Source organism: Kitasatospora sp. NBC_00070, from assembly GCF_045041205.1.
In the GTDB taxonomy this organism is placed as follows: Bacteria; Actinomycetota; Actinomycetes; order Streptomycetales; family Streptomycetaceae; genus Kitasatospora.
Window position 1 is genome coordinate 854033 of the sequence record NZ_CP108247.1, and the last position, 227118, is coordinate 1081150.

Annotated in this window: 217 protein-coding genes, 3 tRNA genes, 6 rRNA genes and 4 pseudogenes (2 of these 230 only partly in view); 125 read left to right on the forward strand and 105 right to left on the reverse strand. The window is 71.8% G+C overall.

Translation table 11 applies throughout. From position 1 onward, the window contains the following. From OHV05_RS03920 to OHV05_RS03985, 14 genes are all read right to left on the reverse strand, one after another. Positions 1 to 629: the 5' end (the start) of a DNA polymerase IV gene (locus tag OHV05_RS03920; protein ID WP_405016352.1), read on the reverse strand. Its footprint begins 775 nt before the window's first position; 629 of the gene's 1404 nt are visible here — the first part of the coding sequence; the start codon lies at positions 627 to 629; the stop codon falls past the left edge of the window. Positions 630 to 713: 84 nt separating this feature from the next. Next, entirely contained in the window at positions 714 to 1367 is a 654-nt protein-coding gene (locus OHV05_RS03925) for a vancomycin high temperature exclusion protein (RefSeq protein WP_405016353.1), read from the reverse strand. 43 nt (positions 1368 to 1410) lie between these two features. After that, a complete protein-coding gene (locus tag OHV05_RS03930) occupies positions 1411 to 2088 on the reverse strand; it encodes a MerR family transcriptional regulator (RefSeq protein WP_405016354.1) in 678 nt (225 codons plus the stop codon). Between the two features lie 230 nt (positions 2089 to 2318). After that, positions 2319 to 2789, reverse strand: coding sequence for a bifunctional nuclease family protein (locus tag OHV05_RS03935; protein ID WP_405016355.1), 471 nt, complete (start codon positions 2787 to 2789; stop codon positions 2319 to 2321). Between the two features lie 52 nt (positions 2790 to 2841). Next, positions 2842 to 3531: a MerR family transcriptional regulator gene (locus tag OHV05_RS03940; RefSeq protein ID WP_403039956.1), complete on the reverse strand. Its 690-nt coding sequence runs from the start codon at positions 3529 to 3531 to the stop codon at positions 2842 to 2844. A gap of 110 nt (positions 3532 to 3641) precedes the next feature. After that, the gene (locus OHV05_RS03945; protein WP_405016356.1) at positions 3642 to 4517 is read right to left on the reverse strand and encodes an FHA domain-containing protein; all 876 of its coding nucleotides are present in this window, start codon (positions 4515 to 4517) and stop codon (positions 3642 to 3644) included. Positions 4518 to 4698: 181 nt separating this feature from the next. Further along, positions 4699 to 5553 carry a DUF881 domain-containing protein gene (locus OHV05_RS03950; protein ID WP_405016357.1) on the reverse strand — a complete coding sequence of 285 codons (855 nt, stop codon included), beginning with the start codon at positions 5551 to 5553 and terminating at the stop codon, positions 4699 to 4701. Between the two features lie 9 nt (positions 5554 to 5562). Beyond that, positions 5563 to 5895 (reverse strand): small basic family protein, encoded by a 333-nt coding sequence (locus OHV05_RS03955; RefSeq protein WP_057236160.1) that lies wholly within the window; start codon positions 5893 to 5895, stop codon positions 5563 to 5565. Continuing rightward, positions 5892 to 6791, reverse strand: a complete 900-nt coding sequence (locus tag OHV05_RS03960; protein ID WP_405016358.1) for a DUF881 domain-containing protein — start codon at positions 6789 to 6791, stop codon at positions 5892 to 5894. The genes OHV05_RS03955 and OHV05_RS03960 overlap by 4 nt, the downstream gene beginning before the upstream one ends. A 144-nt stretch (positions 6792 to 6935) precedes the next feature. Further along, positions 6936 to 9431: a sugar phosphate nucleotidyltransferase gene (locus tag OHV05_RS03965; protein ID WP_403039951.1), complete on the reverse strand. Its 2496-nt coding sequence runs from the start codon at positions 9429 to 9431 to the stop codon at positions 6936 to 6938. Positions 9432 to 9627: 196 nt separating this feature from the next. After that, positions 9628 to 10242, reverse strand: coding sequence for a CDP-alcohol phosphatidyltransferase family protein (locus OHV05_RS03970; RefSeq protein WP_405016359.1), 615 nt, complete (start codon positions 10240 to 10242; stop codon positions 9628 to 9630). Between the two features lie 98 nt (positions 10243 to 10340). Further along, positions 10341 to 10457: ribosomal RNA gene (rrf, locus tag OHV05_RS03975) — 5S ribosomal RNA — on the reverse strand. Between the two features lie 88 nt (positions 10458 to 10545). Continuing rightward, positions 10546 to 13667, reverse strand: a 23S ribosomal RNA gene (locus OHV05_RS03980). Positions 13668 to 13943: 276 nt separating this feature from the next. Then, a 16S ribosomal RNA gene (locus OHV05_RS03985) occupies positions 13944 to 15467 on the reverse strand. Together the 16S, 23S and 5S rRNA genes form the textbook arrangement of a ribosomal RNA operon. Before the next feature lie 717 nt (positions 15468 to 16184). Between OHV05_RS03985 and OHV05_RS03990 the strand changes: the two genes are divergently transcribed. Continuing rightward, entirely contained in the window at positions 16185 to 16634 is a 450-nt protein-coding gene (locus OHV05_RS03990) for a PTS glucose transporter subunit IIA (protein ID WP_405016360.1), read from the forward strand. 127 nt (positions 16635 to 16761) lie between these two features. Then, positions 16762 to 18432 (forward strand): phosphoenolpyruvate--protein phosphotransferase, encoded by a 1671-nt coding sequence (ptsP, locus tag OHV05_RS03995; protein WP_405016361.1) that lies wholly within the window; start codon positions 16762 to 16764, stop codon positions 18430 to 18432. Between the two features lie 65 nt (positions 18433 to 18497). Here ptsP and OHV05_RS04000 read toward each other — a convergent pair whose 3' ends face one another. Then, positions 18498 to 20516 carry an acetoacetate--CoA ligase gene (locus tag OHV05_RS04000; RefSeq protein WP_405016362.1) on the reverse strand — a complete coding sequence of 673 codons (2019 nt, stop codon included), beginning with the start codon at positions 20514 to 20516 and terminating at the stop codon, positions 18498 to 18500. A 154-nt stretch (positions 20517 to 20670) separates the two neighbouring features. Continuing rightward, on the reverse strand, positions 20671 to 21186 hold the full coding sequence (locus OHV05_RS04005) for an NUDIX domain-containing protein (protein WP_405016363.1): 516 nt from the start codon (positions 21184 to 21186) through the stop codon (positions 20671 to 20673). A gap of 112 nt (positions 21187 to 21298) precedes the next feature. Between OHV05_RS04005 and mmuM the strand changes: the two genes are divergently transcribed. The 6 genes from mmuM (at position 21299) to OHV05_RS04035 (ending at position 27912) form a co-directional block, all read left to right on the forward strand. Beyond that, a complete protein-coding gene (mmuM, locus tag OHV05_RS04010) occupies positions 21299 to 22174 on the forward strand; it encodes a homocysteine S-methyltransferase (protein WP_405016364.1) in 876 nt (291 codons plus the stop codon). A 102-nt stretch (positions 22175 to 22276) separates the two neighbouring features. Then, on the forward strand, positions 22277 to 23041 hold the full coding sequence (locus OHV05_RS04015) for an IclR family transcriptional regulator (protein ID WP_403043631.1): 765 nt from the start codon (positions 22277 to 22279) through the stop codon (positions 23039 to 23041). A gap of 317 nt (positions 23042 to 23358) precedes the next feature. Next, on the forward strand, positions 23359 to 24078 hold the full coding sequence (locus OHV05_RS04020) for an MIP/aquaporin family protein (RefSeq protein WP_403043628.1): 720 nt from the start codon (positions 23359 to 23361) through the stop codon (positions 24076 to 24078). 95 nt (positions 24079 to 24173) lie between these two features. Next, entirely contained in the window at positions 24174 to 25694 is a 1521-nt protein-coding gene (gene glpK, locus OHV05_RS04025; RefSeq protein WP_403043626.1) for a glycerol kinase GlpK, read from the forward strand. A 150-nt stretch (positions 25695 to 25844) separates the two neighbouring features. After that, entirely contained in the window at positions 25845 to 27440 is a 1596-nt protein-coding gene (locus tag OHV05_RS04030; protein ID WP_405016365.1) for an FAD-dependent oxidoreductase, read from the forward strand. 76 nt (positions 27441 to 27516) lie between these two features. Further along, a complete protein-coding gene (locus tag OHV05_RS04035; protein WP_405016366.1) occupies positions 27517 to 27912 on the forward strand; it encodes a hypothetical protein in 396 nt (131 codons plus the stop codon). Here OHV05_RS04035 and OHV05_RS04040 read toward each other — a convergent pair. Both OHV05_RS04040 and OHV05_RS04045 read right to left on the reverse strand, forming a co-directional pair. Beyond that, the gene (locus OHV05_RS04040) at positions 27909 to 29288 is read right to left on the reverse strand and encodes a GntP family permease (RefSeq protein ID WP_405016367.1); all 1380 of its coding nucleotides are present in this window, start codon (positions 29286 to 29288) and stop codon (positions 27909 to 27911) included. The genes OHV05_RS04035 and OHV05_RS04040 overlap by 4 nt on opposite strands. Further along, complete coding sequence (locus OHV05_RS04045; protein WP_405016368.1) at positions 29285 to 29851, reverse strand: gluconokinase; 567 nt, start codon at positions 29849 to 29851, stop codon at positions 29285 to 29287. The genes OHV05_RS04040 and OHV05_RS04045 overlap by 4 nt, the downstream gene beginning before the upstream one ends. Before the next feature lie 111 nt (positions 29852 to 29962). Between OHV05_RS04045 and OHV05_RS04050 the strand changes: the two genes are divergently transcribed. Then, complete coding sequence (locus tag OHV05_RS04050; protein WP_405016369.1) at positions 29963 to 30658, forward strand: FadR/GntR family transcriptional regulator; 696 nt, start codon at positions 29963 to 29965, stop codon at positions 30656 to 30658. A gap of 73 nt (positions 30659 to 30731) precedes the next feature. Continuing rightward, the gene (locus tag OHV05_RS04055; protein WP_405016370.1) at positions 30732 to 31079 is read left to right on the forward strand and encodes a hypothetical protein; all 348 of its coding nucleotides are present in this window, start codon (positions 30732 to 30734) and stop codon (positions 31077 to 31079) included. Here the strand turns inward: OHV05_RS04055 and OHV05_RS04060 are convergent. Continuing rightward, positions 31055 to 32149 (reverse strand): NADH:flavin oxidoreductase/NADH oxidase, encoded by a 1095-nt coding sequence (locus OHV05_RS04060; protein WP_405016371.1) that lies wholly within the window; start codon positions 32147 to 32149, stop codon positions 31055 to 31057. The genes OHV05_RS04055 and OHV05_RS04060 overlap by 25 nt on opposite strands. A gap of 92 nt (positions 32150 to 32241) precedes the next feature. Here OHV05_RS04060 and OHV05_RS04065 point away from each other — a divergent pair, with 92 nt between their 5' ends. Beyond that, positions 32242 to 32574: an ArsR/SmtB family transcription factor gene (locus OHV05_RS04065; RefSeq protein ID WP_405016372.1), complete on the forward strand. Its 333-nt coding sequence runs from the start codon at positions 32242 to 32244 to the stop codon at positions 32572 to 32574. Positions 32575 to 32586: 12 nt separating this feature from the next. Here OHV05_RS04065 and OHV05_RS04070 read toward each other — a convergent pair whose 3' ends face one another. The 4 genes from OHV05_RS04070 to OHV05_RS04085 all read right to left on the reverse strand — a co-directional run bounded on the left by OHV05_RS04070 (position 32587) and on the right by OHV05_RS04085 (position 40061). Then, entirely contained in the window at positions 32587 to 32766 is a 180-nt protein-coding gene (locus tag OHV05_RS04070; RefSeq protein ID WP_405016373.1) for a hypothetical protein, read from the reverse strand. Between the two features lie 61 nt (positions 32767 to 32827). Next, a complete protein-coding gene (locus OHV05_RS04075; protein WP_405016374.1) occupies positions 32828 to 37378 on the reverse strand; it encodes a hypothetical protein in 4551 nt (1516 codons plus the stop codon). Between the two features lie 52 nt (positions 37379 to 37430). Beyond that, positions 37431 to 38306: a hypothetical protein gene (locus tag OHV05_RS04080; RefSeq protein WP_405016375.1), complete on the reverse strand. Its 876-nt coding sequence runs from the start codon at positions 38304 to 38306 to the stop codon at positions 37431 to 37433. A 219-nt stretch (positions 38307 to 38525) separates the two neighbouring features. Then, positions 38526 to 40061, reverse strand: coding sequence for a hypothetical protein (locus OHV05_RS04085; protein ID WP_405016376.1), 1536 nt, complete (start codon positions 40059 to 40061; stop codon positions 38526 to 38528). A 162-nt stretch (positions 40062 to 40223) separates the two neighbouring features. Here OHV05_RS04085 and OHV05_RS04090 point away from each other — a divergent pair, with 162 nt between their 5' ends. The 4 genes from OHV05_RS04090 (at position 40224) to OHV05_RS04105 (ending at position 43220) form a co-directional block, all read left to right on the forward strand. Next, positions 40224 to 40763 carry a hypothetical protein gene (locus tag OHV05_RS04090; RefSeq protein ID WP_405016377.1) on the forward strand — a complete coding sequence of 180 codons (540 nt, stop codon included), beginning with the start codon at positions 40224 to 40226 and terminating at the stop codon, positions 40761 to 40763. Between the two features lie 191 nt (positions 40764 to 40954). Further along, positions 40955 to 41731, forward strand: a complete 777-nt coding sequence (locus OHV05_RS04095) for a LamB/YcsF family protein (protein ID WP_405016378.1) — start codon at positions 40955 to 40957, stop codon at positions 41729 to 41731. Beyond that, entirely contained in the window at positions 41731 to 42366 is a 636-nt protein-coding gene (locus tag OHV05_RS04100; RefSeq protein WP_405016379.1) for an allophanate hydrolase subunit 1, read from the forward strand. Before OHV05_RS04095 ends, OHV05_RS04100 begins: the two co-directional genes overlap by 1 nt. Beyond that, the gene (locus OHV05_RS04105) at positions 42363 to 43220 is read left to right on the forward strand and encodes a biotin-dependent carboxyltransferase family protein (protein ID WP_405016380.1); all 858 of its coding nucleotides are present in this window, start codon (positions 42363 to 42365) and stop codon (positions 43218 to 43220) included. The genes OHV05_RS04100 and OHV05_RS04105 overlap by 4 nt, the downstream gene beginning before the upstream one ends. 7 nt (positions 43221 to 43227) lie before the next feature. On the opposite strand, the gene OHV05_RS04110 is transcribed toward OHV05_RS04105, so the two are convergent. Both OHV05_RS04110 and OHV05_RS04115 read right to left on the reverse strand, forming a co-directional pair. Next, positions 43228 to 43890, reverse strand: a complete 663-nt coding sequence (locus OHV05_RS04110) for a response regulator (RefSeq protein ID WP_405016381.1) — start codon at positions 43888 to 43890, stop codon at positions 43228 to 43230. Then, positions 43887 to 45047, reverse strand: coding sequence for a sensor histidine kinase (locus OHV05_RS04115; RefSeq protein WP_405016382.1), 1161 nt, complete (start codon positions 45045 to 45047; stop codon positions 43887 to 43889). Before OHV05_RS04115 ends, OHV05_RS04110 begins: the two co-directional genes overlap by 4 nt. A 131-nt stretch (positions 45048 to 45178) precedes the next feature. Here OHV05_RS04115 and OHV05_RS04120 point away from each other — a divergent pair, with 131 nt between their 5' ends. Further along, on the forward strand, positions 45179 to 46099 hold the full coding sequence (locus tag OHV05_RS04120; RefSeq protein ID WP_405016383.1) for an ATP-binding cassette domain-containing protein: 921 nt from the start codon (positions 45179 to 45181) through the stop codon (positions 46097 to 46099). Continuing rightward, positions 46096 to 46920, forward strand: a complete 825-nt coding sequence (locus tag OHV05_RS04125; RefSeq protein ID WP_405016384.1) for an ABC transporter permease subunit — start codon at positions 46096 to 46098, stop codon at positions 46918 to 46920. Before OHV05_RS04120 ends, OHV05_RS04125 begins: the two co-directional genes overlap by 4 nt. Here the strand turns inward: OHV05_RS04125 and OHV05_RS04130 are convergent. Both OHV05_RS04130 and OHV05_RS04135 read right to left on the reverse strand, forming a co-directional pair. After that, positions 46917 to 47441 carry a gamma carbonic anhydrase family protein gene (locus OHV05_RS04130; RefSeq protein WP_405016385.1) on the reverse strand — a complete coding sequence of 175 codons (525 nt, stop codon included), beginning with the start codon at positions 47439 to 47441 and terminating at the stop codon, positions 46917 to 46919. The two genes, OHV05_RS04125 and OHV05_RS04130, sit on opposite strands and share 4 nt — an antisense overlap. A 65-nt stretch (positions 47442 to 47506) precedes the next feature. Continuing rightward, a complete protein-coding gene (locus tag OHV05_RS04135) occupies positions 47507 to 47881 on the reverse strand; it encodes a YybH family protein (protein ID WP_405016386.1) in 375 nt (124 codons plus the stop codon). 99 nt (positions 47882 to 47980) lie between these two features. Here OHV05_RS04135 and OHV05_RS04140 point away from each other — a divergent pair, with 99 nt between their 5' ends. Continuing rightward, a complete protein-coding gene (locus tag OHV05_RS04140; protein WP_405016387.1) occupies positions 47981 to 48868 on the forward strand; it encodes a LysR family transcriptional regulator in 888 nt (295 codons plus the stop codon). Between the two features lie 7 nt (positions 48869 to 48875). On the opposite strand, the gene OHV05_RS04145 is transcribed toward OHV05_RS04140, so the two are convergent. Genes OHV05_RS04145 through OHV05_RS04155 form a run of 3 tightly spaced genes read right to left on the reverse strand, consistent with a single transcriptional unit; the run spans position 48876 to position 51041 of the window. Next, positions 48876 to 49301 (reverse strand): ASCH domain-containing protein, encoded by a 426-nt coding sequence (locus OHV05_RS04145; RefSeq protein WP_405016388.1) that lies wholly within the window; start codon positions 49299 to 49301, stop codon positions 48876 to 48878. 43 nt (positions 49302 to 49344) lie between these two features. Beyond that, positions 49345 to 50169: a DUF3626 domain-containing protein gene (locus OHV05_RS04150; protein ID WP_405016389.1), complete on the reverse strand. Its 825-nt coding sequence runs from the start codon at positions 50167 to 50169 to the stop codon at positions 49345 to 49347. Beyond that, positions 50166 to 51041 (reverse strand): oxidoreductase, encoded by an 876-nt coding sequence (locus OHV05_RS04155; RefSeq protein ID WP_405016390.1) that lies wholly within the window; start codon positions 51039 to 51041, stop codon positions 50166 to 50168. Before OHV05_RS04155 ends, OHV05_RS04150 begins: the two co-directional genes overlap by 4 nt. 195 nt (positions 51042 to 51236) lie before the next feature. Here OHV05_RS04155 and OHV05_RS04160 point away from each other — a divergent pair, with 195 nt between their 5' ends. Then, the gene (locus OHV05_RS04160) at positions 51237 to 52082 is read left to right on the forward strand and encodes an undecaprenyl-diphosphate phosphatase (RefSeq protein WP_405021382.1); all 846 of its coding nucleotides are present in this window, start codon (positions 51237 to 51239) and stop codon (positions 52080 to 52082) included. 18 nt (positions 52083 to 52100) lie between these two features. On the opposite strand, the gene OHV05_RS04165 is transcribed toward OHV05_RS04160, so the two are convergent. After that, positions 52101 to 52823, reverse strand: a complete 723-nt coding sequence (locus tag OHV05_RS04165; protein WP_405016391.1) for a DUF1775 domain-containing protein — start codon at positions 52821 to 52823, stop codon at positions 52101 to 52103. A 119-nt stretch (positions 52824 to 52942) separates the two neighbouring features. Further along, entirely contained in the window at positions 52943 to 54358 is a 1416-nt protein-coding gene (locus tag OHV05_RS04170) for a HEAT repeat domain-containing protein (protein ID WP_405016392.1), read from the reverse strand. 297 nt (positions 54359 to 54655) lie between these two features. Between OHV05_RS04170 and OHV05_RS04175 the strand changes: the two genes are divergently transcribed. Continuing rightward, positions 54656 to 54958, forward strand: coding sequence for a hypothetical protein (locus OHV05_RS04175; RefSeq protein WP_405016393.1), 303 nt, complete (start codon positions 54656 to 54658; stop codon positions 54956 to 54958). 21 nt (positions 54959 to 54979) lie between these two features. Here the strand turns inward: OHV05_RS04175 and OHV05_RS04180 are convergent, their stop codons facing one another. Next, positions 54980 to 56446 carry a hypothetical protein gene (locus OHV05_RS04180; protein ID WP_403043551.1) on the reverse strand — a complete coding sequence of 489 codons (1467 nt, stop codon included), beginning with the start codon at positions 56444 to 56446 and terminating at the stop codon, positions 54980 to 54982. A 454-nt stretch (positions 56447 to 56900) separates the two neighbouring features. On the opposite strand from OHV05_RS04180, the gene OHV05_RS04185 reads away from it, so the two are divergent. Further along, positions 56901 to 58043 carry an aminoglycoside phosphotransferase family protein gene (locus OHV05_RS04185; protein WP_405016394.1) on the forward strand — a complete coding sequence of 381 codons (1143 nt, stop codon included), beginning with the start codon at positions 56901 to 56903 and terminating at the stop codon, positions 58041 to 58043. A gap of 218 nt (positions 58044 to 58261) precedes the next feature. On the opposite strand, the gene OHV05_RS04190 is transcribed toward OHV05_RS04185, so the two are convergent. From OHV05_RS04190 to OHV05_RS04205, 4 genes are all read right to left on the reverse strand, one after another. Beyond that, on the reverse strand, positions 58262 to 59401 hold the full coding sequence (locus tag OHV05_RS04190; protein ID WP_405016395.1) for an acyl-CoA dehydrogenase family protein: 1140 nt from the start codon (positions 59399 to 59401) through the stop codon (positions 58262 to 58264). Positions 59402 to 59543: 142 nt separating this feature from the next. Further along, positions 59544 to 59627: a putative leader peptide gene (locus tag OHV05_RS04195; protein WP_405021383.1), complete on the reverse strand. Its 84-nt coding sequence runs from the start codon at positions 59625 to 59627 to the stop codon at positions 59544 to 59546. 54 nt (positions 59628 to 59681) lie between these two features. After that, complete coding sequence (locus OHV05_RS04200) at positions 59682 to 60176, reverse strand: hypothetical protein (RefSeq protein ID WP_184922226.1); 495 nt, start codon at positions 60174 to 60176, stop codon at positions 59682 to 59684. Positions 60177 to 60827: 651 nt separating this feature from the next. Beyond that, complete coding sequence (locus OHV05_RS04205; RefSeq protein WP_405021384.1) at positions 60828 to 61100, reverse strand: DUF397 domain-containing protein; 273 nt, start codon at positions 61098 to 61100, stop codon at positions 60828 to 60830. 273 nt (positions 61101 to 61373) lie between these two features. Here OHV05_RS04205 and OHV05_RS04210 point away from each other — a divergent pair, with 273 nt between their 5' ends. After that, a complete protein-coding gene (locus OHV05_RS04210; RefSeq protein WP_405016396.1) occupies positions 61374 to 61895 on the forward strand; it encodes a PTS fructose transporter subunit IIA in 522 nt (173 codons plus the stop codon). 130 nt (positions 61896 to 62025) lie between these two features. Then, positions 62026 to 62955 carry an NAD-dependent epimerase/dehydratase family protein gene (locus tag OHV05_RS04215; protein WP_403043542.1) on the forward strand — a complete coding sequence of 310 codons (930 nt, stop codon included), beginning with the start codon at positions 62026 to 62028 and terminating at the stop codon, positions 62953 to 62955. A gap of 31 nt (positions 62956 to 62986) precedes the next feature. Here OHV05_RS04215 and OHV05_RS04220 read toward each other — a convergent pair whose 3' ends face one another. From OHV05_RS04220 to OHV05_RS04245, 6 genes are all read right to left on the reverse strand, one after another. Continuing rightward, the gene (locus OHV05_RS04220; protein ID WP_405016397.1) at positions 62987 to 63481 is read right to left on the reverse strand and encodes an NUDIX hydrolase; all 495 of its coding nucleotides are present in this window, start codon (positions 63479 to 63481) and stop codon (positions 62987 to 62989) included. Between the two features lie 50 nt (positions 63482 to 63531). Continuing rightward, a complete protein-coding gene (locus tag OHV05_RS04225) occupies positions 63532 to 64140 on the reverse strand; it encodes an acetyltransferase (protein WP_405016398.1) in 609 nt (202 codons plus the stop codon). Between the two features lie 180 nt (positions 64141 to 64320). Further along, positions 64321 to 64968 (reverse strand): sugar transferase, encoded by a 648-nt coding sequence (locus tag OHV05_RS04230; RefSeq protein WP_405016399.1) that lies wholly within the window; start codon positions 64966 to 64968, stop codon positions 64321 to 64323. Between the two features lie 32 nt (positions 64969 to 65000). Beyond that, entirely contained in the window at positions 65001 to 66173 is a 1173-nt protein-coding gene (locus tag OHV05_RS04235) for a glycosyltransferase family 4 protein (RefSeq protein ID WP_405016400.1), read from the reverse strand. Continuing rightward, entirely contained in the window at positions 66166 to 66990 is an 825-nt protein-coding gene (locus OHV05_RS04240; protein WP_405016401.1) for a polysaccharide deacetylase family protein, read from the reverse strand. The genes OHV05_RS04235 and OHV05_RS04240 overlap by 8 nt, the downstream gene beginning before the upstream one ends. A gap of 238 nt (positions 66991 to 67228) precedes the next feature. Further along, entirely contained in the window at positions 67229 to 67489 is a 261-nt protein-coding gene (locus tag OHV05_RS04245) for a hypothetical protein (RefSeq protein WP_403043525.1), read from the reverse strand. A gap of 400 nt (positions 67490 to 67889) precedes the next feature. Between OHV05_RS04245 and OHV05_RS04250 the strand changes: the two genes are divergently transcribed. Next, positions 67890 to 68906, forward strand: coding sequence for a polysaccharide deacetylase family protein (locus tag OHV05_RS04250; RefSeq protein ID WP_405016402.1), 1017 nt, complete (start codon positions 67890 to 67892; stop codon positions 68904 to 68906). Positions 68907 to 68951: 45 nt separating this feature from the next. Here OHV05_RS04250 and OHV05_RS04255 read toward each other — a convergent pair whose 3' ends face one another. Then, the gene (locus tag OHV05_RS04255; RefSeq protein ID WP_405016403.1) at positions 68952 to 69983 is read right to left on the reverse strand and encodes a glycosyltransferase family 2 protein; all 1032 of its coding nucleotides are present in this window, start codon (positions 69981 to 69983) and stop codon (positions 68952 to 68954) included. Between the two features lie 218 nt (positions 69984 to 70201). On the opposite strand from OHV05_RS04255, the gene OHV05_RS04260 reads away from it, so the two are divergent. Beyond that, the gene (locus OHV05_RS04260; protein ID WP_405016404.1) at positions 70202 to 71005 is read left to right on the forward strand and encodes a pentapeptide repeat-containing protein; all 804 of its coding nucleotides are present in this window, start codon (positions 70202 to 70204) and stop codon (positions 71003 to 71005) included. A 3-nt stretch (positions 71006 to 71008) separates the two neighbouring features. Here the strand turns inward: OHV05_RS04260 and OHV05_RS04265 are convergent, their stop codons facing one another. Continuing rightward, positions 71009 to 71785 (reverse strand): glutamate racemase, encoded by a 777-nt coding sequence (locus OHV05_RS04265; RefSeq protein ID WP_405016405.1) that lies wholly within the window; start codon positions 71783 to 71785, stop codon positions 71009 to 71011. 423 nt (positions 71786 to 72208) lie between these two features. Here OHV05_RS04265 and OHV05_RS04270 point away from each other — a divergent pair, with 423 nt between their 5' ends. The 41 genes and pseudogenes from OHV05_RS04270 (at position 72209) to OHV05_RS04470 (ending at position 108665) form a co-directional block, all read left to right on the forward strand. Beyond that, complete coding sequence (locus tag OHV05_RS04270; protein ID WP_405016406.1) at positions 72209 to 73945, forward strand: recombinase family protein; 1737 nt, start codon at positions 72209 to 72211, stop codon at positions 73943 to 73945. Between the two features lie 131 nt (positions 73946 to 74076). Then, positions 74077 to 74148 (forward strand) — tRNA-OTHER (locus tag OHV05_RS04275). 4 nt (positions 74149 to 74152) lie between these two features. Beyond that, a tRNA-Trp gene (locus OHV05_RS04280) sits at positions 74153 to 74227 on the forward strand. Between the two features lie 395 nt (positions 74228 to 74622). Continuing rightward, a tRNA-OTHER gene (locus OHV05_RS04285) sits at positions 74623 to 74692 on the forward strand. 372 nt (positions 74693 to 75064) lie between these two features. Beyond that, on the forward strand, positions 75065 to 75958 hold the full coding sequence (locus OHV05_RS04290; protein ID WP_405016407.1) for a methyltransferase domain-containing protein: 894 nt from the start codon (positions 75065 to 75067) through the stop codon (positions 75956 to 75958). Between the two features lie 149 nt (positions 75959 to 76107). After that, the gene (locus OHV05_RS04295) at positions 76108 to 76311 is read left to right on the forward strand and encodes an HNH endonuclease (RefSeq protein WP_405016408.1); all 204 of its coding nucleotides are present in this window, start codon (positions 76108 to 76110) and stop codon (positions 76309 to 76311) included. A 1075-nt stretch (positions 76312 to 77386) separates the two neighbouring features. Beyond that, on the forward strand, positions 77387 to 77827 hold the full coding sequence (locus OHV05_RS04300) for a hypothetical protein (protein ID WP_405016409.1): 441 nt from the start codon (positions 77387 to 77389) through the stop codon (positions 77825 to 77827). Between the two features lie 199 nt (positions 77828 to 78026). Next, positions 78027 to 79484 (forward strand): terminase, encoded by a 1458-nt coding sequence (locus OHV05_RS04305; protein ID WP_405016410.1) that lies wholly within the window; start codon positions 78027 to 78029, stop codon positions 79482 to 79484. A gap of 87 nt (positions 79485 to 79571) precedes the next feature. Continuing rightward, positions 79572 to 80882 (forward strand): phage portal protein, encoded by a 1311-nt coding sequence (locus tag OHV05_RS04310; protein ID WP_405016411.1) that lies wholly within the window; start codon positions 79572 to 79574, stop codon positions 80880 to 80882. Then, positions 80879 to 81838, forward strand: a complete 960-nt coding sequence (locus tag OHV05_RS04315) for a hypothetical protein (RefSeq protein WP_405016412.1) — start codon at positions 80879 to 80881, stop codon at positions 81836 to 81838. Before OHV05_RS04310 ends, OHV05_RS04315 begins: the two co-directional genes overlap by 4 nt. A 32-nt stretch (positions 81839 to 81870) precedes the next feature. Further along, positions 81871 to 82356, forward strand: a complete 486-nt coding sequence (locus OHV05_RS04320) for a hypothetical protein (RefSeq protein WP_405016413.1) — start codon at positions 81871 to 81873, stop codon at positions 82354 to 82356. A gap of 41 nt (positions 82357 to 82397) precedes the next feature. Further along, positions 82398 to 83309, forward strand: a complete 912-nt coding sequence (locus tag OHV05_RS04325; protein ID WP_405021385.1) for a P22 phage major capsid protein family protein — start codon at positions 82398 to 82400, stop codon at positions 83307 to 83309. A 171-nt stretch (positions 83310 to 83480) separates the two neighbouring features. Next, positions 83481 to 83696, forward strand: a complete 216-nt coding sequence (locus OHV05_RS04330; RefSeq protein ID WP_405016414.1) for a hypothetical protein — start codon at positions 83481 to 83483, stop codon at positions 83694 to 83696. Between the two features lie 2 nt (positions 83697 to 83698). Next, positions 83699 to 84049 (forward strand): hypothetical protein, encoded by a 351-nt coding sequence (locus OHV05_RS04335; RefSeq protein WP_405016415.1) that lies wholly within the window; start codon positions 83699 to 83701, stop codon positions 84047 to 84049. Next, on the forward strand, positions 84015 to 84305 hold the full coding sequence (locus OHV05_RS04340; protein ID WP_405016416.1) for a DUF5403 family protein: 291 nt from the start codon (positions 84015 to 84017) through the stop codon (positions 84303 to 84305). Before OHV05_RS04335 ends, OHV05_RS04340 begins: the two co-directional genes overlap by 35 nt. Further along, positions 84302 to 84733 carry a hypothetical protein gene (locus tag OHV05_RS04345; RefSeq protein ID WP_405016417.1) on the forward strand — a complete coding sequence of 144 codons (432 nt, stop codon included), beginning with the start codon at positions 84302 to 84304 and terminating at the stop codon, positions 84731 to 84733. The genes OHV05_RS04340 and OHV05_RS04345 overlap by 4 nt, the downstream gene beginning before the upstream one ends. A gap of 5 nt (positions 84734 to 84738) precedes the next feature. Next, the gene (locus OHV05_RS04350) at positions 84739 to 85290 is read left to right on the forward strand and encodes a hypothetical protein (RefSeq protein ID WP_405016418.1); all 552 of its coding nucleotides are present in this window, start codon (positions 84739 to 84741) and stop codon (positions 85288 to 85290) included. Positions 85291 to 85307: 17 nt separating this feature from the next. Continuing rightward, positions 85308 to 85688 (forward strand): phage tail assembly protein, encoded by a 381-nt coding sequence (locus tag OHV05_RS04355; RefSeq protein WP_405016419.1) that lies wholly within the window; start codon positions 85308 to 85310, stop codon positions 85686 to 85688. 194 nt (positions 85689 to 85882) lie between these two features. After that, entirely contained in the window at positions 85883 to 86071 is a 189-nt protein-coding gene (locus OHV05_RS04360) for a hypothetical protein (protein WP_405016420.1), read from the forward strand. 189 nt (positions 86072 to 86260) lie between these two features. Further along, the gene (locus OHV05_RS04365; protein ID WP_405016421.1) at positions 86261 to 88546 is read left to right on the forward strand and encodes a hypothetical protein; all 2286 of its coding nucleotides are present in this window, start codon (positions 86261 to 86263) and stop codon (positions 88544 to 88546) included. 6 nt (positions 88547 to 88552) lie between these two features. Continuing rightward, positions 88553 to 89803: a hypothetical protein gene (locus tag OHV05_RS04370; protein ID WP_405016422.1), complete on the forward strand. Its 1251-nt coding sequence runs from the start codon at positions 88553 to 88555 to the stop codon at positions 89801 to 89803. Beyond that, positions 89803 to 92064: a hypothetical protein gene (locus tag OHV05_RS04375; RefSeq protein WP_405016423.1), complete on the forward strand. Its 2262-nt coding sequence runs from the start codon at positions 89803 to 89805 to the stop codon at positions 92062 to 92064. The genes OHV05_RS04370 and OHV05_RS04375 overlap by 1 nt, the downstream gene beginning before the upstream one ends. A 268-nt stretch (positions 92065 to 92332) precedes the next feature. Further along, the gene (locus tag OHV05_RS04380) at positions 92333 to 93169 is read left to right on the forward strand and encodes a peptidoglycan-binding protein (RefSeq protein ID WP_405016424.1); all 837 of its coding nucleotides are present in this window, start codon (positions 92333 to 92335) and stop codon (positions 93167 to 93169) included. Between the two features lie 35 nt (positions 93170 to 93204). Next, positions 93205 to 93408, forward strand: coding sequence for a hypothetical protein (locus tag OHV05_RS04385; protein WP_405016425.1), 204 nt, complete (start codon positions 93205 to 93207; stop codon positions 93406 to 93408). A gap of 9 nt (positions 93409 to 93417) precedes the next feature. Next, on the forward strand, positions 93418 to 93648 hold the full coding sequence (locus tag OHV05_RS04390; RefSeq protein WP_405016426.1) for a hypothetical protein: 231 nt from the start codon (positions 93418 to 93420) through the stop codon (positions 93646 to 93648). Between the two features lie 140 nt (positions 93649 to 93788). Next, on the forward strand, positions 93789 to 94991 hold the full coding sequence (locus OHV05_RS04395) for a hypothetical protein (protein WP_405016427.1): 1203 nt from the start codon (positions 93789 to 93791) through the stop codon (positions 94989 to 94991). Between the two features lie 149 nt (positions 94992 to 95140). After that, positions 95141 to 95968, forward strand: a complete 828-nt coding sequence (locus tag OHV05_RS04400) for a hypothetical protein (RefSeq protein ID WP_405016428.1) — start codon at positions 95141 to 95143, stop codon at positions 95966 to 95968. Positions 95969 to 96083: 115 nt separating this feature from the next. Further along, positions 96084 to 96770, forward strand: coding sequence for a hypothetical protein (locus OHV05_RS04405; protein WP_405021386.1), 687 nt, complete (start codon positions 96084 to 96086; stop codon positions 96768 to 96770). Further along, positions 96763 to 97038: a hypothetical protein gene (locus OHV05_RS04410; RefSeq protein WP_405016429.1), complete on the forward strand. Its 276-nt coding sequence runs from the start codon at positions 96763 to 96765 to the stop codon at positions 97036 to 97038. The genes OHV05_RS04405 and OHV05_RS04410 overlap by 8 nt, the downstream gene beginning before the upstream one ends. A 737-nt stretch (positions 97039 to 97775) precedes the next feature. Beyond that, positions 97776 to 98258, forward strand: a complete 483-nt coding sequence (locus OHV05_RS04415) for a hypothetical protein (RefSeq protein ID WP_405016430.1) — start codon at positions 97776 to 97778, stop codon at positions 98256 to 98258. Positions 98259 to 98314: 56 nt separating this feature from the next. After that, positions 98315 to 100747, forward strand: coding sequence for a phage/plasmid primase, P4 family (locus OHV05_RS04420; protein ID WP_405016431.1), 2433 nt, complete (start codon positions 98315 to 98317; stop codon positions 100745 to 100747). Between the two features lie 69 nt (positions 100748 to 100816). Then, a complete protein-coding gene (locus tag OHV05_RS04425; RefSeq protein WP_405016432.1) occupies positions 100817 to 102664 on the forward strand; it encodes a DNA polymerase in 1848 nt (615 codons plus the stop codon). A 351-nt stretch (positions 102665 to 103015) separates the two neighbouring features. Then, complete coding sequence (locus OHV05_RS04430) at positions 103016 to 103822, forward strand: sigma-70 family RNA polymerase sigma factor (protein WP_405016433.1); 807 nt, start codon at positions 103016 to 103018, stop codon at positions 103820 to 103822. 12 nt (positions 103823 to 103834) lie between these two features. After that, entirely contained in the window at positions 103835 to 104023 is a 189-nt protein-coding gene (locus tag OHV05_RS04435; protein ID WP_405016434.1) for a hypothetical protein, read from the forward strand. After that, positions 104013 to 104252 (forward strand): hypothetical protein, encoded by a 240-nt coding sequence (locus tag OHV05_RS04440; RefSeq protein ID WP_405016435.1) that lies wholly within the window; start codon positions 104013 to 104015, stop codon positions 104250 to 104252. The genes OHV05_RS04435 and OHV05_RS04440 overlap by 11 nt, the downstream gene beginning before the upstream one ends. A gap of 60 nt (positions 104253 to 104312) precedes the next feature. After that, positions 104313 to 104693: pseudogene (locus tag OHV05_RS04445) on the forward strand (DNA cytosine methyltransferase); the annotation flags it as partial. Between the two features lie 201 nt (positions 104694 to 104894). Next, positions 104895 to 105119 carry a hypothetical protein gene (locus OHV05_RS04450; RefSeq protein WP_405016436.1) on the forward strand — a complete coding sequence of 75 codons (225 nt, stop codon included), beginning with the start codon at positions 104895 to 104897 and terminating at the stop codon, positions 105117 to 105119. 197 nt (positions 105120 to 105316) lie between these two features. Then, complete coding sequence (locus OHV05_RS04455) at positions 105317 to 105673, forward strand: hypothetical protein (RefSeq protein WP_405016437.1); 357 nt, start codon at positions 105317 to 105319, stop codon at positions 105671 to 105673. 141 nt (positions 105674 to 105814) lie between these two features. Next, positions 105815 to 107038, forward strand: coding sequence for a helix-turn-helix domain-containing protein (locus OHV05_RS04460; RefSeq protein ID WP_405016438.1), 1224 nt, complete (start codon positions 105815 to 105817; stop codon positions 107036 to 107038). A gap of 482 nt (positions 107039 to 107520) precedes the next feature. Then, the gene (locus OHV05_RS04465; protein WP_405016439.1) at positions 107521 to 107784 is read left to right on the forward strand and encodes a hypothetical protein; all 264 of its coding nucleotides are present in this window, start codon (positions 107521 to 107523) and stop codon (positions 107782 to 107784) included. Between the two features lie 374 nt (positions 107785 to 108158). Next, complete coding sequence (locus tag OHV05_RS04470; protein WP_405016440.1) at positions 108159 to 108665, forward strand: NUDIX domain-containing protein; 507 nt, start codon at positions 108159 to 108161, stop codon at positions 108663 to 108665. 209 nt (positions 108666 to 108874) lie between these two features. Here OHV05_RS04470 and OHV05_RS04475 read toward each other — a convergent pair. Further along, positions 108875 to 109854 (reverse strand): annotated as a pseudogene (locus OHV05_RS04475) (IS5 family transposase). Positions 109855 to 110157: 303 nt separating this feature from the next. Between OHV05_RS04475 and OHV05_RS04480 the strand changes: the two are divergent. Beyond that, the gene (locus OHV05_RS04480) at positions 110158 to 110799 is read left to right on the forward strand and encodes a peptidase inhibitor family I36 protein (protein ID WP_405016441.1); all 642 of its coding nucleotides are present in this window, start codon (positions 110158 to 110160) and stop codon (positions 110797 to 110799) included. 402 nt (positions 110800 to 111201) lie between these two features. Here the strand turns inward: OHV05_RS04480 and OHV05_RS04485 are convergent, their stop codons facing one another. After that, entirely contained in the window at positions 111202 to 111468 is a 267-nt protein-coding gene (locus OHV05_RS04485; protein ID WP_405016442.1) for a GntR family transcriptional regulator, read from the reverse strand. Between the two features lie 165 nt (positions 111469 to 111633). Between OHV05_RS04485 and OHV05_RS04490 the strand changes: the two genes are divergently transcribed. The 3 genes from OHV05_RS04490 (at position 111634) to OHV05_RS04500 (ending at position 114488) form a co-directional block, all read left to right on the forward strand. Then, positions 111634 to 112068: a hypothetical protein gene (locus OHV05_RS04490; RefSeq protein WP_405016443.1), complete on the forward strand. Its 435-nt coding sequence runs from the start codon at positions 111634 to 111636 to the stop codon at positions 112066 to 112068. A 499-nt stretch (positions 112069 to 112567) separates the two neighbouring features. Next, positions 112568 to 113734 carry a glycosyltransferase gene (locus tag OHV05_RS04495; protein WP_405016444.1) on the forward strand — a complete coding sequence of 389 codons (1167 nt, stop codon included), beginning with the start codon at positions 112568 to 112570 and terminating at the stop codon, positions 113732 to 113734. A gap of 4 nt (positions 113735 to 113738) precedes the next feature. Then, complete coding sequence (locus OHV05_RS04500; protein WP_405021387.1) at positions 113739 to 114488, forward strand: SAM-dependent methyltransferase; 750 nt, start codon at positions 113739 to 113741, stop codon at positions 114486 to 114488. A 42-nt stretch (positions 114489 to 114530) separates the two neighbouring features. Here OHV05_RS04500 and OHV05_RS04505 read toward each other — a convergent pair whose 3' ends face one another. The 6 genes from OHV05_RS04505 to OHV05_RS04530 form a co-directional block, all read right to left on the reverse strand. Further along, on the reverse strand, positions 114531 to 115730 hold the full coding sequence (locus OHV05_RS04505; protein WP_405016445.1) for a glycosyltransferase family 4 protein: 1200 nt from the start codon (positions 115728 to 115730) through the stop codon (positions 114531 to 114533). Between the two features lie 4 nt (positions 115731 to 115734). Further along, the gene (locus OHV05_RS04510; protein WP_403043506.1) at positions 115735 to 116946 is read right to left on the reverse strand and encodes an ABC transporter ATP-binding protein; all 1212 of its coding nucleotides are present in this window, start codon (positions 116944 to 116946) and stop codon (positions 115735 to 115737) included. After that, the gene (locus tag OHV05_RS04515; RefSeq protein ID WP_405016446.1) at positions 116936 to 117832 is read right to left on the reverse strand and encodes an ABC transporter permease; all 897 of its coding nucleotides are present in this window, start codon (positions 117830 to 117832) and stop codon (positions 116936 to 116938) included. Before OHV05_RS04515 ends, OHV05_RS04510 begins: the two co-directional genes overlap by 11 nt. A gap of 193 nt (positions 117833 to 118025) precedes the next feature. Continuing rightward, the gene (locus OHV05_RS04520) at positions 118026 to 118661 is read right to left on the reverse strand and encodes a thiol:disulfide interchange protein DsbA/DsbL (protein WP_405016447.1); all 636 of its coding nucleotides are present in this window, start codon (positions 118659 to 118661) and stop codon (positions 118026 to 118028) included. 88 nt (positions 118662 to 118749) lie between these two features. Then, a complete protein-coding gene (locus OHV05_RS04525; RefSeq protein WP_405016448.1) occupies positions 118750 to 119577 on the reverse strand; it encodes a slipin family protein in 828 nt (275 codons plus the stop codon). Positions 119578 to 119683: 106 nt separating this feature from the next. Continuing rightward, positions 119684 to 120751, reverse strand: coding sequence for a glycosyltransferase (locus tag OHV05_RS04530; protein ID WP_405016449.1), 1068 nt, complete (start codon positions 120749 to 120751; stop codon positions 119684 to 119686). 221 nt (positions 120752 to 120972) lie between these two features. On the opposite strand from OHV05_RS04530, the gene OHV05_RS04535 reads away from it, so the two are divergent. The 11 genes from OHV05_RS04535 (at position 120973) to OHV05_RS04585 (ending at position 134983) form a co-directional block, all read left to right on the forward strand. Then, positions 120973 to 122085 (forward strand): glycosyltransferase family 4 protein, encoded by a 1113-nt coding sequence (locus OHV05_RS04535; protein ID WP_405016450.1) that lies wholly within the window; start codon positions 120973 to 120975, stop codon positions 122083 to 122085. 211 nt (positions 122086 to 122296) lie between these two features. Further along, entirely contained in the window at positions 122297 to 124030 is a 1734-nt protein-coding gene (locus OHV05_RS04540; RefSeq protein ID WP_405016451.1) for a tyrosine-protein kinase family protein, read from the forward strand. Then, the gene (locus tag OHV05_RS04545) at positions 124027 to 125127 is read left to right on the forward strand and encodes a glycosyltransferase (RefSeq protein WP_405016452.1); all 1101 of its coding nucleotides are present in this window, start codon (positions 124027 to 124029) and stop codon (positions 125125 to 125127) included. The genes OHV05_RS04540 and OHV05_RS04545 overlap by 4 nt, the downstream gene beginning before the upstream one ends. A 40-nt stretch (positions 125128 to 125167) precedes the next feature. After that, positions 125168 to 126217, forward strand: coding sequence for a GNAT family N-acetyltransferase (locus OHV05_RS04550; RefSeq protein WP_405016453.1), 1050 nt, complete (start codon positions 125168 to 125170; stop codon positions 126215 to 126217). Continuing rightward, the gene (locus OHV05_RS04555) at positions 126217 to 127740 is read left to right on the forward strand and encodes a hypothetical protein (protein ID WP_405016454.1); all 1524 of its coding nucleotides are present in this window, start codon (positions 126217 to 126219) and stop codon (positions 127738 to 127740) included. The genes OHV05_RS04550 and OHV05_RS04555 overlap by 1 nt, the downstream gene beginning before the upstream one ends. Then, the gene (locus tag OHV05_RS04560) at positions 127727 to 128926 is read left to right on the forward strand and encodes a DegT/DnrJ/EryC1/StrS family aminotransferase (RefSeq protein WP_405016455.1); all 1200 of its coding nucleotides are present in this window, start codon (positions 127727 to 127729) and stop codon (positions 128924 to 128926) included. The genes OHV05_RS04555 and OHV05_RS04560 overlap by 14 nt, the downstream gene beginning before the upstream one ends. A gap of 201 nt (positions 128927 to 129127) precedes the next feature. Next, a complete protein-coding gene (gene mscL, locus OHV05_RS04565) occupies positions 129128 to 129571 on the forward strand; it encodes a large conductance mechanosensitive channel protein MscL (RefSeq protein ID WP_405016456.1) in 444 nt (147 codons plus the stop codon). A 337-nt stretch (positions 129572 to 129908) separates the two neighbouring features. After that, on the forward strand, positions 129909 to 130577 hold the full coding sequence (locus OHV05_RS04570) for a DUF6643 family protein (RefSeq protein ID WP_405016457.1): 669 nt from the start codon (positions 129909 to 129911) through the stop codon (positions 130575 to 130577). Positions 130578 to 130758: 181 nt separating this feature from the next. Continuing rightward, positions 130759 to 131613: an MOSC domain-containing protein gene (locus OHV05_RS04575; RefSeq protein WP_405016458.1), complete on the forward strand. Its 855-nt coding sequence runs from the start codon at positions 130759 to 130761 to the stop codon at positions 131611 to 131613. 138 nt (positions 131614 to 131751) lie between these two features. Beyond that, positions 131752 to 134145: a right-handed parallel beta-helix repeat-containing protein gene (locus tag OHV05_RS04580; RefSeq protein WP_405016459.1), complete on the forward strand. Its 2394-nt coding sequence runs from the start codon at positions 131752 to 131754 to the stop codon at positions 134143 to 134145. A 37-nt stretch (positions 134146 to 134182) separates the two neighbouring features. Then, positions 134183 to 134983 carry a DeoR/GlpR family DNA-binding transcription regulator gene (locus tag OHV05_RS04585; RefSeq protein ID WP_405016460.1) on the forward strand — a complete coding sequence of 267 codons (801 nt, stop codon included), beginning with the start codon at positions 134183 to 134185 and terminating at the stop codon, positions 134981 to 134983. A gap of 8 nt (positions 134984 to 134991) precedes the next feature. Here the strand turns inward: OHV05_RS04585 and OHV05_RS04590 are convergent, their stop codons facing one another. After that, a complete protein-coding gene (locus tag OHV05_RS04590) occupies positions 134992 to 135492 on the reverse strand; it encodes a GNAT family N-acetyltransferase (protein WP_405016461.1) in 501 nt (166 codons plus the stop codon). 43 nt (positions 135493 to 135535) lie between these two features. After that, on the reverse strand, positions 135536 to 136642 hold the full coding sequence (locus OHV05_RS04595; protein WP_405021388.1) for a PLP-dependent cysteine synthase family protein: 1107 nt from the start codon (positions 136640 to 136642) through the stop codon (positions 135536 to 135538). A 224-nt stretch (positions 136643 to 136866) separates the two neighbouring features. Here OHV05_RS04595 and OHV05_RS04600 point away from each other — a divergent pair, with 224 nt between their 5' ends. Beyond that, positions 136867 to 137118 (forward strand): hypothetical protein, encoded by a 252-nt coding sequence (locus tag OHV05_RS04600; RefSeq protein ID WP_405016462.1) that lies wholly within the window; start codon positions 136867 to 136869, stop codon positions 137116 to 137118. Here the strand turns inward: OHV05_RS04600 and OHV05_RS04605 are convergent. After that, positions 137107 to 137577, reverse strand: coding sequence for a DUF5994 family protein (locus tag OHV05_RS04605; protein WP_405016463.1), 471 nt, complete (start codon positions 137575 to 137577; stop codon positions 137107 to 137109). The two genes, OHV05_RS04600 and OHV05_RS04605, sit on opposite strands and share 12 nt — an antisense overlap. A gap of 253 nt (positions 137578 to 137830) precedes the next feature. Next, the gene (locus tag OHV05_RS04610) at positions 137831 to 138040 is read right to left on the reverse strand and encodes a CsbD family protein (protein ID WP_403043459.1); all 210 of its coding nucleotides are present in this window, start codon (positions 138038 to 138040) and stop codon (positions 137831 to 137833) included. An 887-nt stretch (positions 138041 to 138927) separates the two neighbouring features. On the opposite strand from OHV05_RS04610, the gene OHV05_RS04615 reads away from it, so the two are divergent. Then, positions 138928 to 139296 carry a MerR family transcriptional regulator gene (locus OHV05_RS04615; protein WP_405016464.1) on the forward strand — a complete coding sequence of 123 codons (369 nt, stop codon included), beginning with the start codon at positions 138928 to 138930 and terminating at the stop codon, positions 139294 to 139296. A gap of 790 nt (positions 139297 to 140086) precedes the next feature. Here OHV05_RS04615 and OHV05_RS04620 read toward each other — a convergent pair. Beyond that, complete coding sequence (locus OHV05_RS04620; protein WP_405016465.1) at positions 140087 to 140632, reverse strand: hypothetical protein; 546 nt, start codon at positions 140630 to 140632, stop codon at positions 140087 to 140089. Between the two features lie 100 nt (positions 140633 to 140732). Between OHV05_RS04620 and OHV05_RS04625 the strand changes: the two genes are divergently transcribed. From OHV05_RS04625 to OHV05_RS04645, 5 genes and pseudogenes are all read left to right on the forward strand, one after another. Beyond that, positions 140733 to 141245, forward strand: coding sequence for a PadR family transcriptional regulator (locus OHV05_RS04625; protein ID WP_405016466.1), 513 nt, complete (start codon positions 140733 to 140735; stop codon positions 141243 to 141245). 119 nt (positions 141246 to 141364) lie between these two features. Continuing rightward, positions 141365 to 141703: pseudogene (locus OHV05_RS04630) on the forward strand (NUDIX hydrolase); the annotation flags it as partial. Further along, the gene (locus OHV05_RS04635) at positions 141703 to 142065 is read left to right on the forward strand and encodes a hypothetical protein (protein ID WP_405016467.1); all 363 of its coding nucleotides are present in this window, start codon (positions 141703 to 141705) and stop codon (positions 142063 to 142065) included. The pseudogene OHV05_RS04630 and the gene OHV05_RS04635, both read left to right, overlap by 1 nt. Before the next feature lie 184 nt (positions 142066 to 142249). Next, positions 142250 to 142696, forward strand: coding sequence for a hypothetical protein (locus tag OHV05_RS04640; protein WP_405016468.1), 447 nt, complete (start codon positions 142250 to 142252; stop codon positions 142694 to 142696). Then, positions 142680 to 143198: a hypothetical protein gene (locus OHV05_RS04645; RefSeq protein ID WP_405016469.1), complete on the forward strand. Its 519-nt coding sequence runs from the start codon at positions 142680 to 142682 to the stop codon at positions 143196 to 143198. The genes OHV05_RS04640 and OHV05_RS04645 overlap by 17 nt, the downstream gene beginning before the upstream one ends. 398 nt (positions 143199 to 143596) lie before the next feature. Here OHV05_RS04645 and OHV05_RS04650 read toward each other — a convergent pair whose 3' ends face one another. Then, positions 143597 to 144457 carry a PhzF family phenazine biosynthesis protein gene (locus OHV05_RS04650; protein ID WP_405016470.1) on the reverse strand — a complete coding sequence of 287 codons (861 nt, stop codon included), beginning with the start codon at positions 144455 to 144457 and terminating at the stop codon, positions 143597 to 143599. A 172-nt stretch (positions 144458 to 144629) separates the two neighbouring features. Here OHV05_RS04650 and OHV05_RS04655 point away from each other — a divergent pair, with 172 nt between their 5' ends. Further along, entirely contained in the window at positions 144630 to 144842 is a 213-nt protein-coding gene (locus OHV05_RS04655; protein WP_405016471.1) for a hypothetical protein, read from the forward strand. A 28-nt stretch (positions 144843 to 144870) separates the two neighbouring features. On the opposite strand, the gene OHV05_RS04660 is transcribed toward OHV05_RS04655, so the two are convergent. Next, the gene (locus OHV05_RS04660; protein ID WP_405016472.1) at positions 144871 to 145242 is read right to left on the reverse strand and encodes a MerR family transcriptional regulator; all 372 of its coding nucleotides are present in this window, start codon (positions 145240 to 145242) and stop codon (positions 144871 to 144873) included. A 65-nt stretch (positions 145243 to 145307) separates the two neighbouring features. Between OHV05_RS04660 and OHV05_RS04665 the strand changes: the two genes are divergently transcribed. Both OHV05_RS04665 and OHV05_RS04670 read left to right on the forward strand, forming a co-directional pair. Next, positions 145308 to 146438: an alkene reductase gene (locus OHV05_RS04665; protein WP_405016473.1), complete on the forward strand. Its 1131-nt coding sequence runs from the start codon at positions 145308 to 145310 to the stop codon at positions 146436 to 146438. A 42-nt stretch (positions 146439 to 146480) separates the two neighbouring features. After that, positions 146481 to 146870, forward strand: coding sequence for a VOC family protein (locus OHV05_RS04670; protein WP_405016474.1), 390 nt, complete (start codon positions 146481 to 146483; stop codon positions 146868 to 146870). A gap of 52 nt (positions 146871 to 146922) precedes the next feature. On the opposite strand, the gene OHV05_RS04675 is transcribed toward OHV05_RS04670, so the two are convergent. Beyond that, the gene (locus OHV05_RS04675) at positions 146923 to 148167 is read right to left on the reverse strand and encodes an ROK family protein (RefSeq protein WP_405021389.1); all 1245 of its coding nucleotides are present in this window, start codon (positions 148165 to 148167) and stop codon (positions 146923 to 146925) included. 245 nt (positions 148168 to 148412) lie between these two features. Here OHV05_RS04675 and OHV05_RS04680 point away from each other — a divergent pair, with 245 nt between their 5' ends. Further along, the gene (locus OHV05_RS04680; protein ID WP_405016475.1) at positions 148413 to 149648 is read left to right on the forward strand and encodes an MFS transporter; all 1236 of its coding nucleotides are present in this window, start codon (positions 148413 to 148415) and stop codon (positions 149646 to 149648) included. Positions 149649 to 149670: 22 nt separating this feature from the next. On the opposite strand, the gene OHV05_RS04685 is transcribed toward OHV05_RS04680, so the two are convergent. Further along, positions 149671 to 150198 carry a GNAT family N-acetyltransferase gene (locus tag OHV05_RS04685; protein WP_405016476.1) on the reverse strand — a complete coding sequence of 176 codons (528 nt, stop codon included), beginning with the start codon at positions 150196 to 150198 and terminating at the stop codon, positions 149671 to 149673. 92 nt (positions 150199 to 150290) lie between these two features. After that, complete coding sequence (locus OHV05_RS04690; RefSeq protein ID WP_405016477.1) at positions 150291 to 151265, reverse strand: LuxR C-terminal-related transcriptional regulator; 975 nt, start codon at positions 151263 to 151265, stop codon at positions 150291 to 150293. 383 nt (positions 151266 to 151648) lie between these two features. Here OHV05_RS04690 and OHV05_RS04695 point away from each other — a divergent pair, with 383 nt between their 5' ends. The 8 genes from OHV05_RS04695 (at position 151649) to OHV05_RS04730 (ending at position 158406) form a co-directional block, all read left to right on the forward strand. Beyond that, positions 151649 to 151816, forward strand: a complete 168-nt coding sequence (locus OHV05_RS04695; protein WP_405016478.1) for a hypothetical protein — start codon at positions 151649 to 151651, stop codon at positions 151814 to 151816. 6 nt (positions 151817 to 151822) lie between these two features. Next, positions 151823 to 152122, forward strand: coding sequence for a hypothetical protein (locus OHV05_RS04700; RefSeq protein WP_405016479.1), 300 nt, complete (start codon positions 151823 to 151825; stop codon positions 152120 to 152122). Between the two features lie 260 nt (positions 152123 to 152382). Continuing rightward, entirely contained in the window at positions 152383 to 154329 is a 1947-nt protein-coding gene (locus OHV05_RS04705; RefSeq protein ID WP_405016480.1) for a CHAP domain-containing protein, read from the forward strand. Between the two features lie 263 nt (positions 154330 to 154592). Next, positions 154593 to 155162 (forward strand): HutD family protein, encoded by a 570-nt coding sequence (locus OHV05_RS04710; RefSeq protein ID WP_405016481.1) that lies wholly within the window; start codon positions 154593 to 154595, stop codon positions 155160 to 155162. Between the two features lie 54 nt (positions 155163 to 155216). After that, positions 155217 to 156104, forward strand: a complete 888-nt coding sequence (locus tag OHV05_RS04715) for an AraC family transcriptional regulator (protein ID WP_405016482.1) — start codon at positions 155217 to 155219, stop codon at positions 156102 to 156104. 104 nt (positions 156105 to 156208) lie between these two features. Beyond that, positions 156209 to 157087, forward strand: coding sequence for a carbohydrate-binding protein (locus tag OHV05_RS04720; RefSeq protein WP_405016483.1), 879 nt, complete (start codon positions 156209 to 156211; stop codon positions 157085 to 157087). Positions 157088 to 157273: 186 nt separating this feature from the next. Then, complete coding sequence (locus tag OHV05_RS04725; protein WP_405016484.1) at positions 157274 to 157504, forward strand: hypothetical protein; 231 nt, start codon at positions 157274 to 157276, stop codon at positions 157502 to 157504. 140 nt (positions 157505 to 157644) lie between these two features. Next, on the forward strand, positions 157645 to 158406 hold the full coding sequence (locus tag OHV05_RS04730; RefSeq protein ID WP_405016485.1) for a class I SAM-dependent methyltransferase: 762 nt from the start codon (positions 157645 to 157647) through the stop codon (positions 158404 to 158406). Positions 158407 to 158421: 15 nt separating this feature from the next. Here OHV05_RS04730 and OHV05_RS04735 read toward each other — a convergent pair whose 3' ends face one another. The 3 genes from OHV05_RS04735 to OHV05_RS04745 form a co-directional block, all read right to left on the reverse strand. After that, positions 158422 to 159177, reverse strand: coding sequence for an acyltransferase (locus OHV05_RS04735; RefSeq protein ID WP_405016486.1), 756 nt, complete (start codon positions 159175 to 159177; stop codon positions 158422 to 158424). Positions 159178 to 159262: 85 nt separating this feature from the next. Further along, the gene (locus OHV05_RS04740; RefSeq protein ID WP_405016487.1) at positions 159263 to 160051 is read right to left on the reverse strand and encodes a nucleotidyltransferase domain-containing protein; all 789 of its coding nucleotides are present in this window, start codon (positions 160049 to 160051) and stop codon (positions 159263 to 159265) included. A gap of 13 nt (positions 160052 to 160064) precedes the next feature. After that, a complete protein-coding gene (locus tag OHV05_RS04745; RefSeq protein WP_405016488.1) occupies positions 160065 to 160829 on the reverse strand; it encodes an enoyl-CoA hydratase family protein in 765 nt (254 codons plus the stop codon). A 165-nt stretch (positions 160830 to 160994) separates the two neighbouring features. Here OHV05_RS04745 and OHV05_RS04750 point away from each other — a divergent pair, with 165 nt between their 5' ends. Next, complete coding sequence (locus tag OHV05_RS04750; protein WP_405016489.1) at positions 160995 to 161789, forward strand: ATP-grasp domain-containing protein; 795 nt, start codon at positions 160995 to 160997, stop codon at positions 161787 to 161789. Here the strand turns inward: OHV05_RS04750 and OHV05_RS04755 are convergent. Continuing rightward, positions 161779 to 163050, reverse strand: coding sequence for an MFS transporter (locus OHV05_RS04755; RefSeq protein ID WP_405016490.1), 1272 nt, complete (start codon positions 163048 to 163050; stop codon positions 161779 to 161781). The two genes, OHV05_RS04750 and OHV05_RS04755, sit on opposite strands and share 11 nt — an antisense overlap. Before the next feature lie 82 nt (positions 163051 to 163132). On the opposite strand from OHV05_RS04755, the gene OHV05_RS04760 reads away from it, so the two are divergent. Genes OHV05_RS04760 through OHV05_RS04770 form a run of 3 tightly spaced genes read left to right on the forward strand, consistent with a single transcriptional unit; the run spans position 163133 to position 164889 of the window. Next, complete coding sequence (locus OHV05_RS04760; protein WP_405016491.1) at positions 163133 to 164122, forward strand: ArsR/SmtB family transcription factor; 990 nt, start codon at positions 163133 to 163135, stop codon at positions 164120 to 164122. A gap of 59 nt (positions 164123 to 164181) precedes the next feature. Beyond that, positions 164182 to 164616 (forward strand): GNAT family N-acetyltransferase, encoded by a 435-nt coding sequence (locus tag OHV05_RS04765; RefSeq protein WP_405016492.1) that lies wholly within the window; start codon positions 164182 to 164184, stop codon positions 164614 to 164616. Between the two features lie 45 nt (positions 164617 to 164661). Continuing rightward, on the forward strand, positions 164662 to 164889 hold the full coding sequence (locus tag OHV05_RS04770; RefSeq protein WP_403044965.1) for a hypothetical protein: 228 nt from the start codon (positions 164662 to 164664) through the stop codon (positions 164887 to 164889). A gap of 58 nt (positions 164890 to 164947) precedes the next feature. Here OHV05_RS04770 and OHV05_RS04775 read toward each other — a convergent pair whose 3' ends face one another. Then, positions 164948 to 166216 (reverse strand): geranylgeranyl reductase family protein, encoded by a 1269-nt coding sequence (locus OHV05_RS04775; RefSeq protein WP_405016493.1) that lies wholly within the window; start codon positions 166214 to 166216, stop codon positions 164948 to 164950. A gap of 121 nt (positions 166217 to 166337) precedes the next feature. On the opposite strand from OHV05_RS04775, the gene OHV05_RS04780 reads away from it, so the two are divergent. Further along, the gene (locus OHV05_RS04780; RefSeq protein WP_405016494.1) at positions 166338 to 167711 is read left to right on the forward strand and encodes a dipeptidase; all 1374 of its coding nucleotides are present in this window, start codon (positions 166338 to 166340) and stop codon (positions 167709 to 167711) included. A 33-nt stretch (positions 167712 to 167744) separates the two neighbouring features. Here the strand turns inward: OHV05_RS04780 and OHV05_RS04785 are convergent, their stop codons facing one another. The 8 genes from OHV05_RS04785 to OHV05_RS04820 form a co-directional block, all read right to left on the reverse strand. Beyond that, complete coding sequence (locus OHV05_RS04785; RefSeq protein ID WP_405016495.1) at positions 167745 to 168395, reverse strand: DUF4184 family protein; 651 nt, start codon at positions 168393 to 168395, stop codon at positions 167745 to 167747. A 12-nt stretch (positions 168396 to 168407) separates the two neighbouring features. Next, the gene (locus OHV05_RS04790) at positions 168408 to 168896 is read right to left on the reverse strand and encodes a diadenosine tetraphosphate hydrolase (RefSeq protein WP_405016496.1); all 489 of its coding nucleotides are present in this window, start codon (positions 168894 to 168896) and stop codon (positions 168408 to 168410) included. Between the two features lie 10 nt (positions 168897 to 168906). Next, positions 168907 to 169965, reverse strand: a complete 1059-nt coding sequence (locus OHV05_RS04795; RefSeq protein ID WP_405016497.1) for an NUDIX hydrolase — start codon at positions 169963 to 169965, stop codon at positions 168907 to 168909. Positions 169966 to 170149: 184 nt separating this feature from the next. Then, the gene (locus tag OHV05_RS04800) at positions 170150 to 171565 is read right to left on the reverse strand and encodes an acyl-CoA synthetase (protein WP_405016498.1); all 1416 of its coding nucleotides are present in this window, start codon (positions 171563 to 171565) and stop codon (positions 170150 to 170152) included. Positions 171566 to 171607: 42 nt separating this feature from the next. Beyond that, positions 171608 to 172807, reverse strand: coding sequence for an MFS transporter (locus tag OHV05_RS04805; protein ID WP_405016499.1), 1200 nt, complete (start codon positions 172805 to 172807; stop codon positions 171608 to 171610). 226 nt (positions 172808 to 173033) lie between these two features. After that, the gene (locus OHV05_RS04810) at positions 173034 to 173999 is read right to left on the reverse strand and encodes an electron transfer flavoprotein subunit alpha/FixB family protein (RefSeq protein ID WP_405016500.1); all 966 of its coding nucleotides are present in this window, start codon (positions 173997 to 173999) and stop codon (positions 173034 to 173036) included. A gap of 47 nt (positions 174000 to 174046) precedes the next feature. Beyond that, positions 174047 to 174832, reverse strand: coding sequence for an electron transfer flavoprotein subunit beta/FixA family protein (locus tag OHV05_RS04815; protein WP_405016501.1), 786 nt, complete (start codon positions 174830 to 174832; stop codon positions 174047 to 174049). Positions 174833 to 175246: 414 nt separating this feature from the next. Then, the gene (locus tag OHV05_RS04820) at positions 175247 to 175660 is read right to left on the reverse strand and encodes a thioredoxin family protein (protein WP_403044985.1); all 414 of its coding nucleotides are present in this window, start codon (positions 175658 to 175660) and stop codon (positions 175247 to 175249) included. A gap of 170 nt (positions 175661 to 175830) precedes the next feature. Here OHV05_RS04820 and OHV05_RS04825 point away from each other — a divergent pair, with 170 nt between their 5' ends. Further along, positions 175831 to 176259, forward strand: coding sequence for a DUF4395 domain-containing protein (locus OHV05_RS04825; protein WP_405016502.1), 429 nt, complete (start codon positions 175831 to 175833; stop codon positions 176257 to 176259). A 199-nt stretch (positions 176260 to 176458) separates the two neighbouring features. Next, on the forward strand, positions 176459 to 177238 hold the full coding sequence (locus tag OHV05_RS04830) for a lysophospholipid acyltransferase family protein (protein ID WP_405016503.1): 780 nt from the start codon (positions 176459 to 176461) through the stop codon (positions 177236 to 177238). Between the two features lie 28 nt (positions 177239 to 177266). Here the strand turns inward: OHV05_RS04830 and OHV05_RS04835 are convergent, their stop codons facing one another. Continuing rightward, the gene (locus tag OHV05_RS04835) at positions 177267 to 178292 is read right to left on the reverse strand and encodes a methyltransferase (protein WP_405016504.1); all 1026 of its coding nucleotides are present in this window, start codon (positions 178290 to 178292) and stop codon (positions 177267 to 177269) included. A gap of 372 nt (positions 178293 to 178664) precedes the next feature. Here OHV05_RS04835 and OHV05_RS04840 point away from each other — a divergent pair, with 372 nt between their 5' ends. The 3 genes from OHV05_RS04840 to meaB are packed head-to-tail and all read left to right on the forward strand — an operon-like array spanning position 178665 to position 183760. Then, positions 178665 to 180551, forward strand: coding sequence for a methylmalonyl-CoA mutase family protein (locus tag OHV05_RS04840; protein WP_405016505.1), 1887 nt, complete (start codon positions 178665 to 178667; stop codon positions 180549 to 180551). Then, positions 180548 to 182752 (forward strand): methylmalonyl-CoA mutase, encoded by a 2205-nt coding sequence (gene scpA, locus OHV05_RS04845; protein ID WP_405016506.1) that lies wholly within the window; start codon positions 180548 to 180550, stop codon positions 182750 to 182752. Before OHV05_RS04840 ends, scpA begins: the two co-directional genes overlap by 4 nt. A 12-nt stretch (positions 182753 to 182764) precedes the next feature. Continuing rightward, positions 182765 to 183760 carry a methylmalonyl Co-A mutase-associated GTPase MeaB gene (gene meaB / locus OHV05_RS04850; protein ID WP_405016507.1) on the forward strand — a complete coding sequence of 332 codons (996 nt, stop codon included), beginning with the start codon at positions 182765 to 182767 and terminating at the stop codon, positions 183758 to 183760. Positions 183761 to 183769: 9 nt separating this feature from the next. Here meaB and OHV05_RS04855 read toward each other — a convergent pair whose 3' ends face one another. From OHV05_RS04855 to OHV05_RS04930, 16 genes and pseudogenes are all read right to left on the reverse strand, one after another. After that, positions 183770 to 185341, reverse strand: coding sequence for a DUF4153 domain-containing protein (locus OHV05_RS04855; RefSeq protein WP_405016508.1), 1572 nt, complete (start codon positions 185339 to 185341; stop codon positions 183770 to 183772). Between the two features lie 181 nt (positions 185342 to 185522). Next, positions 185523 to 186149: a hypothetical protein gene (locus OHV05_RS04860; protein WP_405016509.1), complete on the reverse strand. Its 627-nt coding sequence runs from the start codon at positions 186147 to 186149 to the stop codon at positions 185523 to 185525. A gap of 14 nt (positions 186150 to 186163) precedes the next feature. Then, positions 186164 to 186730 carry a nuclear transport factor 2 family protein gene (locus OHV05_RS04865; RefSeq protein WP_405016510.1) on the reverse strand — a complete coding sequence of 189 codons (567 nt, stop codon included), beginning with the start codon at positions 186728 to 186730 and terminating at the stop codon, positions 186164 to 186166. Positions 186731 to 186741: 11 nt separating this feature from the next. Then, on the reverse strand, positions 186742 to 187266 hold the full coding sequence (locus OHV05_RS04870; RefSeq protein ID WP_405016511.1) for a hypothetical protein: 525 nt from the start codon (positions 187264 to 187266) through the stop codon (positions 186742 to 186744). Continuing rightward, a complete protein-coding gene (locus OHV05_RS04875) occupies positions 187263 to 187748 on the reverse strand; it encodes a hypothetical protein (RefSeq protein WP_405016512.1) in 486 nt (161 codons plus the stop codon). The genes OHV05_RS04870 and OHV05_RS04875 overlap by 4 nt, the downstream gene beginning before the upstream one ends. Then, positions 187745 to 188896, reverse strand: coding sequence for an MlaD family protein (locus OHV05_RS04880; RefSeq protein WP_405016513.1), 1152 nt, complete (start codon positions 188894 to 188896; stop codon positions 187745 to 187747). The genes OHV05_RS04875 and OHV05_RS04880 overlap by 4 nt, the downstream gene beginning before the upstream one ends. Further along, a complete protein-coding gene (locus tag OHV05_RS04885; RefSeq protein WP_405016514.1) occupies positions 188896 to 190008 on the reverse strand; it encodes an MCE family protein in 1113 nt (370 codons plus the stop codon). The genes OHV05_RS04880 and OHV05_RS04885 overlap by 1 nt, the downstream gene beginning before the upstream one ends. Next, positions 190005 to 190997 carry an MCE family protein gene (locus tag OHV05_RS04890; RefSeq protein WP_405016515.1) on the reverse strand — a complete coding sequence of 331 codons (993 nt, stop codon included), beginning with the start codon at positions 190995 to 190997 and terminating at the stop codon, positions 190005 to 190007. The genes OHV05_RS04885 and OHV05_RS04890 overlap by 4 nt, the downstream gene beginning before the upstream one ends. Continuing rightward, entirely contained in the window at positions 190994 to 192037 is a 1044-nt protein-coding gene (locus tag OHV05_RS04895; protein ID WP_405016516.1) for an MCE family protein, read from the reverse strand. The genes OHV05_RS04890 and OHV05_RS04895 overlap by 4 nt, the downstream gene beginning before the upstream one ends. Further along, positions 192034 to 193068, reverse strand: coding sequence for an MCE family protein (locus tag OHV05_RS04900; protein WP_405016517.1), 1035 nt, complete (start codon positions 193066 to 193068; stop codon positions 192034 to 192036). The genes OHV05_RS04895 and OHV05_RS04900 overlap by 4 nt, the downstream gene beginning before the upstream one ends. Beyond that, positions 193065 to 194309 (reverse strand): MCE family protein, encoded by a 1245-nt coding sequence (locus OHV05_RS04905; protein ID WP_405016518.1) that lies wholly within the window; start codon positions 194307 to 194309, stop codon positions 193065 to 193067. Before OHV05_RS04905 ends, OHV05_RS04900 begins: the two co-directional genes overlap by 4 nt. Beyond that, positions 194306 to 195163 carry an MlaE family ABC transporter permease gene (locus OHV05_RS04910; protein ID WP_403045029.1) on the reverse strand — a complete coding sequence of 286 codons (858 nt, stop codon included), beginning with the start codon at positions 195161 to 195163 and terminating at the stop codon, positions 194306 to 194308. The genes OHV05_RS04905 and OHV05_RS04910 overlap by 4 nt, the downstream gene beginning before the upstream one ends. 3 nt (positions 195164 to 195166) lie before the next feature. Further along, positions 195167 to 195928: an MlaE family ABC transporter permease gene (locus OHV05_RS04915; protein ID WP_403045032.1), complete on the reverse strand. Its 762-nt coding sequence runs from the start codon at positions 195926 to 195928 to the stop codon at positions 195167 to 195169. 8 nt (positions 195929 to 195936) lie between these two features. Beyond that, positions 195937 to 196815: pseudogene (locus tag OHV05_RS04920) on the reverse strand (ABC transporter ATP-binding protein); the annotation flags it as partial. Between the two features lie 40 nt (positions 196816 to 196855). After that, on the reverse strand, positions 196856 to 197824 hold the full coding sequence (locus OHV05_RS04925) for a hypothetical protein (RefSeq protein WP_405016519.1): 969 nt from the start codon (positions 197822 to 197824) through the stop codon (positions 196856 to 196858). Between the two features lie 259 nt (positions 197825 to 198083). After that, the gene (locus tag OHV05_RS04930; RefSeq protein WP_405016520.1) at positions 198084 to 198713 is read right to left on the reverse strand and encodes a hypothetical protein; all 630 of its coding nucleotides are present in this window, start codon (positions 198711 to 198713) and stop codon (positions 198084 to 198086) included. A 402-nt stretch (positions 198714 to 199115) separates the two neighbouring features. On the opposite strand from OHV05_RS04930, the gene OHV05_RS04935 reads away from it, so the two are divergent. The 4 genes from OHV05_RS04935 to OHV05_RS04950 all read left to right on the forward strand — a co-directional run bounded on the left by OHV05_RS04935 (position 199116) and on the right by OHV05_RS04950 (position 203115). Then, positions 199116 to 200300: a helix-turn-helix domain-containing protein gene (locus tag OHV05_RS04935; RefSeq protein WP_405016521.1), complete on the forward strand. Its 1185-nt coding sequence runs from the start codon at positions 199116 to 199118 to the stop codon at positions 200298 to 200300. Positions 200301 to 200409: 109 nt separating this feature from the next. Then, positions 200410 to 201372: an alpha/beta fold hydrolase gene (locus OHV05_RS04940; RefSeq protein ID WP_405016522.1), complete on the forward strand. Its 963-nt coding sequence runs from the start codon at positions 200410 to 200412 to the stop codon at positions 201370 to 201372. A gap of 85 nt (positions 201373 to 201457) precedes the next feature. Then, on the forward strand, positions 201458 to 202042 hold the full coding sequence (locus OHV05_RS04945) for a TetR/AcrR family transcriptional regulator (RefSeq protein WP_405016523.1): 585 nt from the start codon (positions 201458 to 201460) through the stop codon (positions 202040 to 202042). Between the two features lie 83 nt (positions 202043 to 202125). Continuing rightward, on the forward strand, positions 202126 to 203115 hold the full coding sequence (locus OHV05_RS04950; protein WP_405016524.1) for a zinc-binding dehydrogenase: 990 nt from the start codon (positions 202126 to 202128) through the stop codon (positions 203113 to 203115). An 86-nt stretch (positions 203116 to 203201) separates the two neighbouring features. On the opposite strand, the gene rrf (OHV05_RS04955) is transcribed toward OHV05_RS04950, so the two are convergent. From rrf (OHV05_RS04955) to OHV05_RS04965, 3 genes are all read right to left on the reverse strand, one after another. Next, a 5S ribosomal RNA gene (rrf, locus tag OHV05_RS04955) occupies positions 203202 to 203318 on the reverse strand. Between the two features lie 88 nt (positions 203319 to 203406). After that, positions 203407 to 206528, reverse strand: a 23S ribosomal RNA gene (locus tag OHV05_RS04960). 286 nt (positions 206529 to 206814) lie between these two features. Beyond that, positions 206815 to 208338: ribosomal RNA gene (locus OHV05_RS04965) — 16S ribosomal RNA — on the reverse strand. A 517-nt stretch (positions 208339 to 208855) separates the two neighbouring features. On the opposite strand from OHV05_RS04965, the gene OHV05_RS04970 reads away from it, so the two are divergent. Further along, a complete protein-coding gene (locus tag OHV05_RS04970) occupies positions 208856 to 209449 on the forward strand; it encodes a DUF4291 domain-containing protein (protein WP_405016525.1) in 594 nt (197 codons plus the stop codon). Between the two features lie 63 nt (positions 209450 to 209512). On the opposite strand, the gene OHV05_RS04975 is transcribed toward OHV05_RS04970, so the two are convergent. Together OHV05_RS04975 and OHV05_RS04980 are read right to left on the reverse strand one after the other, a co-directional pair. Beyond that, entirely contained in the window at positions 209513 to 210478 is a 966-nt protein-coding gene (locus OHV05_RS04975) for a DUF2199 domain-containing protein (RefSeq protein WP_405016526.1), read from the reverse strand. A gap of 100 nt (positions 210479 to 210578) precedes the next feature. Next, positions 210579 to 211247, reverse strand: a complete 669-nt coding sequence (locus OHV05_RS04980) for an O-methyltransferase (protein ID WP_405016527.1) — start codon at positions 211245 to 211247, stop codon at positions 210579 to 210581. 97 nt (positions 211248 to 211344) lie between these two features. Here OHV05_RS04980 and OHV05_RS04985 point away from each other — a divergent pair, with 97 nt between their 5' ends. Then, positions 211345 to 212217 carry an NAD-dependent protein deacetylase gene (locus OHV05_RS04985; protein WP_405016528.1) on the forward strand — a complete coding sequence of 291 codons (873 nt, stop codon included), beginning with the start codon at positions 211345 to 211347 and terminating at the stop codon, positions 212215 to 212217. 113 nt (positions 212218 to 212330) lie between these two features. On the opposite strand, the gene OHV05_RS04990 is transcribed toward OHV05_RS04985, so the two are convergent. The 3 genes from OHV05_RS04990 to OHV05_RS05000 are packed head-to-tail and all read right to left on the reverse strand — an operon-like array spanning position 212331 to position 215577. Next, positions 212331 to 213416, reverse strand: a complete 1086-nt coding sequence (locus tag OHV05_RS04990; RefSeq protein ID WP_405016529.1) for a threonine aldolase family protein — start codon at positions 213414 to 213416, stop codon at positions 212331 to 212333. Next, complete coding sequence (locus tag OHV05_RS04995) at positions 213413 to 214165, reverse strand: SDR family NAD(P)-dependent oxidoreductase (protein WP_405016530.1); 753 nt, start codon at positions 214163 to 214165, stop codon at positions 213413 to 213415. Before OHV05_RS04995 ends, OHV05_RS04990 begins: the two co-directional genes overlap by 4 nt. Then, positions 214162 to 215577: a DUF6421 family protein gene (locus OHV05_RS05000; RefSeq protein WP_405016531.1), complete on the reverse strand. Its 1416-nt coding sequence runs from the start codon at positions 215575 to 215577 to the stop codon at positions 214162 to 214164. The genes OHV05_RS04995 and OHV05_RS05000 overlap by 4 nt, the downstream gene beginning before the upstream one ends. Positions 215578 to 215986: 409 nt before the next feature. On the opposite strand from OHV05_RS05000, the gene OHV05_RS05005 reads away from it, so the two are divergent. The 5 genes from OHV05_RS05005 to OHV05_RS05025 all read left to right on the forward strand — a co-directional run bounded on the left by OHV05_RS05005 (position 215987) and on the right by OHV05_RS05025 (position 220209). Next, the gene (locus OHV05_RS05005) at positions 215987 to 216853 is read left to right on the forward strand and encodes an ABC transporter substrate-binding protein (protein WP_405016532.1); all 867 of its coding nucleotides are present in this window, start codon (positions 215987 to 215989) and stop codon (positions 216851 to 216853) included. Continuing rightward, positions 216850 to 217713: an amino acid ABC transporter permease gene (locus OHV05_RS05010; protein WP_405016533.1), complete on the forward strand. Its 864-nt coding sequence runs from the start codon at positions 216850 to 216852 to the stop codon at positions 217711 to 217713. The genes OHV05_RS05005 and OHV05_RS05010 overlap by 4 nt, the downstream gene beginning before the upstream one ends. After that, positions 217710 to 218489: an amino acid ABC transporter ATP-binding protein gene (locus tag OHV05_RS05015; RefSeq protein ID WP_405016534.1), complete on the forward strand. Its 780-nt coding sequence runs from the start codon at positions 217710 to 217712 to the stop codon at positions 218487 to 218489. Before OHV05_RS05010 ends, OHV05_RS05015 begins: the two co-directional genes overlap by 4 nt. Before the next feature lie 105 nt (positions 218490 to 218594). After that, positions 218595 to 219128 carry a DUF5134 domain-containing protein gene (locus OHV05_RS05020; RefSeq protein WP_405016535.1) on the forward strand — a complete coding sequence of 178 codons (534 nt, stop codon included), beginning with the start codon at positions 218595 to 218597 and terminating at the stop codon, positions 219126 to 219128. Positions 219129 to 219258: 130 nt separating this feature from the next. Continuing rightward, positions 219259 to 220209, forward strand: a complete 951-nt coding sequence (locus OHV05_RS05025; protein WP_405016536.1) for a M56 family metallopeptidase — start codon at positions 219259 to 219261, stop codon at positions 220207 to 220209. Here OHV05_RS05025 and OHV05_RS05030 read toward each other — a convergent pair. Next, complete coding sequence (locus OHV05_RS05030; RefSeq protein WP_405016537.1) at positions 220201 to 220647, reverse strand: MarR family winged helix-turn-helix transcriptional regulator; 447 nt, start codon at positions 220645 to 220647, stop codon at positions 220201 to 220203. The genes OHV05_RS05025 and OHV05_RS05030 overlap by 9 nt on opposite strands. 88 nt (positions 220648 to 220735) lie before the next feature. Here OHV05_RS05030 and OHV05_RS05035 point away from each other — a divergent pair, with 88 nt between their 5' ends. Together OHV05_RS05035 and OHV05_RS05040 are read left to right on the forward strand one after the other, a co-directional pair. Continuing rightward, positions 220736 to 222274 (forward strand): MFS transporter, encoded by a 1539-nt coding sequence (locus OHV05_RS05035; protein ID WP_405016538.1) that lies wholly within the window; start codon positions 220736 to 220738, stop codon positions 222272 to 222274. A 219-nt stretch (positions 222275 to 222493) separates the two neighbouring features. After that, the gene (locus OHV05_RS05040) at positions 222494 to 223084 is read left to right on the forward strand and encodes a TetR/AcrR family transcriptional regulator (RefSeq protein ID WP_405016539.1); all 591 of its coding nucleotides are present in this window, start codon (positions 222494 to 222496) and stop codon (positions 223082 to 223084) included. A 7-nt stretch (positions 223085 to 223091) separates the two neighbouring features. Here the strand turns inward: OHV05_RS05040 and OHV05_RS05045 are convergent, their stop codons facing one another. Further along, entirely contained in the window at positions 223092 to 223961 is an 870-nt protein-coding gene (locus tag OHV05_RS05045) for a helix-turn-helix domain-containing protein (protein ID WP_403042143.1), read from the reverse strand. Between the two features lie 416 nt (positions 223962 to 224377). Between OHV05_RS05045 and OHV05_RS05050 the strand changes: the two genes are divergently transcribed. Next, positions 224378 to 224917, forward strand: a complete 540-nt coding sequence (locus OHV05_RS05050) for an ATP-binding protein (protein WP_405016540.1) — start codon at positions 224378 to 224380, stop codon at positions 224915 to 224917. A 120-nt stretch (positions 224918 to 225037) separates the two neighbouring features. Here the strand turns inward: OHV05_RS05050 and OHV05_RS05055 are convergent, their stop codons facing one another. After that, the gene (locus tag OHV05_RS05055; protein ID WP_405016541.1) at positions 225038 to 225274 is read right to left on the reverse strand and encodes a DUF397 domain-containing protein; all 237 of its coding nucleotides are present in this window, start codon (positions 225272 to 225274) and stop codon (positions 225038 to 225040) included. Between the two features lie 339 nt (positions 225275 to 225613). Between OHV05_RS05055 and OHV05_RS05060 the strand changes: the two genes are divergently transcribed. After that, a complete protein-coding gene (locus OHV05_RS05060) occupies positions 225614 to 226459 on the forward strand; it encodes a sirohydrochlorin chelatase (RefSeq protein WP_405016542.1) in 846 nt (281 codons plus the stop codon). Positions 226460 to 226737: 278 nt separating this feature from the next. Here OHV05_RS05060 and OHV05_RS05065 read toward each other — a convergent pair whose 3' ends face one another. After that, positions 226738 to 227118, reverse strand: the final stretch of a protein-coding gene (locus OHV05_RS05065) for a hypothetical protein (RefSeq protein ID WP_405016543.1). The gene runs 1695 nt beyond the window's last position; the window shows 381 of its 2076 coding nt (coding positions 1696–2076); the start codon falls outside the window, past its right edge — the gene reads right to left on this strand; its stop codon occupies positions 226738 to 226740.

Genomic DNA, 227118 nt, shown 5'->3' on the forward strand with positions numbered 1-227118 from the left:
AGGCCGACCCGGCGCAGCACCTGCTCGGTGGCCGGGCCGACCCCGGGCAGCGCCCGGACCGGCATGGTGGCCAGCACCGCCCGCTCCTGCCCGGCCTCCACCAGCACCAGGCCGTCCGGCTTGGCCTGCTCGGAGGCGATCTTCGCCATCAGCTTGGAGCCGGCCAGGCCGACCGAGGCGGTCAGGCCCGTCCGCTCGGTGATGTCCGCCCGCAGGTCGGCCGCGATCGCCACGATCAGCTCCGGTGCGGCCACCGGCCCGACGTCGGCCAGCAGCTCGCCGTGCGGGCCGGCCTCCAGGTCGACGAAGGCCTCGTCCAGGCTGAGCGGCTCGACCAGCGGGGACAGCTCCCGCAGCAGCCCCATCACCAGCTCGCTGACCTGCCGGTAGGCCTCGAACCGGCCGGTCAGGAAGGCCGCGTTCGGGCACAGCCGCCGGGCCTGGGCCATCGGCATCGCCGAGTGCACGCCGAACTTCCGGGCCTCGTACGAGGCGGTGGACACCACGCCCCGGCCGCCGAGGCCGCCGACGATCACCGGCTTCCCGCGCAGGCTCGGCTTGGCCGCCTGCTCCACCGCCGCGAAGAAGGCGTCCATGTCGAGGTGGAGGATGCTCGGCACTGACCGCACGGGTCGATCATCCCGCAGGGGTACGACAGTTTCCGGACGACCCGGTGCGGCCGTGTCAGGTCCCGGCCGGTCGGATCGCGGTCGTCAGGGCGCGGCGTCCGCCAGCGCCCGGCCCAGGCCGGGCTCCTTCTCGCCGAGGAAGGCCGGGTCCGGCTCGAACAGCGCGTCCAGCGCCGCCTTGCCCGCCCCCGGGATCTCCCGCAGCCCGCCGTAGTACCAGGTGCGGTCGGTCGCCTCGTCCACCCCGACCGCGTACGCGTCGATGCCCGCCGCCTGACAGAGCGCCAGCGCCCGCCGGACGTGGAAGGTCTGACTGATCAGCACCGCCCGCTCCACCCCGAAGACCTTCTGCGCCCGGCTGCAGGAGTCCCAGGTGTCGAAGCCGGCGTAGTCCTCCACCACCCGCACCGCGGGCACCCCGTGCCCGACCAGGTAGTCCCGCATCGCGTCGGTCTCGTCGTACTCGGTCCGGCTGTTGTCGCCGGTCACCAGCACGGCCTGCACCCGGTGGTCCTGAAAGAGCGTCACCGCCGCGTCCAGCCGGTGCGCCAGGTAGGGCGAGGGCTTGCCGTCGAACAGCCCGGCCCCGAACACCACCGCCACCGGCGCCGCGGGCGCCTGCGCCACCGTGCCGATCCGGTCCCCCGCCCCGAGCCAGAGCCAGGTCATCGGCGCCAGCGCCACCGCGCTCGCCGCCACCACCGCCTGGAACAGCCGCCGCTGCACCGCCCGCCGCATCGTGCCTCCCCTTGATCGTCCGTCCGGGGAGAGCGACGTGCGGTCAGCCCGCGCGGTTGCGCCGCTGGGCCAGTTCGTCGGCCGGGTCCTGGCCGGCCAGGGTCTCACCGGTGTCGGTGCGCTCGGCGTGCAGCCGGCTCAGGGTCGTCTCCAGCTCCCGCCAGACCGCGCCCACGGCGATGCCGAAGACCCCCTGACCGCCCTTCAGCAGATCGACCACCTGCTGCGGGGAGGTGCACTCGTACACGGTGGCGCCGTCGGACATCAGGGTCAGCCCGGTCAGGTCCTCGGACTCGGTGCCCCGCAGGTGGCCGACCGCCACCCGGATGTTCTGCAGCGACACCCCGGTGTCCAGCAGCCTCTTCACGATCTTCAGCAGCAGGATGTCGCGGAAGCTGTACAGCCGATGCGAGTTGGCCGGGTAGGCCGTCCGCACGCTCGGCTCCAGCAGGCCCGTCCGGGCCCAGTAGTCCAGCTGGCGGTAGGTGATGCCGGCCGCCGCGCAGGCCGTCGGGCCCCGGTAGCCGACCAGTGCCGAGGTCGGCGCGAGCCGCTCGATCGCGGGCTGGCCCGCCTGCACCGCGGGGAACCGGCTGACCCTCGGCAGCCCCGGCTCGCCGCCGGCACCCTCCCGAGCACGCTCCAGCACACTGCGCGCGGAGCGCGGAACGTGCACGGAGCACTGGCCTCCGACGGCTGCTTCGTCGCCCGTGCCGCTCATGCCTACCTCCGTCCGCTCGTCCTGATGCCCCGTCGGCCCCCGGAAGGCGTAACCGACCGGAGCCACTCCTGACGGTAAGCAGTCGCCCCGGACCCGTCAACGATCGCCACGCCGGGCGCCGGTGACAATGTCACCCGGCCGAGTGGTTTTTCGTGCCCTCAGTGTGGGTATGCGAACGCCCTTTGGCAAAACACGACTTGCGATGGACGGCGTGGCGGACTACAGCCGGACTACTGCTGGCCGCCGAAGTCCTCCGGCGAGATCTGGTCGAGGAACTCGCGGAACTTCTCCACCTCGTCCTCCTGCTCGTCCGGGATCGCGATGCCCGCCTCGGCGAGCACCTCCTCGGCCCCGAAGATCGGCGTACCGGTGCGCAGCGCCAGCGCTATCGCGTCGGACGGCCGGGCACTCACCTCGACCCCGCCGGAGAAGACCAGTTCGGCGTAGAAGACCCCGTCCCGCAGGTTGCTGATCCGCACCTCGGTGAGCTGCTGGCCGAGCGCCTCCAGCACGTCCTTGAACAGGTCGTGGGTCAGCGGCCGCACCGGCGTCATGCCCTGCTGGGCGAACGCGATGGCCGTCGCCTCACCGGGACCGATCCAGATCGGCAGGTACCGATCGCCCCCTACCTCCCGAAGCAGCACGATCGGCTGATTGGAAGGCATCTCCACCCTGACACCCACGACGTCGAGCTCGTTCACATCGCAACCCTATGACCCCTGCCCCGGATATGAAAGCGCAGCCGGTCAGGCACTACGTCCGCGAACGCAGTCCGGCCTGCACCATGGCCGCGTGCAGCCGCACCGAGAGCGTCGCCAGTTCGCGCGCGGTGGCCTCGGCGTGCGCCCGGGTCTGCGGGTTGCGGTGCCGCCGCAGCGGGGCCACCACCTGGTCGATCAGGGCCACCTCGCGCTCCGCGCCGGCCTTCACCGCCCGCAGGTGCCGGGGCTCCAGACCGAACCGGCCCAGCTCCGCGACCAACCGGGCGACCTGCAGCGCCTCGCCGTCGTACCCGCCGTCCGAACCGGCCGAGATCAGTCCGTACGACTCCCACTCGACCAGCTCGGCCTCACCGGCCTCGGCGGCCGCCAGCAGCTCGGAGCGGCCCAACCGCACACCGCCGCCCGGGTGGGCCACCAGCTCGCGGTCCGCCTCCTCCAGCGGCCCGGGGCGGTTGTCGGGCGCGGGCAGCGCCGGCGGCGCCTCACCGCGCTCGATCGCGTCCAGGTGCTCGCGGATCACCCGCAGCGGCAGGTAGTGGTCCCGCTGCATCCGCAGCACGTACGCCAGCCGGTCCAGGTCCGCGGAGCTGAACTTGCGGTAGCCCGAGGGGGTCCGCTGCGGCTCCACCAGGCCCTCCGCCTCCAGGAAGCGGATCTTCGAGATGGTGACCTCGGGGAAGTCGTCCCGGAGGAACGTCAGCACCGCACCGATGCTGAGCAGTTCGTCACCACGGCGCCGTACCTCGCCCGCCCGGCGCGAACCGGGGACGGGCGAGAGCTCGGCGGTGCTGGGGGTGTGCGCGGTCACTCGGGCTCCTGCCGACGTTGGGTTCAGTACCCCCGCTGGTGGCTGGCGAAGAAGACCAGCCGGTACTTGCCGATCTGCACCTCGTCGCCGTTGTTGAGCTGCACCTCGTCGATCCGCTCGCGGTTGACGTAGGTGCCGTTCAGGCTGCCCACGTCGGCCACCGTGAAGCCGCCCGGGTGGCGCCGGAACTCCACGTGCCGGCGGGAGACCGTGACGTCGTCCAGGAAGATGTCACCCTCGGGGTGACGCCCGGCCGTGGTCACGTCCGCGTCCAGCAGGAAGCGGCTGCCCGAGTTCGGGCCGCGCTGCACGATCAGCAGGGCCGAGCCCGGCGGCAGCGCGTCGATCGCCGACAGCACCTCGGCCGACAGCGCCGGAGTGGTGCCGGTGCCGGTGGTGGTGTTCGGGTCGTACGACTCGAGGCCGGAGATCGAGATGGTCGAGGTGGTCTCGGCCGCGCCCTCGGGCAGCTGCCCGCCGCGCAGCGCGGTACCGCAGTTGGAACAGAAGCGTGCCGTGGCCGGGTTCGGGTTCCCGCACCGGAGGCACGGAGTCGGACCACCGGCCATCTGCGCTGCCTCCTGGTGCGGCACACCCGGCAGGGTGTGATCGGCATAGGGGTTCTCCTGGGCGAACCCTCCACCGGAGGTTGAGGGTCCCGACTGGAAACCTATGCGCGGAGCCCCGGAAGCATCGACCGACGCGCCGTAGCCCGCCGAATTCACCGGAGCCTGACCGCCCTCGCGGTACAGCGGACGCTCGGCGTACTGCGCCTGCTCGGGCGCGGGCCGCATCCCCGGCACGGCCGACTCGTCCGCACGGCGGTGCCGCGCGGTCGGCTCCTCGACCGCCGCGGGGCGACGGTTGGAACGGCCGAACAGCTTCGAGAACAGACTCACGGGCGAATCCCCTTGCGTGTGACAGACCCGCCCGCGGGGCAGGGTGTGAGGCTCGGACAGGCGGTCGGCCGGACTGGCGGCCGTGATCGGGCGAGCGTGACGTCCCAGTGTCTCCGATGCCGGGGCGCCCACCCGCACCGGGGGCGGTCGAAACCTGACGGACCGTACGGAGGTCGGGCCGTCACTTCGCCGCCGGCTTGGCGTACTGAGGGACCGTCGGAGCGGCCAGGGCGTCCACGACGACCTTCTGCTCCTGGGTGATGGTGGCGCGTGCCTGCTGCTTCTCCAGGCTGCGCACCACGCCGCCGGGGATGTTCAGCGCGGGTGTCAGGTCCTGCGGATTCCCCACCACGGTGAAACGGAACGGCGCCGAGACATTCCTGCCGTCGACCTGCACGCTCGCGTCCGTGTCGGTGAAGTAGGTGCCTGCCACCACTCGCACGTCGTTGATCTGAATCGCCTCCGCCCCCGCGGCTCGGAGTTCCTGCAGGGTGTCCAGCAGCATATCCGCCTTCACCTGCCGTTGGGGATCATCGATCGTCAGCACGATCCCCGGACCGGTGGCCCGGACCGTACCGGCCAGCACCCCGAGCTCCGTCGCCTTCTTCCTGGTCTGCTCCTGGGCCTCCTTGGCCTGGTTGGAGCTGTTCTCCAACTGCGCCAGGGACTGTTCCAGTTGCGTCTTCTCCTGGAGGAGACGCTGCTGACGGCTGTCCAGTTCGTCGAGGATCCGGACCAGGTCCTCCTGCCGCGCCCCGCGCAGCTGGTTGTGGTCGTTGGTCGACCGCACCTGCACCGCCAGCGCGAAGCCGAGCACCAGCAGCAGCGCCGCCACCACCACCTGCCCCCGGGAGAACCGGGGCGGCCAGAGCGCGACACCCAGCCGACGGCGCGGGTCGGTCTCCGGCTCCTCGGCCGCGGGCTGCTCGCCCGCCGGCTTGTCGCTCACGGGCGCCGCCGGCTCGGGCCGCTCAGGCTGTCCGGGCTCACGGACCGGCTCGGGCCGCTGCTCCTCGGGCTGTTCTTCCGCTGCCACCGCTCCTCCTCAGGCCCGGAACACGTGCCGACGGATGGCCGCCGCGTTGGAGAAGATCCGGATGCCGAGCACCACCACCACGCCGGTGGACAGCTGCGAGCCGACGCCCAGCTGGTCGCCCAGGTAGACGATCAGCGCGGCGACCACCACGTTGGAGAGGAACGAGACCACGAACACCTTGTCGTCGAAGATGCCGTCCAGCATCGCCCGGACACCACCGAAGACCGCGTCCAACGCCGCCACCACCGCGATCGGCAGGTACGGCACCACGGCGTCCGGCACCTCGGGCTGGACGATCAGACCGACGACCACGCCGATCACGAGACCCAGAACGGCAATCACGGTGTAGCTGCTCCTGAGGTGTCGGGCTGCGCGTACCGCAGCGTGATGCCGAGCGCGCCCGGCACGGTCAGCTTCTTCTGGACGGTGAGGGTCGACTTGATGCCGTACCCGTCCTGGATCAGCTTGAGGTAGCGCCCCGCCTCGCCGTCCTGGAAGGTCTGGGCGAACTTCGCGCCGTCGCCGATCGCCAGCACGGTGTACGGCGGCACCAGCGGCCGGTTGTCCACCAGCACCGCGTCACCGGCCGCCCGGATCGCCGAGAGCTCGGTCAGCCGCTGGCCGTTCACCGAGACCGCCTCGGCCCCGGACCGCCACAGGCCGTTGACGACCAGTTGGATGTCCCGGTCCTTCAGCCGCCCGGTGTTGGAGAAGCCGTCCGCCTGCCGGGGGTCGGAGACCGAACCGCCCGCGCCGGTGCCTGAGGCGTCCTCCAGCACCAGCTTCAGGCCCGGGCCGTCCACGGCCGCGGTGCCGGCCCGGCCCGCGAGCTGCGCCAGCGCGCCGTTGCCGTCGGCCTGCAGGGCCTGGCTCTGCGCCCGGTCGACCTTGCCGCGCAGGTCCTGGATCTGCTGCTGGAGGTGGTCGGTGTTGCCGTTGGCGTCCTTGACCCGCTGCACCAGGGCGTCGCGCTCCTTGGCCAGGGTCGGCGCCGCCTGGCGCGAGGTGACCGCACCGACCGTCACCACCGCGGTGGCGAGCGCCAGCCCGAGGGCGAGCACCGCCTTGCCCTTGAGCGCGGTCGGCATCCGGCGCGGGCCCTCGCCGGCGCGGGCCTTGGCCGCCTCGGCGTAGCCCTCGTCCAGCCCATGGTCCATCACGCTGGTCAGCAGGGACATCGAGGCGTCCGGGCGGGAGTAGCGTCCATCCCGGTCACTCGGCGTCGGCGATGCTGGCATGCGGAACATCGTCCCATGTCGTGGGGGACGGCCGTGCACACCCCCCGCCGTACACGCGCCGAATCACCACTCGATCGTGATCGACCGGTGCCGGGAACGCGATCGGGGCGGGTGGCCGCCGGCCACCCGCCCCGATTCTCCGCACTACCGTCCGGCGCCGTCCACCACGGCCGCCCACTCGTCCAGCAACGCCTGGGTCGCCTCGTCGTCCGGGCCCTCGGCCCAGAGGTGGGTGACCGCCTCGGCCGGGTCGGGCAGGACCAGCGTCCACCGCCCGTCCGGCTCGACCACCCGGACGCCGTCGGTGGTGTCCAGCCGCCGGCTGCCCGCCGCCTCGACCACCGAGCGCATCACCATGCCCTTGGCCGCCCACGGCGTCGCGATGTCCCGGCGCTGGATGTGCGCCTGCGGGATCCGGGCGTCGATCTGGCTGAGCGTCAGCTGCGTCCTGGCCACCAGGCCGACCAGCCGGACGAAGGCCGCCGCGCCGTCCAGCACACCGCTGAACTCCGGCACGATGAAACCGCCGCGCCCGTCGCCGCCGAACACCGTGCCCTCCGCGGAGGCGGCCTTGGCCAGGTCGTCCGGCGAGGTGCTGGTCCAGGTGACCTGGGTGCCGTGGTACGCCGCGACCTGCTCGGCGATCCGGGTGGTGGTCACCGGGAGTGCCACCTGCCCGCTCCGCCGCTCGGCCGCGACCAGGTCGAGCAGAACCAGCAGCGCCCGGTCGTCCCCGATCACCCGGCCCAGCTCGTCCACGAAGGAGACCCGCTCCCCGACCGGGTCGAACCGCACGCCGAAGGCCGCCCGCGAGGAGGCCACCAGCTCGCCCAGCCTGGCCAGCCCGGCCCGCCGGGACTCCGCGTCCTCGGTCGGCCGGGACTCGTCCAGACCACCGCTGACGGTCAGCGCCTCGACCCCGAGCCGCCCGAGGATGCTCGGCAGCACCAGCCCGGCGCTGCCGTGCGCGGCGTCCACCACCACCTTCAGCCCGGCCTCCCGGACCCCGGTGGTGTCGACCGCCCGCAGCAGGTTGCCCGCGTACGAGTCGAAGACGCTGCCCGGGTGCGACAGGTCGCCGATCTCACCGGGGAACGCGCGCCGGTACTCCTGGCGGGCGTACACCCGGTCCAGCTTGCGCTGGCCGGCCTGCGAGAGGTCGGCGCCGCGCTCGTCGAAGAACAGGATGTCCAGCGAGTCCGGCACCCCGGGCGAGGTGCGCAGGAAGATCCCGCCCGCGCTGCCCCTGGCGGTGTGCTGACGCGCCACCGGCAGCGGCACGTTCTCCAGGTCGCGGACGTCGATCGCACTGGTCTGCAGCGCCGAGATCATCGCCCGCTTGAGCGCCCGGGCACCACGCGAGTGGTCACGCGCGATGGTGACGGTGGCCCCCTTCTTCAGCGTGGTGGCGTACGCGCCGGCCAGCCGGACCGCGAGCTCCGGGGTGATCTCGACATTCAGGATGCCGGAGACCCCGCGCACCCCGAACAGGTGCTCCTGGCCCCGCGACTCCCAGATCACCGAGGTGTTGACGAAGGCACCGGCCTCGATGGTCTTGAACGGGTAGACCCGGACGTTGCCCGCGATGATCGACTCCTCGCCGATCAGGCACTCGTCACCGATCACCGCCCCGTCCTCGATCCGGGCGGCCCGCATCACGTCGGTGTTCTTGCCCACCACACAGCCGCGCAGGTTGCTCTGTGGCCCGATGTAGACGTTGTCGTGGATCACCGCCTTGTGCAGGAAGGCGCCACGCTTGACGACCACGTTGCTGCCCAGCACGGTGTGCTCGCGCAGCTCCACCCCGGCCTCGACCTTGGCGTAGTCGCCGATGTACAGCGGCCCGCGCAGGATCGCCTCCGGGTCCACCTCCGCGCCCTCGGCGATCCAGACCCCCGGGGAGATCTCGAAGCCGTCCAGCTCGACGTCGACCTTGCCCTCCAGAACGTCGGCCTGCGCCTTGCCGTAGCTCTCGTGGGTGCCCACGTCCTCCCAGTAGCCCTCGGCGACGTAGCCGAAGACCGGCTTGCCTTCCTTGAGCAACTGCGGGAACACGTCGCTCGACCAGTCCACCGACTCGCCGGCCGCGACGTAGTCGAAGACCTCCGGCTCCATCACGTAGATGCCGGTGTTCACGGTGTCCGAGAAGACCTGACCCCAGGTCGGCTTCTCCAGGAACCGCTCCACCCGACCCTCGTCGTCGGTGATGGTGATCCCGAACTCCAACGGGTTCGGCACCCGGGTCAGACAGACCGTCACCAGCGCACCCTTGCGCCGGTGGAACGCGATCAGGTCGGTGAGGTCGAAATCGGTCAGAGCGTCACCGGAGATCACCAGAAAGGAGTCGTCCCGGAGCGCGTCCTCCGCGTTCTTCACGCTCCCCGCAGTGCCTAGTGGGGTCTCCTCGTTCGCATAGGTGAGGTGCATGCCCAACTCTTCGCCGTCGCCGAAGTAGTTCTTCACCAGTGAGGCGAGGAACTGCACGGTGACCACGGTGTCGGTGAGGCCGTGCCGCTTCAGCAGCCTCAGCACATGCTCCATGATCGGGCGGTTCGCCACCGGCAGCAGTGGTTTGGGCATGCTCGAGGTCATCGGGCGAAGGCGAGTTCCCTCGCCCCCTGCCATCACAACGGCTTTCATATCGGGTGCGTCCTCCTTCGCGGCTCTGGAATACCTCTGCACGAGGTTCCATCAAACCGTTCCGAAGGCATCTCTACCCGGTAACCCCCGCCCGACGCACCGATGGAGCGTGGGACTCGTCTCGTCCCACGCTCCATCAGGGGGTGCGTGCTGCGTGCTAAGGGCGCGCAAAGGGTGCCCTACGGGTACCGGCGACTCAGCCGGCCGCGGCTGCGGCGTCCGCCTTCACCAGTTGTCTGGCCTGCACCGCGTACAGGATGCCTGCCCACCAGTAGAGCACCGTCCCCCACCAGATGAACGCCCAACTCACCACACCGGCCGTGTCGGCCAGCCAGCCCGTGCCGTCGCCCAGCAACAGAAGCGGAAAGCCGTACATCAGATTGAAGGTCGCCGCCTTGCCGAGAAAACTCACCTGCAAGGGCCCGTACCGGTGCTTGCTCAGGATCGGCAACAACGCACCGATGAAAACCTCCCGCGCCAGCAGAATCGCGGTGACCCACCACGGAAGAATCCCCCGCCAGGTCAGCCCCACCAGCGTCGACAGCACGAACAGCCGGTCCGCCGCAGGATCCAGGATCTGACCGAGCCGGCTGATCTGCCCCCACCGCCGGGCCAGCTTGCCGTCCAGGTAATCGCTGATGCCGCTCAGCATCAGGATCGCGATCGCCCAACCGTCGTTGTTGGGCCCGTCGAACACCGGCCAGAGAATCAGCCACAGGAAGATCGGAACGCCCACCAGCCGGCCCATGCTCAGCAGGTTGGGGATGGTGAGGACGCGGTCGGTCTGGACGCGCGTCTCCTGGACCTCCACTCGGGGGCCTCCCTGTACGGTACGTAAAACGTTGCGGCACTGACCCTACAACAGAAAAGCCCCCCATCCGGTGAGGATGAGGGGCTTCCTGAATGATTGTTCGGCGGCGTCCTACTCTCCCACAGGGTCCCCCCTGCAGTACCATCGGCGCTATGAGGCTTAGCTTCCGGGTTCGGAATGTAACCGGGCGTTTCCCTCACGCTATGACCACCGAAACACTATGAAACTGCATGACCGCACCACACCCGTGACCAAACGGTGTGGGGTCGTTGTTTCAGAACAACACAGTGGACGCGAGCAACTGAGGACAAGCCCTCGGCCTATTAGTACCGGTCAGCTCCACCCCTTACAGGGCTTCCACATCCGGCCTATCAACCCAGTCGTCTACTGGGAGCCTTACCCTCTCAAGGAGGTGGGAATATTCATCTCGAAGCAGGCTTCCCGCTTAGATGCTTTCAGCGGTTATCCCTCCCGAACGTAGCCAACCAGCCATGCCCTTGGCAGAACAACTGGCACACCAGAGGTTCGTCCGTCCCGGTCCTCTCGTACTAGGGACAGCCCTTCTCAATATTCCTACGCGCACAGCGGATAGGGACCGAACTGTCTCACGACGTTCTAAACCCAGCTCGCGTACCGCTTTAATGGGCGAACAGCCCAACCCTTGGGACCTACTCCAGCCCCAGGATGCGACGAGCCGACATCGAGGTGCCAAACCATCCCGTCGATATGGACTCTTGGGGAAGATCAGCCTGTTATCCCCGGGGTACCTTTTATCCGTTGAGCGACGGCGCTTCCACAAGCCACCGCCGGATCACTAGTCCCGACTTTCGTCCCTGCTCGACCCGTCGGTCTCACAGTCAAGCTCCCTTGTGCACTTACACTCAACACCTGATTGCCAACCAGGCTGAGGGAACCTTTGGGCGCCTCCGTTACTCTTTAGGAGGCAACCGCCCCAGTTAAACTACCCACCAGACACTGTCCCTGATCCGGATCACGGACCCAGGTTAGACATCCAGCACGACCAGAGTGGTATTTCAACGACGACTCCACAACAACTGGCGTTGCCGCTTCAAAGTCTCCCACCTATCCTACACAAGCCGAACCGAACACCAATATCAAGCTATAGTAAAGGTCCCGGGGTCTTTCCGTCCTGCTGCGCGAAACGAGCATCTTTACTCGTAATGCAATTTCACCGGGCCTATGGTTGAGACAGTCGAGAAGTCGTTACGCCATTCGTGCAGGTCGGAACTTACCCGACAAGGAATTTCGCTACCTTAGGATGGTTATAGTTACCACCGCCGTTTACTGGCGCTTAAGTTCTCAGCTTCGCCAACCCGAAGATTGACTAACCGGTCCCCTTAACGTTCCAGCACCGGGCAGGCGTCAGTCCGTATACATCGCCTTACGGCTTCGCACGGACCTGTGTTTTTAGTAAACAGTCGCTTCTCGCTGGTCTCTGCGGCCGGCCCCAGCTCAGAGTGCAAGACTCATCACCAGTTCCGGCCCCCCTTCTCCCGAAGTTACGGGGGCATTTTGCCGAGTTCCTTAACCATAGTTCACCCGAACGCCTCGGTATTCTCTACCTGACCACCTGAGTCGGTTTGGGGTACGGGCCGCCATGAAACTCGCTAGAGGCTTTTCTCGACAGCATAGGATCATCCACTTCACCACAATCGGCTCGGCATCAGGTCTCAGCCTCAATGAGTGACGGATTTGCCTATCACTCGGCCTACACCCTTACCCCGGGACAACCACCGCCCGGGCTGGACTACCTTCCTGCGTCACCCCATCGCTCACCTACTACCCTGTTGGGTCAGCGGCTCCACCACGTCCCTTTGTCCGAAGACTCCAGGCCGGCTTCGCGGCTTTAGCATTCAGAGGTTCGACGTTGGCGCTTCAAAGCGGGTACGGGAATATCAACCCGTTGTCCATCGACTACGCCTGTCGGCCTCGCCTTAGGTCCCGACTTACCCTGGGCAGATCAGCTTGACCCAGGAACCCTTGGTCAATCGGCGCAAGAGTTTCCCACTCTTGTATCGCTACTCATGCCTGCATTCTCACTCGTGAACCGTCCACAACTGGATTCCTCCGCTGCTTCACCCGGCACACGACGCTCCCCTACCCATCACAGCGGGCGTTGGCCCTATAGCTGCAATGACACGACTTCGGTGGTGTACTTGAGCCCCGCTACATTGTCGGCGCGGAATCACTTGACCAGTGAGCTATTACGCACTCTTTCAAGGGTGGCTGCTTCTAAGCCAACCTCCTGGTTGTCTCTGCGACTCCACATCCTTTCCCACTTAGCACACGCTTAGGGACCTTAGTCGGTGTTCTGGGCTGTTTCCCTCTCGACCATGGAGCTTATCCCCCACAGTCTCACTGCCACGCTCTCACTTACCGGCATTCGGAGTTTGGCTAAGGTCAGTAACCCGGTGAGGCCCATCGCCTATCCAGTGCTCTACCTCCGGCAAGAAACACGTGACGCTGCACCTAAATGCATTTCGGGGAGAACCAGCTATCACGGAGTTTGATTGGCCTTTCACCCCTAACCACAGGTCATCCCCCAGGTTTTCAACCCTGGTGGGTTCGGTCCTCCACGAAGTCTTACCTCCGCTTCAACCTGCCCATGGCTAGATCACTCCGCTTCGGGTCTTGGGCATGCAACTCAATCGCCCTATTCGGACTCGCTTTCGCTACGGCTACCCCACACGGGTTAACCTCGCTACACACCGCAAACTCGCAGGCTCATTCTTCAAAAGGCACGCAGTCACGAGACAATGGGCAAGCCCACTGTCCGACGCTCCCACGGCTTGTAGGCACACGGTTTCAGGTACTATTTCACTCCGCTCCCGCGGTACTTTTCACCATTCCCTCACGGTACTATCCGCTATCGGTCACTAGGGAATATTTAGGCTTAGCGGGTGGTCCCGCCAGATTCACACGGAATTTCTCGGGCTCCGTGCTACTTGGGAGAAGCTCAAGTGAGCCGCACAGATTTCGTCTACGGGGGTCTTACCCTCTACGCCGGACCTTTCGCATGTCCTTCGACTATCCATACGGTTTCTGACTCACCGACCGGCCGGCAGACCGATCAAGAACTTTCCCACGACCCCGCTCTGGCAACCCCTGCCGGGTCTCACACCAAAACGGTTTAGCCTCATCCGGTTTCGCTCGCCACTACTCCCGGAATCACGGTTGTTTTCTCTTCCTGAGGGTACTGAGATGTTTCACTTCCCCTCGTTCCCTCCACACACCCTATGTGTTCAGGTGCGGGTGACAGCCCATGACGACTGCCGGGTTTCCCCATTCGGAAACCCCCGGATCAAAGCCTGGTTGACGGCTCCCCGGGGACTATCGTGGCCTCCCACGTCCTTCATCGGTTCCTAGTGCCAAGGCATCCACCGTGCGCCCTTAAAAACTTGGCCACAGATGCTCGCGTCCACTGTGCAGTTCTCAAACAACGACCAGACACCCACCCTCACAGTGCTCACGCACCACTCGAGTAGGACCGGCACTGAAGCAACAGCCTTCCGGCCGTTCCCTCAGGACCCAACAACGTGCCCGACACACCCGACATCCACCGCGTTCCACGCCCCGAAGGACAGTACTGACGACTTCAACCGTGTGTGCCGAATAGTCAACGTTCCACCCATGAGCAACCGTGTGAGACATTCGCTCACATCCGGCCATGTGCTCCTTAGAAAGGAGGTGATCCAGCCGCACCTTCCGGTACGGCTACCTTGTTACGACTTCGTCCCAATCGCTGGTCCCACCTTCGACGGCTCCTCCCCTTACGGGTTAGGCCACCGGCTTCGGGTGTTACCGACTTTCGTGACGTGACGGGCGGTGTGTACAAGGCCCGGGAACGTATTCACCGCAGCATGCTGATCTGCGATTACTAGCAACTCCAACTTCATGGGGTCGAGTTGCAGACCCCAATCCGAACTGAGGCCGGCTTTTTGGGATTCGCTCCGCCTCGCGGCATCGCAGCCCTTTGTACCGACCATTGTAGCACGTGTGCAGCCCAAGACATAAGGGGCATGATGATTTGACGTCGTCCCCACCTTCCTCCGAGTTGACCCCGGCAGTCTCCTGTGAGTCCCCATCACCCCGAAAGGCATGCTGGCAACACAGAACAAGGGTTGCGCTCGTTGCGGGACTTAACCCAACATCTCACGACACGAGCTGACGACAACCATGCACCACCTGTATACCGACCACAAGGGGGCGACTATCTCTAGCCGTTTCCGGTATATGTCAAGCCTTGGTAAGGTTCTTCGCGTTGCGTCGAATTAAGCCACATGCTCCGCTGCTTGTGCGGGCCCCCGTCAATTCCTTTGAGTTTTAGCCTTGCGGCCGTACTCCCCAGGCGGGGAACTTAATGCGTTAGCTGCGGCACCGACGACGTGGAATGTCGCCAACACCTAGTTCCCAACGTTTACGGCGTGGACTACCAGGGTATCTAATCCTGTTCGCTCCCCACGCTTTCGCTCCTCAGCGTCAGTAATGGCCCAGAGATCCGCCTTCGCCACCGGTGTTCCTCCTGATATCTGCGCATTTCACCGCTACACCAGGAATTCCGATCTCCCCTACCACACTCAAGCCTGCCCGTATCGAATGCAGACCCGGGGTTAAGCCCCGGGCTTTCACAACCGACGCGACAAGCCGCCTACGAGCTCTTTACGCCCAATAATTCCGGACAACGCTCGCACCCTACGTATTACCGCGGCTGCTGGCACGTAGTTAGCCGGTGCTTCTTCTGCAGGTACCGTCACTTGCGCTTCTTCCCTGCTGAAAGAGGTTTACAACCCGAAGGCCGTCATCCCTCACGCGGCGTCGCTGCATCAGGCTTTCGCCCATTGTGCAATATTCCCCACTGCTGCCTCCCGTAGGAGTCTGGGCCGTGTCTCAGTCCCAGTGTGGCCGGTCGCCCTCTCAGGCCGGCTACCCGTCGTCGCCTTGGTAGGCCATTACCCCACCAACAAGCTGATAGGCCGCGGGATCATCCTGCACCGCCGGAGCTTTCCACCAACCCCCATGCAGAGGAAGGTCATATCCGGTATTAGACCTCGTTTCCAAGGCTTGTCCCAGAGTGCAGGGCAGATTTCCCACGTGTTACTCACCCGTTCGCCACTAATCCACTCCGAAGAGCTTCATCGTTCGACTTGCATGTGTTAAGCACGCCGCCAGCGTTCGTCCTGAGCCAGGATCAAACTCTCCGTGAATGTCTGCAGGTAATCCTGCAACCACTCGCGTTGAGCGGCACGGCAACCACCGGAATAGGCGGTCCCGCGCACTGCGTCCTCGCTAGTGTTTTACTTCATAAAGGAATCTCCAACCCCACCAAAGGTGAGGCCGGGGATGTCAACATATCTGGCGTTGACTTTTGGCACGCTGTTGAGTTCTCAAGGAACGGACACTTCCTTCGAGCCGCTTATCAGGCGGACCCTCCGGGCGCTTCGTTCGTTTCCACCAGCCTAGCAGATCCGTTTGCTTCGTTTTAACCGAAGTTTTGCGAGTCCGTCATCTGGCGTTCATCACCGTTTCGCGGCGACTCGACAAACCATAGCCGCTCGGCAGCGGAGTGCCTAATCGGGCCGCGCCGGGTCGCCGCAGGCGCTCACCCGGTCGGCCCAGCACGCTCCGTCCACACCCCTCTATGCCGCCCGATCGGCGCGATCGTCGTGGCTCACCCGCATGGCGTAGAGTGCGGCGCGTCGACCAAGAGGACTAGACCACTTGTGCCCCAACGAGCCCCTGCCAGCAGGGACGATGGCGGCGCGCGGCAGCAAACGTGCATCAAGGGCGTCGGATCGCCAGTCGGGACCCGCCTCGGAGAGCGCTTGCTAAATGTCCGTACTTGGCATGATTTAGGCTTCAGAACGATCACACCGCCGCTGTCCGCGGCGGCACGCTGTGCTCCGTACCTGGGAGGCTCCACCATGACCACTGTGACCTCGCCGCTGGCTGGTCGCGCTGTCGGGCTCGCCAACGTGCCCGACCCCGTCTTCGCCGGCGCGATGGTGGGCCCTGGCACCGCCATCGACCCGGTGCGTGAGCCCACCGAGGCGGTGGCGCCGGTGGACGGCATCGTCGTCTCCATGCACCCGCACGCCTTCGTGGTGGTGGACGCCGACGGCCACGGGGTACTGACCCACCTGGGCATCGACACCGTGCAGCTCAACGGCGAGGGCTTCGAGCTTCTCGTGTCCAAGGGCGACACGGTGACCCGGGGCCAGGCGGTCATCCGCTGGAACCCGGCCGAGGTCGAGAAGGCCGGCAAGTCGCCGATCTCCCCGATCGTCGCGCTGGAGGCCGCGCCCGACGCGCTGTCCGGGGTGCTCGAGGCCGGTGACATCGCCGTCGGCGGCGACCTGTTCGCCTGGAACTGACGGACCGAGCAGACGTAACGCGCCGTCCCGCCCGCAGTCCGGGTGGGACGGCTCGGCCAGTACCCGGCCTCGGTCAATGACGATCCGTCCGACCCACGGGCCCGCACCCGGGTGAAAGGAACCCACAATGGAACAGGCGCTGCGAGGCGTAGGTGTCAGCCACGGTGTCGCGATCGGCCAGGTCCGGCACATGGGCACGGCCGTGCTCGAGCCGCCGGCCACCCAGATCCCGACCGAGGACGCGCCTCGCGAGCAGGCTCGCGCCCAGGCGGCCGTGGACGCCGTCGCGGCGGACCTGATCGCGCGCGGCAACCTGGCGGGTGGCGAGGCCCAGGCGGTGCTGGAGGCCCAGGCGCTGATGGCGCAGGACCCGGAGCTGATCGCGGACGTGAACCGTCGGATCGCCGTCGGCAGCAGTGCCGAGCGGGGCGTCTACGACGCCTTCGCCGCGTACCGGGCGCTGCTCGCCGCCGCCGGGGACTACCTGGCCGGCCGGGTCGCCGACCTGGACGACGTGCGGAACCGGATCGTGGCCCGGCTGCTCGGCGTGCCGATGCCGGGTGTGCCGGACAGCGACGAGCCGTACGTGCTGTTCGCCCGGGACCTGGCGCCCGCCGACACCGCGCTGCTGGACCCGACCCTGGTGCTCGGCTTCGTGACCGAGGAGGGCGGGCCGACCAGCCACAGCGCCATCCTGGCCCGCGCGATGGGTGTGCCCGCCGTGGTCGCCATGCCGGGTGCGACCGACCTGCCCGAGGGTGTGGTGGCCGCGGTCGACGGCTCCACCGGTGAGGTGCTGATCAACCCCTCCGCTGAGAAGCAGGCCGAGCTCCGCCGGGTCGCGGCCGAGCGCAAGGCCGCGCTCTCCGCCTCCTCCGGTCCGGGCCAGACCTCGGACGGGCACAAGGTGCCGCTGCTCGCCAACATCGGTGGCCCGGCGGACCTGCCGGCCGCGTTGGAGAACGGTGCCGAGGGCATCGGGCTGTTCCGCACCGAGTTCCTGTTCCTGGACGACTCGGCCAAGGCGCCGAGCGAGGAGAAGCAGGTCGAGGCGTACCGCAAGGTGCTGGAGGCGTTCCCCGAGGGTCGGGTGGTGGTGCGGGCGCTGGACGCCGGTGCCGACAAGCCGCTCGACTTCCTCACTCCGGCGGACGAGCCCAACCCGGCGCTCGGCGTGCGCGGTCTGCGTACTCTGCTCGAGAACCCCGAGGTGATGCAGACCCAGCTGCGCGCGCTGGCCAAGGCCGCCGAGGGTCTGCCGGTCCACCTCGAGGTGATGGCCCCGATGGTGGCCGACCGGATCGACGCCAAGGCCTTCGCCGACGCCTGCCGCGAGGCCGGGCTCAAGGCGAAGTTCGGGGCGATGGTGGAGATCCCCTCCGCCGCGCTGCGGGCCCGCTCGATCCTGAACGAGGTCGAGTTCCTCTCGCTGGGCACCAACGACCTGGCCCAGTACGCCTTCGCGGCGGACCGCCAGGTGGGCGCGCTGGCCCGGCTGCAGGACCCGTGGCAGCCCGCGCTGCTCGACCTGGTGGCGCTCTCGGCCGACGCGGCGAAGTCGGTCGGCAAGAGCTGCGGCGTGTGCGGCGAGGCGGCCTCCGACCCGCTGCTGGCCTGTGTGCTCACCGGTCTCGGCGTGACCAGCCTGTCGATGGGCGCGGCGGCGATCCCGTACGTGCGCTCGACGCTGGCGAAGTACACCCTGGCGCAGTGTCAGCGAGCGGCCGCGGCGGCCCGCGCGACGGACACCGCCGAGGAAGCCCGCGCGGCGGCGCAGCAGGTGCTGTCCGGCGAGTGAAAGAACGGAAGCGGCGCTCTCCCCGTGGGGGTGGAGAGCGCCGCTTCGGCTTTTCCGGGTACCGGTCAGGATCGGCGGTCGCGGCCGAGCTGCTCGAAGAACCGCAGGTGGTCCAGGTTGTCCACGGAGCCGGGGTTGACGGCCTGCTCCAGCGGGGTGCCGCCGAGCAGGCGCTTGACCGGGACCTCGATCCGCTTGCCGGTGAGGGTGTGCGGCAGGCCGGTCACCGCGATCACCTCGTCGGGGACGTGCCGGGGCGACAGCTCGGTGCGCAGCGAGCTGCGGATCCGGCCGGTCAGCTCCTCGTCCAGGGTCGCACCGGGGGCGAGCACCACGAACAGCGGCATCCAGTAGCCGCCCTCGGCCTCCTCCAGGCCGATCACCAGGGACTCGGTGATCTCGGGGAGGCGTTCCACCACCTCGTAGATGTCGGCGGAGCCCATCCGGACGCCCTGCCGGTTGAGGGTGGAGTCGGAGCGGCCGTGGATCACCACGGTGCCGCGCGAGGTGACGGTGGTCCAGTCACCGTGCCGCCAGATGCCGGGGTAGGTGTCGAAGTAGCTGTCGTGGTACCGGCTGCCGTCCTTGTCGCCCCAGAAGCCGATCGGCATCGAGGGCAGCGGCGCGGTGACGACCAGTTCGCCGACCTGGTCGGTGAGCGGGTGTCCGTTGACGTCCCAGGCCTCGACGGCGGAGCCCAGGCAGGGGGCCTGGATCTCGCCCAGGTACACGGGGAGGGTGGGGACACCGCCGACGAAGCAGGAGCAGACGTCGGTGCCGCCGCTGACCGAGGCGAGCCAGACGTCCTGCTTGACCTCGTCGTAGATCCACCGGAAGCCGTCGGGGGGCAGCGGCGAGCCGGTGGTGCCGAGGCAGCGGACGGCGGACAGGTCGAGGTCGCGGCCGGGGTGCAGGTCGGCCTTGCGGCTGGCGATGACGTACGCGGCGGAGGTGCCGAGCACGGTGGCGCGGGTGCGGGCGGCAACCGACCAGAGGGCGCCGGTGCCGGGGTGGCCGGGGCTGCCGTCGTAGGTGACGATCGTGGACCCGACCAGCAGGCCGGCGACGAGGAAGTTCCACATCATCCAGCCGGTGGAGGTGTACCAGAAGAACCGGTCGTCGGGGCCCAGGTCGAGGTGTAGGCCGGCCTGCTTGAGATGTTCGACCAGGATGCCGCCCTGGCTCTGCACGATGGCCTTGGGCAGGCCGGTGGTGCCGGAGGAGTAGAGCACCCAGAGCGGGTGGTCGAACGGGACGGGCTCGAAGACCGGCTCGACGTCGGCGGCGGTCAGCGCGCTCCAGGGCAGGGTGCCCTCGGGGGCCTCGGTGCCGAGCAGCGGGACGTGCACCACGGTCCGCAGGGACGGGAGTTCGCGGCGCAGCTCGGCGACCACCTCGCGCCGGTCGTGGTCCTTGCCGCCGTAGTGGTAGCCGTCGACGGTGATCAGGGCGACGGGTTCGAGCTGCTGGAAGCGGTCCAGCACGCTGCGGGCGCCGAAGTCGGGGGCGCAGCTGGTCCAGACGGCGCCGACGGCGGCGGTGGCGAGCAGGGCGACCACGGCCTGCGGGATGTTCGGCAGGTAGCCGGCCACCCGGTCACCGGGGTGGACGCCCTGGTCGCGCAGGGCGGCGCTCAACGAGCCGACCTGGCGCCGGAGTTCGCCCCAGCTGAGCTCGGTGGGCCGCTCCGTGGTCTCGTCCAGGTGGAGGATCGCGGGCTTGCCCCGGTCGCTCGCCTGCTCGCTCCGGCGCAGCGCCTCGGCGGCGTAGTTGAGGCGGGCGCCGGGGAACCAGCGGGCGCCGGGCATCGACGCGTCGGTGAGGACGGCCTCGGCCGGGGTGCTGAAGCGGACGTCGAACCAGTCGGTGACGGCTCCCCAGAACCGGGGCAGGTCCTCGGTCGACCAGGCGTGCAGGGCGGCGTACCGGGCGGCGGCCACCTCGTCCGTCCCGGTCGGCGCGAGCGGGGCGGCGGGGGCGCCGTGGTGGTCGGCGGCCCAGGCCTGGAAGGCGACGATCTGGGTGGCGGCGGCGCGAGCGGGATCGGGCCGCCAGAGCGGCTGGTCCTGGGATGGGGTGCTCACGGTGGTGGTCTCCCGGCCGGTCGGTGGGACGGGACCGGCTTGTGGCGGCCCGCCCCGGAGTGGCGCTGACGGTGCTGGACTCTGCCACGTGATCGTCCCGCGCGCCAGGGTGGCCCGGCGCCCACCTGCGGCGACGGGCCGGAACCGGCCGCCGTCAGGCCGGGCTGCCCTTGAACCAGGCGTCGGCCACCCGGGTGTGCAGCGGGAAGGCCAGCGGGGTGGGGGTGTCGATCAGGTACCAGCCGTCGGTCTCGTCGGTCGGGACGGACGGCGGCAGCTCGGCCAGGGTGCGGGGCGGGAAGAGGGCGAACAGCATCACGAACATGCCGCGCTCGTCGCTGCCGGTGTCGAACAGCCGGGCGCTCGCCGGGTCGACGTCGATGCCGGCCTCCTCGCGGAGCTCGCGGGCGGCGCCCTGCTGCCAGGACTCGCCGAAGTCGACGTAGCCGCCGGGGAGGGCGAGTTCGCCGTAGCCGGGCTCGATGGTACGGCGGATGACCAGCAGGCTGCGGGTGCCGTCCGGCGGCTCGACCGGGAGCAGTGCGACGGCGACGGGCAGCGGGTTGCGGTAGCTGATCTGGCCGCAACCGGGGCAGGTGCGCGGCCAGACGGTGCCGGCCGCCGCGTACGGCGTGCCGCAGAAATGGCAGTGCGAGTGAGGGCCGGTCATGACTGGATGCTAGTCGGACGGGGTGACGAGGTGTCACCGTCTCGCGCATCGGACCTGGCACGGGCTGCTGAGCTGGGGCGTTCTACAGTGCGGAGGACTTCAGGAGGACGTGATGGCTGATTCGTTCACCGAGGCGCTCGCGGCGGGGCCGCTGGTGCTGGACGGCGGGTTGTCCAACCAGTTGGCGGAGGCGGGGCACGACCTCTCGGACGAGCTCTGGTCGGCCCGGTTGCTGGCGGACGATCCGGCGGCGGTCACGGCGGCGCACCGGGCGTACTTCGCGGCGGGTGCCCAGGTGGCCATCACCTCCAGCTATCAGGCGAGCTTCGAGGGTTTCGCCCGCCGGGGGGTGGACCGCGCGCGGGCGGCCGCGCTGCTGGGGCGCAGCGTGGCGCTGGCGCGGGCGGCCGGTCCTGGCTGGGTGGCGGCCTCGGTGGGGCCGTACGGGGCGGTGCTGGCGGACGGTTCGGAGTACCGGGGCCGGTACGGGCTGACCGAGGGTCAGTTGGTGGACTTCCACCGGCCGCGGATCGAGGCGCTGGTGGCGGCGGGCCCGGACGTGCTGGCGGTGGAGACGATCCCGGACGCGGACGAGGCGGCGGCGGTGCTGCGCGCGTTGGAGGGGGTCGAGGTCCCGGTCTGGCTGTCGTTCAGCATCGCCGGGGACCGGACCAGGGCGGGGCAGCCGATCGCCGAGGCGTTCGCGCTGGCGGCCGACGCGCCCGGGGTACTGGCGGTCGGGGTGAACTGCTGCTCGCCGGAGGACGCGGACGCCGCGGTGGCGGTCGCGGCGCGGGCGGCCGGGAAGCCGGTGGTGGTCTACCCGAACAGCGGGGAGAGCTGGCAGGACCGGGCCTGGCGGGGTGAGCCGACCTTCCGGGCCGACCGGGTGGCGGCCTGGCTGGCGGACGGGGCCCGGCTGGTGGGCGGCTGCTGCCGGGTCGGTCCGGGGCAGATCCGGGCGCTGGCCGGGGCCGTGCGGAACTGACGGGCGCTGCCGGAAAGGTGCACGGCCGGCCGTCGGCCTGGCAGACTCAGTGCGATACCACTGCGGTCGACAATGTCGACCGCCTGTCAGCGGAGGTACGCAATGCCCGGCCCGATCCAGTCGCTGTCCCGGGCTGCCGCGATCCTGCGGCTGCTGGCCGGTGGCGAGCGGCGACTCGGTCTGTCGGAGGTGGCCACCGCCCTGGGGCTGGCCAAGGGAACGGCGCACGGCATCCTGCGCACCCTCCAGCAGGAGGGTTTCGTCGAGCAGGACCCGGAGACCGGCAAGTACCAGCTGGGCGCGGAGCTGCTCCGGCTCGGCCAGAGCTACCTGGACGTGCACGAGCTCCGGGCCAGGGCGCTGGTCTGGGCCGACGATCTGGCCCGGGCCAGCGGTGAGACGGTCTACCTCGGGGTGCTGCACCAGCGCGGGGTGCTGATCGTCCATCACGTGTTCCGGCCGGACGACACCCGCCAGGTGCTGGAGGTCGGCTCGATGCAGCCGCTGCACTCCACCGCGCTGGGCAAGGTGCTGCTGGCGTACGACCCGGTGGCCCGCGGCGAGCTGGGCGAGGAGCCGCTGGAGTCGTACACCTCGCGGACGCTGACCGACCTGGCCTCGGTGGACGAGGAGTGCGCGCTGACCAGGGAGCGCGGCTGGGCGGGTGCGGTCGAGGAGACCTGGGAGGGCGTGGCCTCGATCGGGGCGCTGATCCAGGACCGGCGGCGCAACCCGGTGGGTGCGGTCTGCATCAGCGGTGCGGTGGAGCGGGTCTGCGAGGACGGCTTCGTCCGGCCCTCGCTGGTGGCCTCGGTGCGCAGCGCGGCCCGGGCGATCTCCCGGGACCTGGGCGCCGGCCGGTTCTGACGCTCCGGTTCTGACGCTTGGTGAGATTCCCGCAGGCGCGGGTGGGCTCCGGCCCGCCCGCGCTTTGGCGTTTTGTCCATATTTTCCGGCATACGGGTGCTAGTTTCGCCGCCATGGCGTCATCACGTTGAGTGATGGATCACAGCTCGGTCACCCCGTCTTGACGCGGGGGCAACGCCGGGGGGAAGCTTCCGCATGACGGTCGACATTGTCGAACGGTGTCCGGAGCAAACGGAACGCCGCCGTCACGGCGCGACCCCGGGACGGGAAGCGCCACTCTCCCCCACCTGCTCCGGTCACGGACGAAGGAGTCCTTAGTGTCCGCGTTCTCCAACGGCGACATCTTTGTCGGCGAAACCCTCGGCACCGCCGCGCTGATACTCCTCGGCGGCGGCGTGTGCGCCGCCGTCACGCTGAAGAAGTCCAAGGCCGTCAACGCCGGCTGGCTGGCCATCACCTTCGGCTGGGGCTTCGCGGTGATGATCGCCGCCTACATGTCGGCCCCGAAGTCGGGGGCCCACCTCAACCCGGCCGTCACGCTGGCGATCGCCGCGGACTCCGGCGAGTGGGGCAAGGTCCCGCTCTACCTCGGCTCCCAGCTGCTCGGCGCACTGATCGGCGCGGCCCTGGTCTGGGTCACCTACCTGGGCCAGTTCCAGGCGAACGAGGAGCCCACCCTCGGCATCTTCGCCACCGGCCCCGAGGTCCGGAACCCGGTGCAGAACCTGCTCACCGAGATCATCGGCACCTTCGTGCTCTGCCTGGCCATCCTCACCCAGGGCCTCACCAAGGGCCTCGGCCTCTCCGGCACCGGCATCCTGATGGTCGCCTTCACCGTGGTCGGCATCGGCCTCTCGCTCGGCGGCCCGACCGGCTACGCCATCAACCCGGCCCGTGACCTCGGCCCGCGGATCATGCACGCGCTGCTCCCGATCCCGAACAAGGGCGGCTCCGACTGGTCGTACGCCTGGATCCCGGTGGCCGGCCCGCTCGTCGGCGGTCTGCTGGCCGGCGGCTTCTACCACCTGGCGTTCTGACGCCCCGTTGGTTTGCCGCACGCCCGTGCACGGGGACTGACCCAGGGTCAGGCCCGCCCCTCTTCCTGAACCCTCCATTCGAGCCGAGGACCCTCATGACCTCCACTGGCAACTACATCGCCGCGATCGACCAGGGCACCACGTCGAGCCGCTGCATCATCTTCGGCGCCGACGGCCGGATCGTCGCCGTCGACCAGCAGGAGCACAGCCAGATCTTCCCGCAGCCCGGCTACGTCGAGCACGACGCCGCCGAGATCTGGACCCGGGTGCAGTCCGTGGTCGCGGGCGCGCTGGAGAAGGCCGGTCTGACCAAGGACGACATCCGCGCGATCGGCATCACCAACCAGCGCGAGACCACCGTCCTGTGGGACAGGAACACCGGCGAGCCGGTGCACAACGCGCTGGTCTGGCAGGACACCAGGACCGAGGCGCTCTGCCGGGAGCTGGGTCGCAACGTCGGCCAGGACCGGTTCCGCCGCGAGACCGGCCTGCCGCTGGCCAGCTACTTCGCCGGCCCGAAGATCCGCTGGCTGCTGGACAACGTCGAGGGCCTGCGGGAGCGCGCCGAGGCCGGCGACATCCTGTTCGGCACCATGGACACCTGGGTGATCTGGAACCTCACCGGCGGGGTGAACGGCGGCAAGCACGTCACCGACGTGACCAACGCCAGCCGCACCATGCTGATGAACCTCTCCACCCTGGCCTGGGACGAGAAGATCGCCGACTCGATGGGCGTGCCGCTCACCGTGCTGCCGGAGATCCGCTCCTCCGCCGAGGTCTACGGCCACGCGGTCGGCGTCCTGGAGGGCGTCCCGGTCGCCGCCGCGCTCGGTGACCAGCAGGCCGCGCTGTTCGGCCAGACCTGCTTCTCGCCCGGCGAGGCCAAGTCGACCTACGGCACCGGCACCTTCCTGCTGCTGAACACCGGCGAGCAGATCGTCAACTCCTACCACGGCCTGCTGACCACGGTCGGCTACCGGATCGGCGACCAGAAGCCGGTCTACGCCCTGGAGGGCTCGATCGCGGTCACCGGCTCGCTCGTGCAGTGGCTGCGCGACCAGCTCGGCATCATCTCCACCGCCGCCGAGATCGAGACCCTGGCCTCCACCGTCGAGGACAACGGCGGCGCCTACTTCGTGCCGGCCTTCTCCGGCCTGTTCGCCCCGTACTGGCGCTCCGACGCCCGCGGTGTGATCGCCGGCCTGACCCGGTACGTCACCAAGGGCCACCTGGCCCGCGCCGTGCTGGAGGCCACCGCCTGGCAGACCCGCGAGGTGGTCGACGCCATGCAGAAGGACTCCGGCGTCGAGCTGACCGCCCTGAAGGTCGACGGCGGCATGACCTCCAACAACCTGCTCATGCAGAACATCGCGGACGTGCTGAACGCCCCGGTCGAGCGCCCGTACGTGGCCGAGACCACCGCGCTCGGCGCCGCCTACGCGGCCGGTCTGGCCGTGGGCTTCTGGCCCGACCTGGACACCCTGCGGGCCAACTGGCACCGGGCCGCCGAGTGGACGCCCCGGATGGACGACGCCACCCGTGACCGCGAGTACAAGAAGTGGTTGAAGGCCGTCGAGCGCACCATGGGTTGGGTGGAGGAGGACGAGGAGAGCTGACCGTCACGCCGGTCGGGGCCAGCAGCGGCCCCGACCGGCCAACGCCGTTTGACGGCCTCTCAGGAGGCCGACCCGGTCTCCGCCGAGACCGCACCCGCACCATCGAGAGGAGAAGCGGCGCCGCCCGCACCGAGCGCCGCAACACACACCATGGCTTCCATCCCGACTCTTGGCGCCGGCTACACCAACGGCCACACCGCCTCCCGTGCCGAGACCCGCGAGCTGCTCGGCAAGGCCACCTACGACCTGCTGGTGATCGGCGGGGGCATCCTCGGTACCGCCACCGCGTGGACCGCCGCCCAGTCGGGCCTCAAGGTCGCCATGGTGGACGCGGGCGACTTCGCCGGCGCCACGTCCAGCGCCTCCTCCAAGCTGGTCCACGGCGGGCTGCGCTACCTGCAGACCGGTGCGGTCAAGCTGGTCGCGGAGAACCACAAGGAGCGCCGGGTGCTCTCCACCGACGTGGCCCCGCACCTGGTCAACCCGCTGACCTTCTTCGTCCCGGTCTACAAGGGCGGCCCGCACGGCGCCACCAAGCTCGGCGCCGGCGTCTTCCTCTACTCCGCGCTCTCGGCCTTCCGGGACGGCATGGGCCGGGTCTCCACCGCCGCGCACGCCGCCCAGCAGGTGCCCGCGCTGCGCACCGAGGGCCTGCGCTCGGTCGCGGTCTACGGCGACCACCAGATGAACGACTCCCGGGTCGCCGTGATGACCGTCCGGGCGGCCGTCGAGGCGGGCGCGGTGGTGCTCAACCACGCCGAGGTGACCGGCCTGCGGTTCACCGGCACCCGGGTGACCGGCGCCGAGCTGAAGGACCGGCTGGACGGCACCGAGTTCGGCGTCAGCGCCCGCCTGGTGCTGAACGCCACCGGCCCCTGGGTCGACCACCTGCGCCAGATGGAGGACAAGGGCGCCGCCCCGTCCATCCGGCTCTCCAAGGGCGCGCACGTGGTGGTCAAGCGCCGCACCCCGTGGCGCGCCGCGCTCACCATCCCGATCGACAAGTACCGGGTCTCGTTCGCCATCCCGTGGGAGGACCACGTCCTGCTCGGCACCACCGACGAGGAGTACACCGGCGACCCGCAGGACGTCCGCGCCACCGAGGCCGACATCGACCAGATCATGGCCGAGGCCGGCCACGCGATCCGCGACGAGCACCTCGACCGCGACCTGATCACCTACGCCTTCGCCGGCCTCCGGGTACTGCCCGGCGGCCCCGGCGACACCGCCTCCGCCAAGCGCGAGACCGTGGTGACCGAAGGCCGCGGCGGCATGCTCTCGGTGGCCGGCGGCAAGTGGACGACGTACCGTCACATCGGCCGCACCGTGCTGGAGAAGCTCGCCCACGTGCCCGGCACCGGCCTGCGCGAGGACATGTCGCCGATCCCGGCCACCGTCCCGCTCCCCGGCGTCGGCGCGCCGAACGCCGTCGCGCACCGCCTGCTGGTCGACCGCGAGCCCGGCTCCCGGATGGAGCCGCTGGTGGCCAAGCACCTGGCCTCGCACTACGGCACCCTCTCCTTCGAGATCGCCCACCTGATCGCGGAGCACCCCGAGCTCGGCGAGCCGATCCACGCCGACGGCCCGGACGTCTGGGCCCAGGTCGCGTACGCCGCCGACAACGAGTGGGCGTACACCGCCGACGACGTGCTGCGCCGCCGCACCACCATGACGGTCCGCGGGCTCGACACCCCGGAGATCCGGCAGCAGGTGGAGACCTTCCTCGCGAAGCGCGGCACCAAGTAGGCACTCTCGCAGCGAAAACCGGTCGCCCCCTCTCCCCGCCATGCCTAGCATCGGCGTGGGAGAGGGGGCGGTTCTCGTGGTCCGTCGAACGCCGCAGGAGAAGAAACGGCTCAGCTATCTGAAGGACCGTCGGAACTGGTACGGCGAGAACGACAAGAGCTCCCGGAAGAACATCAGGCTGAACAAGCGCGCGGTGAACAGTGCGAACCGGCGCCGCCCGAGCGCCGGGCTCGCCGTCCTGCGCGGCGCCGTCGAACCGGAGCGCGCGACGGCGGTGGCGGAGCGGCTGGCGGGGGTACGGCCGCACAGCTGGCGCAAATGGCCGGACGCGCCGCTCGGCAGGTTCGTGGCGAACCGGCTGGAACGGCGCGTCCGGCTGGGCAGCGTCGCCGAGGCGGACACCGCCCCGCCCCTCGCCAGACCCCCGCGCGGACGGCCGCGCACCTGGGACCCCGGCTGGCAGCAGGGCTAGATGATCAGACTGAGCGGCAGGATCAGGGCGATCGCGGTGACCGAGATGACCGTCTCCATCACCGACCAGGACTTCAGGGTCTGACCGACCGTCATCCCGAAGTACTCCTTGACCAGCCAGAAGCCCGCGTCGTTGACGTGTGAGAAGAACACCGACCCTGCACCGATCGCGAGCACCAGCAGGGCCGCGTGGGTGGTGGAGAGGTCGGCGGCGAGCGGGGCCACGATACCGGCCGCCGTGATGGTGGCGACCGTGGCGGAGCCGGTGGCCAGCCGGATCAGGACGGCGATCAGCCAGCCGAGCAGCAGGGCGGAGATGTGCCACCGGGCGGACCACTCGCTGACCGCGTTGCCGACGCCGACGTCGATCAGGGTCTGCTTGAAGCCGCCGCCGGCGCCGACGATGAAGACGATGCCGGCGATCGGGGCGAGCGACTTCTCCATGGTGGTGGAGATCCGGGCCTTGGTGAAGCCGGCCGCGCGGCCGAGGGTGAACATCGCCAGCAGGGTGGCGGCGAGCAGGGCGATCAGCGGCGAACCGATGAAGTCGGTCACCCGCTGGACGCCGTCCTTCGGATCGTCGATGACCACGTCGGCGAGGGCCTTGCCGAGCATCAGGACCACCGGCAGCAGGATGGTGGTCAGCACGGCCGCGAAGCTCGGGGTGTGCTCGCCGCGCTCGGGGCGCTCGGTCTCGGGCGGCAGCGTCAGCGGGCCGACCCAGCGTTCGGCCAGCCGGGCGAACAGCGGGCCCGCGACGATCAGGGTGGGGACCGCGATCAGCAGGCCGAGCGCCAGGGTGACGCCGAGGTCGGCCTTCAGCGCGTCGACGGCGACCAGCGGGCCGGGGTGCGGGGGCACCAGGCCGTGCAGGACGGAGAGTCCGGCCAGCGCGGGGATGCCGAGGCGCATCACCGGGACGTTCCCGCGCCGGGCGACCAGCAGCACGATCGGGATCAGCAGCACCACGCCGACCTCGAAGAACAGCGGCAGCCCGAGCACGGCGGCGATCAGCGCCATCGACCAGGGCAGCATCCGCTTGCCGGAGCGGCGCAGCACGGTGTCGGCGACGATGTCGGCGCCGCCGGAGTCCGCCAGCAGCTTGCCGAGCATCGCGCCCAGGCCGATCAGCAGACCGACGCTGCTGACGGTCGAGCCGAAGCCGGTGGCGAAGCTGCTCAGCAGCTTGTCGAACGGCGCGCCCGCGACGGCGGCCAGCACCCCGGAGCCCAGGGTCAGGGCGAGGAACGGATGCAGCTTGAGGCGGGTGATCAGCAGCACGATGACGCCGATGCTGAGCAGGACCGCGAGCAGCAGGACGCCGTCGCTGTCGGTGTGGGGCAGGGCCGGGGTACCGGCCGCGAGCAGGGTGGTCACGCGAAGTCTCCGTTGACGGGGCGCGGGTGGGCGGGGGCGTACCGGGGGGCGAACAGCAGGGCCGCCCGACGGGCCAGCTCGGACGGGCTGTGGGTCACGTCCATCGCGGCGCCGGGCTCGTCGGGCTGGAGCGGTTCGAGCGCGGCGAACTGGGAGTCGAGCAGCGAGGCGGGCATGAAGTGCCCGCTGCGCTCGGCCAGCCGGGCCCGGATCAGGGCCTGATCCCCGGTCAGGTGCAGGAACCGGGTGGCCGGGGCCTGGCTGCGCAGGAGGTCCCGGTAGCGGCGCTTGAGGGCCGAACAGGCCACCACTCCCCCGGCGCCGTGGGCGACCTGGCCGCCGAGCCAGTCGGCCAGCGCGTGCAGCCACGGCTGCCGATCCAGGTCGTCGAGCGGGGTGCCGGCCGCCATCTTGGCGATGTTGGCGAGTGGGTGGAAGTCGTCGGCCTCCGCGTACGGGAGGTCGAGCCGCTCGGCCAGCAGCCGGGCGACGGTGGTCTTGCCGACGCCCGAGACGCCCATCACCACGAGGGTGGGCGGCTGGTTCTCGACGCTGAGACCCATGGCGGTGCTCCTGTTCTGGCTGGTCACGATCGACAGTGCCGCAAAGGTATGACTTATTCAAGCGGATGAAACCGAATCGTCATACATATGTGGCCCGGATATCCTGACCCGATGGAGATCCAGGGCTTGCCAGGACGACTGCTCGCGGACCTCGGTCCGGCCATCGCCTCCGGTGAGATCCCGGAGGGTGCGGTGCTGCGCGGCGAGGAGCTGGAGGCGAAGTACGGGGTCTCCCGGACGGTGGTCCGCGAGGCGGTCCGGATCCTGGAGTCGATGCGGATGGTGGCCTCCCGCCGCCGGGTCGGCATCACCATCCAGCCCAAGACCGACTGGGACGTCTTCGACCCCCTGGTGATCCGCTGGCGGCTGGCCGGCGCCGACCGCCCCGCCCAGCTCCGCTCGCTCGGCTCGCTCCGGGTCGCGGTCGAGCCGGCCGCCGCCGCGCTGGCCGCCGTGCACGCCACCGACGACCAGCGCCGCGAACTCGGCGCCCTGGCCGTCGAACTGACGGTCACCGCCCGCGCCGCCGACCTGGCCACCTTCCTGCGGCACGACATCGCCTTCCACGCCACCATCCTGCGCGCCTCCGGCAACGAGATGTTCGCCCACCTCGGCGACACCGTCGGCGCCGTCCTCACCGGCCGCACCGAGCACCAGCTGATGCCGCATCAACCCGAGCCGTACGCGGTGAAGTTGCACCGCGAGGTGGCCGACGCCATCTGCACCCACCGGCCCGAGGAGGCCGAGCAGGCGATGCGTACCATCGTGCAGGGAGCACTCGCGGAGCTCGACGCGACGCTCGGCTGACCGTCACCCGGAATGGCCGGGCACGGAACGGGCAGGCTGGGTACGGACGCTCTGCTCACGTACGCCCTGGGGGATGCCGATGCCTGCCGCCCGCCGTCGCCGTCGCCTGCCGGACGAGGTGCGGGCCGCCGCCGTGCGGGCCTGGATGTTCTTCTCCTGCACGCTGATCAGCCTGATCGTGGCCACCCTGGCCTCGTACGCGCGCAGTTGGCTGCTCACCCCCGCGCTGATGGCCACCGCGCTCGGAGTGTTCGGCACCGCCTGGGGCCTGCTGGAGATCCTGATCTCGCGTCAGATCGCCGCCCAGGAGCGGCGCGGGCCGAACTCCTCCGACCCGATGACGGGCAGCCGTGAGCGGCGCCGGGGCCGGAGCCCCGACGCCGCCCGGACGGTGGATCAGGCGCGCTTGCGCAGGGTGTAGCCGTACTGGACCGGCCAGCGCGGCTCGGCGCCGAGCTCGGCCGCCGCGCGCTGCGGCCAGTACGCGTCGCGCAGCAGCTCACGGCCCAGCGAGACCACGTCGGCCTGGCCGCTCGCCACGAACCGCTCGGCCTGGGCGGGCTCGGTGATCAGCCCGACCGCCCCGGTGGGCAGCCCGGACTCGGCCCGGATCCGGGCCGCGAACGGCACCTGGAAGCCGGGGCCGGTCTCGATCTTCGCGGCCGGGTCGATCCCGGCCGAGGAGGCGTCCAGCAGGTCCACCCCGGCCGCGTGCAGCTCCTTGGCCAGCCGGACGGTGTCCTCCACCGTCCAACTCGGCACGCCCTCGAGCCAGTCGGTGGCGGAGGTGCGGTAGAGCACCGGCAGCTCGGACGGCCACACCGCGCGGACCGCCTCGACCACCTCCAGCGCGAACCGGCTGCGCCCGGCGAAGTCGCCCCCGTACGCGTCGGTGCGGTGGTTGGAGTGCGGCGACAGGAAGGAGTGGATCAGGTAGCCGTGCGCCCCGTGGATCTCCACCGCCTGGAACCCGGCCGCCAGCGCCCGCTCGGCCGCCTCGGCGAACGCCCGAACCACGTCCCGGATCTCCTCGACCGTCAGCTCGTCCGGCACCTGGTGCTCCGCGCTGAACGGCACCGGGGAGGCACCGACCGGCTGCCAGCCGCCCGCCCCGATCGACAGCGGCTTCCCGCCCAGCCACGGCCGGTCGGTGGCCGCCTTGCGGCCCGCATGAGCGAGCTGGATCGCCGGGACGGCGCCGTGCGACTTCACCAGCTCGGCGATCCGGGCCAGCCCCTGCTGCTGCCGGTCGTTCCACAACCCGAGGTCCCAGGGGGAGATCCGGCCCTCGGGGCTCACCGCGGTGGCCTCGGTCATCACCAGACCGGCCCCGCCGGCCGCCCTGGCCCCCAGGTGGGCGAGGTGGAAGTCGGTCGCCACCCCGGTCTCGGGGCCCTCCGGGGCGGCCGAGTACATGCACATGGGCGCCAGCCAGATCCGGTTGGGCACGGTCAGCGAGCGGAGGGTCAGGGGCTCGAACAGGGCGCTCACGGTCGACTCCTCGGTGGGGCGGCAGGTGCTTGTACGATAGCTCTCGTAGTACGGCAGCTGTCAAACTACGATAGTTCTCGTACTATTGCCCCGTGGCCGACACCCAGCTCCCCGAACCCGCCCTGACCGAGATCAGGCTCACGGCGGTGCTGCACGCCCTCGCCGACCCGATCCGGCTCCGGATCGCCGCCGAACTCGCCCAGGACCAGGGCGAACTGGCCTGCCAGGCGTTCGACCTGCCGGTGACCAAGTCGACCAGCACGCACCACTTCAAGGTGCTCCGCGAGGCCGGCGTGATCCGCCAGTGCCGACGCGGCACACACCGGATGAGCCACCTGCGCACGGCCGACCTTGAGACGCTCTTCCCCGGCCTGCTGGCCGGGATCCTCGGCGCGCACCTCGCGGAGGACGGCCGGAAGGACTGACCGACGGCACGGTCAGTCGCCCTCCTCCTCCGCGGTGTGCGGGAGGGCGATGCCGTGGTGGGCGGCGATCCTGATCAGGGCGGCGACCCGGCCCTGGTACGCCTCGACGCCGTCCTCGTCGCCCGCCTCGCGGGCCTCGGCCACCGCGCGGCGGGCCTGGTCCAGCTGCTCACGGAGCTCTTCCTCGAACACACGTCAAGCATCGCACCGAACGCCCGGGTGTCCAGGCCGGGACACCCGGGGGTGGAGGGACTCAGTCGACCGGGCGCTTGAACATCCGGGTGGCGGTGATCTCCCCGTGGATGGCCGGACCGTCCGGGTCCTGCGGGGCGGGCAGGCCGGGGCGCAGGTGTTCCTCGACCGAGATGTACTTCAGGCCGGCCCGCAGGTCGGCGTCGTTGCGCAACCGGATCACCAGCGGGAACTCGGCCAGCGCCGTGGTGTCGAACAGCCCGGTGGTGTAGATCAGCTGGACCCCGAGCGCGTCGGCCACCGCCCGCTGGAGCTCCAGCAGGTAGGTCGCGTTGGCGCGGCCGATCGGGTTGTCCAGGAACAGCGTCCCCGCGTGCCGCAGCTGGGACTGGCCCCGGTCGTTGGCCCGCAGGGCCGCCATCGTGCAGTACAGCGCGATCGCGGCGGTGAGCAGCTGACCGCCGGAGAACACGTCCGACATCTGACCGACGCTCACCCGCTCGGCCCGCAGCACCGCATCGGGCTTGAGGATCTCCACCGAGACGCCCTTCGGGCCGATCGCGGCGGCCACCCCGCGCAGCAGCAGTGACATGCCGTCACGGCGCAGGTCGGAGTTCTTCTTCACGGCGGACCGGGTGGCCTCGTCGATCACCTCGCCGAGCCGTTCGACCAGCAGCGCGTGGTCCGGGTCCTCGAAGCGGATCCGGAGGAACTCCTGGCCGGACCACTCCCCCAGGCCCTCGGGCAGCCGGGACAGCCGCTGGGCCGCCCGCAGGGTGGCGAGCGAGCTCTCCACCAGGCCGCGCAGCCGGTCCACGATCGAGCCCCGGTTGCGCTCCAGCTGGGCCAACTCGTCGGTGAGGACCCGGAGTCGGGGCGCGAAGGCGGTGGCCCAGGCGGCGGCGTGGTCGGGCAGGGCGGCGGCCGGCAGCTCGCGGATCTGCTGCCGGGCCGGGGTCCGGACGGCCTCGTACCGGGCCGCGTTGGCGTGCCGGACCAGGGCGTCGGAGGCGTCCCGGACGGCGAGTTCGGCGGCGGTCAGCTCGGTGGAGGCGGTCCGCAGGGTGCGGCGGGAGTCCGCGGCGGTGCTCCGGGCCTCGGCGAGCGAGCCGAGGTAGGGCTCGGCGGGCTGCTCGTGCTCCTCCGGGTGGTGGTCGCGCAGTCCGTCGCGGAGCTGGGCGGCGCTCTCGTCGAAGTCGGCGGCGGCGCTCTGCGCGGTGTCCAGGGTGCGCTGCAGGTCGGCGTGCGCGGTCCGGGCGTTGTCCACCAGCTCGCGCCGCTCGGCGAGCCGGGAGGTGGCGGTGCGCAGCAGCAGCTGGGCGTGCTCGGGGTCGGCCGGGACCAGGTCCTCGGGCAGCGCGGTGTGCTCCTCCCCGCTGGCGGGGGCGGACCGCTCGGCCTCGCCGCGCAGTCGGCCGAGCTGCTCGGAGGCGGTCGCGGCGCGGGCCTCGATGGTGGCCACCAGCTCCTCGGCCCGGGCCGCGGCGGCCTGCCGGGCCGGGCCGTCGGCGCCGTCCGGGCTGGCCAGCAGCTCCTCGGCGCGCAGCCGGACCTTGTTGGTGAGCCGGTCCAGCTCGGTGGCGGAGGCGGCCTCGTCGCCCTCGGCCCTGGCCTGCTCGGCGCGCAGGTCGGCGCCGACCCCGACCTTCTCGTACAGCTGGGCGGCGGCCCGGTACGCCTCGCGCAGCGCGGGCAGCGAGGCCGGGGCCTCGGCGGGCTCCTCGGCCTCGGCGACGGCGGACAGCTCGGAGCGCTCCGCCCGCAGCGTACGGGCCGTCCGGCGGGCGTCGTCGGCGGCCCGCTGGGCGGCCCGGCGGTCCTCGTCGCAGGTGCGGGCCCGCTCGGCGCAGACGGCCTGGCGGCGGTCGCACTCGGTGGCGTCCTCGGTCAGCTCGCGCTGCCGGCGGGTCCAGTTGCCGCGCTCGCGCAGCCGGAAGGCCAGGCCCGCCAGGGCGTCGGCCCGGCGGCGGGTGCGCTGGGCGGCCTCCCGGCGCTCCTCGTGGGCACCGGCGGCGGCCAGCTGGTCGGCCTCGGCCTCGGTGTGCTCGGCCCGCAGGGTGGCCAGCTCGGCGGCGGCGGTCTCGGCCCGGGCGGCGGCGTCCCGGGTGGCCTCGGTCAGCTCGGCCAGCGTGCCGGGCGGGCACTGCTGGTGCCAGGAGGCCAGCCGGGCGTTCAGCGCGCGGTCGCCGCCGAGCCGGGCGGCCAGCTCGCGGATGTGCTCCTCCCGGGCGGTGGCCCGGGTGCGCAGCTGGCGGCGTTCGTCGTCGGCCGCGCCCTCGTTGTGCATCGCGGGGTTCGGCGGCACCAGGAAGAACGGCGGCTCGGCCCCGATCGGCGCGATCAGCGCGGCGGCGGTGCCGACCGCGACGGTGGACCGCGGCAGCAGGGCGGCGGCCTGGAGCGCTTCGCGGGCCCGGTCGAGGGACTGAGGGTCCGTCACCACCACGCCGTCGACCAGCTCCGGCCGGGCGGCCAGGATCGCCTCGTGGTCGGCCGGGTCGACCGACTGGGCCAGGTAGCGCCAGCCGGGCAGCGCGGGGATGCCGTGCTCACCGAGGAACTCGACCGTGGCCAGCACGTCAGGGCCGGGCGGCAGCAGGCCGCCGTCGCCGAGCGCGGCCAGGATCCGGGAGTCGTCGGCGGCGGCGGTGCGCAGGTCGAAGAGGGTGCGCTCGGCGCTGGTGACGGCGGCGTCCAGCTGCTCGCGCAGCTCCTCGGCGTTGGCGTCCAGCAGGACGGGGGTGAGCTGCCCCTCCCGGTCCTCGTCCTGGTCCTGGTACGGCGTCAGGGCGAGCAGCTCGGCGAGCCGGGGCTCGGCGGCCAGCGCGGCGGCGGTGCGCTGCTCGGCGGAGAGCGCGCGGTGGGCGTTCTGGTACGCGTCGCTGGCGCGGGCGGCGGCCAGCTCGGCGCGGGCCTCGGCGGCGCCGGTCTCCCTGGCCCGGGCGGCGGCCAGCTCGGCGGCGGCCCTGGACTGCTCCAGCGCGGCGGTGGCGGCCTGCTCCGCGTCGGCGGCGTGCAGGGCGGCCCGGGCCGGGTCCGGCTCGTCGGTGCCGGCGTCGATCCAGCCCGCCTCGACGGCGGCCCTGGTCTCCTGCTCGACCTCGGCCAGCCGCTGACCGAGGTGGCCCGCCTCGGAGCGGGCCTTCTGCGCGGCGGTCGCGGCGGCGGTCGCCTCGGCCTGCGCGGCGGCGCCGTCGGACTGCAGCTCCTCGGCCCGCGCCTCCTCCTGATCCGCCCTCAGCTCGGCGGCCCCGGCGGCGCTCTCCAGCGCGCGGGCCAGTGCCCCGGCCGCCCGGGCCCGGGCGGCCAGCGCGGGGGCGGCGTCCAGCTCGGCCTCCCGGATCGCGACCGCGACCCGGGCCACCCGGTCGGCGGCCGCGCGGTGCCGCAGCACCGCCTCGGCGGCCTGCCAGGCGGCGTGCAGGGTGCGGGCCTCGGTCAGCTCGCGGCGCAGCGCGGCGGCCTCGGTGGTGGCGGCGGCCAGGCCGAGGGTGGCGTGACGGTAGGTCAGCTCGGCGGTGATCAGCGAGTGCCGGGTGCGGTCCGCCTCGGCGGCGGTGACGGCGCCCGCGGCGGCCGCCACCTCGATCGCCAGGTCGTGCGCCCGCTCGCGCTCGGCGCCGCCCCGGGCGGCCAGCGCGTGCGCGAGCCGCCGGGTGCGGCGCTCGGTGGTGCGGTGCAGCTCGCGGACCGACTCGCGCGCCGTGGTGGCGTCCACGATCCGCTGGAGCAGGTCGACCGAGCCCGCGGTGAACTCCCGCTCGGCGGTCAGCTCGGACCGGCGGCCGAGCTTGGCGGCGAAGCCGTGCACCAGGTCGGCCAGGCCGTCGGTGTCCCGGGTGTCGGTGACGGCGCGCAGCAGCAGGTCGGTGAAGTCGGCGTCGTGCTTGACCGCGAAGAGGCCGGCCGCCTCGCCCTCGTCGGCGTTCATCTCGCGCTGGTAGCGGAAGAGTTCCGGGTCCAGACCGAGGTCGGCGAGGTGCTCGTTCCACCGGTCGTGGCCGTCCTCGAAGACCAGCTCCAGACCGGGGTACGCCTTGCCGGCCTCGGTCAGCGCGTCCCGGAAGCCCTTCATGGTGCGGCGGCGGCCGCGGACCTTCTGGTCACCGGTCAGGCTGATCCGCTCGGCCACCGGCAGCGCGTCCAGGGTGAGGCCGTCACCGGGGCGGAACGAGTACCAGGTCTCGGCGAACTTGCGCGGGTCCGAGGAGACCTGACGCCCCCTCCACTCGCTGACCTTGCCGACCACGATCAGCTCGCCGGTGACGGTGTGCTGCCACTCCAGCGCGACGTGGCCGCAGTCGTCGGCGAGCAGGAACTTGCGCAGCACGCCGGAGCTGGCGCCGCCCAGGGTGTTGCGGTGGCCGGGCAGCATCACCGAGAAGATCAGCTTGAGCAGGACCGACTTGCCGCCGCCGTTCTCCAGGAACAGCACCCCGGCCGGGGCCGGGCGGCGCTGCGGGCCCTCCGGCTCCTCGCCGAACAGGCCGATCTGCTGCGGCCGGGGCTCGGCCACCGGCTCACCGACTCCGCGCAGGTCGAGCACCGTGTCGGCATAGCGTGCACCGGCCGGTCCGATCGAGTACAGGCGGACCCGGTTGAGCTCGTACATGTGCGGCGGTTCTCCAGCTTGACGGTGGATCAGAGCAAGGGTGGGACGGCGGTCAGAGGGAGTGGAAGGGCAGGCCCGCGTCGGCGACCAGGTCCTCGCTGTGGTCGGCGGGCAGCAGGGTGGCGGTGCCGTCGCTGACCGGGACCACGCCCAGGTCGAGCAGCTCGGCCATCGCCGCGCTGCCCGCCAGGTCGCGTACCTGGAGCTGGTAGCGGGCGGTGGTGCGGTAGGTGCCGCCGGCGTCGTCCGAGGTCTTCTGCAGGAAGCCGGAGTCGACCAGGAAGAGCACCGCCTTGGAGACGATGCCGATGGTCGAGCCTGACAGCCGGCGCGCGTCCTTGGTGGCACCGGTGGCGGAGCGGCGGGCCCAGACCCGCCAGGCCGCCTCCAGACCGGGGGCGTCGCTGGTCGGGTCGGTGTTGGTGCCCGCCTCCTCGGCGCGCTCCTCCAGCCGGCGGCAGGCCTGCCGGACGAAGGCGTCGATGCCGTTCACCGTGATCCGGCCCAGGTAGCCGTCGTCGGCCAGGTCCTCGGGGCGGGGGAACGCCATCGCGGCCACCGCGAGGTGGGCCAGCCCGTGCAGGAAGCGGTCGGTGGTCTCACCGGCGGCCCGACGCGAGTAGTCGCCCATCCGGACCGCGAACACCGAGTCCTCGTCGGCGGCCACCGCCATGCCCGCCCGGGGGGAGACCTCCAGCACCACCAGGCCCATGCCGGTCGCCACCGCGTCGGCCAGCCGGGCGAACGCCGGGTCCTCGCGGTGACGGCGGATCAGCTCGGCGTACTCCGCGTCCCGGGCCGGGAGCAGCTTGGCCTGCAGGCCGAACGAGACCAGCCGGGCGGCGTCCGCCACGTCGGCGGGGGTGATCGCCGTGGTGGTGGGCTGCGGCTGTGGCTCGGCCTCGGGCTCCCACGTGTCGGTGCTCACGAGTTCGGCTCCTCTTTGCAGGATCGGTGATGCCAAGGCAGGGGCGCGGGGAACTGCGCGGGGCGGAAGGCTCCCAGGTGACCACTCCGCAACGGCGGGACGGTGCAACTGGCTCTCCGGGGGAACGTGCGGGGCGCGTTGCCTCCCGTTTCGCGCCCACGCGGCGGAGCCGCACATGTCAGAGCCCCGCGCCCCTGTTGGTATGACCCGACACGCATATCAGCTCGCGTCCTTGCGGTCCGCCGCCATGCCGACCGCGTCGAGCAGGGCGCTGCCCACGATCAGGTCCGCCCCGCCGAACTCCCAGTCGTCCAGCCGGGTGCCGTCGTCGACGGCGAAGAGCAGTCGCTCCTCGCCCTGACGGTACGCCGTCCCGACCGGCGGGCTGGCCGCGTGCACGGCGAGCAGCGCGACCAGGTACGGCAGCTCGGTGTCCCGCTCGCGGGCTTCGGCGAGCAGGCCGGAGAGCCGGCGGGGGGCGTCCGGGGGGAGGTCGAGCAGTTCGAGGGCGGACTCCAGCTGGGCCTCGGTGAAGCGGCTGTCGTCGGGCGTGGCGACCAGGTCGGGGTCGGGGAGCTCGGCACCGAGGTGCTCACGCTCGACCGGCGGGGTGAGCAGCAGCTCGACCAGGTCGGCGACCCGGACCGAGACCGGGGTGCGCAGCCCGATGCCCCGGGCGAAGAACGCGTCGGTGGGCCGGATGGCCTGATCGACCGGCAGCTCCAGCAGCGGGGCGAGCAGCTGCCCGTACAGGTCGATGCCGCTGCGGGCGGTCGGGGCGGCGAACGCCTGCCGGTCCTGCTCGGCGCGGAACAGCGGGCCGGCCTCCAGCAGGCGGGTCTGCAGCTGGGTGTGGCGGCGGATGCAGTCCTTGACGATGTCGACCAGCTCGGCGGCCCGGCGCTTCTGCTCGGCGTCCTCGGACTCGTCGCGGGCCTTGCGGATGTTGGTGAGGATCGCGTTCTCGTGCCGGTAGCGGTCGGCGATGTGGTCGAGCGCCTCGTCGATCAGGTCGGGGACGGCCTGCATCCAGTCCACCGCGCGGACGTTGCGCCGGGTGGCGTCCAGGGCGCGGCGCAGCGTCTCGGCGTACTGGACGGTGCGGTAGCGGGCCTGCTCGGCGGCGAGCTGGGCGTCGGCCAGCCGGCCCCGGCTGATCAGCACCTCGAGCTTCACCTCGGCGGCGATCTGAGCGGACGTCACGTCCGTGTCGAGGGCGCCGACCAGGACGTTGACCGCCTCGTCGGTGGTGCGCAGGTAGACCCCGCCGTCCGGTCCTGGGACCTCCTCGATCAGCTTGAAGTCGTAGTCCCGGCGGACGTAGGAGCCGTCGGAGCCGAAGGTGCCGTAGACGGCCCGGAAGCCGCGGTCGACGCTGCCGACGTTGATCAGCGACTCCAGCACCCAGCGGGCCACCCGCTCGTGCTCGGCGGCCGGACGGCCCGGGTTCTGCGCGGCGACCCTGGGGTGCAGGCGGCCGAGCACTATGTCCCGGTCGGCGCCGGTGTCGAAGTCCATGTTGAGGGTGACCAGGTCGATCACGGCGAGCCCGATCTCGGCCATCGCGTACGAGCTGTACTCGCCGGCCAGGTTGACCTTCCGGCTCTCCAGGTCGTGCAGCGGAGCGGTGCAGGCCAGCGCCTTGAGCCGACGGGCCAGCCCCTCGTCGGCGGCCGGGCCCGGGGCGGGCCGGGCGGTGCCGGGGGCGGGCGGGCGGAGCGGCTGCCCGGTGGGTCGGTCTGCGATGGCGGTCACGGTGGTCAAGGTTAGAGGTTCACCCCGACAGAGTCCGAAACGACCCCGGTTGTCCCCGTTTCCGAGGCGAGTTGAACATGTTCAATTATCCCTCTAGAGTCAGCTCTGCGCAGGTCGGGGCAGTGAACCCGACCCGTTCTACCCGTATGGGGGTTCTGCGACATGACCGAGGTTCAGAAGGCCACCGAGGCCGCCACCCTGCGCCGGGTCCGGCGGTGGATCGGGATCTTCATCGTCTGCCTGGTGCTCAGTGGGCTGACGGCCTTTCCGCTGGAGACCGAGACCCGCTGGCTGGTCGACCTGGTCGGCGGATCGCCGCTCGCCGAGCACTTCCCGGCGGCCGCCGCCTGGGCCGAGCGGGTCCGGGACGGGGTGGCCGACACCAACGTCCGCTACCCCTTCCTCGCCTACGGCACCGACTGGCTGGCCTTCGCGCACCTGGTGATCGCGGTCGGCTTCTGGGGGCCCTACCGGGACCCGGTCCGCAACGTCTGGGTGGTCCAGTGGGCGATGACCGCCTGCGCCGCGATCATCCCGCTGGCGCTGATCTGCGGGCCGCTGCGCGGGATACCGCTGGCTTGGCGATTCATCGACATGTCGTTCGGCGTCTTCGGGGTGATCCCACTGCTGATCGTGCTGCGCGGCATCCGGCAGCTGGAGCGGGCGGCGGCCCTGCGCCAGGCACCGGTGCTGGCGGCCTGACCGGCCGTCGGCCCCGCCGGTCGGCCGGGCCGATGATCGGGGACGTTCCTCGGGGGAGGAAACGTTCCGCCATGTGAGGGAGCGCGCACCATCCGGTGCGCGCTCCGGGCTCGGGTCACGTGCACACGCGCCCGCGCGCAGGCCCTACGATCACCCCCGACGGATGTCGGGAGCGGGAGGCGGGCGTTGGCGTGACCGAATCGGTGATCGACCTCAATGCGGACCTCGGTGAGGGGTTCGGACGCTGGACCCTGACCGACGACGAGGCCCTGCTCTCCGTGGTCACCAGCGCCAACGTGGCCTGCGGCTTCCACGCCGGCGACCCGTCCACCATGCGCCGGGTCTGCGCGCTGGCCGCCGAACGCGGCGTCCGGATCGGCGCCCAGGTCTCCTACCGCGACCTGGCGGGTTTCGGCCGCCGGCCGATGGACGTGCCGTCCGAAGAGCTGGCCGACGAGATCGCGTACCAGATCGGCGCCCTCCAGGTCTTCGCCCGCGCGGCCGGCTCCCGGGTCTCCTACGTCAAACCGCACGGTGCCCTCTACAACAAGGTGGTCACCGACTCCGAGCAGGCCGAGGCCGTGGTCGCGGGCGTGCTCCGGGCCGGCGCGGTCTGCGACGGACCGCTGCCGGTGCTCGGCCTGCCGGGCTCCCGGCTGCTCGCGGTGGCCGAGGGGGTCGGACTCCCGGTGGTCGCCGAGGCGTTCGCCGACCGCGCCTACACCTGGGCGGGCACCCTGGTGCCCCGCCGGGACCCGGACGCGGTGGTGCACGACCCCGAGTCGGTGATCGCCCGCGCGGTCGGCATCGCCCGGGACGGCCTGGTCACCGCCGTCGGCGGCGAACCGGTCGCGGTCGAGGCCCGCTCGCTCTGCGTGCACGGCGACACCCCGGGCGCGGCCCAACTGGCCTGGCGGGTCCGGGGAGCGCTGGCCTCCGCCGGCGTACGGGTCGAGGCTTTCGTCTGATGGAGCTGACGTTCCGTCGGGTCGGCGCCGACGCCCTGCTGGTGCGGGCGCCCGACGGGGAGGGCGTCGCCGCGCTGTACGCCGCCCTGCTGGCCCGGCGGGACGAGCTCCCGGCGATCACCGAGATCGTGCCCGCCGCCCGGACCGTCCTGCTCGACGGCCTGGCCGACCCGGTCCTGACCCGGCAGCGGCTGGCCGGCTGGGAGCTGCCGCCGCACCCGCCCGCCGACGGCCCGCTGGTCGAACTGCCCACCGTCTACGACGGCGCGGACCTGGCCGAGGTGGCCGGGCGCTGGGGCTGCTCCGAGGAGGCGGCCGTCCGGCTGCACAGCTCGGTCGAGTACCGGGTGGCGTTCTGCGGCTTCGCCCCCGGCTTCGGTTATCTGACCGGGCTGCCCGACGACCATCAGGTGCCCCGCCGGGCCACCCCGCGCAGCTCCGTCCCGGCCGGTTCGGTCGCGCTGGCCGGGCCGTACACCGGGGTCTACCCGCGCTCCTCGCCCGGCGGCTGGCAGCTGCTCGGCCGGACCGGGGTCCGGCTCTGGGACACCGACCGGACCCCGGCCGCGCTGCTCGCGCCGGGGGTCCGGGTGCGGTTCGTACCGGTGGCCCCGGCTGCGGTGGCGGCCGGGTGAGCGGGCTGCTGGTGGTCCGGCCGGGGCCGCTGACGACCGTTCAGGACCTGGGACGGCGCGGGGTCGCCCACCTCGGCGTGCCCCGGGCCGGGGCGCTGGACGAACCCGCGCTGCGGGCGGCCAACCGGCTGGCCGGCAACCCGGACGGGACGGCGGCGCTGGAGACCACGCTCGGTGGCGTGGCGCTACGGGCGGTCGGCCCCCGGCTGGTCGCCGTGACGGGCGCACCGGCGCCGGTCCGGCTGGACGGGCGCCCGGTCGCCTGGGGCGCGCCGGTCCTGGTCCCGGACGGCTCGGTGCTCGACCTCGGCCCGGCCACCCACGGGGTCCGGAGCTATCTCGCGGTGGCGGGCGGCCTGGCCGTACCGCCGGTGCTGGGCAGCCGCTCCGCCGACCTGCTCTCCGGCCTCGGGCCCGCCCCGCTGACGGCCGGTCGGCTGCTGCCGGTCGGCCCGCCCGGCCGGGGCGCCCCGGCGGAGCTGGTCCCGCTGCCCGCGCCCCCGGGCGAGTTGGTGCTCCGGCTGCACCCGGGCCCGCACCTGGACTGGTTCGCCCCGGCGGCCCGCCCGCTGCTGGCCCGCTCCCGCTACCGGGTGGCCGGGGCGAGCAACCGGATCGCGCTGCGCACCGAGGGCCCGGCGCTCCCCCGCGCCCGGACCGGCGAACTCGCCAGCGAGGGCATGGTGCTCGGCGCCGTCCAAGTCCCGCCGGACGGACGGCCGGTGGTCTTCCTGGCCGACCATCCGACCACCGGCGGCTACCCGGTGATCGGCGTCGTACCGCCCGGCGACCTGCCCGCCGCCGCCCAGGCCGGGCCCGGCACCCCGGTCCGGTTCGTCCCGCTGGACCGCTGACGCCGGCTCACCGGGACGGTCCGACCAGGCCCGCCTCGTAGGCGGCGATGACCAGGTGGACCCGGTCCCGGGCACCCAGCTTGCTGAACAGCCGGGCCACGTGGGACTTGGCGGTGGCCACCGAGATGAACAGCTCCTCGGCGATCTCGGTGTTCGACAGGCCCCGGCCGACCAGCGCGAGCACCTCCCGTTCGCGCTCGGTGACGCCCTCGACCGGCTGCGGGGCGCGCGCGGTGCCGGGCCCGGGGTGGTCCAGGAAGTCGGCGATCAGCCGGCGGGTGACCGCCGGGGCGATCAGCGCGTCCCCGGCGGCGACCACCCGGATCGCGCCGAGGATGTCGTCCACCGCCATGTCCTTCACCACGAACCCGCTCGCACCGGCCCGCAGCGCGCCGTAGACGTGGTCGTCCTCGTCGAAGGTGGTCAGCATCAGGACCCGGGTGGCGCCACCGGCCGAGACGATCCGGCGGGTGGCCTCGATCCCGTCCATCCCCGGCATCCGAATGTCCATCAGCACCACGTCGGGGCCCAGCTCCTGGGCCAGCCGGACCGCCTCGGTGCCGGTGCCGGCCTCGCCGACCACCTCCAGGTCGGGATGGTCGGCCATGATCACCCGAAGGCCGGAGCGGACCAGCGGCTGGTCGTCGATGAGCAGCACCCGGATGCTCATCGGGTCTCCGCCCCGGCCACGGCCGACTCGGGCCCGACCGGTTCGGGCAGCGGCAGCCGGGCCGTCACCCGGAAACCGCCCTCGGGGCGCGGCCCGGCGCTGAACCGGCCGTGCAGCAGGCTGACCCGCTCGCGCATGCCGGTGATCCCGAAGCCCGCTCCCCCGACGTCCGACCCAGGCCTTCCGCGCCCTTCGTCGAGCACCTCCACCGACAGCTCCCCCGCCCCGTAGTCGACGGTCACCCGGCAGTGCCCGGTGCCCGCGTGGCGGACCACGTTGGTCACCGCCTCCTGCACGATACGGTAGGCCGAAAGCTCCAGGTCGACCGGGAGTTGACGCCGGTCACCGGACCGGCGGAGGTCGATCCCGACCCCCGCGTCGGCGGTCGCCGCCACCAGCTGGTCGAGGTCGGCCAGACCCGGCGCCGGCCCGAGCGGAGCCCCGGTCCCCGGGTCGGCCTGACGGAGCGCCACCAGGGTGCGGCGCAGCCCCGCCAGGGTCTCCCGGCTGGTGGCCTCGATCGCCTGCAGCGCCTGCCTGGCCTCGCTGGGCTGGGTCTCGATCACCCGGCTGCCGACCCCGGCCTGGATCGCGATGATCCCGATGCTGTGCGCCACCATGTCGTGCAACTCCCGGGCGATCCGCAGGCGTTCGGCGGTCACCGCCTCGGCCACCTCCTGCGAGCGCAGCTGCACCGCGTGCTCCCGACGCTCCCGGAACAGCAGACCACCCAGGCAGCAGGTCCCGAGCAGCAGCACCGAGATCATCGCGACGGCGACCTGGCGGTCCGGCCCGGACATGAAGGCGAACGCGGTGACGGCCTGCACCAGGGCGGACAGCACGGCGGCGGGGACCGAGACCCGCCGGGACCGGCCCGCGACGATGAAGCCCAGGACCAGGTCGGCCGCCAGGAACGGCAGGAGCCGGCCCGGGCTCTCCCCCGGACCGCCCGCCGCCACCATCGAGACCGCACCCAGCAGGGTCAGCACCAGCGCCCACACCGGCGACCGGCGCAGCACCCCGATCAGCAGGCCGCCCGCGAGCAGGGCACCCAGCCCGTACAGGTTCGGGGAGCGGAGCGCACCGCCCACCAACAGCAGCAGTACCAGGGGGTACAGCAGGGCCCCGCCCCAGGCCATCGGCCTCGTCGTCGTCATCCCGCGACACTATCCACCGGCCCCGGAGCGGGCATCGGCCCCCGGGCGTACGCCCCCGGGCCGACCTGCCCGGACGGTTGCCGCCTCCGGGCCGATGCCCGCTCCGGGGGCTCGACGGCAGTGTTGCTCCCGTGATCGAAGTCAACGAACTCACCAAGACCTACGGCCGCAAGACGGCCGTGCACCAGCTCTCCTTCGCCGTCCGGCCCGGCCGGGTCACCGGCTTCCTCGGGCCCAACGGGGCCGGCAAGTCCACCACGCTGCGGATGATCCTCGGCCTGGACGCCCCCACCGGCGGCACCGCCACGGTCGGCGGCGTCCCGTTCGGGCGGCACCGGCGCGGGCTGCACCACGTCGGCGCGCTGCTCGACGCGGGCCAGGTGCACGGCGGGCGCAGCGCCACCGCTCACCTGTCCGCCCTGGCCCGCAGCAACGGCATCCCGCTGCGGCGGGTGGACGAGGTGCTCGCGGAGGTCGGCCTGGCCGAGGTGGGCCGGCGGCGGATCGGCGGGTTCTCGCTCGGCATGAAGCAGCGGCTCGGCATCGCGGCCGCGCTGCTCGGCGACCCGCCGGTGCTGATGTTCGACGAGCCGGTCAACGGGATGGACCCCGAGGGCGTGCTCTGGGCCCGCCGGCTGTTCCGCCGGATGGCCGCCGAGGGCCGGACGGTCTTCCTCTCCAGCCACCTGATGACGGAGATGGAGCAGACCGCCGACGACCTGGTGGTGATCGGTCAGGGCCGGTTGATCGCCGCCGAGCCGGTCACCGCCTTCGCCGCCCGCAGTGCCCGGCTCAGCGTCCTGGTGGGCACCCCGCAGGCCGCCGAACTGACCGCCGTGCTCACCGTGGCGGGCGCCTCGGTGGAACCGGAGGGCTCGGCCGGGGCCGAGCGGCTCGCGGTGACCGGCCTGCCGGCCGCCCGGATCGGGGCGCTCGCCCTGGAGCACCGGATCACCCTGCACGAACTGACCACCAGGACCGCCTCCTTGGAGGAGGCGTTCATGGAACTGACCGCCGACCGGATCGACCACCAGGCAGGACGCACCCGATGAGCACGCTCGCCCCCGCCCCGTCCGTCGCCCGCTTCGGCGATCTGGTCGCCGCCGAGTGGATCAAGATGCGCTCGCTCCGCTCCACCTGGTGGACGCTCGCCCTGACCAGCCTGTTCATCCTCGGTTCGGCGGTGACCGCCGCGCTGGCGGACCGTCAGAACCTGGCGGGCACCGCCCCGGAGTCCCGGAGCTACCAGGGCTTCCTGCGCTTCGACGCCTTCCCGCCCGCCGGGTACCTCACGCTGATGCTGGTGGCCGGCGGCATCGGCGCGGTCACCGTCGTCGCCGAGTACGGCAGCGGGCTGATCCGCACCACCACGGTGGCCGTCCCGGCCCGCCGCTCGGTGCTGCTGGCCAAGGCGGTGCTGCTCGGCGCCGTCTGGGCCGGGCTCGGGGCGGTCGTCTCGCTGGCCGCGTTCCTGCTCTCGCAGGCGATCCTGAGCGGATCGGACGCCGGGGTGCCGATCACCCACCCCGGGGTGCTCCGGGCGATGGCGGCCTGCGCCCTGGTGGCCCCGGTCTGCGCGCTGACCGGCCTGGGCCTCGGAGCGCTGGTCCGGCACGGTGCGGCGGCCGTCCTCGGCACCTGCTTCTGCCTGCTGGTCCTGCCGATGCTGTTCACACCGTCCAGGCAGTGGTCCGCCGACGTCAACCACCTGATGGTGGTCAGCGCCTGGCGCCGACTGGTGCAGACCTGGGGCCAGTTCCCCGACGACCCGATCCGGATCGCCGGTGTCCCGGAGTCCTGGGCGGTGTTCGTGCTCTGGCCGCTGGTCACGCTCGGCGCGGCGCTGCTGGTGATCCGGCGCCGCGACGTCTAGCCGAGCTCGGTGGCGTGGGCCCGGGCGAGCAGCAGGTAGCCCTGGCCGTTGAGCTTGATCCCGGCGCGCTCCTCCTCGGTGAGCTCGCGCTTCACCTTGGCGGGCACCCCCGCCACCAGCGAGCCGGGCGGCACCTGCATGCCCTGCGGCACCACGGCGCCGGCCGCCACCAGCGAACCGGCGCCGATCCGGGCGCCGTTCAGCACCGTGGCGCTCATCCCGACCAGGACGTCGTCCTCCACCGTGCAGCCGTGCAGCACCGCGTTGTGGCCGACCGAGATCCGCTCGCCGAGCACCGCCGGGAAGTCCGGGTCGGCGTGCACCGTGCAGTTGTCCTGGATGTTGGTGTCCGCGCCGACCGTGATCGACTCGGCGTCGCCCCGCAGTACGGCCCCGTACCAGACGCTCGCGCCGGGGCCGAGGGTGACCGACCCGACCACCACCGCGTTGGCGGCGACGAACGCGGTCGGGTCGACCTTCGGCGTCCGGCCGGCGACCGCCGCGATCAGGGGCTCTGCCATGGGTCTCTCCGTCGGTTCGTCCGGGTGGGGTTCCCGGTCACCGTACCAAGGCAGTTGACCGGTGCTCAGGCGGTGGGGGCCGCGAACTCGGGCTGGTCCAGCAGCCGGAGCCAGCTGCCGTCGGGCTGTCGCCGGACCACCTGGGCGCGGGCGCCCGTCCCGTCAGCGGGCGGGGTGGAGGTCAGCGCGATGCCGTCGCTGACCAGGGTGGGCAGCGGCGGCTCCGGCTCGAACGTGGGCCGGTGGGCCAGCACTCCGGCCCACAGCTCGCGGATCGCCTCCCGACCCACCGTCAGGCTGCCGGGCGGGTACGCCATCACCGCGTCCTCCTCGTACAGCGCCGCCACCCCGGCCGCGTCACCCGCGTTGGAGCGCTCGACGAAGAACCGGGTGAGGTCCTCGGGTCGCATGGCCTTCTCGTACGCCTGGTAGTCCGTCATGGCTTCCTCCGGGTGTCCCGTGCTGGTAGGTCTCCAGCTTGGCCCGGCCCGTTCGACAAGTCCAACAGCTGGTTCGGATCGGAACTAGAATCCTGGGTCATGGAACTGAGACAGCTGGAGTACTTCGTCGCGGTCGCCGAGGAGCGGAACTTCACCCGGGCCGCCGAGCGGGTGCACATCAGCCAGTCCGGCGTCAGCGCGCAGATCCGGCAGCTCGAACGCGAGCTGGGCGCCGAGCTGTTCGACCGGTCCACCCGCACCGCCACGCTGACCGTCGCGGGCAAGGCCGCGCTCGAACACGCCCGGGCCGCGCTGGCCGCCGCCGGGGCGGTGGGGCAGGCGGTCGGCGAGGTGACCGACCTGATCCGGGGCCGGCTGACCGTCGGCATGGTGGTCGGCTGCACCGTCGCCCCGCTGTTCGAGGCACTGGCCGGCTTCCACCGCGCGCACCCCGGGGTCGAGCTCTCGCTCCTGGAGGACGGCTCGGACCGGCTGGTGGCGGGGGTGCACTCCGGCGCCCTCGACCTGGCCCTGATCGGCGCCGCGGCCACCACCCCCGCCGGGCTCGAGGCGTTCACCGTGATCAGCGAACGGCTGGTCGCCGCCGTCCCGCCGGATCACCCGCTGGCCGGCCGCAGCGGCGTGACGCTCCGGCAGCTGCTCGCCCACCCGCTGATCTGCATGCCGCCCGGCACCGGTCTGCGCGCGGTGCTCGACCGGGCCTGCGCCGGACAGGGCGTCGAGCCCCGGATCGCGCTGCAGGCCAGTGCGGCGGACGCGATCGCCGACCTGGCCGCCCGGGGGCTCGGCGTCGCGGTGCTCAGCGCCTCGATGGCCGCGCACTACCGCGACCGGCTCACCCCGGTCGGCATCGACGACGTCGACATGCCCGCCCTGCTCGCCCTGGTCTGGCGGGACACCCGCAACCCCGCACTCCGGGAGCTGCTGACGCACGGCCGCCGGGCGTTCGGCGGCGGGGACGGGTGACGACGGGTCAGTGACCGGGAGCGGCTTCCAGCACCCGGAAGCGCTGGGCCGCGATCAGGGTGTCGTCGTCCACCGTGAAGTCGGCGCCGAGCTCGGCCCGGATCTCCGGGCCGTGCCAGAACTCCTCGTGGGTGGCCCGCCACTGGGCCACCGACTCGTCGCCCTCGCCCTCGTCCACCGCGTGCCGCAGGTCGACGTCGGCCAGCCGGACCACCCGGACCTCGGTCAGCTCGATCGCCGCGACCCGGCGGCCCGCCGAGTCCGGCACCGCCAACCGCAGACCGGCCACCGGCAGCGGCTCGCCGTCGTACTCGTACCCGGCCACCAGCCCGGAGGTGGTGGTCTTGGCACCGGCCAGGACCGCTGCCACCAGCCGGTCGCGCAGCGGTCCGGGGAAGCCGAACTCCATCGTGGGCAGGGCGTCGAGATCCATGCCGCGCAGGTTACCGGCCACCGCCGCCGAAGGCCCGTGCTTTTCAGCCGGCCGTGCCGAACCGGGCCAGGTAGTGCCAGACCTTCTTGAGGTCCTGCGGGTCGTGCTCCCCGGCGGCGACCGCCACCCCGAGCACCCGGGGGTCGAGCCGGCTGTCCTCGGCGATCGCGGCGCCGAGCTCGACGTACTGCGCGCCCCGGTAGCCGGGGTGGCGGCGCAGCTCGGACACCGAGAGCCGGTACCCGGGGTGCCACTCGACCGGGCAGGGCAGCGCGGCCGCGTCGGCCTCCACGGCGGTGCCCCGGAAGCTCGGGGCCAGCACCAGCGCCTCCACGTCACGGTCCAGCCGGACCCCGCCGTGCACATGGGCCTCGACGTAGTCGTCCAGCAGGTCCTGCTCGTCGGCCTCGGCCAGTTCGATCAGGGACATCCGGTCGGCGGTGCCGAAGTCGGCCGGCTCCAGGAAACTGTCGGGGTAGCAGAACGTGGTGCGGGTGAGCGCCTCGGCGGTCAGCCGGAAGTGCACGGAGCCGAACCGCGGAGCCGCCCCGGCCGGCCGCTGCCGGAAGTTCAGCGCACCGTACACCGGGCGCTGCTCGGCGGGCGCGGCGTCGTAGGCACCACCGAAGATCCGGCTCTCCCAGTGCCAGCGGTCGCCGCCGGGGTGGGCGGTCAGGCCGCCGTTGCCCGTGCCGGTGACGAACTGGGAGTGGTAGCCACCGTCCTCGGCCAGCGCGCGCAGGATCGGGCGGGTCGAAGGCCCCCGGTCCGGGTGGAAGTTCAGCGTCACCCGCAGGTCGGGGGCGACCGGCCCGCCGGTGGCCCGAGCCGCGATGTGACGGAGCGCCAGCTGCGCCGCGGCGGTCACCGGGTCGCCAGGGCGGCCAGCTCGGCGGGCGACAGCCGGAGGGCACCGGCCGCGATGTTCTCCACCAGGTGGTCGGGGTTGCCGGTGCCGGGGATGGCGAGCACGTGCGGGCCCTGGGCCAGCGTCCAGGCGAGCCGGACCTGGGCCGGCGAGGCGCCGTGGGCGGCGGCCACCGCGAGCAGCTCGGGACTGTCGCCGCCGCCCACGCCGCGCTCCCTGCCCTCCCCCGCGATCGCGAAGAACGGGACGAAGGCCACGCCCTGCTCGCCGCAGCTGCGCAGCAGGTCCTGCTGGTCGGCCCCGGCCCCGATCCCGAACCGGTTCTGCACGCAGACCACCGGCGCGACGGTCTGCGCCTCGGCCAGCTGGGCGGCGTCCACGTTCGAGACGCCGAGGTGCCGGATCAGGCCCGCCGTCCGCAGCTCGGCCAGCGCGCCGAAGTGCTCGGCGACCGGGCCCCGGCCGGACACCCGCAGGTTCACCACGTCGAGGTGGTCGCGGCCGAGCTGCCGCAGGTTCTCCTCGACCTGGCCGCGCAGCTGGTCGGGCCGGGCCCAGTCGAGCCAGTCGCCGGACGGGCCGCGCCCGGGGCCGACCTTGGTGGTGATCACCAGGTCGTCGGCGTACGGGGCGAGCGCCCGGTTGATCAGCTCGTTGGCGGAGCGCAGCGAGGAGAAGTAGAAGGCGGCGGTGTCGATGTGGTCGACGCCCAGCTCGACGGCCCGCCGGAGCACCGCGATCGAGCGCTCCCGGTCGCTCGGGGTGCCGAGGTCGAAGGCGGCGCTGCCGGTCAGCCGCATCGCGCCGAAGCCGATCCGGTGGACGGTCAGGTCGCCGAGGGTCCAGGTGCCCGAGCTCGCTGCAGTGATCATCCCGGGATGATGCCACATGGCCCTCGGCAGCGGCCGTACACCTTGAAGCCTTATCATCTGGCTGCGCCGGACGGTGCCCTGTGAGCCCGGCGGTGCCGGAGCGACAGCGGGGCGGCGCGCCCCGGACTCCGTGAACAGAACAGGACCAGAGCTGATGCGCACCCTCCCCCAGATAACCGCGGCGGGTGCCCGGTGATCGACTGGTTCCACGCCGCCGTGCTCGGCCTCGTGCAGGGTCTCACCGAGTTCCTCCCGGTCTCCTCCTCCGCCCACCTGCGGGTCTTCTCCGCCCTGATGGGCTGGCAGGACCCGGGGGCGGCGTTCACCGCGGTGACCCAGTTGGGGACCGAGACGGCGGTGCTGATCTACTTCAGGAAGGACATCGCCGCCATCGTCTCGGCCTGGGTGGTGGCCCTGTTCAAGCGCGAGCGGCGCAGCGACCCGAACGCCCGGCTGGGCTGGTTCGTCATCCTGGGCACGCTGCCGATCGGCATCTTCGGAGCGCTCTTCCAGGACACCATCGAGACCACCCTGCGCGACCTCCGGGTGATCGGCACCACGCTGATCCTGTTCGGCGTGATCCTGGCGATCGCCGACCGCACCCGGGCGGTCCGGCACGCCAAGCCGATCAGCGAACTGACGCTGCCCCATGCCGTCGCGTACGGGCTGGCGCAGTCACTCGCGCTGATCCCCGGCGTGTCCCGCTCGGGCGGCACGATCAGCGCGGGCCTGCTGCTCGGCTACAGCCGGGAGGCGGCGGCCAGGTACTCCTTCCTGCTCGCCATCCCGGCCGTGCTGGCCTCCGGCGTGCTGGAGCTGTTCAAGATCGGCGAGGGGCCGGCCCCGGCCTGGGGCCCGACCGTGCTGGCCACCGTGATCGCCTTCGCGGTCGGTTACGCGGCCATCGCCTGGTTCCTGAAGTACATCTCCAGCCACAGCTTCCTGCCGTTCGTGATCTACCGGATCCTGCTCGGCATCCTGATCATCGGCCTGGTGACGGCGGGCGTGCTGGCCCCGGACGCGGGCGTGCCGGCCAAGTGAACCCGGTGCTGCCGTCGCTCAGCCGTCGGCCGAGCGGCGGCGCCACCAGATCACGCCGCCCACCGCGACCAGCAGGACGGCGACCGCACCGATGACGATCCCGCCGCTGCCCGAACCCTTGTCCGCGGTCTCGGCTGCGAGCAGCGGAGCGGCACTCGCGGTGGGGGCCGCCACCGAGGGCGAGGGCGTCGGGGACGGGCTCGGCGTGGGGATCGGGCTGGGGCTGGGCGTCGGTGCGGCCAGCAGCACGGCGCCCGGCGCGGCCTTCGCCAGCTTGAGCACCGGGGCCGGGTTCTTCGGCTCGGCGCCGCCCTGCGGGACCTCGATCCAGCGGTCCACCTGTGTGTCGGTGTACATCACCAGGGTCTTGAACACCACCTGCTGGGCGTCCGGCAGCTGACGCACCTTCACCTGGTACTCGGCGTTCTTCCCCGGGGCCAGCCCCGGCCCGGACACCGAGAAGCCCTCGGCCCCGGGCTTGAACGTCCAGCCCTCCGGGGCCTTCACCAGGCTCACGTCGGCCGGCCCGATCCCGGCCGGCAGCACCACCTGGACCTCGTCGATCCCGGCGGTGTCCGACTCCCCCGCCGCCTTGAACGACAGCACGGCGTCCACGGCCAGTGCCTGGGCCTGCTGGGAGGTGACCCCGGTGTGCGCGAAGGCGGGCCCGCCGAGCAGCACCACCCCGGCCAGGGCGGCTATCGGGGTGGCGAGGCGGGCGAGCGAGAGGTGACGGTTCATCGGCGACGGGGCTCCCGGGTACGGACGGGCGGCGGGCCCGTCCATCATGCCAGTCGCCCCGCGCCCGGCGGTGCCGAACGGCACCGCTCCCGGACCGCCCCGGGCGGGCCGGGCCGGTCTCAGTGCCCGGTCAGCCGGCCGCGGATGACCGCGTGCAGCTCGGCCTCCTCGGCCGGATCGGCGGCCAGTCGGCGCAGCCGCTCCAGCACCCGGACGTCGCCGGTGGTGGTGACGTGGCGGGCGGCCAGCTCGCGGGTGGCCTCCTCGCAGTCCCAGAGGCACTCGACCGCTATGCCGCGACCGAAGTGCGGATCGGTGGCGGCCAGCGCCCGGGCGGCCCGGCCGCGCAGCTCGGAGGAGGCGGCCTCGCCGTAGACGTGGCGCAGGGCGGGGACGGCTCCGGCGGCGGCCAGCCGCCCCACACCGTCGACCAGGGTGCCCAGGCCGGCTCCGGCCACGCCGCGGACCGAGATCCACTGGCGCAGCCCGTCGACCACCAGCGGACCGTCGGCCGGGTCACCGGCGTCGGCGAGCAGCTGGACGGCGGCCTCGCCGAGCGCGCTGTCGGCGCCGCCGGCGGCCGGGTCGGCCCAGCGGCGGGCGTGGGCCAGCGCGGCCGGGCCGCGCATCCGCCCGAGCACCGACAGGGCCGCGTCGACCACCCGCTCGTCGATGTCGGCGGCGGCGGCCTCGATCAGTTCGGCGGCGTCCGGATCCTGTTGGTCCACCAGGTAGCGGAGGGCGGCCGTCCGAGCGCCGGACGAGCCCGACCGGGCGGCCTCCAGCACCGTCGGCCGGTCCTCCGGGCGCACCACGGCGGCCAGACAGCGGGCGGCGGCGGCCGACCGGCGCTCGGCGGAGCCGCCGGGCTCGGCCTGGTCGGCCCAGGCCAGCACGTCGGTGGTGCTCCAGCCGGGGGTGACCCCGCCGCGATTCATCTGACGCTGCCACAGGTCGAACGGGGACTGCTCGCTCGCGGCGGCGATCCGGGGGTGGTGCGCGGCCCACAGCCGCCACGGCCGCGGCTCGTACGCGGCCCGGATCGCGGCTCTGAGCTCGGCGTCGCCCTGCGGGTCGGCCGGGAACCGGCCGAGCACGGCGGAGGCCAGCGAGAGCAGCGAGCGGTCGTCGTCGCGCAGGGCCAGCTCGTCCAGGGCCCAGGCCCAGTTGGTGCCGACCGCGACGTAGCCGCGCAGCAGGTCCAGGGCGTCCCGGCGGCCGTACGCGGCCAGGTGGCCGAGCACCGCGAGGGCCAGGCCGGTGCGGAAGTCGTCCGGCTCCAGGACGTCCTCCGCCCCGTGCAGGTGCTGTTCGAGCCCGCTGAGCGGCGCCTCCAGCTCCATGAAGAGGCGGGCGTAGTAAAGGGAGCGGTTCTCGACCTGCCAGTCGGCCCTGGGGTCGCTGGTGACGCACTCCTCCAGGGCGGCGATCGCCTCGTGACGGTCGGCCGCGAGCGCATGCAGCTGTCCGTCACCACGGCCTCGCTGGAGGAGGCCGAGGAGGCTGGCACTGGGCGCTATCACTGGCTCGAACATGACGTCAGCATCCGTTGCGGCGGTCGTGGTGGCAACGGGATTTCCGTCGCCGGGGGGTCTGATGGCTCCTGCAAGGGCGCCCGGGCGCCGGAATCACCGAAGGTTACCGCCTGGGCGCCCCTTACGCACACAGGACCGATCAGGTCGGCCGTCGGCCCCCGTCGCCGCATATGCCAATGGAAATTCCGTGAAGGATGTGCCGAACCCCTCACAGTCATCCCTACCCACGTGGCACAGTCTTTCCACCGCCGCACGCCCTGGGCGTCCTCCTTGTCCATACCTTCGTCAGGGGTAGCGATGAGCACCGCCGTCTGGGACCTGCGCACCGACCAGGTCAGCTGGCAGCCCGAGGTCTACCGGCTGCTCGGCCGCGACCCCCGGCTCGGCCCGCTCAGCCTCGACCAGCTGCTCCGGGCCGACCGGCCGACGCTCCGCCGGGTGGTCGCCTCCGTCCTGCTGCGCGGGCGGGCCGAATCGGGGCTGGTGCCGATCGAACGGCCCGGGGACGAGCCGCGCCGTGTCCAGGTCACCGGCGAGCCCATGCTCGACCAGGACGGCCGGGTGACCGCCCTGCGGATGTCGCTCCGTCAGCTCGCCTGAGCCACCGGCCCCGCCGCGGCCTCAGGCCCCCTGCCGGGGCGCCGGCAGCACCTGGTGGATCTCCGCCCGCAGCTCGGCCACGGCCGGCACGCCCTGGTAGCGGCTGGACAGCCGGTACATCTCGCGCAGCCGGTCCCAGGTCCGGGTCGAGGAGGTCTGGCCGATCGAGTTGAGCGCCAGCTTGGCGTGCGTCATCGCCCCCTCGGGCTCCCCCGAGAGCCAGTAGACCGAGGCCAGGGTGATCTCGTCGAGCAGACTGGAGCGCTCCCGGCCGGTGGTCGCCCGCAGGTCCATCGCGCGCTGCGCGTGCCGCTCGGCCAGCCGGGCCGCGCCCGGGTCGTGCTCCGCCAGCGTCCGGTAGACCAGGGCCTGCATACCGTGCAGCTCGGCCTCGTTGAAGGTGGCCATCCAGGTCGGCACCGGGAGGTCGCTGGGCCGGACGAACAGCTCCTCCGCCTCGCCCAGCACCCGGCGGGTGGCCTCCGCCCGGCCGAGCGCGGCCTGCGCCCACGCCTCCACGGTGTGCAGCATCGCGCTGGTCCGCGGCAGCATCCGGTCGCCGCTGCCGGCCCGGGCCAGCTGCATCAGCTCCAACGCGTCGTCGGCCCGGCCGAGATGGAGCATCTGCCGGGCCGCCCGGGAGATCGCCTCACCCGCCCGCGGCCGGTCGTCCGCCTCCTTGGCCGCCTGCGCGGCGATCACGAAGTACCGCTGCGCGGTGGGCTCCAGGCCCACGTCGTGCGACATCCAGCCGGCCAGCACGGCCAGGTTGGCCGCGACCGTCCAGAGCCGCTGCTTCACCTCGGGCCGCAGGTCGTGCGTGAGCAGCCCGCCCACCTCGTTCAACTGGCCGACCACCGCCTTGCGTTGCAGGCCGCCGCCACGGGAGGCGTCCCAGGCCCGGAACACCTCCACCGACCGCTCCAGCGCGGTCACCTCCTCCGCGCCCACCGGGCCCGGCTCGTACACGTCGATCACCGGCCGGGGCCCGCCCTGGGTGAGCACTCTCCGGGGGCCGGTCCGCCCGGCCGCGGAGGCCACGTCGGCGCCCCGCATCCAGTCGTGCAGGTTGTCGCCGATGACAGCACCCGCGGCGAGTGCGGAGCCCGCACCCACCAGTCCGCGTCGGTTCAGCATGAGGTCCATTCCCGTGAACTCGGTGAGGACTTCAGCCGTCCGATCCGGCTCCCAGGGCTCTGCTGACGGCGTGCTGCCGGACCTGGTGGGCCGGTGTCGTTCCAGACCGAGGTCCTCAGTGGTGACGACACGGCCGAGCCGCTCGGTGAACACGGCGGCCAGTAGTCTCGGCACCGGATCGCGGGGGATCTCCCCCTGCTCGATCCAGCGCCGCACCCGCGAGGTGTCGGTGGACAGCTGCTGCTGACCCATCGCCGCACCGCGCCGGTTCACCAGCCTCGCCAACTCGCCCTTCGACCAACCGGTCAGGGCGAAGAGGTCGGCGAATCTGGCGTTCGGCCCCTTGCTCACGTGAAGCCCCCAGGATCCTCGGCTGCTTTCGACCCTAGTGCGCTGGCATGTGCCGCGCGACCATTCGCCACGCTTCGCCAGGGTCCGCCACATGGTGCACCAGTGCTGACCGGGTGTCAGGTAGAGATGCGCCACCCCGACCCCGGGTCGGAAGGCCCGAAAACGGCTCAGGGACTGCCCTGAGCAGCCGTCAACGGACTTTCCGGGGCCTCATCCGAGGGGGTGGCGCGGCAGGGTGGCGCACAGGCGCCGGGCATGGCCAGGGCAGGCGCACGGCACGCATTCCCCAGGATGCGGGCCGGGCCGACCGGCCGAGTTCCGTGCCCGGCGCCTGCGCTCCACCCCTCCGCCCCGGCGGTGCACCGCGACGGTGCACACCTCCGCCACCCGGGGCAGTCCGCAGCAGATACCGGCAGAGGTCAGCCGCCGGCCAGGAAGGGACCCTCACCACCCCATGTACTCCTCAGCGACCACCGGCACCCCCACCCAGACCCGTACCGCGCTGCGCCCCCCCACCGCAGCCGGCGGTCGCCCGGGCCAGAGCCCCGCCCCGTACCGCGACCCGAGGGCTCTGGCCACCGCGCGCGGTCTGCTTCCCCGTCAGGCCGACCAGCTCGCGGCCCGGAACGGCACCGACCGGCTGCAGCGCGGCCGGGCCCTGGAGGCCGCCACCGCCGACCGGCTGGACCCGGCCGCCCTGCAGACCCCCCCGGTACGGGCCGCGCTCGCCAACATCGCGCGGATATGCCCTGGCTTCCTTCCCCGCCAGGTCCTGCGGGAAGGCAGCCGACACATCCTGATCGCCGGCACCATCGGCCGGGTGCCCGTGGTCGCCAAGTGCCTCGCCCCGCAGGCCCTGCGCAGCGAGCACGCCGAGCAGCTGATCGAACGCTTCCACCACGAGGTCTCGGTCTACCGGGCCTTCGTCCGGCACCGTCCGCCGGTCCGGCTGCCCCGGCTGGTGGCCGCCGACCACGACCGCTGCGTGCTGGTCATCGAGCGGGTGCCGGGCCGTCAGGCCGCCCGCGAGCGGCACCCGGTCAGTGCGCCGACCCCCGGCGAGCTGCGCGCCGTGCTCGGCTCGATCCGTTCGCTGAACCTCTGGCGGCCGCCGACCGACGTGTTCGGCAAGCCGCTCGACTACCAGCTGGAGATCTCCCGCTTCCACTCGGTCGGCCAGCTCACCGACCGGGACGCGGGCGACCTGCGGGCCCTGCTGCACGGCCTGGCCGGCAGCCCGCTCCAGCTCTGCCACGGCGACGCGCTGCTCGGCAACATCCTGCTCGCGCCCTCCGGGCCGGTCCTGGTCGACTGGGAGCAGGCCGGCTGGTACCTGCCCGGGTACGACCTGGCGGTGCTCTGGAGCGTGCTCTCCGGGGACTCGGCCGCCCGCCGCCAGATCAGCCAACTCGCGCAGTCCGGCGGGACGGTGGCGCGGGACGCGTTCCTGGTCAACCTGGTCCTGGTGCTGATGCGGGAGATCCGCCTGCACGACGTGCCGGGCGCGGGCGAGGAGCAGCGCATCATGATCCGCCGCCTCTACGACGACGCAGCCCTCGCCCGCAGGGCCGTCCGCACGGCGGTCGGCACCCGCTGACGCCCTGCGCGGGCAGGCGCTCAGCTTTTGCAGGCGCTCCGGGTCTACGGCCCAGGGGCTCGGGGAACTGCGAGGAGATCTGGCGTGCGGGTCACTGCGAAAGTGCCTGACCGCCCCTGAGCGGATCACCTGTTCCGAGGCCGGCGTCGCAGTTCCCCGAGCCCCTGACTCTTCCGAACCACCTGCCAAAAAGTTGGCGTCGCCCACGCGGCGGAGCCCTAGCCCAGGAGGGTGCGGGCGAGGGTGTCGAGAATGGCGTCCTCCGGGGCGAGGTGGGTGCGGCCGCTGAGGACGTCGCGGAGGTAGCGCTCCAGCGGGTGGCGGCGGCTGAGGCCGGGGTTGCCGGTGAGGGTGACGGCCTGTTGGACGGCTGCGGTGGCGGTGCGGTTGATCAGCAGCTGGGCGGCCCCGGAGCGGGCGGCGGCCGCCTGCTCACCCCGGTCCACCCGCGCGGCCAGGCCGAACAGCAGTTCCTCGGCGCCGATCAGCGAAGCCTCGATCTCGGCCACCGCCGTCCGGTACCGGGGCACGGTCGCCAGCGGCTCGGTCAGATTGGCCGGAGTCCGCTGCCCGAGGAAGCGGATCAGCCACTCCTGGGCGGCCCGGGCGACGCCCAGGTGGACGGCGGAGAGGGCGAGTTCACGCCAGGCCCGGTCCAGCCGGTCGGCGGGCGGCTCCTCGGCCGGCGGGCGGGCCAGCCCGACCACCGCATCGGCGGCCACCGCGACGTCGGTCAGCACCACGTCGTGACCGGCGCTCGCCCGCAGGCCCAACTGGTCCCAGACCGGGTCGAGTTCGATGCCGGGACTGTCGCCCCTGACCAGGAACAGTCCGGTCCGCGGAACCGTTTCGTCAGTCCTGGCCCGGACCGCCAGCCAGGCGAGCGCCTCGGCGCCGGCGCAGAAGGTCTTCCGGCCGGTCAGCCGCCAGCCGCTGCCGTCCCAGCGGGCCACCGTGGCCAGTCGGCCGCCGGGCTCCGCGCGCAGGGTGTTGACCAGGGCCGGGCCCCGGCGGGATTCGGTCAGCAGGCGGCGGTAGATCCCGGCCGGCCAGTTGCCGTTCCTGGCCTGCTCGGCGTGCTGGAGCAGGGTGAAGGCGGTGAGCACCGCCACCGAGGCGTCCCCGCGACCGAGTTGGGCCAGCACCTGGACGGTTTCGGCCAGACTTCCGCCGGGCCCGCCGTAGCGCTGACCGATGGTCAGGGTGAGCAGCCCGGCCTCGTGCACGGCCTCGATGCCCTGGTACGGGAAGGTGGCGTCCCGGTCGTGCTCCTCCGCCCGGGCCGCCAGCAGGTCGACCACCCTGGGCAGCCGGACGAGGGCGTCCGCGAGGGGTGAGGTGCCATCAGTGACGGTCATCGGGGGTGCCTCCGGGCGGCAGCGTGGTGCGCGGCGAACTGCGGGCGGGCGCACCGGTACTGGGCGCGCGGAACCGTAGGCGGACGTCGGCAGAACGGCTGGATTCAGCCGGAGACGGACCGCCGGAGGAGTCGACTCCCCCTCAGCAGCCCGGACACACTGCGCTCGCGGTACGCCGCAGATCCAGATGTCTGCGGCGGGTGAGCAGCAGGCGGCGACACGACATGCTGGTGACTGTACGAAGCGTTGATCGTCAGCGTCAAGCAAGGCCCGGCCGGAATCAGCCCTGCTGGAACATGTCCGCCGGGAGCGGCTTGAGCAGCTGGTAGAGATCGTCCGCGATCGGCCGGTCCCAGGAGGCGATGGTCACCTGGACGCCGTCGCTGCGGCCGAACTGGGCGCAGAACACCCGCTCCTCGCTGACCTTGACCTTCCGGACGATCAGCAGGTCGTCCCCGAGCATGACCGGGAAGTCCTCGGCCGAGACGAACTCGACCGGCTCCTCGTTCTCCAGCGCGGTGAGCAACTGGCGGATCTCGAACGGGACGCCGTCCTCGGCGTCCCGGGCCGGCGACCCCTCGGGCAGGTTGCCGATGAACATCGCGGGGCCACGGCCGCCGAACAGGTCGTACCGGAGGAAGATGCCCTGACAGGAGCCGTCCGGGCCGCTCATCATCATGGCGCCGAAGTCGCCCGGCCAGTCGCCCGGATCCATCGCGAGCACGTCGAAGTCCGGTCCCGCGGGAGAGCCGGAGCGGCGGCGGAGAAATGACATGACACCATCGTACGGTGCGGTCACGCCCTGCTCACGGGGCGGGTGGGTGCCCTGGGCGAGATCCACGCTCAGAGACCAATGTTGACTCTGAGCAACCGTCCGGGCTACGTTCGGTTCAGCACGACAGCCGCTGTGGACTCGATCCACCGGGGGGCGGTGTTGTCGCAGCGCGCCCTGGTGCGCGTTTCCTCATGCACATCGTCGTGCGACACCCGTGTCACCTGCACAGGCACTTTCCGCTGTCCACCGACCGTCGAGTAGCGTCAGGCAGAGCACCACACAGAACACCCATGGACCAGGTTCGCGGGGCCCCGGCCCCGTCGCAGCTCGCGAACCTGCCCGGGACACCGCCGCGTGGGGGCGTGCGGATCCTGGGAACCCGGCACCGGCGTCCGAGTCGCTCTCGTTCGCCGGGGCCACGCCTCCCGGCGACGGCGCACCCAGGTGCGTCCGGGGTTCTACCTCGGGAGGGGTCCGGCACTTGTGCCCGGACCGTACAGCAGGCGCCGTGCCTGGACGCGTGGGGGCGTTGGGCACGGCGTCTGTCTGCTTCTTACTGTGGGCCGTTACTTGTCGAACAGTCAACGAGTATCGGGCCATCAGATTTCCTCCCGGTGTCGAAACGGGGTCCGCGACCTGACCGAGTACCGGTCAGTTCGCGTCGGATCCGCCGACCCGCGAGCCCAACTCGCCGTCCCGGGTGCCCAGGACGAAGGCCCGCCACTCGGCCGGCGTGAAGACCAGGGCCGGCCCGTCCGGTGCCCGCCCGTCCCGCATCACGATGTAGTCGCCGACGAAGGCGACCTGAACTGCGCCGTTGCCCTGGACGTCGTCCGGGTCGCAGCCGAGCCACTCCGCCCCGGTGAGGTCCAGTTCGGGCTTCGGACCGTGCCCCTGGGCCACCGCCCCGCCCTTGCCCGCCACGCTGGTGCCACTGTCGGCCGCCACTGGGTGCTCCTCCCTGTCGAACGTTGCCCCAGCGTATCCAGCCGGCCCCGGCCCGGACCGGCTTGCGGCTTTCGCTCCTCCGCACAGGGCCGGATAAACCGTTCCGCCGCGCCCGCCACGGGTGCTGTGCTAGAGGGACACACCGGGTGGATCCGGTCGCGGCCGGGGGACGACTGCGAGAGTGTTGTCCCACGCCCCGTCAGGAGACGTCCCGTCAGACCGCGTACCGCAGAGGCCCGAGGAGCAGTCATGGAACGCCGGGAGGACCCCCGGGCCGATGTGATCCCCATCTCACAGGCCCCGTCCGCGCCGCACCCGGGCGAGCCGGAACCCGAGGCTCCGCGCCACCCCCGGCCGGCCGGGCTCGGGCGGGTCGGCGTGGTGCTGGTCTCGCACAGCCAGCGGCTGGCCGAGGCGGTCGCCGCGCTGGCGGTCGGGCTGACCCGGGCCGACGATCCGGCGGCGGTGGCCGCCACCGGGGGCAGCCTGGCGGACGGGCTCGGCACCAGCGCGGTCCTGGTGGCCGCGGCGGCCCGCCGGGTGGACCAGGGGCACGGGGTCGCGGTGCTGGCCGACCTGGGCAGTGCGGTCGGCACCGTCCGGGCGCTGCTCACCGACGCGGACGAGCACGGCCTGCCGTTCCCGGTCCGGCTGGCCGACGCCCCGTTCGTGGAGGGGGCGGTGGCGGCGGTGGCCACCGCCAGCGCGGGCGGGGACCTGACGGCGGTGCTGGACGCGGCCGAGGAGATGTACCGCCAACGCAAGCTCTGAGCCCGGCGATCCACCCGATCGGCACCGGAGTTCACCGGATCCGCACGTCGGTGGTGGTCCCGCCGATAGCATGCGGCGCAGTGCGCCCGAGGCGGGGAGGCCGCGGGCCGACGGTGGGGGGAGCTTGAACATGCGGGTGGTCGTGACCGGCGGAGCCGGTTTCATCGGAGCCAATCTCGCCCGGGCCCTGTTGGCCCGTCCGGAGGTGGACCACGTGGCCGTGGTCGACAACCTCAGCACCGGCAGCAAGGCGAACCTGGCCGGCCTGGACGTGACCCTGCACGAGGGCACCATCCTGGACCCGGCCCTGCTGGACGACGCCTTCGCCGGCGCCGACGCGGTGGTGCACCTGGCCGCGCTGCCCTCGGTGCCGCGCTCGGTGGCCGATCCGCTGGCCAGCCACCACGCCAACGCCACCGGCACCCTGGAGGTGCTGGAGGCGGCCCGCCGGGCCGGCGTCGGCTACCTGGTGGCGGCCTCCTCGTCCTCGGTCTACGGGGCCAACCGGGAGCTGCCCAAGCGGGAGACCATGCGGACGGCGCCGATGAGCCCGTACGCGGTCAGCAAGCTGGCCACCGAGGCATATCTGGCGGCCTATCACCACTGTTACGGGCTGGGCGTGCTGCCGCTGCGGTTCTTCAACGTGTTCGGCCCGCTGCAGCCCGCCGGGCACGCCTACGCGGCCGTGCTGCCCGCCTTCCTGGACGCGGCGCTGGCCGGGCGGCCGCTGACCGTGCACGGGGACGGCGGCCAGAGCCGGGACTTCACCTACGTCGGCACGGTCACCCAGGTGATCAGCGAGGCGGTGGTCCGCCGGGTGGTGCACGCCGACCCGGTGAACCTGGCCTTCGGCACCCGGACCACCCTGCTGGAGCTGATCGACGAGATCGGCTCGGTGCTCGACCTGCCGCTGACCGCCGAGCACGTCGACACCCGCCCCGGCGACGTCCGGGACTCGCAGGCCGACAACAGCCGGCTCCGGGAGCTGTTCCCCGAGGTGGTGCCGGTACCGCTGCGCGAGGGCATCGAGCGGACCGCCGAGTGGTTCCGGACGCTCTGACCCCGGCCCGGGCCGGGGCACCGAGCCCCGGTCAGGCCGGGTCGCCGGTGGGCGGGGTGAAGGCGAACACCGTCTCGGCCTTGCCGGCCAGCGCCACCTCCAGCCGGTAGCGGGCGTAGTCGTCCAGCTCGGGCAGCTCGGTCGGGGCGAACCAGGCCACCTCCAGCGACTCGTCGTCGTTCACCCGCGCCTCGCCGGAGACCCGGCGGCAGCGGAAGGTCAGGTCCAGGTACTGGCTCTGGTCCCCGTTCGGGTAGCTGATCAGCGGCGAGACGGTCACCGCGGCCAGCGCCACCGGCTCGACCACCAGACCGGTCTCCTCGAACACCTCCCGGACCAGCCCGTCGGCGGGCTGCTCGCCGGGGTCGAGGATGCCGCCGACGATCGCCCAACGACCCGAGTCGGACCGGCGGTTGAGCAGCACCCGGCCCTGCTCGTCGCGGACCACCGCCCCCACGCCGGAGAGCCAGAGCGGGCGGGTGCCGACGACGGAGCGCAGCTCCGCCAGGAACGATGGAATGGCCATGGCCCGACCCTATGCGGTCGGGCCCCGCCGGTGCCCGGCGAACCCCCGGGTCAGTGGCCCCGGCGGGCCATCGGGCGGGCCGGGGAGCCGATCACGGTGGTGTTCGCCGGTACGTCCCGGGTGACCACGGCGGCGGCGCCGACGAACGCGTACCGGCCCAGCCTGCGCCCCTGCAGCACCACGGCGTTGCTGCCGACGGTGGCGCCCTGCTCCGCGTGCACGGACCCGGACACGTTGCCGCCCGGATAGACCGTCACCAGCTCGGCCAACACCGTGTCGTGGCCGACCGTCGCGTTGTAGTGCACCTGGCTGTGCGCGCCGATCCGGACGCTGCTGGAGACGTACGCTCCCCCCATCACCAGACAGCCGGGGCCGAGCTCGGTCTCCGGCGCGACGATCGCCCTCGGGTGCACCAGCGTCACCGGGCGCCCGCCGAGACCGTCCAGCAGCGCGGCCAGCCGGGCCCGCACCGCCGGATCGGCGATCCCGATCAGATACCCCTCCCCGGCGGCCAGCTCCTTCGGCGCCCGCACCGGCAAGCCGCGCACGGTGCTCCCCTGCGCCCGGTCGTCCAGGAACCCGGCCACCGGCATCCCGGCCGCCAACGCCGTGTCCAGCGCCTCCCGCCCGACCCCGCCGGCCCCGACGATCCAGAACATCCGCACTACCTCCATTTGCACTGTCCAGGGGCTCGGGGCTGTGTTGATGTGCGGCTCCGCCGCGCGGGCGAGGAGATCTGGCGATCGGGTCACTGCGAACGTACCTGACCGGCTACGCGACGATCACCTTGCACGGGGCCGGCGTCGCAGTTCCCCGGGCCCCTGGTGGTGTACCACGGCTCAGGAAGCCTCCTCGACCGGGATCCGCGGGGCCGTCGCCTGCCGGGGCAGCACGATGCGGGTGGTGGTGGTCGTCGGGATCGGGAAGCCCGGGTTGACCCCGCCGATGGCGGTGATCCCGGCCGGGCGGAGCAGCTGACGGGCGGTCATCAGCAGGATCCGGAGGTCGAGTCCGACCGTCCGGTTGGTGATGTACCAGAGGTCGAGCTCGATCCGCTCCGGCCAGCTGATCGAGTTGCGCCCCTTGACCTGGGCCCAACCGGTCAGGCCGGGCCGGATCGCCAGCCGGCCCCGCTGCCGGGGCGAGTAGTGCACGACCTGCTCGGGCAGCGTGGGCCGGGGCCCGATCACGCCCATCTCGCCGCGCACCACGTTCCACAGCTGCGGCAACTCGTCCAGGCTGGTCTTGCGGAGCAGCGCCCCGAGCCGGGTGATCCGGGGTGCGTCGGGTTCGTCGGCGAAGCGCTTGTCCCGCATGGTGCGGAACTTGAGGATCTCGAACTCCGCACCGGCACGGCCGGTCCGGGTCTGACGGAAGAGCACAGGGCCGCCCATCGTGCAGCGGATCAGGATCGCGATCACCAGGCCGAGCGGAAGCGCGATGCTTCCGGCCAGCGCGGTGACCACGAGGTCCCCCCCTCGTTTCATTTCTCCCCCAGCGGGTGTGGTGTGAGGTTGGCTCAGCCGACCGACCAGGCCAACCGCTTGGCCCTGGCCACGGCCGCGTAGGTCTCCAGGGAGACCGCCGCGACGCCGCGCTGGTCGAACTCGGCCAGGGCGCGGCGACGGGCCGCCGCGCCCAGCTGCTCACGCAGGGCGGGCTCGGTGAGGAGCCGGCCGAGCGCGGTGGTGAGGGCTCCGGCATCGCCGGGCGGGGCGAGCAGCAGGTGCTCGCCGTGGGTACCGATCTCGCGGCAGCCCCGGATGTCGCTGAGCACCATCGGCAGGCCGCTGGCGGCGGCCTCCATGGCGGAGCGGGAGAAGCCCTCCCGGTAGGAGGGCAGGACGAAGACGTCCAGTGCGGCGTACAGCTCGGGCATGTCGGAGCGGCTGCCGAGGAAGTCGACCCCGGCCTCCTCCGCCGCCAGGGCGTCCGGCTTGTCGACGTCCTGCGGGCCGATCCAGCAGAACCTGGCCTTACCGGCCAGCGCGCGGGCCGCCGACGCGTACTCGACGATGCCCTTCTCGGCCACCCGGCGGCCGACCCCGGCCACCAGCAACTCGTCGTCGGCGACGCCGAGTTCGGCCCGGATCCGGGCCCGGGCAGCCGGGTCGGGCCCGAACCGGGAGAGGTCCACGCCGTTGCCCACCACCCGGGAGCGGCGGGCCGGCACGAACCGGGCCAGGGTCTGCCGGTCCTCGCCGTTCTGGTACAGCTCGGCGTGCGAGAAGCGGGCCGCGACGGCCTCCGCCCCGAGCACCAACAGCCGCTTGGCGAACGGGTCGTGGGCCTGCGCCCAGAGTCCGTGGCAGGTGTTGACCACCACCGGGACACCGGCCAGCCGACCGAGGATGCGGCCGAGCACGCCGGTCTTGGGATTGTGGGTGTGCAGCACGTCGGGCCTGATCCGGCGCAGCGCGCCGAGCAGTTCGCGGGCGGCGGCCAGGTCGGCGCCCGGCTGCCAGGCCCGGGTGAGCGAGGGCAGCGGCTCGTGCCGGATGCCGATCGCCTCGAGCTGCTCCAGGTACGGGCCGGGGGCGCTGATGCCGTAGGTCTCGAAGCCGGACTCGACGTCGACCCGCAGCTCGGTGGCCAGCAGCAGTTGCAGGCTCATGTCCACGGTGGTCAGGTGGACCACCCGGAGCGGGCGGCCGCCGGGGCCGCGCAGCCGGGGTGACGGCGTCTCAGGCACGGGCGCCGACCGCCTTCGCGGTGGCCACGATCCGGGCGTAGGCCCGCTCGGGGAACAGCCGGCCGTACAGCTTGGCGCGGTAGAAGTCGATCGGGTCGGTCCGGCGGACCGGGACCCGGCAGAACCGGACCGGGTCGAAGCCGGGGTCGTTCCGGCCGACCCGGCCGGTGGCGGAGGTGCGGAACCGGGCGCGCAGCGCCTCGTCCATGTGCGGAACGGGGACACCCCAGGTGTAGGCGAAGTGCTTCGGGCGGGTGCCGAGGTGCTGCTCGACGTCGTCGTTGCAGGCGTCCAGCTCGGCGGTGCTGAGCAGGGCGGGGCGGGCGTGACTGCGGGTGTGGTTGGCCACCGTGCAGAGACCCGAGCCGGCCATCTCCCTGAGCTGGTCCCAGCTCAGGCCGGGGGCGCCGGACTCCTTGGCGGTCGAGCCCTCCCAGCGCATCTCGCCGCCGACCTGGCCGCTGGCCAGGTAGATGGTGAACGGCAGGCCGCGCTCCCGGAGCAGCGGCCAGGCGTTCTCGTACACGTCGGCGAAGCCGTCGTCGAAGGTCAGCACGGTGCTCGGGGTCCGGCGGCCGGCCTCCAGCCGGTCGGTGGCCTCGTCCAGGCCGACCACCCGGCCGGGTGGCAGCTCGGCCAGCAGGTCCATCTGGGCGGTGAAGTCGGCGGTGGTGACGTCGAGTTCGTCGGCGGAGCCGCCGCCGACCCGGTGGTAGATCAGTACCGTGGCACCCTCGCCGGGGACCCCCCCGGCCACCCGTGCCAACTGCTGCTTGACCCTGCCCCGGATGTCTCCGGACACAGCGGTGCCAGCCATCCTTCCCCCCTCTGCGATGCCCTCCCCGGCACCGCAAGTGGTCCAGCGCACGGCGGCAGTTGCCGACCGGGCGGGACCCAGACTAGGGGGATGTGTGGGGCTGATGCCCGGAAGTTGTGAAAGAAGCGCGCAGATAGGCCGAAAATCGGCCGGTCCGATCAGCTCGATGCCGGACCGGACCGGATCTGACCGGCGCATTCACCCCGCGTACGCCGGGGCGAAGGGTGATCGGGGGGACCTACAGAGCGGTCCGCTCGCCCCGGCGGAGCACCGCGAAGGCGATCCGGCCGAGCAGCAGCACGCCCGCCGCCAGGCAGCCGGCCACCGCCATCGCCCAGGCGGGGCCGTCGCTCTCCGGGACCAGCACGGCGGTGAGGATGCCCATCGCGATGCAGGCCGCGCCGACCACGGTCAGCAGCACCTGGTGCCGGTGCAGGGCCGCGCCGGCCCAGATCCGGGCCGCGGGCTTCCCACCATGATCACGTTGCGTCTCTCCCATGCCACCCACGGTATACCCGTCGCCCGCTCCGTGACGGCCGCCGGGCCCCGGCCCGGCGCACCCTACCGCGCCCGCCCCGAGCCCCCTGCGCGCTCCCGCGAAATCTCGCCGAAACGCCGTACAACCATCGGTGCCCCCGAGTGGTCTCCACTACATTGAGCGATCCGGATCGAGCTCGGCCGCCGGTCGGGACGGTGCCCACACACCGCCCGCCGGCCGCCCGGGCCCAGCAGAGCCAGCAGCAATCGAGAGCAGCGAACCAGGCCGTCCGCGGAGCGGGTTGGGAGTCCCCGCCGTGGTCGACCGAGCCGAGGGCGGCGCCGCCGCGCCCCGGGACCGGAGGGCGGTCAGGGCCCCCCGGTGGTACCACCACGCCGCACCGGCGACCGAGGGGGGCCCAGTGCCGCAGTCCGAAGCCACCACACTCAGCAGTACCGTCAGCAGCCGGCCGGCGAAGGCCGGCGCCAGGACGGCCACGGCCGACGACGCCGGACCGGAGCCCGACCGCGGCGGCTGGCTGCGGTTCTCGCCCGCCCAGCCGCTGTTCCGCGCCCGGGCCGCCCAGCGGCTCGCGGTGCTCGCCTACCACGGGGTGACCGATCCCCGGTCGTTCGGCGCCCAGCTCGACCGGCTCCGGCGGCTGGCCACCCCGGTCTCGGTCGACGACGTCGACCAGGCGATCGCCGAGGGGAAGCCGCTGCCGCCGCGCTCGGTGCTGATCACCTTCGACGACGCCGACCGCTCGGTGCTCACCCACGCGCTGCCGGAGCTGACGGCCCGGGGGATTCCGGCCGCCGCCTTCGTGATCTCCGAGCTGATCGGCACCGACCGCCCGTTCTGGTGGCACGAGGCGGCGTTCCTGGCCCGGCACGGCGGTCAGGCCCGCTCGCTGCGCAGCCACGTCCGCCCGGAGCAGCTGCTGGCCCGGTTGAAGGCGCTGCCGGACCCGGACCGCCGCCGCAGCCTGCACGAGCTGCGGGTCAGCGCCCGCCGCCGCCCGCCGGGGCAGGACCAGCTCTCCCCCGAGGACCTGCGGGCCCTCCAGGACGGCAACGTCGCGATCGGCAACCACACGCTCGGCCATCCCTGCCTGGCCCGCTGCGACGACTCCACCGTGCAGACCGAGATCACCGGGGCGCACCAGGCGCTCACCCGCTGGCTCGGCGAGCCGCCGACCGCGTTCGCCTACCCGAACGGCGGCTACGACCCGCGCGCCGACACCCTGCTGCGCCAGCTCGGCTACCGGCTCGGCTTCCTGTCCGACCACCGGCTCGGCCCGCGGCTGCCCGTCCACCCACTCCGGATCAGCCGGCTGCAGGTCGACTCCACCACCAGCACCCGGCGCTTCGACACCATCCTGTCCGGCCTGGAGCCCGCCGTTCAGCGCTGGCGCAAGAGCCCGACCGTCACGGAGTGACGCCGGGTCGGCTCCCGGGGCAGGTCACCGGGAGCCGACCCGGCGTCAGGCCGCCGCGCGCCGGGAGCGGAGGTTCCGGACCTGACGGTGCAGCCGCTGGACGGCGACGAACCGCTCCATCCGGTTGGCCAGCGTCAGCCGGTACTTGAGCCGCAGCTGGGCGGGCAGCCCGTCGATCCGCTCCACGCCGATCGCCCGGAGCAGCCGGCTGACGTGCTCCTGGTAGGCCGCCCGGTAGCCCCGGTCGCCGTCCGGCACCGACCAGAAGAACATCGGGAGCTCCTCGACCAGCGTGTTGTGGTCGTAGGACCGCAGGTACTCGGCGAACTCCGGCTCGGGCCTGGCCAGCAGCCACTCCCGGACCAGCTCGATCGAGCGGACCCGGTCGATCACGCCCCGGGGATCGGTCTTCACCTGGGTGATCGACAGGTCGCCGCTCTCCCGGACCCGCCAGTGGTAGATCGGCTCGGAGAGCACGTCCACACTCTTCGCCAGGTAGTGCAGCGGGACGCTGACCGGGGCGTCCTCGTACAGGATGCCCTCGGGGTAGAGCACGCCGGCCGCGTCGAAGAACGAGCGGCGGTAGACCTTGTTCCACGCCGTCCGGTCGGTCACCAGGCTGGGCACCTCGCGCACGTGGGTGCTCAGCCTGGTCTCGGCGAACGGCCTGCGGTGGCCGTGCGAGGGGAACAGCCCGGCCACCCGCAGCCGCAGCGCGTTGCCCGCCACGAAGTCCGAACCGGACTCGTCCAGGGTCGAGACCATCAGCTGGTAGGCGCCGGTCGGCAGGGTGTCGTCACTGTCCACGAAGGTCAGGAACTCGGTGCCCGGGGCGAGATGCCGCCAGCCGGTGTTGCGGGCCGCGCCGAGGCCCTTGTTCTCCTGCCGGACCAGCCGGAAGCGCGGGTCCCCTGCGGCGAACGCCTCGGCTATCGCCGCGCTGCCGTCGGTCGAGCCGTCGTCGACCAGCACACACTCGAAGTCCTCGAAGGACTGCGCGGCTATCGACTCCAGGCACTCCTGGAGGTAACGCTCGACGTTGTAGATCGGGACGACGACGGAGAGTCGGGGCGACATCGGCTCCGTGGGCCTTTCGGTCGGTGGTGGCGACCGTCCTGCGACCGGTCATCGACCTCTTGGTATACACGTAACCCCTCCCCGCTGACCAGCAGCGGCCGGACCGCGTCCGAACGGCCGGGGCCCGGGGCCGGAGCGGCCGGACGGTCGGGGACAATGGACCCGTCCAGGGCGCCGGAGGAAGCACGGCACCCGTCCGTGCCGGGAGTCCCCACGTGGTGTCCGAGAACCTCGAGCTGCTGTCCGACTGCGCGAACTGCTTCGGCCTGTGCTGCGTGGCCCTGCCGTTCGCGCGGTCGGCCGACTTCGCGGTCACCAAGGCGGCGGGCACGCCGTGCAAGAACCTGCGGACCGACTTCCGCTGCGGCATCCACGCCGAGCTGCGGACCACCGGCTTCACCGGGTGCACGGTCTTCGACTGCTTCGGCGCCGGGCAGAAGGTGTCCCAGATCACCTTCGAGGGACGCAGCTGGCGGGAGGCGCCCGAGACCGCCGGGGCGATGTACGAGGTGTTCCCGGTGATGCGGCAGCTGCACGAGCTGCTGTACTACCTGACCGAGGCGGGCACCCTGCGGGCCGCGAAGTCCGTGCACGGGCAGCTGCGCGCGGCGCTGGAGCGGATCGAGGCGCTGACCCGGGGCACCGCCGCCGAGCTGCTCGCGGCGGACGTGCCGACGATCCGTCAGGAGGTCGGCGAGCTGCTGCTGCGGGCCAGCGAACTGGTCCGGGCCGGGGTGCCGGGCAAGAAGCGCAACCACCGGGGCGCCGACCTGATGGGCGCCCGGCTGGCCGGGGCGAACCTGCGCGGGGCCAACCTGCGCGGGGCGTACCTGATCGCGGCCGACCTCAAGCGGGCCGACCTGCGCGAGGCCGACCTGATCGGCGTGGACTTCCGGGACGCCGACCTGACCGGGGCCGACCTGACCGGGGCGCTCTTCCTGACCCAGGCCCAGCTCAACGCGGCGCGCGGGGACGCGAGCACCCGGCTGCCGTCCGGGCTGCGGAAGCCCGGTCACTGGTAACGGTCAGCGCACCGGCGCGGGCTCGGCCAGCAGCCGGCCCTCGGCGTACCGCAGGACGGCGGGCGGCAGGCGGCCGACCCGGCCGCTGAGCAGCACCGTGACGGTGCCGCCGCCGGCGGGCCGGTCGGTGCCGATCCGGCGCAGCGCCTGGGCGGCGACCGCGTCGGCCGAGCCGTGGCAGACCGGCAGCGGACCGCCCGGGGCGGCCACGGCCTCCCGGATCTGCTCCGCCAGCAGTTCGTAGTGGGTGCAGCCGAGCACGATCGCGTCCGTCCGGGCGGGCGTCCGCGCGGCGGCGTCGGCCACCGCGGCGGCGATCGCCTCCCGGTCGGCCCGCTCCACCGCATCGGCCAGCCCGGGGCAGGCCACCTCGGTGACGGTGGCTCCGCCGCCGAACTCCCGGATCAGCTGCTGCTGGTAGGGGCTCCCGGTGGTCGCCGGAGTGGCCCAGATCGCCACCCGGGCCCCGGCCGCCGCCGCAGGCTTGATCGCCGGGACGGTCCCGATCACCGGCAGGCCGGGCTCCAGCTCGGCCCGGACCACCTCCAGCGCGTGCACCGAGGCGGTGTTGCAGGCGATCACCAGCGCATCCGGCTCCAGCTCGGCGGCGGCCCGGGCACAGGCAAGCGCGTGCGCGGCGATGTCCTCGGACGTACGCGGCCCCCAGGGCATCCCGTCGGGGTCGGACGAGAGCACCAGGTCCAGGTCGGGGCGGCGGCGGCGCAGGGCCGCGGCGGCCGCGAGCAGTCCGAGTCCGGAGTCCACCAGTGCGATCTTCACGGTTCACGACTCTACTGGAGCCGCCCCCAGGAGGCGGGACCGCGCTGCCGGCTCCACCATCTAGGGTCAGGGGCTCGGGGCCCTGCTGATGTGCGGCTCCGCCACGTGGGCGACGCCGATCTTTATGCAAGCGCTCGGGCATCTACGGTCAGGGGCTCGGGGCTCTGCTGTTGTGCGGCTCCGCCGCGTGGGCGACGCCGATCTTTATGCAAGCGCTCGGGCATCTACGGTCAGGGGCTCGGGGCTCTGCTGTTGTGCGGCTCCGCCGCGTGGGCGACGCCGATCTTTATGCAAGCGCTCGGGCATCTACGGTCAGGGGCTCGGGGAACGGCGCCCGGTCAGAACCATAGGTTCTGCCCGGGCCAGGTGAGGCGATCTTCGCTCTCCCAGGAAGGGCAGTAGCCCTGACCTGGAGGACGCCCCGTGACTGCCACCCTGACTGAGACCGCCGTACGTGCCGACCGTGACACCTTGCTGGGCCTTGGCTTCACCCCCGAGCAGCTCGCCGACCTTGGCCTGTGGGAGGTGACAGCAGGCACGCCGGACGAACTCCGGGAGGGGTACGTCCGGCGTAGCCGGAAGCAAGACGATCTGACCAACCTCCGGAGTCACGTCCGGGACCTGGCGTTCTGGGCCAGGAAAGAGGGCGTGACGCTGCGCCACATCTGGTTCGAGCAGAAGTCGGCCAGTAAGTCCTGGGTCCGGCGTACGGAGTTCGACGGTGCCTGTGATGCGGTGCTGACGGGGATCTCCAAGGGCCTGGCCGTGTGGAAGACGGACCGGTTGTCCCGGGAGGGGATGGGCAAGGTTGGTGTCCTGCTGGACGAGTTCGACAAGCGCGGGGCTTCCCTGGTCAGCGTGTCCGAGGGTTTGGACAGTCGGAAGGGTGGGCGCCTGCTGTTTGCCATCTTGTCCGAGCGGGCGCGGGAGGAGGCTGCGGAGATCGCGTTCCGGGTCACCAACGGGATCAACGCGCACAAGGAGGAGGGGTGCTTCACCGGTGGCAACGCCCCCTACGGGCTGCGGGCCACGGGCAAGAAGGGTGCGATGCGGGTGGAGCCGGACCCGGTGGAGTACGGGCCGTCGCGGCGCATCGCCGTCCTGCTGCGGGAGAACAGGCGGCCGAAGGAGATCGTGGCCGTGATGACCGCTGACGGGGCCGTGCGGCGCAACGGGAAGCCGTGGACGGAGCGGGCGATTGTGGAGCTGTGCCATTCCCCGTACTGGGCCGGGCTGGTCCCGGAGTCACGCCCGGTTCTGGACGAGCACGGGCAGCCGACGGGGAAGTGGGACCGGCCCGGCGTCCTGATGGGTCCGGACGGGCTGCCGGTCACGTGTGGCGAGGGCGTCGTGACGTACTCGGAGTGGGTGACGATCCAGGGGAACCTGTCCGCCCGCTCTACGGGCAAGCCCCGGGCCAATGGGCGGGGGCGCGGGCACCGTCAGCGCGTTGCCCTGCTGCCCCTGATCCTGCGGTGCCCGCACTGTGGCGGACCCGCCAGGAGTGCAGGCGTGACCCTGACCTGCCGCGCCCGTGCGGAGCAGGGCCCGGCCGCCTGTGCCGGGTTCACTACCACGTCCGCCCGGCTGGAGGCTGCGGTGGAGGTGCTGTGGATCAACCACGTCAAGTCCCTGCCGCCGGGGTCCGCGACGGTCCAGGCGATCGGCCGCCGTTGGCTGGGGTTCATGAACCCGGAGCAGACCGCGCAGCGGGACAAGCTGCGCTCCGCCCTCCAGCAGGCCGGGGAACGGCGCACCCAACTCGATGACCGGTACTACCTCAAGGGGATGCCGGAACGGGCGTACGAGCGGCTGGCGGAAGCCCTCGACCTCCAGATCACCACCCTTACCGCACAGTTGTCCGCCCTGTCCGGCGAAGACGACCTGGCGCCGCTGGGTGACGGGGAGACGTTGGCGGAGCTGTGGGTGTCCCAGGACGTGGATGGGCGCCGCGCCCTTCTCCAGGCCGCCCTGGGCCACCTGACGGTCCGTCCGGCAGCACGGCCCGGGGACCGCACGCCGATCGAGGATCGCATCGTCCCAACGTGGATTGACGACCCGCAGCCCGGGGTGCGGGCGCTGGCCGTACAGGCCGCACAGCGGACCCAGCAGCGCAAGACCAAGGGCAGCGCCGCACTCACGCTGACACCGGCCGCCTGACGGCCCGTAGGGACCACGACGGCCCGTCACTGGGATCATCCCCGGTGGCGGGCCGTCCGCATGCCCGTGGGCCCCTGGGCCCGAAAACCTGTGGTCCCTGCGCAGGCCGTGCCACAGAATCAAGACCACGACCACCCGTAGCTCAGATGCCAGAGCACCGTCCAACAAGGCGGGGGACGCCGGTTCAAGTCCGGCCGGGTGGTTCGCACGGGTGGGCTCGATGGGCAGAGCAGCCGTCTCCAAAGCGGAAGGCTGGGGGTTCGAGTCCCTCCGCCCGTGCCAAGCCCGTCACTGTGGATCAATCCCGGTGGCGGGCAGTTTGCATGTCCGCACTAACTACCTTATGTAGTCATAGATTTACACAGAGTCCCGGCTAGTACTGCGATGGCTAGCGGCACACGGATACCTACATGTCAGGCAGCCCTCCGGCAGGGCATTTGACCTGCGGAAATGTAGGAATGTAGGAACTGTAGGCGTTTCAGACAACACCCCATACGCATATAGGGCTCTACCGGGAAGTGCCTCCGTTCCTGCATTCCTACATGGACGGCTCCGGCGTCCCGCCGCTCTACCTGTGCACCCCATAGACATGTGAGAGCGGGATTCCCGCGCATCCCAACCGGGCCTGGCGGTCCGAGGCCCCACTCTCCTAGCCCGTGTGTACTTCCGGGCGCCCAGGGTCCGTCGGCTAACCGGCAAGGCCGCCCCCGTCCGGGGGAAGCGCAGGTTCGATCCCTGCCGGACCCCCTGGTCCCAACCCGCCGGCTCGGGACCTTCCGCCCGCCTGGCAGCGGCGATCCGAGGCTGGCAAAAGAAACTGAGCGGCTCGGCTCAGCGTTGCTTTCCGGGTCGCTCAGCTCTTGCTCGCCCTCCGAGACCGACGCAACCGCTAGACGCTCGAAGGGTGCTCCCATCGTGTTGGCCTTCACGGCCACCGAGGGACGGTACCGAAACGGGCCGCTCGACGCACTCGCCACCAAACCTGGTTGTGGGCGCAGATACAGCCAAAGCGGTCTCGCACAGCCCGGCAAATCAATCTTCCGCCGTGCCCCAGCCAGGGGCAACACCTGCCCAATCCCGGGCGGGCAACGGATACCAATTTCGTACCCGAGGGGGCCCGTGACCGAGAGCACGACTGTTGACCGCTACGGCCCCGCGCCGGGGATCACCCCGTTCAGCGTTCTCCGCAGCGACATGGGGCCGTGGGTCAAGCGGCGCCGCATGTGGCGGGAGCTGGGCGTCGGGGCCGATGAGGGCCGGGAGCATCTGAACACGATCGGCCTCGACGACAACTTCGGTGGCAAGGGCTTCAAGGCCGGTGCCTCCGTCTTCGATCCCGTCCTGGCCGAGGCGTCCTACCACTGGTTCTGTCCACCCGCAGGGCGCATCCTCGACCCGTTCGCGGGTGGTGCCGTCCGTGGCCTCGTCGCCGGGAACGGCGGCTACCGCTACACCGGCGTTGACCTGAGTCCCGGTCAGGTTGCCCTCAACCGGGACACCGCTGATGACTGGCACGCCCGACAGCTCCTCACCACACACCCGCACTGGGTAGTTGGTGACGCCAGGGACGCCCTGGCCGATGTGCCGGACGGCAGTGCCGACTACGTGTTCACCTGCCCGCCGTACCACTCCCTGGAGCGGTACTCGGAGGACCCGGCGGACCTGTCCAACATGACCTGGGACGCCTTCACCGAGGCGTACAGCAAGGTGATCCGGGAGTCCGTCCGGTGCCTGGCCAACGACAGGTTCACCACCTGGGTCGTCGGTGAGGTCCGGGGCAGCACCGGCCGCCTACGTGGCCTCGTCCCCCTGACCATCGCCGCCCATGAGGCCGCCGGGGCCCGGCTGTACAACGACGCGATCCTGCTGAACAGCCTTGGTACAGCGCCGATGCGGCTGCCGAACCAGTGGCGGGCGAGCCGGAAGATCGGCCGCGTCCACCAGTACGTCCTGACCTTCGTGAAGGGCGACCCCAAGGCGGCTACCCGGGTGATCGATGGAGGCGAGGCGTAGTGCGCCGTACCTGCCTTGACTGCCCGGCCCGTGCTGTCCGCCGTGGCCGGTGCTCCAAGCACCACGCGATCTACGTGAACCGCCGCACAGCGGTGGACCGTTCACAGCGGTGGCGGGCCGTGGCCATGGGTCATGACGCTGCCGCTACCGTGCGGCGTTCTCTCCGGGCCGCCGGCTCCGGGACCTGCGTGGCCTGCACGGTGGACTACCTGCCGTCCGCTCTGGAGGTGGACCACATCCAGCCCCTGTCGAAGGGCGGGACGGACACGGCGGACAACGTCCAGTTGCTCTGCAAGGGCTGCCATCGGGCGAAGACCCGGCGGGACCTGGGGCACGAGACGCCGCCGTTCTAGCCACCTTTTGAAGGACGGTCCTCAAGGACCTCTCTGGCCTTCTTCATGGTTCGCGGATGGCGAAAAAGCGCACTCTCAAAAAATCGGGCCGAAGGGATCACAAGAATTCCAGCTAGCCCGATCAATGCCATGCATATGACAAATCCATTACTATTCAAGAATGATGAATTTGTGCGTAGTCCTGGACTTTCAGTCAGCGTCATTAGGCATGCCATTTCAGCCAGGAGAACGAAGGGCACATAGCCATAGACGGCCATCCCAAGCCCTCGAAGAAGTGTCGCCTCGCGCGATGTTCTAATGATTAGCCTCCCCGCTTCCGAGCTGCGCGCATACCTAACATTGACCCTCTTCGACTCCTTCACAAGGGCCGACACGAAAGATCCTTGGCTCCGCAAATCCGAAAGAGCCCTCCGGATCTGAACTGCTAACGCAAGGCTCAGTGCGGGGATGATCACCGAGCACTGTTTGGCTAGATCAGTACTAATGGCCATATGCCCAATTGTCCGCGCTGCGCGCTCTAGCTGCCTGTCGGGAGTTGCCCCTGCCCTGGTCTACAAGCAACCGCCGGGCGGAGCTTCCACCGAACTGGCGGGCCCTCCGCCGCACTGTCCTGACACGTGATCAGTACTGCTGTGTGGCTGTCCTGGTGGACGCCGGGCGGTGCACGGAGGTGGCAACGGACGTGGACCACATCGTCCCCGGCAGTGACCACAGCCTGACCAACCTCCAGGCGTTGTGTCGTTGGCACCACCGGCGGAAGACAGCAGCGGAAGCGACAGCAGCACGTGCCCTGGTTCCACGGCCCACCCGGGTCCGGCCGGTGGACCGCCACCCGGGCGAGTTGGCCTGACACGCGACCGCGGTCGCATACCTATGCTCGGCCCGCTGCATGGTCATGTTCGCTGCGCTGCTGAACGGCCTCCCAGGGGTAGGGGGTGACCCCCTTGGGCCCTTCCCCGGCCCCCGCAGGCGTATAGCACCTCGCCATCTGTACGGGTTCCAGGGCCGCGAACCAGGGACCCAGCCCGCCGGCTCGCCCGCTGCATACCCATGCTCCGACCGATTGGGGGTGCCCATGCCCGGACCCGTACCGAAGCGGTCCGCCCACCGCCGCAGGCGCAACAAGGACGAAGGCCCGCCGCTGGTCACCGCCCAGGCCGGACACGCCCCGCCGGTGCCCGAGCCCAACGCCGACTGGCACCCCGTCGCCGAGCAGTGGTTCAGCTCCCTGCGGGAGTCCGGACAGGCCCAGTTCTACGAGGCATCCGACTGGGCCGTTGCCGTCTACATCGCCGAGGCGATGAGCCGGAACCTCAACCAGGGCGCCCGGTTCTCCGCCCAGTTGTTCCAGAGCGTGCTGTCCGGCATGACCGACCTACTGACCACCGAGGGTGCCCGGCGACGGGCCCGCGTGGAGCTGGAGCGCCTGGGCGACGGCGAGGACCCCGACGAAGTCGCCCACCTGGTGCTGATGGAGCACTACCGCCAGGCCGCCGACGCCGCCGAGAGCGGGTAGCGGATACCAATTTCGTACCCGAGGGGGTGGTTGGCTGACCGAGCTGTCCCCCGTCCGGACCTGGCCGGACAGCATCCCGCCCCGGAACCGCACCCTCGGCTGGGCCATCCTCAACTGGACCGGCCACTACCTGCTCCAGCCCGATGGCCCGAGAGCGGGCGAGAAGTTCAAGTTCACCGCCGAGCAGACCCGCATCGTTTTGCGCTGGTACGAGATCGACGCCGATGGAGCGTTCGTTCACCGGCAGGGCACCGTCCGCCGCCTCAAGGGCTGGGGCAAGGACCCGTTCGCGGCTGCTCTCGCTGCCGTTGAGTTCGTCGGTCCGTGCCGCTTCGGCGGCTGGCGTCCGGACGGCACTCCGTTGGTGGTGCCGCACTCCGCGCCCTGGGTCCAGGTCGCCGCCGTCTCCAAGGACCAGACCCGCAACACGATGCGGCTGTTCCCGGCGATGCTGTCGGCCCGGTTGATCAGTGAGTACGGCGTCGACCTGGGCAAAGAGGTGATCTACTCCCGCGCCGGTGGCGTGATGGAGGCGGTCACATCCTCGCCTCGTTCACTGGAGGGTGGCCGCGCCACCTTCGTGATCTTGAACGAAACCCACCACTGGATCGCCGCGAACCAGGGCCACGAGATGGCGATGACCATCGCGGGCAACGTCGGCAAGTCCCGTGGTGGTGGCGCCCGGACGCTGGAGATCACCAACGCCCCGCAGCCGGGCGAGGACTCGGTGGCCGAACAGACCTGGCACGCCTGGTCGAAGGTCGCCGAGGGCAAGGCCCGATCGTCCGGTCTCTACTACGACTCAGTGGAGTCCCCGCCCGTAGACATGTCCGACCCGGACCAGCTCCGGGCCGGGATCATCGCCGCCCGGGGTGACTCGGACTGGCTGGACGTCGCCTGGATCATCTCCACGATCTACAGCGGCCACATGCCGCGCTCGCGCAGCCAGCGCATGTTCCTGAACCAACTGGTGACCGCCGAAGACCAGTTGATCGCCCCAGAGGACTGGGACCGCCTGGCCGCCGATGAGGGCCTGGCCCCGGGTGACGAGATCACCCTCGGGTTCGACGGGGGCAAGAGCGACGACGCCACCGCCCTGTGCGCCGTCCGCGTTCGGGACCGCCTGATCATGCCCCTGGGCATCTGGGAGGCCCCCGACGGCCCGGCCGGTGACGGCTGGGAGGTGGACCGCCAGGCCGTTGACGGCGTAGTCCGCAACGCCCTCGCCGTCTACCGGGTTTCGGCGTTCTTCGCCGACGTGGCGCTGTGGGAGTCCTACATCGACACCTGGTCGGAGGACTACCGCGAGCAGTTGCTCATCAAGGCATCGCCCCGCTCGGCTGTTGGCCGGGACATGCGCGGCGGCCTCGCCGAGCTGACGGCCGCGAACGAGCGGCTGTTGTCCGCTCTGGAGAACGGCACCGTCCGCCACGGGCCCGCCGGCTCGCCGCTGGCGGCCACCCTGCGCCGCCACGTGCTGAACGCCAGGCGCAGGCCAAACCGGTACGGACTGTCGTTCGGCAAGTCCTCCCGGGAGTCCTCCCGGAAGGTCGACGGGTACGCCGCCGTGCTGCTGGCCGATCTGGCCCGGCACAGGCTGCTGGAGTCCGGCAAGACCCACAAGCCCGAACGTTCGGGCGCCGTGTACTTCTTCTGAGAGACAGGGGCCCACCTGACCAACGCTACCCAGGTTGCCCCGGAGGCAGCCGCCGAGACCGGGCTCGCCGCCCTGCGTACTGACCTGGTGCGGTTCGACCGCATCGACCGGTACCTACGGGGGGACCACGACGGCCCCTACCTCCCGCGTACGGCCACCGAGGAGTACAAGCTCCTGGCCAAGCGTGCCATCTCCAACTGGCTGCCCCTGGTGGTCAAGACGACCGCGCAGACCATGGCGGTGGAGGGCTTCCGGCGCACGGACACGGCCCCCGACACGGCACCGGCGGAGTGGCAGGCGTGGCAGGCCAACCGCCTGGACGGCCGCCAGGCCGCCATCCACCGCAGCGCCCTGACCTACGGCCAGTGCTTCGTCACCGTGCTGGAGGACCCGGCCCTACCCGGCCAGGCCCGTATCCGGGCGGTGTCGCCGCGCCGCATGATCGCCTTCTACGACGACCCTGAGGCGGACGCACTGCCCATGTGGGCCCTGCGAGTTGACGCCGTTCCGGCCAGCTCCGACCAGGCCGCGCACGGGTGGTTCTACGACGCCTCCGGCGTCACCGAACTGAGCATCGGCGGCAAGGAGGGCACGAAGGCCCTGAGCTTCACCGCCCACAACCTGGGCGTCTGCCCCGTGGTGCGCTTCGCCCCGGAGATCGACCTTGAGGGCCGGGTCCTGGGCGTGATCGAACCAGTGATCACCCTCCAGGACAGGCTGAATCAGGGCGTGTTCGACCAGCTCGTCGTGCAGACCTTCGGCGCGTTCAAGGTGCGCACCATCTCGGGCCTGGCCCCGGAGCTGGTACGGGACCCCGAGACGGGCGAGCCGGTCCTAGACAACGCCACGGGCAAGCCGCGCGTCGTCCCGATCCAGGCGGACGCCAGCCGGTTCCTGGTGGCACCCGACCCCGATACCCGGTTCGGCCAGCTCGACGAGACCCCGATGACGGGCTACCTCGAAGCGGTGGAGGCGGGGGTGCGCAGCCTGGCTGCCGTCTCCCAGATTCCCGGGCACCACCTGCTGGCCACACTGCTGGCCAACATGAGCGCGGAGGGCCTGAAGGCAGCCGAGGCCGGGATGTTCCGCGCGATCGAGGAGTTCAAGAAGACCTTTGGCGAGTCCTGGGAGACGGTCCTCGGCCTGTGTGCCCAGATCGCCGGAGCGGCGCCCGATCCGGCCGCCCAGGTGGTGTGGCGTGACGCGGAGTCCCGGTCGCTGTCCCAGACCGTTGACGCGCTCGGCAAGGCCGCACAGATGCTCAACGTTCCACCGCGCGCCCTGTGGCGCCTTATCCCCGGTGTCAGTGCGACTGACGTGGAGGAGTGGGCCCAGACGGCTGCGGAGGACGACCCGGCCACCCGCCTGGCCGACTCCCTGTCCAAGGCAGCCGCGTGAGCGCAGCCGTCCTGCGGCTGGTGGAGCAGCACCGCCGGGCACAGGCCCGGATCGGTGCCGCCGTCGCCGCCGAGTCGCTGGCCGCCTGGTCAGCTGTCCGTCCCAACTCCCTGGCCGTCACCGGCGCTACGTGGCTCGCCACGGTCATGGCGGTGGTGCGGCGGGAGCGGGAGCGGTCCCGGGACGTGGCAGCGGCGTACTACCGGCTGCACCGGGCCCTGGCCACCGGCACCACCGTGCCGCCCCGCCACGGCGGGTACGCCGCCGACTCGGTCTCGCTGGCCGACCTGCGGGCCGATTGGGCCCGGATCTCGGGCCTTGACGACGACACCGAAGGAGGTGAAAGCCAGACGGACGCCGTGCAGTTGGAGCTATTCGACTGGCCCCTGCCGGACGACGGCGCACACGAAGCGGCGGCCCGCACCTCCCTGGCGGTCACCGGCCCTGTACGGGCCAAGCAGGCCGCCGACCGGCTGACCGCAGACCTGAACGCCGGACGCCTCGACGGGCCCGGATACGTCGCAGCCCTGGATGACGCCACCGCCCGCGCCGGGATCACCGCCGCCGGTAGCGCCGACCGGGAGGTACTGCGCGGCGGGCGGGACCTGCTCGCCCAGACCACCCGCCGTGACCGCCGGGTCCTGGGCTGGGCCCGCGTCCCGGACGAGGACCCGTGCTCCTGGTGCGCGATGCTCGCCAGCCGTGGCGCCGTCTACAAGTCCAGGGACGCTGCCGTTCTGCGCAACTCCGCCGACGGTCTGCCGGACGATCCGGAGGACCTGGAGAAGTACCACCCGATGTGCCACTGCCAGATCCGCCCGGTCTACAGCCGCACCGACCAGGTCTCGCCGGACTCCGAGCGGTACCGCCAGGAGTGGCGCACCGTCACCAAGGGCCTGAGCGGTCCCGCCGCGCTGTCCGCGTGGCGCAAGCACATCTCATCCCAGCGGCGCTGACCGCACACCGACCACCCTGGAGGACGCACCACTTGGCAGACGAGCAGACCACCCCGGACCCGGCCGCGCAGACGGACCAGGGCCCGGATGAGACGACCGCGGTCGCCCCCGCCGGCCCGGCGGACGACGGCGAGCGGGACGAGGCCGCGCTACCGGCCTGGGCCCGCACCGAGCTGGAGACCGCCCGCGCCAGCGCCGCCAAGCTCACCGAGGTACAGGCCGCGCTGACGGCCGCGAAGACCCCGGAGGAGTACGAGGCGGCCACCGCCCGGATCACCGCCCTTGAGGGCGAGCTGCACCGCGAGCGCCTGGGCCGGACCTACAACCTGCCCGCCGTGTTCGCCGACCTGATCACCGGTGCGGACGAGGACGAGCGGGAGGCACACGCCAAGGACCTCGCGAAGGCATTCCACACCCGCACCACCACCCTGGGCACCGGCGGGCTGACCCCCGGCACGCCGTCCACCCCGACCGACCCGGTCGCCCTGGCCGCGCTGGTCACCCGCTCCCGCGCCTGACCGGATACCAAATTCGTACCCGCTGACAGAAAGCTGACTACCTGAGCAACGCATTTCTCAAGGCCGAGACCATCGCGGCCACCGCGCTCGGCCTCCTTGAGCGGGACCTGATCCTCGCCAACCTGGTCTGGACGTCTGGTGGTTTCGACTTCACCGGCGCTAAGGGCGACACGGTGACCATCCGGGTTCCGGCCCGCCTGGACGCTCGCGAGCAGGACTGGCGAGCGGCCAACCCCGCCGACATCGTCCTTGATTCCCTCACCGAGGAAGGCGTCAACGTCTCCCTCAACAAGGACATCTACTCGGCCGTCCAGATCACGGACGAGGAACTGACCCTGGATATCAAGGACTTCGGGGCCCAGATCCTCTCTCCGCAGGTCGGCGCCGTCGCCCGCGCGATCGACAACGGCGTTGCGTCCCTCATCGAGGGTGCCACCTACAACACCACCGTCACCCTCGACGGCAAGGACCCGTGGTCGGGCATCGTCGACGCCCGTGGTGCGCTGAACAAGCAGAACGTTCCCTTCCAGGGCCGCACCCTGCTGGTCGGCTCCGACGTGGAAACCAGCCTGCTCAAGTCCGAGCGGATCAGCAAGGTGGACCAGTCCGGTTCCGACTCCGCGCTCAAGGACGCCACCCTCGGCAACCTGGCCGGGTTCAAGGTCGTCACCTCCACCGTCATCGCCCCGGGGACCGCGTACGCCTTCGTGCCGTCCGCGTTCGTCCTGTCCACCCGTGCCCCGGCCATCCCCGGCGGGGTCGCCTTCGGCGCCTCGCAGTCCTTCAACGGCCTGTCCATGCGGTGGATCAAGGACTACGACTCCGCGAAGCTCCGTGACCGGTCCGTGGTGAACATCTACGCCGGGTACAACGTGATGACCGACCGGCTGAACGGCACCGGGGCCCGCAAGCTCCTGCGCGCGGTCAAGCTCACCCTCCCCGCCACGCCGTAAGGAGGCTGAGCAACGACCGAGTCACTGGCGACAGTTGACCAGCTGGCGGCGCGGCTCGGCTACACCCCCGACGGCCCGGACCTGGCCCAGGCGGAGGCTGCCCTCGCGGACGCCTCCGCCACGGTCCGGGCCTACGGCCTGCCCTGGCCCGACCCGGCCACCGCCCCCGACGTGGCGCGCTCGGTGGTCCTCGCAGCCGCAGAGCGCCGGGTGCGCAGCCCCGAGGGCTACCGGATGGAAATGCAGGGCTCGTACTCCTACCAGCTCCCCGCGTCCGCCCCGGTGGGTGTGGACCTGACGCCGGGTGAGGCCCGGCTGATCCGCTCGGCCGCCGGCTCGACCGGCCTGTTCTCCGTGCCCATCGCCGGGATCGGCGGCAGCCTGTGAGCATGCTCGACCGGGGCCGCGACCGCGTGCTGGTCTACCCGCTGCGGGACGTGGACGACGGGTACGGCGGCACCCAGCCGGGAGTTGCCGCACCCGTCACCGTCTGGGCGACCGTCCGCCCGGCAACGACTGCAGAATCCCCCGAGGGCGGCTACCTCACCAGCGCGGACCACTGGCTCACCGCCCGCACCCTGCCCGCCGGACCCTGGTCCAGGGTGGAGTGGGACGGCACCGTCTGGACCGTTGTCGGCGACCCGAAGCGTTTCCGGGGCAGCCGACGCACCGCCTACGCCACCGCACTGATCCGGCCCCGAGGAGGTGACGCACCTGGCGACCGTCAAGCCGAACACTAACTCCGTCGTCGCCCACCTCCCCGGAGTCCGACGGGAGGTACGAGCCGAACTGGAGCGCCGGGCCGACCTGGTCCGCGCAGCGGTCGCCGCACACGTCCAGACCGGTGACCTGGCCCGCTCCTTGACCGTCGAGGTGTCCGCGCCGGACGCCACCGTGTCCATCGCGGACCCGTCCATTCTGGCGATCAACTACGGCCACATCGCGCCCGACGGCACGCCCGTGGCGGGCCTGCACCTGATCGAGGCGGCCCTGTGATTCCTGTTCTCCCGGACGTCGACGCCCTCGTCACGTCCGCCCTGCGCAAGGGCCTTGCCGGGGCGACGGTGCGGGTCCTGTGGCCCGCCAGCTGGTCCGCCGCGCTGCCCCTGGTGGTGGCCCGCCGCGTGCCCGGCTCCGCCGGCTCGGCCGCAGGCATCGACGCCGCCCTGATCGACGTGCAGTGCGCTGCCGCCACCCGCCGCGAGGCGTCCGCCCTGGCCCGCACCGCCCGCACCGTCCTGCTGGCCGCCTGCCGTGCGCAGTTTCCCGGCCCGGACGGCTATCTCAGCACCGGGCGGGAGATCAGCGGCCCCGCCGAACTGCGCACCGGAACACCGGACCCGGGGCCGGACCTGTTCCGCTTCCAGGCCACCTACCGGGTCACCGCCCGCCCCCATCCACCGACCAACCACCCTGAGGAGTAGGCCCTTTGCCGATTTCCGACACCGCCGTGATCGTCCCGGCAGGCGGCTATCTGTACACCGCCCCGCCGGACGAGCCGAAGCCGACCACCATCACCAACCCCCTGTCCCCGGGCGCCAAGTGGGTCAGCGTCGGCCACACCAGCCTGGACGAGCTGCCGGAGTTCTCCCGCGACGGCGACGACCCGGAGACGAAGGGCAGTTGGCAGAACACCCGCTTGCGGCAGACCAACCCGAGCGTCGCCTACTCCATCAGTTTCAAGTCGATCCAGGCGGACGCCGAGACGTACCGCCTGTACTTCGGCGCGGGCACCGACGCGGTCCAGGCCGATGGTTCGTTCCGCATCCCGGCCAGCCCCGTGCCGCAGGTCCGCTCCGTGCTGCTGATCCTCGTGGACGGCACCCGGTTCCTGCCGCTGTGGCACCCCCGGGTGTCCCTGCTGGGCTCCGACGCCATCTCCATGGCCAGCGATGACTTCGTGTCGTTCCCGATCAAGGGCACGCTCCTGGGCTCCACCCTGATCGGCAACGCGGTCGGCGAGTGGGGCGTCCTGGTCTGACCCGAGCGGATACGAAATTGGTACCCACCCCCACCACCCTGGAGAAGCCCCTGCCCTCTGTCCTGTCCTGCTCCGACCTGCTGGCGGAGGTCGAGCGCGAGTACACCGGCCTCCCGCTGGAAACCCGCGCCGGTACCGCCGTCACCCTGCGCAACCTCCTGCTCCTGCCCGCCGAGGGCCTGGCGTCCGCCCGCGCGGTGCTCGCCGCCATCAGCGACGCCGGAGACGACCTGGCGTCCCTGGAGCCGAAGTTCCGGGACCTGCTGCTGCTGGTCGCCGACCAGCCCAAGACACTGGCCGAGGAGATGGCCGACTGGCCGCTCGGCCTGTTCGTCCGCGTCGTCACCGCCTGGCAGGAGGCCACGCAGCTGGGGGAAGCCTCGGACTCGGAGAGCTGATAGCCGACGGGCACGGCGGGGCACTGCGCGCCGACCTACAGCGGTACTACGGCCTCGACCTGGCCGACCTGTGGCGCGGCACGCTCTCCCCCCGCCGGGCCTGGACGCTCTCCGAGCACCTGCCCGACGGCTCCGCGCTCGGGGCCTCCCTCGCTGGCGGACCCGAGCACCGGGGCTGGACCCTCCAGACCCACTTGCTCGCCCACCTCGTCACCGCCGTGCGCTACGCGGATGCCAACAACGTCCGCGTCAACGGCGGGAAGGTGCGCGACCCGGAGCCGGTGAAGACACCCGGCAGCCACCGCCCGCGCCCCGCCCTGGACCTGGCCAGCCACCCGCTGGCCATCGAACTGAACAGCCCCACGACCACCGGAGGTGAGTGACTGGCCGGTCCCGGTGGCCGTGAGGTAGGGCGCCTGAGCGTCCGCGTCCTGCCCAACACCAGCAACTATCAGACGTCGCTCCAGCGGTACCTGGACCGCATCGAGAGCCGCCTCTCCGTCAAGGTCCGGGCGGTCCTGGACCACGACCAGGCGGAGCGGGACCTCGCCCGCGCTACCCGTTCCCTGCGCTTGCCCGTCCGCCTCACCCTGGCCGACGGCGCGCTGGAGGACCTTCGCGCGCAGCTCCGCCGCATCACCCCGCCCGTCGTCGTCCCGGCTCGCGTCGAAGCAGACGCCAGCCAACTGGACGAGGTCCGCCGGGCGGTGGACGGCCTCGGGCGCCAGTCCGGCCCGGCCAACAGCAAGGTCGGCGCTCTGCTGGGCACCCTCGGCCGGCTCGGCAGCACCCTGTCCGCAGCGGGCACCGTCCCTGGCCTGGCCAGTGCCGGTGCCGGACTCGCGGCGATGGCACCGGCTGCCGCCCTCGCCGTCCCCGCCCTGCTCGCGGTCGCGCTCGCCAACGCCGCCCTGAAACTCGGCCTGAGCGGCGTCTCCGAGGCCCTTGCCGGGGACGCCGACGCGCTGGCCAAGCTGACCCCCGCCGCACGCTCGTTCGTCACCCAGGTCCGGGCGCTCGCACCGGCCTGGGGCGAGGTCCGCAAGTCCGTCCAGTCCACGCTGTTCGAGGGCCTGGACCGGTCGATGACGGCGACCGCCGTGCAGGTTCTCCCTGCCCTGCGTACGGGGCTGACCGGGACCGCGACTGCCCTGAACGCGATGGGGCACGGGGTCCTGGACACAGCCGTCGGCCTCGCCGCCAGCGGCCAGTTCGGCAAGGCCGTCGCCGGAGCGAACGCAAGTCTGACGAACCTCTCCCAGGTCCCCGCGGTCGTCCTCCAGGCCCTGGTGCAGCTCGGGGCCGGTGCCGCACCGGCCTTCGCCCGCGTAACCGCCGGGATCGGCGCGGGAGTTGAAAGTCTGTCCGTCAAGCTGGCCGACGGTCTCAACTCCGGCGGGATGCAGCGCGCGATCGACGGCGCCATTGCCCTGGTGCGCCAACTCATCGGCGTACTCGGCTCGGTGGGCACCATCGCCGCCAACATCCTCGGCCCGGCCGCCTCGGCCGGTGGCGGACTCCTGGCCGTCGTAGCGGGGATCGCCGCGCAGCTTGCCCAGCTCACCGGCACCGCCGAGGCACAGGCCACCCTCAAGGCCCTGTTCGAGACCCTGGCCGCCATCGGCCACGCCGTCTCGGGCGTCCTCGGCGCAGCCCTCAAGGCTGCGCTCCCGCTGCTGATCACGCTGGTCAACACCTTGGCCGGGCCGGTCCAGCAGGCCGTGGCCGTACTCGGTCCTGTCCTGGAGAAGCTGGCCGGGCAGCTCGGCCAGGCCCTCGGTCCGGCCGTGTCCGCGCTGGCCAGCATCCTGGCGACCGGTCTGCTGCCGGTGGCGGTCCAGCTGATCGCCTCCCTGGCGACCGGGCTCGGCCCGGTGCTGATCCTTATCGGCCAGCTTCTGGCCCAGGTCGCCCAGGTCGTCATGGGCGCGCTCCAGCCGATCCTGAACCAGCTCACCACGGGTGCCCTCGATCCGCTGCTGGCCGCCTTCTCCGCCATCGCGGTGGTCCTGGCCGACGTCGCGGGCCGCCTGCTCACCGCCCTGGCCCCGGCCCTGGCGACGCTGGGCGGCGTGGTCGGCGAGCTGCTTGCCAAGGGTGTCGGTCCGCTGATCGCTGCCGTCGGCGGCCAGCTCGCCACGGTCCTGTCCGCTCTGCTGCCGATCCTGATCCCGATCATCGAGCTGGTGGGGCGCCTGGCATCCGTGCTGGCGACGATCTTGTCCACGGCCATCACCGGGATCGTGATCCCGGCCCTGCGGCTGGTCTCGTCGCTCCTGAGGGGTGATTTCAGCGGTGCATGGGATGCCGCGAAGGAGATGATCCGGGGCACGGTGGAGACGATCAAGGCCTACGTGACGGGCATTGGCACCGCCGTGCGGGACGTCGTCACGACGATCCCCAGTGTGCTCGGTGACCTCGGCGGGCTACTCGTGTCCGCCGGAAAGGACCTGATCAAGGGCCTGCTGCGGGGAATCCGGTCCGCGTGGGGCGATGTAGAGCGCGAGCTTGGACGCCTCACCGACAAGTTGCCCGACTGGAAGGGCCCGCCCTCCAAGGACCGGCGCATCCTCACCCCCGCCGGACGCCAGGTCATGGCCGGGTTCCTTGACGGCATCCGGGACCAGCTCCCGGCCCTGAAACAGGCACTCAACGGCGTGACCACCGCCCTGCCCGCGCTGGTCGGCACCTCCGCCGGCCTCGGAGCGGATACCAATTTCGTACCCGCTCCCGGACAAATCTCCGACCTGGTGAGCGCCGTCGACCGCCTGAACGCCCGCGACATCGTCATCCAGATCGGCGCACAGGAAATCGCCAGGGCCGTCGCCCTGGGCAACCGCCAGAGCAACCGGAGGTGAACAAGCTTGACCATGTGGATCGGCCGCCCTGGCGCACTGCGTGAAATCACGGACGGGGCGGAGCAGTTCGACAGGAGCCCGGACCTCGGCGCCACCGAGTTCCGGGCCCTGTCCGGGGCCGTGACCACATGGTCGCCGCCCGTCCAGCCCGCCCGCTGGTCGCTGAGCTGGTCCAGGATGCAACGCCCGGAGTGGTCCGCGCTGGACCGGCTCGCCCGGCGCCTGGACAGCCCCGGCCCGCTTGCCCTGATCGACCCCCTGTCGGCCAACTGGCTGACATCAACCCAGGCCGCAGGGCGTGGCAGCGCGGGCCAGTGGATCATCGACCCCGGCATGTCCCTGGTCGGCGGAGCGGACGCCTACAGCCCCGCGTCCGTCACCGTCTGGGGGGACCTGACCACCGGCCTCGACCTGTTCTGGACCCACCCGGCCTGGAACGGCTACCCCGTCGCTCCCGGCCAGACCATCGCATTCCACGCCCCCTCCCTGGCCACCGTGGCAGGGCAGTTCCGGTTCAACTGGCTCAAGGCCGACGGCACGTACCTGTCCACAACTGTGGAAAACCGCACCACCATGCCCATCGTGCGGACCGCACCCGCCGGGGCCGCGATGGTCCAGCCCGGAATCCGGTTCTCCGTCACCGGCACCTGGCCGGTCGGCACCGCCTACCTGCGGGAGGCGACAGCGGCCGACACCCTGCCCGAGACACCCGTCACCGAGCAGCTCACCGGCACACAGGCCGCCGGCCTGGCACCCGCAAGCCAGTGGCAGGTCAGCCCGGAACTGACAATCGCCGTATCCGGCCAAGACGTTCAGGTCAGCCAGGCGAACGGGCCCGGCGGCATCCTGCGCTGGCTCCACCCCGGCGGGAAACCGGGATGGCCGGTGCAGCCGGGTGAGTACGTGCTGTTCGGCCGCTCACCCACCCTCCTGGCCGTCGGAGGCACCTCCCGTACCCTCTTTGAGTTCCTCACTACAGACGGGCAGTTGATCCCGTACCAGTCCGAGGGCGGCGCGGCCGTTGTCCCGTCCGGCGCTGCGTACGTGCGGCCCACCGTCACCTGGGGCATCGAGCTGGCGAAGAACGTCAAGATCGGCGCCTGCTCCTTGAGGATCTACGCCCGGCACCCCGCCGGCCCCGTGCCAGGGGATGGCGAAGGCATCGCCAAGGCCAGCATCACCGAGTACAGCATCACCGCCGTTCCCGGGTTCCCGGACGAACGCAACGTCAGCATCGGCCTCGTGGAGGTGATCTAGTGCAGCAGGCAGGCCCATCTCTGGCTGAGGCCCTGAAATCCGGCGAGCGCCGCGAGGCCCACGCCACCCGCCTGGGCGGCCTCGACCTCGGCCCGCAAGTGACCAGCTGGGCCCTGGACGCCAGCTACGGCACCGACCTGCCCGACGCGATGCGCGCTTACAGCGGGGCCAGCAGCGCCCAGATCGACCTGGAGCTGACCGGGCGCAACGGGGTCAGCGCCCCAGCGCTGTACGGCCCGTGGGCCCCGCATGCGACCGCCGATGCGGTCCGGCCCGGCCAGTCCGTCACCCACCGCTGGGGCCTGGGCACCTACACGATGGCTTCCTTCCGGGGGACGGTGAGGGCCCGGTCCGCGAAGTCCGGTACGGACAGCGTGCTCGTCACCGCCCTGGACGGCGCAGAGCGCCTTCGGATGCCCGCCCAGCTTCCCCGGCCCTCCGGCGGCCTCGACGAGGCGGCCTCCGGCATCGCCGCCACCGACTGGGTCGGCTCGGCCACCTGGTGCGTCGACCACCTCCTGCGCCGGGCAGGCATCCACACCAGCCCGCCGCCCCGATCCGGCTGCATCATGTACGCCAGCTACCACGGCGGCGCCGCCGCCTCAGTCGGCACCCTGACCACCCTGTCCGGCGGCTGGAACCGCTGGAGCCACCCGACGCCGCCCTACACCGCTGCCGCCCTAGGCCCACGCAACGGCTTCGCCGTCGCCCGGTACGCCCCCGCCATCCGGGGACTCAACCGGAACCTGAAGGGCACGGGGTACTGGTACGAAACGTTCTTCGACACCACCGACACCGCCCCGTCCGGATGGAACCCCTACAGCCAGGCCCGGCTGGAGATCCACTGGACCACCGCCGGAACGGAGCAGCGGACCTCCTTCCTGCTCGACTGGTCGGGCCAGCGCCTGGTCGCTGCCGCCGGAGCCATCACCACGGTCCCGGAGCAGAACCCGCAGATCACCTGGTCCCCGCCGGAGATGGGCGCCGAACGCAAAGGCCGCTGGCACGTCGGCTTCTGGATCACCGTGTCCGACGCGGGCACGGTGACGGTGGCGGCCCGCCTCACCGGCCCGTCCGGCAAGCTCATGACCTGCGCGCCCCAGGCAATCCCGGGGTACACCCTGCCGCCCGGGGCGATCCATGACTGCTCCGTCGTCCTCGGCGACCTGGCGGTCGAAGCCCTCCAGCTCACCCCGATGGCCGCCGTTCCGTCCGGTGCGTCCGTCACCCAGGACGGCCAGTGGACCCTGGGCGCGAAGCTGGACGTGCCCACACTCCCGCTCACCGTGCTGCCCGTCGTCTCGGGCAGTGCCTGGGACGTGATCACCACCATCGCCAAGGCCACGCTGTCCACGGCGGAGTTCAAGGCCGACGGCATGTTCGTCTGGCGCTCCGCATCCCGCTGGGCCACCGCCCCGACCGCGCCGGACCTGACCGTCACCTCAGCCCGCGAATTGGCTGCCCTGACCGTCACCGAGGAGATCGACTCCTGCCGCAACTACCTGCGGGTCAAGTGGCAGAACTGGGCCACGATCAAGGCCATCGCCCGCGAGCGGGCCAGCATCACCACCCTCACGATCCCGACGGGGGCGACCGTCACCGTCCGCTGGGAGATCGGCGAGGACGAACTCGACCCCCTCCCCCCGGTCACCACCACCGCCGGAACAGTCCAGGCCGGAGGCATCCGGTTCTGCTCCGCCGACAGCGACAACGCCCCCGTACTGCTGGGCGCGGTCGAGGTCGGTGTCGGCCGGGCGGACGGCCTGCTGACGATGACGCTGACCAACCGGTCCGCGAGCACCGTCTACTGCCGCCGGCTCGGACCCGACAGCGTCTGCTACGACCTGGTGACCCCGGTCCTGCCCAACGGCGTCGCACCAGTCGCCAACTGGGCAGTCGCCCTCAACACCATCAGCCAGCTCGCGTACGGCCGCCAGGTCTACGACCACGACACGGCCGGTTGGGTGCAGGAGAGCACCGGGGCAACCGCCCTGGCCACCACCCTGCTGACCGCAGGCCGCTACCCCATCCCCCTGCTTGCGGACGTGGAAATCCTGGCCGATCCCCGCATCGAGCTCGGTGACGTGGTGCGGGTCGTTGACACCACCGGCGCCCAACTCGACACCCTGGCATGGGTCGTCGGCAACCGTGTCAACGGCACCGCAGGCGGGGTCAAGCAGACCCTCACCCTTCGCGGGACCGCGTCACCCGGACCGCCGACCGACACCGGCCTGACGCCCGATCCGCCGTATGCACCATAAGGAGAACCGCTGACAGACACGACCGCGGAGCCGCTTGTGCTCACCGATGGCCAGCTTGCCGAACTGGCGCGCCAGATCGCCGGTCTGCTGCCTGGGTACCTGCTGCTGCGTGACCCGCCCAGCGTTCCGCTCGGCGCCCCGGAAGCTACAGCGGGGGACCGAATTGAGGCCGCCGGGGTGAGCATCTCCAGCCCGGACTAGACCCGAGCACTCCAGGGACAGGAGCGGATACCAAATTGGTATCCGCTCCTGATCTTTGGAGCGAGTAGTGGCAGAAACCTGGGTCGCGGAAGCCGAGCGGCTCGGCGCCGGATCGATCGGCAGTGCACCCGACACTCCGGGTGCACCGGCCCGCGCGGTGTGGCACACCACCGAGAGCGGCACCGGCGACGCGGCGTTCGATGCGGTCGCCGGATACCTGATCCGCGAGGGCTACCAGCCCCACTTCCTGTACGACCCCACCACCGACCGGCTCGGCCAGTTCGGCCCCCTCGACCAGTCAGCCCGTGCCCTGGCCAACGCCCCCGGCATCCGCACCAACCGGACCGGGTCCGCGTGCATCCAGATCGAGGTCCTCGGCCGCGCGGCACAGCCGTTCACCGCCACCTGGCGGCCCGGACCGCGCTTCCGTGCGCTGCTGCGGGCGATCCGGTCCTGGGGCATCCCCGACGCTTTCCCGGTGCGCCTAGCGGCCAACGGCGGTGACTGCCTGCGCCCGTCCGGGACCTGGTCCACCACCGGCGGTCACTACGGACACTGCAACGTGCCCGGCAACGACCACTGGGACCCGGGCAACCTGGACACCGCCGCGCTGTTCGCTGCCGCAGGTCCCGGCGGTACGAACCCGCCCCGCCCGCCGGCTCCGCCCGCCGATTCGGGCCCGCCGTTCCCCGGCCGGACCCTGCGCAACTACACCCAGGGCGAGGACGTGCGGACCTGGCAGGCCCGGATGCGCCAGCGCGGCTGGTCCATCGACGTGGACGGAAAGTTCGGCCCCGCCTCGGCAGCCGTGGCCCGGCAGTTCCAGGCCGAGAAGGGACTCACGGCAGACGGCCTCGTCGGCCCCCTCACCTGGCGCGCCGCTTGGGCCGCCCCGATCACCTAGGAGGCCAACTGGCCCCACCTGACGACCCGCTGGGCGTGTACGTCTCCCCGCGCGAGATCTACGACGAGATCGTCGGTCTGCGAGGGGACGTGCGCTCCCTCGGCGAGCAGACCGCCAGTGTCCGTGACGAGCTGGCCGACCACGAGGAACGCCTCCGCGCCCTGGAGCAGTGGCGCTACGCGGTCCCCGCCGCCACGGTCGTGGCAGCCATCGCCGCCGTCGCCCAACTCATCCGCTAGAAACAACACTTGGAGTCACACCTGTACGACTTTGTCCGCACCCACCCGGCCCGCCTGTACGCCGTCCTGACAGCCACGCTGGCCCTCGTCGCGCACTACGTCCCCGGCCTGCCCACCGCCCTTGCCCTGGCCCTTGTCGCGGCCGTCCTGGGCACCGGTGAGGCCGTCCAGCGAGTGGAGGACGGCAAGACCTCCACCGCCCTCCAGGCGCCCGTGGAGGCGCGCGAAGATAGCGCTTAACTCCGAGTCGCGCGAGGGGAGTTGAGAGTTCGATCTTTCTCGCGATCTCCCCTCGACGGCTCGCGATCTTGCTCGGTAGCTTCGTTGATGTCAGGCCGCGCCAATGAGGGGCGGGGCCGACAGCAACCGAAGGAACTGCCGTGACTGCGAACGCCATTGAGACCGTGCCCTACCTGACCGTCATGGACGCCATCACCGCCGGGTACACGGTCGGCACCTGGGGCAAGGGCACCACCCCGCACGCCCTCCTCCAGTCCAACGAGACCAGCACCCTGTGCAACAAGCGGGACGCGGTCAAGCTGGACAAGGCCGACCCGGAGGCCAAGCTCTGCCGCACCTGCGGCGGGTGGGTGACCAAGGCCATCGCGGAGAAGGCCGCCGACGCAGACGAGACCATCACCCCGGCTGGTGACGCGATCGAGACCACCCAGGAGCGGGACGCCGCCGAGGCCGAGGTCAAGGCGAAGGCCGAGGCGGACGCCAAGGCCCTGGACACGGTGGACTACACCGCCATCTACGGGATGGAGGCGGAGTGGAAGGGCGCCGTGTCGAAGGTGGCTACCGCGCTCAAGGCCACCTCCAAGGCCAACGCGGTGATGGCCGGGGCGATGCTGATGCTTCGCACCATGGTGGTCCGGGACGGTCTGCCCACCCTGGACGGGGCCGCCAACCCGTACCAGACCGCCGTGACGGACCTGCTGAACGAGGCCAGTGCGAAGGCTGGCATGGAGGGCGCCGCTGGTAACAGCGAGCGGACCAGCCTCAAGCGGGGCGCCCAGCACCTGCTGGCCGACCGGCTGCTCACGGAGTACGTCCGGGCCCTGGACGCCAAGGACTCCGGCGAGGCGTGGAAGTTCAACCTGTTGGTTGACCGTCACCACGCGGTGACCGGCCCGGCACTGGAGGCCGCGAAGGAGGCTTACGAGGCGGCCAAGGCAACCGGCACCAAGGAGGAGGCCAAGGCGGCCCGCCAGGCACTGGAGGCCGCGAAGACCGAGCACAACCAGCCGGTCAGCGAGCTGGTGTTCCGTGCCTTCCCGACCGTCAGCCGGATGACCGGCGCGGAGCTGCGGGCGGCGAAGAAGGAGCCGAAGCCGGTGGCCGCCAAGGCCGCACCCGTGGCCGAGGAGCCCGAGGAGAAGACCGAGGCCGCCCCGGCCCCTGCCCCGGCGCCGGAGGAGACCGGCCCCGTGGCGCTGCTCAAGGCCATGCGCAAGGCCCTGGCCCGGCTGGACGCCGAACTGCTGCTGAACCTGTCCCCGGAGGACCGCCAGGCCCTGCTGGACGAGATGGACCAGCTGGAGGGTGCTACCGCGTCCGTCCGAACCACCCTGGTCCCGTAAGCCACCGAACCGGCCCCGTCTGATCTGCGGATCAGGCGGGGCCTTTCCGCGTTACGGAGGTCCGAGACCTCCGGGCCGGGCCCCGGCGCTCTACCCGTGCGCTCCCCAGTAGGTGACCGAACACCACCTGACTGCACGGGAGTTGCACCATGTCCGTCCGTACCATCCAGCGCGGCGGTGCCCGCTGGTATGTCCACCCCGAGCTGGACGTGAAACTGCCGTCCGTCACCAGCATTCTCAACATGATCCCCAAGCCGTTCCTCGCCTACTGGCAGGCCAAGATGGTTGCCGAACTGGCCGTGGACTCGCTGAACATCGTGGCCCAGATGGCCGCCAGGGACCGCGCCGGTGCGGTGGACTACCTCAAGGGCGCTGCCACCCGCTACACCCGCGTACGGGCCCGCCTGGGCTCTGACGCGCACGATCTGTTCGAGCGCCTGCTCCGTGGCGAGCACGTCGCCCGCGTCCACCCGGACCTGGAGCCGTACAAGGCGGCGTTCCTGGAGTTCCTGGCACTCTTCCAGCCCGAGCTGGTCCACGCCGAGGACGTCTGCTGGAGCGATACACACGGCTACGCCGGGAGCTTCGACGCGATCATCCGGGTGCGCCTGGCGGAGGACGGCACGCCCGATCCGGACGGTGAGCCCCACCTGCTGATCGTCGACTGGAAGACCTCCAAGGACACGTACCCCGACGTCTCGCTCCAGCTCGCCGCCTACCGCCACGCGGACCGCATCATCAAGGCCGACGGCACCGAGCTGCCGATGCCGGAACTGGACGGCGCGGCCGTCCTCCACGTCACCGCCGACGGCTGGGCCTTCAAGCCCGTCGCGTCCGGCAAGGCCGTGTTCGCCGTCTTCCGCACCCTCCAGGACGTGTTCCGGTGGGACCGCGAGACCTCGAAGACCGTCATCGGCCGCCCCGTTGCCACCGGCTCGCAGACCCTGATCACCGGCACCCAGCGCCGGGCCCGCTGACCGTCCCAGCCAGGCCCCGCCGGCTCGGGGAGCGGGTACCAAAGTCGTACCCGCTCCTGCCCAACCACCCTTTCACCAAGCCTCTGGAGGCACACCCCTGGCAGTCCGTTCCCGCATTTTCGACACCGACCCCGACGCGCGCCCGAAGCCGAAGCCGGACTTCTCCAGTGACTTCGCGTACAAGTTCCGCGCTGGCCGCACCGTCAACAAGAAGCCCGTCTCGCTGGCGACCTGGCGCGTGACCACCGGTGACCCGGACGTGGCCCAGGCCGTCGCCGGACTCCTCGGCGGTGAAGTCGCCGAGTGGGAGACCTCCAAGGAGGACAACCTGGAGGTGATCACCACCTCCGCCACCGTCCGCCTGGTCCTCGACGGCCCCGACGCCGTGGAGTCCTCGCTTATCCTCTGGGGCCGCTCCGGCCCGATCCACGAGTGCGACGGCGTCAGCTACCTCAACCCGCCGGAGGACGCGGGCACGCCCTGCGGCTGCCCGCCCCTGCTGACCGAGCGCAAGGCCCTGCACAAGGCCGAGCGCGGGCCGGGCCCGCACACCAAGGTCACGTTCCGGCTCGCCGACGCCCCGCACCTGGGCAAGGGCCAGCTGGTCTCCGGCAGCTGGGAGCTGCTCAAGGTCCTGCACGAGCTGGAGAACGACCTCGACGCGGTCGGCGCCCCGGCCCTGGTCGAACTCGACCTGGAGCTTGTCCAGTTCACCACCACTGCTGGCGTTGACGTGGCGTTCCGCAAGCCGGTGTTCACCGTGCTCGGTCCGGCCCCGCTGGACGGTGATGCAGGTGAGTAGCCGTCAGGTGGTCTGCGACTACGCGGGCGACGAGCTGTACCCGGGTGACCTGATCAACTACTCGGCCCGGCGCAAGAACCGGGTCCGGGTGTCCGACGCGATCATCCGGCGCGTCACCACCCGCGTCGTCGGTGGCCGCCTGCGCCCCATGCTCCTGGTGGAGCCGACCGGGGTGGAGTCCGGCTACGTCCGGCGCCGCTCCCTGCGCCAGACCTGGGTGTCCTCGGAGCACGTCCGGCTGATCATGTCCGGGTATGCCCGGCCGTGAACCGTCGGGTTACGGCCGAAGAATGAGGCCATTTCGGGGCCTACGAGGGGTACGGAAAGAGGCCGTTTCGGCGTCCTCCGCTGGTGGCTCGCCGGTTCCGCTGTGAAATGTGGTCGTTTCAGACTCTCGGCTCACTGACCAGCCGGTTTGGGTGTGAAACCTGACTGTGAGCCACCCCGTTCGGGCGAGAAACCAGGGAAACGTGTCCCGGTCCGAAGGCTAACCGTGCCGTTGGGCGCCTAAAAAGGTGCGTTCTTCGGTACGGTGCAACAGCGCCATACACACGGTTCAGATCGTGCGTATGGCAGCAAGAACCCCCGGCCAATAGAGGTGGTCGGGGGTTCCTTGTGCATGGTCGGGTGGTCGGACTACGGCGTGTGGAGCGCCGCCACCCTTGCGGGCACCCGACCTGGCGCTACTTGAACGCCGCCACAACCACCCCGAGCAATGCCACCAACACGCTGGCTACGGACGCGTTACGCCGCAGCCACCGCCCCAGCTTCGTTACCCAGGACAGCCTGTCACCCGCCATGGTGCTACTCCTTCCATCTCGTGGCCCAGGCCGGTTACCCAGGCCAGGTCTTTGGTGATGGAGGATCAGCGCCGTGTGAGGCGACGTGGACAACCTACCGCCCGCGCAAGCACCGACCAACAAAATCCACACATTCCCGAGACATGACAGATCATCACCAACCGTCCCGCAATGGCCCGATCATCATCCAATAGCAGCAAGGGAGTTGAGACTGACCAACCAAGATCAGGGCACACGGTGGGAGAATCGCGTATGCCAGTACCTGACCGCCGAACTTCCTCCGCCTGCCAGCAAGACCGAGCGCATCTCCCGCACGGCCCAGACCGGCAGCCGTGACCGTGGTGATCTGACAGCCCGCCCGTTCAGCCTTGAGTGCAAGGACCAGGCCCGGCACAGCGTCCCCGCGTGGCTGCGCCAGGCCGACGCCGGCTCGCGCGCTGCCGCGATGCCCTACTCCGCGGTCGTCGTCAAGATCCGGGGACGCCGTACCGGGCTCGCGCAAGTCGCCATCAGCATCCGCACGTTCACGCGGCTGCGCATGCTGCTCGGGCTTGACACCACGATGGCGGCCGTCGGCTACGGCTTCCGCGTCAGCCTCCGTGGCCTCGACACCAGCCGTTGGTACATGGTCTGCGACCTGGAGACCTTCGCCGTCCTCCTCCAGGACGTGCGCGACGCCCGCAGGTAGGGGCCGCTCTACACGTGCTCTCCCACGAGGGTCAACAGGCCTCAAGGAGTACAGCCGTGCAGATCACCGACCTTCTCGCCCGCCTCCGCAACGTCACCGGCCACGCCGACGGCGGGTACCTCGCGGCCTGCCCGGCCCACGCCGACCGGACCCCGTCGCTGCGCCTGTGGCACGGGGAGAACGGCACCGTACGTGTCACCTGCCGGAGCGGCTGCACCGCCGACGCCGTGCGCCGCGCCATGCGGGTGAACTGGACGGACATGTTCAACGTCACCGGAGACGGCCCCCGGGTCAGTGCCGGGCGCCCCGCCCCCGCCGGCTCGGGCCCCATCGCGGCGCTCGCCGTCTACACCGAGGCCACGAACGCCGCCCTCGCCGACTTCGAGAACCCCGCGTCCGAGAGTGCCCGCCGCTACCTCGGTACCCGCTTCGGCCTGGACCTCGACACCGCCGCCGACCTCATGGTCGGTGTGGACCACGGCGGGAGCACGCACCCGTTCCCGTACCTGTCGGGGACGTACCGCGCGTACCCGCGCCTCACCGTGCCGCTGACCGGCTTCGACAACGTCGTCCGTGGCCTCCAGGGCCGGGACCTGACCGGCCAGTGCCCGGCCCGCTGGGTCAGCCTGTCCAACCCCGACGGGGGCCGCTGGGGCGCCTACGGCTGGTTTCCCGGCCGTGGCGGCTTCGGGACGACCGTCATCTGTGAGGGGCCCGGCGATGCCCTGACCGCTGTTGCCCTCGGGTACAACGCCGTGGCCATCCGGGGCGCCTCCCTGGCGGGGAACCCGGAGTTGGCAGCCGAGCTGGCGGAAGGCCTGCGCGGCATGCACGTCGTCATCGCCGGGGACCAGGACCAGGCCGGGCAGGGCTTCACCGAGCGCCTGGCCGCCGGGCTCGCCGAGCACGGCATCGACGCATACCGCCTGGACATACCCGTGTCCGGCGGAGATCTGACGGACTGGCGCGCGGCGGACCTCCGGGCCTTCCCGGACGCACTGCACCGCGCGGTCAAGGCGGCGCGGCCGGTGCGGACCGTGGACGCCGAGGCAGAGCGCCGGGCGGCTGTCCTGTCCGAGCGCACCGGGGCCGACTTCGTCAGCCGCGAACAGGGCGTCCAGGCCCTAGAGATGCTGGGCAGCCTCGTCGACCGGTTCGGCGAGTCGGACGCGATGCACGCCTACGCCCTCGTCGCCTGGACTAACGGCCGGATCAAGTTCAGCCCCGGCCTTGGCTTTTACGCCTGGGACGGCCGTGTGTGGGTCCGCTCCGCAACTCTCGTCCGCCAGCAGATCCACCGCATGGGCGCCGCCCTCGCGCTGGCCGGGAACCCGAAGGCCGCGAGGGCGTTCCTGAACACGAGCGGCATCGAGTCGATCATGACGGAACTCAAGTCCGTGCCGTCCGTCTACATCGCCGCCACCGCCTTCGACAGCCAGCCCGACCTGTTGAGCTTCCGCAACGGGACGGTCAACCTGCGTACCGGCCACTTGCGCCCGCACGACCCGGACGACCTGCTGACGTACTGCCTCGACCTCGACTACCGGCCCGAGGCCAGGTGCCCACGCTGGGAATCGTTCCTCGGCGAGATCTTCCCGGGGCACCCCGAACTGAGCGGCTACATGCGCCGGTTGATCGGCTACGGCGTGACAGGGCACACCAGCGAGCAAGCGTTCGTGGTCCTGTTCGGAGGCGGGGCAAACGGCAAGTCCGTGCTGACCGACACCCTCACCCACGTGTTCCGTGCCCTCGTGCAGACCACGCCGTTCGCCACCTTCGAGGAGAAGCCCTCGGGTGGCATCCCCAACGACCTCGCCGCACTACGTGGTTGCAGGCTCGCCCTGGCGTCCGAGGGTGAATCTGGACGCCCCATGTCCGAGGCCGTCCTCAAGCGCACCACCGGCAAAGACATGATCAGCGCGAGGTTTCTGAGGCAGGAGTTCTTCGAGTACAAGCCGAGTTTCCTCCTGCTCCTGGCGACGAACCACAAGCCGAAGTTCCGCAGCCAGGACGCCGGTTTGTGGAGGCGGGTCAAGCTCGTGCCGTTCGCCCGGTACTTCGCACCCCAGGAGCGTGACCACACGCTGGACGCGAAGCTGCTCCTTGAGGCGGAGGGCATCGCGGCCTGGGCCGTCCGTGGCGCCATCGACTGGTACCGCGACGGCCTGTGCGACCCAGAGGTGATCACCGGTGCGGTGAAGGACTACAAGCAGACCTCGGACCAGCTCGCCGGGTTCTTCCCGGACGTTCTGGAGCCATGCCCGGAGGGCACGGTGATGGACGGAACGGACGCCTTCAATGCCTACCTGACCTGGTGTGAGGCCGAGAACCTGCCGGGCCGGGAGAGGTGGACGAGGCGCACGTTCTACTCCGCCTTGGAGGAACGGGGCATCCCGCGTAAGCGAGTCACCAAAGGCATGGCCCTGGTCGGCATCCGCGAGGCCAGGCCCGCCGGCTCGACCCGGGCATCCGGGATCTTCGCGCACTAGACCTATGCCCTCCGGGGACAGGGGTGGATACGAAATTCGTATCCACCCCTGATCCATAGGGGGTGCCCCGTGCGGACCTACCACCACCAGGTCGCGGGCGAGACCGTCACCATCAACATCCCCGAGACCGGGGAAGACCTCGACCAGTTCTACGCCTGGGCCCAGGAGGCGGACCGACGCGGACCCATTGCGCTAGACACCGAGACCACCGGCCTGGAGGTCTACAGCAGCCAATTCCGGTTGCGCACCGTCCAGTTCGGTGACCGTTCCACCGCGTGGGTCATCCACTGGGAGCGGGGCGGGGAGTTCCAGCAGTTCGCCCGCGCCGTCCTCACACACGGCCAGCGGTTCCTGATCCACCACGCCGCCTACGACTGGTCGGTCCTGGACCGGCACGCGGGCATCCCGCTGGAGTCACTGGCCCCGCGCACCCGGGACACCCGGATCATGGCCGCCCTGATCGATCCGAGGCAGCCGTCCGAGGGCGGGCGCGGAACCGGCCTCAAGCCCCTGTCCGCGCACTGGGTGGACCCCCTCGCCCCGGACACCCAGGACGGCCTGCTCGCCGAGTTCCACGCGCACGGCCTGACGAAGGCCACCGGCTGGGCCCAAATTCCGCTGCACAACCACCTGTTCAACCTGTACGCCGGGCTGGACGTCATCCTGCTGGCCCGACTGGAGCCGCACCTGCGCGGCGAGCTGGACCACCTCGGCGTACGCGCCCGGCTGGTGGACTACGAGCACCAGATCGCCCGCGTCTGCGCGCACATGCAGCGCACGGGGCTGATCCTCGACGAGGACTACACCCGGGAGCTGTCCCGCCGGCTCGCGGACGAGGCGGAGCGGTTCGCCACCGAGGCGGCCCGCTACGGGGTCGCCAACGTCAACAGCACCCGGCAGATCGCTGAGGCGCTGGCCGGGATGGGCGAGCACCTGCCCGAGCGGACGGCGAGCGGCCAGGTCAAGGTCGACAAGGCCGTACTCCTCCAGCTCGCCGACCTCGACGGCCAGTGGAGCCCGCGCGGGACCCGCACCCCAAACCCCCTGGCCAACGCCGTACTTCGGTCCAAGCGTTCCGGGAAATGGCAGACCACCTACGCCCAGACCTTCCTGGACTCGGTGGACGACGGCGGTCGCATCCACCCCCTGATCTCGCCCCTGGCCGCACGCACAGGCCGTATGTCCATCTCCCGGCCCGCGCTCCAGACCCTCCCCGGTTCGGACCAGACCATCCGCCAGTGTCTCCTGGCTGACGAGGGCCATGTCATGGTTTCCGCCGACTTCACTGCCGTCGAGATGAGGGTTCTCGCCAGCCTCGCCGACATCAAGCAGATGAAATCCGCCATCGCCTCCGGAAATGACCTGCACGATTTCACTGCCGAATTGGTATTTGGCCCCGGATTCACCAAGGCACATCGGAAGCTGGCAAAGGCCATCGGATTCGGAAAGGTCTACGGGGGCGGGTGCGCCACAATCTCCAGGCAGTCCGGTGCGCCGTATGCGGAGGTGGAACGCGCTCTGGCCGCCTACGACCGGGTCTACCCCGAGATCCGCCGGGCCGCATCACGCTGGCAGCGGGAGGCTTTCGGGAACGGGATGACCGTCATCACCCCCGTCGGCCGCAGGATTCCGCTAGACCGCTCCCGCTCGTACGCCGCCACGAACTACATGTGCCAGTCCACCGCGAGGGACCTGCTCGGCCAGTCGCTTCTGGACATGGAGGCCGCCGGTCTCCTGCCCCTGCTCCGCTTGCCGATCCACGATGAAGTGCTGGTCAGTGCTCCTGCGAAGGAGGCGGAGGACGTGGCGCGGGCCATCGTGGAGTGCATGACGACGGACCTGTACGGCGTCCGCATCGACGCGTCCGCCAGCATCGGCGGCCGGTCCTGGGGCAGCCTCTACGGCCTCGCCGCCTAGGCCCGGAGCGGGTACGAAATTGGCACCCGCTCCCACATCTCAGGAAGGTAACAACAGTCGGTCACGCGTCATACCAGGGGATGAGGGCCGCCGGGCCAAGGTCACGATCCGGCGGTCCTCATTGCTGTCCAAATGCGACATGCCACCCCATAGGCGCCTCTATTTCTAAGGCCAGAACCACCTTTCAAATGACCGACTAGTCCTTGTCGGTTACGGCCTGATCAGCCCGACCGCGACGCCCTGCGGCCGGGGCATCGCCATGCCCCTGGGCTGATCAATCCCGCATGTCCCGCCGCTCTACCCGCGCCCTCCAAGGAGTTCGCGGAATTCGAGCGAACAAGGACATGAACAATGCGTAATCAGCTTTCCCTTGCCCAGATCCACGGCGCCCAGAACAAGGACCTCGCCGCCATCACGGCCGTGCTCGGGGTGCTGGAGACCCGGGTCACCTGGCACGCCTCCCAGCAGGCCAGCACCGGCGGCCGGCTCGACCACGGCCTGGCCGAGGACCTGGAGCAGGAGGCCCGCCTCGCCGCCTGGCTGGCGATAGAGAACTTCCGGGGCGAGAGCGTGGCCGAGTTCATGGCGTACGCCGAGCAGACGATCTACGGCACCCTCGCCGACAAGCGCCGGGAAGCCACCCGGGCAGGGGCAAGTGCCCAGACCTCCAAGGACTTTGAGGCCGCGCTGCGCGTGGCAGGTGGCGACCCGTACGAGGCCGAGCGGCTGTGTGTCGACCCGCCCGCTGGGCTCCGGCGCCTCAAGCCCGAGACGGCCTGGGCCGCCCGCGTGGCATGGCAGGGCGTCATCTCGCTGGACGCGCCGCAGGCCGACGGCACGACCCTGGGCGACCGGGTCGCGGCCACCGTCGGCGTCCCGGCCGACCTGGTGACGGACTCCGACCGGGCCCAGCTCCGCCGGGCGACGATCCGCAGCCACGTGCACGCCGCCCTGGACCGCATGGGCCCGCAGCAGCGCCACGTGCTCAAAGCCGATTACGGGATCAGCCCCGTGGCGCTCTACGGCGACGAGTCCACCGACGAGGAGCTGGCCACCGACATGGGGCTGACAGAGCGCCAGGTGAGGCAGGCCCGATACCTCGGGCGCGGACGGTTCGAGGAGCTGTACCTCGCCGGGTCCCACGACCTCGCGGCGTAAGGGGGAACAAGCGTGGATCGCACCTTCAGCACACCCGAGGGCGGCACCGTCACCGTCCGGGACGACCGCGGTCGCGTCGAGTTCCACCTCCGCGACCGATCCGGGGACACCACCGCCACCGTCTGGCTCCCGCCGGACCAGGCCCAGCCCCTGATCGACCACCTGACCAGCATCCAGAAGGGGCCTGCCCGTGCCGCTTGAGATCACCACCGAGACCACCGGCCGCCTGACCGTCCGATCCGGCGGCACCGCCCGCGTCTGGCACACCGACCGGGGGACAGGCACCGTCAGCCTGGCCGTCCCGGGGGACCGCATCGTCCTCACCCCGGCCGAGGCACGGGCACTCGCCCGAGCCATCAGCACCTTCGCCGACGCTGTCGAGACCGCCCACCAGGCCGCTGGCCTCGGCCGCGCGACCCCCTGGCGGTAGCCGCTGCGCATCCTCGAACTCTTCGCCGGGTACGGCGGGCTGGCCCAAGCGGTCGGCCCGCTGACCGGCGGCACCGTCACCTGGGTCGCCGAGACCGATCCGGCCGCCTGCAAGGTACTCGCCCACCACTACCCCAACGCCCCCAACCTCGGGGACGTCCGCACCATCGACTGGTCCGCGCTCGCCGGGCACGTGGACCTGGTCACCGCCGGGTTCCCCTGCCAGGGCATCAGCGACGCAGGGGGCCGGAGAGGACTCGCCGATCACCGTTCCGCCCTCTGGTCCGAGGTCGTCACTGCCGTTCGCGTACTACGACCCCAGGGCCTGTTCCTGGAGAACGTCGCCGCCCTCCGCACACGCGGACTCGGAACCGTCCTTGGTGACGTGGCCTCGGTCGGGTACGACGTCGAGTGGACGTGCCTACGCGCATCCGACGCCGGAGCGCCCCACCGCCGGGACCGCTGGTTCGCCATCGCAGTTCGTGCTGCTCAAGACCCCGACCGCGAACCTGTCGACCTGTGGGGCACCCCAGCACCCGGACAAACGCAAGCAAGGCGGACACGGGCCGAACCTGGAGGACGAGGCCGTTCACCTGCTGGGACCTGGGGAGACTACGCACCCGCCATCCGGCACTGGGAGCAGGTGACAGGGCACCCCGCACCGGCCCCGGTGATGACCGGCCCGCGCGGCGGACGCCGGCTCGCCCCAGCCTTCGCCGAATGGATGATGGGCCTAAGTCCGGGATATGTCACCGGCGTTGACGGCCTCACCCGCAAGGACCAGCTCCGCCTGCTCGGCAACGGCGTCGTCCCGCAGCAGGCACAGATGGCGTACGCCGAACTGCTGGATCGCATCGTCCGGCGCTGACCGGGTACCAAATTCGTACCCCCTCAAAGCCCCTCGCTTCGGCGGGGGGCTTTTTGCGTATATCTGCGGATGTGTCAGGTAGGGCGATTTTGAGCCACTGTCAGTTGATGGTGCTAGTACTGACTTGTGACAGATCGGGTACGGAACCATCACTCAAATGCCTTGTTCGTACTCGTCACGTTGCGTAAGGTCAGTGCATGTTTCCGCAGGTCAAGGTCGGTTTTACCGTAGAGGTTGGTGTTCTGAGCATGTCCGGGCTCGCCGTTTGGCGCCCCTGTCCGAAAATCGATGATGCTGCTGGGCATGCCTATGTCGGCACCTGGGCCGAGGTTCTGACGGCCCTTCAGCAAATCGGCAGACTGGTTGGCCCCCTCGTCCCCGCCGCCGGGGCATACGGGTACCGCGTCTCAGTCCGCCACGACCTCCCCTCCGGAATCATGCTCGGCCTGGCCGAGTGGACGAAGTCGGCCGAGACCGGCAACTGGCTGCCCGCCCTGGTCTGGGCTGCTGGTGACCATGGCGTGGCGATCAGCAACTACACCCGAGCCGCCTAGCCGCCGGCTCGACCAAGCCGCCCGGAGCGAGGGACCTCCGGGCGGCCGGTCGGGCGGCAAGCGCGCCAGGATCAAAGCTCGGGCCTCTCAGGATTGGTCGTCGCGGTACCGTCCCTGTAGAGACAGAGGGAGGGCAAAACGATGCTGGAGGAGCGGGAAACCATCGGTAAGCGCGTCAAGCGCCAACGGCTACGGCTGGGTATGCCTCAGGCCGACCTTGCCGCCGCGATGGGCAGGACTCAGGGCTGGGTGTCCAAAGTTGAGAATGGCCGGGTCGAACTCGACAGGGCCGGGGTCATCAATCAACTCGCAGCCGCCTTGCACTGTCACCCGAACGACCTGATAGAGCGGCCATACGTGGCGGGGAAGGCAGCTGAGAACCAGTGGCAGGTCTCGGCTGCGGCGATTCTGCGTGAGCTGCGCCGCTACGACCTCACTCCGGTTTTTGATGGCCACCCCCGCCCTTCGGGCCAACTGTGGCAGGAGACCGTGCGGCTTCATCGGCTGCGTGACACCGCTTCCAATGTCGCCATCCTGCGTGTCTTGCCGGACATGCTTCGCGAAGCCCGCGCCCTCGCCGAGGTGTCCAGCGGCCAGGAACGGGAGGAAGCGTTCGGCGTCTACGCAGTCTGCTGCAAGTTCGCCCATACCTCCGCTCATGCCCTCGGGCACCCCGAGCTGATCACCATGGCATGTGAACGGGCGGCCTGGTCGGCCCGACTGTCCGGTGACCCGGTTTTGCCCGCAGTCGCTGACTGGATGCGCGTGTGGGACATGTGGGCGACGGCAGACTGGGACGACGCTGTTGATCTGTCCGACCGGGCGCTGCGCTCGATCGAGGAGCGATACGACAGTGGCGACCCTCTTGCCGTACGGGCATGGGGCGCACTGCATCTTCGCGCCGCCGTTTCGGCCTCCCGGGCAGGGAATTCCTCCGCATGCGAGGACCGCATCCAGCAAGCCCGCATCGCCGCCAGCCGCCTCGCCGAAAGGCCCGTTTTCGATCGGCACTCCCTGACCTTCTCGCCGGGCAACGTCCAGATCCATGCCATCTCGGTCCAGGTGGAGATGGGCGACCACGCGCAGGCCCTCGCGCTCGCCGAGCGTACGGACCGAGGGCAGATCGAGTCCTTGCCGAACTCCCGTCGTGGGCACCACCGCATGGACCTTGCCCGCGCATGGCTATGGGACGGGAACAAGGACAGGGCCTTGGTTGAGCTCGAAGAGGCAGAGAGGATCGCGCCACAGTTGATCCGCAATCACCCCATCGCTCGCGCCACCCTTCGCAAGATCGTTTATGCCGAACGGGCGGTCACCCGCGAGAAGTTGAGGCGCATGTCCGACCGCTTCCACCTGGACGGATGACGCAGTATTCCGCTGATTCATATTCAGCTGTGATCGCTCCCTTACTTTCTGCTGCATGAGCGGACGACGCACCACCCCGAAGAACGTGTCTCCCCGCACCACCTCGGAGGCCACGCCGCCCAAGTGGCCCCGGCTAGGTGATCTCGTCTACGACTCGGGGCAGAGTCGTACGGGCGTCGTGGTCGACGTGCCCGCTGAAAGCGTCTTCTCCTTCCACCTCCGCCCCGAAGGGGGCGGAGCGGAATGGACAGCGCCTGCGGATGGGTCCACATTGACGCCGTGCCAGGGTCAGGGCGTGCAGCCGTGAGGGGAAGCATTGGGTCCCCCGCTTCCCCGGCCCGCCACCTCGCTGCGCCACTGGAGGACTACCAACGGGCCCGCAGGGCAAGCCTCCCGCTACCCGGAGACTCCGGGGTTGTGCGTGACGCCCAACGCTCGATGTGCGGCTGCTCGGACCCGGCCTGCGGAGATCGGCGCACGGCGTGAGCCGGCCGAGCCGGGCGCAGGTGCTGGCGGTCGGCCTGGTGGTGGCCGCCGGGGCAGTGACAGCGTTCGTCGCACAGGCACAGGTCGACTCCGGACAGACCGGAGTGCGCGGGCTGGTCTGGTCGCTGGTCGCCGGAACGGCGTGTGCCGGTATCCCGCACGCCTACGACGGGGTTGGTAGGTGGCAACGCCGAAGACGGGCAACGGTCCGGGTTCGCCGCATCCTCGCCGACCCGCCCTCGGGGCACGTCGAGTCGTGAACCTGTTTGGCCCGGAGACGTCAGTTTCCGACCCGCGCGTGCCCCGTGATCGGCGCTGGATTCTCGGCTGGTGCTACCCCTGCGGAGCATGGCAGGACGTTACTTCGATCGGGTCACTTGGCATGCGGCCGTGGATCACTGTGTGCCACAGGCACTACAGCCCGTACGAGGAACTCCACCCCCGGGTAGCCCGGTTGGGGCCGTGGTCCCAAGCCCGTTCCCGCGCACAGCAAGCGGCATCGCCCGCCCTCTTATCTCCCGTCCCGGCCGTGTGAGCGCTAGACATTCAACCGTCCCCCACGGCGAACCGGCGCTCCGCAGAGGCACGGCCGGGACGGGTCCATCCGTCCATCCAATTGGAGAAAACTGCCTTGGTGCACAGTGACATTGCGCGCGACCAGCACTCCCAGATCCGGCTCGGCTGTCAGTCGCTGGCGGTGCGGACCGACCGGCGTGGGCTCGAAGTGCTCGGCGTCCGAACGACGTACCGCGAGGGCATCATCCTGCCCGGCGGCGCCGCCCACCCCGGCGAGTTGGTGCACGTCGCCGCTGCGCGGGAGCTGCGCGAGGAAACCGGCCTGGTCCGCACGATCCGGCACTACTTCATTACGGACCTGGTCGACGCCAACGCCGACACCGGGTCACCCCGAGGGATCAACTACGTCTGTGACGCGGGAGAGCTGTTGGGCGCCGAGGCAGCGGCGCTGTCCATCCCGCCGAGTGCCCTTGGGGAGGTCGCCGAGCTGGTATGGATGCTGCCCGTCGAACTGCCGCAGCACTGCGCGCCGTTCATGGTGCTCCGCATCCAAAAGGCCCTGGCCGCCCGCTCCGCCGGCATCCGCAACGAACTGCTGCACTACGGCGAGCCGGTCGCCGCGTAGGCCCCATGACTCCCGCTCCGGACACGACAGCGCCCGTCCCATGCACCACGGAACCTGACAGCCCGGAGCGGGCAAGCCCCCCGCCACACCTCTTGGAGGCGGAGGGGTGCGTAATCGACGCGCGCACCGGCCGCCCTGTCCTGTCCTTGGTCGGTCATCCCGGGCAGGGCGGCCACTCAATCACTACTAGGGCCTGTGTGTGGTTGTGATCAGTTGAGCGGTCGCACGAGGTCGTCTATCCAGATCATCGAGGCGCGGAGGTGGAGGCCTGCGAGGTAGCTCTCGGGTGTTTTGTCGAACCGGGTGGCGATGCCCCGCCAGGCCTTCAGTCTGTTGATCAGGCGCTCGACGGTGTTCCGCTCTTTGTAGAGGTCGGTGTCGTGGTTGACGGGTCGCCCGCCCTTGCCGCCCTTCCGTTTTCGACTGGCGGCCTGGTCCTTCTTCTCCGGGATGACAACCTTGATTCCGCGTTTGTGCAGGTAGGAGCGGTTGGCGCGGGACGAGTAGGCCTTGTCCGCGGCGACCGCGCCGGGCCGGGTGCGGGGCCGGCCGACGGGCAGGCGCACGCGCACCTTCGCGAGGACGGGGACGAACTGCGGGCTGTCACCGGCCTGGCCCGCGGTCAGAACGAGCGCCAGTGGGCGGCACCGGCGGTCGGCGGCGAGGTGGACCTTGCTGGTCAGCCCGCCCCGGGACCTGCCGAGCAGGGCCTGCTTCAGACGGAGCTCGCGTCGCAGTCGGACCTGTCCGCGCTCGTCCTGTCCGTTCTGTTCCTGCGACTGGCCCCCTTTTGTCGGGCCGTCTCCTGCTCGCGTGCGGCCTCCTCCAGGGCCTGCATGATCTCCTCGTCGACGAGCATCCCGGCGCTGTCGTGGTGGGCGCGGACGGTCGTGGAGTCCACGCTGACCAGCGACAGGTCCGTTTTCCCCTCGCGGGCGGCCGCGGCGATGAGACCTTCGAGCAGCGCGGTGAACACGCCGGCGTCCCGCCAGAGGCGGAACCGGCCGAAGACCGTGGACCAGGGGCCGAACTCGTCGGGCATCTCCCGCCACTGGGCACTGGAACGGAATCGCCAGATCACCCCCTCGAACTGGTCGCGAAGCCGTTCGGGGTAGGGCCCGAACCTGCCGATCGGCAGGTAGGGCTCGATCAAACTCCACTGCTCGTCGGTGAGTTGCCTGCGCGTCACATCCAACAGTCCTACCGGGTTCCGCCCCAGAGCGAGGGTAGAACCCGAAGGTTGATCACAACACCACACAGGCCCTAGGAGCAGCGCTCATGAGCGACGAAACGCAGGGCCAGGCCGAGCCTCCGAAGCCCCCGCCCGCCGAGGCGCCGACGAACCACGGGACGGCTCAGCCCGAGGTCACGCGCCCCGGTGGCAGGCCTGTAACGCCGTTCACCTACTGACCCCCGTTCCCGGCTGCTGGACCTGGCAGTGCACAGCCGGGAGCGGGCTCCACGCACCAACCCATCTCAGAGAGAAGGACACATGCGCACCACGACGATACGGCGCACCATCGGTGCCAGCACGGCCGCCCTGGCGGTCACGCTCGGCATGCTCACCACTCCGGCCATGGCCGCCCCGTCGGTGGCCAGTAGCGACACCCGACCTGCCATCGTGGCCCTGACGAAGGCGCAGAAGGCTGAGTTGCAGCGGGCGGTGGACGCGCAGATCAAGCGGGCCGCAAAGAAGGGTACGCAGACGGCCGCCAACGAGGTCACGTACTACTCGGCTGACGGCAAGGTCGAAGCCGTTGCGGTGCTGCCGCTCCCGGGCGAGACCATCGCGCCGAGCTACACCCAGACGGCCAACGGCATCACCAGCGACTGGCACGGCTGCCCCACCTTCGCCTACTGCTTCTACGAGAACAGCAACTGGGAGGGGGCCCGCTGGCAGTTCTGGGCAGCGTACGAGGGCCCGCCCGGGTACGCGTCCAACTACGGTTTCCAGGACCGCACTTCGAGCTGGGTCGTCAATACCAGCGCGCTGTACATCGTGGCCGATGACGCCGCGCCGGGCGGTACGGGGCAGTGGCTGTGGCTGTGGACGACCAACCCCCAGTCTTCGGCTTCCTACGTCGGGAACACGAACAACGACCGGATGGACCGGTGGTGGGCCTGGGTGGCTTAGTCGGTCACTGACGGGCTGGGACTGACCGGCGGAGTCCAGCGGCCGGACGGTGAGGCCGACGGCGACGGCACCGGATATCCGCTGGTCGACGGGGTCACGTAGACAGTCGGCCCCGACTGGCTACTAGCCCGGTCACTGCCGACGACGTACCCGGCAACGAACAGCACAGCCCCGGCAGCAGCCCCGACAAGACCGACGATCAACGGGCGGGTAGTGGTCATGCCATCACGGTAGCCACTGCCCGCCCTGTTCGAATAACAGCCCACGGGCTGTCTGTTGGGGCCGAACGCGCCCCATGCCCTTTGCCCCGCATCGCCATCAACCCGGCGGGGCGGGGTTCCGCCATGCTGGGAGGGTACGAACTTCGTACCCAAGGTGTCCGAATATCGGATTGACTGTCCGCTATTCGGACCGGTCTACCTCCACTACCCCTGGCATCACGAACGTCCCCTTGCCGCGCAGCGTCTCCACCAGCCCATCGCGCCGCAGCACGTCCAGCGCACTACGGACCGTCTCCCGGACGACGCCGAAGCGTTCCGCCAACGCCTTCTCGCCGGGCAAGGGCCCGTCGACACCGTAGGCGCCGCCCTTGATCTCGCGGCCCAGCGTCTGCGCCACCTGCTCGTACGGGGCGAGGCGCGACCGGCGGTCAATGGGTGTCTCTGCCATGGGTCAGAGCATAATCGTCGACCTTTTCGCGGCCCTGCCCAGACAGGATTAGACATGCCTAGACAGGGTTAGACATGCAGCCGTACGGTTGAGCCCAGAAATGACAAATGCCCCGCCTACCGGATGAGGACCAGTAGCGGGGCGGCCAGCTAATGAGGAGCTGACGTGCGTCACCTTATCGTTCCCGCCCTGCTCTGGGTGCTCCGGTCCCTGATCCCGGACTGGCGGCCCTGGAACACCGCCCGGCCCGCACCCGTCCCGTCCCGCCCATACCGGCTCACCCTGGCCGGACAGCAAGGTGGGCTGCGACACCACAACCCGGCCACCCGGCCAGTGTGCTCCCGGTTCCAGCAGCCGATTCCCGTCCACGTCGTGGCCCGGACCATCATGCCGAGGTGGCAGGCGGTCCGTGAGCCGGTGAACACGTACACCCGGCAGGCAGCCGACAAGTGGGCCGTACAGCGGGGTGCGGCGGCCCAGAGGCGGGCGGTCGAATGGGCGGCACGCGCCGGGATGCCGGACCCACTCCGGTGGCTGTCGGACGCGGTGGATGCCGACGGCTGCCTGACCCGGGAGAACAAGCGGGAGGTGGCGGCGTGATGACAGAAGAGGCCCCCGCCCAGGACCAGGGCATTACCCGCATCTGCTGTATGTGCAGCGCAACCAAGGGCGTGACGGTAGCGGCCCACGGGGAACGCGTCAGCGGCCCGCCACAGCCCCTCTGGGGGTGCGAGAGCTGCACCCCGGCCATTAAGGCCATCGTGAACCGCTAGACCGCATAAGGCCCCGTCCAGCCACGAGCTGGGCGGGGCCTGTTGCGTTGGGGTGGGCGGCCCTCGACGGTCCGTCACCACCTCGCATAACCTATTGCTCTGACCGGGAACGCAGAACTGCGACGCCGGCCTCGTGCAGGGTGATCTGTTCAGGGGTGGTCAGGGACTTTCGCAGTGACCCGCACGCCAGATCTCCTCGCCCACGCGGCGGAGCCGCACATCAGCAGAGCCCCGAGCCCCTGGACATTGCAACCTGAGCGCCTGCCCGGAGCGCAGCCCCGAGCGCCTGGCCGTGGATTCCCGAGTGCCTGCCTAGACTTCCGCAGGTGACCGTACTGGTGTGGGTGTCGCTGGTGGCGTGGGTGTGGCTGACGCTGGCTCAGGGGTTCTTCTGGCGGACCGACCAGCGGCTGCCCGCGCCGGCGGAGACCGGGCGGTGGCCGGAGGTGGTGGTGCTGGTGCCGGCCAGGGACGAGGCCGAGGTGCTGCCGGTCAGCCTGCCGAGCCTGTTGGCGCAGCGGTACCCGGGGCGGGCCCGGGTGGTGCTGGTGGACGATCACAGCTCGGACGGGACGGGCGAGTTGGCCCGCCGGCTGGCCACCGGCGGCGGACTGCCGCTGACCGTGACCACTCCCCCGCCGCTTCCGCCCGGCTGGACCGGCAAGCTCTGGGCGCTGAGGCACGGCGTGGAACAGGCCGGCCGGCCCGAGTACCTGCTGCTCACCGACGCCGACATCGCGCACCGCCCGGACTCGCTGGCCGCCCTGGTGGCGGCGGCCGAGGGCCACCGGCTCGACCTGGTCTCGCAGATGGCCCGGCTGCGGGTGGAGACCGGCTGGGAGCGGCTGATCGTGCCGGCCTTCGTGTACTTCTTCGCCCAGCTGTACCCGTTCCGGTGGAGCAACCGCCCCGGCGCGCGGACCGCCGCCGCGGCGGGCGGCTGCTCGCTGGTGCGCCGGACGGCGCTGGAGCGGGCCGGCGGGATCGCCGCGATCCGGGGCGCGGTGATCGACGACGTGAACCTGGCCCGGGCGGTGAAGCGCACCGGCGGCCGGACCTGGCTCGGCCTGGCCGAGCAGGTGGACAGCGTTCGGCCCTACCCGGAGCTCGGGCAGCTCTGGCGGATGGTCTCGCGCAGCGCGTACGCGCAGCTGCGGCACTCGCCGCTGCTGCTGCTCGGCACGGTGCTCGGGCTGGCGCTGGTCTACCTGGTGCCGCCGGTGGCGACGGTGGCCGGGGCGGTCACCGGGACGTGGTGGGTCGCGGCGGCGGGCGGCGCGGCCTGGGCGCTGATGGCCGGCACCTTCACCCCGATGCTCCGCTACTACGGGCAGCCGGCGGCGGCCGCACTGCTGCTGCCGTTCACCGCGCTGCTGTACCTGCTGATGACGGTGGACTCGGCCGTCCAGCACTGGCGCGGGCGGGGTGCGGCGTGGAAGGGGCGGACGTACGGAAAGGCGCTGGAACCGGATGACGGTCCTGCGTCAGACTGACCGGATGGACCATCAATTACGAAGCAGGATCGCCCACTCCGACCACCCGATCGCGGCGCCGCTCTCCGACCGCAACGTCCAGCGGCTGCTGGACCGGGCCCTCCGGGGCCGGGCCGGGCGGGTGCTCGACCTCGGCTGCGGGGAGGCCGCCTGGCTGCTCCGGGCGCTGGCCGCGTACCCGGAGCTGCAGGCGGTCGGCGTCGACCTGGACGAGGCCGCGCTGACGCTCGGCCGGGAGCGCGCCGAGGCCCTCGGGGTGGCCCGGCGGCTCGGGCTGCACCACCAGGACGCCAAGGAGTTCAAGGCCCACCAGCCGTTCGACGTGGTGCTCACGGTCGGTGCGACGCACGCCTTCGGCGGGCTGCTGCCGACCCTGACGGCGGCCCGGGAGTCGCTGGCCCCGGGCGGGCTGGTGCTGATCGGCGACTGCTTCTGGGAGCGGGAGCCGGACGCGGCCGCGCTGGCCGGGCTCGGCGTCCCGAACGCGGACGACCACGCCGACCTGACCGGCACCGTCCGGCTGGTCACCGAGCAGGGCTGGGTGCCGGTCCTCGGCCACATCAGCACGCCGGAGGAGTGGGACGACTACGAGTGGGCCTGGGCGGGCTCGCTCGCCGAGTGGGCCCTGGACCACCCCGAGCACCCGGACAGTGCCGAGACCGCCACCGTCGCGGCCGAGCACCGACTGGGCTGGCTCGGCGGCTACCGGGGCACGCTCGGGTTCCTCACCCTGCTGCTGCGCCGGGCGGACTGACGGATCATCGGTTCTCCGGCAGGCGGCCCGCCTGCCGGAGACCTACCGGCCGAGCAGCCGCGCGGCGGTCGGCTTGCTGTACTCGAACCGGCTCATCTGCTCCAGGTCGCGCAGCCAGCTCGCCCGGCCCGGCGGGGTGGTGACCACCTCGCGGTAGAGCGCCTCGAAGGCGCTGGCGACGCTCTCCAGCGAGAACCGGCCGACCACCCACTCCCGGCCCCAACTCCCCAGCTCGGCCCGGCGGTCCGGCTCGTCGAGCAGCGGGCGGAGCTGCTCGGCCAGCAGTTGCGGCGGGGCGGCGCCTTCACCGAAGCCGTACATGCAGCGCGAGGCGTGCGGCTCGACCAGCGGGCCCGGCTCGTGCAGTGCGGTGTACCCGGCGGCGCCGTGCACCACCACCGGCTTGCCGAAAGCGAGGCCGCGCAGGGCCGAGCCGCCCATCCCGAGCACCACGTCGGCGGCCTGGTAGGCGGGCCGGGGGTCGGCCAACTGGCCCGGTACCAGGACGGCTTCGCGGCCGAGGGCGGCGTTGGCCGCCGCCGCCGCCGCCCGCAGCGGCTCAAGGCTGGGCCCGGCGCCGACCACGGCCAGCCGGACCCGGGGGTCGGCCAGCGCCCGGACCGCCTCGACGGTGCGCAGCGCGCCCGCGTCCTTCTCCAGGTCGGGCACCAGCCGGGTGACGATGGCGAGCAGCAACTCCTGCTCACCGATGCCGTGTTCGCGGCGGAACACGCCGCCGTCCACCACTCCGGGGGCGTCCGTCACGGTGTTCACCGGCGGCTCGATCAGGCGGACGTCGCGGTGCCCGAAGGCCCGGCCCTCCCCCATCAGGGCGCCGAGCCCGAGCACCAGCGGCTGGTGGCGGGGCAGCCCGCGCAGCATCCGGATGCCGTAGAAGGTGGTGATCACCGGGATCCGGCCGAGCCGGCCGGGGCCGAAGAAGGCGTTCCGGGCGGCCCGGACCTCCCAGGCGTGCACCAGCTGGCTGCCGTGCTCCTCGGCCACCCGGTTCAGCCGCGCCCGGACCACCCGGGCCGGGGTGTCCGGCCCGCCCTCGACCACCAGCTGCAGGCCGTGCCCGGCGGCGAGCTCGACCAGCGGGGCGGGCCCCTCGACCCCCTGGGCGAACAGCACCGGGTGGTGGCCCCGGTCGCGCAGGGTCCGGGCGATGTCCACGGCGTTCAACTGCGCGCCGCCCAGCGCGAGGTTGTTGAGGTGGACCAGTACTCTGAGGCCGCTCACCGGTTCACTCCTCCCAGCGGTGCGGGACGAAGACCGGTGCGGCCAGCACCACGGCCCGTGGCGGGGTGTCCAGCATCGGGCCGAAGACGTCGAACTGGCCGACCGAGTGCCAGCTCATCAGTGTCCCGCCGTCGGTCTTGCCGATGCTGTAGACACCCGCCCAGAGCGTGTAACGGCCGCGCGGCAGCGGCAGGTTGGGGATCAGGCAGGCGACCTGGTGGTCCTCGCCGGTGAGCCGGATCTCGTGGCTGATCTGGAAGATCGGGCTGGAGGTGCCCTCGCTGACGCCCAGGTGCAGCGTGGCGTCGCCCCGGTAGTCGCCGCCGAGGGTGAGCTCGACCGTCATCAGCTCGTCGGTGGTGAGGTTCTCCCGGCCGTCGCCGAGGATCTCGTGCTTGAGCAGCTGGAGCGGCTCGCCGACCCGGCCGCCGCCCTCGGACTGCGCCTCGATCGAGTCCCGGTAGCCGGACATCGCCTCCTTGATGCCCGCGTCCACCCGGATCGAGCCCTGCTCCAGCCAGACCCCCCGGCGGCAGATCGACTCGACGGCGGGCAGGTCGTGCGAGACGAAGACGATCGTGGTGCCCTGCTCGGCCACCTCGCGCATCCGGTCCAGGCAGCGCTGCTGGAAGACCGCGTCGCCGACCGCCAGCACCTCGTCCACCAGCAGCACGTGCGGCTCCAGGTAGGCGGCCACCGCGAAGCCGAGCCGCATCTGCATGCCGGAGGAGTAGTACTTGACCTGCCGGTCGATCGCCCCGCCGAGCCGGGCGAACTCGACGATCGCGTCGAACCGGGAGGCCACCTCACGGCGCTTCAGACCGAGCAGCGCGCCGAACAGGTAGATGTTCTCCCGGCCCGTCAGGTCGGGGTGGATGCCGGCCCGGATCTCGATCAGTGCGCCGATCCGGCCACGCACGTCGATCACCCCGCCGTACGGGTACATCACCCTGGTCAGCATCTTGAGCAGGGTGGACTTGCCGGAGCCGTTGGAGCCGATCAGGCCGACCGACTCGCCGGGCTCGATGTGCAGGTTGATGTCCCGCAGCGCCCAGCGCCAGTCCTCGCCGCGGCCGCCGCGCAGCCGACGGGTCAGCTGCTCGACCTTGTCGCGCAGCAGCATCCGCTGCTGGTCGGCCTTGAAGCGCTTCCAGACCTGCTCGGTCCTGATCGTGCCCAGCGGGAGGCTCTGCCTGCTCGAAAGGTCATGCGACATCGGCGATCCCCGTCTCCAGCTTCTTGAACAGCAGGTAGCCGCCGACCAGGAAGACCACCGAACTGGCGGCCGCGATCCCGGTCAGGGTCAGGTCCGGGGTCTGGCCGTAGAGCAGGGCCCGCCGGTAGCCCTCGATCACCGCGCCCAGCGGGTTGATGCCGACGTACAGCTCCTGCAGGCCCTGCGGGATCTGCGAGAGCGGGTAGGCGACCGGGGTGGCGAACACTCCCATCTGGGTGATGATCGGCAGCAGGTGCCGGACGTCCCGCAGGTAGACCACGGCGACCGAGAGCACCAGCGCCACGCCGTAGGTGAAGGCGATCTGGATCAGCAGCAGCGGGAGCACCCAGAGGAAGGTGATCGCCGGCGGCGTCCAGAAGGCCAGGAAGAGCAGCCCGAGCACGCCGACGCCGATCAGCATGTCCACGCTGGCGACCAGCATGGTGGCGAGCGGGAAGACCTCGCGCGGGCAGTAGACCTTGTTCAGCAGGCTCAGGTTGTTGGCCAGGCTGAGTGCGCCCTGGTTCATCGTGTTGCTGAAGAACTGCCAGACGATCAGGCCGACATAGGCGAACAGCGGGTAGGCCACACCGCCGGTGTCGATCTTCACGGCCCGCTGGAACACCAGCGTGAAGATGGCGCACAGGGCGAGCGGCGTGAGCACCGCCCAGGCGAAGCCGAGCACCGCCTGCTTGTACCGGGCCCGCAGATCGCGCTCCGCGAGCGCGCGGACCAACTCACGCGCCCCCAGCAGCTCGCGGGCCACCTGGGCGGGCCGCAGCCTTCGTTTGAAGATCAGTTCGGCAGGCGGTCCGTCGGCCCCCGACCGCCGCGCCTCGGTCTGGTTGTCGCGCTGGTCCAGGACCTGCGCGCGCTGTCCCCCCACGGAACCCCGCCTTCTCCGGTGCCGAGTGATTCGGTGACGTCCGAGGTACGAGCCTCGAATCCGGGCCGCTGCAGAGGCAGTTCGGCCGCGGCGACCACTCTGGCACAGAGTGTGCGAGCAAGGGACTGGTTCGGTGAAGAATTCGGGCTGCTCAGAGCCGCCGCCGGTCGGGAGGGTGGGCGGAGGAGCGAGGTCAGCCGACCAGCCGGTCCAGCGCGTCGGGCATCCCCTCGACCCCGCCGTCCCGGCTCGGCTGCACCCGCTGGCCGCCCTGCACCAGCACGGTCGGCAGCTCGTCCACCTGGTACCGGGTCAGCAGACCGGCGGCCGCGTCGGTGGCCCGCTGGACCTCCTCGGAGCGGTACGCCGTCAGGAAGCCCGCCGGGTCGAGTCCGACCGTCCGGGCCCAGGCCAGCGCGGTCTCCTCGGTGGTCACGTCGGTCTCCCGCTCGTGCACCGCGCGGAACACCGCGAGCTGCAGCCGGTCCACCTCGCCGAGCTGCTCCAGCGTGTAGTACAGCCGGGCGTGCCCGCGCTGGGTCTGCTCCTCGCGGCTGCCCGCCCAGACCGCCGGCACCCGACGGAGCGTCACGTCGGAGCGGTGCTTCTCGGCCCAGCGCTCGAGCGGGACCTCCAGCTGCTGGGAGTGCCCGCAGTCGTACCAGAAGAACTCGACGGCCTCCTGCTTCACCGCCCGGCCGGGGCCGGGGTTGTCGATCCGGCCCACCAGGCCCCCCTCGTGCGGGACTTCGGGGGCGGCGACGGCAGGGGTGACGAGCAGTCCGCTGGCGACGGCGGCCAGCACGGCGGTGCGCAGAAGCGGGTTCACAGCCGGTCATGCTGCCAGCGTCCGGCACCGCCGGGCGAGCTGACGGGCCGTCCGGTGCGGAACTTCGCCCGGACGGCCCAGCGCCGGGTCAGCCCTCGTGCTCCGGCTCCGGCTCGGGCTGCGACACCGGCTCCGACGCAGCCACGGCCCTGGCGCTCTGCTGGGCGGCGCTGTCGAAGAACCGGAGCAGCTCGACCGGGAAGGGCAGCACCAGGGTGGAGTTCTTCTCCGCCGCCACCTCCACCACGGTCTGCAGCAGCCGCAGTTGCATCGCGGAGGGGGTCTCGGCCATCGTCCGGGCCGCCTCGGCCAGCTTGGCGGAGGCCTGGAACTCGCCGTCCGCCGTGATCACCCTGGCCCGCCGCTCCCGCTCCGCCTCGGCCTGCCGGGACATCGACCGCTTCATCGACTCCGGCAGCGCGACGTCCTTGATCTCCACCCGGTCGATGTGCACGCCCCAGCCCACGGCCGGGCTCTCCAGCATCAGTTCGAGCCCCCGGTGCAAACCCTCCCGGCCGGAGAGCAGGTCGTCCAGCTCGCTCTTGCCGATGATCGACCGCAGCGAGGTCTGCGCCACCTGGGACATCGCGAAGCCGTAGTTCTGCACGTCGACGCTGGCCCGGACCGGGTCGATCACCCGGAAGTAGACCACCGCGTCCACCCGGACCGAGACGTTGTCCCTGGTGATGCCGTCCTGGGCCGGCACCGGCATGGTGATCACCTGCATGTTGACCTTGCTGAGCCGGTCCACGAACGGGATCAGCAGCGTCGGCCCTGGCTGCCGGGGCGCTCCGCTGACCCGGCCGAGCCGGAACACCACCCCGCGTTCGTACTGCTGCACCACCCGGAACCCGGTCACCAGCCAGGCCACCGCCAGCGCCGCCAAGGCGCCGAGCCCCCCGAGCACGATCTCCATGCTTGTCTTCCTCCCCGTTGGGCCACCGACCGACGGCGGCCGCGGGCACAGTATGCGCGCGACCCCACGGGGAGAACAGACGCCGGACGACCCTCCTTCGCACCCCTCAGCGGCCGGGGGCCACCTGCCGGAGCAGGCGCTGCCAGGAGTCGGTCACCACCGCCAGGTCGAACCGCTCCAGGGCGTGCGCCCGGGCCGCCGCACCGAGCGCGGTCCGGTCCCCCGAGAGCACCCCGCCGAGCGCCTCGGCCAGCGCGACCGGGTCGCCCGGCCGGACCAGCGCGCCCGTCCGGCCGTCCAGGACGACGTCGCCGACCCAGCCCACGTCGGTGGCGACGGCGGGCAGCCCGGCCAGCGCGGCCTCGATCAGCACGCCCGGCACGCCCTCGCTGTCGCTGCTCAGCAGCAGGACGTCGGCGGCCAGGTAGAGCACCCCGGGGTCGGCCAGCCGGCCGAGCAGGTGCACCCGGTCGCAGGGCGGGAAGCTGCCGCTGAGCGGACCGTCGCCCGCCACCGCGAGATGCACGTCCGGCAGCCGGTCGAGCGCGTCCAGGGCCAGGTCGAGCCGTTTCTCCGGCGCCAGCGCGCCGATCCACGCCACCACCGGGCCCTGCCGGGGCAGGCCCAACTGCGCGCGGGCGGCCTCGCGTTCGGCCTGGTCGGCGGCGGGCCGGTAGCGGTCGGCGGCCCGGCCGTTCGGGATCGTCCGGACCTTCCGGGCGGGCAGCCGGAAGCGCTCCAGCAGCACCGTCCTGGCACCGTCCGAGATCGCCGAGACGGCGGCGGCCCGGTGCAGGAAGGCACCCACCCGGAGCCGCCGGGACAGGCTCGCCGTCCAGTGCCTGGGGTCGCCGATGTTGACGTACACGAAGGGCACCCCGGTGCCCAGCAGCCCGACGGCGCAGGCCTGCAGGGTGCTGGAGCCGTGCGCCACCACCACGTCCGCCTGCCGGGCGGCGGCCCGCAGCGCCCGCAGCGTCGCCGGGTGGTGCCGGGACGGGCCGAGCACCGGGGCGTCGTGGTCCGAGGGCGCGTCGGCGTGCGGCTGGAGCGAACGGAGCGTGGACGGCGCGCCCCGGCGCAGCAGTTCGGTGTGCAGGTCGCGGGCGAGCTGCTGGGCACCCCGGCCCCGGGGATCGGTGATCAGGTGCAGCACACGAGGTCCGTCAGCCATGCGGCCAACCTTCCACACCGGGCGCCCTCCCCGCAGGCCCTTCCGGCGGGACGGGCGGGCCGGCCGGGGGTCACCGTTCCCGCCGGTCTGCCCATTCGCTGGCGGATGCCCCGCCCCACCTGGGATGCTGATCGTCTGTCAGAGCGTGCTGGGCCGGGGGGCCGGCGCCGGGGGTCTTGCTGGGGGTTGCCGCTGTGCACGTGCTCTATGTGATCGACAGCGTGAGCAGAATCGGCGGTGCCGAGCAGGGCTTGGTGGCGATGGCACCGCAACTGGTCCGCTCGGGCATCCAACTGGACGTGGCATACCTGCGGCACTCACCGGACGGCTTCCAGGCCGAGCTGACCCAGGCCGGCGCCACCGTCTTCGGTGTGCACGCGGCGAACCGGGTCGGCGAGTTGGCGGCGCTCCGGCGGCTGGTCCGCCGTCGCCGCCCCGAGCTGGTGCACACCACGCTCTACGAGTCGGACGTGCTCGGCCGCTCGGCCGCGCTGGCCAGCGGGGTGCCGGTGGTGTCCAGCCTGGTCAACTCCGCGTACGGGCCCGAGCATCTGCACGCCCGCGGTCTGAACCCGTGGAAGGTCCGGGCCGCCCAGGCGGTGGACGCGGCCACCGCGCAGGGCACCCGGCGGTTCCACGCGCTGACCAGGCACGTGGCCGAGGTGATGGCCCGTCGGCTGCACGTCTCGCCGGACCGGATCGACGTGGTGCCGCGCGGCCGCGACCCCGAGCTGCTCGGCTCGGTGACGCCCGAGCGCCGGGCCGCCGTCCGGGCCGCGCTGGAGCTGTCCGCCGACACGCCGGTGGTGCTGGCCGCCGCCCGGCAGCAGTACCAGAAGGGTCTCGACGTCCTGCTGGAGGCGTGGCCCGCGGTCCGGGCCGGGCTGCCCGACGCGGTGCTGCTGCTGGCGGGCAGCCCCGGCACCGAGACCCCGGGGCTGCGGAAGCTGGCCGACCGGGCGGGCAACGTCCGTTTCCTGGGCCCGCGTTCGGACGTGTTCGACCTGATGGCGGCCTCCGACGCGTTCGCCGTGCCGTCCCGCTGGGAGGGCCTGGGCAGTGCGGCGATGGAGGCGATGGGGGTCGGCGTCCCGCTGGTCTGTGCCGACGTGGCCGCGCTCCGCGAGACGGTCGGCTCGGAGGACTACGCCCGGCTGGTGCCGCCGGAGCGGCCGGGCGAGCTGGCGGCCGCGCTGCTGGACACGCTCGGTGACCGTTCGGCCGCCGCGCTGCGGGTGAAGGCGGCCCGGGCCAGGTTCCTGACCCGGTTCACCCTGCACCACGTCTCGGGTCAGATGGTCGAGTTCTACGAAAGATCACTGCGGCGGGGATGAGATTGGCCAAAGCGCTTGCGCCGCACGTCAGGTGCCGCAAGCATCAGGCTCGGGGGTTTCGGGGAGGGTCGGCGACGTCGGGGGGTGTCGCGCGGCCGCGAGCCGTCACCGGATCGTACGGAGCCGACCCTGCATCCGGCCCGGCCGGTCCGTACGGCGTATGCACCACGAACGCGAGGGGAACCAACCGGTGGAACCGGCTAACCACTTCATGGTTTTGCGCCGTTACTGGCGTCTGCTGGCGGGCTGCACGGTGGCGGCCCTGATCATCGGTCTGCTGCTCACCCCCACCGTCGACACCGTCGACAACGGCAAGTGGCAGTGCAAGGTGGCGATCACCCCGGTGGCCGGCTCGGGCGAGGCGGTCCGGGCGGACCAGGTGCTCTCGTACGCCGGCGGCTCGGACGTCACCACCGCGGCCGCCAAGAAGCTCGGCGTCACCGACGTGGCGGCCTTGGCGGCCCGCCGCACGGTCTCCGCGGCCAGCACCCAGATGCTGTCCGTGACCGTCACCGGCCCGACCCAGCACAACTGCGCGGACACCGCCGCCGCCTTCGCCGAGGCGATCATCAACGGCTACAGCCAGGAGTCGGCGAAGAGCGCCAGCGAGTCGATCAAGCGGCTGGAGGCCCAGGCGGCCACCCAGCAGGAGCAGGTCAACAAGTTCCAGCAGCAGTTCTCCGCCGCCAAGCCGGCCGACCAGCCCAAGCTGCAGCCGCAGTTGACGGCCGCGCTGGCCTCGCTGACCAAGACCCTGACCGCGATCAGCGACCTGCAGAACGTCAGCCAGACCGACGCCATCCAGCAGTGGGGCTCGATCGACGCCAAGGAGGCGGGCGGCAACCTGCTCAGCTCGCCGAACCGGGGCGTCCGGCTGACCCTCGCGGTGGCGCTCGGGCTGGCCCTGGGCGTGGTGGCCGCGCTGATGCTCAGTCGGATGGACACCCGGCTGCGCTCCCGCAACGCGGTGGAGGAGGCGTTCAACCTCCCGGTGATCGGCGAGATCCCGCAGCTCTCCCGGCGGCTGCGCCGGCTGCGCGACCCGCTGGTGGTGGCCCGGCCGTCCGACCCGGGCGCCGAGGCGTTCCGCTCGCTGCGCTCCACCCTGCTGCTGACCGGACCGCCCTCGCTCGCCGCGCAGTTGGCCGACGGCAACCTCAACCCGGCCGAGCTGGTCTCCCGGCGGCTGGCCCAGCCCGCGCCGGTGATCCTGGTGATGTCCGGCCGCAGCGGCGACGGGCGGACCACCACGGTGGCCAACCTGGCCGCCGCGCTGGCCGAGACCGGCCGCGAGGTCCTGGTGCTGGACTGCGACTTCCGCCATCCGCAGGCGCACGAGCAGTTCGGGGTGGGCTCGGGGCCGGGGATGGCCGAGCTGCTCAGCGGTGAGCAGCTGCCCGAGCTGGACGACCTGATCCGGCGGACCAACGTGGACGGCGTGCACCTGATCACCGGCGGCAACACCACCGCCTACCCGGCCGCCCTGGTACTGCGCGCGGGCGAGGTGCTCCGCCGGGCCCGGCGGCACGCGGACGTGGTGCTGATCGACAGCTCCCCGCTGCTGCACGCCAACGACGCGTACGACCTGGTCCGGCACGCGGACGCGGTGCTGGTGACCGCGATGGCCGGCAATGTGACGCCCGAACAGGCCGACCGGGTCAGCGAGTTGCTGTCCCGGACGGGTGTCCCGGTGGCCGGCGTGGCGCTGCTCGGCACGCTCGGCCAGTCGGTCCGCCGCAAGCGCGACGGCATGCACGGCGGCGCCCAGCCGGGCAGCTCCCAGCCCGGCGGGCCCACGCAGCCGACCGGCCCGGTGCCCACCCAGCCGCACCAGCCGAGGGAGGAGCCCCGACACCGCGCCTCGCCCACCTGGGCCCGGCGCACCCAGCACGCGCCCCCCGGTGCCGAGTCGGCGGCCGGCGGCCACGAGGGCGAGCTCCGATGACCGCCGGGCCGATCCGGGTGCTCTGGCTGACCAAGGGCCTGGGCCGGGGCGGCGCCGAGCAGTTGCTGGTCAACTGCGCCCGGCACGCGGACCGCGAGCGGTACGAGATCGAGGTCGCGTACGTGCTGCCGTGGAAGGACGCGCTGGTGCCCGCGCTGGAGGCGGCGGGCGTCCGGGTGCACTGTCTCGGCGCGGCCCCCGGGCGGCTCTGGCCCTGGCGGCTGGCCCGGCTGCTGGCCCGGCGGCGCTACCACCTGGTGCACTCGCACATGCCGGTCCCGGCCGCCGCGGTCCGGCTGCTGACCCTGGGCCGGCGGCGGCCGGTGCTGGTGCACACCGAGCACAACGTCTGGGAGCGCTACCGGACCGCCACCCGGTGGGCCAACTCGCTGACCTACCGGCGCAACCGAGCCGTCATCGCGGTCTCGCACGCGGTGGCCGCGGCGATCCCGGCGGCCCGCCGCCGGGCCGGCGAGTTCGTGCACGTGGTGCACCACGGCCCCGACCTCGGCGGTGCGGCCGGCGGTCCGGCCGCCCGCGCCCACGCCCGGGCCGAACTCGCCCTGCCGGCCGACGCGTTGGTGATCGGCACGGTCGCCAACTTCACCCCCAAGAAGGACCAGGCCACCCTGCTGACCGCGTTCGGCCTGCTCCGCGAGCGGCACCCGGAGGCCCGGCTGGTGCTGATCGGCTCCGGCCCGCTGGAGGCGGAGCTGCGCGCGGCGGCGGGCGAGGGCGTGCTGTTCGCCGGCTCCCGGTCGGACGTTCCCGAACTGCTGCCGGGCTTCGACGTGTTCACCCTGAGCTCGCGTCAGGAGGGCCTGCCGGTCGCCCTCATGGAGGCGATGACCAGTGGGCTGCCCTCGGTGGTGACCAGGGTCGGCGGGATGCCCGAGGTGCTGGACGACGGCGGGCAGGGCTTCCTGGTCGAGCCGGGCGACCCGGCCGGCCTGGCCGCCGCCTTCGGGCGGCTGGCCGGGGACGCCGGGCTGCGCGAGCGGCTCGGCGCCGCCGCCCGGCTGCGCGCCGAGCGCTTCGACGTGGCCGGGGCCCAACGGGCCGTGGAGCAGGTGTACGAGCAGGTGCTGCGGAGCTGACCGTCGCCCGCCCTACCCCTCCGAGAGGAAGACCACCACCGTGAGCGCGAGCCCCGAGCAAGGCCGGGACGACGCCGCCGAGCTGATCTGCCGTCCGCTCGCCCCGGCCGACCACCCCGCGGTACTTGACCTGCTGACCGCCTCGCTGGCGGGCGGCCCGACCGGCACCCGCAGTGCCGGGTTCTTCGACTGGAAGCACCGCCGCAACCCGTTCGGCGCCAGCCCCGGTCTGGTGGCGGTCACCCCGGCGGGCCGGATCGTCGGCGTCCGGCTGTTCCTGCGCTGGGAGTGGCAGCGCGGCGGGCAGGTGGTCCGGGCGGTCCGCCCGGTGGACACCGCCACCCATCCGGACTTCCAGGGCCGGGGCGTGTTCCGCCGGCTCACCACCCAGCTACTCGAACAGGTCACCCCCGAGGCCGAGTTGGTCTTCAACACGCCGAACGGCAACAGCCTGCCCGGCTATCTGCGGATGGGCTGGCAGGACCTCGGCCAGGTCCCGGTCACGCTCCGGGTGTCCCGGCCGCTGTCGTTCGCCCGGGGCGCCCGCGCGGCGCTCACCCGGCGGCGGGCCGCGGTCGGCCCGGTGAGCTGCGAACTACCCACCGCCGCCGACTGGTTCGGCACCGAGCCGATCACCGAGCTGCTGCACGAGCGGGCGGCGGCGGACGCGCCCGACACCAGGCTCGCGGTGCTGCGCACCGAGGAGTTCCTGCGCTGGCGCTACGGCGACGCGCCCGGCCTGGACTACCGGGTGATCACCTGTCACCGGGGCGGCGAGCTGGCCGGGGTGGCCTTCGGCCGGCCCCGGCGACGCGGGCCGCTGGTCGAGTTCACGCTGGCCGACCTGATCGTCCGGCCCGGCGACGGCGAGTCGGCCGCCCGGCTGCTCCGGGCCGCCGCCCGGGCCGGCGGCGACCACGTGGCCACCCACTTGGCCCCGGGCACCGAGGCGGCCCGGGCAGCGCTCCGGGTCGGCTACCTGCGCGCACCGCGCACCGGCCTGCGGCTGGCCGCCAGGACCCCGGCGGGCCGGCCGCCGCCGGGACTCGCGGAGTTCCGGTTCACCCTCGGTGACCTGGAGGTCTTCTGATGGGCCGGCACCCGCTGCTGCGGTCGGTCCCGTGGCCGTCCGTGGTGGCCGGGTCGCTGGTGCTCGGCTACGTCACCGTGTTCGTGCTGGCCATGGTGCACACCAGCTACGACACCTGGGGCGCCCTGCTGGTGCTGCCCGCCCTGATGGCGATCGGCACCCCGATCCTGGCCCGGGTGGCCGCCAACAACCCCGAGCGGGACATCTTCAAGCTGCTGATGCTGGCGATGGCGCTCAAGCTGCTCTGCGCCTTCCCCCGGTACCTGATGGCCTTCGTGCTCTACGGCGGCGCGGCGGACGCCAAGATGTACCACCAGAAGGGCGGTGAGCTGGCGCTCTTCCTGGACCGTGCGGACTTCTCCGCCGGCATCCACTACGACCTCGGCATGAAGGTCGCGGGCACCGGCTTCATCATCATCGTCACCGGCGTGATCTACGCGATCACCGGCCCGTCGCTGGTCGGCGGCTTCCTGGTGTTCTCCTGGCTCGGCTTCTGGGGGCTGCTGCTGTTCTGGCGGGCCCTGCAGATCGCCTTCCCGGAGGCGGACACCCGGCGCTACGCCAAGCTGGTCTTCTTCCTGCCCTCGCTGCTGTTCTGGCCGTCCAGCATCGGCAAGGACGCCTGGATGATGTTCTGTCTGGGCCTGACCACCTACGGCGTGGCCCGGCTGCTGGACCGCCGGTTCGGCGCCTTCGTGCTCATCGCGCTGGGCTCGCTGGGCACCGCGATGGTCCGCCCGCACGTCACCGTGCTGGCCGGGGCCGGGCTCACCGTGGCGTACGTGCTGCGCAAGCGGCCGAAGCAGGTCAGTGCGCTGGGGCCGCTGCGGATGGTGGTCACGGTGGTGGTGCTGGGCGCGATGGTGATGCTGATGCTGCAACAGGTCAACACCTTCTTCGGCACCACCGGCGGCGGGGGCGACTCGGTCAACCAGGTGCTCTCGGAGACCTCCCGCCGTACCTCGCAGGGCAATTCGGTGATCAACCAACCGGCCCCCGAGGACGCCGCACCCGCCTTCAGCCTCAATCCGGCCGGACTGCCGATGGCCGTGGTGAGCGTGCTGTTCCGGCCGTTCCCGTTCGAGGCGTCCAACATCCAGAGCCTGTTCCAGTCGGTGGAGTGCTTCGCCCTGCTGGTGATGTTCATCCGGGGCTGGCCGAGGATGCGTCAGCTCCCCCGGCTGTTCCTGCGCCGCTCGTACATCGCCTTCGCGCTGGTGTACACGCTGCTGTTCTGCTGGGCCTTCTCGACCATCAACAACCTCGGCATCCTGTCCCGCGAGCGGGTCCAGGTGCTGCCGCTGGTGCTCGTCCTGCTGGCCGTGCCCAGACCCGAGGGCGACGGCGACCGCCCGGTCGGCCGGCGGCGCTCCCGGCCGCCGGTCTGGCGGGCCCAGCCCGGCCAGTGGGGTTCCCGTCCGCCGACCTCCGAGCTCCGCCCGGCCCGCGTGGGCGGTCCCGGCGGTCCGTCCCAGCCACCACCTCGACCCAGGGGGGATCGACCCGACCATGACTTCCACTGACACTGCCACACCCGCCTTTCTCGGCGGCGCACCCGCCTTCCCCGACGGCCTGCCGCTGACCCGGGTGCAGGTGCCGGACCGGGCCGGACTGCTGGAACGGCTCGGCGCCGTCCTGGACAGCGGCATGCTGACCAACGGCCGGACGGTGGCCGAGCTGGAGCAGCGGGCCGCCGAACTGCTGGACGTACCGCACGTGGTGGCGGTCTCCAACTGCACCGCCGGGCTGATGCTGGTGCTGCAGGCCGCCGGGGTGGGCGAGGGCCGGCCGGTGCTGATGCCGGGCTTCACCTTCTCGGCCACCGCGCACGCCGCGCACTGGGCGGGCGGCACCCCGCTGTTCGCCGAGGCCCGGGAGGTGGACATCACGCTGGACCCGGCCGACGCCGAGGCCCGGCTGAAGGCCGCCGACAACCCGGCCGCGCTGATGGCCACCCACGTCTACGGCACCCCCTGCCAGACCGAGGAGCTGCAGCGGATCGCCGACGCGGCCGGGCTGCCGCTGGTGTACGACTCCGCGCACGGCTTCGGCTCCAGCCGCAAGGGCGTGCCGGTGGGCAACTTCGGCCTGGCCGAGGTGTTCAGCATGAGCCCGACCAAGGTCGCGGTGGCGGGCGAGGGCGGCCTGGTCGCCACCCGGGACGCGGCGCTCGCGCAGACCCTGCGGCACGGCCGGGACTACGGCAACCCCGGTGACTACAACACGCTCTTCCCCGGCCTGAACGCCCGGATGAGCGAGCTGCACGCGGCGGTCGGGCTGAGCTGGCTGGCCGAGCTGCCCGCGCGGGTGGCCCACCGGGGCGCACTGGTGGCCGAGTTCGCCCGGGCCACCGCCGGGCTGCCCGGGCTGCGGCTGGCGCTGCCCGAGGAGGGCGACGTCTCCACCTTCAAGGACCTCACCCTGATCCTGGACGCCGAAGCCTTCGGCCTCACCGCCGACGAGCTGGGCCGGGCCCTGAAGGCGGAGGGCATCGACACCCGGCGCTACTTCCACCCGCCGGTACAGCGCCAGCAGGCGTACGCCCACCTCGGCCAGGCCGAGGCGCTGCCGGTCACCGACCGGCTGGCCGCCGCCGTGCTGACGGTGCCGCTGTGGACCCAGATGGACGCCGCGACCGTACGGCGGACCGCCGAGGCGGTGGCCCGGATCCAGCCGTATGCGGAGCGCCTGCGCGCCGCCGGGCTCTGAGCCCGCCACCCTGCCGCCCGGTGCCCCGCCGGGCCGGGCGGCAAGCCCATTCGGGCCTCGCACGGGGGTGCGGCGATTAGGCGGATAGGGTGAACTCACTTGGACCACAAGGGGGTTGAGTGGGCAGAATGACCCGCTGGGCCTGCTGGCCCCACCCTCCCCCGGCCGGTCCCCCGGCCTCCTCATGGTTTGGAGTTCCCGGTGTTCAAGGGATTCCGCAGCTTCCTGCTGCGCGGAAACGTCGTCGACCTGGCGGTCGGTATCGTGATCGGCGCGGCCTTCACCGCCGTCGTCACCGGATTCGTCACGGCGTTCCTCACCCCGCTGCTCGGTGTCGCGACCGGTGCCGTCGGCGACTACAGCAAGCGCTCCTTCGAGATCGGCGGCACCAGCTTCCCGTACGGCGCGTTCCTGAACGCGCTGATCAGCTTCGTGCTGATCAGCGCGGTGATCTACTTCGCCGTGGTGCTCCCGGTCGGCCGGCTGCAGGCCCGGTTCGAGCCGATCAAGGACGTCCCGGTCGCCAAGACCGACTGCCCCGACTGCCTGAGCTCGATTCCGGCCGCCGCGCTGCGCTGCTCGCACTGCACCTCGGAGCTGGCCGGGCGCCCCGGCTTCCCGGCCCAGGCGCTGACCTCCCGCTAGCCCCGCACCGCCCCACCCGGCCCGGCGGCCCCGCGCTGCCGGGCCGTGGCGCGTCCGGCGACCGATCCGGCGACCGGCCCGGGGGGCTCACGCCACGCCGACACGCGCCCTCGGCTCACCGCCGGGTTCACGGAGACGCGCGGACACGACCCGTTCGCCGCGCGTTCGACCCACCGTCAGCCCCGCGCCGCAACCCCTGAGTGGCCGGAAAACGACGGCGAAATGTCCGATCGTCATACTTTCGAGTGAGTTGTTCTAGCGAAGAGTACGTAAACACTGGAACTCCTACGCCTCCCACTCTCCTCAGCAGGCACATTGTGGGCTTACGGTATGCCCCATGACCTCGCCCCGCTCCTACGACGGAGTCGGCTACCCCTCTCCGTCCTTCAGCTCCGGCACGCCCATCTACGACAGCCTGGTCGCAGAGCGCGGTGTCCCGCAGATCGCCCCCATCAACGTTCCCGCCGCCCTCCCCCCGGCCTCCTCCGGGTACGGCTACGGCAACAACTACGCTTCCGGGTACGGGAATCCGGGCTTCGACAGCCCCGTGAGCAACCTGCCCGCGCTGCCGCCGGCCCGGCTCGCGCTCGGCCCCGGCCCGAGCTCGGCCCCGGCCACCCAGTACATCCCGGCCCAGCAGTACGCCGCCGCCCCGCAGCCGCCGGTCCCCGGCTACGGCGGTCAGCAGCAGCCGTACCTGCCGCCGCAGCGCCCCACCGCACCCGGCCCCGGCCCCGGCTTCCAGCAGTACCAGCAGGCCGGCCAGGCCTTCGGTGCGCAGGGCTACGCCACGGCGCCCAACCTCGCCGCCCAGGGCGGCTACCAGGGCGCGCCGCAGGGCTTCAACGGCCAGGCCGCGCAGGGCTTCCAGGACCAGAGCTTCGGTGGCAACCAGCTCCGCCCGGCCGCTCCGGTGGCCCCGGTCCGCCCGGTCCAGCAGCAGCGCCCGCAGTACGCCGAGCAGGGCCAGTACCCGCAGCCCGGCCACCAGGGGAACGCCTACTGACCCCAGCCGCGCACCACCTGCCCGGCCCCAGGGGGGAGCCGGACGGAGCAGGGCACCACGGTCGTCCCGAGGGCCGCCCGGACCAGTACGCACCACGGTCCGGGCGGCCCTCGCGCGTGCCCGGACGGCCGGCCCGCCGGGCCCGCGCGAGCACCGCCGGGACAACTGGCAGGATGGGCCCATGCCACAGCTCACCGGACTGCACATCTACCCCGTCAAGTCGACCTACCGGCTCAGCCCGGAGAGCGCCCAGGTCGAGCCCTGGGGGCTGCTGGGCGACCGGCGCTGGATGCTGGTGGACGAGAGCGGCCGGGCGGTCACCCAGCGGGACGAGCCCACCCTCGGGCAGTTCCGGGCCCTGCCCTCCCCGGACGGCTCGCTGGCGGTCACCGGGCCGGACGGCAGCCGGCTGGAGGTGGCCGCCCCCTCGGTCGCCCACGGCGCCCCCGAGGTGAAGGCCGAGGTGTTCGGCACCCTCTTCGCCACCGCGCTGGCCGCCCCCGAGGTGAACGACTGGTTCGCCGGCTGGTTCCCCGGCGTCCGGCTGGTGCACCTGGACGACCCGCTGAGCCGGCCCGTGAACCCCGACCACGCGGGCCCCGGCGACACCGTGACGATGGCCGACGGTTTCCCGTTGCTGCTCACCACCACCGGCTCGCTCGACGAGCTGAACGCCCGGATCGCCGAGGACCACCCGGACGACGAGCGCAAGGCGGCCGCCCTGCCGATGGAGCGGTTCCGCCCCAACCTGGTGGTCGACGGCACCCCGGCCTGGGCCGAGGACCACTGGCGCCGGGTCAGGATCGGCGAGCTGACCTTCCGGGTGGCCAAGCCCTGCGGCCGCTGCCTGGTCACCACCACCGACCAGGAGACCGGCGTCCGCCAGGGCCCCGAGCCGCTGCGCGCGCTCGGCCGGCACCACCGGATCGGCCAGAAGCTGGTCTTCGGCCAGAACCTGATCCCCGAACGCCCGGCGGGCTTCACCGGGCTGGTCGGCACCCTGCACCTCGGCGACGAGCTGACCGTGCTGGAGTGAGCCCGGCAGGACACCAGCGTCGGAACCGAAAACCTGCTCGCTCGTTGTATCCGGTGTGGCAGCCGCAGCGTCCGGGGCAGGTCGTTGACTGAGACCCCCCGATCGCCGGAGGGTCCGAGGTGGGGATGGCAGGTCGTCATGGGTGAGCACAGGGTCCGGGTCACGCAGGACAGCGCCTCGCGCTGGCGGCGCCGGGCGGGCGAGTACGAGACCCTCGCCGAGGCGATCGCCGCCGCCGAGCCCGGCGACACGCTCACCCTGCGGGCGGGCACCTACCGGGAGAACGTCGCGCTGGACAAGGCGGTCGTACTGCGGCCCGCCGACGGCCCGGGCAGCGTCCGGATCAACCCCTCCAGCGGCGTCCCGCTGACCGTCACCGCCGACGCCCAGGTGCACGGCCTGGTGATCGAGGGCGGCGACAGCTCCGTCCCCGCGGTGCTGGTCACCGGCCCGGACACCGCCGCCGAGCTGGCCGGCTGCCGGGTGGAGACCCGGGCCGCGGTCGGCGTCGAGGTGACCGACCGGGCCGCCGCGGTGCTGCGCGGCTGCACCGTGCTCAACCCGAGCGGACTGGGCGTCCGGCTCCGCTCCGGTGCCTCCCTGCTCGCCGAGGACACCGAGCTGGCCTCCTCGGCCCAGGCCGGTCTCGCCGTGCTGGAGGGCGCCACCGCCCGGCTGGCCAACTGCCGGGTGCACCACGCGGGCGGCGCCGGGGTGCTGCTCGCCGAGCAGGGCAGCACCGCCGAGCTGACGGGCTGTGAGATCTACGAGATCCGCGGCAGCGGCGTCCAGGCCGAGTCCCAGGCGACCGGGCGGCTGACCGACTGCGAGATCCACCGGGTCACCGGCAACGGCCTCACCCTGGACACCGGCGCCGAGCTGACGCTGACCGGCTGCCGGGTGCACGACCTGCCGGAGAACGCCGCCGACCTGCGCCGGGGCTCCCGGCTCCGGCTGGAGCAGAGCACCCTGCAGGACTTCGGCCGGGGCGCGCTCTCGGTCTGGGAGCCGGGCACCCGGGCCGAGGCGGTGGCCAGCGAGATCCACTCCAGCAGCAGCGACTTCCCCGCCGTCTGGGTCTGCGCCGGGGCCGAACTCACCCTGACCGACTGCTCGCTGCACGACCTGCGGGACGCCCTCTCGGTGCTCGACCAGGGCTCCCGGGTGACCGCCAAGGACTGCTCGTTCAGCCGGATCGGCAGCTCGGCGGTCTCGGTCAGCGGCGGTGCCACGGTGGCGCTGGCCGACTGCCGGATCCAGGAGGCCGGCACCGGGCTGTGGTTCCGCGACCACGGCAGCGGCGGGACGCTGACCGGCTGCGAGATCTCCGAGGTGAGCACCGGGGTGATCGTCACCAAGGGCGCCGACCCCGAGGTCTCCGACTGCACCGTGCGCGGCGCCGCCGAGGCCGCCGTGTACGTCTTCGCCCAGGGCCGGGGCAGCTTCACCGACTGCCGGGTCTCGCACGGCAAGGGCTTCGGCTTCTACGTGCTGGACGGCTGCCGCACCGCGCTGACCCGGTGCCGGGCCGAGCAGAACGAGCAGGCGGGCTTCGAGTTCTCCGAGCCGGGCCCGGTCACCGAGGGCTGCATCTCCGACGACGTGGCCCCGGCCGCGCCGGAACTGCCCACCCCGAGGACCGCCCAACTCACCACCGCCGCCGCCCCGGTGGCCACCCCGATCGCCCCGATCCCGGACTACCGGCCGGCCGACGAGGCGCTGGCCGAGCTGGAGTCGCTGATCGGCCTGGCCACCGTGAAGCAGGAGGTGCGCACCCTGATCGACCTGATCTCGGTCGGCCGCCGCCGCCGGGAGGCCGGGCTGAAGGCGCCCTCGCTCCGCCGCCACCTGGTCTTCACCGGCTCCCCCGGTACCGGCAAGACCACGGTGGCCCGGCTCTACGGCGAGATCCTGGCCTCGCTCGGCGTGCTCCAGCAGGGCCACCTGGTCGAGGTGGCCCGGGTCGACCTGGTCGGCGAGCACATCGGCTCCACCGCGATCCGCACCCAGGCCGCCTTCGACCGGGCCAGGGGCGGGGTGCTGTTCATCGACGAGGCGTACGCGCTGGCGCCCGAGGACGGCGCCCGGGACTTCGGCCGGGAGGCGATCGACACCCTGGTGAAGCTGATGGAGGACCACCGCGACGAGGTGGTGGTGATCGTGGCCGGGTACACCGTCGAGATGGAGCGCTTCCTGAGCGCCAACCCCGGGGTCTCGTCCCGGTTCTCCCGCACCGTCACCTTCCCGGACTACTCCGCCGCCGAGCTGCTGGAGATCGCCCGCTCGCAGTGCGCCGAGCACGAGTACGCCCTCGCCGGGGCGACCGAGGGGGCCCTGCTGGAGCACTTCGCCGGGCTGGAGCGCGGCCCAGGTTTCGGCAACGGGCGGACCGCGCGACAGGTCTTCGAGACCATGGTGGAGCGGCACGCGATGCGGGTGGCCCACCTGACCGACCCGTCCACCGAGGAGCTCCAGCTGCTGGTGCCGGCCGATCTGCCGGTTCCGCTGCCCCGTTCCGGTGTGACGATCTGACAGGATGGCGGAGGAAATCCAGCGAAGGGCCGATCAGATGTCCGACACCAGCAACCTGCTGGCCGAGCAGCGCCGGGCGCTCATCCTCGACGAGGTCCGGCGGCGCGGCGGCGTCCGGGTCAACGAACTGACCCAGCGGCTGAGCGTGTCCGACATGACGATCCGCCGGGACCTGGACGCGCTGGCCAGGACCGGGGCGGTCGAGAAGGTGCACGGCGGCGCGGTCGCCCCCGGTGCCCCGCTGGCCCACGAGCCCGGCTTCGAGGCCAAGTCCTCGCTCGAACCGTCCGCCAAGGAGCAGATCGCCCGGGCCGCCGCCGCCCTGGTCACCCCCGGCAGCGCGATCGCCCTCTCCGGCGGCACCACCACGTACGCGCTGGCCCAGCAGCTGCTGGAGATCGACCGGCTGACCGTGGTGACCAACTCGGTGCCGGTCTCCGAGGTCTTCGAACGGGCCCGCCGCCAGGGCACCGGGGCGGCCACCACGGTGATCCTCACCGGTGGCGTCCGCACCCCCTCGGACGCCCTGGTCGGCCCGGTCGCCGACCGGGCGATCCGCTCGCTCCGCTTCGACCTGCTCTTCCTCGGCGCCCACGGCCTCTCCGCCGACGCCGGCCTGAGCACCCCCAACCTGGCCGAGGCGGAGACCAACCGGGCCCTGATCGAGTCGGCCCGCCGCACCGTGGTGGTCGCCGACCACACCAAGTGGGGCGTGGTCGCGCTCTCCACCATCGCCCCGCTCACCGCCGTGCACAGCTGGGTCACCGACCCGGGCCTGCCGGCCCCGGCCGCCGCCGAGGCCCGGGCGCAGCTGCGCGAGCTGCTGATCGCGGACTGAGGCCCTCGCTACTCGCCGCCCACCAGCGGGAGTTCGAAGTGCAGCGCGTCCCCGTCCGTCCGGACCAGCGCCAGGCCCGCCTTGCGCAGCACGCCCTGGGAGGCCGCGTTCTCGACCGTGGTCTCGGCCCGGAACACCCGTGCACCGGCCGCCCTGGCGTGCGCCAGCACCGCGAGCACCGCCTCGGTGGCGTACCCCTGGCCGCGTTCGGTCTCCGCCAGGCCGTAGCCGACCTCCACCGCGCCGGTGTCGTCCGGGCCGCCGTGGAAGCCGATGCCGCCGATCGCGGCGCCGTCGGTGCGGCGGCGGATCTCGAAGTTCCCGAACGGGTGCGGATCCTGGCCGTCCTGACAGCCCTTCAGGAACATCCGGGCACCGGTCCGCTCGCCCTCGGCCGGGTAGCCGGGCGCCCAGTGGTCGGCGGGGCCGGGCTCGCCGGCGGCCACCCGCCCGGCCTCCTCGGGGGTGAAGGGGTGCAGGGTCAGGCGTTCGGTCAGAAGATCATCCATGCCGCACTGAATACCATCCGCCCGGCGCCGGACGCCAAGGGTTTTACCGGCTCAGCTCGCCCTCGCCCTTGAGGAAGAGCTCCAACTCCTCCTGGAACGGGGCGATGTCGATGCCCTGGCCGGCCAGCCAGTCGTCGGAGTAGTACTTGTCCAGGTAGCGGTCGCCCGGGTCGCAGATCAGCGTCACCACGCTGCCGCGCTCCCCGGCGGCCCGCATCTCGGCCACGATCCGCAGCGCGCTCCACAGCCCCGTACCGGTCGACGCCCCGGCCGTCTTCCCGAGCACCCGCTCCAGCACCCGCATCGCGGCGATCGACGCGGCGTCCGGCACCTTCATCATCCGGTCGATCGCGCCCGGCACGAAGCTCGGCTCCATCCGGGGCCGCCCGATCCCCTCGATCCGCGAGCCCCGGTCACAGGTGGCGTCCGGGTTGTGGTCGACCCAGCCCTCGAAGAAGCAGGAGTTCTCCGGGTCGGCCACGCAGATCCGGGTGTCGTGCTGCAGGTAGTGCACGTACCGCGCGATGGTGGCCGAGGTGCCGCCCGTCCCGGCGGTGGCGACGATCCAGGCCGGCTCGGGGTGCGGCTCCAGCCGCAGCTGGGCGAAGATCGACTCGGCGATGTTGTTGTTCCCCCGCCAGTCGGTGGCCCGCTCCGCGTAGGTGAACTGGTCCATGTAGTGCCCGCCGGTCCGCTCGGCCAGCTCCGCCGAGACCGCGTAGACCTCGCAGGCATTGTCGACAAGGTGACACTCGCCGCCGTGGAACTCGATCAGGTCGATCTTGGCCTGGCTGGTGGTCTTCGCCATCACCGCGACGAACGGCACCCCGATGAGCTTGGCGAAGTACGCCTCCGAGACCGCCGTCGAACCGCTCGACGCCTCGATCACCGGCTTCGCCGGCCGGATCCAGCCGTTGCACAGCGCGTACAGGAAGAGCGAGCGGGCCAGCCGGTGCTTCAGGCTGCCGGTCGGGTGGGTCGACTCGTCCTTCAGGTAGAGGTCGATCCCCCACTCCTCCGGCAGCGGGAAGCGCAGCAGGTGGGTGTCGGCCGACCGGTTCGCGTCGGCCTGGACCTTGCGCACGGCCTCCTTGAGCCAGGCCCGGTACACCGGGTCGGTGCGGTCCACGTCCGTGCTCTCGCTGGCCATCGCGCTGGTCTCCTCGGTCTCGCGGGTCAACTCCCGTCGGCAGTACCGAGTGTAACCGACAACTACGATAAGTAACTTTACTGCTGCCCCCAGCTTCCGCTTATCGGTGGGCCGGCAGCACCCGGGGGCGCAGCACCCGGCAGGGCACAACTCCCGGTCGCCGTCGGCCCGTCCGGCCCATACGGTCGTGTCACGGGGTGGGACCGTCGGCGCAGGAGGCCAGGATGCAGCAGTACCGCTGGGAGCTGGAGACCCAGGACGACGACGGCCACTGGTCCCGCCAGGACGGCGCCCCCCTGCAGAATCCCGTGGAGTACGACGGGACACCGCAGCGAGCGGCCAACCACCTGCGGGACGTGTTCGTCCGCAAGCTCTCCTCGCCCGCCCCCGGGCCCCGGGCGGTCAGGGTCCGCCTCTGGGACGGGGCCGATGCGGTCGGTGAGCCCCGGGCCGAGACGGAGTGGTCACGCGAGTGACGCACCCGCACCGGCCCCGGGCTGTGCGGCGAGCAGGGCGCTCGCGGTCCTGATGTTCGCGGGGTCGGCCGCGACCGCCAGCAACGCGACGGCCTCGGCGACCGCCGTCTGCGGCGGGACGACCAGCACCTCCAGCCGGCGCGGGGCATACGAGCACACCGTGATCATGTGTTCGTCCTGCTCGACCGTGAACCATCCGGCGTGAACGGTGTGCCCCACCACCGGGATCCGCCTGGGGATGACCGGCCACTGGGCGGGGTTCACGGTGATCCTGGTGACCCGGCTCCACCGCCGGTCCAGTTCGGCGACCAGGGAAGGCAGTTCGAGCAGCAGGTCACGCGACCGGGGCCACCAGGCCCCGTCCAGCCGGCCGGGCCGTACACCGTCGGGTGCCAGCGAGAACCGCACAGCGGGTTCGGGGGTGGTCGGAGTCGTCGCGCCGTCGAGGATCGCAGTCATGGCGTCAGAGAACCTGTCTCCGCACCCGCCGACCAGGGCCGGGCCCGGGATTGCCGTTCACCGGAGACGACGCCGGGGTCAGATGTCGGCATGCGAAGTGCCTTCGGTGATCCCCACACTACTCTCGGTACCGCCCGAACCCGGCACGGCCGTCCCCAGTCTCGCGGACGACCGAGTGCCCGGACCACCCCATGGTGGCCCGGGCCTCCGACCGGCCGTTCGCGACGCTTCCCGGTCGCGCGCCCTCGGTGCCTCAGCGGTTGAACAAGCCCTTGACCTTGTCGACGCCCTCCTGGACCTTGTCCTTCGCCTCGTCGGCGGCCTGCTTCAGCTTGGACTCCGCCTGGTCGCCCTGACCCTCGGCCTTGAGCCGGTCGTTCCCGGTCGCCTCGCCGACCTTCTCCTTGGCCGAGCCGACGACCTCTTCCGCCTTGTGCTTCACCTTGTCGGACGCGTCACTCATGTCGGTGCCTCTCGTGTCGACGGTGCCGTGCGGTAACGGCACAGGTACCGAGTGTCACCCGCGCGGCACCGTGGTGCGACCCGGGGCCGATCCGGGCGGCCCGCCGCCGGCCGATCCCGGTCGCTTCGCCCTGTCGGCGGCCCGAAGACTAGCTCCTCCTCGGGCACCGAAAAATCTACCCTGGCAAGAGTAGACATTGGCGCCGACTGTGCTTAGAGTTTCTCTCGTAGCCAGCAGTCAGCGGTACCCGCCAGACACGAACTGGCGGGTTGCAGTACAGAAGTTCGCAGGTCGGCACGGTGGTGGAGTTCTGAAGCCAGGCTTGGTGCAGTACGGCGACAGGGCTGACGACCGGGCCGGGCTGCCCGCAGTGATCAGGGGCAGCCGTCGAGCGGTACCGCAGGACGCACGTCGATTCGCAGTCACCAGCAGTACGCGGGATCCCAGCAAAGGCGCCGGACTGCGGGCGCACGTGCTGGGAGGTCCGGCCAGTGGGGTTCCAAGCCGAGCAGGTGAGCAGGACGGGCGACGGGGCTGGCTGCCGGACCAGGTGGGCGACACGGCCACCTGAGCAGGACGAGGCAGTACGCAGCACATCAGTCACGCAGAGGAAGAACGGAGGGCGCAAGCGCCATCAGGATCGCCCGGGCCCGTGAAGTACGCAGTTCCGTCCGGGCGGACACCGCAGACCCCCCAATGTACGAAGGACGGTGGTTTCCGGTCACGCATTTGCGATCCCCGCACTCCCCATCCCCTCGGGGCGTTGCGGACACAAGGAACCCGGCCCAGGGCCGGTAGATGGTGTTGTTCCCCTTCGGGGCCCCGGAGCCGTCATGGCGCCGGGGCCCCTCCACGCGTTCCCAGACCAGGTAAGAGAAAGAGGTGCAGTGGCCACGACCACCAACCGGCCCCACACTCCCGACACCCCCACCGCCGTCGGCAACTTCGACGACGACGACTACCCCGCCTACACCATGGGCCGCGCGGCCGAGATGACCGGCACCACACCGGGCTTCCTGCGCTCCCTGGGCGACCAGGGCCTCATCACCCCTCTGCGTTCCGACGGCGGCCACCGCCGTTTCTCCCGCTACCAACTGCGTATCGCGATGCGCGCCCGCGACCTGGTCGACCAGGGCACCCCCATCGACGCCGCCTGCCGCATCGTCATCCTCGAGGACCAGCTCGAGGAAGCCCTGCGCATCAACGAAGAACTCCGCCGCTCCCCGCACACCCAGGAGCACCCCGAAGACACCTGACCACCGGAGCCGGTGACCCGTCGGACCAACCGACCGGGCAGCCCGCCGCCGGCCGTGCCCACCGGCGCGTCGCGCGACCTGCCCTTCCGACAACACCCGCCCCCCACGAAGGCCCGACCGCCCCGAGCGGTCGGGCCTTCGTCATGTCACCTCGACCGCTCCCAGGCGGCCCTGCAACGGGCGGTGCGGCTGCTGATCGGCACGCAGGCCCGGAAGGCCCTTGGGACGACCGGCCCATCATGTACGGCCCCAGGCCCATCCTCACCGTCACCACCATCCAGGTCCACGCCTTGGCCGCGCGCGGACAGCGCGACCCGCTCCGGGCCACGCAGACCCACCCCGGAGCCGCCTGCTGAACCCACTCCCACCGACGGGGCGGCCGGGGCCGGAACTGCGGGTGCCCGGCCGGGACGTTTCGTCCGCAGTGAAGCAGCTCAGCGGTGTGATGACCCGGATCGCGGACTGGGAGCGTCGGGCTCGTGCGCTGATCTGACCGCGTGGCATCCCCGACGGCCGGGTGAGCTGCACGGTCGACTCACCCGTGGAGGCCTTCGGCCGCCCTGTGTCCGCCTGGCACCTCCCGGTGGCGGTCGACTCGCTGCTGCTCCCGGCCGATGAGGTTGACGGGGCCACGGCTGAACCCGGTCATCGTCACACGATTCGCCCCGACTGCAGACGAGACCGTGAACGGCGAAGGCCCCGGCCGCTCGGCGGTCGGGGCCTGGTCGCCCGCCGCGTCTTCGGTTCGCCGCTCACCGGGGCGTGGTCGCCGCGAGGTCGTGCGGGGTGGTCATTGGAGGCCGGCCTTGGCCTGGGCGGCGGCGACATAGCGGACGGTGAACAGCATCGGGAGGGCGAAGCCGGCGACCTGGACGATCGTGGCGGGCGTCGAGTGGGCGTTGCCGGCATGAGCGATGACCGCGAGTGCGGCGGCCGTCACGGCGAAGGCCGCGGTCCACACGGCGGTGATGACGACGTTGGTCCGGATGAACGGCTTGAGCCCCCAGACCTCGCGGGGCGTGCTGCGCTTGGCGATGCCCAGGGTGAACGGCTTGCCGATGAGCAGGGAGACGCCTGCGATGAGCGCCAGCGTGGCCGAGGACAGTGCCGCCGAGTAGTCGTGCACGCCCGAGTCCGGGTCGGCGAAGGCGATCGCCGCCAGGCCCGCGAAGAAGGCCGCCGAGCCCAGCTCGATGATCAGCGCGTCGAAGCCCGCCCCGGCCGTGCGCTGCTGGGCGACCAGCCCCACCGCCACCACCAGGGCGGCCAGTGCTGCCCACTGCCACTGCCCGGACGGAAGCACCGCGAAGACGATCCACGGAAGGAAGGTGCGCACGTACGACACTCGGAAGTCCCCCTCGATATTCCACTTATGACAGGTCTGAACTTACATATTGCTCTACTGACATGTCAACACTGGAATGTAGGATGGCCGCATGAGCCTTCGACACGCCCTGCTCGGACTGCTGTCCGAGCGCCCGGCCAGCGGATACGACCTTCTCAAGAGCTTCGACACCGCGCTGGCCGACGTCTGGCCGGCCACGCAGAGCCAGATCTACACCGAACTGTCCAAACTCGCCGACGCCGGACTGATCAGCGTCACGGCGGAGGGCCCGCGCGGCCGGAAGGAGTACACCCTCACCCGCGCGGGCCTGGGTGAGCTGCAGCACTGGCTGACCGAGACGAAGCCGCAGCGGAACACCCGCAGCGACGTCCTGCTACGGGTGTTCTTCCTCGGTGTGCTCACCCCCGAGCAGGCGCGCGGCTATCTCACCGGACTGATCGAGATGTCCGAGCAGACCAGCGAGCAGTTGCGCGGGCTCGACGACGCCATCGACTGGGGCGGTGACCGGCTGTCCGTCTACGGCAGGATCGCCCTGGAGTACGGCCTGCGGTTCAACGCGATGCGCCGCGACTGGGCCGAGTGGGCAGTCGGCCAGCTCCCATAGTGCCGCTCGCAGCCCCGCCCTCGTTCGGGTGGTCACTTCCCGGACAGGAGCCGGCGGCCCTATCGGCCCCTTGGTCGACTCCCGCAACGGCGGGAGGGAACCCATGGGTGAACCTGTGGATGGTCGATGTCGAGCAACCCGATGGGCACCGCTGGGAGCACCACGTCCTGAAGCTGCGGCACCTGGCGGTGGCCGCCGTGGTGGACAGCGAGAAGCGGGTGCTGATGATGTGGCGGCACCGCTTCATCACCGACGCGTGGGCGTGCGAGTTGCCCATGGGGTTGATCGAGGCGGACGAGACTCCCGCCGAGGCGGCGGCCCGTGAGGTGCTTGGGGAGACCGGTTGGACGACCAGCGACATCCGACCGCTGATCTACGCTCAGCCCGCGAACGGCATCACCGACTCCGAGCACTTCGTCTTCCGCGCCGATGCCGTCGAGTACGCGGGGCCTCCGAGTTGGAGAGCCCTGACCTGATCACCCGGTTCGCCGCGAGCCGGGACTCGACCGAGCGAGCGCGCCTCGCCCCCTCGCTGCCGTACATCACTGCGGCCCCGCCGAACCCGGACCTGCGGGTGCGCCTGGTGGCCACGCGCTCCGTGCTCGACTCCGGAGACGGGGCCACGGTGCGGCTGATCGCGGGCGGGGAGGAGTGGGCGTTCGCCGCGAAGGCCGAACCGATGCTTGCCCTGCTGCTGGAAGGGGCCGTGCACCGGCTCGCCGACCTGGCGCAGGCCGCAGGCATCACTCCCGCCCAAGCGGCCGGCGTGGTGACGGAGCTGATAGAAGGTCAGGTCGTCGCTATCGGAGCAGGGCAGTAAGGGCAAGGCTGGGCCTTGGCACCTACCAACGCCGGGACGCCATGATGGCGGCGTCCCTCGGCGCGGACTGGGTGGACACCGCCCCGAACACGACTGCCCGCCCGGTGCCGTCACCGAACGCCTTTATGCGACCTTCCTCGCCCTGGAGGAGGCCTGCAACCAGGGCGTCATCAAGGCGTACGGCGTGGCGACCTGGCGGGGATGCAGCAGCGGACTGTTCGGCGTGGCGGACCTGGTCACCCTCGCCGTCCGGGCCGGCGGCCCAAATCACCACCTGCGCGCGGTCCAACTTCCGGTATCCGTCGTCCACTTGGCTCCCGTCGGACTGGCTCTCGACGGCCTGGGCGTCCTGGTGGAAGCGGCGAGCGCGGGCCTGGAGGTGTTCGCGTCGGCCCCGCTGCACGGCGGGGAGATCCCCGACATGATCGGGCCCGAACTCGCCGAGCTCATCGCCCCCGGCAGCACTCCGGCTGAGGCGGCCCTGTCCGTGGCCGCCTCAGCCCCCGGGATCTCGCGTGTCCTGCTCTCGACCGGCAACCCGCAACACTGGAGCCGCGCTGCCGATGCGGTCGGCCGCACGCCCCTGTCGCAGGACTCGCTCCGGAAGGTCACGGGTGTACTCGGAACCTGAGATCGACACCGCCATGCGGATGCGCAGCGCCCACCACACCGCCGCTTCGACCCTCGCCGTGGCACCGGATGGGGAGCGGGAGGCGTGGGGCTGGCGCGGCCGTACCCTCGGCCGCCCGGTCACCGGCGTGAGGGGCAACGCCTGGCTGCGTCTGGTGTGCGCTCCGGTGGAGAAGGCCGGCGGGAAGATCTGGGACGGACCGCAGGAGGCCGAACGTTCCATGCCTCCTGCGGTCCCCCGCCCGCACCTTCGGGCGTGGCACACCTGGACCGAGGGCGGCAACGGCTACCTCGCCGAGCTGTACGCCTACTCCCTGCTCGTCCCCGAGACCGCAGCCGAGATCCGGCACCACCTCGGCCACATCCTCGACACCCCGGCCGGGCGCTTCGCCGAACTCGTGGTCGCCACCGAACTGCTCCAAGGCATCGAACGCGGCGACCACACCGAACTGGAGGGCCCGCTACGGTCCCGTATCGGCCACCTCATCGAACTCCGCGGTTGAGAGCTGTCTGCCCTCGGCACGGACGGTTTCGGCCCCACCATGCAGACCATCCAGGGCGAAAGATGATCGCCCTACCAGCCTCGGAGTCGCTCGCTCCAGCTATTCGGAGCCGGTCGTCAGCCTCGATGGCCCAGCGCTACCAGCACGTGACAGACCCGACGCCAGAGGAGATGACCGAGAAGAACGGGAGACGGCAGAGGGCCCGGCCCGCTTGCACGGTCCGGGCCCTCTGGGCCGGCGAAGGATACGGGATTCGACCTCGTGAGGGTTCTGTCCCAATACATTTTCCGCTGCTCCTTGCTGGCACTTGCGTTCACGCACGGCACGGTACCTGCTGTCGTAGCTGGTCAGCACATGCGTTGGCTGCTCACCCTCCTTCACCAAGCATGCGGCTACCGCTACACCGCAGCCGGGATCGGGACCGCCGCCCCGCTGACGCGGATGCGCGGGTCGCCGGTGCGGAGCTCGACGCGGAGGCGGCCCGGGCGGCCGAGGTCGTGGCCCTGGTGGAGGGTCAGGACGGCGTCGGGGGTGGTGGCGCCGAGGTCGCGGAGGTAGGCGCCGAAGGCGGCGGCCGCGGCGCCGGTGGCCGGGTCCTCGACCACGCCGCCGACCGGGAAGGGGTTGCGGACGTGGAAGACGGTGTCGGACTCGCGCCAGACCAGCTGGAGGGTGACCAGGTCACGGTCGGTCATGAAGCGGGCCAGGCCGTCGAAGTCGTACGCGAGGTCGGCCAGCCGCGAGCGGGTGGCGGCGGCGAGGACCAGGTGGCGGGCGCCGGCGTACGCGATCCGGGGCGGCAGGGCGGCGTCCAGGTCGGTGGCCGACCAGCCGAGCAGGGCGAGGGCCTCCGCCACGTCGGCCGCCGGAACGGGCAGGACGTGCGGCTCGACGCTGGTCAGGGTCGCCTCCAGGGCGTCCGGCCCGGCCGTGACCGAGACCGGGACGGAGCCGGCCGCGGTCTCGAACAGCAGCTCGCCGGGGCCGATCCGGTCGGCCAGGGCGACCGCGGCGGCCACGGTGGCGTGCCCGCAGAACGGGACCTCCGTCAGCGGGCTGAAGTAGCGGACCGCGAAGCTGCGGTCGGACGAGCCCCGGGTGAGGAAGGCGGTCTCGGAGTAGCCGAGCCCGGCCGCGATGGCGAGCTGGGCGGCGGCGTCGAGCCCGGTGGCGTCGAGCACCACCCCGGCGGGGTTGCCGCCGGCCGGGTCGGCGGTGAAGGCGGCGTAACGGAGCACCTCAGGCGCGTTGTCGGTCATGATCGTCGGCAACGCGGTGCGGGGCCGGTCGATTCCCCGGTAACACCGGGCCGTCGGCGACACCGAGGTTTAACCCGCACGCCACCGGTCGGCACACGCCGGAGACCCGGCGGCAAATCCCCCGACATGACGACCGGTCAGGCTGGAGGCACCACAACGAGAGGACCTCCCGATGAGCGACTACGCCTTCCTCGCCACCACCCTCGCCGGTCTGTACACCGAGACGGACGACGGCTCCGGCGCCCCGCTGCGCGTCTCCGGCCACGAGGCCGACCGCCTGGCCACCCTCCCCCGGCACGAGCACCGGCCGCCCCGGCCCCGCCGCGGCCGCCCGCGCATGACGATCGCCCTCGCCGGCGGCCTCATCACCCGCCGCCCCGCCTGACCCGGCGGCCGGACCGGCACCGACCCGGTCACTCCGCTTCGAGCACCGCCGAGGCGCTCTCGATGACCTCGTCCAGGACGTCCCGCGAGCGGACCAGGTCGGCGATCAGACGGTTGATCCGGTCGCGTTCCACCCCGAGTTCGTCGACCAGTTGCGGGGTGGCCCGTTCGTTCGGACCGCCGTCCGTGTCCCGCATGCAGGGCAGCAGTTGGGCGATCTTCCGGCTGTTCAGCCCGGCCGCGTAGAGGGCCTGGATCCGGATCACCCGGTCCACCGCCCAGTCGCCGTAGGCGCGTTGGCCACCCGGGGTGCGTTCGGACCGGAGCAGGCCCTGGCTCTCGTAGTAGCGGAGCGAGCGCTCGCTCACCCCGGTGTCCCGTGCCAGTTGACCGATTCGCATGCCCCACCCGCTCACCGTCCGCCGGACTTGAACCTGACACCGATGTCAACTCCTACCGTACCGGCATGACGAACGCACCGGCGCAGTCCCGCCTCTTCGAACCCGCCCGCCTCGGCCCCCTCGACCTGCCCAACCGGCTGGTGATGGCACCGATGACCCGCAACCGCGCGACCGCTGACGGCGTCCCGCTGCCGATGATGGTCACGCACTACGCCCAGCGGGCCTCCGCCGGACTGATCATCGCCGAGGCGGCCACCCCGAGCCCGGTGGGGCAGACGTACCCCAACATCACCGCGATCCACAGCGCGGCCCAGGTGGCCGGCTGGCGACGGGTCACCGAGGCGGTGCACGCGGCGGGCGGCCGGATGTTCCTTCAGCTCCAGCACGGCGGGCGGGTCGGCCACCCCGACACCAGTGGTCTGACGCCGGTCGCCCCCTCGCCGATCCCTCTGCCGGAGACCATCGTCACCCCCGGCGGCCACCAGGAGGCCGTGGTGCCGCACGAGTTGACGGTCGAGGAGATCGCCTCCACCGTGGCCGACTTCGCGGCCGCCGCCCGCAACGCGGTGGACGCGGGATTTGCCGGGGTGGAGGTGCACGCCGCCAACGGCCACCTGCTGCACCAGTTCCTGGCGCAGGGCACCAACCACCGCACCGACGCGTACGGCGGCCCGGTGGCCCACCGGATCCGGTTCGTGGTCGAGGTGGTCCGGGCCGTCGCGGCGGCGATCGGCCCCGAGCGGGTGGGGGTGCGGATCTCCCCCGGCGTCACCGTCAACGGGATCGAGGACGGCGACACCGACCGGATCTACCCGGCGCTGGTGGCCGCGCTGGCCGAGCTCGGCCCGGCCTACCTGCACTACGTGTTCGCCGACCCGGAGCAGCCGCTGTTCCGGCAGATCCGCGCCCTCTGGCCGACCACCCTGGTGGCCAACCCGGTACTGGGGTGGGGCGGTCCGCTGCCCGCCGACGGCGGGAAGCTCAAGGGCGAGCAGCTGCTGGCCGCCGGAGCCGACCTGATCGCCCTCGGCCGGGCCTTCCTGGCCAACCCCGATCTGGTGGAGCGGCTGCGGACCGGTGCCCCGCTCAACCCGGTCCGGGACCACGGCCTGATGTACGTGGGCGGCGAGGCGGGCTACAACGACTACCCGACGCTGGCCGGGACCCCTGTTCCCGCTGTCCTGACCTCACGTTAGGCTCCCGTTGACCGATGATCATCAACAGCGGGGAGAGAGCACATGCTGCGCGTCAAGGACTTCGACCACCTGGTGCTGAACGTCCAGGATGTCGAACGGTCCCTGGAGTTCTACTGCGGACCGCTCGGCCTGGCGCCGGTCCGGGTCGAGGAGTGGCGGGCCGGCCGGGTGCCGTTCCCCTCGGTCCGGATCAGCCCGACCACCATCATCGACCTGGTCGCCCGCGAGCGCGGTGAGTCCAACGTCGACCACTTCTGCCTGGTGGTCGACCCGCTGGACTGGCAGCAGGTGATCGACTCCGGCGCCCTCCCCGTGATCGAGGGCCCGGTCGACCGCTACGGCGCCCGGGGCAGCGCCCAGTCGGTCTACGTCGAGGACCCGGACGGCAACGTGATCGAGCTGCGCTGGTACCCGCAGGACGTCGAAGGCTGACCGTCCTCACCGGAGGTCGGAGGCCGACCGGCTCCCGCCGGAAGCCCGCAGGTCAGCCCACTGGCAGCACCGACTGAGGATCGTTCAGGTACGGCGCCCAGGCGAGCTCCCCCGCGCCGACCAGCCCCGCGTGGGTGACCTCGGCCGGCACTATCGGCACCCGCCCGCTGCGGCCCCAGAGACAGCGCTCGGCGACCACCGAGGCCAGCCGGTCGGGGGCGGCGGCGAGCAGGTCGCGGTGCAGGCCGCTGAGTACGATCCGGTCCGGGTTGAGGATGTTGGCCAACCCGGCCAGGCCCAGTCCGAGGCGGTCCACCACGTGGTCGACGGCGGCCCGGGCGACCGGGTCGCGGTCGGCCGCCCCGGCCAGCTCGCGGGCCTGGGCTGCCAACGGCCGCACCGGGTCGGGGGTCCGGCCGGCGGCGGCGAACAGGGCCTCGGGGTCGGTCTCCGCGTTGAGACAGCCCAGGTTGCCGCACAGGCACGGCCGTCCCTGCGGATCGACCGTCAGATGGCCGACCTCCAGGGCGAGTCCGGCACTCCCGGTGTGCAGCCGGCCGTCGATCACCAGCGCCCCGCCGACGCCCCGGTGGCCCGAGGTCACCAGCAGCAGCTGCCGGGCGCCCCGGCCCGCACCGTGCCGATGCTCGGCCAGCGCGGCCAGGTTGGCGTCGTTGGCGACCGCGCTCGGGAACGGCTGCTGCGCCCGGGGCCCCTGGTCGGCCTTGCGCACCTCCTCGGCGAACAGGTCGGCCACCGGCGTCCCGCTCGGCCAGGCGAAGTGCAGGGCCACCAGTGCGGTGCCGTCCGGCTCGGTGACCGGGTTGGGCAGGGCGAGCGCGGTGCCCAGGCAGCGCCGGCCGCTGGCCCGGGCCAGTTCGGCCCCGGCCTCGGCGACCGCGCGCAGCATCCGGACCGGACCGGTGGCCGCGGGCAGCGGCAGGTGCACGGGGGGTTCGAGCTGACCACCGAGCCCCACCAGCGCCAGGCTCAGCCCGTCCGCGTGGATCTGGGCCGCGATCACCACCGGTCCGGACGGGTCGACGGCCAGCCGGTGCGAGGGGCGCCCGCGCCCACCGCCGGCCGGGCTGGAGTCGACGGTGATCAGACCGAGGGCCTCCAGTTCGGCGCTGACCGCCCCGGCGGTGGCCCGGGTCACCTCCAGTGCGCTGGTCAGCGCGGACCGGGTCGGCGCCTGCCCGGTGTGCACCAGCGCGAGCGCCGGGCCGAGCAGCGTACGCCCCCGGTCGGGCGCGGCCCGCCGGGTGTGCGCGCCGGTGCCCTCGGCGGCGGCCAGGCGCGGCAGCGCGGCCGAGAGCGCGGACCGCGTCGGCCGCTCCCCGGCACGCTCCTCGCCGACGCCGACGCCGCCCCGGGCGCGACCGGCCCGGTCCTCGGCGCGCGGTGACGGCCCGGCAGCTTCCGGGCCCTGGCCCGCCTCGGGTGACGACCCGGCAGCTTCCCGACCCTGACCGGCGTCAGCGGCCTCACCGGACTGATACGGACTTGAAGGTGTGTGCGGCACTCCCCTATTCTGCTTTTGTGCCGCTACTAAACAAAATCCGCGTCCGTTCAGCAGCCCACAACCACCCGGTCGGCCCAGCGCCGACCCCCGTCTGGACCAGCGCCAGAATCGCCCTGACCGCCTTCTTCGCCGTCGACGGCTTCCTGTTCGCCGCCTGGGTGGTCCGCATTCCCGACATCCGTGCCCAGGTCGGCGCCTCGCACAGCGCGCTCGGCCTGGCCCTGCTCTGCCTCTCGGCCGGTGCCGTGGCCACCATGCCACTGATCGGCCGGCTCTGCGTCAGGTACGGCAGCCGTCCGGTCACGGTCGCCTCGCTGGCTGTGCTCAGCCTCGCCGTCCTGCTGCCCGCGCACACCGGGACGGTCCCCGCCCTGGGCGCCGCCCTGCTGCTCTTCGGCGCGGGCTACGGCGCCGCCAACGTCAGCATGAACAGCGCCGCGGTGGACCTGGTGGTCGAGCTCCGACGCCCCGTCATGCCCAGCTTCCACGCGGGCTACAGCCTCGGCGGCCTGCTCGGCGCGGCCGTCGGCGGCCTGCTCGCGGGCTCGGTCAGCACCGCCTGGGCGCTCGCCCTCAGCGGCGCGCTCGGCCTGCTGGTCACCGCGGTGGCGGGCGCCGCCCTGCTCCGCACCACGACCGTTCCCGTCACCGCTGCCAAGCCCGCCCCGGCCGCCGCCGTGCCCACCCCGCGCCAACCCGCCCGGAACGTCCGCCTGTTGGTGCTCCTGCTCGGCCTGGTGGCGCTCTGCGACGCCTACGGCGAGGGCGCGCTGGCCGACTGGGCCACCCTGCACCTGACCGACGACGTACACGCGAGCACCGGCCTGGCCGCCACCGGCTACGCCGCCTTCGCCTTCGCGATGACCGCCGGGCGGCTCGGCGGCACCTGGCTCTCCGTCCGGGCCGGCCAGACCCGGGTGATGCTGTTCGGCGGGTTGACCGCTGCCACCGGCATGCTGGTCGCCGCCCTCGCCCCGGCCGTCCCGCTGGTGCTGGCGGGCTTCGTCCTGGTCGGCCTCGGGCTGGCCAACATCTTCCCGCTCGCCATCGCGGCGGCGGGTGCGGCGGGCGGACCGCGAGGCGTCGCCACCGCCTCCACGCTCGGCTACGCGGGCATGCTGGTCGGCCCGCCGGTGATCGGCTTCCTCGCGGACGCCACCACCCTCCCGCTCGCCCTCACCACCGTCGCCGCCGCGGCCGCGCTGGCCGCCGCCCTCTCGCTGCTGGTCCGGCCGAGGCCCACGGCCGGGTGACCCGGGCCGACCCGACGGTCCCTCAGCCGTCCCGGCCGATCCGGAACGACTCCATCTCGACGCCGTACCAGCGTCCGGTACGGCCGGTGGCGGCCATCCCCAGCCGTCGGCAGACGGCCGTCGAGGGGGCGTTGCCCGGCCGGACCAGCGCGCGGATCTCGGTCAGGCCGTCCGCGAAACCCTTGGCCAGCGCGCCCCGGGCCGCCTCGGTGGCGAAGCCGTGGCCCCAGCTGTCCGGGTGCAGGTGCCAGCCCACCTCGACCTCGACCTCGCCGTCCCCGCTCCCGTCCTCGTCCGGCAGCGGCATCAGCAGGACGGAGCCGACCACCGTCCCGGTGTCCCGCCGCTGCACCGCCCACACCCCGTACCGGGGGTCGGCCGACCGGGTCCGGCAGCGTTCGACCAGGGCCGCCGCCTCGTCCGGGGTCTCCAGCGCGCGGGGCGCGCTGCCCAGCCACTTGGCCACCTCCCAGCGGGAGTAGATGTCGAACGCACGCTCCTGGTCGGCCTCGTCCCACAGCCGCACGCTCAGCCGGTCGGTCTCGAACACGGTGTTCCTCCAGTCCTGGGCAACTGGCCGCCATGCTGCCGGACCGGGCCGCTCCGATGCGCACGCATTACGGACCCGGGAGCGCAGGTCGGCTACAGCCAGCCGTGGTGGGCCGCCTTGATGCCGGCTTCGAAGCGGCTGGTGGCGCCGAGGCGTTCCATCACGGCCGCCATGTGGCGGCCGACGGTACGGGCGGAGATGCCGAGCCGCAGTCCGGCGGCCTCGTCGGTGAGGCCGGTGCCGAGCAGGCGCAGGAGTTCGCGCTCGGTGCCGGTGAGGCCGGTGGCGGGATCTCCGCTGCGGGCCGCACCGAGCGGGACGGCGGTGGCCCAGGCTTGTTCGAAGAGTTCGACCAGCGCACCCACGATGCCCGGTTCGGTGACGTGCAGGGCCCCCTTGCGGGTGTTGGCCGGGTCGATGGGGACCAGGGCCTGGGACCGGTCGACGATGACCAGGCGCTGGGGCAGGACCGGTGCGGTGCGCACCTCGCTGCCCAGGCCCAGCAGCCAGCGGGCGTAGGCGGTGGTGTGCGGGTCGTTGCGGGTGGCGTCCTGGTAGAGGGACTTGACGGTGACGCCACGGGCGATGGCCTGTGCGTTCCCCTCCCGTCCGGCGGCGAGGTCCTCGGGGCGTTGGCTGGCACCCGGGTGGACGCCGACGCACTCGGTGCTGACGTTGCGCATGAGGATCTCCAGGCGGTGCTGGATGGCGTCCATGCCGAGCAGCCGCTCGCCGTGGGCCGCCCTGGTGTCGGCGCGATCGGCGACCAGGCGGGTGACGGCGGCCCTGGAGGCGGCGAGCTGGGCCTGACGCTCGGCCAGGTCGGCCTCCTGACGGGCCAGCATGTCCTCCAGGCCCACTTCGGGGGTGACCGCCCGGAGCTGTCCGGGGTGCTCGCTGGACGCGCGGACCAGCATCAGCCGGGTGAGTTCGTCCAGGCAGTCGTGGACCTGAGTGGGCGTCACGCCGATGGCGCCGGCCAGTCGGTCGACGCCGTGGCCGGGTCGGTCGAGCATGACCCGGTAGACGGCGGCCGCGGTGGCGCTCAGGCCAAGGGCTTCCAGCATCGTGGCACGTCCTCGTGACGGTGGCACGAACCCCCCGTGGCCGCGCCTGGCCCGGCCATGCTCGCAGCCGACCGGCCTCCCTTCAAGGTTCCTTCTGCGGTGCTTCGTTGCTGCGCACACCCTATGGAGGGATTTCGTTCCGGCCCGATTTCCGTGGCGAGTGCGCCGGAGCCGCCCGGTCGGCCGGGTCGGGCTGTCCGCTTCCGGCCAGACCGGTTGGCGACACCTTGAAGTCCTTCCCGGAGGCGTCGGTCTGCGGCCAAGCTGTTCATCGCCGGAAGGGAACGGAAACCCCCGAGCGGCAACCGGAGCGAACACCACCGCGGGGTGCGACTTCCGGGACCGGACACCCCTCGCATCCACCAGAGAAGGGCATGATCACCATGATCCGCACCCGTATCGCCCTGGCCGCCGCGGTCGCCACCCTCGCGCTGGGCACCGTCGCCCTCCTGCCCGGCGCCGCCACCGCCGCCCAGCCGGCGCCGGCCTCCGCCACCGCCCAGTCCCTGCCGACCCCGACGGCCACCCCCGGCAACGGCACCTGGGGCTGACGAGGGATGGACATCGTCTACACGGCCCTGACCCGCCGTCACACCATCGCCGACCGGGGCGACCGGGCCGAGGTCGACCAGGTGGTGGAGGTCCTGTGGGCCCACGCCGAGCCGGTCGACCGGCTCGAACACGCCGGTGGCCGCGCCGAGTCGGACCGGGTGGACCTGCTGCTGTTCCTCCTCCCGGACCACGACACCAGTGCCGAGCGCCGGGCGGCCGCGCTCCTGCGGCGCGCCCACCACGCCTCGCCGCTGCTCCGGGACCGCTACCTCCCGCCGCCGTCCCCGGCCGGCCCCGGCCACTGAACCGGGGGGCCCACCCGGCCCCGACCCGGCCCGGCGTGAACTCCGCCTCCCGTGACCGCTGTTCCTGCAGGACAGCCGTCCCCGCGCCGCCGAACCGGGTTGCCGCCGCCGCCTTCGCCGCCGGCCTGCCGACCCACCCCGTACCGCTCCTGAACGGCTGCCCTCGTCGGCCTGCCGTTCGCCGGGCCGCGCGCCGGCCCGGCCACATCCGACACCGCGTCATCCCCGCACCACCCCGACCGCCACCCAGGAGTCCTCCCATGCCCACGTTCGTCGCCAAGCTCACCAAGCCCGCCCTCGCCACCCTGGTCGCCGCCACCGTGGTCACCGGCCTCGGCGTCCGGCCCGCCCATGCCGATACAAGCACCGGGAACCTGGTCGCCTCGATCGCCAATGCGAACCTCGGCAAGGGGCCCTGCTCGGCCAACAGCACCGGCCACGGCGGCAGCCCGAACGCCGGCACCGGCTTCGGCACCAGTTGCAACGTCTCGACCGGTCAGGCGAGAGAGGAGTGGTGCGCGGACTTCGCCGAGTGGGCCTGGAACCAGGCCGGTTACACCGATACCGGCGACGTGACGAGTGCCGCCTGGACGTTCGCCCGGCACGGTGCGACCCACGGCACCTTCCACTGGGTCACCGACACCGGCTACACCCCGCAGCCCGGTGACGCGGTCGTGTGGCGCGGCAACGGCTACCCGCTGTCCAGCTTCACCGATCCCGGTGCGCTCGGCTTCGACGACGTCCAGCACGTCTCCCTGGTCAGCTCCGTGAGCAGCCGTACCTCGATCAACGACACCGGTGGCAACCAGGGCAACGCGGTCACCCACAACGGGCCGTTCAACCCGACCGTCCAGCAGGGCTGGGGCCAGCAGGTGATCGGCTACATCAGCCCCGGCAGCGGTACCCCGGCCCCGACCGTCCCGGCGGGCTTCAACGTCCACGCCAACGCCACGGGTGCCGCCGTGGTGAACCTGACTTCGACGGTCACCGCCAACGGGTACGTCAACTACCTCGACTACCGGATCACCGGCCCGAACGGGTACAGCCAGGTGATCAGGGCCGGCGGCGGGCCGACCTCGCCCAACCTCACCGGCTACACCGCCTCCTGGAACACCACCGGACTCGCGACCGGCACCTACACCGTCACGCCGGTCGCCAACGAGATCGACGGTGCCGACCACAGCTACGCCGGCAGCGTCGTCACGGTCGGCGCCCGGTCCATCGGCTCCGACGTGGTGCTGACCCCGAGCGGGGGGCTGGCCACGTACTGGGTCGGCAGCGACGGCATCGTGTGGGGCAAGTCGCAGGCCGGGGCCGGTGGAGCGTGGTCGACGCCGCAGGCGCTGACCGGCACCGGCTTCACCGGCAAGGTGTCGGCGGTGGTGGCCGCCAACGGCACCGTCGCGCTGTACGTCCGCACCGTCGGGGGCGCCGTGTTCGGCGGCTCCCAGGCCGGCGTCGGCGGAGCCTTCGGCTGGAACAACCTCGGCGGGACGAGCATCACCGGTGACCCGACGGCGGTGGTGACGCCCAACGGCACCATCGCCCTGTACGCCACCGCCACCGACGGCAACGTCTGGGGCATGTCGCAGGCCGGGGTCGGCGGAGCGTTCTCCAGCTGGGGGCTGATGACCACCGGCGGCGGCCTCACCGGCAAGGTCTCGGTCGTGGTGGCCGCCAACGGCACCATCGCCCTCTACGTCCGCACCGTCGGGGGCGCCGTGTTCGGCGGCTCCCAGAACGGCGTCGGCGGAGCCTTCGGCTGGAACAACCTCGGCGGGACGAGCATCACCGGTGACCCGACGGCGGTGGTGACGCCCAACGGCACCATCGCGCTCTACGCCACCGCCACCGACGGCAACGTCTGGGGCATGTCGCAGGCCGGGGTCGGCGGAGCGTTCTCCAACTGGGGGCTGATGACCACCGGCGGCGGCCTCACCGGCAAGGTCTCGGTCGTGGTGGCCGCCAACGGCACCATCGCCCTCTACGTCCGCACCGTCGGGGGCGCCGTGTTCGGCGGCTCCCAGGCCGGCATCGGCGGAGCCTTCGGCTGGAACAACCTCGGCGGCACGAACCTGTCGGGCGACCCGACCGCGATCGTGATCCCCAACGGCGCCATCGCGGTCTACGACAACAGCAACGGCCAGATCTGGGGCACCAACCAGAACGTCGTCGGCGGGCCCTTCTCCCCCTGGGTCCTGGTCTGACCCGGAGCGGCACCGGGGCCAACCGGGCGGGGCTCCACCGCAGCGGCGGCCCGCCCGTCCCGAACTGACGACGGTGTGTCCCGGGGACCGATCGGTTCCCGGGACACACCGCTGTGTGGTGCCCAGGTCGGCGGACGACCTGCGGAGAGCGAGCGGCCCGCCGCCGGGGACAGCGGCGGGCCGACCCCGGGAGCGAACGCCTACCCTGGTGGCACCGATCCCAGGCTGCCCGGCCGACCGGGCCCGACCAGCGAGGCCAACAGATGACGACGGTTCAGGTACTCCGCGCCGACCGGCGCCCGGCCACCCCGTGGCTGAACGGCGGCGGCATCACCCGTGAGGTGGCGGGGCACCCGGCCGGGGCCGGGCTGGCCGACTTCCACTGGCGGGTCAGCCTGGCGGATGTCGCGCAGGGCGGTCCGTTCTCCCGCTTCGAGGGGGTCGACCGGGTGATCACCGTGGTGGAGGGCGCCGGGATGGCCCTCACCGTGGCGGGCACCGAGCACCGGCTCGCCGACCCGTTCCGCCCGTTCGCCTTCCCCGGCGACGCCGAGACCGGCTGCGAGCTGCTCGGCGGCCCGGTGGTGGACTTCAACGTGATGACCCGTCGGGGGCAGGCCGCCGCCGAGGTCGAGGTGGCGGACGGGCCGCGCACCTGCACCGTCCCGGCGGACGCGGTGGTCCTGCTGGTCTGCCTGGACGGTACGGCCGAACTCGTCGCCCCGGAGCTCCGGTTGGGCCGGTACGACGCCGCACTGCTCACCGCCCCCGGCGAGCAGCAGCTCCGGGTGGACGGCCGGACGGCCGTGGTGACGATCCGCCGGGGCGCCTGACCGGCCGGCGGCATGGTCTGGACCTGTCGCGGGTGACAGCCGCAGACTGCTGCGATGAGCATCGACTTCCCCGTCCACGGGCTGATGGTGCCCGAGCCGCACGTGCTGCCGTTCGCCATCGGCTCCTTCGACACCATCGGGGAGCTGTCCAGGGCCGGCTTCCCGCACCGGCACACCTTCTACGAGATCGTGCACGTCACCGGCGGGCGCGGCACGCACGTGGTCGACCTGGCGCACTGGCCGCTGGACCCGCCGCACCTGTGCGTGATCGCGCCGGGCCAGGTGCACTACTGGGACGAGGTGGACGGCCTCACCGGGCAGGTGCTGCTCTTCAACGAGGACTTCCTGCTCTCCCACCCGGAGGACGTCGCGGCACTGCGCACCCTGGCCGCCCGGCCGTGGCTGCGCCTGACCGGCGGTGACCGGGAACTGCCCGCGCTGATGCACGAGTTGGAGCGGGAGTACCGGGCGCTGGCGGACGGCTACGCCGGGGTGCTGCGGTCGTACCTGCACATCCTGATCGTCCGGGCGCTGCGCGCCTCGGCGCCGGGGGCCGACCCGGTGGCGCCGGGGCGGACGGACGAACTGGTCGCGTCCTTCCGCCGGTTGATCGCCGAACCGGGCCGTTCGGTGGCGGACTGCGCCCGGCAGCTGGGGGTCTCCACCGGCCATCTGCACGCGCTGGTCAAGCAGGCCACCGGCCGCACGCCCGACCGGCTGATCCGGCAGCAGCAGACCATGACGGCCAAACTCCTGCTGGCCAGAACGGATCTGACGGTGCGACAGATTTCCAAGGAATGCGGTTTCGGCGACCCCGCGTACTTCTGCCGGTTCTTCCGGCGGGAGACCGGGATGACCCCCGGGGAGTTCCGGGGCAGTGCCGGAGGAAATCACCACGATCCCCGGCTGGAGTCCATCGCCGCCCGGCCGGAAGGCCCATAGGTTCACTGCTGACCGCCTCGCCGTTCCCGGCCCAGTCGGCTGTCATGAGCCCCTCATGGCCGCACCCCCACGGCGGCCATGTCCTCCCCCACCCAGGAGCCTCCGTGTCCGAGCAGGACGAACCCCAGGTGCACGAACCCCAGGCCGCCGAGCGCCTGTTGAGCCGCAAGACGCTGCTGCGGGCGGTCGCCGTGGCCGGCGCCGCCCCGCTGCTGCTCGGCGCCGGCAGCGCACTCGCCCGCGACCGGCGCGGCACCGGTACCGCCCCCGAGCTCACCCCCGACTGCGACGACGGTGACGACCCGACCGTCCCGCAGACCGAGGGCCCGTACTTCAAACCCAACTCCCCGCTGCGCACCTCACTGGTGACGGCGAGCACCCCGGGCACCCGGCTGACCGTCAGCGGGTACGTGTTCGGCTCCGCCTGCCTGCCGATCGCCAACGTCCTGCTGGACTTCTGGCAGGCGGACGACAACGGCGCCTACGACAACACCGGATTCACCTTCCGGGGCCACCAGTTCACCAACGCCCAGGGCGCGTTCAGCCTGAGCACCATCGTGCCCGGCCTCTACCCGGGTCGCACCCGGCACATCCACGTCAAGGTCCAGGCCCCGAACCGGCCGGTGCTCACCACCCAGCTGTACTTCCCCGGCGAGCCGCGCAACAGCACCGACACCATCTTCGACGCCCGGCTGCTGATGAACGTCCGTCAGATCGGCTCCGGCAAGGAGGGCACCTTCGACTTCGTCCTGAACGTCCCGCAGACCCCGAGCCCCAGCCCGTCCCCGACCGGCAGCCCCACCACCACCCCGAAGCCCTCCCCCACCCCCACGCCCACCGGCGGCAGTTGGGCCCCGGGCACGGCCTACCGGGCCGGCGACCGGGTCGGCTACGGCGGCGCCTCGTACCAGTGCCTCCAGGCCCACACCGCGATGACCGGCTGGGAGCCACCGAACGTGCCCGCGCTCTGGCGGCGGCTGTGACGGCCTTCTGGCAAGTGATCGCTCAGCCGAAGTTGTGAAGATCGACCACGCTGTCACCACGGGTTATGCATCTTCCAGCCGAATTGGTCTCAACCAATTGCACGGCGTTCGCAACCGGAGGAGGCTCCTCCCCGAAGCGCCGGGACGTGGACCCCGGCGCTCTCGTCCGAGGGGAGAGGTACCGACATGGCACTTCGTAAGATGGCTTCCACCGTGGCACTGGCCGGCGCACTGGCCGCAGGCGCACTGATCGCCGCTCCGGCCGCCCAGGCGTTCAGCTACACCTACATCGGCATGTTCCCGGACGCCGCCAGCTGCCAGGCGGCGGGCCAGGGCTACGTGAACCGGGGCGAGGCCGTCAACTACTTCTGTGACGTCGCCCCGGGTGCGGCCCGCCTCTCCGTCGTGCTCCGCTAGATCCTGGCGGACAACGAGAAGCACCAGGAAGTGGGCCCGGCGACGGACGCGTCGCCGGGCCCGCCTCGCTCCACCCCCGGGCCGCTCCGACGGGAGCAAAACTGTTTGCCCATCACCCGTAATGCCACGATGATGCCGATATGTCACGTACCTTCGAGGACCTCGTCGCCGAGGCCGAATCCGTCTCCGTCGACGGCTGGGACTTCTCCTGGCTGGACGGCCGGGCCACCGAGCAGCGACCCTCCTGGGGCTACCAGCGCACCGTCGGCGCCCGGCTGGCCGGGGTCTCCGCCGCGCTGGACATCCAGACCGGCGGCGGTGAAGTCCTGGCCGGGACCGGAAAGTTCCCCCCGGTGATGGCCGCCACCGAGTCCTGGCCACCGAACGTGGCGAAGGCCACCGCTCTGCTGCACCCGCTCGGGGCGGTGGTGGTGGCCGCTCCGGACGAGCCGCCGCTGCCGTTCGCGGACGGCGCCTTCGACCTGGTGACCAGCCGTCATCCGGTCCGGCCGTACTGGTCGGAGATCCACCGGGTGCTCCGGCCGGGCGGGACGTACCTGGCCCAGCACGTCGGCCCGGCGAGCGTGTTCGAACTGGTGGAGTACTTCCTCGGGCCGCTGCCCGCCGAGGTGCACCGGGGCCGGCACCCCGACGACGAGCGCGCGCAGGCGGAGGCGGCCGGGCTGGAGATCGTCGAGCTGCGCTCCGAGCGGCTGCGGACGGAGTTCCTCGACGTCGGCGCGGTGGTCTACTTCCTGCGCAAGGTGATCTGGATGGTCCCCGGCTTCACCGTCGAGCGGTACCGGGACCGGCTGCGCGAGCTGCACGAGCGGATCCTGCGCGAGGGGCCGTTCGTGGCGCACTCCGCGCGCTTCCTGATCGAGGCCCGCCGGCCGGCCTGAGCCCCGGCCGAGGGGTCAGCTGCCCTCGCCGGGCAGCCGCAGGTCCCAGCCGATCAGCTCCCGGAGCTGATCGGCGGTCAGGTCCCCCGGCAGGGCGGTCGGCGGCTCGTGCCGGAACGGCGGCTGCCAGCCCTCCACCTCGGACCAGCTGCGCACCACCTTCGCCGGGGCGCCCGCGACCACCGCGAAGTCGGGCACCTCACCGCGCACCACCGAACCGGCCGCCACCACCACGTTCCGCCCCAGCTTCGCGCCGGGCAGGATCACCGCACCGGTGCCGATCCAGCTGCCGGAGCCGATCTCCACCGGCTCGTTGCGCGGCCACTGCTTGCCGATCGGCAGCTCGGTGTCGTGGTACGAGTGCGCGGTGTCGGTGATGTAGACGAACGGGCCGGTCCAGACGTCGTCCCCGAGGGTGATCGACTGGTGGCCGACCAGGTGGCTGCCCCGGCCGATCACGCACCCGCCGCCGATCCGCACGATCGGCTCGTCCCCCAGGTCCAGCCCGGGCACGAACCCGGCCGAGATGGTGACGCGCTCGCCGATGATGGAGAACGGGCCGATGGTGATCCACTGCTCGTTGAACACCGTCCCGAGCGGGAAGGCCAGCTTGGTGCCGTCCCCCAGCTCGCGGAACCGGTAGGGCCCGGGGCTCTGGTTGGAGACCGCGCCGACCCCCTGCACCCAGGTCCAGCCCCGGTGCACCAGCCGCCCGGCCACCCGGCGGCCTCGGGTGCGGACTGCGGCGAGGAGTGAACTGGCGGTCGGCATGCGTCCCACGCTATCGGTCCCGACCGGTCGGTAACACCGGGAGGGAGCAAGGTCACACCTGCTCAGGACCGTCCTCCCGGACGGGTCAGGGCCGCGCCGCCTTCACCCCGTGCACGGCGGCGTACTCCGCCACCAGCCAGGGCCCGAGCTCCTCGGTGAACATCCGCAGCACCGCCGGGTCGCCGGTCGGCGCCAGCGCCACCTCGGCGGCGGTGCGCAGCTGCCCGGCCCGCTCCGGGTAGTAGGAGCCGGCGATCTCGGCCGAGCGGGCGAGGTCGCTGGTCCAGCCGCCCCAGCGGGGCATCACCAGGGTGAACGCCGTCCTGACCAACCGTCGGGCCACCGCCCGGTTCAGGGCGCGCGGGTCGGTCCCGCCGGTGCGCCAGCGAGGGAGCGCGAGGGCCAGGTCGCCGTTGGTCTCCCGGGCCAGCAGCGAGGTCGGCCGGTAGCGGGGCAGCTCGGCGGCCAGGTCAGGGCCGAGCAGCGGGGTGCACAGGCAGGCCAGGAACCAGCCGAGGTCGTACCGTTCGAGCTCGCTGAGCAGGGTGGCGGTGTCGAAGAGCAGGATGCCGCCACCGTCGACCACCTGGTGCCCGGCGTCCAGCGCGGCCGCCAGGGCGGCCGCGTCGGCGCGGTCCGCCCCGGTCGGCGGCCGGTGCAGGACCAGCAGCAGGTCCAGGTCGGAGCGGCCCGGGCGGGCGGTGCCGCGCGGGATGCTGCCGTACAGGTAGCCGCTGTGCAGCCGGTCCGGCCCGAAGGTCTCGGCGATCCCGCGCCGGGCCGCCTCGGCCAAGGGGCCGAACTCCGGCTGCACGCGGTCGAGCGAGCCCTCCCGCGCGATGAAGCCCTGGTCGTCCAGCCCCTTGTCGATCATGCTCGGTACGGTACTACTCCGCCCACGGAGCGGGGCGGCGCTCCAGGAACGCCCGCATGCCCTGCTGCGCCTCGGCCGAGCCGAACAGCCGGGCCGACCGGTCCACCCGCTCGTCCGCGTCCCGCTCGAACGAGGCCACCACCTCGACGTTGGCCAGCCGCTTGCTCTCGGCCAGGCCCTGCGGGGAGCACAGCCGGAACGCGTCCAGCAGCACCTTGGCGGCGGCTGACGGGTCGTCGGCCGCCTCGGTGACCAGACCGATCCGGGCCGCCTCGGCGGCGTCGAAGGTCTCGCCGGTGAGGTAGTAGCGGGAGGCGGCGCGCGGGTCCAGCTTGGGGCGCAGCGGCAGCGAGATCACGGCCGGTGCCAGGCCGAGCCTGACCTCGGTGAAGGCGAAGGTGGACAGCGGCCCGGCCACCACCAGGTCGGCGGCGCCCAGCAGGCCGAGCCCGCCGGCCCGGACGTGCCCGTTCACCAGCGCGAGCACCGGCTTCGGGCAGTCCACGATCGCCCGCTGAAGGTCCACCAGACCGCGCGGCCCGACCGTCGGGTCCGCCCCGGTCGCCTCGGTCAGGTCGGCCCCGGCGCAGAACACCTTGCCGGTGTGCCCGAGCACCACCGCCCGTACGGCCGGATCGGCCGCCGCCTCGGCCAGACCCCGGGTCAGCTCGGCCATCAGCCTGCTGGACAGGGCGTTGCGGTTGTGCGGGGAGTCCAGCTCCAGGGTGGTCACGGCATCGGCGGTGGCGACGCGGACGAAAGGTACCTCGCGGGTCATCGCGGTACTCCTGCTTTCCGGCTGAGGGTGGCTCGGGAACGGACCGGTGGGCCCGCCCGGACAGGACTCTGACATGCCCACCCGCCTCCCGGCCAGAGGCCCGGCCAGGGTCGCCCGGCGAAACCCGCCGGCCCCGCCGGGGCGGCTGCGGGAGCATCGGGCCTCATGTTCACCGACCGACTGCTGCTGCTCGCGCCCCGGATCAACGAGACCGGTCTGCAGCTGCTCACCGCCGCCCACGCGCGCGGCCTGCCCGCCCGCACCGCGACCGGCTGGCGCCCGCCGCAGGACGTCCCCCCGCTGGTGCACCTGTACGGCGGCCCGCTGTACGCCGACGCGGTCGGCCGCGAGCTCGGGGTCGCCGTGCTGGAGGAACTTCCCGGCTGGCTGGCGGAGTTGCCCCGGGATCTGACCCGCCGTTCGGTCGAGCTGCTGCCGCTCGCCGAGGCCCGGGCACTGCGCCGGCCGGCCTTCTGCAAACCGCCGTCCGACAAGGTGTTCGCGGCCCGGGTCTACCCGGACGGCTCCGGCCTGCCCGGCCCGGACGCGCTGCCGGACGACCAGCCGGTGCTGGTCAGCGAGGTGGTGACGTTCCGTCGGGAGTACCGGCTGTTCGTGCTGGACGGCGCGGTGCGGACCGGCAGCCGGTACGCGGTCGACGGCGGGCTGGACGTGGCGCCACTGGCCGAGGACCCGCTGCGCCGGGAGGTGACCGCGTTCGCCGCCGAGCTGCTGGCGGCCACCGCGGCCGGGCTGCCCAGCGCGGTGGTGGTCGACGTCGGCCTGCTGGCGGACGGCGGCTGGGCCGTGGTGGAGGCCAACCCGGCTTGGGCCAGCGGGGGTTACGCCTGCGACCCGGTCGCGGTGCTGGACGTGGTGCTCCGGGCGGCCGGTCCGCTGGGCGAGCTGCGGGCGGCCGACCGGCCGTACTGCCGGCAGCTGCCGGTCGTCACGGACTGACCGACGGCACGGGGGCGTCCGGCCGGGTCCGCTGGGCCCAGCGGACGGTGGGCGGCATCGCGACGGCGGCGGCCAGCATCAGCGCGCCGAGCAGGATCCAGCCGACCAGACCGTTGGTGATCACCACGGTGGTGATCAGCACCGGGCCGAACATCAGGGCGCTGGACAGCCCGGCGTTGAAGACCCCCTGGTACGAGCCGTGGTGGCCGTCGCCCGCCAGGTCGTAGCTGAGCGCCCAGCCGGCCGCCTGGCAGTACATCTCGCTGAAGGTCTGGCAGGCCACCCCGGCGATCAGCAGCACGGCGGCCAGCCAGCCGGGCAGGCCGTGCGCCAGGCCGATCAGCAGGCAGGCGGCGGCGATCAGCAGCCCGCCCCGGCGGAAGATCCGGGCGGCGGCGGTCGGTTCCTCGGTGCCCCGGGTGGCCCGGACCTGGAGCAGCGCCACCAGCACGGTGTTGGCGATCAGTGAGACCGCGACCACCACCCTGGGCGCCTCGGTGTGCTCCACCACCCAGAGCGGCACGCCCACCTCCAGCACCGAGAACTGCAGGCAGAGCAGCCCGCTCAGCACGGTGACGGCCAGGAACGGCCGGTTGCGCAGCGCCGGGTTCCCGGTCCGCTCGCCGGGCACCGTCGGCGCCTTGACCCGCGGCGGCACCGTGAGGGCCGCGTACATCACGGCGACCACCGCGAAGCTGACCGCGTCGGCCAGCAGCGCCGCCACGTACGCGCCCCGGCTGTCCGCGTGCAGGACGAGCGCGGCGACCGCCGTCCCCGCGCCGATCCCGACGTTGGTGACCACCCGCAGGTAGGCCCGCCCGGCCACCCGCCGGTCGGCGGGCAGCACCTCGGCGTACAGCGCGTTGCGGACGGCGGCCGAGCCCCGGTCGAGGGCCATCACCAGGCAGGCCAGCGGGACGAACAGCGGGTAGGAGTGCACCAGCGTGTACGCGGCCACCCCGAGCGCCTCGCCGGCCACCAGCACCACCAGCACCCGCCTGCTCCCCCACCGGTCGGCGGCCCGCCCGGCGGGCACCCCCGCCAGTACCCCGCAGAGTCCGGCGGCGGTCAGCGCGGTGCCGACCTGGACGGCGCCGAAGCCGAGCACCCGGGTGAAGAACAGCACCCCGAGGGTCATCGACAGTCCGTTGCCCAGACAGTTCAGCAGGGTGATCCGGGCGAGTCGGCGGACGGTCGGGTCGGGGTGCAGCAGCCGGTTCCGGGCAGGGGTGGGCGCGGTGGCCTCGATGGTGGGGGTCATGAGCTGATCACACCGCCGGGGGGCCGCCGCCGGTATTCATTTAGGCTATGCCTGACGCCTGCTCAGGCCCAGAGGAGGACGAATGCACCGCTTCCAGCTCGAACTGGACGACCTGGCGTCGGCCGCCTTCGCCTGCTCCCCGCTCCAGGAGACCGTGCTCAGCCTGCGGATGTGGACCCACCCGGGCACCTACCACCCGGCCCAGACCGCCTGGTTCGAGCTGATCAGGCCGGAGTTCGAACGCCTGCCGCAGGCCGGGCTGCTCCGCTCCCTGGTCGGCTCCAACCGGTGGGTCCCGGACTTCCTGACACCCCGTCCGGCCACCCCCTTCCCGGATTTCCGCAGCGAGCTCGCGCTGGTCCGGGCCCTGCCGCCGGAGCGGCTGGCGACCGAGCTGTCCCGGGCCCACCTGCCGCACGACCGGCGGCTGCCGCCGCTGCTCGCGGCCGGGCTCGCCGCCGACCCGGCCGCGCTGCTGACCGAGATCGCCGACGCCCTCGCCGCCTACTGGGACCGCTGTCTCGCCCCCGGCTGGTGGCCGCGGGCCCGCTCGGCCCTCCAGGCGGACATCGTGCACCGGGCCCGGATGCTCGCCGAGCGCGGCGCGGCCGCCCTGTTCGCCGACCTGGACGGCCGGCTGCACTGGGCCGACGGCGTGCTGACCATCCGTCGGGACTGGGCCACCGGCGACGCCGAGGTGGTGGTGGCCCGGCGCGGTCTGGTCTTCTCCCCCAGCTGCTTCATCCGCGGCGCCGTCACCTCGATCAGCGACGAGTATCCGCCGTCGATCGTCTACCCCACCCGCGGCCAGGCCACCATGGCCCCGTTGCCGCAGCCCCCGCCCGCCGCCGAGGCCCTCGAACTCCTGCTCGGCGCCCCGAAGGCCCGCCTGCTCGCCCTCCTCGACGAACCCACCTCCACCACCGAACTCGCCGCCCGCCTCGGCGTCACCCCCGGCGCCGTCAGCCAGCACCTCGGCGTCCTGCACACCACCCGCCTGGTCACCCGTACCCGCAGCGGCCGCCTGGTCCTCTACGCCCGCAGCCCGCTCGGCGACCAGCTCCGCAGCTGACCGGCCGCCGGGCCCGAAAGACGGTTGACGCCCCGGGGCGGGCGCGGTTTCCTGCTGCGATGAACGATCTTCGCTTCGAGCCGGTGAGCGGTGACGTCGGTCTGTCGGACTGGCAGCACGTGCACAACCTGATCATCCCGACCGACCCGCTGACGGCGGCCGAGGTCCGCGAGCGGGCCGGGCGCAACCGCCTCGAGGTGGCGTACCTGGGCGACACCCTGGTCGGCTGCTCGACGGTGCGGCCGCCCACCGAGGGGACGGCCACCGTGATCGCCCGGGTGCTTCCGGCCTACCGGCGGCAGGGGATCGGGACGCGGCTGTACACGCACGTGCTGGCGTACGCGCGCTCGCTCGGACCGGCCGTGATCGAGACCGTGGTGCTGGAGTCGAACGCGGACGGCCTGCGGTTCGCCGAGGCGCGGGGTTTCGTCGAGATCGAGCGGTATCTGCTGCCCGGTGACACGGTGCCGTACGTCGATCTGCGGCTGGCCTGACCCCGGCGGGCGCGGGCACACCCTCCGGCACGAGAGAATGACGTCATGACCGACGAGCACACCGAAGCACCGAAGTCCGCGAACGAACGCAGGGAGCAGCTCTTCCAGGCCATGCGCAAGGGTGGCGGCAGCTGGGACTGGACCCGCGCGCGCGAGACGTACCACGAGCAGCCGGACCCGCGCACGGTCCGCCGCGACCTCGAACAGCTGCGCAAGGCGGGCCGGCTGTTCCGCGACCGCGAGACCGGCCTGTACGAGGCGATCGGCTACTGAGCCGACCTGCGCGCAGGACCACGGTGGCCTCCTCCCGGACGGGAGGAGGCCACCGGCGTCAGCGGGACGCGATCGAGGCCAGCCGGCGGGCCGCCCGGTAGTCGCGCATGATCTGGGCGAAGGTGGTGTGCCCCTGGGTGGTGCGGGCGAACGCCCGCCAGGCCGGGCCGACCAGGCAGACCGCGGCGTGGAACAGGTGCGGGCGGCGCTCGAAGGCACCCAGCATGACCTTGCCCGCGCGCATCTCGACCCCGAGCCCGGCCTTGATCGCGAAGGCGTAGTTCAGCGCCTGCCGACGGACATCCGCCGAGCCGTCCGCCTCGGCGACCTTGACCGCCCACTCGCCCGCCAGCCGGCCGGAGCGCAGCGCGTACGAGATGCCCTCCCTGGTCCACGGCTCCAGCAGGCCGGCCGCGTCGCCCGCGACCAGCACCCGGCCCCGGGAGAGCGGGGAGTCCTCCGCCCGGCACCGGGTCAGGTGGCCGGACTCGATGCTCGGGGTGAACCCGGACAGGCCCAACTGCCGGATGTAGTCGGCCAGGTAGCCCTTGGTCGCCTCGCCGTCGCCGCGCGCCGAGATCACCCCGACGGTGAGCGAACCCGACTCGGTCTTCGGGAAGACCCAGCCGTACGAGCCGGGCAGCGGGCCCCAGTCCAGGTGGATCCGGCCCTGCCAGTGCCGGAGCACCTGGTCGGGCACCGGGATCTCGGCCTCCAGGCCGAGGTCGATCTGGTCGAAGGTCACCCCGACGTGCCGCCCGATCCGGCCGGCGCTGCCGTCCGCGCCGACCACCGCACGGGCCTCGATCCGGCGGCCGTCGGAGGTGGTGACGGTGACCGTGCGGCCGGCTCCGGCCGGCTGCTCGACCCCGGCCACCGCGACGCCGGTGACCAGCACCGCGCCGGCCTGCTCGGCCGACTGCACCAGGCGCAGGTCGAACTCGTCCCGGTTCACCAGGCCGAACAGCATCCGCTTGGAGCGCCGGGTGCGGGTGAAGCGGCCGCCGAGCGCGAAGGTGACGGCGTACACCCGGTCCTGTAGCGGCAGCTTGAAGTCGTCCGGCAGGCTGTCCCGGGACGGGCCGATGATGCCGCCGCCGCAGGTCTTGTAGCGGGGGTGCTCGGCCTTGTCGAGCAGCAGCACCCGCCGCCCCTGCCGGGCCGCGCCGTACGCGGCGGAGGACCCGGCCGGACCGGCGCCGACCACCACGACGTCCCAGACGCCCGCCAACGGGTCTGGCCCGTCCGACACTTCGTCAGCGTCCGGCCCGGGCGCGGCGGGCGGGTCGATACGGTCCTGGCCGTGGGAGCTACCGGAGTCAGTCACGGACAGCAATCCTAGTGCCGACGAGCAGGTGCGTAGCCAGTCCCGGAGGGTCGGGGTGGCCCGGCCTAGGATCGAGCCGTCCGAACACCGCCATTTCATCCGCACACCCCGGAGTGAACCGATGACTCAGCAGTCCCTGGCCTCGGCCGTCCGGTCCCTGATGCCGCGGGCCAAGGCCGAGCTCGCCGAGCTGGTCTCCTTCCAGTCCGTCGCCGATCCCCGGCAGTTCCCGGTCGAGGAGTGCGAGAAGGCGGCCCGCTGGGTCGCCGACGCGCTCGCCGCGGAGGGCCTGACGGGCGTTCGGCTGCTGGACACCCCGGACGGCACGCAGTCGGTCTACGCCGAGCTGCCCGGCCCGGCCGGCGCGCCGACGGTGCTGCTGTACTCGCACTACGACGTGCAGCCGCCGCTGGACGAGTCCGGCTGGCACTCGCCCGCCTTCGAGCTGACCGAGCGGGACGGCCGCTGGTACGGGCGCGGCGCGGCCGACTGCAAGGGCAACATCCTGATGCACCTGACGGCCCTGCGGGCGCTGCGGCAGGCGGACGGCGGCTACCCGGTCGGGCTCAAGGTGATCGTGGAGGGTTCGGAGGAGCAGGGCACCGGGGGCCTGGAGCAGTACGCCCACGCCCACCCCGAGCTGCTCACCGCCGACGTGGTGGTGATCGGCGACACCGGCAACTTCGCTCCCGGCCTGCCCACCGTCACCGCCACCCTGCGCGGCATCACCGAGGCCGCGCTCACCGTCACCACGCTGGCGGGCAACCTGCACTCCGGCGCGTTCGGCGGCGCCGCCCCCGACGCCCTGCAGGCGCTGGTCAAGGTGCTCGCCTCGCTGCACGACGAGCACGGCGACGTCGCCGTGGCGGGCCTGCGGGCCGACCAGACCTGGCCCGGGGTCGCCTATCCCGAGGAGCAGTTCAGGGCCGACGCCAAGGTGCTCGACGGCACCGCGCTGACCGGCACCGGCTCGGTCGCCGACCGGCTCTGGGCCCGCCCGGCCGTCACGGTGCTCGGCATCGACGCCCCGCCGGTGATCGGCGCCACCTCCTCCGTGCACTCCACCGCCCGGGCCCGGGTCAGCCTGCGGATCCCGCCGGGCATGGAGCTGAAGACCGCCCAGGAGGCACTGGAGGCGCACCTGCTGGCCACCGTCCCGCTCGGCGCCCGGGCCGAGGTCGAACGCCTCGGCGGCGGCAGCCCGTTCAGCGCCGACACCACCGGCCCGGCCTACGAGGCGATGGGCGCCGCGATGCAGGAGGCGTTCGGCACCCCGATGGTCGCCTCCGGCGAGGGCGGCTCGATCCCGCTCTGCAACACCCTGCACACCCTCTACCCGGACGCGGAGATCATCCTGATCGGCGTCGAGGACCCGACCACCCAGATCCACGCCGTCAACGAGAGCGTCGATCCGGCCGAACTGGAGCGAATGGCCCTGACCGAGGCCCTCTTCCTCCGCAACTACGCCGCCCTGAAGACCGGTTCACCCGCCTGAGCCGGGCCCGGGCCCGGGGAGACTCCGGCCTGGTCACCGGGCTCGCGCTGACCGCCCGGCGAGGGCGTAAGCGGTGATCCCGGCGGCCAGGCCCGCGCCCGCGCCGAAGCAGCACTCGGCGATCAGGCCGCGCTCCCGGCGGGACAGCCGGTGCAGCACGCCGGCCGCCGTGGCCAGGGCGAGACCGGCGACGGTGGATCGGCGCGGCTCGGGGGCGGGTGGCAGGCGAGGGGCGAGCAGGGCCAGGCCGGCCGCCGAACTGCCGTACTGGAGCACGGTGTACAGCGGACAGCCCGCCAGTTCGGTGTTCAGGACCGGGAAGGCCCGGACCCCGGCCCGGCCCTGGTGGGTGAAGGAGTCCCAGCCGACGTGGGTGGCGGCGCCGATCGCGGCCGAGACGGCGAACCAGCCGTACCCGCCACGGTCGTACCGCCCCGGGCGGACCAGCCCGTACCACCACCAGGTCAGGCCGCCCGCGATCAGCACGTCCACCGTCGGGACGGCCCACCAGCGGTGCGTGACGTCGCCGAAGCGGTAGCAGCCGCGCAGCAGCGAGTCGGCGAAGAACGGCACGTCCGGCGCCATCGACCCGGCCACCAGCCCGGCGGCGACCAGCGGACCACGACCCCGGGTGCCGTCCAACAGCGGGAGCACGGCGGCCGGGTGACTGAGCGTGAAGGGCACCCGGCCATCCTGTCAGAGCCGGTCCAGCTCCTCGCCGAGCGCGCGCCGGAGCGGGTCGTGGCGCGGGCCGAGCGCGTGTTCGGGGGCGGTCCAGTGCGTGCGGGGGTGGAACCAGACCGGACCGCCGACCAGTTCGGCCGGTTCCCACGCGTAGCGGGGCCAGATGTGGGCGTGCAGGAAGCCGTCGGTGTTGCCGAGGATCTCCAGGTTGACCCGGCGGAAGGCCGGGTCGAGCCGGCGGCAGACGCGTTCGACCGCCTCGCCCAGCCGGTCCAGGTCGGCGAGGAAGGCGGTGCGCTGAGGGCGGGTCAGCTCGGAGAGCCGCTGCACCTCGGGCCGGTCGGTGAGCAGCACGGCGTAGCCCGGCAGGAACTGCACGTCGCCGATCACCGCGAAGCCCGCGCTGAGCCGCCGCAGCACGGTGGGGTTCTCCCCGCGCAGTGCGGCGCCGATCCGGTCGTGCCGCCAGTCGGTCCGGTCGTCCCGCCAGTCTTCCGTCATCCTCCCGACGCTACCCCGGGGTGGGGACGCCGATCGCGGCGGGGAGCCCGGCCTCCAGGTAACGCAGTTCGCCGCTGTCCCGGGCGACCAGGGCGGCGGCCAGTCGGCGCAGCCGGTTCGGGGGAAGCAGGGTGGCGGCCTCGTCCAGGGTGACGAAGCGCCAGCCGCGCAGTTCCTCGGCCGGGAGCCGGAGCGCGCTCCGGGCCTGCGCGTCGAGCCGTCCGCCGTCGTACACCAGGCGCAGCCCGCCCCGGCGCGGGCCGGTCCGTGGCTCCCAGTCCACCGCGAGCAGCCGCAGCGCGGTCGGCTCCAGCCGGAGCCCGAGCTCCTCGACGGTCTCCCGCAGGGCGGCGTCGGTGGGTGCCTCGCCGCGTTCGACCACGCCGCCCGGGAACTCCCAGGCGGGCTTGTAGACGGGGTCCACCAGCAGCACCCGGTCCTGGTCGTCGAAGAGCAGGACGGCGGCGGCCACGGTGTCCCCGGTGGTGTCCGCGCTCTGCACGATCGGGCAGACCGCCACGCCGTCCTTGACCAGCGCGGCGAGGTGCTCGGCGGTCTGGCGCGGCGTCAGCCCGGCCGTGTCGACCAGCTGGGCGTCTCTGCTCAGCCAGCGGCGGGCCAGCCGGTACTGCGGCAGGTGCTCCCGGCACCAGCTGCGGACCCGGGCGCTGGCGGCCGGATCGCCGGGGCACTCGTCCCGGCTCTCGATCCGCTCGTGCAGGATCGTTTCCGCAGGGTCCAGGACGAAGTGGTGCACCGCCAGCCCCCGGGCGGCCAGCCCGCCGAAGATCTCGTCCCGGTAGTCCTCCCGAAGCAGCGTCATCGGCACCACCAGCGGTCCCGGCACCTCGGCCAGCAGGGCGGCCGCCACCTCGGGCACCAGCCGCCGCCAGGCGGCCAGGTCCTGGTAGTCGGAGACGGTGGCCATCCGGTCCGTCGGCAGGATGTGCCGCAGCCCGTGGCCGACCAGCTCGGGGTCGTAGAGCACGCTGCCCGGCAGCAGCTCGACCAACTCCCGGCAGGCACTCGTCTTGCCCGCTCCGAACGTGCCGTTGACCCAGACGATCACTGTGCCCCTGCCTTCCGCCGCCCTGATGCCCCAGCCCACTCCGGCGCCATCGAGGTGGTCCCCCGCGACGGCCCGGACCATGCCTGTCCGACCGGACGGGTGTCGGTTCCCGGCCGTACGGCATGTGTCAGCCGCACTCTCGGCCCGCCTGACCCGCACAGGTCAAATCGCGGCCGCCGCCCGGTCAGCCCAGGTCGAGCAGCTGCTTCTTGAGTACCTTGCCCATCGCGTTCCTGGGCAGCTCGGCCACCAGCACCACCCGGCGGGGCCGCTTGTGCACCGAGAGCCGTTCGGCCACGAAGGCGGTCAGCTGATCCCCCGTCACCGGCCCGTCGGCGATCACGTACGCCACCACGGCCTGGCCCAGGTCCTGGTCCGGCGCGCCGACCACCGCCGCGTCGGCCACCGCCGGGTGGTCCCGCAGCGCGGCCTCCACCTCGCCCGCGCCGATCCGGTAGCCGCCGCTCTTGATCAGGTCCACCGAGGCCCGGCCGACGATCCGGTGGAAGCCGTCCGGACCGATGGTGGCCACGTCCCCCGTGCGGAACCAGCCGTCGGCCGTCCACGCCTCGGCGTCGGCGTCCGGCCGGTTGAGGTACCCGGTGAACAACGTCGGCCCGACCACCTGGAGTTCGCCCACCGTCTCGCCGTCCAGCGGCACCGGACCGCCGTCCTCGGCCACCAGCCGGGTACGCACCCCGTCCACCGGCAGCCCGACACTGCCGGGGCGGCGCTCGCCGTCGGCCCGGGTGGAGACGGTGATCAGCGACTCGGTCATCCCGTACCGCTCGATCGGCGCCTGCCCGGTCAGCGCGGCGATCCGGTCGAAGACCGGCGTCGGCAGCGGGGCGCTGCCGGAGACCAGCAGCCGGGCGGCGGCCAGCGCCCGCGCCGACGGTTCGTCGGCGGCGATCCGGGACCAGACGGTCGGCACCCCGAAGTACAGGCTGCCGCCCGCCTTGGCGTACGCCTCCGGCGTCGGACGGCCGGTGTGCACCAGCCGGCTGCCGGTGCGCAGCGCGCCCAGCACGCCGAGCACCAGACCGTGCACGTGGAACAGCGGCAGCCCGTGCACCAGGGTGTCCCCGGCGGTCCACTGCCAGGCGGCGGCCAGCGCGTCCAGGTCGGCGGCCACCGCGCTGCGCCGGATCACCGCGCCCTTCGGCGCGCCGGTGGTACCGGAGGTGTAGAGCACGAAAGCCGTCCGCTCGGCCGCCGCCTCGGCGTACGTGTTGCTCGAACGGGCCGTCAGTTCGACCGGGAGCGCCTCGACCGACCCGATCCCGTCCGGCACCGTCGCCCCGGCCGGGAGCGTCAGCAGGGTGGCGCCCGAGTCACGCAGGATGTGCGCGCGCTCCTTCGGCCCGGAGTCCGGCGGCAGCGGCACCACGGGGACGCCCGCCAGCAGTCCGCCGACGGTGGCCACCACGGTCTCGACGGTCGGCCCGGCCAGCACCGCGAGCGCCGGCGCCCCCGCCACCCGGTCGGCCAAGGCCGTTGCCGCACCCAGCAGTTGTTCCCTGGAGAGTGGCCGCCCGTCGATCCGCAGCGCGTCGGCGGCGTCGCCGTGGCCGCCCTCAAGTGCCGTCAGCAGTCCCATGGTCGGGACTCTACCGCCGGTCCCGGCCGCCCTGCCGCCGGGTCAGGCGCCGACCGGGGACGGCCGCCGCCGGACCGCGCCGAGGGCCGCCGCCGCACCCACCACCGCGCAGGCCGCCAGCAGGCCGGCCGTCCCGCCGAACGCCGTGGTCGGCCCGGCCCGGTCGACCAGCACGCCCCCGGCCGCCGCGCCGAGTGCGGCCCCCAGGTTGTAGGCGGTGTTCACCCAGGCGCCCGCCTCGGTCCGGGCGCCCTCGGGCACGAGCTCCTCGACCAGTTGGTAGGCGGTGATCAGCAGGACATCGGTACAGGCGCCCGCGAGCAGCGCCGCCACCGCCGTGGCGGGCAGCACGCCGAGCGCGGGTACGGCGTAGCAGCAGGCGGCCGCCGCGACCAGCAGCACCGGCCGGAGCCGCAGCGGCCCGCGCCAGCGGTGGCCGCCGTACACCAGGCCGCCCAGCACGCCGCCGACCGCGAACAGGGTGGTCAGCACCCCGGCCGCCACGGTGCCCTGGGCGGCCACGACGGCGATCTCGAACACGGTGAACGCCGCAGCCGCCCCCAGGACCGGCAGCAGCACCGACCCGAACCCCTTCGCCCGCAAGGGACTTCCGGAACGGGCGACCGTGGGGCGCACGCTGCTCGGCACGCCCCGCAGAGCGGCCGCCAGCAGACCGAACCCGACCAGCACCAGCACCGTGCAGGCCCCGACCGCGACGGGGGCACCGAGGGCCGCGACCAGGAAACCGCCGAGCAACGGGCCGAGCGCGAAGACGGTGGACTCGGCCGCCGTGTCCAGGCTCAACGCGGACTGCCGCTGCGCCTCGTCGGCGGCCAGCCTGCCCCAGAGGGTCCGCATCAACGGGCCGACGGGCGGCGGACAGACACCGGTCACCAGCGCCGTGGCGGCGATCAGCGGGACGGGGGCGTGCACGGCACAGGCGGTGGCCAGCCCGCCGAGCAGGGCGGTGTAGCTGACGGACAGCCAGGTCAGCGCGGCGGGCCGACGTTCCACCAGCCGGGCCCTGGCCGGCCCGAGCAGGGCGACCACCAGACCGAACAGGCCGGTGACGGTGCCCGCCACCGCGTACGAGCCGGTGCCCTCGTACAGCGCGAGCAGCAGCGGCAGGCCGATCACGCCGTAGCTGAGCCGGGCGAGCATCGCGGCGGTGAAGAGCCTGGGGGCGTGCGGGAGGGTGAGGACAGCGCGGTAGGAGGCGCTGCCCCGGGAGGGGCGTGACATGGGGTGTTCTCCGATGGGCAGGCGCGCCGGGACTCAGCCGGGCGCGTGCGGGCACGAGGGCGCGTGGCCGACCGCACCGGCGGCCCCTGCTCGGCAGGGTGCGCGGTGCGGGCGGGCTGACGGCCCGTCAGTGCGGATCGGAGAGGTACACGGAGAGCAGCATAGCCGGAACCGACGGAGCCCCGCCGGAGAATTCCGACGGGGCTCCGCTGGTGTCTGGGTGTGGTCAGCCCTTGCGGGTCTTGATTTCGGTGGTGAGTTGGGGGAGGACGGTGAAGAGGTCTCCGACGATGCCGTAGTCGACGAGTTCGAAGATGGGGGCTTCGGGGTCCTTGTTGACGGCGACGATGGTCTTGGAGGTCTGCATGCCGGCGCGGTGCTGGATGGCGCCGGAGATGCCGGCGGCGATGTAGAGCTGGGGGGAGACCTGCTTGCCGGTCTGGCCGACCTGGTTGGTGTGGGGGTACCAGCCGGCGTCGACGGCGGCGCGGGAGGCGCCGACGGCCGCGCCGAGGGCGTCGGCGAGGTCCTCGACCACGCTGAAGCCCTCGGCTGCGCCGACGCCGCGGCCGCCGGAGACGACGATGGCGGCTTCGGTGAGTTCGGGGCGGCCGGAGGAGACGCGGGGGGTGCGGGCGGTGACGGTGGCGGCGTTGCCGGTGAACGCCACCTCGACGCTCTGCACGGTGCCGGCGGCCGGGGCGGGCTCGGGGCTGGTGGAGTTGGGCTTGACGGTGATGACGGGGGTGCCGTGCGAGACGGTCGACTTGACCTGGAAGGAGGCGGCGAACACGGACTGGGTGGCGACCGGGCCGCCGTCGGTGCCGGCTTCGAGGTCGACGGCGTCGGTGATGATGCCCGAGCCCAGGCGCAGTGCGACGCGGGCGGCGATCTCCTTGCCCTCGCCGGAGGAGGTGACCAGCACGGCGCCGGCGTTGGCGTTCTGGGCGATCTGGGTGAGGGCGTCGACCTTGGGGACGACCAGGTGGTCGGTGAACTGGGCGGCGTCGGCGGTGTAGACCTTGGCGGCGCCGTACTCGGCGGCCTTGGCGGCGATGCCCGCGGTGGCGTCGCCGGCGCCGAGGACGACGGCGGAGGGCTCGCCGATGCGGCGGGCCAGGGTGAGCAGTTCGAGGGCCGGCTTGCGGACCACACCGTCGGCGTGGTCCACGAGAACCAGGATCTCAGCCATGATTTTGTGCTCCTGATGAGTCGTGAAGTGTGCGCGAGGGTGCGGGGTCAGATGAACTTCTGGTCGGCGAGGTAGCCGGCCAGCGCGGTGCCGCCCTGGCCTTCGTCCTTGACGATGGTGCCGGCGGTGCGGGCGGGGCGGGCGGTGATGTCGTCGACCGCGGTCCACGCACCGGCCAGGCCCACCGTGTCGGCGTCGATGCCCAGGTCGTCCAGGTCGAAAGACTGCACCGGCTTCTTCTTGGCGGCCATGATGCCCTTGAAGGAGGGGTAACGGGCCTCACCGGACTGGTCGGTGACCGAGACGACGGCGGGCAGCTGCGCCTCGACCAGTTCGGTGGCGGCGTCGCCGTCGCGGCGGCCGGAGACGGTGGTGCCCGACAGGGTGACCTCGGACAGCAAGGTGGCCTGCGGCACGCCCAGGCGCTCGGCCAGCAGGGCGGGCAGCACACCCATGGTCCCGTCGGTGGAGGCCATGCCGCACACCACCAGGTCGTAGCCGGTCTTGCCCAGGGCCGCGGCGATCACCGCGGAGGTGCCGATCACGTCGGTGCCGTGCAGGTCGTCGTCGTTGACGTGGACGGCCTTGTCCGCACCCATCGACAGCGCCTTGCGCAGCGCGTCCTTCGCATCGTCGGGACCCACCGTCAGGACGGTCACCTCCGCGTCGCCGTGCGCCTCCGCGATCCGCAGCGCCTGCTCCACGCCGTACTCGTCGAGTTCCGACAGCAGACCGTCCACGGCCTCCCGGTCGGTGGTGGTGTCGTCCGCGAACCGACGGTCACCCGTCGCATCCGGCACGTACTTCACACAGACAACGATCCTCAAGCTCACGGCCTGTCTCCTGTACTGGTCTCGTCCGGCGGCTGCGGCTGTGCAAGCGGGTGCGAATCGTCACGCACCCGCTCCGGGCAGCGGATTCCTGTGCCCGTCCGGAACTTGCTGGCAGCATACTCGCGAGTAGCTTAGCCGTCACTACTGGCCAGTAGCTTAGCTCTGCCGAAGCCCGGACGAGTGCTCCGCATCCCGCGTCGCCCCTGACCGCGACGGGTCCGGAACGGCCGCACTGCCGTCTGCGCCCCATCCTGCCCCAGCCCGGGCCGACTACCCGCTGACCGGGCGGCAGATCGACTGTGAGATTGAACGGTCTTGACAGAATCACCTGGCCGGACGGGGTCGGACGGTCCCTCAGATGCCCTGGGCCCGCTACCCACTTCGCGGCCCGGCGGGCGCCCGGACCACACTGCGTCAGATCGCCTCGCCCAGCGCGGCGATCACGTCGGCCCGGCGCGGCTGGCCGGAGGCCCGGCGGACCTGCCGGCCGGCGGCGTCCAGCACCAGCACGGTCGGCGTACGGAGGATGTCCAGCCGGCGGACCAGGTCGAGCTGCTGCTCGGCGTCCAGCTCGACGTGCGCCACCCCCGGCACCAGCTCCGCCACCTCGGCCAGCACCCGCCGGGTGGCCCGGCAGGGCTGGCAGAACGCGGTGGAGAACTGCACCAGGGTGGCCCGCTCCCCCAGCTCCGCCCCGAGCTCCCCGGCGGTCAGCACCACCGCACCGTCCTTCGCCCGCACCCGCAGCCTCCCGTCGCGCCTGGCCCGCAGCAGGCCGAACCCGCTCGCCAGCACGAGCACCACGGCACACACCAGCAACCCGGTCATCGCTCCAGTGTGCGGCATCTCACCACGGCCCCGGCCGGGGGGCGTACCATCTGCGCCATGGACTCCACGAGGCTGACCCGCCGTCGGGTGGTCGACCTGTGCCGGGCGACCACGACGCGCTGTCGCTGACCCTTCGTCAGCCCGCCCGTCCCCTCCCCCGGAGTCCCCTCATGCAGATCGACCCGCGCGGGCCGCGTTTCGCCGCCGTGCTCACCTCGCTGATCCTCGCCGCCGTCCTGGTCACCGGCAGCGGATGGCTGCTCGCCGCCCAGGCCGTCGTGTTCGCCGTCGCCGCCCTGTTCGGCCTGGCGTACTCGCCGTACGGCTGGCTCTACCGCGTCCTGGTCCGGCCCCGGCTGGCGCCGCCGGCCGAGCTGGAGGACGCCCGGCCGCCCCGGTTCGCCCAGGCGGTCGGCCTCGGCTTCGCCCTGGTCGGCACCGTCGGCTACCTGACCGGCGCGACCTGGCTCGGGCTCGCGGCCACCGCCTGCGCGCTCGGCGCGGCCTTCCTGAACGCGGCCTTCGGCTACTGCCTCGGCTGCGAGATGTACCTGCTGCTGCACCGCGGGCGGGCCCGGCTGGGCATCGCCGACCGGTAGCTCAAGGCCCGCCGCTGCCCCGGCTCCGTCCCCCCTTGGTTGCCACTGGTCGGACAGGCGTGACATCCGACCGTCGTTCGGGGGATCATTCGGGTGTATCCCCCGGGGCCACCGCGGCCTGCCGCGCCTCCGGTCCGGCTCGCCCGTGCCCCCGGACCACCTGACCGGGCCCCAAGCCCGTGGGAAGTAGGGCTGACCCGTGGCAGAGTTCGTCTACCCGCCGGTGATCCGCACCGCGCTCACCGTGTTCCGGGCGCTGGACTGCCAGATCAAGATCATCGGCGCGGAGAGCATCCCCGCCGAGGGCGGCGCCGTACTGGTGAGCAACCACATCAGCTACCTGGACTTCCTCTTCGCCGGCCTCGGCGCCTTCAAGGGTGGCAAGCGCAAGACCCGCTTCATGGCCAAGGACGACGTCTTCAAGCACGCGGTCTCCGGCCCGCTGATGCGCGGCATGAAGCACATCCCGGTGGACCGGGCGGACGGGCAGCCCGCGTACGAGGCCGCCGTCCGGGCGCTGCGGGCCGGCGAGGTGGTCGGGGTCTTCCCCGAGGCCACCATCAGCCGCTCGTTCACCCTGAAGAAGTTCAAGACCGGCGCCGCCCGGATGGCCGCCGACTCCGGCGCCCCGCTGCTCCCGGTCATCCTCTGGGGCACCCAGCAGCTCTGGACCAAGGGCCGTCCGAAGACCCTGACCAAGCGCCACGTCCCGGTCACCATCATGATCGGCGAGCCGATCGTGCTCGCCCCGGGCGACAAGCCCGTGATGGTGACCCGCCGGCTGCGGGCCGCGATGACCGAGATGCTCGAGCAGGCCCAGCGCGACTACCCGGGCAAGCCCACCGGCCCCGAGGACACCTGGTGGCTCCCCGCCCACCTCGGTGGCACCGCCCCGACCCTCGAGGTCGCCGAGGCCGAGGACGAAGCCGAGGCCACCGCCAGGACCGAGGCCCGGGCGGAGAAGCGCGCCCAGGGCTGACCGCCCCGGCGTCGGTGGGCGGTCGGCCTCACTTGATGCCGACGATCATGGAGTCGGGACCGTCCAGGTGCTCCACCCGGCTGGTCCGGAAGCCGGCCTCCGCCAGCCAGCCCTGGCCGTCCGCGGCGGTGTAGTCGAATCCGCCGGACGTCTCGATGAGCATGTTGAGGCTCATCAGCAGACCGAAGGTGTTCGACCGGCGGTCGTCGTCGATCAGCGCCTCGTGGATGACGACCGCACCGTCCACGGGCAGCGCCTCGTACGCCTTGGCCAGCAGCATGCGCTTCGTCGGCAGGTCCCAGTCGTGCAGGATGTGCCCGAAGACGACGACGTCGGCACCGGGCAACGGCTCCCGGAAGAAGTCACCGGGCCGGAACCGGACCCGGTCCCCGACGCCGCTGCCCGCGACGAACTCCTCGAAGGTCGGCCGCACGGCGGCCAGGTCGTAGCCGGTGCCGGTCAGGTGCGGATGGCGCCCGACCACGTGGGACAGCAGGGCGCCCTCCGCCGAGCCGATGTCGGCGACGGTCGAGTACCGCTCCCAGGGGAACCGCTCCGCCAGCGCGCGGATGGCGCCCGAGGACAGTCCGGTCATGGCCTGTTGGAACGCCCGGAGCCGGTCGGGGTCGTCGTACAGCGCGCCGAAGAAGTCGTCGCCCGTGGCCGCCTCGTTCTGCGGCCTGCCGGTGCGCAGCGCTTCGGTGAGGTTGCCCCAGAAGCCGTACAGGCGGGCGTTGGCCATCTCCAGGAACCCGCCGCGGTAGGTCGCCGCCGAGCGGTCGAGGTAGTGCGCGGTCTCCGGCGTGTTCGCGTACACCCCGGCGTCGTCGCGCTCCAGCAGGCCGAGGGCCACGAGTGCGTCGAAGAAGTCGCGGGCGGCCCGGGGGTGCAGCCCGAGGCGGTCCCTGAGTCCGTCCAGCGGGAGCGGTGCGCGCGCCAGCTCGGTGAACACCCCGAGCTCGATGGCGCTCAGCAGCACCTTGGACGCCCCGAAGCCCATCCCCACGTCCATGATGTGCCGGGGCGACAGGCCCGGCCGCTGCTCTGCCGACACTCGGTTCTCCTTGGCTGACGGCACCTCAGGCGCCGGGCGTCCACGGTCCGGCGTCGTTGCCTTTCTACCGGCCCGGCCCTCCTCAGGCGCGCAACGCCGCAGCCCGGCCGCCCCGGTTCACTCCACAGCCGTCGTGTCGTGCCCCCGAGAGCGCCCGAGAGCCCACCGGGACGCGGCGCGCCCGGCGCGGAACGCGTCCCGCGCAACGGTGTCCGCCTCCGTCCCCCGGCGGAGTGCGCCGCCCGGAAAGCGCGTGTCCCGGGCCACCGAGCACCTGGCCCGCTGCACTCCACGGGGCGTGGAGTGCAGCGAGGGGAAGGTCACATCGCCAGGACCTGCTGCGACTCAGCTAACGAGCATTAACCTTCCGTCATGACGGTCTCGCCCGAAGGGCTCCCCCTGGCCGCCGAGTTCTCGGACGCAACCCGTGAGCAATGGCAGCTCCTTGTCGAAGGTGTCCTGCGCAAGTCAGGTGCGCAGGACGTCCACGGCACCCGCGCCGAGGACGCGCTCACCACCGAACTCCAGGACGGGCTGCGCGCCCGCCCGCTGTACACCGCCGAGGACGCCCCGGCCGAGGCCGGCTATCCCGGCTTCCCGCCGTACCTGCGGGGCGGCCGGGCGGAGGGGTCCGTGGTCTCCGGCTGGGAGGTCCGCCAGCGGCACGCCCACCCCGATCCGCAGCGGTGCAACGAGGCGGTACTGGCGGACCTGGAGAACGGCGTCGGCTCGCTCTGGCTGACGGTCGGCGGCTCCGGCCTGCCGGTCACCGCGCTGCCGGACGTGCTCAACGGCGTCTACCTCGACCTGGCACCCGTCGTCCTCGACGCCGGGCCCGAATTCGCCGCCGCCGCCGAGCAGTTGCTCGCCGTCCTGGCGGAGCGCGGGGTGCCGGCCGACGCCGCGCAGGGCAACCTGGGCGCGGACCCGCTGGGCCTGCTGGCCCGTACCGGCCAGGGCGACGGCCTCGACGGGCAGCTCGCCGAGGCCGTCGCCCTCGCCGTCCGCTGCGACCGCGACCACCCCGGCCTGCGGGCGCTGACCGTGGACGCGCTCGCGTTCCACGACGCCGGCGCCTCCCCCGCCGAGGAGCTCGGCGCCTCGCTCGCCACCGGGGTCGCCTACCTGCGGGCGCTGACCGGGGCCGGGCTGTCGGTCGACGCGGCCTGCGCCCAGCTGGAGTTCCGCTACGCGGCGGACGCCGACCAGTTCCTCACCATCGCCAAGTTCCGCGCCGCCCGCAGGCTGTGGGCCCGGGTGGCCCAGGTCGCGGGTGCGGCAGCCGGCCCCTCGGCGGCGCAGCGGCAGCACGCGGTCACCTCAAGCGTGATGATGACCGAGCGCGACCCCTGGGTGAACATGCTCCGCACCACGGTCGCCTGCCTGGCCGCCGGGGTCGGCGGCGCGGACGCGGTGACGGTGCTCCCGTTCGACACCGCGCTCGGCCTCCCGGACGCCTTCGCCCGCCGGGTCGCCCGGAACACCCAGGCGATCCTGCTGGAGGAGTCGCACCTGGCCCGGGTCATCGACCCGGCCGGCGGCTCCTGGTACGTCGAGCAGCTCACCGACGAGCTGGCCCGGGCCGCCTGGGCCTGGTTCCAGGAGATCGAGCGGGCCGGCGGCCAGGCCGCCGCCCTGCGCTCCGGGCTGGTCCGCGACCGGATCGCCGCGACCTGGGCGAAGCGCTCCACCGACCTGGCCCGGCGCCGCGAACCCATCACCGGCGTCAGCGAGTTCCCCAATCTCCAGGAGCAGCCGGTGGTCCGCGAGCCGGCCCCGGCCCCGCTCGGCGGCGGCCTGCCCCGGGTGCGGCGCGCCGCGGCCTTCGAGGCGCTCCGGACCCGCTCCGACGCGCAGCTCGCCGAGGCGGGGGCGCGGCCCCGGGTCTTCCTGGCGGCCATCGGCCCGGCGGCCGTGCACACGGCCAGGTCCGGCTTCGCCGCCAACCTGTTCCAGGCCGGCGGCCTGCAGACCCGGCTCGCCGCGTCCTCCGAAGTGGCCGCCCTGGCAGCGGAGTTCGCGGCCGACGGGGCCACCGTGGCCTGCCTGTGCTCCAGTGACCAGCTGTACCAGGAGCACGCCGAGGAGCTCGCCGCCGCACTGAAGGCGGCAGGCGCCCGACAGGTGCTGCTGGCCGGCCGGCCGGGCGACCGTCGCGAGGCGTACCAGGTGGCCGGGGTGGACGAGTTCGTCTTCGTGGGCAGCGACGTGGTCGCGGTCCTCTCCTCGGTGCTCGACCAGATCGGAGTGGCGCGATGATCCCGGACTTCTCGGAGATCGGCCTGGACGGCGCCGACGGCGCCCCGGCCACCGAAGGACAGTGGCGGGGGGCCTGGCAGCAGGCCACCGGCAAGGAGGTCGAGGACCTGGTCTGGGACACCCCCGAGGGCATCGGCGTCAAGCCGCTGTACACCGGCGCGGACCTGGCCGGTCTGGACTTCCTCGGCACCTACCCGGGCATCGCCCCGTACCTGCGCGGGCCCTACCCGACCATGTACGTCAACCAGCCCTGGACGGTCCGTCAGTACGCCGGCTTCTCCACCGCGGAGGAGTCCAACGCGTTCTACCGGCGGAACCTGGCGGCCGGTCAGAAGGGCCTCTCGGTCGCCTTCGACCTGCCGACCCACCGCGGCTACGACAGCGACCACCCCCGGGTCACCGGCGACGTCGGCATGGCGGGCGTGGCCATCGACTCCATCTACGACATGCGCCAGCTCTTCGACGGCATCCCGCTGGACAAGATGTCGGTGTCGATGACCATGAACGGCGCCGTGCTGCCGATCCTGGCGCTCTACATCGTGGCGGCCGAGGAGCAGGGGGTGCCGCCGGAGAAGCTGGCGGGGACCATCCAGAACGACATCCTCAAGGAGTTCATGGTCCGCAACACCTACATCTACCCGCCGCAGCCCTCGATGCGGATCATCTCCGACATCTTCGCGTACACCTCGCAGAAGATGCCGCGCTACAACTCCATCTCGATCTCCGGCTACCACATCCAGGAGGCCGGGGCCACGGCCGACCTGGAGCTGGCGTACACCCTCGCCGACGGCGTGGAGTACCTGCGGGCCGGCCTCGAAGCGGGCATGGACGTGGACGCCTTCGCGCCCCGGCTGTCGTTCTTCTGGGCGATCGGGATGAACTTCTTCATGGAGGTCGCCAAGCTCCGGGCGGCCCGGCTGCTCTGGGCCAAGCTGGTCAAGCAGTTCGACCCGCAGAACGCCAAGTCGCTGTCGCTGCGCACCCATTCGCAGACCTCCGGCTGGTCGCTCACCGCCCAGGACGTCTTCAACAACGTCACCCGCACCTGCGTGGAGGCGATGGCCGCCACCCAGGGCCACACCCAGTCGCTGCACACCAACGCCCTGGACGAGGCGCTGGCGCTGCCGACCGACTTCTCGGCCCGGATCGCCCGCAACACCCAGCTGATGCTGCAACAGGAGTCGGGCACCTGCCGGGTGATCGACCCCTGGGGCGGCAGCGCCTACGTCGAGAAACTCACCCACGACCTGGCCGAGCGCGCCTGGCAGCACATCCAGGAGGTCGAGGCGGCCGGCGGCATGGCCAAGGCGATCGACGCCGGCATCCCCAAGCTCCGGATCGAGGAGGCCGCCGCCCGCACCCAGGCCCGGATCGACTCCGGCCGCCAGCCGGTGATCGGCGTCAACAAGTACCGGGTCGCCACCGACGAGCAGATCGACGTGCTCAAGGTCGACAACTCCTCCGTCCGCACCCAGCAGATCGAGAAGCTGCGCCGGCTGCGCGCCGAGCGCGACGAGGCCGCCTGCCAGGACGCCCTGAGCGCGCTGACTGCCTCCGCCGAGGCCGGGGCCCGGCGCGACGGCGGCCTGGAGGGCAACCTGCTGGCGCTGGCCGTGAACGCGGCCCGGGCGATGGCGACGGTCGGCGAGATCTCCGACGCGTTGGAGAAGGTCTACGGGCGCCACTCCGGCCAGATCCGTACCATCTCCGGTGTGTACCGCGACGAGGCAGGACCGTCCACGGCCGTGCAGCGCACCCGTGACCTGGTGGAGAAGTTCGAGGAGGCCGAGGGCCGCCGTCCGCGCATCCTGGTCGCCAAGATGGGCCAGGACGGGCACGACCGGGGGCAGAAGGTGATCGCCACCGCCTTCGCCGATCTCGGCTTCGTGGTGGACGTCGGCGCGCTGTTCCAGACCCCGGCCGAGGTCGCCCGGCAGGCCGTGGAGGCCGACGTGCACATCGTCGGCGTCTCCTCGCTGGCCGCCGGGCACCTCACCCTGGTGCCCGCGCTCCGCGCCGAACTCGCCGAGGCCGGGCGGGAGGACATCACCATCGTGGTCGGCGGCGTCATCCCGCCGGGCGACTTCGACGCCCTGTACGAGGCCGGTGCCACCGCCGTGTTCCCGCCCGGCACGGTGATCCCCGACGCGGCCCACGACCTGCTGAGGACGCTGGCGGCGTCGCTCGGCCACGAGCTGTGAGCCGCTGACCCGATGGCCCGGACGATCGACCTCGAGCAGTACATCCAGGGCGTGCTGGACGGCTCGCGCGCGTACATCGCGCGGGCCATCACCCTGGTGGAGTCCACCCGGCCCGACCACCGGGCGCTGGCCCAGCAGTTGCTGGTCGCGCTGCTGCCGCACTCGGGCAAGGCCGTCCGGGTCGGCATCACCGGTGTGCCCGGTGTCGGCAAGTCGACCTTCATCGAGGGTCTCGGCACCATGCTCACCGGGCTCGGTCACCGGGTCGCGGTGCTCGCCGTCGACCCGTCCTCCAGCCGGACGGGCGGCTCCATCCTGGGCGACAAGACCCGGATGGAGAAGCTCGCGGTCGACCCGGCCGCGTTCGTCCGGCCCTCGCCGACCTCCGGCTCGCTCGGCGGGGTGGCCCGGGCCACCCGGGAGAGCATGGTGGTGATGGAGGCGGCCGGCTACGACGTGGTCCTGGTCGAGACCGTGGGTGTCGGCCAGTCGGAGACCACCGTGGCCAACATGGTCGACTCCTTCCTGCTGCTCACCCTGGCCCGCACCGGCGACCAGCTCCAGGGCATCAAGAAGGGCGTCCTGGAACTCGCCGACCTGGTGGCGGTGAACAAGGCCGACGGCCCGCACGAGCTCGACGCCCGGGCCGCCGCCCGGGAGTTGGCGGGTGCGCTGCGCCTGCTGCAGGCCCCGGACGCCGCCTGGACCACGCCGGTGCTCACCTGCAGCGGCCGGGACGGCGCCGGCCTGGACACCCTCTGGGAGCGGCTGACCCAGCACCGGCAGATCCTGGAGGCGACCGGGGCGCTGACCGCCAAGCGCCGCGACCAGCAGGTGGCCTGGACCTGGGCGATGGTGCACGACCAGCTGCTCTCGCAGCTGCGCGAGCATCCCGGCGTGCGCCGGATCGTCCCGGACCTCGAACAGCAGGTCCGGGACGGCACCCTGACGGCCACTCTGGCCGCCGAACGCATCCTGGCGGGCTTCCGGGCGCCGGACGGCGGCTGACCCGCGCGCTCAGCGCGCGTCGAAGCCGATCCGGTCGCACGCCTCCGACGAGTCGGTCACCGGGCGCGCGGCCAGCAGGTCGCGGGCCCGGGACTCGGACAGGCTGGTGGCGTACCACGGCCGGGGGCCGTCGGTGAGGCCGCGGGTGACCAGGGACAGGGCGCAGGCCCGCTGGTCGGCCGGCAGCCGGTCCAGGGCCGGGACGGCGTCCAGCGAGAGCCCGACGATGTTGCGCAGGTCGATCCGGTCGGTGCTCCGGTAGCGGGCCACGTTCTGCTCGGCGACCATCGCGTCCGGGCTCATCAGCCCGTAGACGGCGGCGGTGGCCATGGCGCTGAGCAGCACGGCGCGCGGCAGCCACCCGGCCGCCCGGCGGGCACCTGCCACGATCACCAGCAGCAGCACCACGCCGAGCCAGATCTCCACCACCAGGACCCAGAGCCGCAGTTGGGTCAGCCCGGAGGCGTCGACGTAGTACCACATCCGGCCGAGCGCCGAGGCGACCACGACCAGGGTGAGGGTGCACAGCGCACCCAGCAGGAGCTTGGCGAGCCGACGGTCCGACTCGGTGGCGCGCGGGGCCCAGCGGTGCGCGACGGCGACCACGACCAGGGTCAGCACGGTGATCACCATCAGCTGCCAGAAGCCCTGCCGGGCGTACTCGGACCGGCTCATCCCGGTCTTCGCCATGATGGCGTCCCGGCCGCCGAGCACCACGATCGCCTGGATCACGGCGAAGGCGCCGAACAGCAGGTTGAGCGCGGCCAGCGGCACCGCCCACTCCAGTCGGCCGCGCGGGCGGCCGGGCCTGACCACCGTCCGGTCCCAACGGCGCGGGCCGGCCGCGATGTGGGCGAAGCCGAGCGAGACCAGCAGGCCGAGGCAGAACAGGAAGGCGTGCTGCGGCAGGTCGCCGGGCTCCAGCTCCACCCGGGGGATCAGGTCCTCCAGCACCTCGGCCATCGCGGCGTCGGCGCTGACGAACAGTCCGCCGAAGACGGCCAGCAGGGCGGCCGCCACCAGCGCCGCCTTGAGGACCGACACCGCCTTGCCCCGCCCGCCGGGCAGCCGGAGGCCGCGCAGGCCCGTGCGGGCCCAGCGCACGGACGGCACGAGCTGCCAGGCCAGTCCGGGCAGCGCGAGCAGCACGCCGACCCAGCGCTTGCCGCCGTGCAGGGCGAGTGACGCCAGGCCCAGCGCGCAGACACCGGAGAGGACCACCGCCCAGTCGGCCTCGTACAGGGCGGGCACCGTGAGCAGCGCGAGCGCGAGCACGCTCCAGACCACCGTCCAGGGCCGGACCGAGCGGCCCGCCGCCCGGGCGGCGATGCCCGCCCCGACCGCCGTGACCAGGCCGCAGAGCAGCAGATTGACGCCCAGTGCGTCGGCCAGCAGCCAGCTGGTCAGCACACCGGCGGCCAGCGCGAGGCCGACCACCCGGCGGGTGGCGGGCGCCTTCCGGTCGGGATCGCTGGCGCGCAGCCACTGGAACGGCTGCGGGGCCGGCGCCGCCGGGCGGTACGTGTACGGGTCCCACTGCGGGCCGGGCGGCGGGGCGGCGGGGCTGGACGTAGCGGACATGAGTCCCCCTCAACGGTCGGCAGGCATGCGGAAGCCGCCCGGGGGCAGTCCGCCGTCGGCGCAGTTCAGCGCCTCGACGGGCTCGACTCTAGAGCATTCTGAACAGGTTCAAATACACCCCGGCGCGGATTGTGCACCGAGTCGTGACACCGGCCCCGGGCCGCTGACCGGCCGTCCGCCGTCAGCGGCCGTAGGTGTCGATGTTCTCGATCCGCCAGGTGCCGTCGGTGCGTACGGCGTCGACCGCGAACATCGCCGCGGAGTAGCTGGCGGCGTCCTTGGCCCCGTCGGCGGTGCTGGTGTTGCGCTGGTCGGCGAAGATCACCAGCCGGGCCCGGTCGCCGTCCAGGGCGGCCACCGCCGCGTCGGTGACCGTGGTGGTGAGCACCAGCTTCTTGGCCGCCGCCTGGGCCCGGACCTGGGCCAGCAGGGTGGCGTGCTGCTCGACCGCCCGGCCGGTGAGCAGCCGTTGGGCGGCCTGGTCGGTGCGGGCCGGGTCGGCGTGGGTGAAGGAGAACAGCGCGTTCACCGCCTCGGTGATCTTTCCCTTCACCTCGCTGGTACCGGCCGGGTCGGTGAGGGCGGTGTTGTGCTGCCCGGCGTCGGCCCGCAGGTCGGCGGCGGCCATCGCCGACCAGATCCCGAAGCCGCCGAGCAGCACGGCCAGCGCCAGCAGCACGGCGGGCAGCGGGCGGCGGCGCGGCGACCGCTTCGCGGGGGCCGGGTCCGGCGCCGGGGCGACGGGCGGGCGGCCGGCGGCCAGGCGGCGTTGACGGTTGATCAGGTGGCGGGTGGTGGTGGTCGACATGGCGGCGGTGCTCCTCACTGCCCGGCGGACGGCGTGGTCGGGGCGGTCGGCGCGACCGAGGCGGTGGTACCCATCGGGGCCTGGCCGAGGGCGCTGAGCTTCCAGCCCTCGCCCGTCCTGGTGAGCCGGCCGAGCATCCGGCTGTCCTTGGTGACCGGCTGCTCCTGCCCGGTCCGGACGGTGATCCGGACCGCGATCAGCACGGCGGCCTGGCCGGACCGCTCGTCCAGTTCGGTGACCGCGCCGTCCAGCACGTGGGCGGTGGTGACGCTCCGGGCCTGCTGCACCTGCTTCTCGAACTCGCCCCGTCCCTGGACCAGCTGGTTGTGCAGCTCGCCGGTGGTGGACTGCTCCCAGAGGTCCAGCCCGGGCGCCAGGGCGGCGTGGTCCAGGGTGTTCAGGTTCTGGACGGCCTGCTCCCCCGCCGCCAGCGCCTGGTCCCTGGCCCGGGCCAGGTCGGCGGAGCCGTCGTGCGCGGCCGCGTACCAGGACCAGCCGCCCCACCCCGCCGCCGCCGTCGCCGCCAGCAGCAGGCCGGCCGCGAGCACCGGCAGCCGGTCGCGTATCGCACGCACTGTCATCCACTCCTCCGTTACAGGGACTTGAGATCGGTGACCAGCCAGTGGCCGGCCTCCAGCCGGGCGCTGACCAGCAGTTGGGCGGCGGTGCCGGTGGGCGGTCCGTCCGCGCGCCGGGCGCTCTGGTCGAGCAGCACCAGCAGTTCGGCCCGGTCGGCGCCGAGCCGGACCACCCCGGCGCTCACCACCCGGCTGGTCAGGACGAGTTGCTGCTCGCCGACCCAGCCGCCGAGCCGCTCGGTGAGCGCCAGGTACTGCTCCCCCGCCGTGCCGTCGAAGACCGCCCGGGCCGCCGTCCTGGTGCTCTCGCTGTCGGTGGCCGCGTAGGAGAAGGCCCGCCCGAGCGCCGATCCGACCTCCTCGGCCACCCGGCCGGTGGCGGTCCGGTCGGTGAACGCGTGGTCGGTGGTGTCGGCGCCGCTCCGGATCAGCTGTCCGGTCCCGAACAGCGTCAGCCCACCGAGCAGGACCAGCACCGGACCGGCCCGCCGCAGGTACCGCAGCGCGCCCGCGACGGAGCGGCCGGGCGGGCGCCTCACGCCGCCGCCACCGGTACGGTCGCCAGGTCGGCGGCCTTCCAGCCGTCCCCGGTCCGGGTCAGCGACACCGTCACCCGGCGCCGGTCGGTGCTCGACCCGCCGGTGGCGGAGACCCGTTCGAGCCGGACCACGGCGATCAGCCGGGCCGTGCCCGCCGCCGGGTCGAGCGCGGTCAGCGCCGCTCCGGCCAGGCTGGCGCGTACGGTCTGGTCCGGCGCCGGGGCGGCGCCGAGCCGGTCGTGCAGCGGTGCGTGGGTGACGGAGAGCCAGCGGGCCCGGGTGGCCGCCGGGTCGGCGGCGTCCGCGCTGGTCAGCACCGTCACCGCGGTCCGCCCGGCCGCCAGCGCACCGGCCCGGGCCCGGTCGTCGGCCGTGTCGCTGCGCGCCTGCCAGTGGCTCAGCCCGCCGAGCGCCAGCACGACCAGCGCCACTGCCCAGGCCAGCCCCCTCCTGGTCCGGGCGTTCCAGCCGGGCGCGGTCACGGCCGGGCCCCGGGCGTCGCGGGCGCCACCGGGGTCGGCACCCCGCCCTTCGGCGCGTTGCCCGAGCCACGGACCGAAGTCCCGCTGCCCGCCGGTGCGTTGCAGCGCGCGTCGGCGTTGAAGGTCCCGGGCGAGGTGTCCAGGCCGTTGCGGTAGACGGTGCCCTGGTAGCCGTCGGTGCACGGCAGCGGCGAGAAGAAGGTCACGGCCATGCCCAGCCGGGCGCCGTCGGCGGTCACCGCGGTCGCCCCGGCGGCGGCCGCCGCCGGGAGCCGGACCAGCAGTTCCTCGATGCCGTGCTGCCGGGTGACGCCGAGCTCGGCGGTGGTCAGCAGGTTGGCCAGCAGCACGCTCAGACCGGGGTCGACCTCCTTCAGCAGGGCGCTGACCTGACCGGCCGCGCCCGGCCCGGAGGCGATCAGCTTCCGCAGATCGCCGTCGGAGCGGGAGAGTTGGGCCGAGAGTTCGGCGGCGCCGGTGGCGAACGCCCGGATCGCCGTGGCCTCCTCGTTCTGGGTCCGCAGCACCGCCTCGCCGTCCACGATCAGCCGGTTGGTGGCGGGCAGCGCGCCGCTCGCGGCGGTCAGGAAGCCCCGGCTGCCGTCCAGCAGCGCCTGCAGGTTGTCCGCCTGGCCGTTGAAGGCGGTGCCGAACTCGTCCACCACGGTGCGCAGCGAGTTCAGCGGCACCGACGCGACCAGCGCGTCCACCCGGCCGAGCATGTCGGTGACCGGCGCCGGGACGGCGGTGTCGGCGCGGGCGATCTCGGCGCCGTCCCGCAGGTACGGCGCCTGGTCGGTGCTGGGGCGCAGGTCGATGTACTGCTCGCCGACGGCGGACAGGTTGGCCACCACCGCCTTCAGCCGGTCCGGGATCGGCGGCGCGTCCCGGGAGATCCGCAGTTCGGCCGTCACCCCGTCCGGGGTGAGCCGGATCGGGCCGACCCGGCCGACCGAGACGCCCCGGTAGGTGACGTCGGCGTGCTCGAACAGGCCGCCGGTACGCTCCAGTTGGACGTCCACCTGGTAGTAGCCGCGCAGCCCGACGTACCGGCCGAGGTCGGCGTGCCGGATCGCGATGTAGCCGAGCACCAGGACGGCGATCAGCAGGAAGCCGAGGTTCTTCAACCGGACCGCGAGGGTGAGCATCAGCGCGCCTTTCCGGACGGTCCGGTGACGGAGGGCAGCGGTAACGGCAGCTGCCGGGCGAGGGATTCCGGTGCCGGGACCGGGTCCGGCTTGGGCGGCGGGTCGGCGGTGTCGTTCGGGTCGAGCTCGGGGATGATCCGGGTGCCCGGGGCGGCGGCCAGGTCCAGGTAGACGTTCAGGTAGTCGCCCTTGACGCCGCGCAGCACCTCGTCGGTGAACGGGTAGGTGAGCAGCACCTGGAGCGAGTCCGGCAGCGCCTTGCCCGCGTCGGCCAGCCGTTGCAGGGTGGGGGCGATCGCCTTGAGGTCGGCCACCATGTCGTCCCGGCTGCGGTTGACGGTGTCCACCGCGACCCCCGAGAGGGTGTCCAGCGAGCGCAGCAGGGTGACCAGGTCGCTGCGCTGCTCCTCCAGCACGGCCAGGCCAGGGCTGAGCCCGGTGAGCACGGTGCCGATCTGCTGGTCCCGGGTGGCCAGGGTGCTGGACAGCCGGTCGACGCCGTCCAGTGCGGCAGTCAACTCGGCCCGGTGGGCGTCGAGTTCGCCGGTGAAGGTGTTCAGCCGGTCCAGCACCGAGCGGACCTGGCTCTCGTTGCCGCTCAGCGCGTTGCCGAGCTCGGTGTTGATGCTGCGCAGCTGGTCGATCCCGCCGCCGTTCAGCAGCATCGACAGCGCGCCGAACACCTCCTCCACCTCGGTGGAGCGCCCCGTCCTGCTGTCGGGGATCACCGCGCCGTCGGCCAGGCTGCCCGAGGCCGTCTCGGTGGCGGGCGGCGCGGTCAGCCGGACGTACTTCTCGCCGAGCAGGCCGGACTGCGCGAGTTCGGCGTAACTGTTCGCGGGCAGCCGGACCTTGCCGTTCAGCCGGAGGGTGACCACGGCGGTCCAGTCGTCCGGCGAGAGCTCGATCCCGGTCACCCGGCCGACCGCGACGCCGTTCACCTTGACCGCCGACTGCGGGACCAGGCTGAGCACGTCGGCGAACCGGACCGAGACCTGGTACGGGTGGTCGCCGAGGTCGGCGCCGCCCGGCAGCGGCAGGTCCTGGACGCCGCCGAAGCCGGCGCAGCCGGTCAGGAACACCAGCGGGAACAGCAGGAGTTGACGTCTCATCGGCCCACTCCGGGCAGTGGTAGCGGCAGGGCGGCGATCTCGGTCAGGTTGGCCCGGCCGGCCAGCGTGCCGGCCGCCGGGTCGTAGGCGCGCAGCAGGTTGCCGGCCGCCAGCGGTGCGGTGTCGAGCAGCTCGGCCAGCGAGGCCCGCTGGTCCACCAGGCTCTGCGTGATCGGGACCAACTGGTCGATGCTGTGGGCCAGTCGGCTCCGGTTCTGCTCAACGAAGGTCTTCACCTCGCCGAGCGCGACCGCGAGGTTCTGCAGGGCCAGCCCGAGCTCCTCCTTGTCCTGGGCCAGGAAGGTGTTGACCTCGGCCAGCCGGTCGGTGGCGGACCGGACCTGACGGTCGTTCTCCTGCAACATGCTGGTGAAGGACTGCAGTTGGGTCAGGGTGCCGAACAGGTCCTCGCTGCGGCCGGAGAGCGTCTTGGCGGCCCGGCCGAGCTGTTCGATGCTGTCGCCGATCGCCTTGCCGTTGCCGTCCAGGTTCCGGGCCCCGACCTCCAGCAGCCGGGACAGCGCCCCGTCGGAGTTGGCGCCGTCCGGACCGAGCGCGGTGCTGAGGTCGGTCAGGCTCTGGTAGAGCTGGTCGATCTCGACCGGCTCGGCCGTCCGGTCGACCGGGATCACCGCCCGGTCGGCCAGCACCGGGCCGCCGGTCCAGGCCGGGGTGAGCTGCACGTACCGGTCGGCGACCACGCTCGGGGCGACCACCACGGCGGAGGCGTCGGCCGGGACCTTCACCCCGTGGTCGAGGGTGAGCTGCACCCGGACCCGTTCGCCCTCGGGGCGGACGGCGTCCACGGTGCCGACCTTGACGCCGAGCACCCGCAGGTCGGAACCCGCGTACACCCCCACGGCGTGGTCGAAGTAGACCGTCACCCGGCTTCCCTCCGGGCCGGGGACGGCGATCAGGACGGCCAGCAGTGCGGCCACGGCCGCACCGGTGCCGATCAGGACGGAGCTCCTGGTGCCGGGTCGCTTCATCCCCGGCCTCCTTCCGGCCGGGTCGGCAGGCAGCCGGTGGCGGGTGACGTCCCGTCGGGCAGGTAGGACCGGGGCACCACCCCGCACAGATAGGTGTCGAACCAGCGGCCGTTGCCGAGCGTGTTGCCCATCAGCCGGTAGTACGGGCCGAGCAGGGCGAGGGTCTGGTCCAGGCTCTGCTGGTTGTCCCGCAGCACGCCGGTGACCCGGTCCAGGGCGGCCAGCGTCGGGGCCAGCTGCCGCTCCTGGTCCCGGACCAGCCCGGTCAGCTGGCTGCCCAGTTCGCCGGTGCCGGTGAGCAGTTGGTGGACGGCCGTGCGGCGGCGCTGGATCTCGGCGAGCAGCTGGTCGCCGTCGTCGAGCAGGGCGGCGAACCGGCTGTTCTGGTCGCTCACCGTCTTGCTCAGCCGGGCGCTGCCGCTGAGCAGCCGGGCCAGCTGGGCGTCCCGGTCGGCCACCGTGCGGGAGAGCGCGGAGAGGCCGTCGGCGGCGCTGCGCACCGAGTCGGGGGTGTCCTTGAAGGTGTCGGCGATGGTCCGGAAGCTCTCCGCGAGCTTGCTGCCGTCGATCGCGCCGAGCGTCTTGCCGAGCCCGTCCAGCGCCTGGGTGACGTCGTACGGGGAGGTGGTCCGGGTGGCCGGAATGGTCCGGTCCGGGTCCTGCTCGGCCGCGCCGAGCGGGTCGAGGGCGAGGTACTTCTCCCCCAGCAGGGTGCGGATGCCGATCGCGGCGGTGGAGGCGTCACCGAGCCAGGTGTCCTTGACCCGGAAGGCCACCCGGACCTTGGCACCGGCCAGGCCGACCTCGGTCACCTTGCCGACCTTGGCCCCGGCGACCCGGACCTCGTTGCCCGGGCGCAGCCCGCCCGCCTCGGTGAACTCGGCGGTGTACTCGGTGCCCTGGCCGAGCAGCGGCAGCCGGTCGGCCTGGTAGGCGACGGCGGACAGCAGCAGGATCAGCAGCAGTCCGACCGCGCCGACCACGGCCTGGTTGCGTTCGCGCAGCGGCTTGAACAGGGGTTGGCGCAGCGTCCGGTTCATCCCTGGCACCTCGGTTCGGTGACGGTGATGCCGGTGGGCGGCGGGCTGCCGTCGCTGGTGCCGACGCCGGTGACCGCGGCCTGGCAGAGGTAGAGGTTGAACCAGGAGCCGTACCCGGCCAGCCGGCCCAGCGTGCGCAGCTTCTCGGGGCTGCGCTGCAGGAAGCTCTCCAGCTGGGTGTTGTGCTCGGCCAGTCCGGTGGAGAGCCGGCCCAGTTGGCCGATGGTGTCCTTGAGCGGCGGGCGGCTGTCCTGGAGCAGTCCGGCGGTGCTGGTGGTCAGCGCGCCCAGGGCCTGCACGGCCTCGCCGATCGGCTGCCGGTCACGGGCGAAGCCGGCCACCAACTGCTGGACGGTGCCGACCAGTTCGGTGAAGCCCTGCTCGTGCGTGTTGACGGTGGCGACCACCGTGTTCAGGTTGTCGATCACCCGGCCGATCACCTCGTCCTTGGCCGCCAGCGTGCCGGTCAGCGAACCGACGCTGCGCAGCAGGCCGTCCACCGTGCCGCCCTGGCCCTGGAGCACCTGGACGATCTCCTCGGCGAGCTTGTTCACCTCGGTCGGCGAGAGGCCCTGGAACAGCGGCTGGAATCCGCTGAACAGCTGGGTCAGGTCGAGCGCGGGCCGGGTGCGCTCCAGCGGGATGGTCGAGCCGGGGTTCAGGTGGTCCGCCAACGGCCCGGCGCCGCGCTCCAGTTCGAGGTAACGCTGGCCGACCAGATTGAGGTACCTGACCGAGGCGGTGACCGAGGCGGGCAGCTGGGTGCCCCGGCGGACCGAGAAGCTCACCTGGGCGTACCGGCGGTCCACCACCGTGACGCTGTCCACCTCGCCGACCCGGACCCCGGCGATCCGTACGCTGTCGCCGACGCTCAGGCCGGTCACGTCGGTGAACCGGGCCCGGTAGCCGGAGGTGGCGTCACCGAGGCCGGTGTCCGCGATGCCCAGTGCCAGCGCGGTGGTGGCCAGCGCGGTGACCAGGATGAAGGCCAGCGACTTGGTGATCGGCGCGGCCAGACTGCGGCGTCTCATCCGAGCTTCACCTCGGCTCCGCGCAGCAGCGGCCCGGCCAGCACGCTGGTCCAGTCCGGCAGGTCCCCTCCGGGGGCCAGCAGTTCGTTCACCAGCGCGTTCTCCTGCGGTGAGTTGGGCAGGCCCAGGCCGAAGGCGGCGGGCATCGGGAAGCCCTCCCCCGCGGCTGCTGCGGGCGGCGTGCTGCCACGTCCGGTGTAGGGGGTGTCGTAGCACTTGGGTCCGCCGGTGGCGGTGTACGCGGGCGCGTCCTTGCCGGGCTGGTACTTGCCGCGCGACGGCAGGGTGGAGACGGTGACGTGCAGGCCGGGCCGGTCGGTGCCCTTGCCGAGCGCCTTGTCCATCACCGGTACGAAGTCGGCCAGTTGACGCAGCGTGCAGGGGAAGGCGGGGGCGTACTCGGCGAGCAGCTCCAGGGTGGCCCGGCTGTCGGCGGAGAGCCGGATCAGGGTGGACCGGTTGCGCTGCAGGAAGTCGGTCAGGTCCCGGGCGCTGGTGCTGCCCGCCGCGTACAGCGCGCGCAGGCCGCCCTGCTGCCGGCTCAGCGTGCCGGTGGTGGTGGTCAGGTCGGTGAGCGCCTGGAGCAGGTCGGGGGCGGCGTCGCCGTAGGTCTGACTGAACGTCACCAGCTGCCCGATGTCCCGGGTCAGGGCCGGGAGTTCGGGGTTCAGCCCGGCCAGGTAGGAGTCCAGGTCGACCAGCGTGGCGCCGAGCTGGGTGCCGCGTCCGCGCAGCGCGGTGGAGACCGCGTTCAGGGTGGCGGAGAGCTTCTCCGGCTGGACGGCGGTGAGCAGCGGCAGCAGGTGGTCGAGGACCTGTTCGAGTTCGACGGCCTCCGGCGAGCGGTCCTGGGCGATCACCGCGCCCGCCCGCAGCGAGCCGTCGGAGCCGGCGGCCGGGGGCACCAGCGCCACGAAGCGTTCGCCGAACAGCGTGGTGGGCAGCAGCTGGGCCGTCACCCCGGCCGGGATGCCGGTCAGCCGGGCCGGGTCCAGCGCCAGGGTGAGCCTGGCCCGGTCGCCGTCGGCACCGACCGAGCGGACCCGGCCGACCACCACGCCGCGCAGCTTCACGTCGGCGTTGACATGCAGTTCGTTGCCGGCCGCGGTGGTCTCCAGGGTCACGGTGGTCTCGTCGGCGAAGGTCCGGTCGTAGACCGCCACGCAGAGCCCGGCGAGCAGCGCGGGCACCACCAGGAAGACCACCCCGGCCACCAGCCGGCCCTGCCTGCGGGCGCTCATCCGGACACCCGCACCGTGGTGGTGGCTCCCCAGATGGCGAGCGAGAGGAAGAAGTCGGTGATGCTGATGATCACGATGGCGTTCCGCACCGACCGCCCGACCGCGATGCCCACCCCGGCCGGGCCGCCCTTGGCGTGGAAGCCGTAGTAGCAGTGCGCCAGGATCACGATCACGCTGAAGACCAGCACCTTGAAGCCGGACAGCAGCACGTCCGCCGGGGCCAGGAAGAGGTCGAAGTAGTGGTCGTAGGTGCCGGGTGACTGCCCGTTGACCACCACGGTCACCGCCCGCGAGGCGGCGTACGAGGAGAGCAGGCCGATGCCGTACAGCGGCAGCACCGCGACCACCCCGGCGATGATCCGGGTGGTCACCAGGTAGGGCAGGCTGCGGATGCCCATCCCCTCCAGCGCGTCCACCTCCTCGTTGATCCGCATCGCGCCGAGCTGGGCGGTGAAGCCCGCGCCGACCGTGGCGGACAGCGCCAGCCCGGCCACCAGCGGGGCGATCTCACGGGTGTTGAAGTAGGCGGAGACGAAGCCGGTGAAGGCGGCGGTGCCGAGCTGGTTCATCGCGGCGTGGCCCTGCAGGCCCACCACGGTGCCGGTCGCGGCGGTCATCCCGATCATCACCCCGACGGTGCCGCCGATCACCCCCAACCCGCCACTGCCGAAGGCGACTTCGGCCAGCAGCCGCTGCACCTCGCGGAAGTACCGGTACAGCGCGCGCGGTATCCAGAGCAGGGCGGCGAGGTGGAACAGCAGGTGGTCACCGGTGCGCTCCAGCCAGGCCAGCGGGGAGCGACGAGGCGGCTCGGGCGGGCCGCCCGGCGGGGTGGCGCGGTCCAGCAGGGCCATGGCTCAGGCTCCCTTCTGCGGGACGATCCGCAGGTAGACCGCGGTGAGCACGACGTTGACCACGAACAGCAGCAGGAAGGTGATCACCACGGCCTGGTTGACCGCGTCGCCGACGCCCTTCGGCCCGCCGCGCGGGTTCAGGCCCCGGTAGGCGGCCACGATCCCCGCGATGAAGCCGAAGATCAGCGCCTTCAGCTCGCTGATGTACAGGTCGGGCAGCTGGGCCAGCGCCGAGAAGCTGGCCAGGTAGGCACCCGGAGTGCCGTGCTGGAGCACCACGTTGAAGAAGTAGCCGCCGAGCGTGCCGACCACCGAGACCAGCCCGTTCAGCAGTACGGCCACCGCCATCGCGGCCAGCACCCTGGGCACCACCAGCCGTTGCACCGGCGAGACGCCCATCACCTCCATCGCGTCCAGCTCCTCGCGGATCTTCCGCGACCCGAGGTCGGCACAGATCGCCGACCCGCCCGCCCCGGCGATCAGCAGCGCCACGATCAGCGGGCTGGCCTGCTGGATCACCGCCAGCACACTGGCCCCGCCGGTGAACGACTGGGCGCCCAACTGCTGCGCCAGCGAGCCGACCTGAAGCGCGATCACGGCGCCGAACGGGATCGACACCAGCGCGGCGGGCAGGATCGTCACACTGGCCAGGAACCAGAACTGCTCGACCAGCTCGCGGACCTGGAACGGCCGCCGGAAGGTGTCCCGGACCGTCCCGGCGGACAGCGAGAGCAGCTGCCCGGTGTGCCGCAGCGCCCCGGTCACCGCGCCACCTCCAGCCGGCGCTGCAACGCCCGGCGCGGCGGCAGCCCCGGCGAGGGCTGCAACTGCTCGGGAAGCGGCCGGAACTCCTCCACCGGTACGGTCTCCAGATCCTGCGCCTCCTGGTCCTTCTCCTCCGACATGCCGATCGGCCCGGCCCGCCGGCCGCTGAGGAACTGCCGGACCACCGGCTGCTCGCTGCGCAGCAGTTCCTCGCGCGAGCCGAAGGCGACCAGCTCGCGGCGGAACAGCATGCCGATGTTGTCCGGCACGGTGGCGGCGATGTCCAGGTTGTGGGTGACGATCAGCATGGTGGCGTCGATCTGCGCGTTCAGGTCGATCAGCAGCTGGGAGAGATAGGAGGTGCGGACCGGGTCGAGGCCGGAGTCCGGCTCGTCGCACAGCACGATCTGCGGGTCCAGCACCAACGCCCGGGCCAGGCCGGCCCGTTTGCGCATCCCGCCGGAGATCTCGCCCGGCAGCTTGGCCTCCGAGCCGACCAGGCCGACCATCTCCATCCGCTCCATCACGATCCGGCGGATCTCGTCCTCCTTCTTCCGGGTGTGCTCCCGGAGCGGGAAGGCGATGTTGTCGAAGAGGTTCAACGAGCCGAACAGCGCGCCGTCCTGGAACATCAGGCCGAACAGCCGGCGGGCCCGGTAGATCTCCCGCTCGGGGCTGTTCACCATGTCGACACCGTCCACCAGCACCCGGCCGCGCTCCGGCTTGAGCAGCCCGATCACCGACTTCAGGAAGACCGTCTTCCCGGTGCCGGACGGCCCGAGCAGCACCGTCACCTCGCCGGGCGGCAGCGTCAGCGTGACGTCCTCCCAGACGGTCTGCCGCCCGAAGGACTTGGTCAGCCCCTCCACGGTCACCTCGATTCCCATGGCACCTCCCGGTTCTCTCGGCTCAGTCCTGCTCCGCCGGTCATCGGCGCTGCGGCAGTGCGGGGAGTTCGATCTCCGGCTCGCAGCCGTTGGGCTGGTCGCTGGTCGGGGTGCAGATCGCCCCCTGGATCAGGTTCAGCGTGTTCCCGGGCCCGGAGACCGCCGCGGTGAACAGCCGGTCCAGGTTCTCCCCGCCGGTGCCGCAGCCGGTGAACGGCGGGATGGTCAGGTCGCGTTGGGACAGCGGGCCGCCGCCCTGCAGGGTGTAGTCCGGCTTGCCGTCGCCGCCGTCCGGCAGGTAGTCGTCCTGCCGGCCCTTCAGCTCCAGGTTCACCGGCCGGACGGTCCGGCAGTTCGGGCCGACGTCCAGCGGCGTCCCGTTGATCCGCACGTCGTAGATCCGGAGCGACTGGTAGCCGCCGATGGTGAACTCGGCGGGCTGCTCCCAGTCCGAGTTCCCGGTGGCCACGATGGTCAGCAGCCCCTCCGGGATCAGCTCCATCTTGGCCGTGGTCGGCATGAAGCCGTAGGTCAGGAAGGTGGTGTCGGAGGGCGGCAGTTTCAGGTAGCCGAGCGAGTCCGCCTCGAAGTACGGCTGCTGGCCCGGCTCCGGGTCCCAGAGCGTGACGAACCGTCGGGTCATGTTCAGCGCGGCCAGCGCCGGTTTCCGCTCCGGGTCGTTCACCACCGAGGCCTGCCCGAGCTTGTGCACGTTGGCGAAGCCGACTGCGAAGGCGCAGGCCGGAGTCGGCGGGAACGGGTCCATGTCGGGGAACGGCAGCACCATCGCCCCCGGCGGCACCGGCGGCAGCCGGGCCTGGTCCAGGTCGCCGATCGGCGGGTCGGGGCAGGTGTTCACCCCCGAGTGCAGCACCTTGGCCGCCACCGGTCGCGCGGCCACCTCGCCGGGCGCCGCGCCGGACGGGGCCCCGGCCACCGCACCGGCCAGCAGCGCGGCCGTCAGCACGGCGGCGGGCCGCACGGCACGGCGGCGCACAGCGTCCCTCATGGCTGAACTCCTCGGAACAGGGGTGGGTTCACCGACCACGGCCGGTGCACCGGGGCTCGGGACGCAGGACACTACGGCCGGGTAACAAGCCGTCACAAGTGATCGCACGCGGACAGTTGGCGGCGGAGGTCCGGACCGGGTTTTTCTGTCACCGGATGACAAGTCCGCCGCACCGCTTCGTCACGCGGCACACATTCCGCACGCGGAACCCCGGCCCGGCGTTCCACCGGGTCGGGGCCCGCGAGCGCGCCGGGTCAGCTCACGGCGAGGTGATGACCTGCGGAGCGGCCAGCAGGTACGCGGCGTTGTAGACCGCCGCGTCGTTGTTGTTCAGCAGGCCCAGGCAGCTGCCCGAGACGGCGTACGCGTGCAGGTCGCCGCCGCTGATGGTGAGGGTGTTGGTGGAGTTGTTGTAGCTGCCCGTGAGGGTGGCGGGCGTGGTGCTGGTCGGGCCGGCGAAGTCGGCGGTGCAACCGGCGCCGCTGATGTGGGCCTTGACGCCGGTGAGGGTGCCGGTGGTGACACCGGTGACCGAGTTGTAGCTCAGCGCGTTGAGCGCCCAGGGCAGGTTCAGCGGGGTGACCGCGAAGGTGATGCCCAGCGGACCGGAACAGCTGGTCCAGCTCACCGAGGTGATGCTGGAGATCGGCAGCCCGTTGCTGGTGGGCGCCAGGGTGCCGGCGGCCGAGGACGAGCTGCAGGTCAGCTTGGTGCCGGTCTTGGTGTCGGTGAGCTTCGGCGAGGTCGCCTTGGCCGTCCAGGCGCCACCGGGGCTGGCCGTCCAGACCGCGGTGGTACCGGCGGTGGCGGCAGTGGGGGCAAAGGTCAGACCGACGGCCGCGGTGAGCCCGGCAGCGGCGACCAGGGCACCCTTGACATGCTTGCGCACGGGGTGGTCCTTTCTGTGGGGTAACAGCACCCGGGCAGGCCGAACTCCGCTGCGAACAGCAGGGATTCGAGCCTCGGGGACCGTTGGGGAGCGGGGCGGTGGGTGGGGCTGCCCTCGCTGGACCGGGACATTACGCGCGGGTAATCAAGCCACGCAACGGCACTCGCAGAGATCCGGAAAACCCGGCTACCAGCGGGTATTTTCTTGTTCCCGGTGCACCAGAAGCGCTTCCCGACTTTGTCCGGAAGTGAGCGCCGCGCTCACCGTCGCTCCTCAACTCCCTTGCCGATCAGCAGTGTTCTGTGTCCTGAGTACTGCGCTGCCGACCGCTCGTGCTCTATCTTCGGCGAACCATCACATGTCGTATGCGTGCGGCCCAACGGCCGGACGTCAGGGGGATCCATGGCCACATCGCGCAAGGCGCCGGGCTTCACCGCGTCGATCGACCGGATACCGCGCGAACTGGCCGCCGTGATGCGTCCCGAACTCCCCAGCCTGCTCAAGGAGATGGCCGCCGAGATCGTCGGCGTCATCCCCGAGTACCGGGAGCTCCTGGAGGGCCCGAACGCCAAGGTGATCCGGGTCGGCATCGAGCAGAACGTCGCCACCTTCGTCGACCAGGTGGCCGCGCCGACCGCCACCACCTCGCTGCGCGACGAGATCTGCCGCCGGTTCGGCCGGCACGAGGCGTTCGAGGGCCGCAGCCTCGACATGCTCCAGGACGCGTACCGGATCGGCTGCCAGGTCGCGCTGCGCCGGGTCCGCACCGTCGGCCGCCGGCACAACCTCTCCGCCGCCGTCCTGATGGCCTTCGCCGACGCGCTCTTCGCCTACATGGGCGAGATCGCCGAACTCTCCCGCGAGGGCTACTTACAGGCCATGGCCGAGCTCGGCGAGGAGCCCGACAACCGGCGCCGCCGCCTGCTCCGCCGGATCCTCGGCGGCACCGCCGTCGCCCGGGGCGCCCTCGCCGAACTGGCCGAGCACGCCGCCTGGCCGCTCCCCGACCAGGTCACCCTGGTCGCGCTCGCCCCCGGCTCCCGCCCGCACCGGGCCGCACTGGACCGCGACATCCTGATCGACCTGGCCGACCGCGAACCCCACCTGCTGCTGCCGGGCCCGGTCGACGACGCCCGCCGCCCGGCGCTGGCCGCCGCACTGGCCGGCTGCCGGGCCGCCGTCGGGCTCACCACCCCGCTCGCCGAGGCCGCCGAATCACTGCGCTGGGCACGGCAGTTGCTGGTCTTCGCCGAGGCGCCCCTGAGCTACTGCCAGGACCACCTGGTCCAGCTCTTCCTGCTCGGCGACCCGGCCCTGGTCCAGCAGATCGCCCACCGCTACCTCGCCCCGCTCGCCGACCTCACCCCCACCCGCCGGACCCGCCTGCTGGAGACCCTGAGCGCCTGGCTCACCACCCGGGCCACCGCCGCCGAACTCGCCGAACACCTCGGCGTCCACCCGCAGACCGTGCGCTACCGCCTCCGGGTGCTGGAACGGGCCTTCGGTGACCGGCTCGCCGACCCGGAGGTCCGGTTCGCCACCGAGATCGCGTTACGGGCGGCCGCGGTCGCCAGGCCGGACCGCTGACTCCGTCCGGTCCACCGACACCCCGTCAGCCGTTCTTCCCAACTCCCGGGGACGAGAGGCAGGATGGCCATGACAACTCCGGCAGCGCCAGCCACCGAAGGGCCGTCCCATGACCACGATCACGCACCGCCAGGTCGAATCCACCAGCGGACTGTCGATGCACATCGCCGAGGCGGGCAGCGGCCCCCTGGTCCTGCTGTTGCACGGCTTCCCGGAGAGCTGGTACTCCTGGCGCCACCAACTGGTCGCGCTGGCCGAGGCCGGTTACCACGCCGTCGCCCCCGACCAGCGCGGCTACGGCGCGACCGGCGGACCGGACGAGGTCGACCAGTACTCGCTGCTCCACCTGTCCGGTGACGTCCTGGGCCTGCTTCCCGCCCTCGGCGCCGACCGCGCCGTGGTGGTCGGCCACGACTGGGGCGCCCCGGTCGCCTGGACCTCCGCCCTGCTCCGCCCCGACCTGGTCCGCGGCGTGGTCGGCCTCTCCGTCCCGCCGTTCCCGCGCGGGCCGCTGCCGCTGCTCCAGCTGTTCCGTCAACTCCTCGGCGACACCTACTACATGGTCCACTTCCAGCAGCCCGGCGTCGCCGACGCCGAGCTCGCCCGGGACCCGTACACCACCTTCCGCACCGTACTGGCCGGTCGCCCCCGGCTCAGCCCCGACCAGGTCGCCCTGGTCCCCGAGGGCAGCGGCTTCCTCGACATGTTCACCCTGCCCACGGATCTCCCCGACTGGCTCACCGAGGACGACCTCGCCCACTTCGCCGCCGAGTTCGCCACCAACGGCTTCACCCGCCCGCTCAACTGGTACCGCAACCTCGACAACAACTGGTACCTCACCGCCCCCTGGCACAACGCCCGGATCCTGCCCCCCGCCCTCCTGATCGTCGGCGAGCACGACCTCGTCGTCGCCAACGACGGCGCCCGGGCCGGCCTCGCCACACTCAACGACCTCGCCCCCAACCTCGCCGAACCCCTCTGGCTCCCCGACTGCGGCCACTGGACCCAGCAGGAGAAGCCCAAGGAGGTCAACCAGGCCCTGCTGGGCTTCCTGGACGGCCTCGCCGACTAGCCCTGCAGCGGGCCGTTCGGCCGAAGCGGTGGTCGGTGGGGGGGCCAGGGTTGTTCTTGAATGGTCGCTCAGATATGTTTCCCCCATGCCCAGACCTCGCGAGTTCGAGCCCGACGCCGTCCTGAACGTGGCCATGCTGCGTTTCTGGGAGCGCGGATACCGGGCGACGTCGATCGAGGATCTGGTGAAGGCCACCGGGGTCAAACCCGGCAGTCTCTACAGTGCGTTCCCGGGCGGCAAGCACACGCTCTTCCTGAAATCACTGGAGCGCTACTCCCGGCTGGTCGTCCCCGAGAAGCTGGGTGCACTGGACGCCTCCGACGCCTCGGTGGCCGAGATCCGCGGCTACTTCGACGGACTGGTGCACGACCTCCTCAGTCCCGAGGGCCGACGGGGCTGCCTGCTCGTCAACACGGCGATCGAGAACGCCGCCGAGGACGACGAAGCGGCAGCCGTCGTCCGCGGCCACCTGGCCCGACTGGAACGGTGCATGACCCATGCACTGGAGAACGCGGCCCGCAGGGGCCAGGTACGCGCCGCACTGGACTGCGCCGGCAGCGCCAAGCTGCTGGTCGCCACCTGCCAGGGGCTGATGGTCGTCGGGAAGGCCAATCCCGACGAGACGCTCCTGCGGACGATCGTCGACAACGCCTTCGGCGCTCTCGCCTGACGGCAGCACACCCGGGCCACCGCACGCGGTGGCCCGTTCTTCGCAGCAATACTTGAATAGCCACTCAAGAATGGAGTCGGGCCATGCAGGCCATCGTCATCTCCGCCCACGGCGGTCCCGAGGTTCTCACCCGCACCGAACTGCCCGACCCGGTGCCCGCGGCCGGCGAAGTGCTGATCCGGGTCAAGGCATTCGGACTCAACCACGCCGAGGCGTACATGCGGAGCGGCGCCTGGGGGAAGGTCGCCGCCGTCCCCGGAATCGAGTGCGCCGGGGTGGTCGAGGCCGCCCCCTCGGGTGAACTCCCGGTCGGCACCAGGGTGGTGGCGATCCTGGGCGGCATGGGGCGGACCAGGAACGGAAGTTACGCGGAGTTGGTGACCGTGCCGGCCACCAACGTGGTGGCCGTGCACTCCGCGCTCGACTGGGCCGAACTGGCGGCCGTCCCCGAGGTGTACGCGACGGCGTGGAGCGGCCTGTTCGGCAACCTGGACCTGCGTCCGGGCGAGACGCTCCTGGTCCGGGGCGCCACCTCCTCGCTCGGCCAGGCCGCCGTCGACCTGGCCGTCGACCACGGTGCGACCGTCCTCGCCACGACCCGGAACCCGGCGCACGTACCGCTCCTGAAGGCACTCGGGGCAAGCGACGTGCTCATCGACGACGGTGCCCTCGCCTCTCAGGTGAGGGAGCGTGAGATCAGCGTCGACGCGGTGTTCGACATCGTCGGGAACAGCGTCCTGCGCGACTCGCTGGCCCTGGTACGCCCGCGCGGCCGGGTGTGCCAGCTCGGCTTCCTGGGCGGCTTCGAGCCGGTGCCGGACTTCGCGCCGCTCACCGATCTCCCCAGCGGGGTCCTGCTCAGCTTCTTCGGCAGCGCCTTCGTCCTGGGCACCCCCGCCTTCCCGCTCACCGACGTGCCGTTGGACGAGATCTACGCCAAGATCGCAGCCGGCACCCTCCGGGCCCGGCCAACCCGGGTCTACCGATTCGACCAGATAGTCGAAGCCCACCGGGCGATGGATGCCGGCGAAGCGCTCGGAAAGATGGTCGTCACCGTCGATCAGTCGTGCTGACACCTGTGGGGCTCTGACCGTGCCCTGGTCCGGAAATGCAGAAAGCCCCTACCCGATCCCGGGTAGGGGCTTTCTGACCAAAGATTGTTCGGCGGCGTCCTACTCTCCCACAGGGTCCCCCCTGCAGTACCATCGGCGCTATGAGGCTTAGCTTCCGGGTTCGGAATGTAACCGGGCGTTTCCCTCACGCTATGACCACCGAAACACTATGAAACTGTATGACCGCACCACACCCGTGACCAAACGGTGTGGGGTCGTTGTTTCAGAACAACACAGTGGACGCGAGCAACTGAGGACAAGCCCTCGGCCTATTAGTACCGGTCAGCTCCACCCCTTACAGGGCTTCCACATCCGGCCTATCAACCCAGTCGTCTACTGGGAGCCTTACCCTCTCAAGGAGGTGGGAATATTCATCTCGAAGCAGGCTTCCCGCTTAGATGCTTTCAGCGGTTATCCCTCCCGAACGTAGCCAACCAGCCATGCCCTTGGCAGAACAACTGGCACACCAGAGGTTCGTCCGTCCCGGTCCTCTCGTACTAGGGACAGCCCTTCTCAATATTCCTACGCGCACAGCGGATAGGGACCGAACTGTCTCACGACGTTCTAAACCCAGCTCGCGTACCGCTTTAATGGGCGAACAGCCCAACCCTTGGGACCTACTCCAGCCCCAGGATGCGACGAGCCGACATCGAGGTGCCAAACCATCCCGTCGATATGGACTCTTGGGGAAGATCAGCCTGTTATCCCCGGGGTACCTTTTATCCGTTGAGCGACGGCGCTTCCACAAGCCACCGCCGGATCACTAGTCCCGACTTTCGTCCCTGCTCGACCCGTCGGTCTCACAGTCAAGCTCCCTTGTGCACTTACACTCAACACCTGATTGCCAACCAGGCTGAGGGAACCTTTGGGCGCCTCCGTTACTCTTTAGGAGGCAACCGCCCCAGTTAAACTACCCACCAGACACTGTCCCTGATCCGGATCACGGACCCAGGTTAGACATCCAGCACGACCAGAGTGGTATTTCAACGACGACTCCACGACAACTGGCGTTGCCGCTTCAAAGTCTCCCACCTATCCTACACAAGCCGAACCGAACACCAATATCAAGCTATAGTAAAGGTCCCGGGGTCTTTCCGTCCTGCTGCGCGAAACGAGCATCTTTACTCGTAATGCAATTTCACCGGGCCTATGGTTGAGACAGTCGAGAAGTCGTTACGCCATTCGTGCAGGTCGGAACTTACCCGACAAGGAATTTCGCTACCTTAGGATGGTTATAGTTACCACCGCCGTTTACTGGCGCTTAAGTTCTCAGCTTCGCCTAGTCGAAACTAGACTAACCGGTCCCCTTAACGTTCCAGCACCGGGCAGGCGTCAGTCCGTATACATCGCCTTACGGCTTCGCACGGACCTGTGTTTTTAGTAAACAGTCGCTTCTCGCTGGTCTCTGCGGCCGGCCCCAGCTCAGAGTGCAAGACTCATCACCAGTTCCGGCCCCCCTTCTCCCGAAGTTACGGGGGCATTTTGCCGAGTTCCTTAACCATAGTTCACCCGAACGCCTCGGTATTCTCTACCTGACCACCTGAGTCGGTTTGGGGTACGGGCCGCCATGAAACTCGCTAGAGGCTTTTCTCGACAGCATAGGATCATCCACTTCACCACAATCGGCTCGGCATCAGGTCTCAGCCTCAATGAGTGACGGATTTGCCTATCACTCGGCCTACACCCTTACCCCGGGACAACCACCGCCCGGGCTGGACTACCTTCCTGCGTCACCCCATCGCTCACCTACTACCCTGTTGGGTCAGCGGCTCCACCACGTCCCTTTGTCCGAAGACTCCAGGCCGGCTTCGCGGCTTTAGCATTCAGAGGTTCGACGTTGGCGCTTCAAAGCGGGTACGGGAATATCAACCCGTTGTCCATCGACTACGCCTGTCGGCCTCGCCTTAGGTCCCGACTTACCCTGGGCAGATCAGCTTGACCCAGGAACCCTTGGTCAATCGGCGCAAGAGTTTCCCACTCTTGTATCGCTACTCATGCCTGCATTCTCACTCGTGAACCGTCCACAACTGGATTCCTCCGCTGCTTCACCCGGCACACGACGCTCCCCTACCCATCACAGCCCCCGTTGGGGGTATTGCTGCAATGACACGACTTCGGTGGTGTACTTGAGCCCCGCTACATTGTCGGCGCGGAATCACTTGACCAGTGAGCTATTACGCACTCTTTCAAGGGTGGCTGCTTCTAAGCCAACCTCCTGGTTGTCTCTGCGACTCCACATCCTTTCCCACTTAGCACACGCTTAGGGACCTTAGTCGGTGTTCTGGGCTGTTTCCCTCTCGACCATGGAGCTTATCCCCCACAGTCTCACTGCCACGCTCTCACTTACCGGCATTCGGAGTTTGGCTAAGGTCAGTAACCCGGTGAGGCCCATCGCCTATCCAGTGCTCTACCTCCGGCAAGAAACACGTGACGCTGCACCTAAATGCATTTCGGGGAGAACCAGCTATCACGGAGTTTGATTGGCCTTTCACCCCTAACCACAGGTCATCCCCCAGGTTTTCAACCCTGGTGGGTTCGGTCCTCCACGAAGTCTTACCTCCGCTTCAACCTGCCCATGGCTAGATCACTCCGCTTCGGGTCTTGGGCATGCAACTCAATCGCCCTATTCGGACTCGCTTTCGCTACGGCTACCCCACACGGGTTAACCTCGCTACACACCGCAAACTCGCAGGCTCATTCTTCAAAAGGCACGCAGTCACGAGACAATGGGCAAGCCCACTGTCCGACGCTCCCACGGCTTGTAGGCACACGGTTTCAGGTACTATTTCACTCCGCTCCCGCGGTACTTTTCACCATTCCCTCACGGTACTATCCGCTATCGGTCACTAGGGAATATTTAGGCTTAGCGGGTGGTCCCGCCAGATTCACACGGAATTTCTCGGGCTCCGTGCTACTTGGGAGAAGCTCAAGTGAGCCGCACAGATTTCGTCTACGGGGGTCTTACCCTCTACGCCGGACCTTTCGCATGTCCTTCGACTATCCATACGGTTTCTGACTCACCGACCGGCCGGCAGACCAATCAAGAACTTTCCCACGACCCCGCTCTGGCAACCCCTGCCGGGTCTCACACCAAAACGGTTTAGCCTCATCCGGTTTCGCTCGCCACTACTCCCGGAATCACGGTTGTTTTCTCTTCCTGAGGGTACTGAGATGTTTCACTTCCCCTCGTTCCCTCCACACACCCTATGTGTTCAGGTGCGGGTGACAGCCCATGACGACTGCCGGGTTTCCCCATTCGGAAACCCCCGGATCAAAGCCTGGTTGACGGCTCCCCGGGGACTATCGTGGCCTCCCACGTCCTTCATCGGTTCCTAGTGCCAAGGCATCCACCGTGCGCCCTTAAAAACTTGGCCACAGATGCTCGCGTCCACTGTGCAGTTCTCAAACAACGACCAGACACCCACCTTGATGCTCAATACAGAGCACTTCCAGTAGGACCGGCACTGAAGCAACAGCCTTCCGGCCGTTCCCTCAGGACCCAACAACGTGCCCGACACACCCGACCTCACCGACCCCGCTTTCCACGCACCGAAGTGCAGTACTCGCAAGGCCAACAGACCGTGTGTGCCGAATAGTCAACGTTCCACCCATGAGCAACCGTGTGAGACATTCGCTCACATCCGGCCATGTGCTCCTTAGAAAGGAGGTGATCCAGCCGCACCTTCCGGTACGGCTACCTTGTTACGACTTCGTCCCAATCGCTGGTCCCACCTTCGACGGCTCCTCCCCTTACGGGTTAGGCCACCGGCTTCGGGTGTTACCGACTTTCGTGACGTGACGGGCGGTGTGTACAAGGCCCGGGAACGTATTCACCGCAGCATGCTGATCTGCGATTACTAGCAACTCCAACTTCATGGGGTCGAGTTGCAGACCCCAATCCGAACTGAGGCCGGCTTTTTGGGATTCGCTCCGCCTCGCGGCATCGCAGCCCTTTGTACCGACCATTGTAGCACGTGTGCAGCCCAAGACATAAGGGGCATGATGATTTGACGTCGTCCCCACCTTCCTCCGAGTTGACCCCGGCAGTCTCCTGTGAGTCCCCATCACCCCGAAAGGCATGCTGGCAACACAGAACAAGGGTTGCGCTCGTTGCGGGACTTAACCCAACATCTCACGACACGAGCTGACGACAACCATGCACCACCTGTATACCGACCACAAGGGGGCGACTATCTCTAGCCGTTTCCGGTATATGTCAAGCCTTGGTAAGGTTCTTCGCGTTGCGTCGAATTAAGCCACATGCTCCGCTGCTTGTGCGGGCCCCCGTCAATTCCTTTGAGTTTTAGCCTTGCGGCCGTACTCCCCAGGCGGGGAACTTAATGCGTTAGCTGCGGCACCGACGACGTGGAATGTCGCCAACACCTAGTTCCCAACGTTTACGGCGTGGACTACCAGGGTATCTAATCCTGTTCGCTCCCCACGCTTTCGCTCCTCAGCGTCAGTAATGGCCCAGAGATCCGCCTTCGCCACCGGTGTTCCTCCTGATATCTGCGCATTTCACCGCTACACCAGGAATTCCGATCTCCCCTACCACACTCAAGCCTGCCCGTATCGAATGCAGACCCGGGGTTAAGCCCCGGGCTTTCACAACCGACGCGACAAGCCGCCTACGAGCTCTTTACGCCCAATAATTCCGGACAACGCTCGCACCCTACGTATTACCGCGGCTGCTGGCACGTAGTTAGCCGGTGCTTCTTCTGCAGGTACCGTCACTTGCGCTTCTTCCCTGCTGAAAGAGGTTTACAACCCGAAGGCCGTCATCCCTCACGCGGCGTCGCTGCATCAGGCTTTCGCCCATTGTGCAATATTCCCCACTGCTGCCTCCCGTAGGAGTCTGGGCCGTGTCTCAGTCCCAGTGTGGCCGGTCGCCCTCTCAGGCCGGCTACCCGTCGTCGCCTTGGTAGGCCATTACCCCACCAACAAGCTGATAGGCCGCGGGATCATCCTGCACCGCCGGAGCTTTCCACCAACCCCCATGCAGAGGAAGGTCATATCCGGTATTAGACCTCGTTTCCAAGGCTTGTCCCAGAGTGCAGGGCAGATTTCCCACGTGTTACTCACCCGTTCGCCACTAATCCACTCCGAAGAGCTTCATCGTTCGACTTGCATGTGTTAAGCACGCCGCCAGCGTTCGTCCTGAGCCAGGATCAAACTCTCCGTGAATGTCTGCAGGTAATCCTGCAACCACTCGCGTTGAGCGGCACGGCAACCACCGGAATAGGTGATCCCGCGCACTGCGTCCTCGCTAGTGTTTTACTTCATAAAGGAATCTCCAACCCCACCAAAGGTGAGGCCGGGGATGTCAACATATCTGGCGTTGACTTTTGGCACGCTGTTGAGTTCTCAAGGAACGGACACTTCCTTCGAGCCGCTTATCAGGCGGACCCTCCGGGCGCTTCGTTCTTTCGTGTTCCGAGCTTATCAGACGTTTTCCGCTCCGTTTTCCGGAGTTTCATTCACCCGACTCGCTTTTCTTCGCCCCTCTCGGTGCGACTCCGGAACTGTACGGGCATCGCCGCCCCACAAGCAAATCGCCGCCATCCGGCCCATCCGACCCGCCTGACAGCAGGTCTCCAGGCCGTCTGACCAGCACGTTCTCGTCGGCAGGACCAACGGCCCGGAGCGGCTCGCACGCAAAATCGAGTGGTCCGCTCCACCCGACCGGCCCCATCCTCGTGCCATGGAGGAACCGAAGCGCCGGATTCGCGCGCAGCACACTGCCACCACCGTCACCGTCTATCAGGCCTACCGCCCCGAGATCGGTGAGCCGGCCGCCCGCGACGGTCGGTTTCCCCCGGTCTGGCAGCGCGGCCGGATGACCTGGATCAAACCGTCGTTCCTCTGGATGATGTACCGCTGCGGCTGGGGCCTGAAGGAGGGGCAGGAGACCGTACTGGCGGTCGAGATCTCCCGCACCGGCTTCGAATGGGCGCTGCGGCACGCCTGCCTCTCGCACTACGAGCGGGGCCTGCACACCGACCACGGCACCTGGAGACGCGAGCTCAAGCGGGCTCCGGCCCGAGTCCAGTGGGACCCCGAGCGCGATCTGCACCTCCGACCGCTCCCGTACCGGTCACTACAGCTCGGGCTCAGCGGAGAGGCGGCAACCCGGTACGCGGACGAGTGGACCGTGTCCATCACGGACGTGACGCCACTCGCGCACCAGGTGCACGCCTTGGTGCGCAGCGGAGACCTGGACGCAGCCGCCGAACTGCTCCCCCGGGAGCAGCCTTACCCCGTCGAGGAGAGCGCACTGGCCCACCTCCTCGCCTGACACGCGCGCCCGATCCCCCGCCCGTCGTCCAAGTCCAAGCGCCGCCCGCCCACCAAGCGCCGTTCAGTGGTGCGCGTGCGGCTTCGGCGGATTCTCCGGGTCGTACGCGAGCGCCCAGGCCCGGTCGCCCGTCAGGATCTCGGCCGGCGGCCACGGCTTCCGCAGGATGTCGGCCACCACCGGGACGGGGCTGTCGAGGATCCGCGGAGTACGCAGCCCCTCCGGTCGGCGCGGTGAGCTGATCGAGACGGGCGCGGCGAGGATGCCCTCGCCCCAAGGATCCAGGGCGTTGGCGAGTCTGCCCTCGAAGGGACCGACGGCGGTGTCGTCCGTGCCGTGCACGGCGTCGGCGAACTGCGTGTAGGTGTCCGCCTCCAGCGAGACCCAGACCCCGAGGCTGACGGTCCGTCCGTCGGTGAGCGGCACGGCCAGCAGGGCCCGGACGAAACCGCCGATAGTCCGGGTCAGCACGGTCTGCTCGGAGTGGAAGGTGATGGTCCGCTCCCGCTCCTCCTCCGTCAGTTCGGCCAACGGGTCGGGCAGCACCAGGTTGAAGGCCGGTTCGCTGGTGTCCAGGGGTTCGTCGCAGCAGCTGCAGGTCGGTACGGCGGGCTGCGCGGGCGCCCCCGGGTCACCCGTATCGTCGCCGGAGTGGCGGCCGGCCGCCCGGGCCTCGTGGTGGTCCAGCCAGGCCCGCTCGGAGAGGCGAGCGGAGACACCGCCCTTGACCGCCGAGTCCGGGACCGGCAGCTCGTCCAGGGTGCCGTCTCGGTGGAGCAGGGAGAAGACCGCCAGACGCCGGAGGCTGGAACGGGCGTAGGGCTGCTCCACCAGATAGGCGCCCAGGTCGATCCACTCGCCGGGGTAGGCGGTCCGTTCCAGGAGTTCGCGGCGCAGCCCGTCCGCGTAGGCGCGGTTCGCCTCCGGCCCGGAACCGACGCCCTGCAGGCGTCGCTTCAGATAGAGCCCGAGTGGTATCCCGATCGCCGTGCCGATCACCACCGCGATCAGCAGTTCCGTGGCCGTCATGCCTCTCCCCCGTCCCCCGTTGTTGTCGCGCGGAGCCTACTGAGCGGCGTGACGGACCGTCGAGACCTTTCCGCCCGAGGGCTGCGCGAGGTTCCGACGGTCAGTCGGTGACCAGCGCCAGCACGAAGCCGTCGTAGCCCTTGGAGCCGACCGTCTGCAGGGCGGTGGCGGTGAGGCGGGGGTGGGCGGCGATCTGTTCGGTGAAGGTGCGGACGCCCCGGACCCGGGGGTCGTCGGAGGTCGGGTCGGTGACGGCGCCGTCGCGGACCACGTTGTCGCCGATGATCAGGCTGCCCGGGCGGGTGAGGCGCAGTGCCCACTCCAGGTAGGCGGGGTTCGAGGGCTTGTCGGCGTCGATGAAGACCAGGTCGAACGGGGCGCGGCCCTCGGCGGCCAGCTCCGGGAGGGTGTCGAGCGCCTGGCCGTGGCGGAGCTCGACCCGGTCGGTGAGGCCGGCCCGGGTGAGGTTGGCGGTGGCCACCTCGGCGCAGCGGTGGTCGGCCTCCAGGGTGACGAGCTGCCCGTCGGCCGGCAGGGCGCGGGCCAGCCAGATGGTGCTGTAGCCGCCGAGGGTGCCGATCTCCAGGATGCTGCGGGCGCCGCTGATCCGGGCCAGCAGGTGGAGCAACTTGCCCTGGTTGGGCGCGACTTGGTGGGCGGGCAGGTCGGCCGCCGTGCTGTCGGCGACGGCGTCGAGGAGCGCGTCGTCCTCCGCCACCAACAGGCCGTTGAAGTAGTCGTCGACGGCGGTCCAGGTCTGCTGAGCCATAGCGAGTTCCCTTTCGATACTTACTGCGTGCCCAGGAGGAACCTACTACACCGCCGTACGCCCCCGACCCCCACCCCAGCGGGTCTACCCTGGCCGCATGAGTGCACCTGTGGCGGACGAGGACCGGGCCGCGGCGCTGGAGTCACTGGCCGGTCTGGTGGCCGGGCGGGGCGTGGTGGTGCTGAGCGGGGCCGGGCTGTCGACCGAGTCGGGCATCCCCGACTACCGGGGCGAGACCGGCAGCAGACGGCGCGGCAAACCGATGACGTACGACGAGTTCACCGGCAGCGCGGAGGCCCGCCGCCGCTACTGGGCGCGGAGCCACGCCGGGTGGCGGACCATCGCCCGGGCCGAGCCGAACGCCGGGCACCGGGCGGTCGAGCGGCTGCGCCGCTCCGGCCACGTGTCGGCGGTGATCACCCAGAACGTGGACGGCCTGCACCGGGCGGCCGGCACCCGGCAGGCGGTGGAGCTGCACGGCGGGCTGGACCGGGTGGTCTGCCTGACCTGCCGTCACCTCACCCCGCGCGCCGAACTCGACCGGCGGCTGACCGAGCTGAACGGGGACTTCCGGGAGACCCGTGCCCAGACCCAGGCGGACGGCGACGCGCTGCTGCCGGACGACGTGGTGGCGACGTTCCGGGTCGCGCCGTGCGCGGAGTGCGGCGGGGTCCTCAAGCCGGACGTGGTGTTCTTCGGCGAGAGCGTGCCCAAGCCCCGGGTGGAGCGCTGCTTCGAGCTGGTGGCGGCCGGACAGGCGCTGCTGGTCCTCGGCTCCTCCCTGACCGTGATGTCGGGGCTGCGCTTCGTCCGCCGGGCGGCCCGGGACGGCACCCCGGTGGCGATCGTGAACCAGGGCCCGACCCGGGGCGACGAGCTGGCAGCCACCCGGATCGGGCTGCCGCTCGGCCCCGCCCTGACCGAGCTGGCCGACCTGGTCGGCGGTCCGGCTCCCCGGCCGCTCGGCTGACCTGACCTGACCTGACCTGACCTGACCTGACGGTCCGCCTGGACGAACGCCGACTGCCTCCCGCCGTCGAACGGCGGGAGGCAGTCGGTGGGTCCGGCGCGACGGGACGGCCGTCAGGCCCGGCCCATCTCCTCGGCGATCGCGGCGGCGAAGGCGTCGATGTCGGCCTCGGTGGTGTCGAAGGCGGCCATCCACCGCACCTCGCCGGTCTGCTCGTCCCAGAAGTAGAAGCGGTAACGCTTCTGCAGCCGCTCGCTCACCTCGCGCGGGAGCAGGGCGAAGACCGCGTTCGCCTGGACGGGGCGGACCACGGTGACGCCCTCGATGTCCCGGACCGCCGTCTCCAGGCGCTTGGCCATCGCGTTGGCGTGCGAGGCGTTCCGCAGCCAGAGGTCGCCGCTCAGCAGGGCCTCGAACTGCACCGAGACGAAGCGCATCTTCGAGGCGAGCTGCATCGACATCTTGCGCAGGAACTTGAGGTTCCTGACCTTCTCCGGGTTGAGCACCACCACGGCCTCGCCCAGCAGCAGACCGTTCTTCGTGCCGCCGAAGGACAGCACGTCGACGCCGGCGTCCGTGGTGAAGGCGCGCAGCGGCAGCCCGAGGGCGGCGGCCGCGTTGGCGATCCGGGAGCCGTCCAGGTGGACCAGCATGCCGTGCTCGTGGGCGTGGTCGCAGATCGCCTTGATCTCCTCGGCCGTGTAGACCGTGCCCAGCTCGGTGTTCTGGGTGATCGAGACGGCCAGCGGCTGGGCCCGGTGCTCGTCGCCCCAGCCCCAGGCCTGAAGGTCGATCAGCTCGGGGGTGAGCTTGCCGTCCGGGGTGGGCACGGTGAGCAGCTTGAGCCCGGCGATCTTCTCGGGGGCACCGCACTCGTCCACGTTGATGTGCGCCGACTCGGCGGCGATCACCGCACCCCAGCGCGGCAGCAGCGCCTGCAGGGCGACCACGTTGGCGCCGGTGCCGTTGAAGACGGGGTACGCCTCGGCGCGGTCGCCGAAGTGCTTGCGGAACACCTGCTGGAGGTGCTCGGTGTACTGGTCCTCGCCGTACGCGACCTGGTGCCCGCCGTTGGCGACGGCGATGGCGGCCAGGATCTCGGGGTGCACCCCGGCGTAGTTGTCGCTGGCGAAGCCTCGGACGGCGGGGTCGTGCCGGCGGACGGCGTCGGTGCCGACGCTCTCGGGGGCAACGTTCATCGGGCTGTCAACCACAGGTGCTGTCCGTTCAGTTCTGCTGCGGGGCGGTCCCAGAGGCCCGCCAGGGTGTCGGCCAGGTCGGCGGTGTCGGTGAAGCCGGGGAACTTGGCCTCGGGCTTCTCGACCCGCATCTCCGGGGTGACCAGTGCCTTGATCACCAGGATCGCGGCCGCGGCGGTCGGGACGCCGTCGGGCGAGGTGGTCTCCTTCTTGAAGGAGTCCGCCATCGACAGCGTCCACGCCTCGCTCGCCGCCTTGGCGGCGGCGTACGCGGCGCCGCCCGCGGTGGGCTTGTGCGCGGCCGTCGCGGAGATCATCGCGTAACGGCCGGCGGCGCTGCGCACCAGCGCGGGCTGGAAGGCCAGCGAGGTGTGCTGGAGGGTGCGGACCACCCGGTCGTGCAGCCAGTCCCAGTCGTCGATCCGGCTGTCGAAGAAGGTCTTGCTGCCGCGCCAGCCGCCGACCAGGTGGAAGACGCCGTCGACGTGCCCGTGCTCGGCCTCCAGGTGGTCGGCCCAGTCGTGCACCTCCTGCGGGTCGAGCAGGTCGATCACCTGGCCGCTGACCCGGGAGCCGGGGACCTGGGCGCGGGTGGCGTCCATCACCTCGTCCAGCCGGCGGGCGTCGCTGCCGGCCGCGATCACAGTGGCGCCGTCGGCGGCCAGCCGGCGCAGCACGGCCCGGCCGGCCGCACCGGTGGCACCGGCCACCGCGACGACCTTGCCGTCGACGAGCTGACGGGTGCTCACGCGGCGGCCCCCTGGCGGTCGGCGGAGGCACCGGTGATGCCGGTGGTGGCGGCGATCACGCCGCTGAGCTTCTTGGCCAGGGCCTCGTAGAACATGCTGAGCGGGAACTCGTCCGGCATCACGGCGTCGCACAGCGCCTTGTTCAGGGCCTTGCCGTCGGCGGTGCCGAGCGGGAGCGCCTCGGGGCCCTTGGCCCAGGTGGAGGCCGGGTGCGGGGTGAGGTAGCGGGAGACCAGCTGGTAGGCGGCGATCCAGTGCGCGGTCTTCGGCCGGTCGATGCCGTCCCGGTAGAGGGTCTCGATCTCGCCGCAGAGCGCGTTGGTGACCTCGGCGACCCGCTCCCAGTCGATCGAGAGCCGGTTGTCGCGCCAGCGCAGCGCGTCGTGCTTGTGCAGGTACGCGAAGAGCAGCTGGCCGCCCATGCCGTCGTAGTTGCGGACCCGGTCACCGCTGACCGGGAACCGGAACATCCGGTCGAACAGGATCGCGTACTGGACGTCCCGGCCCTGCTCGTAGCCCTCGGCCTCGAGCCGGACGGCCTCCTTGAAGGCGGTCAGGTCGCAGCGCAGCTCCTCCAGGCCGTACATCCAGAACGGGCTGCGCTGCTTGATCATGAACGGGTCGAACGGCAGGTCGCCGTGGCTGTGGGTGCGGTCGTGGACCAGGTCCCAGAGCACGAAGGTCTGCTGCGAGCGCTGCTGGTCGGCGAGCAGCTCGGTCGCGTCGGCCGGGATCTCCAGGCCGAGCTGCTTGACCGCGCTGGTGGTGACGGCGCGGAAGCGGGCCGCCTCGCGGTCGCAGAAGATGCCGCCCCAGGTGAACCGCTCGGGGGCCTGGCGGACCGCGACGGTCTCCGGGAAGAGCACCGCGGAGTTGGTGTCGTACCCGGCGGTGAAGTCGGTGAAGGTGATCGGCACGAACATCGGGTTGTCGAACCGGGTGCGCTCCAGCTCGGCCAGCCACTCGGGCCAGACCACCTTGAGCAGCACGGCCTCCAGGTTGCGGTCCGGGTTGCCGTTCTGGGTGTACATCGGGAAGACCACGAGGTGCTCGAGGCCGTCCTCGCGCTGCTCGGCGGGCTGGAAGGCGAGCAGCGAGTCCAGGAAGTCCGGCTCGCGGTAGCCGGTGTCGGCCCACTTGCGCAGGTCCGCCAGGACGGCGGTGAGGTAGTCGGCCGAGTGCGGGAAGAGCGGGGTGAGCTCCTCGACCGCGCCGAGCACCGTCTCCACCAGCGGGTCCACGGCGGAGCGCTGGACGGTGGAGAGGTCGATGGAGCCGTCCTTGGACTGCAGCGGGCGCAGGGCCTCGACGGCCTCCTTGAGCCGCAGCCAGGCGGGGTGTGCCGCGTGACCGGCCGGGGTGACTCCGGAGAGTTCGGCCGCCACAGTCAGCCCGGGCGAAAGATTCTGCATCAGAGACCCACTTCGACAGGAGTTATTTCGACAGGGACACCATAGATTCGAAAGGTTCTCCTGTTCAAGGGGGGTTGGACGGACACTGCCGTGAACAGTGTCGTGTCCACCATTCGGACACTTGCGCGGACGATCTGGACAGTTCCGCCGATGGGGTGCGAACCTCCCGCCATGCTCCCGGCGGTGATCTCCGTGGCGGTCCGCCACCTCGACCTGCTCCGGGTGCCCTCCTGTTGTCGCGCGGACTGTTGTCGTCACCGCCGCTGACACCTCGTCGGGGGCACCGCGGAGTCGGTGCCGTACGCCGACCATGCCCGCTGCCCCGAGACCTCGCCACCGGAGTGTCCGCGCGCCCGCTGGGCAGCTCTCCCCCTGGCGATCTCACCTCTGCTGCCTCCTGGAGCCTCTCGTGACCACTGTTCCGCGTACGATCCGCCTCGCCCCGCTGGCCGCCCTGCTGACGGCCGCCGCGCTGCTGACCGCCTGCGCGCCGCAGGAGGAGGGCAAGACCTCCGGCGCGGCGGCGGGCGGCTGCGAGAAGGGCGCGCTGGCCACCAAGAAGGCCGGCACGCTGACCGTGGGCACCGACAAGCCCGCGTACGACCCCTGGTTCTCCGAGGACACCCCGGCGAACGGCAAGGGCTTCGAGTCCGCGGTGGCCTTCGCGGTGGCCAAGCGGCTGGGCTACGACAAGTCCAAGGTGAGCTGGGTGGTCAGCCCGTTCAACAAGGCGTTCGCCCCGGGTGCCAAGGACTTCGACTTCGACATCAACCAGGTGTCGGTCAACGCCGAGCGCAAGCAGTCGGTGGACTTCTCCTCGGGCTACTACGACGTCCGGCAGGCCGTGGTGGCGCTGAAGACCTCCAAGGCGGCCGAAGCCCGCAGCCTGGCCGACCTGAAGGGCGCCAAGCTGGGCGCCCAGGTCGGCACCACCAGCCTCGCCGCGGTCACCGACCAGATCAGGCCGAGCACCCAGCCCGCCGTCTTCGACGACAACGACCTGGCCAAGGCCGCCCTGAAGAACGGTCAGATCGACGCCCTGGTGGTCGACCTGCCCACCGCGTTCTACATCACCGGCGCCGAGGTGACCGAGGCCAAGGTGATCGGCCAGCTCAGCGCCGCCGGCACCGAGCAGTTCGGCCTGGTGCTGGACAAGGGCAGCGCGCTCACCGGCTGCGTCAGCCAGGCGGTGGACGCGCTGCGCGCCGACGGCACGCTGGCCAGGCTGGAGCAGCAGTGGCTCGCCGACGCCGTCTCCGCGCCGGTGCTCAAGTGACCACCGGGACCGAGGAGTACCGGCCCTCCGAGCGGCGGCTGGCCCGGGAGGCGTTCCGGCGCGGCCGGGCCCGCCGCTCGGTGCTGGTGGCCACCGCGAGCACGGCGGCCACCGCGCTGGTGCTCTACCTGGTGGTGGTCAACTCCCCCGGCTGGGAGCGCACCAGGGAGACCTTCTTCAACGCGCACTACGCCCGGCTGGCCCTGCCAGAGGTGCTGAAGGGCCTGCGGGTCAACCTGACCCTGATGGTGGTCTGCGGGGCGCTGATCCTGGTCCTCGGCCTGCTGCTGGCGGTGCTGCGGACGCTGCGCGGCCCGGTGTTCCTGCCGGTCCGGCTGCTGGCCACGGCGTACGTGGACTTCTTCCTCGGCCTACCGATGATCATCTGCCTGCTGATCATGATCACCGGCGTGCCCGCACTCCGGCTGACCGGGGTGACCACCGACCCGCTGGTGCTCGGCGGCGCCGCGCTGGTGCTGACCTACTCGGCGTACGTCTCCGAGGTGTTCCGGGCCGGCATCCAGTCGGTGCACCCCAGCCAGCGGGCGGCGGCCCGTTCGCTCGGGCTGAGCCACGCCCAGTCGATGCGCTACGTGGTGCTGCCGCAGGCGGTGCGCCGGGTGGTGCCGCCGCTGCTGAACAACCTGGTCAGCCTTCAGAAGGACACCGGGCTGGTCTCGATCGGCGGGGTGATCGACGCGGTGTTCGCCGCGAAGATCGTCACCTCCCGGACCTTCAACTACACGCCCTACCTGGTCGCCGCGCTGGTCTTCATCGTGCTCACCGTCCCGATGACCCGGTTCACCGACTGGATCACCACCCGGATGAACCGTCGTCAGCTCCAGGGGGGCGCCGTATGACCGGAGAACCGCCGGGCACCGAACCGGTGCTTCGCCTGGAGGCGGTCCGCAAGTCGTTCGGCGGCCAACCGGTGCTGCGCGACGTCGACCTGACCGTGCCCGCGCACTCGGTCACCGCGCTGATCGGCGCCTCGGGTTCGGGCAAGTCGACCCTGCTGCGCTGCGCCAACCTGCTGGAGGAGATCGACGACGGCGCGATCTTCCTGGACGGCGAGGAGATCACCGAACCCCGGGCCGACCAGGACGCGGTCCGGCGCCGGATCGGCGTGGTCTTCCAGGCGTACAACCTCTTCCCGCACCTGACCGTGCTGCAGAACGTCACGCTCGCGCCCCGCCGGGTGCACCGCAGGGCCCGGGCCGAGGCGGAGGCGCACGCGATGGAACTGCTGGACCGGCTCGGCCTGGCGGCCCGGGCCGGCGAGTACCCGGACCGGCTCTCCGGCGGGCAGCAGCAGCGGGTGGCCATCGTCCGGGCACTGGCCACCGGACCCAGGCTGCTCCTGCTGGACGAGATCACCGCCGCGCTCGACCCCGAGCTGGTGGGTGAGGTGCTCGCCGTGGTCCGGGACCTGAAGGAGCAGGGGATGACCATGGTGCTCTCCACCCATGAGATGGGCTTCGCCCGCGAGGTGGCCGACCAGGTCTGCTTCCTGGACGCCGGAGTGGTGCTCGAACAGGGGCCGCCCGAGCAGGTCCTCGGTGATCCGACCGAGCAGCGGACCCGGCAGTTCCTGAAGCGGATCATCGCCTCCGGACGGCTTGCGCCCAGCAGTTGACCACCCGTCACACCTCCGTGCGCCCCCGTTCGCGCCCTGCTGAGCCCGCCCCGGATCGGTGATCGTGGACCTTGAGTCCCGGCACACCGGTCTGGAGGGGGCGCCGTGCACGGTCCGGTCCTGGTCAGCTGGCTGCTCGCGGCGCTCGCCGTCGCCTCGTCCGCGTTCGGGCTCTACCGGCTGCGGGTCGGCCTGGGCGACTGCGATCCGGCGGGGCAGGGCTCGGACGCCGCCGAGGCCCTGATGGGGCTCGGCATGGCCGGGATGGTGCTCCGGCCCGGGATCGTCTGGGGGTGGCTGTTCGCCCTGCTCGCCCTCGCCCTGCTGCTCGGCGCGCTGGCCCCGGGCGCGCCCAGGGCCCACCGGCTGCACCACGGGGTCGGCGCGCTCGCCATGACGTACATGGGGCTGGCCCCGGCCGGCCACCACGGCTCGATGGGGCCACCGGCCGTGACCGGGGCGCTGCTCGTCTACTTCGGCGGGTACGCCCTCTGGACCGGCAGTCGGCTGCTCTCGGTGCCGGACGGCCCGGTCGGCCCGGTCGGCGTCGGCCGGATCGCGGTCGGGCCCGCCGCCGTCTCGAGGGCCTGCCGGACGGCGATGGGCGTCGGGATGTTCGCGATGCTGCTCACCATGTGAGCCGGGCCCGCCGGCCGTGTCAGCTTGGTCACTGACCGGCCCGGGGGCGTTCCGCACCGGCCCGCCGAGCGCGTAGGTTGGCAGCAGGCGCACGGTCGCGCCCGCGTGCCCGCCTGGGGGAGCACCTGCCATGACGGCTCTGATCGGTCTGTTGCTGCTCGGCGTCCTGCTGTCCACCGTGGCGCCCCGACTGCTGGCCCGGGCGCCCTGGCCCGATCGCGAACCGGTGCTGGCGCTCTGCGCCTGGCAGTGCCTGGTGATCGCGGTCCTGCTCTGCTGCCTGCTCAGCCTGCTGCTGGCCGCCTCGGCCGCCCTCCCCGCCCTGCGCGACCTGCTCTTCAGCGGCGCCCCGCACGGCGTCGAGGCGGCGTACGGCCTGGCGGGCGCCGAGGGGTGGGGCCGGCTGGCCGCCGCGCTGCTCGCGGCCGGCGGGGTCTGGACGGCCTGGTCGCTCGGCCGGGAGGTGCGCGCGGCCCGCGCGCTGCGCGACCGTCGGTTCGCCGAACTGGCCCACCGCGCCCCGGAGTTGCCGGGCGGCCTGGCGCTCCCCCGGCGCACCGGCGAGCAGCTGGTGGTGCTGGAGAACGTCCGCCCCGAGGCCTGGTCGCTGCCCGGGCCGGGCGCCCGGCTGGTGGTCACCACGGGTGCGCTGCAGCAGCTCACCGACGGCGAGCTGCAGGCGGTGCTCAGCCATGAGCGCGGGCACGTCCGGGCCAGGCACCACTGGCTGGCGCAGTCCGCGCAGGCGCTGGCCGGCGGCTTCCCCGGGGTGGGCGTGTTCAGCGCGTTCCGGGACCAGGTGGGCGAGTTGGTGGAGCTGGCCGCCGACGACCGGGCCGCCCGGCGGCACGGCCGGGTGACCACGGCACTGGCGCTGGTCGAGATCAACAGCGGCCGCGGGGTCTTCGGCGGCTGCCCGCCGCAGCAGCTGGCCCAGTCCCCGCACCGGGTGGACCGGCTGCTGCTGGGAGCGCCCCGACTGCCCGTCCGGCACCGGCTCCGGCTCACCGTGGCGGCCCTGGCCGCGCCGGCGGCCGCGGTGCTGCTCGCGGTGGCACCCGGCCTGCACGCCCTACTCTGACGCCCCGTCGGCCGATGTCCGGTCGACACAGGGGGTGCCGCGCAGCGTCCGGGCCAGCACCTCGCGGTGCACCGGCCGCGCTTCGCGGTACCGCTGCCGCCCGGCGTCGGTGAGCATCACGAAGATGCCGCGCCGGTCGGCCGCGCACATCGCCCGCTCGACCAGCCCGGCCTTCTCCAGCCGTCCGATCAGCCGGGACAGCGCGCTCTGACTCAGGTGCACCTGGTGCGCGAGGTCCTGCACCCGGAGCTTCTCCCGGTCGGGCTCCCGCTCGTCCTCGAACAGGCGCTCCAGCACCTCGAACTCACTCATGCCCAGGCCGTGCAGCTCACCGAGCTCACGGTCGAGCGCACACGCGGTGGCCGCGTGGCGGGCCAGCAACTCCCGCCAGCCGCCGACCAGGGCCGCCTCGTCGGCGGCGACATCGAGTTCTGACACGGGATCCACGCTAGCACATGCCTCGGAACCTATTGCAAGCGCATTAAATCGACTTGCATTGAATGCATATGCATGTACTGTCTCCCTCATGACCACAGCCCGAGAGCCTTCGGCAACCAGCGCCCCCGCCAACCCTTCTGACGCCCCGTCCGTCCACGGTGACGACACCTGGAGCCCACGCCTCTGGGGCACCCTGATCGTCCTCTGCGCCGCCCTGTTCCTCGACGCCCTCGACGTCTCGATGGTCGGTGTCGCGCTGCCCTCGATCGGCGACGACCTGCACCTCTCCACCTCCACCCTGCAGTGGGTGGTCAGCGGCTACGTCCTCGGCTACGGCGGTCTGCTGCTGCTCGGCGGGCGGGCGGCCGACCTGCTCGGACGCCGCGAGGTCTTCCTGATCGCGCTCGCCGTGTTCGCCGCCGCCTCCCTGCTCGGCGGCCTGGTCGACAACGGCGGCCTGCTTATCGCGGCCCGCTTCGTCAAGGGGGTGGCCGCCGCCTTCACCGCCCCGGCCGGCCTCTCCATCATCACCACCACCTTCGCCGAGGGCCCGGCCCGCAACCGCGCCCTGAGCATCTACACCGTCACCGGGGCCAGCGGCTTCTCGCTCGGCCTGGTGCTGAGCGGCCTGCTCACCTCGGTCGGCTGGCGCTTCACCTTCCTGATGCCCGTCCCGGTCGCACTGATCGCACTGGCCTTCGCGTTCCGCCTGCTGCCCCGTCAGCCCCGCCCCGAGCGCGGCACCGGCGGGTACGACATCGCCGGTGCGATCACCGGCACCGGATCGCTGCTGCTGCTGGTCTTCACCGTCACCGAGGCGCAGAGCGCCGGCTGGGCGAGCGCCCGCACCGTGCTGTCACTCATCGTGGTGGCCGCACTGGCCGCCGCCTTCCTGGTGATCGAGCAGCGCACCGCGCACCCGCTGGTCCGGCTCGGCATCTTCCGCAACGGCGGCGTGGCCCGGGCCAACCTCACCGCGCTCGCGCTGTTCGGCAGCTACGCGGGCTTCCAGTTCGTCGCCACCCTCTACCTGCAGCGACTGCTCGGCTGGTCCGCCCTGGAGATGGCGCTGGCCTTCCTGCCGGCCGGTGCGCTGGTCGCCCTGTCGGCCACCAAGATGGGCTCGATCGTGGACCGGTTCGGCACCGGGCGGCTGATGCTGGGCGGCGTGCTCTCGCTCACCCTCGGTTACGTGCTGTTCCTCCGGCTGGACGAGCACAGCAGCTTCGTCGGCCTGGTCCTGCCGAGCATGGTGCTGCTCGGCATCGGCTTCGCACTGGGCTTCCCCTCCGTCAACATCGCCGCCACCAACGGCGTCTCGGACGACGAGCAGGGCCTGGCGTCCGGTCTGGTGAACACCGCCTTCCAGGTCGGCAGCGCGCTGGTGCTGGCCGCCGCCACCGCAGTGATCACCGCGGGCAGCAACGGCGGCCAGAGCCCGGCCGCCCAGCTGGACGGCTACCGCCCGGCGCTGCTGGTGATCACCGGGATCTCGCTGCTCGGCTTCCTGGTCACCGCAGTCGGGGTGGCTGTGGAGCGGAACCGGAAGCAGCCGGTCGCGGTGCCCGACTACGACTACTCCGCCACCGCCGTCGGCTCGAACTCCGAAGTCCTGTCCCCGCGCTGACCTCCGGTCGACGCCCCGGGCAGCACGAAGGTCGGCTCCACCAAACCCCCGTGTTGGTGGAGCCGACCTTCGTCGCCGTACCCGGGTACCCCTGAGGGAACCCGTACCGGCCCTGCCAGTATATTGGCCAGGAGCCAATCAACGTACGGAGCAGACACGATGGCACCTCGCGGGGAATCGGTCAACGAGGAAATGCGCCAACGTTCCCGGCTCCGCATCATGCGGGCCACAGTCGAGCTGGTCGACCAGCACGGATACGGCCGGACCACGTTGGGTGACATAGCCGAGCGCGCCGGCCTGGCCCGCGGCCTGCTGTCGTACTACTTCGAGAGCAAACGACTCCTGATGCAGGCGGCCACCCACCGGATGATGCACCTGTCGCTGGGCGGTGCGCTGTCCGAGCTGCCGGCCGGCAGCGACCCGGACGCCCGGCTGGCCCGGGCGATCGACGCGGTGCTCGGGCTGGCCCTGGACCACCCGCGAGTGATGCGCTCGCACCTGGCGCTGATCCTCGACCCGGACATGGGCGCGTTCGTCAAGGACCCGGAGCAGCGGCAGCTCGGGCAGATCCTGCAGGACCTGCTGCAGGCCTGGGGTGCGGCCGACCCGGTGGCCGAGCACGCGGTGCTGCGCAGTGCGCTGATGGGCGGCTGCATCGGGCTGTTGCTGCCCGGCGCGGCGGTCTCGCTGCCGCCGATCCGGGCGGACCTGTTCTTCCGCTACGGCCTGGCCTGGGAGTTGGGCGTACCGCCGCAGCCGGTCGCGCCGCCGCGCTGGCAGCCGCCCCTCCGGGCCGGCGAACCGGACTGACGGCGGGTCAGTGACCGGCCAGGATCCGGGTGAGCAGGTCCTTGGTCTGCTCCGGGGTCAGGCTGTCGACGCAGAGCCGCTCCATCACCTGGACGTAGGCGTCGACGTCGTCGCGCTTGTCGAGGTAGAGCGCGCTGGTGAGCTGCTCCAGGTAGACCACGTCGGCCAGGTCCTGTTCGGGGAAGCGCAGGATCGAGAACGCGCCGCTCTCGCCCGCGTGGGCCCCGAACCGGAACGGCATCACCTGGATCACCACGTTCGCCTGCTCCGACACGTCCAGCAGGTACTGCACCTGAGCCCGCATCACCGTCGGACCGCCGACCGGGCGGCGCAGCGCCGCCTCGTCGATCACCGCCCACAGCCGCGGGCTCTGCCCGTCGGTGAGCAGCTTCTGCCGCCGCAGCCGCAGGCTGAGCCGCCGCTCCAGCTCCTCCTCGGAGATCACCGGCCGGGTCTGCCCGAAGACCGCGCGGGCGTACTCCTCGCACTGCAGCAGGCCGGGGATGAACTGCACCTCGTACGTGCGGATCTGGGCGGCGGCCTCCTCCAGTCCGACGTAGGTCTGGAACCAGCCGGGCAGCACGTCGTTGAAGCTGTGCCACCAGCCGGACTTGTTGGCCTCCCGGACCAGGCCGAGCAGGGCCTCGCGCTCGCCGCCGTCGTCCACCCCGTACAGGCTGAGCAGGTCGGCGACGTCACGCTCCTTGAAGGAGACCCGGCCGAGTTCCATCCGGCTGATCTTCGACTCCGAGGCGCGGATCTGGTACCCGGCGTCCTCGCGGGTGATCCCGCGGGACTCGCGGAGACGACGGAGCTGCGAACCGAGCAGGATACGGCGCACCATCGAACCGCCGCCGGGCTGAGCTGTGGTGGTCATGCCGTAAACCTCCGCCGTGGGCAAACAGCGCACAGTCTGCCATCAGTTGAGCGCTCTGGGTGCCGGTACTGACGGAACGACCTCCCTGTTCTGCGCTCCGGGCACCATGATGCACGTGCATCCGGCGCTTGCATATGCCAATAGTGCGACTGCACGTGAATCGACTCTTGCATCCGCAGTGTGCGCACGGGACGATGGTGCACGTGCACCTGCACGCCCCTGGCATCCCTGCGGGTACCGCGTCGACCCCTGTACGCGTTTCCGCACACGCTTCCGGCCACGCCCCCGCGTGGCCGGTTGTCCGTGTGCGCGTACGGTCGGTCGACGCGGTGGCCGTGAGGCCGAGCGAGTCGGAGGTGACCGGCATGACCCCGGCGGGTCCAGCCGTGTCCGCCCCCTTATGGGAGGAGCTCTTCATGAGCACCGGAACGGCCATCGCGGTCGACCCCCACGTGGTCACCTGCACTCTCGCTCCCCGCTTCGAAGCCGTCAGAACCGCCCGGGAGTTCGCCCGGTCGACACTGCACGGCTGGGGCCTGGGCGCACTCTTCGACGACGTCGCGCTGGTCGCCTCCGAGCTGGTGACCAACGCGCTCCGGCACGCACTGGAGCAGCGCACCGACGCTCCGTCGGCCGAGTCGGTCCGAATACTCACCGAGTCGGTCCGGGTACCGGCCCAGCCCGGTCCGACCCAGGCCGTCGCCGCCCGGCTCCCGATCCGGATCAGCCTGGTGCACCGCTCACCGCAGGTGGTCTGTGCCGTCAGCGACCCGAGCAGCCGGGGCCCGGTGGCCCGCGAGCCCGACTTCGTCGCGGAGTCCGGCCGGGGTCTGCACCTGGTCGACTCGTTCAGCCGGGCCTGGGGCTGGCACCCACTGGCCGGCGCCGGGAAGGTCGTCTGGGCCGTCTTCGAGGCCGAGAACGAGACGGCGGGCCGCCACCGGCGCTCCGCCTGAGGTCGCGGGCACCGCCGGGACGGCTCCGCCCGAACGCTCCACCAGTACACGAGGACATGACGAAGGCCGTCGCGGTGACTTCCACGACGGCCTCTGACGCACCACCAGGATGACGCCGGGTCAGCCGGCCAGGTGGTCGAACTCCCCGTCCTTCGCCCCGAGCAGCAGGGCGGTGATCTCCGCCCGGGTGTAGATGAGCGCGGGTCCTTCCGGGAACCGGGAGTTGCGCATCGCGACGTCGCCGCCGGGCAGCGCCGCGAACTCCACGCAGTTCCCCTGCGAGTTGCTGTGCCGGCTCTTCTGCCAGACCACGTTTTCGAGGTCCGCAGCAGCCATGCCGTTGTAAGTGTTCTGCATTCGAATTCTCCCCGACGTGCCTGGCGTTCGCCTCACTTGACGTGATGATAGCTCCAGTGCACGTGCATCAGCACGGGTGTTTGCGCGTGCACCGTATGGGCATCATCCCTCCACGAGGCCCGTCGGGCAGGCAAGTTGGCGCCACTTATGCGGACAAATCCGAGCGATTCGTGAACATACCGATGACTGCGCGTACTCGAACTCCAGCGGGTTGTCGATCTTGCCGGGCTTTTCCCGCCGCCTCACGATCCGTCACCTCGGCCGGATTGTGACGCCGATCACCGTCCGGAGAGCGGGCCGACTGTGGTCCGGTCCACGGAATGTCCTACGATCTCCGCCATGAGCACAGCAGCCATCCCGGGCCCGCCACTGCCCGTCCGCACTCCAGGCTCCCGTGCGCGGGGGCGCCACCGCCGTCCCGAGCGGCCGGAGATCCCGGCGGGTTCGCCGTCGTTGGTGCTGGCCGTCCCGGCCACCGCCGGTCCGGAGTCCCGCCCCGTGGTCGAGGAACTGCTCTCGATCGTCCGGGGCGAACAGCCCGGCATCGAGGCGGCCGCCGCGTACCTGGAGAGCACCGATCCGGAGTACCCCACCGTCGCCGAGGTGCTCGCCCGGGCCGCCGGGGCCGGGCTTCCGGCCCCGGTCCTGGTGCCCCTGCTGCCCGGCCCGCACGGCTTCCTGACGGACCTGCACCGACTGGCCGCCGAGACCGGCGCCACCGTCACCGACGTGCTCGGCCCGCACCCGCTGCTCGCCGAGGCCGTCCACGTCCGGCTCTCCGAAGCCGGGCTGGCCCGCGCCGACCGGGCCAGGCTGTTCGCGATCGCCACGGCGGCGGACGGCGTCGTCCTCACCACCGCCGGCGGCGAGGAGGCGGCCGCGGCCGCCGGGATCACCGGAGTGCTGCTGGCCGCCCGGCTCGCGGTTCCGGTGGTGCCGGCCGCACTCGACGTGCCCGGCTCCGTACGGGCCGCCGTCGAGCACCTCCGGGCGACCGGGTCGGTCCGGCCGGCCCTCGCCCCGCTGGTGATCGGCCCCGAGGCCGACCCCGAGCTGCTGGCGACGGCGGCGGAGGAGACCGGCTGCCCGGGGGCCGCCCCGCTCGGCGCCTACGCGGCGCTCGGCCAGCTGATCGCTTCGGCGTACCTGTCCGCGCTGGAGACCGTGCTCGCCGACCAGGCATAACGCTGCGCTCGGCTTTCCCAGGGGCTCGGCGCTGCGCCTTTGGCAGGGCGTTCGGGGCTACGGTCCAGGGGCTCGGGGAACTGCGAGGAGATCTGGCGTGCGGGTCACTGCGAAAGTGCCTGACCACCTACCCAACGGTGACCATTTCCGAGGCCGGCGTCGCCCACGCGGCGGAGCCGCACAACCGCAGAGCCCCGAGCCCCTGACTACCGCAGCATCTGCCAAAAGCAGGGCCCCGAGCCCCTGACTCCGTAGCGGGCCGAGCATCTGCCTGATGGTCAGGCGAGGCGGGTGGTGCGGGCTGCGGTGTCGTGGAGGGCGAGTTGGGGGGTCGTCACCGGGCGGGGGGCCGGGGTGGCGGTGGTGGGGGTGCGGGAGTTGTCGCGGCGGACCTCGACGGCCTGGGTCTGGCCGGCCGGGCGGAAGACGATGCGTTTGGGCTCCGGCAGGGCGGGGTCGAACCAGAGTTCGGGGCCGCCGAACTCGCAGTCCAGCACCGCGATGTCCTCGGGTGCCCCGCCGTCCAGCGCGCGGAACGCGACGCCCGCCTTCCGATAACCCGTCAGCCGACTGCGGGTCACCAGGACGGTCTCCCCCGGCAGTTGGTGGTGCATGGTGGAGACCGCGAAGTCGGACTGGCCCGCCGCGTCGATCAGCAG

Excerpts from the sequence above, each read along its gene's own strand:
- OHV05_RS03925 (WP_405016353.1), bottom strand. The coding sequence starts at position 1,367 with ATGCGGCGGGCGGTGCAGCGGCGGCTGTTCCAGGCGGTGGTGGCGGCG.
- OHV05_RS03930 (WP_405016354.1), bottom strand. The coding sequence starts at position 2,088 with ATGAGCGGCACGGGCGACGAAGCAGCCGTCGGAGGCCAGTGCTCCGTG.
- OHV05_RS03960 (WP_405016358.1), bottom strand. The coding sequence starts at position 6,791 with ATGCCAGCATCGCCGACGCCGAGTGACCGGGATGGACGCTACTCCCGC.
- OHV05_RS03965 (WP_403039951.1), bottom strand. The coding sequence starts at position 9,431 with ATGAAAGCCGTTGTGATGGCAGGGGGCGAGGGAACTCGCCTTCGCCCG.
- OHV05_RS03990 (WP_405016360.1), top strand. The coding sequence starts at position 16,185 with ATGACCACTGTGACCTCGCCGCTGGCTGGTCGCGCTGTCGGGCTCGCC.
- ptsP (WP_405016361.1), top strand. The coding sequence starts at position 16,762 with ATGGAACAGGCGCTGCGAGGCGTAGGTGTCAGCCACGGTGTCGCGATC.
- OHV05_RS04005 (WP_405016363.1), bottom strand. The coding sequence starts at position 21,186 with ATGACCGGCCCTCACTCGCACTGCCATTTCTGCGGCACGCCGTACGCG.
- mmuM (WP_405016364.1), top strand. The coding sequence starts at position 21,299 with ATGGCTGATTCGTTCACCGAGGCGCTCGCGGCGGGGCCGCTGGTGCTG.
- OHV05_RS04015 (WP_403043631.1), top strand. The coding sequence starts at position 22,277 with ATGCCCGGCCCGATCCAGTCGCTGTCCCGGGCTGCCGCGATCCTGCGG.
- glpK (WP_403043626.1), top strand. The coding sequence starts at position 24,174 with ATGACCTCCACTGGCAACTACATCGCCGCGATCGACCAGGGCACCACG.
- OHV05_RS04030 (WP_405016365.1), top strand. The coding sequence starts at position 25,845 with ATGGCTTCCATCCCGACTCTTGGCGCCGGCTACACCAACGGCCACACC.
- OHV05_RS04045 (WP_405016368.1), bottom strand. The coding sequence starts at position 29,851 with ATGGGTCTCAGCGTCGAGAACCAGCCGCCCACCCTCGTGGTGATGGGC.
- OHV05_RS04050 (WP_405016369.1), top strand. The coding sequence starts at position 29,963 with ATGGAGATCCAGGGCTTGCCAGGACGACTGCTCGCGGACCTCGGTCCG.
- OHV05_RS04055 (WP_405016370.1), top strand. The coding sequence starts at position 30,732 with ATGCCGATGCCTGCCGCCCGCCGTCGCCGTCGCCTGCCGGACGAGGTG.
- OHV05_RS04075 (WP_405016374.1), bottom strand. The coding sequence starts at position 37,378 with ATGTACGAGCTCAACCGGGTCCGCCTGTACTCGATCGGACCGGCCGGT.
- OHV05_RS04090 (WP_405016377.1), top strand. The coding sequence starts at position 40,224 with ATGACCGAGGTTCAGAAGGCCACCGAGGCCGCCACCCTGCGCCGGGTC.
- OHV05_RS04100 (WP_405016379.1), top strand. The coding sequence starts at position 41,731 with ATGGAGCTGACGTTCCGTCGGGTCGGCGCCGACGCCCTGCTGGTGCGG.
- OHV05_RS04110 (WP_405016381.1), bottom strand. The coding sequence starts at position 43,890 with ATGAGCATCCGGGTGCTGCTCATCGACGACCAGCCGCTGGTCCGCTCC.
- OHV05_RS04115 (WP_405016382.1), bottom strand. The coding sequence starts at position 45,047 with ATGACGACGACGAGGCCGATGGCCTGGGGCGGGGCCCTGCTGTACCCC.
- OHV05_RS04125 (WP_405016384.1), top strand. The coding sequence starts at position 46,096 with ATGAGCACGCTCGCCCCCGCCCCGTCCGTCGCCCGCTTCGGCGATCTG.
- OHV05_RS04130 (WP_405016385.1), bottom strand. The coding sequence starts at position 47,441 with ATGGCAGAGCCCCTGATCGCGGCGGTCGCCGGCCGGACGCCGAAGGTC.
- OHV05_RS04135 (WP_405016386.1), bottom strand. The coding sequence starts at position 47,881 with ATGACGGACTACCAGGCGTACGAGAAGGCCATGCGACCCGAGGACCTC.
- OHV05_RS04140 (WP_405016387.1), top strand. The coding sequence starts at position 47,981 with ATGGAACTGAGACAGCTGGAGTACTTCGTCGCGGTCGCCGAGGAGCGG.
- OHV05_RS04145 (WP_405016388.1), bottom strand. The coding sequence starts at position 49,301 with ATGGATCTCGACGCCCTGCCCACGATGGAGTTCGGCTTCCCCGGACCG.
- OHV05_RS04155 (WP_405016390.1), bottom strand. The coding sequence starts at position 51,041 with ATGATCACTGCAGCGAGCTCGGGCACCTGGACCCTCGGCGACCTGACC.
- OHV05_RS04165 (WP_405016391.1), bottom strand. The coding sequence starts at position 52,823 with ATGAACCGTCACCTCTCGCTCGCCCGCCTCGCCACCCCGATAGCCGCC.
- OHV05_RS04170 (WP_405016392.1), bottom strand. The coding sequence starts at position 54,358 with ATGTTCGAGCCAGTGATAGCGCCCAGTGCCAGCCTCCTCGGCCTCCTC.
- OHV05_RS04175 (WP_405016393.1), top strand. The coding sequence starts at position 54,656 with ATGAGCACCGCCGTCTGGGACCTGCGCACCGACCAGGTCAGCTGGCAG.
- OHV05_RS04185 (WP_405016394.1), top strand. The coding sequence starts at position 56,901 with ATGTACTCCTCAGCGACCACCGGCACCCCCACCCAGACCCGTACCGCG.
- OHV05_RS04190 (WP_405016395.1), bottom strand. The coding sequence starts at position 59,401 with ATGACCGTCACTGATGGCACCTCACCCCTCGCGGACGCCCTCGTCCGG.
- OHV05_RS04195 (WP_405021383.1), bottom strand. The coding sequence starts at position 59,627 with ATGTCGTGTCGCCGCCTGCTGCTCACCCGCCGCAGACATCTGGATCTG.
- OHV05_RS04200 (WP_184922226.1), bottom strand. The coding sequence starts at position 60,176 with ATGTCATTTCTCCGCCGCCGCTCCGGCTCTCCCGCGGGACCGGACTTC.
- OHV05_RS04210 (WP_405016396.1), top strand. The coding sequence starts at position 61,374 with ATGGAACGCCGGGAGGACCCCCGGGCCGATGTGATCCCCATCTCACAG.
- OHV05_RS04215 (WP_403043542.1), top strand. The coding sequence starts at position 62,026 with ATGCGGGTGGTCGTGACCGGCGGAGCCGGTTTCATCGGAGCCAATCTC.
- OHV05_RS04220 (WP_405016397.1), bottom strand. The coding sequence starts at position 63,481 with ATGGCCATTCCATCGTTCCTGGCGGAGCTGCGCTCCGTCGTCGGCACC.
- OHV05_RS04225 (WP_405016398.1), bottom strand. The coding sequence starts at position 64,140 with ATGTTCTGGATCGTCGGGGCCGGCGGGGTCGGGCGGGAGGCGCTGGAC.
- OHV05_RS04230 (WP_405016399.1), bottom strand. The coding sequence starts at position 64,968 with ATGAAACGAGGGGGGGACCTCGTGGTCACCGCGCTGGCCGGAAGCATC.
- OHV05_RS04240 (WP_405016401.1), bottom strand. The coding sequence starts at position 66,990 with ATGGCTGGCACCGCTGTGTCCGGAGACATCCGGGGCAGGGTCAAGCAG.
- OHV05_RS04245 (WP_403043525.1), bottom strand. The coding sequence starts at position 67,489 with ATGGGAGAGACGCAACGTGATCATGGTGGGAAGCCCGCGGCCCGGATC.
- OHV05_RS04255 (WP_405016403.1), bottom strand. The coding sequence starts at position 69,983 with ATGTCGCCCCGACTCTCCGTCGTCGTCCCGATCTACAACGTCGAGCGT.
- OHV05_RS04300 (WP_405016409.1), top strand. The coding sequence starts at position 77,387 with ATGCCCGGACCCGTACCGAAGCGGTCCGCCCACCGCCGCAGGCGCAAC.
- OHV05_RS04335 (WP_405016415.1), top strand. The coding sequence starts at position 83,699 with ATGCTCGACCGGGGCCGCGACCGCGTGCTGGTCTACCCGCTGCGGGAC.
- OHV05_RS04400 (WP_405016428.1), top strand. The coding sequence starts at position 95,141 with ATGTCCGTCCGTACCATCCAGCGCGGCGGTGCCCGCTGGTATGTCCAC.
- OHV05_RS04430 (WP_405016433.1), top strand. The coding sequence starts at position 103,016 with ATGCGTAATCAGCTTTCCCTTGCCCAGATCCACGGCGCCCAGAACAAG.
- OHV05_RS04455 (WP_405016437.1), top strand. The coding sequence starts at position 105,317 with ATGTTTCCGCAGGTCAAGGTCGGTTTTACCGTAGAGGTTGGTGTTCTG.
- OHV05_RS04460 (WP_405016438.1), top strand. The coding sequence starts at position 105,815 with ATGCTGGAGGAGCGGGAAACCATCGGTAAGCGCGTCAAGCGCCAACGG.
- OHV05_RS04480 (WP_405016441.1), top strand. The coding sequence starts at position 110,158 with ATGCGCACCACGACGATACGGCGCACCATCGGTGCCAGCACGGCCGCC.
- OHV05_RS04485 (WP_405016442.1), bottom strand. The coding sequence starts at position 111,468 with ATGGCAGAGACACCCATTGACCGCCGGTCGCGCCTCGCCCCGTACGAG.
- OHV05_RS04500 (WP_405021387.1), top strand. The coding sequence starts at position 113,739 with ATGGACCATCAATTACGAAGCAGGATCGCCCACTCCGACCACCCGATC.
- OHV05_RS04510 (WP_403043506.1), bottom strand. The coding sequence starts at position 116,946 with ATGTCGCATGACCTTTCGAGCAGGCAGAGCCTCCCGCTGGGCACGATC.
- OHV05_RS04525 (WP_405016448.1), bottom strand. The coding sequence starts at position 119,577 with ATGGAGATCGTGCTCGGGGGGCTCGGCGCCTTGGCGGCGCTGGCGGTG.
- OHV05_RS04530 (WP_405016449.1), bottom strand. The coding sequence starts at position 120,751 with ATGGCTGACGGACCTCGTGTGCTGCACCTGATCACCGATCCCCGGGGC.
- OHV05_RS04540 (WP_405016451.1), top strand. The coding sequence starts at position 122,297 with ATGGTTTTGCGCCGTTACTGGCGTCTGCTGGCGGGCTGCACGGTGGCG.
- OHV05_RS04545 (WP_405016452.1), top strand. The coding sequence starts at position 124,027 with ATGACCGCCGGGCCGATCCGGGTGCTCTGGCTGACCAAGGGCCTGGGC.
- OHV05_RS04555 (WP_405016454.1), top strand. The coding sequence starts at position 126,217 with ATGGGCCGGCACCCGCTGCTGCGGTCGGTCCCGTGGCCGTCCGTGGTG.
- OHV05_RS04560 (WP_405016455.1), top strand. The coding sequence starts at position 127,727 with ATGACTTCCACTGACACTGCCACACCCGCCTTTCTCGGCGGCGCACCC.
- OHV05_RS04570 (WP_405016457.1), top strand. The coding sequence starts at position 129,909 with ATGACCTCGCCCCGCTCCTACGACGGAGTCGGCTACCCCTCTCCGTCC.
- OHV05_RS04575 (WP_405016458.1), top strand. The coding sequence starts at position 130,759 with ATGCCACAGCTCACCGGACTGCACATCTACCCCGTCAAGTCGACCTAC.
- OHV05_RS04580 (WP_405016459.1), top strand. The coding sequence starts at position 131,752 with ATGGGTGAGCACAGGGTCCGGGTCACGCAGGACAGCGCCTCGCGCTGG.
- OHV05_RS04585 (WP_405016460.1), top strand. The coding sequence starts at position 134,183 with ATGTCCGACACCAGCAACCTGCTGGCCGAGCAGCGCCGGGCGCTCATC.
- OHV05_RS04590 (WP_405016461.1), bottom strand. The coding sequence starts at position 135,492 with ATGGATGATCTTCTGACCGAACGCCTGACCCTGCACCCCTTCACCCCC.
- OHV05_RS04595 (WP_405021388.1), bottom strand. The coding sequence starts at position 136,642 with ATGGCCAGCGAGAGCACGGACGTGGACCGCACCGACCCGGTGTACCGG.
- OHV05_RS04600 (WP_405016462.1), top strand. The coding sequence starts at position 136,867 with ATGCAGCAGTACCGCTGGGAGCTGGAGACCCAGGACGACGACGGCCAC.
- OHV05_RS04605 (WP_405016463.1), bottom strand. The coding sequence starts at position 137,577 with ATGACTGCGATCCTCGACGGCGCGACGACTCCGACCACCCCCGAACCC.
- OHV05_RS04610 (WP_403043459.1), bottom strand. The coding sequence starts at position 138,040 with ATGAGTGACGCGTCCGACAAGGTGAAGCACAAGGCGGAAGAGGTCGTC.
- OHV05_RS04625 (WP_405016466.1), top strand. The coding sequence starts at position 140,733 with ATGAGCCTTCGACACGCCCTGCTCGGACTGCTGTCCGAGCGCCCGGCC.
- OHV05_RS04650 (WP_405016470.1), bottom strand. The coding sequence starts at position 144,457 with ATGACCGACAACGCGCCTGAGGTGCTCCGTTACGCCGCCTTCACCGCC.
- OHV05_RS04655 (WP_405016471.1), top strand. The coding sequence starts at position 144,630 with ATGAGCGACTACGCCTTCCTCGCCACCACCCTCGCCGGTCTGTACACC.
- OHV05_RS04660 (WP_405016472.1), bottom strand. The coding sequence starts at position 145,242 with ATGCGAATCGGTCAACTGGCACGGGACACCGGGGTGAGCGAGCGCTCG.
- OHV05_RS04665 (WP_405016473.1), top strand. The coding sequence starts at position 145,308 with ATGACGAACGCACCGGCGCAGTCCCGCCTCTTCGAACCCGCCCGCCTC.
- OHV05_RS04670 (WP_405016474.1), top strand. The coding sequence starts at position 146,481 with ATGCTGCGCGTCAAGGACTTCGACCACCTGGTGCTGAACGTCCAGGAT.
- OHV05_RS04690 (WP_405016477.1), bottom strand. The coding sequence starts at position 151,265 with ATGCTGGAAGCCCTTGGCCTGAGCGCCACCGCGGCCGCCGTCTACCGG.
- OHV05_RS04695 (WP_405016478.1), top strand. The coding sequence starts at position 151,649 with ATGATCCGCACCCGTATCGCCCTGGCCGCCGCGGTCGCCACCCTCGCG.
- OHV05_RS04700 (WP_405016479.1), top strand. The coding sequence starts at position 151,823 with ATGGACATCGTCTACACGGCCCTGACCCGCCGTCACACCATCGCCGAC.
- OHV05_RS04705 (WP_405016480.1), top strand. The coding sequence starts at position 152,383 with ATGCCCACGTTCGTCGCCAAGCTCACCAAGCCCGCCCTCGCCACCCTG.
- OHV05_RS04710 (WP_405016481.1), top strand. The coding sequence starts at position 154,593 with ATGACGACGGTTCAGGTACTCCGCGCCGACCGGCGCCCGGCCACCCCG.
- OHV05_RS04715 (WP_405016482.1), top strand. The coding sequence starts at position 155,217 with ATGAGCATCGACTTCCCCGTCCACGGGCTGATGGTGCCCGAGCCGCAC.
- OHV05_RS04725 (WP_405016484.1), top strand. The coding sequence starts at position 157,274 with ATGGCACTTCGTAAGATGGCTTCCACCGTGGCACTGGCCGGCGCACTG.
- OHV05_RS04730 (WP_405016485.1), top strand. The coding sequence starts at position 157,645 with ATGTCACGTACCTTCGAGGACCTCGTCGCCGAGGCCGAATCCGTCTCC.
- OHV05_RS04735 (WP_405016486.1), bottom strand. The coding sequence starts at position 159,177 with ATGCCGACCGCCAGTTCACTCCTCGCCGCAGTCCGCACCCGAGGCCGC.
- OHV05_RS04740 (WP_405016487.1), bottom strand. The coding sequence starts at position 160,051 with ATGATCGACAAGGGGCTGGACGACCAGGGCTTCATCGCGCGGGAGGGC.
- OHV05_RS04745 (WP_405016488.1), bottom strand. The coding sequence starts at position 160,829 with ATGACCCGCGAGGTACCTTTCGTCCGCGTCGCCACCGCCGATGCCGTG.
- OHV05_RS04750 (WP_405016489.1), top strand. The coding sequence starts at position 160,995 with ATGTTCACCGACCGACTGCTGCTGCTCGCGCCCCGGATCAACGAGACC.
- OHV05_RS04755 (WP_405016490.1), bottom strand. The coding sequence starts at position 163,050 with ATGACCCCCACCATCGAGGCCACCGCGCCCACCCCTGCCCGGAACCGG.
- OHV05_RS04760 (WP_405016491.1), top strand. The coding sequence starts at position 163,133 with ATGCACCGCTTCCAGCTCGAACTGGACGACCTGGCGTCGGCCGCCTTC.
- OHV05_RS04765 (WP_405016492.1), top strand. The coding sequence starts at position 164,182 with ATGAACGATCTTCGCTTCGAGCCGGTGAGCGGTGACGTCGGTCTGTCG.
- OHV05_RS04770 (WP_403044965.1), top strand. The coding sequence starts at position 164,662 with ATGACCGACGAGCACACCGAAGCACCGAAGTCCGCGAACGAACGCAGG.
- OHV05_RS04780 (WP_405016494.1), top strand. The coding sequence starts at position 166,338 with ATGACTCAGCAGTCCCTGGCCTCGGCCGTCCGGTCCCTGATGCCGCGG.
- OHV05_RS04790 (WP_405016496.1), bottom strand. The coding sequence starts at position 168,896 with ATGACGGAAGACTGGCGGGACGACCGGACCGACTGGCGGCACGACCGG.
- OHV05_RS04800 (WP_405016498.1), bottom strand. The coding sequence starts at position 171,565 with ATGGGACTGCTGACGGCACTTGAGGGCGGCCACGGCGACGCCGCCGAC.
- OHV05_RS04805 (WP_405016499.1), bottom strand. The coding sequence starts at position 172,807 with ATGTCACGCCCCTCCCGGGGCAGCGCCTCCTACCGCGCTGTCCTCACC.
- OHV05_RS04810 (WP_405016500.1), bottom strand. The coding sequence starts at position 173,999 with ATGGCTGAGATCCTGGTTCTCGTGGACCACGCCGACGGTGTGGTCCGC.
- OHV05_RS04820 (WP_403044985.1), bottom strand. The coding sequence starts at position 175,660 with ATGACCGGGTTGCTGGTGTGTGCCGTGGTGCTCGTGCTGGCGAGCGGG.
- OHV05_RS04825 (WP_405016502.1), top strand. The coding sequence starts at position 175,831 with ATGCAGATCGACCCGCGCGGGCCGCGTTTCGCCGCCGTGCTCACCTCG.
- OHV05_RS04840 (WP_405016505.1), top strand. The coding sequence starts at position 178,665 with ATGACGGTCTCGCCCGAAGGGCTCCCCCTGGCCGCCGAGTTCTCGGAC.
- scpA (WP_405016506.1), top strand. The coding sequence starts at position 180,548 with ATGATCCCGGACTTCTCGGAGATCGGCCTGGACGGCGCCGACGGCGCC.
- meaB (WP_405016507.1), top strand. The coding sequence starts at position 182,765 with ATGGCCCGGACGATCGACCTCGAGCAGTACATCCAGGGCGTGCTGGAC.
- OHV05_RS04855 (WP_405016508.1), bottom strand. The coding sequence starts at position 185,341 with ATGTCCGCTACGTCCAGCCCCGCCGCCCCGCCGCCCGGCCCGCAGTGG.
- OHV05_RS04860 (WP_405016509.1), bottom strand. The coding sequence starts at position 186,149 with ATGTCGACCACCACCACCCGCCACCTGATCAACCGTCAACGCCGCCTG.
- OHV05_RS04865 (WP_405016510.1), bottom strand. The coding sequence starts at position 186,730 with ATGACAGTGCGTGCGATACGCGACCGGCTGCCGGTGCTCGCGGCCGGC.
- OHV05_RS04880 (WP_405016513.1), bottom strand. The coding sequence starts at position 188,896 with ATGCTCACCCTCGCGGTCCGGTTGAAGAACCTCGGCTTCCTGCTGATC.
- OHV05_RS04885 (WP_405016514.1), bottom strand. The coding sequence starts at position 190,008 with ATGAGACGTCAACTCCTGCTGTTCCCGCTGGTGTTCCTGACCGGCTGC.
- OHV05_RS04890 (WP_405016515.1), bottom strand. The coding sequence starts at position 190,997 with ATGAAGCGACCCGGCACCAGGAGCTCCGTCCTGATCGGCACCGGTGCG.
- OHV05_RS04895 (WP_405016516.1), bottom strand. The coding sequence starts at position 192,037 with ATGAACCGGACGCTGCGCCAACCCCTGTTCAAGCCGCTGCGCGAACGC.
- OHV05_RS04900 (WP_405016517.1), bottom strand. The coding sequence starts at position 193,068 with ATGAGACGCCGCAGTCTGGCCGCGCCGATCACCAAGTCGCTGGCCTTC.
- OHV05_RS04905 (WP_405016518.1), bottom strand. The coding sequence starts at position 194,309 with ATGAGCGCCCGCAGGCAGGGCCGGCTGGTGGCCGGGGTGGTCTTCCTG.
- OHV05_RS04910 (WP_403045029.1), bottom strand. The coding sequence starts at position 195,163 with ATGGCCCTGCTGGACCGCGCCACCCCGCCGGGCGGCCCGCCCGAGCCG.
- OHV05_RS04925 (WP_405016519.1), bottom strand. The coding sequence starts at position 197,824 with ATGAGGGACGCTGTGCGCCGCCGTGCCGTGCGGCCCGCCGCCGTGCTG.
- OHV05_RS04935 (WP_405016521.1), top strand. The coding sequence starts at position 199,116 with ATGGCCACATCGCGCAAGGCGCCGGGCTTCACCGCGTCGATCGACCGG.
- OHV05_RS04940 (WP_405016522.1), top strand. The coding sequence starts at position 200,410 with ATGACCACGATCACGCACCGCCAGGTCGAATCCACCAGCGGACTGTCG.
- OHV05_RS04945 (WP_405016523.1), top strand. The coding sequence starts at position 201,458 with ATGCCCAGACCTCGCGAGTTCGAGCCCGACGCCGTCCTGAACGTGGCC.
- OHV05_RS04950 (WP_405016524.1), top strand. The coding sequence starts at position 202,126 with ATGCAGGCCATCGTCATCTCCGCCCACGGCGGTCCCGAGGTTCTCACC.
- OHV05_RS04970 (WP_405016525.1), top strand. The coding sequence starts at position 208,856 with ATGGAGGAACCGAAGCGCCGGATTCGCGCGCAGCACACTGCCACCACC.
- OHV05_RS04975 (WP_405016526.1), bottom strand. The coding sequence starts at position 210,478 with ATGACGGCCACGGAACTGCTGATCGCGGTGGTGATCGGCACGGCGATC.
- OHV05_RS04980 (WP_405016527.1), bottom strand. The coding sequence starts at position 211,247 with ATGGCTCAGCAGACCTGGACCGCCGTCGACGACTACTTCAACGGCCTG.
- OHV05_RS04985 (WP_405016528.1), top strand. The coding sequence starts at position 211,345 with ATGAGTGCACCTGTGGCGGACGAGGACCGGGCCGCGGCGCTGGAGTCA.
- OHV05_RS04990 (WP_405016529.1), bottom strand. The coding sequence starts at position 213,416 with ATGAACGTTGCCCCCGAGAGCGTCGGCACCGACGCCGTCCGCCGGCAC.
- OHV05_RS05000 (WP_405016531.1), bottom strand. The coding sequence starts at position 215,577 with ATGCAGAATCTTTCGCCCGGGCTGACTGTGGCGGCCGAACTCTCCGGA.
- OHV05_RS05015 (WP_405016534.1), top strand. The coding sequence starts at position 217,710 with ATGACCGGAGAACCGCCGGGCACCGAACCGGTGCTTCGCCTGGAGGCG.
- OHV05_RS05025 (WP_405016536.1), top strand. The coding sequence starts at position 219,259 with ATGACGGCTCTGATCGGTCTGTTGCTGCTCGGCGTCCTGCTGTCCACC.
- OHV05_RS05035 (WP_405016538.1), top strand. The coding sequence starts at position 220,736 with ATGACCACAGCCCGAGAGCCTTCGGCAACCAGCGCCCCCGCCAACCCT.
- OHV05_RS05040 (WP_405016539.1), top strand. The coding sequence starts at position 222,494 with ATGCGGGCCACAGTCGAGCTGGTCGACCAGCACGGATACGGCCGGACC.
- OHV05_RS05045 (WP_403042143.1), bottom strand. The coding sequence starts at position 223,961 with ATGACCACCACAGCTCAGCCCGGCGGCGGTTCGATGGTGCGCCGTATC.
- OHV05_RS05050 (WP_405016540.1), top strand. The coding sequence starts at position 224,378 with ATGAGCACCGGAACGGCCATCGCGGTCGACCCCCACGTGGTCACCTGC.
- OHV05_RS05055 (WP_405016541.1), bottom strand. The coding sequence starts at position 225,274 with ATGCAGAACACTTACAACGGCATGGCTGCTGCGGACCTCGAAAACGTG.
- OHV05_RS05060 (WP_405016542.1), top strand. The coding sequence starts at position 225,614 with ATGAGCACAGCAGCCATCCCGGGCCCGCCACTGCCCGTCCGCACTCCA.